This is a genomic window from Pseudomonas sp. DTU12.3 (assembly GCF_004124275.1).
GTDB classification, from domain to species: Bacteria; Pseudomonadota; Gammaproteobacteria; order Pseudomonadales; family Pseudomonadaceae; genus Aquipseudomonas; species Aquipseudomonas helmanticensis.
On record NZ_CP027218.1, the window covers coordinates 1,057,501 to 1,288,186 of the forward strand.

The window sequence follows — 230,686 nt, forward strand, 5'->3', positions numbered from 1 at the left end:
CCTGTACTTCTGGTTATTGCGATGGAGGGACGGAGAAGGCTAGGCCAGCTTGGCGTTGGTTGTCCAAGTTTAAGGTGGTAGGCTGGAATCTTAGGTAAATCCGGGATTCTAAGGCCGAGAGCTGATGACGAGTGTTCTTTTAGAACACGAAGTGGTTGATGCCATGCTTCCAAGAAAAGCTTCTAAGCTTCAGGTAACCAGGAACCGTACCCCAAACCGACACAGGTGGTTGGGTAGAGAATACCAAGGCGCTTGAGAGAACTCGGGTGAAGGAACTAGGCAAAATGGCACCGTAACTTCGGGAGAAGGTGCGCCGGTGAGGGTGAAGGACTTGCTCCGTAAGCTCATGCCGGTCGAAGATACCAGGCCGCTGCGACTGTTTATTAAAAACACAGCACTCTGCAAACACGAAAGTGGACGTATAGGGTGTGACGCCTGCCCGGTGCCGGAAGGTTAATTGATGGGGTTAGCTAACGCGAAGCTCTTGATCGAAGCCCCGGTAAACGGCGGCCGTAACTATAACGGTCCTAAGGTAGCGAAATTCCTTGTCGGGTAAGTTCCGACCTGCACGAATGGCGTAACGATGGCGGCGCTGTCTCCACCCGAGACTCAGTGAAATTGAAATCGCTGTGAAGATGCAGTGTATCCGCGGCTAGACGGAAAGACCCCGTGAACCTTTACTATAGCTTTGCACTGGACTTTGAATTTGCTTGTGTAGGATAGGTGGGAGGCTTTGAAGCGTGGACGCCAGTTCGCGTGGAGCCAACCTTGAAATACCACCCTGGCAACTTTGAGGTTCTAACTCAGGTCCGTTATCCGGATCGAGGACAGTGTATGGTGGGTAGTTTGACTGGGGCGGTCTCCTCCTAAAGAGTAACGGAGGAGTACGAAGGTGCGCTCAGACCGGTCGGAAATCGGTCGTAGAGTATAAAGGCAAAAGCGCGCTTGACTGCGAGACAGACACGTCGAGCAGGTACGAAAGTAGGTCTTAGTGATCCGGTGGTTCTGTATGGAAGGGCCATCGCTCAACGGATAAAAGGTACTCCGGGGATAACAGGCTGATACCGCCCAAGAGTTCATATCGACGGCGGTGTTTGGCACCTCGATGTCGGCTCATCACATCCTGGGGCTGAAGCCGGTCCCAAGGGTATGGCTGTTCGCCATTTAAAGTGGTACGCGAGCTGGGTTTAGAACGTCGTGAGACAGTTCGGTCCCTATCTGCCGTGGACGTTTGAGATTTGAGAGGGGCTGCTCCTAGTACGAGAGGACCGGAGTGGACGAACCTCTGGTGTTCCGGTTGTCACGCCAGTGGCATTGCCGGGTAGCTATGTTCGGGAAAGATAACCGCTGAAAGCATCTAAGCGGGAAACTTGCCTCAAGATGAGATCTCACTGGAACCTTGAGTTCCCTGAAGGGCCGTCGAAGACTACGACGTTGATAGGTTGGGTGTGTAAGCGCTGTGAGGCGTTGAGCTAACCAATACTAATTGCCCGTGAGGCTTGACCATATAACACCCAAGCAATTTGCATGCTCCAAGCTGAAAAGCGAGAGAGACCAGATTGCGGTGTGTGAAGACGAAACGAACCGAAAGTTCGATGTTCACAAACACCGAAAGCTATCACATACCCAATTTGCTGAAGCGAGGCCGTCCGGCCACGACTCAGTACCCGAATTTCTTGACGACCATAGAGCGTTGGAACCACCTGATCCCATCCCGAACTCAGCAGTGAAACGATGCATCGCCGATGGTAGTGTGGGGTTTCCCCATGTGAGAGTAGGTCATCGTCAAGATTAAATTCCGAAACCCCAATTGCGAAAGCAGTTGGGGTTTTGTTTTGCCCGCAGGAAAGTTCTTACAGCATTCACGGACGTCGTCCGGCTGTCACAACCTGCCGACAATGCTAAGGTTCTGCCCTAGCTTTTGTACTTTTCCAAGGAAGCCTTTATGCCGGACGCCCAGTCCCTCAACGCTGCATTCATGGTGGTTCAGAGCAACAGCCTGGACGAACTGCGCAGCCTTGTGATCAGCATCATGCGACGCTATCCACTGGCGCCTTTGGAAAACGAAATTGCCCTGGTGCAAAGCAACGGAATCGCCCAATGGCTTAAATTGGCTTTGGCGGAAGACCCCGAAGAGGACGATCTCGGCGGCTGCGGTATTGCCGCAGCGATTGATGTGCAACTGCCCGGCAGTTTTATGTGGCAGCTCTACCGAATGGTTCTGGGCCGAGAACAAATCCCGGCCAAATCCCTGCTCGATAAAGCTCCACTGACCTGGCGTCTCATGCGCCTGCTGCCACAGGTCATCGACCGCGAGCATTTCGAGCCGCTGCAACGGTTCCTCACCCACGACACCGACTTGCGCAAGCGCTACCAACTCTCCGAGCGCCTGGCGGATCTCTTCGACCAATATCAGGTGTATCGGGCTGACTGGCTTGAGGATTGGGCTGAAGGGCGGCACCAGTTGCGCAATGTCAGGGGGGAAGTAAAACCTCTGTCAGCCACCAGTTGCTGGCAAGCCGAATTGTGGCGTGCATTGTTGGATGACGTGGGTGAACAAGGCATGGCACAGAGTCGCGCCGGTGTTCATCAACGGTTTATCGAGCGCATCAACAATCTCACAGAGGCTCCGACCGGGCTTCCCTCGCGAGTGATCGTTTTCGGGATTTCTTCGTTGCCGGCCCAAGTCCTTGAAGCGCTGGCCGGGCTCGCACGTTTCAGCCAGGTTCTGCTTTGCGTGCACAACCCTTGCCGTCACCACTGGGCCGATATCGTCGCCGACAAGGACTTGCTGCGTCACCAATACAAGCGGCAGTCGCGCAAGAGCGGAATGCCTGTTGTCCTCGACCCTGACACGTTGCACCAACATGCCCACCCGCTATTGGCTGCATGGGGTAAACAAGGTCGCGACTACATCAACCTGCTCGACAGCTACGACGATCCCAACAGCTACCGTGCAGCGTTCCGCGACGGTCGCATCGACCTGTTCAGCGAAACCCGTCCGCACAATTTGCTCAATCAACTACAGGACGACATCCTCGAACTGCGCCCGCTCAACGAAACCCGCGAGCACTGGCCTGCGGTTGATCTGACAAAAGATGATTCGATCCGTTTTCACATTGCCCACAGCGCTCAGCGTGAAGTTGAAATCCTTCACGACCAGCTCTTGGCCCGCTTCAGTGCCAACCCCGATTTGCGTCCTCGCGATGTCATCGTGATGGTGCCGGACATCGACAGCTATGCGCCGCATATCCGCGCAGTATTCGGCCAACTCGACCGGTATGATCCGCGTTTCATTCCCTTCACTTTGGCAGACCAGGGCCAACGTGGCCGCGATCCGCTACTGATCGCGGTCGAGCATTTGCTGAAACTGCCGGACAGCCGTTTTCCGGTCAGTGAGATTCTCGACCTGCTCGATGTTCCTGCTTTGCGTGCGCGCTTCGGCGTCGAAGAGCGCGACTTGCCGACACTGCACCGCTGGATCGAAGGCGCAGGTGTCCGTTGGGGCATGAACGCCGAGCAACGCGCAGGGCTCGGCTTGCCTGATGAGCTGGAGCAGAACAGCTGGCATTTCGGTTTGCGGCGGATGTTGCTCGGTTACGCCGTTGGCAGCGCAAATGCCTGCGCGGGTATCGAACCGTATGATGAAATCGGTGGCCTGGATGCCGCATTGATCGGGCCGCTGGTGGCGTTGCTCGATGCACTGGAACTCGCCCATCAGGAGCTCATGCAATCGGCGCAACCGAAAGAGTGGGGCCGTCGATTGCAAGCGCTCATGCAGCTGTTCTTCAAAGCCAGCAATGAACACGACGATTATTTGCTGACCCAACTTGAAGAGCTTCGCGAAACCTGGTTGGAGACCTGCGATGCAGTGGCTCTGGTGGATGAGCTGCCACTGACTGTGGTGCGTGAAGCCTGGCTCGCGGGCCTCGATCAGGGCCGTTTGTCGCAACGCTTTCTCGCCGGGGCGGTGAACTTCTGCACGTTGATGCCGATGCGCGCCATCCCTTTCAAACTGGTGTGCCTGCTGGGCATGAATGACGGCGACTACCCCCGCGCGCAACCACCGTTGGACTTCGATCTGATGGGCAGCGATTACCGACCGGGCGACCGTTCCCGGCGCGAAGATGACCGCTATCTGCTGCTCGAGGCGCTACTGTCTGCGCGCAATCAGCTCTATATCAGCTGGGTCGGCCGCAGTATTCGTGACAACAGCGAGCGCCCGGCTTCGGTGCTGATCGGCCAGTTGCGCGATCACCTCGCCAGCGGCTGGCGGCTGTTCGATGAAACTCAGGATTTGTTGAGCGCCATGACCGAGGAGCATCCGTTGCAACCGTTCAGCGCGCGCTATTTCCATGAAGGCGATCAACTGTTCAGCTACGCCAGTGAATGGCAGGTGCTGCATCAACAGCCAGCGCCACAAAACAGCGCGGAATTGCTCACGCCTTTCATTCAGGAAGAACCGCTGAGCCTTGCTCTCCTGCAGGACTTTCTGCGTAACCCGGTGCGGCACTTCTTCACGCAGCGACTCAAGGTGTATTTCGAAGCCGCCGAAGCGCCGTTGGCCGATGAAGAGCCTTTCGTGCTCGACGCGTTGCAGCGTTACATGCTCAGCGACAGCCTGCTCGAAGCTGCGCTGAGGCAACCGGACAACATCGACCAAGCCCTCGAGGTTCAAGCCCGCCGCCTGCAAAACAGTGGACTGTTGCCGATGGCTGGCTTCGGCGAATGTTTACAGCGAGAACTGATCGAACCGCTGCCGGACCTGTTGCAGCGTTATCAACAACTACTGACGTTGTGGCCGACACCGCTGACCAGTGCGATCCCGATCAGCCTCGATTTGCAGGGTTTGCGCCTGGAAGGCTGGCTCTCGGGTCTGCATCAGCGCAGCGATGGTGGGGTGTTGTCGGTCACGACCATTCCCAACAGCATCGGCTCGATCAAAAGCCGCAAATGGCATCGACTGAGCAAACCCTGGGTCAATCATCTTGTTGCCTGCGCCAGCGGGTTGTCACTGACCACCGCGTTGGTCGCCAGTGACGACACCTTGCTGCTTGAGCCGATGGAGCAGGACCGAGCGTTGCGTTTCCTTGGCGATCTGCTGCTCGCCTGGCAGGCCGGCATGCGCCAGCCGTTACCGATCGCCGTCAAAACCGCCTTCGCCTGGCTGTCCCAGACCGACCCGCTCAAGGCTGAAGCGGCCGCACGTAAAGCCTATGAAGGTGATGGCCAGACCAGTGAGGGCGAGCGCCGCGAAAGTCCGGCGTTGTCCCGGCAATATGCCGACTTCGATGCATTGCTTGAGGACGAAACATTCTCCGGTTGGTGCGACGCCCTGTACCGTCCATTGCAGGAAGCGCCTTGGCGCTCATTATCCAGTGAAGGGGTGCGCGCATGAGTACGAAGACACCCCTCGCCCTGGCATTCCCGCTACGTGGCAGCCAGTTGATCGAAGCCAGTGCCGGTACCGGCAAGACCTTTACTATTTCTGCACTTTATCTGCGCCTGATTCTTGGGCACGGCGGTGAAGCCAGCAGCTTCGGTCGAGAACTGCTGCCGCCGCAAATTCTCGTGGTGACGTTCACCGACGCTGCGACCAAAGAACTGCGCGAGCGGATCCGCACGCGACTGGCCGAGGCTGCGCGATTCTTTCGTGACGAGATGCCGGCCCCTGACGGGCTGATCGCCGAACTGCGCGATCAATTCGATCCGCAGCAATGGCCCGGTTGCGCCAACCGTCTGGATATCGCCGCGCAATGGATGGACGAAGCGGCCGTTTCGACTATCCACAGTTGGTGTCAGCGCATGCTGCGCGAGCATGCGTTCGACAGCGGCAGCCTGTTCACCCAATCCCTGGAAACCGATCACAGCGATCTGCTTGGCGAAGTGTTACGCGATTACTGGCGGCTGTTCTGCTACCCGATGCAGGGTGATGCGCTCAATTGGGTGCGCAGCAACTGGGGCGGTCCAGCGGCATTGTTGCCGCGTGTCCGCGGCTTGTTCGCGAGTGAGCGCGACAGCGATGAAGGCAAGGCGCCCGCTGAGCTTATCGAAGAGTGCCTGCAAGAGCGCCGCGCGGCATTGATCGAACTGAAAATGCCGTGGCGCCAATGGGCAGACGAGTTGCTCGCCATCTGTCATCAAGGTGTCGCCAGCAAGGCCGTCGATGGTCGCAAGATGCAGGCTCGCTACTTTGAACCGTGGTTCGAGAAGCTCAAGGCCTGGGCCGAAGACGAGGCCATGGAGCAACTGGACATCGGCACCGGCTTCACTCGACTGACTCCCGACGGCATGGCTGAAGCCTGGAAGGGCCAGGCCCCGAGTCATCCCGGGCTGGACGCCATGCCCGGACTGAAATCCAGTCTCGATGCATTGCCGACCCCCGACGCCGCGGTCTTGCAACATGCCGCCAAATGGGTCGGTGCGCGCTTTGAAGAAGAAAAACGCCGGCGCGCCGAAATGGGCTTCGACGACATGCTTTTGCGTCTGGATGCTGCCCTGCAATCGGAGGGGGGCGAGCGTCTTGCGATTCTGATTCGCGAGCAATTCCCGGTCGCGCTGATCGACGAATTCCAGGACACCGATCCGGTGCAGTACCGGATTTTCGAGACGATCTATCGGATCGAAGACAACAATCCAGACACCGGGCTGTTTCTGATCGGCGATCCCAAGCAGGCGATCTATGCCTTTCGCGGTGCGGACATCTACACCTATTTGCGCGCGCGTCAGGCCACCAGCGGCCGCTTGCATACGCTCGGCACCAACTTCCGCTCCAGTCACGGCATGGTCAATGCGGTCAACCATGTATTCGAACGCGCCGAATCCCGCGAGCAGGGACGCGGCGCGTTTTTGTTCCGGGAAAAAAATGGTGATAACCCGGTGCCGTTTCTCCCTGTCGAGTCTCAGGGCCGCAAGGAGAAACTGCAGGTTGCCGGGCAAGACGTCGCAGCACTGAATGTCTGGTTATTGCCCAGTGATCAGCCTTTGTCAGGCGCAGTCTATCGGCAACAATTGGCGGCGGCCTGTGCCAGCGAAATCACTGCGCTGCTCAATGGCGGACAAAGCGCCAGTGCGGGATTCACTCAGGACGGTAAGGACTTCAGAGGCCTGCGCCCCTCGGATATCGCGATCCTCGTGCGCGACGGTAAAGAAGCCCAGGCCGTGCGCGGTGAACTCGCCAGTCGTGGTGTGCGCAGCGTGTATCTGTCGGACAAGGACTCGGTGTTCGCCGCTCAGGAGGCCCACGACCTGTTGGCGTGGCTAAAGGCCTGCGCCGAACCGGATGTCGAACGTTCGCTGAAAGCCGCGCTCGCCTGCATCACCCTGAACCTGCCACTGGTTGAACTGGAGCGGCTGAACCAGGACGAACTGGTCTGGGAAACCCGTGTCATGCAATTTCGCGGCTATCGCGAACTGTGGCGCAAGCAAGGCGTGTTGCCGATGCTCCGACGTCTGTTGCACGACTTCCATTTGCCGCAGACCTTGATGACGCGCAGCGATGGCGAGCGGGTGCTGACCAATCTTTTGCACCTCTCGGAACTGATGCAGCAAGCCGCCGCGGAACTCGATGGCGAACAGGCGCTGATCCGCCACCTGGCCGAGCTTCTGGCATTGTCGGGGCAGGCGGGTGAGGAGCAGATCCTGCGCCTGGAAAGCGACGAGCAACTGGTCAAGGTGGTGACCATCCACAAGTCGAAAGGGCTTGAGTATCCACTGGTGTTCCTGCCATTCATCTGCTCGGCAAAACCGGTCGATGGCAGTCGGTTGCCGCTGCATTACCACGACGCTTCGGGCAAGGCCCAGGTGAGCCTCAAGCCAACCGCCGAATTGATTGCGCAAGCGGATGAAGAGCGCCTCGCCGAGGATCTGCGCTTGCTGTATGTCGCCCTGACCCGCGCGCAACATGCCTGCTGGTTGGGCGTGACGGATCTCAAGCGCGGCAATAATAACAGCTCGGTGCTGCACCTTTCTGCGCTGGGTTATTTGCTCGGCGGTGGTGCGTCTCTGGGCGAATCCAGCGGGCTCGACCGTTGGCTGCGAGACCTGCAGCAGGACTGCCCGGCAATCAGCATCGCAGAAATGCCGCAGCCCACGGCTGAGCAATACCAGCCGCCGCGTAACGAAGCCATCCTCAGCGCCACGCTATTGCCCAAGCGCAAGGCCAGCGAAAACTGGTGGATCGCGTCCTACAGCGCGCTGCGCATCAGCGATGTGTTGAGTGTTGGCAGCGATGAAGCCCCCGACAGTCCGCAAGCGCAAAAGCTGTTCGATGACGAGCGCCTCGACCCGGACGCGCCACGGGAAATCATTGCCGGTGGCGCCGATATCCACCGCTTCCCCCGAGGCCCCAATCCGGGCACGTTTCTCCACGGTTTACTGGAGTGGGCCGGCGACGATGGCTTCGCGGTTTCTCGCGCGGCGCTGGAAGATGCGATTGGTCGCCGCTGCAATTTGCGTGGCTGGGAAGGCTGGATCGTCACCCTCAGTGACTGGCTGCAGCATCTGCTCAAGTCGCCATTGCCGATTGCTGGCGGGCAGCCGCCGGTGATTCTCGAGCAGCTCAAGCAATACCGCGTCGAGATGGAATTCTGGTTCGCCAGCCATAAAGTCGATGTACTCAAGCTCGACGAACTGGTGCGTCAATACACGCACAATGGCGTCGCTCGGGTGGCGGCAGAACCGGTGCAACTCAACGGCATGTTCAAAGGTTTCATCGACCTGACCTTTGAACACAACGGCCGTTATTACGTGGCCGACTATAAATCCAATTGGCTGGGCGTGGATGATCTGGCGTACACCGAGCAAGCCATGGAACAGTCGATCCTCGACAATCGCTATGACCTGCAATATGTGTTGTATCTGTTGGCATTGCATCGCCAGCTCAAGGCACGATTGCCGGATTATGATTACGACCGGCACATCGGTGGCGCGCTATATATGTTCCTGCGTGGCACCCGAGCAGACAGTCACGGCGTGTACTTTGCACGCCCGCCGCGCGAGTTGATCGAACGGCTGGACCGGATGTTCCAGGGCAAACCCGAACCCAAGGCCGAACCCGCATGGGAACAGGGAGTCCTGCTATGAGCCGCACTTTTGCTGATTTGTTGCCGACCCCGTTGGCGGCCGACAGCCTGTCGAGACTTGCACCGCTGACCAGCGCCGACGATTTGCTGCTGTTGCTCACCCGCTGGGTCGAGCGGGGCTGGCTGCGTGCACTGGACAAGGCATTCGTCGCATTTTTGCACGAGCTTGAGCCGGGCACCGATCCGTTGGTGTTGCTCGCCGCCGCACTGACCAGTCACCAACTTGGTCACGGCCACGTGTGCCTGGATCTGTTCGAAACGCTCAAAGCCCCGGATTTTGCCCTGTCGTTGCCGCCCGAAGGCGACGTGCAAGGCGGCGTGTTATTGCTGCCCTCGCAATTGCTTGAGGCGCTCGACGGCGTGCATTGGTGCAAGGCGCTGGCCGCCAGTGGTCTGGTCGCGCTGGCGGCCGATACCCGTGAAGTGGCGCAACAGCGGCCGTTGGTGTTGGCCGGCAAACGTCTGTACCTGCGACGTTACTGGGCTTACGAACGGCGCATCGATGCGGCGTTGCGCCAGCGTCTGGCACAAACCGAGGCAACCCCGGTGGATCTGCCGCAGCGGTTGAACGAATTGTTCGGATCGGCCGGCTCCGGTGAAGTGATCGACTGGCAGAAACTCGCCTGCGCCCTCGCTACCCGCAGCGCTTTCAGCATTGTCACTGGCGGTCCGGGTACCGGCAAAACGACGACGGTGGTACGCCTGCTCGCACTGCTTCAAGCACCGGCGGTGGAGGCTGGTCACCCGCTGCGCATTCGTCTCGCGGCACCGACAGGCAAAGCGGCGGCGCGATTGACCGAGTCCATCAGTCAGCAAGTGCAATCGCTGAAAGTTGCCGAAGAGGTGCGCGCGAAAATCCCTTGCGACGTGACCACCGTGCACCGCTTGCTCGGCAGTCGTCCCGGGACGCGACACTTCCGTCACCACGCCGGCAACCGCTTGCCGCTGGACGTGCTGGTGGTCGATGAAGCTTCGATGATCGACCTGGAAATGATGGCCAACCTGCTCGACGCGTTACCGGCCCATGCGCGACTGGTGCTGCTCGGAGACAAGGATCAACTCGCCTCCGTGGAAGCCGGCGCAGTCCTTGGTGATCTGTGTCGTGACGCCGAACAGGGTTGGTACAACCCGCAAACCCGGCACTGGCTGGAATCTGTCAGCGGTGAATCGTTGCAAGGCAGTGGCCTGCACGAGGATGTCGACGGCGCCCATCCACTGGCGCAACAAGTGGTGATGCTGCGCCACTCCCGACGTTTCGGTGAGGGCAGCGGCATCGGTCAGCTCGCGCGGCGGGTTAATCAGCAGCTACCGCTAGAGGCGCGTCAGTTACTGGACAGCGGACACTATGAAGATGTGTTTTCGTTAAAACTGCCCAAGGCTGAACACGATCCCAAGCTCGAACGACTGGCACTTGACGGCCACGGCGATGGCAACGGACCGCAAGGCTATCGGCACTATCTGAGCGTGCTGCGCAATCAGCGTCCGTCGCCCGACAGACCGCTGGAACATCCAGACTGGACCCACTGGGCGCGTGACGTCTTGCAGGCCTTCGACACCTTCCAGCTGTTGTGTGCCGTGCGCAAAGGGCCGTGGGGTGTTGAAGGCCTGAACCTGCGTATTACCGCCGCGTTGCTCAAGGCACGTCTGATCGACAACGATCAGCAATGGTACGAAGGTCGCCCGGTACTGATGACCCGCAATGACTACAGTCTGGGTCTGATGAACGGCGACATCGGCATCGCCCTCAAGCTGCCCGAGCGTGAAGGGCCGGATGCCGGCAAACCGCTGCTGCGCGTGGCCTTTCCGCGTAACGATGGCCAGGGCGGTGTGCGTTTCGTATTGCCGAGCCGGCTCAACGACGTGGAAACCGTCTACGCGATGACGGTGCACAAGTCGCAGGGATCGGAGTTCGCCCACACCGCGCTGATCCTTCCGGATGCCTTGAACCCGGTGCTGACCAAGGAGCTGATCTACACCGGCATTACCCGCGCCAAACACTGGTTCACCCTGATCGAATCGCGTACCGAGGTGTTTGAAGAAGCCGTACAGCGCAAGGTCAAGCGTCTCAGCGGACTGATGCTGGAACTGGAAGAAGGCAGCGCGCCTCGCGGGTGAAAATCCAGGCGTTGAACGGCGTTTACTGACCAACCGGTCAGAGGGCGCCGCCTCGCTGGTGTTTCACCGCTGTGCTATCGTTGCGGCATCATTTCGCTACGATCCAAGAGAATCCCTGCATGAAGGTGTCTGTCTGGGCGACAGCGCGCGCGGTTGGCGGCAAGCACGCGTTGCTTGTCGGTCTGCTCTGGCTGTTGACGGGCGTGGCCGTCGCGCAAGCGCAACCGCCGACGGGCATGGCTGAGCATCGCGCGCAATCGGTCACCCAAGTGGTTCTCGGCATCCTCAGTTACGCACGCTGGCCGGTAGAACCTACGCAGTTGCGCCTGTGCATCGTCGGCCCCACCGAATACACCGACGATCTGGTCAAAGGCACCACGCAGGCCACCGGCCGGCCGGTCTTGGTGCGGCGCTTGCTGGCCGATAACCCGGCCATCGTCAATGAATGCGATGCGGTCTATATCGGCAAACTGACAGCGGATGAGCGCAGCCGACTTTTCGAATCGTTGATGGGTCATCCGGTACTGAGCATCAGTGAAGGTGGCGATCAGTGCACGGTGGGCAGTCTGTTCTGCCTGCGCGTCGGCGATGAGCAGGTGTCCTTCGAGGTCAACCTCGACTCCGTGGCCCGCAGCGGCGTACGCATTCATCCAAGCGTGCTGCAATTGTCGCGTCGCAAACCGGCGGCACCATGAAACTGTTCAGATCGAATACCCGCCCAACGCTGGGCTCGGTTCTTGGCCGTGGGCATTTGACGGTTGCTCTGGTGGCGGTGTCGATGGCCAGTATCTCGCTGACCTTGCTCGGCGTTCTGGCGCTGCGGGTGTACGCCGATCACAACCTGCACCTGATTGCCCGTTCGATCAGCTACACCGTCGAAGCGGCGGTGGTGTTCAACGACAAGACCGCCGCCACCGAAGCCCTGGCGCTGATCGCCTCCACCGAAGAAGTCGCGGATGCGCAGGTGTTCGATGCCCAAGGTCAGCTGCTCGCACGCTGGCAACGCCCGGAAAATGGCTTGTTTTCCGACCTGGAGATGCAGATCACCCGCGCCGTTCTGGAGAAACCGATCAGCCTGCCGATCGTGCATCAGGATCGTCAGATCGGTCACATCCTGCTCACCGGTCATGGCGGCAGCCTGATGCGGTTTCTGCTCAGCGGTCTGGCCGGGATCATCCTCTGCACGGCGATCAGCGCCTGCGTGGCAATCTACCTGGCGCGCCGGCAATTACGCGAGATCATCGGCCCGCTACGCAGCCTCGCCACGGTGGCTCACGCCGCACGCAGCGAGCGCGCGCTGGATCGCCGGGTGCCGCCGGCGCAGATCGCCGAACTCGACAATCTCGGGAACGACTTCAATGCCTTGCTTGACGAACTGGAGTCGTGGCAAAGCCACCTGCAAAGCGAAAACGAAACCCTCGCGCACCAGGCCAGCCATGACAGCCTCACCGGTTTACCCAATCGGGCCTTTTTCGAGGGCCGCTTGATTCGTGCCTTGCGCAACGGCGGCAAACTCAATGAGCGCGTTGCCGTGCTGTTTCTCGACAGCGATCGTTTCAAGGGGATCAACGACAACTTCGGCCATGCTGCCGGCGACGCGGTGTTGGTGGCCATCGCCAATCGTGTTCGCGCGCAGTTGCGCGAAGAAGATCTGGTGGCACGCCTGGGCGGCGATGAGTTCGCCGTATTGCTTACGCCCCTGCACAAGGTCGAGGACGCCGAGCGCATTGCCGACAAGATCCTCGCCAGCATGGACATGCCCATCGCGCTGCCGGGCGACACCAGTGTCGTGACCTCGCTCAGTATCGGCATCGCGGTTTTTCCCGATCATGGTGCCACCCCCGGTGCGCTGCTCAATGCCGCCGATGCGGCGATGTACCAAGCCAAGCGTTTGTCGCGCGGCGCTCAATTCACGGCTGGGGCGGAGCACCCGGTCGATCCCGTTCAAACCAGGAGCTAATCCCGTGTTCACACTGCCTATCCGACTGTTTTCCGCGCTGCTGTTGATGGCTGCATTGACCCTGACCGGTTGCCAGACTGCGCCGCAAAAAGGCCTGACCCCGGCGCAAGTCGCGGTGCTCAAACAACAAGGTTTCGAACTGACCGACGAGGGCTGGGAATTTGGCCTGTCGGGCAAGGTGCTGTTTGGCAGCGATGTCGAAAGCCTGAACAAGGAAAGTACCGAGATCGTCGAACGTATCGGCAAAGCGTTGCTCGGTGTCGGCATCGAGCGCGTGCGGGTCGATGGCCACACCGACGCCTCGGGCAAGGAAACCTACAACCAGCAACTGTCCCTGCGCCGGGCCAAGAGCGTTGCCAACGTACTCGGCACGGTGGGCATGAAGCAGGAAAACATCCAGTTGCAGGGCCTCGGCAGCAAAGAGCCGGTCGCCTCCAACAGCACGGCAGCAGGCCGCACCGAGAACCGCCGGGTGGCGATCGTGGTCAGCAACGACTAATCGGCAAACTGCATCTCGCCAGTTGTTCCCATCAGCAGCGCCTGATTGCGTTCGGTCACCTCGCGGATGTAATCCCACAACAGGGTAATCCGCTTGAGCTTGCGCAGATCCTCCCGGCAGTACATCCAGAACTGTCGGGTGATGTCGATCTCCTCCGGCAACACTGGCAGCAGGCGCGGATCCTGCGCGGCGAGGAAGCACGGCAGAATCGCCAGCGAGCGCCCTTGCTGCGCCGCGACGAATTGCGCGATCACGCTGGTGCTGCGCAAATTCGCGCTGGCGCCGGGCAGCACGTTGGCCAGATAAAGCAGCTCCGAGCTGAACGCCAGATCATCCACATAACTGATGAATTGATGCTTGCCCAAGTCTGCCGGGCGGCGGATCGGTGGGTGTTTGTCGAGATAGTCCTGGGTCGCGTAGAGCTGCAACCGATAGTCGCAGAGCTTGCAGCAGACGTACGGCCCATGCTCCGGCCGCTCCAGCGCAATGACGATGTCGGCTTCGCGCTTGGACAGGCTGATGAAATGCGGCAGCGGCAGGATGTCCACCGAGATGGCCGGGTAGGCGTCGACGAAATGGCTCAACTGCGGCGTGATGAAAAAACTGCCGAAACCTTCAGTGCAGCCCATGCGCACATGCCCGGACAGCGCCACGCCGGAACCGGAGACCTGCTCGCAGGCTATGTGCAGGGTGCTTTCGATTGACTCGGCGTAACCGAGCAAGCGCTGACCTTCGGTGGTCAGGACAAAGCCGCTGGTGCGCGATTTTTCGAACAGCAAAGTACCGAGCGCCGCTTCCAGCGAACTGATCCGTCGCGACACCGTGGTGTAGTCGACGGCCAGGCGTTTGGCGGCAGTGCTGGCCTTGCGGGTACGGGCGACTTCGAGGAAAAACTTGAGGTCGTCCCAGTTCAGCGAGCCTAAAGAGGTGATGTTTTTTTGCATGATGGACGGGCTTATATGTGCGTTCTTATTAGAAGTTTGCACATCTATACTCCAAAAACAGTCCGACAACCAATTCGTGACACACGCCTCATCTCAAGGCGAACCCTTCGCCTTGGCTCCTACGATAAAAACAAGTTTCGGAGACCAGCATGAACGCATCGCTTACGCCCAACGAAACCACGCTGCAGACGGTCAAGCTGCTGATCGACGGCGAATGGGTCGAATCGCAGACCACCGAATGGCACGACATCGTCAACCCGGCGACTCAGCAAGTGCTGGCGAGAGTACCGTTTGCCACCGCCGCTGAAGTCGATGCCGCCGTCAGCGCCGCCCAGCGTGCGTTCCAGACCTGGAAACTGACCCCGATCGGCGCGCGCATGCGCATCATGCTCAAGCTGCAAGCGCTGATCCGCGAACACTCCAAACGCATCGCCGTCGTCCTGAGCGCCGAGCAGGGCAAAACCATTGCCGACGCCGAGGGCGATATTTTCCGTGGCCTGGAAGTGGTCGAACACGCTTGCTCGATCGGCACTCTGCAAATGGGCGAGTTCGCCGAGAACGTCGCCGGCGGTGTTGATACTTACACGCTGCGCCAGCCAATCGGTGTGTGCGCCGGCATCACCCCGTTCAACTTCCCTGCGATGATTCCGCTGTGGATGTTCCCGATGGCCATCGCTTGCGGCAACACCTTCGTCTTGAAACCTTCGGAACAGGATCCGCTGTCGACCATGTTGCTGGTGGAACTGGCAGTCGAGGCGGGCGTTCCGGCCGGCGTGTTGAACGTGGTTCACGGCGGCAAAGACGTGGTCGATGGCCTGTGCACGCACAAGGACATCAAAGCAGTGTCGTTCGTCGGTTCGACCGCTGTTGGGACTCACGTTTACGATTTGGCCGGCAAGCACGGCAAACGCGTGCAATCGATGATGGGCGCGAAGAACCATGCCGTTGTCTTGGCCGACGCCAATCGTGAGCAAACGCTGAATGCGTTGGTCGGCGCCGGTTTCGGTGCGGCCGGGCAACGTTGCATGGCCACCTCGGTGGTGGTGCTGGTGGGCGCGGCGAAACAATGGTTGCCGGACCTGAAAGCGCTGGCACAGAAACTCACCGTCAATGCCGGCAGCGAGCCGGGCACCGATGTTGGCCCGGTGATTTCGAAGAAAGCCAAGGCGCGAATTCTCGATCTGATCGAAAGCGGCATCAAGGAAGGCGCCAAGCTGGAACTGGATGGCCGCGATATCAAGGTGCCGGGCTACGAGCAAGGCAACTTTGTCGGCCCGACCCTGTTCTCGGGCGTGACCACCGACATGCAGATCTACACCCAGGAAATCTTCGGCCCAGTGCTGGTGGTGCTGGAAGTCGACACCCTTGATCAGGCGATTGCGCTGGTCAACGCCAACCCGTTCGGCAACGGCACCGGCCTGTTCACCCAGAGCGGTGCGGCGGCGCGTAAATTCCAGACTGAGATCGACGTCGGCCAGGTCGGTATCAACATCCCGATTCCAGTGCCGGTGCCGTTCTTCAGCTTCACCGGTTCGCGCGGCTCGAAACTTGGCGACCTCGGCCCGTACGGCAAGCAAGTGGTGCAGTTCTATACGCAGACCAAAACGGTCACGGCGCGCTGGTTCGATGACGACAGCGTCAACGACGGCGTCAACACCACCATCAACCTGCGCTGAGGAACGGCCATGAAAATCGCATTTATCGGGCTGGGCAACATGGGCGCGCCGATGGCGCGCAACCTGATCAAGGCTGGCCATTCGCTGAACCTGGTCGACCTGAACAAAACCGTGCTGGCGGAACTGGAGCAACTCGGTGGCAGCATTCGCGCTTCAGCGCGTGAAGCAGCCGAGGATGCTGAGCTGGTGATCACCATGTTGCCGGCGGCGGTGCATGTGCGCAGTGTCTGGCTCGGTGAGGACGGTGTGCTCGCCGGCATCGGCAAAGGCGTGCCGGCGGTGGATTGCAGCACGATTGATCCGCAGACCGCTCGCGATGTGGCAGCCGCAGCGGCGAAACAAGGCGTGGCCATGGCCGACGCGCCGGTGTCCGGTGGCACCGGTGGTGCGACCGCCGGGACGTTGACCTTCATGGTCGGCGCCACCCCGGAACTGTTCGCCACCCTGCAACCGGTGTTGGCGCAGATGGGCCGCAACATTGTCCATTGCGGTGAAGTCGGCACCGGGCAGATCGCCAAGATCTGCAACAACCTGCTGCTGGCGATCTCGATGGTCGGTGTCAGTGAAGCGATGGCGCTGGGCGATGCGCTGGGCATCGATACGTCGGTTCTGGCCGGCATCATCAACAGCTCGACCGGGCGCTGCTGGAGTTCGGAAATGTACAACCCGTGGCCGGGCATTGTTGAAACGGCGCCGGCATCGCGCGGCTATACCGGTGGTTTCGGTGCCGAGCTGATGCTCAAGGATCTCGGACTGGCGACGGAAGCGGCACGTCAGGCGCACCAACCGGTGTTGCTCGGCGCGGTGGCGCAGCAGTTGTATCAGGCGATGAGCCAGCGCGGTGACGGCGGGAAAGACTTCTCGGCGATCATCAACAGCTACCGCAAACCGCAATAGAGAGACAACGCTGGACAAACTGTGGGAGCTAGCCTGCTAGCGATGGCTGAGTGTCAGGCAACTTATTTTTGTCAGATCCACCGCAATCGCTAGCAGGCTAGCTCCCACAGGGAATTGTGTGAACGTGGGACATTTGCCGGGAAATCATGTCGGGTGATTTCCCGGCTTTTTTGTGCGGCCCGAAAAGATCGCAGCCTGCGGCAGCTCCTACAGGAACACATTCCCGTGTGGGAGCTGCCGCAGGCTGCGATCTTTTGCTTTATCAGGCGAACACGAAATACTTGCGCACGGTCTCGACCACTTCCCACGTGCCTTTCATCCCTGGCTCAATCACAAAGATGTCGCCAGCACGCAAGTGAATCGGCGCCATGCCGTCCGGGGTGATCACGCAGTAGCCTTCCTGGAAATGGCAGTACTCCCACTTCACATATTCGACGCGCCACTTGCCCGGTGTGCAGATCCACGTGCCCATGATCTTGCTGCCGTCTTCGCTGGTATAGGCGTTGAGGTTGACGGTGTGCGGGTCGCCTTCGAGTTTTTCCCACTTACAGGCGTCGAGTACTGGCAGGGGGTGGGTGTCACGCAGAACGGTGATGGGGGCGGACATGAAGGCTCCAGGCAAATGACGGATTGAACCGCCAACTTAGCGTCAGCTGGAGCGGCCCGGATGTCTGAGGTCGACCTCCTGATGCCTATGAGCGCTGAGCAGCAATGCTCGCGTAACAGTCAGTGTTGCACCATTGCCGTGCACATATGACGGAATTAATACTGCCATGCACAATAAAAGTTCAATAAATTTTTAGACTAAAACGAGATAACCATTCGGACACCTATTGCAAAAGAAAATCGTCTGTACTATAACATTCGTACTAAAGGACATTCCCACCCTGATGGAGTTACACCTGAGTCACGGACCGACTTGAATTCGTTTTTTCTCACACAGACAACTGACTTGGCCATTGGCGCAAGCGTGAACTTTCACCCGTCGTTAAGTATTGACGATAACTGAATGGAACAGTCAGTTAATAAGTTGCGCGGACGCAATGTCTTGCGTGCTTTGAGAGAAGTTTTAAATAAATAGTTAATGATTGAGTTCGCATCGATTGACTGCGTGCGCGGGATATCTTTGTGCGTCAAATCACCTGTGCTTGGCATCATGGAATGAGGCTGGATTGTGGACGACGTAAACGTAATTGAAGTTTCGACGACAGTGGACAGTGGCAGCGTACTTGGCCGCCATGTCTGGGTGCGCGCTGGCACCCGTCTGCAAAATGTTCAGATCGGTGATGACTGTTTTATCGGTTTTCGCTGCGACGTGCAGTTTGCCGCAATCGGCACCTCCAGCATGTTGGCCACCGGTGTGCAATGCATGGGCACCGCGCAAGCCCCGATCCGTATTGCCGAGAATGTCTGGCTGGGCGCCAAGGTTGCCGTCAACGCTGGTGTCAGCATTGGCGCTGGCGCAGTGATCGCCGCCGGTGCGCTGGTCACCGCAGACGTGCCGGCGGACGCCATCATGGTGGGGCGCCCGGCGCGCTTCATCGGCTTCCGCTCGGTGGTCGAGGATGGTCGTCCGAGCCCGGAACAAGTGCTGGCAAAAGTCCGTGAAAGAGCCCGCTCGGGCTTGCCATCGATGCTCGATCGCTCAACGCAGTCGGTGGCCAGGCTCAAATCGTTGAACCCGGACGCCGCCACCTGGGACATCAGTGACGAAGCGTTGATCGACGCTGAATTGCGCGGCGGTACATCGGCGGAAATCGCCCGCGACTGCATTCTGATCGGGCGCAGCAGCCGTCAGGGCGGGATGTCGCAGCTCGGCGGCATTGAGCTCGGCACGGGCGTCAGGCTCGGTGAAGGTGTGGTCATCGAAGCCGCCGGCGGCGTGTCGATCGGCGCGTTCAGCGAGGTGGCGGCGGGCGCCACGATTGTTGCTTCAACCCACGATCATTCATTCCGCTCGTTGCCTTGGGAAGAGGCTCCCGTGCGGATAGGCAGTCGTTGCGTCATCGGTGAGGGCGCGCTCTTGGTTGGTCCACTGAGTGTTGGTGATGGTGCGGTTATAAAACCCCACTCAGTGGTTATAAGGGATGTATTGGAAAACACTGTGGTTCATGGCGTTGTTCAACTAATGGAGATTCAAGAATGATTTTATTTGCCCCTAATCCGACAGGTTCCGGTCATAACATGCGTGCGCTTTCCATCGCTCAGGCGATAAAAAAGCAAAGCCCGACTATGCCCCTGACCGTGGCGCTGGCTTCTTTGCAGCCGACATTCACGCCGCTGTTCGAACAGTCCGGCATCGAAGTGGTAGATATTGCCGGCCGTCTGGTGGATTACTCGAAAAAGAGCAACTTGTCGAAGGAACTCGACTGGAATAACTATATTGGCGGTTATATCGCCAATACTTTCCTGTCCGGTGAGCGAATCCTCTCTTATCTGGCGCTGATCGCCGAATACAAACCGAGCGTGCTGGTCTCGGACTACAACATGGCCGCTTGCCTGGCAGCGATTTTCAGCGGCACGCCGCTAGTGTTCGTCACCGAACGCTATGACTTTACCCTTTGCCAGCTGGAAGACCATGACCTGGCCGACGGTGGCTTCGAGGTCAATGCTCTGGAGATGGCGCGTGCGCGTTCCGCACTGCACAGCCAGTTCAGCTGGATGATCAATCAGAGCCAACTGGTGCTGACCGACAAGCCGTATGTGGCAGCTCTCGATCAGGGCACACCGGTCGCCGAAGCGCTGGTCAGCGGCAAGGCGCACTTTGTCGGGCCGATGATTCGCGACATCAATGTGCAGAGCGGCCTGAACGTGCGTGAGCAACTGAACCTTGGCGATGCGCCGTTCATTGTCGCGTCCATCAGTGGCACGACGATGTTTGCGCAGAACAAGGATGCACTGCTCGCCGCTTACCTCGACAGCTTCAGGATCCTGCGTGAACGCAATCCGCAGCTGAAGTTGGTGCTGCTGGGGCGTCAGGATATTCAGGCGCAGGACGGTGTGGTTTGCGTGCCGTATTACCCGGACTGGATGGGCCTGTTGCGCGAAGCCGAACTGCTGATCTCGGCACCGGGCTGGATCACCGTAACGGAAATCGCCGCACTGCAGATTCCGACCCTGTTCGTGCTGCCATCGAAGTCGGAGTACCACGAACTTGAAGCGTTGCGCCGCCTCGAACTGCTCGGTTTCCCGACCCACCTGGGGCACGACCGCGACCGTCTCGTCGAGCTGGTGCAAACCGAACTGGAGAAAGACACCCGCTCGCCGGCGTACTACGCGCCGCATCGACAAGTAGCGGCCCCGGATGGCGAAGGCGCGGCACGCGCAGCGACCCGTATCATCGAATTGTGCAACGGCACGGTTGTGCCGCTGACCGAAAGCAAAGCGGCTTAACCTCAAGGAAGAGGGATTCACCATGGCGCTGCATCCGCAGTTTCAATTTGATCAAGGCCTCAAGGACATCGAATTCGGCGGTTTTTTTGCCGTCACCGATGCCAGTGGGAACGTCGCGATTTCCAGCGACAAGCAGTTGCAGGATCAGATCGACGCAACGCTCTATCAGGCCGAACACGGCGACGCTGCGCAGCTGCGTTTTGCCCATGAAGGGCTGATGCGTTTGCACGACGTCGCGAACGCAGGGTTTCATGAACTTGCCGATCGCTACTGGACGCCGCATGGTTCGGGCCGTTGCAGAACACTGGCGGTGCAGCTGGATGCGCTGGCAGCATTGATTGCCTATCAGCGTCGGGTACCCGAGGACGCCAGCAACCGCGCGGTGATTGCCGCCATGCTGGAGCGGGTCGAAGCGCTCTACGCCAGGTCCACGGTTGCCGGGTTGTACACCAGCGACTGGTCGACGCCGCTGGAACTGGCGACGTCGATCGACCTCGACATCAGCGCCACGGCCCTGCTGGCGCGGATCGGCAACGAGCCTGTGGGCCTCGGTCTGATCGGGCATTTGCAAGTGCACGCAGAGAACCTGATTGCCCGCGTCGCCGGCAGCGATAGCGAGTCCTGTGTCGATGTCGCACTGAGCCGTTGCGCGGTGCGGGCGCAAGTCAGTCTGGTGCTGGCGCGTCTGGCCAGCGTGCGTGACGACAACGCGCTGGCGAATCTGGCGCGCTCGTTTCTGTTGCAGACCCTGGCGCTGTTCCGCGACCCGGCCTACGGCGGCTATTGGGATCGGGTCGGCATCAACGGTAAGGTTCGCTGCGACTGGCACACCTCCTACAAGCATCATGAGTCGCCCTTTCCGATCAAGACGGCGTATGACGTGGCGTTGCTGTTGCAGGTGATCCAGGCCTTGCCGGGCGGCGCGAGCGACAGCGATCGGGCCTCGGTGACAGCCGCATTGCTGGAGTTTCACGACACCTGCAACGGTGGGCTGTTCATGGGTAAAGGCTATTTCTGGTCGACGCCCGATGACCCGACCGTGCCGTTCATTCGCCAGTTCTGGGCGCCGCCGCGTCAGCCGGGGATCTTCAGCATCGGCAACCTGACGTACTTGCCGCTGCACTTGAAGAGCCTGAAAACCCAGCTCGCCGCAGCCCATGCTTTGCAAGCCATTGCGCCGGCCAGCGTTGTGCAAGCGCACGACGATGCCGCGCTGGTAAGCCGCGAGCTGGAGGTGATCGATGGCGGCGGTGATGTGCAGGACATTCATCCGCGTGGCGTACCGTCGATCAATGTCGATCTGCAGCGCTATCTCGCGTGGCTGGCCAAGGCTCGGGCGTCCAACCAGACACCTTACGGGCTGACCGCCGAGACCACGCCGCTGGGCTTTCGCGCCGACAAGACGTGGCAGGTGTTTTCCGGTCTGCATGTGATCTCCGATCTGCATGCGCTGGGTCTGCAAATCGAAAACAAGGCGAGCCTGATCGACTGCATCCAGGCCTCGCAAAATATCGACGGTGGTTTTGCCGAACAGCCCGGGCACCTCAGTGATGTGTTCGCCACGTACTGTGCGGTGTTGTCGCTGCGCGTGCTGGGTGCGTTGCCGGCCGATGCCGAGGCTTGTGTCGGCTATCTGCAAGCGTGCCAGAACGCCGATGGCGGCTTCGGTGACGTGGCGGGTTTCGGTTCCGATATCTGGCACACCAACCTTGCCGTGCTGTCGTTGCACGCGCTCAGCGCCAAGGCGGCGGATGAGCAAGCGGTGCTGGCGTTCGCCTTGCGCTGCCGCTCCGTTGGCGGCGGATTCGGCAACAAGCCGGGTTATCCACCGGACGCGTTTTCGGTGTACCGCGTGGTGTCCACGCTGTTCATTCTCAACCGGCGCATCGTCGACGCGCGGCAGACCGTGGCATGGCTGCAAAGCCTGCAACTGGACAACGGCTCGTTCCACTATCGGCCGGGCAAAGCGGTCAGTCTGGTGGGCACTTACATGGCGATCGCGGCGATGTACCTGCTCGACGCTCAGCCGACCCATTTGCAGGCATCGAAGGACTGGATCGCCTCTCACCAGAAACAGGACGGTGGTTTCGGCCCGCTCAACTCGACCTCGGCCACCACCGACGAAAGCTTCGTCTGCATCCAGACGCTGCTGATTCTTGAGCAAGGCCTGTCGCAATACTGGGTGGCATTGCTGAACTGACCCGCCCCTGAAGGCGGGCAGTATCGAAGGACTGTGAATCATCATTTTGCCAGGGGAGGCGCTGATGAAAATTTTAGTGACAGGGGGCGCGGGCTTTATCGGCTCGGCAGTGGTGCGGTTTCTGCTCAATGAGACCGACTGCGAAGTGATCAATGTCGACAAGTTGACCTACGCCGGCAATCTCGAGTCGTTGGCCGAGGTGGCGGACTCGCCGCGTTATCGTTTCTGCCAGGTGGACATTTGCGACAAGCCGGCGCTGGACGAAATCTTCGCGCGCCTGCAACCGGACGCGGTGATGCATCTGGCGGCCGAGTCGCATGTGGATCGTTCGATCGATGGCCCGCAGGCCTTCATCGAAACCAACATCGTCGGCACTTACACCATGCTCGAAGCCGCACGCGGCTATTGGAACCGTCTGGACGCTGAGCGTCAGCAGGCGTTTCGCTTCCACCATATTTCCACCGACGAGGTTTACGGCGATCTGGAGCCTGAAGATCCGGCGTTTACCGAGACGACCGCCTATGCGCCGAGTTCGCCTTATTCGGCGACCAAGGCCGGTTCGGATCATCTGGTACGCGCTTGGCATCGCACGTTTGGTTTGCCGGTGGTGATGAGCAATTGCTCGAACAATTACGGGCCTTATCACTTTCCGGAAAAACTCATTCCGCACGTGATTCTCAATGCACTGCAAGGCAAGCCGCTGCCGGTGTATGGCGACGGTGCGCAGATCCGCGACTGGCTGTTTGTCGAAGATCACGCCCGGGCACTGTATGCGGTGGTCAGCAACGGTGAAGTGGGGCAGACCTACAACATCGGTGGCCACAACGAAAAAACCAATCTTGAAGTGGTGCACACCTTGTGCGATCTGCTTGAAGCACGTGGTGCGCAGAAGCCGGCCGGCGTCGCGCATTTCCGCGACCTGATCACCTTCGTCAAGGATCGTCCGGGCCACGACAAACGCTATGCCGTCGATGCCGGCAAGATCCACGCGCAGTTGGGCTGGACGCCGCAGGAGACCTTCGAAAGCGGCATGAAAAAAACCGTCGACTGGTACCTCGACAATCGCGCCTGGTGGATTCGTGTGATCTCCGGTGCCTATGCCCTGGAACGCCTCGGCGATCATCTGCAAGAAGCCCGCGTGGCTTGAAATCAACTCCCGTTCAATGACGCCGGCTGGCGTCAGTCATCTATTGCTGAAAAGGAAACAGGCATGGCCAAGTACAAGGGAATTCTGCTGGCGGGCGGCGCTGGCTCGCGGTTGCATCCAATCACTCTGGGCGTCTCCAAACAGTCGCTGCCGGTGTATGACAAACCGATGATCTACTACCCGCTGTCGGTGCTGATGCTGGCGGAAATTCGCGAGATCCTGATCATCTCCACCCCCGAAGATCTGCCGGGTTTCCAGCGCATGCTCGGTGACGGCAGCCAATTGGGCCTGAGCCTGAGTTATGCCGTGCAACCGAGCCCGGACGGCCTGGCCCAGGCGTTCATCATCGGTCGCGAATTCGTCGGCGACGATAACGTCTGCCTGGTGCTCGGCGACAATATTTTCTACGGCGCCGGTTTCGGCGAAACGCTGTTGCAGGCCGCGACCCGCGAAGAGGGCGCGACCGTGTTCGGCTACTACGTGGCGGACCCTGAACGCTTCGGCGTGGTGGAATTCGATGCCAACGGCAAGGCCCTGAGCATTTGCGAAAAACCGAGCGAGCCGAAGTCCAACTTCGCCGTCACCGGCCTGTATTTCTACGACAACGAAGTGCTGCGCATTGCCGCCGAGATCCAGCCGTCGCCACGCGGCGAACTGGAAATTACCGACGTCAACAATGTCTACCTGCAACGTGGCCAATTGAACGTTTCGGTGATGGGCCGTGGCATGGCCTGGCTGGATACCGGGACTCACGACGCGTTGATGGAAGCGGGCAATTTTGTCCAGGCCATCGAGAAACGTCAGGGCCTGAAAATCGCCTGCCTCGAAGAGATTGCCTACAACAAGGGCTGGATCGATGACGCGCAGTTGCTGGTGCTGGCGGGCAGCATGAGCAAGACCGGTTACGGTCAGTATCTGGCGCGGTTGATCAACGATGATGTGCTGACAGTGCTGGATGCCCAGCGCTCGCTGAAGGGCGCGGCCTGATTGTTCAAAGCGTCAGGTGGAGCGAGTTTGCCGGCGAAGCGCTCGGCGGGGTCAACACCCCGCACGAGCGCCTTTGCGAGCACGCTCGCTTTCTGCGGTTTTAGTGGCCGGTGACGCTGTCCGCCTGGGCGGTTTTAGCGTTCGGGCGTTGGTCGGCAGGCGGCATCTGCAGCGATTGCAGGTGTGCCAGGCGATTGGCGTGGGTCGGTGCTTCGGCGGCCAGCGGCGAGCGGCGTTTGCGGGTTTCTTCACGCAGCACCGGCAGCACTTCCTTGCCGAACATGTCGAGTTGTTCCAGCACGGTTTTCAACGGAATGCCGCCATGGTCGAACAGGAAGAGCTGGCGCTGATAGTCGCCGAAGTACTCGCGGAAGGTCAGTGTCTTGTCGATGATTTCCTGCGGACTGCCAACGGCCAGCGGGGTCATCTCCATGAACTCTTCCAGGGATGGACCGTGGCCATACACCGGCGCATTGTCGAAGTACGGACGGAACTCGCGGCGGGCATCCTGAGAATTGCGGCGCATGAAAATGTGCCCGCCGAGACCGACGATGGCTTGCTCTGGCGTGCCATGGCCGTAGTGGGCGAAACGCGCCCGATAGAACTCGACCAGGGCCATGAAATGCTCGCGCGGCCAGAGGATGTGGCTGGCGAAAAAACCGTCACCGTAATACGCCGCTTGTTCGGCGATTTCCGGGGTGCGGATCGAGCCATGCCAGACGAAGGGCGGCAGGTCGTCCAGCGGGCGCGGAATGGAGGTGAAATTGTTCAACGGGGTGCGAAAGCGACCGCTCCAGTTGATGTCTTCTTCGCGCCAGAGCCGATGCAGCAGGCGATAGTTTTCCATCGCCAGCGGCAGGCCGTCGGTGATGCTCTTGCCGAACCATGGATAGACCGGTGCGGTGTTGCCGCGCCCGAGCATCAAGTCCATGCGCCCGCCGCAGAGGTTTTGCAGCAGCGAATATTCTTCGGCCAGGCGCACCGGGTCGTTGGTGCTGATGAGCGTGGTGGACGTCGACAGAATGATGCGCTGGGTTTTTGCTGCGATGTACGCCAGCAGCGTGGTGGGGGAGGAGGTGATGAACGGTGGGTTGTGATGCTCGCCGGTGGCGAAAACATCCAGACCGATGTCTTCGGCTTTCTGCGCAATTTGCAGGGTCGCCTGGATGCGTTCCGATTCGCTGGGGGTACGGGCGTTGGTAGGGTCTTGCGTGACGTCGCCAACGGTGTAGATCCCGAATTGCATAAAGCCTCCTTGCCTTGGGTAAAGGTTCGTTTGAAACCCTGCCGCGAAGGTTAAATCTTCGTGGCACTTGAAATGTACGCCTGTACACGTACAATCGCAATCGTGGATCATCGTTCGAACGGATTTCGAAGACCTCATCTAGACGGGAGCGCGACATGGAACTGGGATTTATCGGGTTGGGCACGATGGGCGCACCGATGGTGCTGAACCTGCTGAAGGCCGGGCATCGAGTGCGTGTGTGGAATCGCTCGGCAGCGCCGCTACAAGCATTGGTCGCTGCTGGCGCTGAAGCCGTCGACAGCCCGGCGCTTGCCGCTCGCGCCGAGGTGCTGATTTCGATGCTCGGCGACGACACCGCGATTCGTGCGGTGTTTCTCGATGCCGCTGCCATCGACGGTCTGGCGCCCGGCAGCATTCACGTCAACATGTCCACGGTGTCTGTCGCCCTGGCCCGGGAAATGGCCGCCCTGCACCAGGCGCGCGGTGTTGGTTATGTCTCGGCGCCGGTGTTGGGCCGGGTGGACGTCGCGGCGGCTGGCAACCTGAACATCCTCGCTTCCGGGGCCGCCGAGGCACTGGCGCGGGTGCAGCCATTGTTCGACGTGCTGGGGCGCAAGACCTGGCCGTTCGGCGCGGACGCTGAAAGCGCTTGCGTTGCCAAACTCTCGGCCAACCTGATGATTGCCGCCGCGATCGAAGCGACCGCCGAGGCCTCGACCCTGGCTACTGGTTACGGCATCAGCCGCGCGGATTTCATCGAGATGATCACCTCGACGCTGTTCGCGGTTCCGGTCTATCAGGGCTACGGCAAACTGATGGTCGACAAACAATTCGAGCCTGCCGGATTCAAACTGTCGCTGGGGCTCAAGGATGTGCGCCTGGCGCTGGAAGCCGGCGAAGCTGCGCAGGTGCCGCTGCCGTTTGCCAGTGTGTTGAAGGACAACCTGCTCGATGGCATGGCCCATGGTCAGGCCGATCAGGACTGGGCATCACTCTCGGAGGTCAGTGACCGACGCGCCGGCTCCCGGTAATAAATTAACTGTACAGACCGTAACTTGCGTGCAAGTTCGGCTGACACTTTACGCCTGGAGTTTTTGTCGGACAGTTATGGGTCTTTTACTGAAATATGCAAGAAGTCTGATAATAACGCTTGTCAATGTACGACTGTAGACGTACATTTTTATCGGGGTTTAACAACAATAAAATTCTGTCTGTTTTTTCATCTGCTGACCCTTAATAAATAATAGCTAGGAGCCGTTATGAAGAATCTAATGCAATGGAACAGCCTTCCCTCCGAATCCAGTGAATGGCTTGAGAAGGTACGTGCACTGAACCCGCTGATCGTTCAGCACCGGGATTACAGCGAGCAGACGAACGCGACGCACAAGGATGTGATGTCTCAATTTTTCAAGGATGGTTTTGGCCGCACTTCGGTGTCCAAAGCGTTCGGCGGATCCCAGGTCGATATCCAGACCACCTCCGCCCTGTTGCTCGAATTTGCCCGTCATGACGCTTCGCTGTCCTGGCAGTTGGCGGTGCAGGTGGCCATGGGCCGACTCTCCGACTACTTGCCGGAAAGTACTTCTGAAGCGATCTACAGCCACTGCGACGGCTTTGTGATCGGCGCCATCCACTCCGGTGGCGAAGCGTTGCCGATGGGTGACGATTATCTGCTCAGCGGCCGTTGGGCATTCGCCAGCGGTTCGGCGCACGCCGACTGGCTGGTCTGCACCGCCACCGTCAAAGGCACCGAAAACAACACTACGCCAGAAGTGCGGATGTTCTTCGTCCCGGCCAGCCAATGCAAAATCCTCCCGACCTGGGACACCCTCGGCATGCGCGGCACCGGCAGCCATCACTTCGAATGCTCGCAGGTGCTGGTCAACAAAGCCTTCTCCCTCGACACCGAAAGCCTCAAGCAATCGCCCGAGGCGCGCAGCTCGCGTGCCTACGCCACCGGTTACTACGAGTTCGGCACACTGGCGGCGATGTCCACCGTACTGGGCGTGGCCCGGGCCGCAGTCGATCACTTTCGCAACGACCGCGCCGTGAATGCCGACCCAGGCCTTGAAGGGGTGATTTTCGAGAAAACCGGTCGCGCGATCTCGTCGGTGCACACCGCCCAGTTGCTGCTCGAAGACGCGATTCACCAAGTGATCAATCGCGGTGAAACCTTCGGTGAACCGGTCAGTGCACGGGTCGGTCTGGCGGCATCGGTACTCACCGAAAACTCGGTGAACGCGGTCAATCAGATCTTTTCGATGGCCGGTTCGAAGGCGGTTTACAAGTCGCATTTCCTCGAGCGTTGCTTCCGAGATATCCATACCGGTTCGAAGCACTTCACCTTGTCGCCTTTGAACTTGCACGGTATCGGTAAATATTATCTGGATAAAACCAATGCGCTGGCAGCGGCTTGACAGATAACTAACAAGACAGGCGCGTTAAACGTGAATTGCCACAGGGATATATAACGCGCCTGTTTTGTGCAACAGCCTTTATTTTCTTAATAACTGAACTTTTGTGCTCGCAATAAAGAGTCAAGGGAGTGCCATATGCTTGCCCGAAATATCATTAAATCGATTGTATTTCTTCTTCTTGTGCTGATCTTTTCCGCTGTGCTTGGCTGGCGCTTCTGGGCGCCACCGCAAGCGGCTGCCGACCAGCGCATCCCGAGTACTCGGGTCGGTCTGGCCGTGGCCACAAAACAACCGTACACCTACTACCTTGAAGCGATCGGCAAACTGGAAGCGCAGCGTCAGGTGCTGGTTTCGGCCGAAGTCAGCGGCAAAGTAGTAGACATCGATTTCGAGTCCGGCGATCAAGTGGCGGCGGGGCAGGTCCTGCTCAAACTCAATGACGCGCCGGAACAGGGCGAACTGGTACGCCTCAAGGGTGAGTTCGAATCGGCCAAGGCGCAATTCAGCCGCGTCCAGGAATTGGCCAAAACGGGTGCAGAAAGCCGTCGTGCCTTCGACAGTGCCCGTGCGCAATACGACGCGGCCAAAGGCGACATGGAACGGATGCAGGCGCAGATTGCCCAGCGTCATATCCGTGCGCCATTTGCCGGCACCCTCGGTATTCGCCAGGCGCACCTCGGCCAATATCTGCAGGCTGGCAGCGCCGTAGCAACCCTGACGGATCCCGGCGTGCTGCGGGTCAACTTCACCCTCGCCGAACGCGATGGCTCGCGAGTGCAACTGGGCCAGACGGTGCAAGCCAAGGTCGATGCCTGGGCGGACCAGACGTTTGCCGGGAAGATCGTCGCGGTCGATCCGCAGATCAACCAGTCCCACACCATCAACGTGCAAGCTGTCATCACCGATACCAAAAAACTCCTGCGTCCAGGCATGTATGCACGGGTCTCGGTGACGTTGCCGCAAACCGCCGAATTGCTCATCCCGGAAACCGCCATCACCTACAACGCCTATGGCGAGAGTGTGTTCTCGGTCTACACCGACGAAGCCGGTGTGCAGAAGGTCAAGCGTGAAAGCATCAAGGTCGGCGAGCGTCGCGATGGCTGGGCCGTAGTCGACAAGGGCTTGAGCGACGGTGCGCAGGTGGTGACATCAGGACAATTGAAACTGCATGACGGCGTCGCCGTGGAAGGTATCCCGGACACGATCGCTCTCAAACTCAGCGGGCTGGAAAAATGAATTTCACCGACCTCTTTCTTCGCCGGCCGGTGCTGGCCGTGGTGGTCAGCACGCTGATCCTGTTGTTCGGCGTCCGTGCGCTGATGAACCTGCCGATCCGCCAGTATCCGATGCTGGAAACGTCGACCATCACGGTCACGACCCAATATCCGGGTGCCTCTTCGGAGCTGATGCAAGGCTTCGTCACGCAGCCGATCAGCCAGGCGGTGGCCTCGGTCGAGGGCATCGATTATCTGTCTTCGGCTTCGACCCAAGGTCGCAGCCAGGTGACGATCCGCATGGCGCTCAACAGTGATTCCATCGCGGCGCTGACCGAGGTCATGGCCAAGGTCAACCAGATCAAATATCGCTTGCCCAAGGATGCCTACGACCCGGTGGTGGAACGCACCTCGGGTGGTTTCACCAGCGTGGCTTACGTGGCGTTTGCCAGTTCCAACCTGACCATTCCGGAAATGTCGGACTACATTTCCCGCGTCGTTGAACCGATGTTCGCCGGCATCGAAGGCGTGGCCAAGATCAACATCATGGGCGAGCAGAAACTCTCCATGCGCCTGTGGCTCGACCCGCAACGCCTGGCCGGCTACGGCATGACCGGACAGGACGTTTCGACCGCCATCGAAGGCAACAACTTCCAGGCCGCACCCGGCCAGGTCAAAGGCTTGTATGTGGTCAGCAACCTGCGGGTCAACACTGACCTGAACAGCGTCGAAGACTTCCGCGACATGGTGCTGCGCAACGATAACGGCAACATCATTCGAGTGCGCGATGTCGGCACGGTCGAGCTGAATGCGGCATCGACCGATACCAGCGGTGCGATGAGCGATGTGCCGGCGCTGTTCCTCGGTCTCGATGCGGCGCCCACCGGCAACCCGCTGGTGATCGTCAAGCGCGTGCGTGAGTTGCTGCCACAGATCCAGGAAACCCTGCCACCGGGCGTGACCGTGCAGATTCCTTTCGAAGTCGCGCACTTCATTCAGTCGTCGATCGATGAGGTGTCTTACACCCTGCTCGAAGCGCTGGTGATCGTGGTGCTGGTGATCTACCTCTGCCTGGGCACGTTCCGCACGGTACTGATTCCGCTGGTGACGATTCCGTTGTCGATGCTCGGCGCGGCGATGCTCATGCAGATGTTCGGCTTCAGTCTCAATTTGCTGACCTTGCTTGCGATGGTTCTGGCCATCGGACTGGTGGTGGACGACGCCATCGTCGTGGTGGAAAACGTCCACCGGCATATCGAGGAGGGCAAGACTCCGTTCGATGCGGCGCTGATCGGCGCGCGGGAAGTGGCCGGACCAGTGGTGGCGATGACCTTCACGCTGGCGGCGGTGTATGCCCCGATCGGCTTGATGGGCGGCCTCACCGGTACACTGTTCAAAGAATTCGCGTTGACCCTGGCCGGCGCCGTGGTGATTTCCGGCATCGTCGCGCTGACCTTGTCGCCGATCATGAGTACGCGTTTGCTGGATGCGAAAACCAGCGAAGGTTTCATGGCGGTCAAGGCTGATCGCTTCTTCCAGAACCTGTCGCGTCGTTACGGCGTGCTGCTCGGCGGTTCGCTGGCGCGGCGCTGGATCAGCCTGACCGTGGCCCTGGTGATCTTCTTCAGCCTGCCGTTTCTCTATCGCTCGGCGCAGACCGAACTGGCGCCGCTGGAAGACCAGAACATTTTGCTGACCGCGATCAAGGCACCGCAGCACGCCAACCTGAATTACCTCGAGGCCTACGCACACAAGCTCTACGAGACCTTCAACGAAATTCCCGAGGGCTACAGCAACTGGGTGGCCAACGGTACTGACGGCCTGTCCAACAGCGTCGGCGGGATCAACCTCGTGGACTGGGAAAAACGCGGCCGCGACGCCAATACCATTCAGCCGGATTTGCAGGCCAAGGTGAACCAGATCGAAGGCACGAGCATTTTCGTGTTCCAGATGCCACCTCTGCCGGGTTCCACCGGTGGCTTGCCGGTGCAGATGGTGATCCGCAGCGATCAGGATTACCTGGCGCTGTTCAACGTGATGGATCAGCTCAAGAAATCGGCGCAGGCCAGCGGTCTGTTCGCGGTGGTCGACAGCGATCTGGACTTCAACAATCCAGTGGTGGAGATTCAGGTCGATCGCGCCAAGGCGAACGCCCTGGGCATTCGCATGCAGGACATCGGCGAGACGCTGAACAGTCTGATCGGTGAGAAGTACGTCAACCGGTTCTCGTTCCACGGTCGCTCGTACGATGTGATTCCACAGTCGATCTCTTCGGACCGCCTGACCCCGGAAACCCTCAAGCTCTACTACGTCAAGGATCAGAAGGGCAATCCGGTGCCGTTGTCGACGCTGGCAACTCTCAGCGTCAAGGTCGAGCCGAATCGCCTGACTCAGTTCAACCAACAGAACTCCGCGACGTTCCAGGCCATTCCGGCACCGGGCGTGACGCTGGGGGCTGCGGTGGAGTTCCTGCAAAAACAATCGGAAAGTTTCCCCGCCGGCTTCAGTTTCGACTGGCAGTCCGACGCGCGCCAATACGTGCAGGAAGGCAACAGCCTGGCGTTCACCTTCGGTCTGGCCCTGGTGATCATCTACCTGGTGCTGAGCGTGCAGTACGAGAGCTTCCGCGATCCGTTCATCATCCTGATCAGCGTGCCGCTGTCGATCTGTGGCGCACTGGTGCCGCTGGCGCTGGGCATGACTTCGATGAACATCTACACGCAGATCGGTTTGATCACCCTGATCGGGTTGATCAGCAAGCACGGGATTCTGATGGTCGCGTTTGCCAACGAACTGCAGCGCAAGCAAGGCATGGATCGTGTGCAAGCCATTCAGCACGCCGCGCAAGTTCGCCTGCGGCCGATCCTGATGACCACTGCGGCGATGGTGGTCGGTCTGGCGCCGTTGCTGTTCGCCAGTGGTGCCGGCGCCAACAGCCGTTTCGGCCTGGGCCTGGTGATTGTGGTGGGGATGCTCATCGGTACGTTGTTCACCCTGTTCATTCTGCCGTCGGTCTACACCCTGCTGAGTTCGATCAAGCAGTCGGCCAGCGTCCCTGAAACCGCTTTGGCCAGTGCGCCGCAAACCACCTTCTGAGGACGTTTTCATGTATCGGATTACACGCTTCATGCTGGCGCCTCTGGCGGTATCGATCCTGTTGTCGGCGGGTTGTGTGAACTACGCCGGGATCAATCACCAAGGCAAATTGTTATCGCTTGGCGAGGCGCCTTCCGACAGCCTCAAAGACAAACTGCCGCCGGCCGCATGGCCGAGCAGCGACTGGTGGACATCGTTGGGTGATCCACGCCTCGGCGCGCTGATCGAGGAGGCTTATGCGAGCAACCCGGATTTGCAGGAAGTCACGGCGCGGGTGGCCAAGGCCAATGCGTTTCTCGACTTGCGCGACGCCGAACGCTATCCGCAAATGGACGCCGAGGCCGGCGTCACTCGCGGTCGACTGTCGAAGTTCGAGGATTACAGCGGCGAGGGTCACAAGTACTTCACCGCGCGCAATCTGGCGGTCAATTTCAATTACACCTTCGACCTCTGGGGCGGCCAGCGTGCCGCCTGGGAGTCGGCGCTGAACAGTGCGATGGCTGCGGAAGTCGATCTGCAATCGTCGCGCCTGATTCTGACCGTCAACGTGGTCAAGGCCTACAACCAGCTGGCCTATGCCTGGCAGGTGTCGGAGCTCAATCGCCGCGATCTGGAGCGTCTGAGCAAACTGGTCGAGCTGACCGATTCACGCTACGGCTCGGGGCTCGATAACCTGTCGCAACTCAAACAGGTGCAGAGCCTCAAGGCGCGTTCGGAATCGACACTGATTGGCGCCAACGAGGACATCGAAATCGCTCGTCTGCAATTGTCGGCGCTGATCGGCAAAGGCGTCGATCGCGCGCAGACCATCGAACGTCCGGCAAGTCTGCAAGCCAGCGTCGTGGCGTTGCCCGCGCAATTGCCGGCGCAACTGCTCGGACGCCGTCCGGACATCGTCGCGGCGCGCTGGCGCGTCGAAGCCGAAAACAAAAACATCGACGCGGTGAAGACCACGTTCTATCCCAACATCAATCTGGTCGCCGCCGCAGGCTCGCACGCGCTGACCGGGGATGCGCTGTTCGCCGGCGTCAGCAAGTTCTGGAACGTTGCGCCAACGGTGACGCTGCCGATCTTCGATGCCGGGCGCCTGCGCTCCGACCTCAAGGCTGGCAATGCGCAGCTGGACGGCTCGATCGCGCAGTACAACCGCGTGCTCAGTTCGGCCCTGCACGAGGTGGCGATTTCGGTGACGCAATTGCGCTCATTCGAACAGCAGATTGTCGTGCAGCGTGATGCCTGCACGATTGCCCAGTCGTCTTACGATCTGTCGCAGTCACGCTACAAGGCCGGGGAGGACACGTTCCTCGATGCGCTAAACATCGAGCAACAATTGATTCAGGACGAAATGCGTTTGGCATTCCTCAACAGCAAGCACATCGACAGCTCGATTTCGTTGATGGCAGCGCTGGGCGGCGGGTTCCAGGAGCAGCCGTTGCAGGGCGAGAAGAGCGCTGGACTGTAGTCTCAGACGTGCCGTAGCCACCGGGACGGCTGTCGCGGGAGAGGGGCTTGTTGTGTATAGTCTTACTGTTCTCGTATAGACGAATTCAAGCAAGTTTTCTCCCGCCTATATCCTCAAGGGTACCTACCTATGAACGTCCCGAATCACCCCAATCAGGACCAGATCCTTCTTGAAAATGTTCTGTCTGCATTGGGCAGCCCGTTGCGTCTGACCGTGTTGAAAGTGTTGGCCGATGGCCAGGAACATCCATGCGGCCGGATTCTTCGGGGCGCATCGAAGTCGACCATGACTCACCACTGGCGAGTCCTGCGGGACAGCGGTCTGATTTGGCAACGGCCTTACGGTCGGGAAAACCTGCTGTCGCTACGTCGCGAAGACATGGACGTGCGTTTTCCCGGCTTGCTCGACTCGCTGCTCACGGCAGTCAAGTTCGATGAACAGACCGTCGATGTGATCAGCAAGCATCAGGTAACCGAAGACAGCACTACCGAGTGACAACGACAACGCGGCGCTGAAGGATTCGTTCTTCAGCGCCAGCAATGGATTGACGATCAACAGGGAGGTTGAGTGCAGTTATGGATACGAGTCATTACTGGTCGTCGCGACCACTGGCGCAATTGACCGGCGCGGAGCAGCACTGGCTGTTTCTGCCTGGCGCACTGACACCGCGCCTGAAGGCCATGGGCGCCTATTCCATCGAAGTCGTCGAGCAGTTCCAGGGCGCGCTCAACCCGGATGAGGCGCACGCATTGGAGGTGCCCGCGCAGAGCACGGGCTGGGTGCGTGAAGTGGTGATGAAGCTGGATGGCGAGGCGTGCGTCACGGCGCGCAGCCTGACCAGCATGCCAGCGCTGAGCAGCGACTGGGCAGAGTTGAATAACTACGGCGGACGCCCACTGGCGGAGATTCTCTACGCTTCGGAGCAGACCCTGCGCGAGCCGTTTCAGTGTGCTTTGTTATCCCCCGGTGCGCCGTTGGCGGCACTGTCCCATCGCTTCGCGCCACAGGCCAAACGCCTGTTGGCGCGGCGTTCGCGTTTCACCCGCAATGGTTCGCCGCTGCTGGTCAGCGAGTGCTTTTTGCCCGCATTCTGGGCCCGCATCGAGTACACCTCGGGTCTGAAATCCGCCTCATGAGTTGAAGCCTTGCGGGAGCACGCTCCCGCAAGATCACAGCCGAATCACCGCTTCAATCTGACTGATCGCCGGGGTCAACGCCTGCGCCAGTTGTTGCGCTTTGAAGGTCGGATGCATGCTGCGCGACGAGCGCAGAAACAACGGATCATCGAAGCGCTTGCGCAGCCGCGCGAGCGATCCACTGATGGCCGGTTGTTTGACGTTCAGGCGCTCGGCAGTGCGGGATACGCTGCGCTCACGAAACAACACCAGAAAGGTGATGATCAGGTTCAGGTCGATATCCGCGAAGTTGTCTTCATTGAATAGCATGGGCACTTCCCTGTTTTGACCGGCGGGCCGACGTGCAGCGCTGCCGCACGTCAACCCGCAGGCACAATCACTGATCCGGGGCCAGGCGCAACTCGTCGTTCAGACGGTAGTAATTGCGATTGAAGTAGACGAGGCCTTCCGTGGCTTCGCTGTGCTGCAGTTCGAGGATTTCACAGTAAAAGATGCTGTGAGTGCCGACCTCGTCGATCTTGGCGACACGGCAATCGAGGCTGACCAACGCCTCGGCAATCACTGGCGAACCGGTCACCAGAGTCTGGCAGTTGACGCTGGAAAAGCGCTCCTGCATGGTCAACTGCCGGTTGGCAAATGCCCCGGAAGTCGATTGATGGCCACCGGTCAGCACGTTCACGCACAGCACGCCGTTGGTTTTGAAATGCTCGTGATTGGACGACGAGCGATTGACACACACCAGCAGCGTTGGCGGCGAATCCGTCACGCTGCACACCGCCGAAGCGGTAAACCCGAAACGCCCGGCGGGGCCATCGGTTGTGACGATGGTGACAGCACTTCCCAGCATCGCCATTGCATTACGAAACTCCGTTGAATCAACCACAGCGTCACCTCATTCCATGTAGGTCATTGGGAGCCGATCCGTTCTTCCTTGTCCGTTGTCGTTGTGCGAAAACGGTATCGGGCAACACGTTCGCTCTGGCGATATAGTACGTATGTATACGTACCTTGCAAGCTATTCCTTGTGCTTATTTTGCAGAAATATTCGCCCGCGTGATCAACCGGCAATGCACACCTTTCAAGCAGCAGACAAGGTCTCCAGCAGGGCTCTGGCGTAACTCGGCAGCGCGCCGAATTCGCGCGCGCACAAGAGCAATTTGCGCCGCGCCCAAGGCTCGTTCAGCGTCAGGCTTTTGCAGGCTGGCGATGGCGCGCGCTCGATGGCCGCCAAGGGCACGATGGCAATGCCCGCGCCCGACGCGACCATGCGCATCACGCCATCGAAACCGTCGGCGCGAATCCGCATCTGCATCCGTGCGCCGGTGTGCAGTGCCTGTTCTTCGAGGTACACCGCCAGTGCGCTGTCAGCGCGTAGTCCGACAAAATCATGCTGCAAGGTGTCGCTGAAACTGACTTCGTTCGAGCCGGCCAAGGGGTGGTCGAGAGGCACGATCAACACCAGTGGATCGTCGCGAAACGCTCGGGTTTGCAGATCGCGGGTGTCGACCGCGTCGGAGACGATGCCGATGTCGGCGGCACCCTGGCGCAACGCATGAGTGATGCGTGCGCTGGGCAATTCCTGCAGATCGATGTCGAGATTGCGATGGCGTTGCAGGAATTCGGCGAGCACTTCCGGCAGGTATTCGGTGATTGCCGTGGTGTTGCACAGCAAACGTACCTGACCTTTGACGCCTTGCGCGTAGTCCGCCAGATCCTGCTGCATGCGCTCGGCCTGTTGCAGAAGCACGCGGGCATGTTGCGCCAGCGCTGTGCCGGCGGGTGTCGGAGTGACACCGCGACGACCGCGCTCGAGAAAGTCGATGCCGATCGAAGCTTCCATGGCACGGATTCTGGCGCTGGCAGCGGCGAGCGATAAATGGGCGCGAGCAGCGCCTGCGGTGATGTTGCCGGTGTCGAGGATGTGCAGGAAGAGGCGCAGGTCGGTGAGGTCGAAGTGCATGGTTAGCCTCTGGTTTTGTGGTGGCCGGGCCGGCCCCTTCGCGAGCAAGCCCGCTCCCACCTTGGACTCATGTATGACACAGATCCAATGTGGGAGCGGGCTTGCTCGCGAAGAGGCCATCAGCCCCAACGAAATCAACAGCCTCTCACAAAAGCAGAGGCACCCTCAGTATATGGCAGATTTTCACCCCACCCCGACTGGCGCACAGTAACGCCATGAACACACTCGCAGATTTCTACCAACACCTCGGCCTGGCCCTGTCCCTGCTGGTCATCATGACCTTCATGCTGGCCGGCCTGATCAAAGGTGTCATCGGCCTGGGCCTGCCCACTGTAGCCATGGGCCTGCTCGGTCTGGCTATGGCTCCGTCGCAGGCAGCCGCGCTGTTGATCATCCCGGCGACGCTGACCAATCTCTGGCAACTGGCATTCGGCGGGCATCTGCAAGGGCTGATCAAACGCCTCTGGCCGATGCTGCTGATGATCTTCCTCGGCACCAGCATCGGCACTATATGGATCGGCATGGCCGGCGGGCATTGGGTGGTGCGCGGACTCGGCGCGGCGCTGTTGCTGTATGCGCTCAGCGGGTTGTGTCTGCCGACACTCAGGGTCAAACCGCGCCATGAAGGCTGGCTCGGCCCGGTCTGCGGTTTGATCACCGGCGTCATCACTTCCGCCACGGGTGTGTTCGTGATTCCTGCCGTGCCTTACATGCAGGCGCTGGGTTTGAGCCGAGATGAACTGGTGCAGGCGCTCGGTCTGTCATTCACCGTCTCGACCCTGGCGTTGGCCGGCGGTCTGCTCTGGCTCGGCGCGTTGGGCGGCGGCGAATTGAGCGCCTCGTTGCTGGCGCTGATTCCGGCGGTGCTGGGCATGTTGCTCGGCCAGTGGCTGCGTCAGCGCATCAGTGCGGCGCTATTCAAGCGGGTCTTTTTTATCGGTCTGGGCGCGCTCGGCGCCCATTTGTTGATCAGCGGATAGCCGATGAATCGCTGAGCATTTCGATCTGGCGGATATCGAAATCCTGTTGCAGATACTCCATGCGCCGGGCAAAAAATTCCTTCATGTGCGGCAAATTCGAATGCACATCCAGGTGCGCCTGGCTCGCCCAGATCTCGTAAAAGATAAACAGCGACGGATCTTCCTTGTCGCGCAACATGTGGTATTCGATGCAGCCGGGCTCGGCGCGGCTCGGTTCAACATAGGCGCGAAACAGCGCCTCAAAGGCCTCGGCTTTCTCCGGGCGGGTCTTGGCGTGCAGGATAAATCCCAAGCGTTCACTCATCAAAACAACTCCTCAAATGCAGATGGCCGCGCATGCTATGGCAATAATCGGCATTAGATTCGTGCTTTTCAGTCAAATGTATTTTGCGCAATCACGGCTTATTCCGCGCGAGGCGGACCGTTAGTCTGCCGCCATTCCAGTTTCCCTTCTCCATCCAGCCCAATGGCTGCGCCGAGGCTTTCTCATGAAAAAAGTGCTGTTGCTCAATGGCGGTAAAAAATTCGCTCACTCCGACGGTCGCTACAACGCCACGCTGCATGAAGCGGCGCTGAGCGTGCTCGATCGGGGCGGGCTCGACGTCAAAACCACCTTCATCGACGAAGGCTACGACGTCGCTGAGGAAGTGGCCAAGTTCCTTTGGGCTGACGTGATCATTTATCAGATGCCGGGCTGGTGGATGGGTGCGCCATGGACGGTGAAAAAGTACCTCGACGAAGTCTTCACCGAAGGCCACGGCAGCCTCTACGCCAGCGATGGCCGCACCCGTTCCGATGCCTCGCAGAAGTACGGCAGCGGCGGTCTGATTCAGGGCAAGCAATACATGCTGTCGCTGACCTGGAACGCACCGCAGCAAGCGTTCGATGACCCGACTGATTTCTTCGAGGCCAAAGGTGTTGATGCGGTGTACTTCCCGTTCCACAAGGCCAACGAATTTCTCGGTATGACCGGTTTGCCGACATTCCTGTGCGTAGACGTAATGAAGCGTCCGAATATCGAGGGTGATGTGGCGCGTTACGAACAGCATCTGACCGAGGTATTTGGCCTTAAGGCTTGAGTGTTTCGAGCTACTATCGGTGGTAACAGCAAAAGATCGCAGCCTGCGGCAGCTCCTACAGAGTTCACATGTAGGAGCTGCCGAAGGCTGCGATCTTGGCGATCTAAAAGAGGATACCCGTGAAAGCCAGATCCGATGAGTTGCAGATTTTCGTCTGCGTGATCGAATGCGGTTCCATCTCCGCCGCCGCCGAGCAAGTCGGCCAGACGCCGTCGGCCGTCAGTCGCACGCTGTCGAAGCTGGAAGCCAAGCTCGACACCACGCTGATCAACCGCACCACGCGGCGCATGGACCTGACCGAGGAGGGCAAGTACTTCTTCGAACACGCCAAGCTGATTCTCGACCAGATGGATCAACTCGAAGAACGCCTGTCCTCGCGCCAGCAAACCCCGTCCGGGCGCCTGCGGATCAACGCCGCCTCACCGTTCATGCTCCACGCCGTGGTCCCGTACATCGACGAGTTTCGTCGTCTCTACCCGGACATCCAGCTCGAACTCAACAGCAACGACCTGATTATTGACCTGCTGGAACAAAGCACCGACATTGCCATTCGCATCGGCACCCTCGCCGATTCGACGCTGCATGCGCGCTCACTCGGTTGCAGCCCGCTGCTGATCGTCGCCAGCCCCGCCTACCTGAAAAAACATAGTGCACCGCAGCAAGTCGCCGATCTGAGCGAACACACCTTGCTCGGCTTCACCCAGAACGAAGGTCTAAACCAGTGGCCGCTGCGCTACGTGCACGGCGACCGCTGGCCGATCACGCCGGCGATCAGCGCCTCCAGTGGCGAGACTGTGCGCCATCTGGCGCTGGAGGGGCAGGGCATCGCCTGCCTGTCGCACTTCATGACCATCGACGACATCCGCGCCGGTCGCCTGAAAGTCCTGCTCGGCGAATTCAACAGCGGTTATCGCCAGCCGATCAACGCGGTGTACTACCGTAACTCGCAACTGGCGCTGCGCATCCAGTGCTTCCTCGATTTCATCCAGAGCAAACTCGCCGCCTACGCCAGCGCCGATTTCAAGGGCTGATTCGTAACCTCTGCGCAAGAGTGAATTGGGCGGGAGCGGGTTTTTCCCTCGGGCTAACGGGCCGATACTCGTCCCATCACTTACTCACGCAGGGAGTTTCTCCATGAACGTATTCATCACCGGCGCTGCCGGTTTTATCGGCGGCTCGATCGCTACCGGTCTGGTTCAGGCCGGGCACACAGTCTCCGGCCTGGTGCGCAGCGCCGAACAGGCTGCCGAGCTGAAAGCGCTGGGCATCACCGCGGTCATCGGCACTCTGGATGACAAAGCACTGCTCGCCGAACAGGCCCGCGCTGCCGACGCCGTTATCAACGCCGCCAGCAGCGACCATCGTGGTGCGGTCGAAGCCTTGCTCGATGCCTTGCGCGGTACCAACAAAGTCTTCCTGCACACCAGCGGTTCGAGCATCGTCGGCGATGCATCCGGCGGCAAGTCCAGCGACGTCATCTACTTTGAGGACAACCTGCCAGAACCGACCGTCGACAAGGCCGCGCGCGTGGCCATCGACAACCTGATCCTCGCCGCGGCGCAGGACGGCGTGAATTCGGCAGTGATCTGCAACACGCTGATCTACGGCCACAGCCTGGGCGTCAATCGCGACAGCGTGCAATTGCCGCGACTGCTCAAGCAGGCACGCAAAAGCGGCGTAGTGCGCCACGTCGGCACCGGCCAGAACATCTGGTCCAACGTACACATCGAAGACGTCGTCGCCTTGTATCTGCTGGCGCTGACCAAAAACGTTCCGGGCACGTTCTACTTCGTCGAAAGCGGCGAAGCGTCGTTCATCGACATGACCACCGCCATGGCCCAAGCGCTGAATCTGGGCCAACCGCAAGATTGGCCATTGAAAGACGCCGAAGCCGAATGGGGCTACGAAATGGCCAACTACGGCCTCGGCTCCAACAGCCGCGTACGCGGCAAACATGCGCGCGAACTGCTGGGCTGGGCGCCGAAACGCACGTCAGTGGTTGAATGGATTCGTAACGAAATGGTGTGATGGGTGTTTGAGCCCCGCCGGGCTTTGCTATCACCCTTCAGAACGGCTGCCATCGGGCAGCCGTTTTCGTTTCAGGCTTTGCGCTTGTATTGCGCCAGACCTAGGGCTGGCGATGTCCGTGCGGTAAATTTGGGCAAGGATGGATTTTTCTTCGCCGCTGCGCCGCAGATCCCTCGGTTGCTCGATGGGTTTGAAAGGGACTGTCTTGCCAAATACACACCGTGCAGGCCCGAACTGGACGAGAACCTGATTCGCGCCATCGCTGTAACGCACGTGGAGTTCATCCTTATTCATCCCTTTCGCGAAGGTAATGGGCGCTTGTCGCGATTATTGGCGGATGTCATGGCCGTGCAGGCGGGCTACGTGCCGCTGGATTACAGCAGTTGGGAGCGAAACAAAGAGGCTTATTTTGCAGCAATCAGTCAGGGGCTGAACTGCAACTACGAACCCATGGAGTATTGGGTTCGGCAGGCATTGTGGACTTGAGGTCGACGCTACTTGGCCAGGGACAAATTTAGAAACTTACTGGATCTGACTTTGAGTTTGCGCTCAATTGTCTCGACACTTTGGCCCGTCTCTATGGCTGTCGAGCTGGCGATTGCGCGGATCAGAGTATCGGCTGTCAGTTTTTTTCTGGTGCGACGCGCGGAGGTCATGGCGGGGACTCTACGGAATGTAAGGCGAGTATAGCGCTTGGCTGGCTTAGAGAAACACAACGTAGGGTTGGACGCGAACCTGCTGGTTTGCCAGCGATAGCGGTCGATCAGTCAGCCTCTAAGTTGAATGTGCAACCGTCATCGCTGGCAAGCCGGCTCCCCACAGGTTATCCGCGTTGTACCTGATGCAACGCAATCAAACTGTGGGAGCGAGCCCGCTCGCGAAAGCGGTGTTTCAGTCGATAGAGATTTTGAATTGAGAACGCCTTCGCGAGCAGGCTCGCTCCCACAGTGGTTTCTCGTTCACCGAAAAGCCATGTAAATCGCGCCCCGCGATTTTCATTAATCACGACAAGACATATCCATTCGCGACACGTCTTACCTCTCCACGAAAATTAATTTCATGCGGTTTGAATTCTCGATCTCGAAATGATTTATGAGTTTCACAACCCATTCGAACGTGACCCTTTCGAGGAGTACCGCATGACGCCTTCCTTCGGCTATTGGCTGCTGGTGTATGCCGCCGTCGCCATCATTGCGCTGATCGTGTTGATCGCCCGATACCGGCTCAATCCGTTCATCGTCATCACCCTGATTTCCATCGGCCTGGCGCTGGTGGCCGGGATGCCGGCTTCCGGAGTGGTGGGGGCGTATGAGGCCGGGGTGGGCAAGACGCTGGGGCATATTGCGCTGGTGGTCGCGTTGGGGACGATGCTTGGCAAGATGATGGCCGAATCCGGCGGCGCCGAGCAGATGGCGCGTACGTTGATCGATAAATTCGGCGAGAAGAACGCGCACTGGGCGATGGTCTGCATCGCCTTTCTGGTCGGGCTGCCGCTGTTCTTCGAAGTCGGTTTTGTCTTGCTGGTGCCGATCGCGTTCACCGTGGCGCGGCGCGTTGGTGTGTCGATTCTGATGGTTGGCTTGCCAATGGTCGCCGGCCTGTCGGTGGTGCACGCACTGGTGCCGCCGCACCCGGCGGCGATGCTCGCGGTGCAGGCCTATCAGGCCTCGGTCGGGCAGACCTTGCTGTATGCGATTGCCATCGGCATTCCGACGGCCATTATCGCCGGTCCCCTGTACGCCAAATTCATCGTGCCGCGCATTCACTTGCCGGCGGATAACCCGCTGGAGAAACAATTCCTCGACCGCGAACCGCGCGACAAACTGCCGGGTTTCGGCATCACCATGGCGACCATTCTGCTACCGGTGGTGTTGATGTTGATCGGCGGTTGGGCCAACCTGATTTCCACGCCGGGTAGCGGTTTCAACCAGTTCCTGTTGTTCATCGGCAACTCGGTGATCGCGCTGTTGCTGGCGACCTTGCTGAGCTTCTGGACGCTGGGCATCGCCCAGGGTTTCAACCGCGAATCGATCCTCAAATTCACCAACGAATGCCTGGCACCGACCGCCAGCATCACTTTGCTGGTCGGCGCCGGAGGCGGCTTGAACCGGATTCTGGTGGATGCCGGCGTGACTGACCAAATCGTCGGCCTCGCTCACGAATTTCATCTGTCGCCGCTGATCATGGGCTGGCTGTTCGCCGCGCTGATGCGCGTCGCCACCGGCTCCGCGACCGTGGCCATGACCACCGCATCCGGCGTGGTCGCACCGGTGGCCATTGGTCTGGGTTATCCACACCCTGAGTTGTTGGTGCTGGCGACCGGCGCCGGCTCGGTTATCTTTTCCCACGTCAACGACGGCGGCTTCTGGTTGATCAAGGAATACTTCAACATGACGGTCGCGCAGACGTTCAAGACCTGGACCGTGCTTGAGACGCTGATCTCGCTGGTCGCCTTCGGTCTGACCCTCGGCCTTTCTTACCTGCTGTAACCGGAGCCCGCCGCCCATGGACATCCTCTACCAGATCCGCGCCCGCCAGGATTCCTTCAGCGCCGGCGAAGGTCGTATCGCCCGGCTGATGCTCGACGACGTTGGTTTTGCCGCGAGCGCCAGCCTCGAAGACCTCGCGCAACGCGCCGAAGTCAGCACCGCCACGCTGTCGCGTTTTGCCCGCACGGTCGGTTGCCGCGACCTGCGTGATCTGCGCCTGCAACTGGCCCAGGCCAGCGGCGTTGGCAGCCGTTTTCTCGACCCAGCGGGCACGCCTGAACAGTCGGCGTTCTACGGGCAGATCGTCGGCGATATCGAAACCACGCTGCGCCAGCATCTGGCCGGGTTCGACGAATCACGCTTCGCTGACGCAGTGAAACTGCTCGGCCAGGCTCGGATGATTCATGCGTTCGGCATGGGCGGTTGCTCGACGCTTTGCAGTGATGAATTGCAAGTCCGCCTGGTACGTCTCGGCTACCCGATTGCGGTGTGTCATGACGCGGTGATGATGCGCGTCACCGCCGCCAGTCTGAACGCCGAGCAAGTGCTCATCGTCTGCTCGCTGACCGGCATCACCCCGGAATTGCTCGAGACTGTCGAATTGGCGCGCAACTACGGCGCACGTATTCTGGCGATCACCCGCGCCGATTCGCCGCTGGCGGAACTGGCCGACATCGTCCTGCCGCTGCAAGGCGCGGAAACCTCGTTCATCTACAAACCGACGGCGGCGCGCTACGGCATGCTGCTCGCCATCGACGTGCTCGCCACCGAGCTGGCCCTGGCCAGTCCTGAAGACAATCAAGAACGTTTGCGGCGGATCAAACTGGCCCTCGACGAATACCGTGGCGGCGACGATCACCTGCCGCTGGGAGACTGACATGCTGTACGACACCCTGATTCGCAATGCCCTGATCATCGATGGCAGCAACACGCCCGGTTACCAGGCCGACGTGGCTATCCGCGATGGCCGTATCGAGCGCATCGGCGACCTGCACGATGCCACGGCGACCGAAGAAATTGACGCCGCCGGCCGCGTGCTGGCGCCGGGTTTTATCGACGTGCACACCCACGACGACACCGTGGTCATTCGTCAGCCAGAGATGCTGCCAAAGCTCAGCCAGGGCGTGACCACAGTGATTGTCGGCAACTGCGGGATCAGCGCTTCGCCGGTGACATTGAAGGGTAATCCGCCGGATCCGATGAACCTGCTCGGTACAGCGGCAGCGTTCGTTTATCCCCGTTTCAGCGATTACCGTGCGGCGGTGGAAGCAGCGAATACCACACTGAACGTTGCCGCGCTGGTCGGCCATACAGCGCTGCGCAGCAATCATCTGGACGATCTGTTCCGCACCGCGACACCGGATGAAATCGCCGCGATGCGCGAGCAATTGCGTGAAAGCCTTGAGAACGGTGCGTTGGGTTTATCCACAGGCCTCGCCTACGCCAGCGCCTACAACGCCTCCACTGACGAAGTGATGCAACTGACCGAAGAACTCACGGCTTTCGGCGCGGTGTACGCCACGCATTTGCGCAGCGAATTCGCCCCGGTTCTGGAGGCTATGGATGAAGCTTTTAAAATCGCTCGACATGCGCAATCGCCGGTGATCATTTCCCACCTCAAATGCGCCGGCGTCGGTAACTGGGGGCGCAGTCCGCAGTTACTCGCATCGCTGGAAGAAGCGGCAAAAACCCACCCGGTCGGCTGCGATTGTTACCCGTATGCAGCAAGTTCTTCGACCCTGGATTTGAAGCAAGTCACCGATGCGCATCGCATCACCATCACCTGGTCGACGCCGCACCCGCAAGTCAGCGGTCGCGACCTGATCGACATCGCCGCCGAATGGAATCTGCCGCTGCTCGACGCCGCGAAACGCCTGCAACCCGCCGGCGCGGTGTACTACGGCATGGACGAGGCCGATGTACGAAGAATCCTCGCCCATCCGTTATCGATGGTCGGTTCTGACGGCCTGCCGGAAGACCCGTTCCCGCATCCACGTCTGTGGGGCGCTTTCCCACGGGTGTTGGGCCATTTCAGTCGCGATGTCGGGCTGTTTCCTCTGCATACCGCCGTGCACAAGATGACTGGGCTGTCGGCGGCGCGATTTGGCTTGAAGGAACGCGGCGAGATTCGTGAAGGTTATTGGGCGGATCTGGTGTTGTTCGACCCGGCGACCGTACGTGATGTGGCGGATTTCAACGACCCGCAACGACCGGCGCAGGGGATTGATGGCGTGTGGATCAATGGCGTGTTGAGTTATCGCGACGGGCAGGCGAACGGGCGCAGGGAAGGGCGTTTTCTGGCACGCGAAGGTGATTTGCGCAAAGGGTTTCATTGATCGCAATGTCCCTGTAGGAGCTGCCGCAGGCTGCGATCTTTTGATCCACGTCTCATAGTGGCACTCTGAGATTAAAGAATGTCGCGACCAAGCCGAATTGCTGACATCCACCCCAGCTACGCTGCGGGGCCAATCAGTCAGGGAGCACCCCATGAGCTTCGGCAAAACCACCCCGATCCTGCGGATCTTCGATGAGGCCAAGGCCGTTGAATTCTACGTCGACTTCCTCGGCTTCAAGATCGACTGGCAGCATCGCTTCGAGGCGAACTTCCCGCTGTATCTGCAAGTGTCGCGTGGCGAGTGTGTGCTGCACCTGTCCGAGCATCACGGCGATGCAAGCCCGGGTTCGGCGCTGCGCATCGAGACCGATGAACTGGAGGTTTTCCAGCAGCAGCTGCTGGCCAAGGACTACAAGTTCTCGCACCCGCAAATTCAGGCCATGCCGTGGGGCAGCCAGGACATGACCATCGCCGATCCGTTCGGTAATCGGTTGGTGTTTACCAACGCGATCAGCCTTTGAGGTGAAGCAGGCTAAAAGCCCCTCACCCTCACCCTAACCCTCCCGAAACGTCGGACCGCCCGGAGGGAGAGGGGACTGACCCGGGGATGCTTGAGAGATACACCGACCTGAACCTGTTCGGTCGAATCCATAATCGACTCGGTCATTCAGATCGATGTATAGCACCAGACACCTCGGTCGGCTCCCTCTCCCTCCGGGCGGTCCGACGTTTCGGGAGAGGGCTGGGGTGAGGGGAAAATGACACACCGCAAAAAGAAGCCAGCCACCCAACCCTTCCAGTTGGGTGGTGGGCTTTTGCGTTACTCGGTCGGCACTAACCTGTCCAACACGCGATTAACCGCCATTTCCGCCACCATCACCACTTGCGCAATACCCTGCAAAGTCTTGCGGTGGGTGCCTGCAAACAGCGCCGCATGGTTGTTGAGCATCACAGTGGCGGAACCAAGGGTTTCGCTGGCGTCGGCCAGCAGGGATTCGGTATCGGCTTCGGGATTGGCCATGTACAGCGTGTTGGGGGAGTAGGGCGCAGCCATGAGGTCGGCATTTGGCGGCCCGAGATAGTGATCGAGTGCGCGCTCGGCGGCTTCGTGGAATTTCTTGGAGTCGGGTGATTCGTAGGGGGATGCCGGGTCGGTGGCCGGCGGGTTTGGCGTAACTTTTAACATGGGAGCGTACCTTTTAAAGCCCCATCCACTTCGCCGCTAAGCAAAAGGGAGGCAGCTGTGCGCAAGTTAGCGGACCGGTCGCATCCCACCCCGGCGCACCCGAAGGTGCCATGCGCACAGCCACCATCAAGCGCAGGCAAATACCTGACTGGATGATACTCGTGCAGCGGGGAGCGAATTTAGCCGAGCCGCTAAGCTCGATCACTGGAAATCAGTGACCGAATCAAGTTACGCAGCATGCTCAGGGCGCACAAGCCGGCGGATTCTGGCTTAGGCGTAGGTTATGGCGCAAGGATTTGTGGGCTGTTTCGCGTAACGCTGAGTGTCCTTAAACATCATCTTTGAAAGTGTTTATTGCGTTGTGGGGAGTGGCCTCATCGCGAGCAGGCTCACTCCTACAGTTGATCTTCAGTGAACGCAGATTCTGTGTCCGATACAGCCCCCTGTAGGAGTGAGCCTGCTCGCGATGAGGCCAGAACATTCACCCGCGATGCATCTGCCGAAACTCCCCCGGCGGCATCCCGCGTCGGCTCTTGAACGTGCGGTGAAACGACCTCGGTTCGGTAAACCCCAGATACTGCGCAATGTCCTGAATCGGCAACGTACTGTTGAGCAAATAATGCTCAGCCAGCTCCTGGCGCAAATCATCGAGAATCTGTTGATACGACGTCCCCGCCTGATGCAACTGCCGCTGCAACGTACGCACTGAAACCGCGAGCTGCTCGGCCACCTGCTCCTTGCGCGGCAAGCCTTCCTTGAGCAACTGCCGCAGAATGTTCTTCACCTGCTGCTCAAGTGACGCATCCGCAAGCGTCGCCATCAATCCCAGCGCATGTTCTTCCAGGGTTCGCAGCAATTGCGCATCCGCTTGCCGCAACGGCAACTGCAAATACGCCAGCGGCACGATCAGCGCCGAATACGGCTGATCGAACAACACCGGGCAATCGAAAAACGCCTCGTACTGCGCCGGCGTCGCCTCGGCCGGGCATGAATGTTCAAGCCAGACAGCGGCCGGCGACATCTGCGTATCGGCGATCCAGCGTGCATATTGCAGCCATGATCCCAGCACGTTCTCCACCAGATGCCGACGAATCCGCGGACGCTGATAACGACAGGTCCAGATCAGATGAACATGGCCATCCTGCACCTCGGCGCGACTGACGCCCATGTCGCCGACCAGTTTCTCGAACGGCATGATCCGGCTCATTGCATCACCGAGGGTCGCGCAGTTCATGGTGATGTAACCGAGCACGCTCCACGAATTGGGCAGGACGAAATTCGCCGCGTTGAGCCCGAACAACGGATCGCCCGAATGTTCGCAGAAATAATCCAGCAAGCGTTCATGCGCCTCGCCCGGCAAGCGCAGGGTGTTGTCGCTCAACTGCTGCGCCTGCAAACCCGCCGCCGCCAACGCAGGCTCGACGGCCATGCCCAGTTGTTCGGCGTGGCGCAGGTATTTGAGCAGCGGCGGAACCGAGGTGAAGCCAAGCGATTGCATGATCCCATTCCTTTGATCAACGGCAGTGGAGGCGGACGAATAGCCTGAAAGGTAATTTGAAACCCCGACTAAAGTAAATGGCTGACGCTTGCGCGACGTTTGACTCAATTGGCTACACGAACTGGCCGGATGCGACCGTGACACTTTGCGGCCGCTGGCTAGTATGGGGGCCTGAAATATCACTGATCTGACGGCAAAAAGGACACACGCATGCGACGCTGGAACGGCTGGGGAGATGCAACCACGGTGGTCGAACTGCCGGCCCAGGGCGCGGAGTTTCTTCATGAACGACTGGGCGAGGGGCGCGCGCTGGCCGATGCCACGCTTGAAGCGGCATTGGCGCGCGTACCGGCCTCGCGGTTGCAGGCGCACACCTTGTACAGCGTCGATGCCCATGACCGTTTGCTGCATGCGCGGGGCCAGAGCCTGCCGGACTGGCTGGCGTTGCGCGAAGGTGCGCTGGGCAATTATCCCGACGCGGTGGCGTTTCCCGAGACCGCTGAGCATATTCGCCAATTGCTGGCGCTCGCCCATGAACAGGATTTGTGCCTGATCCCGTATGGCGGCGGCACGTCGGTGGCCGGGCACATTAATCCGCCGGATTCAGCGCGGCCGGTGGTGACGGTATCGCTGGCGCGGATGAATCGCCTGATCGACCTCGACGAACAAAGCCTGCTGGCAACGTTCGGCCCCGGTGCGAGTGGCCCGCAAGTGGAAAGTCAGTTGCGTGCGCGGGGCTACACGCTGGGGCATTTTCCTCAGTCGTGGGAGCTGTCGACATTGGGCGGTTGGGTCGCCAGCCGTTCCAGCGGTCAGCAGTCGTTGCGCTATGGCCGGATCGAGCAGTTGTTTGCTGGCGGCACTTTGGAAACGTTCGCCGGGCCTTTGGATATTCCAACTTTCCCGGCTTCGGCTGCCGGACCCGATTTGCGCGAAGTGGTGCTCGGTTGCGAGGGCCGTTTCGGGATCATTTCCGAGGTCAAGGTGCGGGTCAGCGCGCTGCCCGCCGATGAGCGTTTCTACGGTGTATTTCTGCCCTCTTGGACCAAGGCACTGCAAGCCATTCGCCAATTGGCCCAGGCGCGCGTACCGCTGTCGATGCTGCGCCTGTCCAATGCGGTGGAAACCGAAACGCAACTGGCGCTGGCCGGTCATCCGCAACAAATCGCCTGGCTGGAAAAGTACCTGAAGCTAAGGGGGGCAGCAGAGGGGAAATGCCTGCTGACCTTCGGCGTCACCGGCAATCGCCGACAAAACGCATTGTCACTAAAACAGGCGCGGCAACATCTGAAAGCCTTCGGCGGTGTGTTCACCGGCACCTTGCTCGGCAAGAAATGGGCGCAGAACCGCTTCCGTTTCCCTTACCTGCGCGAGAACCTGTGGAACGCCGGTTACGTCGTCGACACCCTCGAAACCGCCACCGACTGGAGCAACGTCGACAACCTGCTCAACCTCATCGAAATCAGCCTGCGCGACGCCTTGGCCGCCGAGGGCGAGCGCGTGCATGTGTTCACCCACTTGTCCCACGTCTACGGCGAAGGTTCGAGCATCTACACCACTTACGTGTTTCGCCCGGCGGCGGATTACCCCGCGACGCTGGCGCGCTGGAAAGCGCTCAAACACGCGGCCAGCCAGACCATCGTCGACAACCACGGCACCATCAGTCACCAGCATGGCGTCGGCAAGGATCACGCACCGTACTTGTTGCGCGAGAAGGGCGCACTGGCGATGGATACCTTGCAGGCGCTGAGTAAACACTTCGATCCGGCCGGGCGCCTCAACCCCGGCACGCTGTTGCCGGAGTGACGGCCATGAGTCAGGACTGGAACGCTGAATGGCGCCAGCAGGTTCTGCCAACACTGGCGGATGAAACCTGGGATCTGATCGTCATTGGCGGCGGTATCAGCGGCGCCGGCATTCTGCGTGAAGCGGCGCGCCGTGGTTGGCGTTGTCTGTTGCTGGAACAACGGGATTTTGCCTGGGGTACGTCTAGCCGATCCTCGAAAATGGTACACGGCGGTTTGCGTTACATCGCTAAAGGACAATGGCGCCTGACCCGCGACTCGGTGCGCGAGCGTCAGCGCTTGCTCGACGAAGCGCCGGGGCTGGTCGAGCCGATGAGTTTCATGATGCCGCACTATCGCGGCGGCTTTCCCGGGCCTCGGGTGTTGGGTGGTTTGCTGAGCGTTTACGACGCCTTGGCGGGACGGCGCAGCCATCGTTTTCATGACGCGCAGCAGCTACGTTATCTGGCGCCTGGCGTGAAGGAAAATGACTTGCTCGGCGGCACCCGTTTTGTCGATGCACTGACCGACGATGCGCGGCTGGTGATGCGCGTATTGAGCGAGGCGCGGGCCGATGGCGCTGTCGTGGTCAATGGCGTTCGCGTCGAACATTTGCTGCGAGAAAACGGCCGAGTGTGCGGCGTGCAGATCGAAGATTGCGAAGCCGGCGCGACTCTGCAATTGCGTTGTGGTGTGCTCGCGGTGGCCACTGGCGCGTGGGCTGAGCGCTTGCGCCCGACGGAGGCTCCACGGCAATTACGGCCGTTGCGCGGCAGTCATTTATTGCTGCCGGGCTGGCGTCTGCCGGTGGCGCAGGCGTTCACGTTTCTGCATGAGCGTGATCGGCGACCGGTGTTCGTTTTTCCGTGGGAAGGCGCGACAGTGGTCGGCACCACGGATCTCGATCATCGCGAAGATCTGGATCAGAGCGCGAGCATCATCGCTGAAGAACTCGACTATCTGCTGGCGGCCTGCACGCAGCAATTCCCCGGCGCAGAAGTGACGGCGAATGACGTGTTGTCGACCTGGTCGGGCGTACGTCCGGTAGTCGGCAGTGCAGCGGGCGATCATCAAGACAAACCCTCGAACGAAACCCGTGAACATGTGCTGTGGCAGGAGCCCGGTTGCGTGACCTTGGCCGGCGGCAAACTCACCACGTTCCGCCCGCAAGCCATCGAAGTGCTCAAGGCCTGCGCAGACATGCTTGAGCGTCCCTTCGTCGATGACGCCGCGCCAGTTTTTGCCGCCGTCCCTGCACTGACAATTCCGCAATTGAGCAGCCAGCAGTGGCGACGTCTGGCCGGACGGCATGGCCGCGACCTGCCGAGGCTGGCGCAACTGATCAAAGACATCGGCCACGCAACGGTCGGCGCTACGGACACGTTGTGGGCGGAAATGGCCTTCGCCTGTGAAGCGGAAATGGTTCTGCATCTGGACGATCTGCTCCTGCGCCGCACGCGTCTTGGCCTGTTGCTGCCTCGTGGCGGCGAAGATTATTTCACCGCCATCCGCCAACTCTGCCAGCCACGACTCGGCTGGAGCGACGAACACTGGCAGCAGGAAACACTGCGTTATCAGGCGTTGTGGCAACGCCATCACGGTTTGCCGGATGCCACGCGTTGATGCCCCTTGAAGAGAGCTCCATGGATAACCACCCGAACAAGCGTTACCTGCTGGCGATCGACAACGGCACCCAGAGCGTGCGCGCGCTGCTCTTCGATTTGCAGGGCAATCTGCTCGGCAAAGGCAAGGTTGAATTGCAGGCGTATTACTCGACGCAACCGGGCTGGGCCGAGCAGGATCCGGAGTATTACTGGGCGAAACTCGGTGAGGCTTGTCAGCAGGTCTGGGCGCAGACTGGCATTGATCGTTCGCAGATTGCCGGGGTGTCGCTGACCACTCAGCGCGGTACGGTGATCAACGTTGATGCCGAGGGCAAACCGCTGCGCCCGGCGATTCTGTGGCTCGATCAGCGTCAGAGCGAAGTCGAAGGCGGGATCAAAGGACCGTGGGGCTGGCTGTTCAAACTGGTCGGCGCGCAAGGCACTGTGGATTATTTTCGTGCCCAGGCTGAGGCGAACTGGATCGCTCAGCATCAGCCAGAAGTGTGGGCGACGACGGACAAGTTTTTGCTGCTCTCGGGGTTTCTCACCCATCGTCTTTGCGGACGCTTCGTAGACTCGGTGGGCTGCTGCGTCGGCTATCTGCCTTTCGACTTCAAACGCCTGAAATGGGCTGCGCCGACTGACTGGAAATGGCAGGCGCTGGCGGTGCGGCCCGAGAAATTGCCGACCCTGCACAAACCCGGTGAAACCCTTGGCTACATCACCGCTGAAGCCGCTCGCCATACCGGTATTCCGGAAGGCTTGCCGTTGATTGCGGCGGGTGCCGACAAGGCCTGCGAAGTGGTCGGTGCCGGCGTGGTCGATACGAGCACGGTGTGTTTGTCTTACGGCACCACGGCGACGATCACCAGCACCCGTTCGCGCTATCTGGAAATCGTCCCGTTGATTCCGCCGTACCCCTCGGCGGTGCCGGATCAGTACAACTGCGAGGTGATGATTTATCGCGGTTACTGGATGGTCAGCTGGTTCAAGAACGAGTTCGGTCTGCGCGAGATGCAGCAGGCGCAAGCGCAGGGTATCGAGCCGGAGCAACTGTTCGATGCGCTGGTGGATGCGGTACCGCCAGGTTCGATGGGTTTGATGCTGCAACCGTACTGGTCGCCGGGGATTCGTGAGCCGGGTGTCGAGGCGAAAGGCGCGATGATCGGCTTCGGCGATGTGCATACCCGTGCGCATATTTACCGGGCGATTCTTGAGGGGTTGGCGTATGCGTTGCGTCAGGGCATGGAGAATATCGAGCGGCGTTCAAAGGTGTCGGTCAAGCGTTTGCGCGTGGCGGGTGGCGGTTCGCAGAGCGACGCGGCGATGCAACTCACGGCGAACATTTTCGGCCTGCCGGCGGAGCGTCCGCATGTCTACGAAGCGTCTGGCCTGGGCGCGGCGATTTGTTGTGCGGTGGGGTTGGGATTGCACGCGGATTTCCCCACGGCCATCGCGGCAATGACCCGAGTAGGCGCGGTCTTCCACCCCCAACCCGAGGCGCAGAAAATCTACGAGCAACTGTACAAAGAGGTCTACCTGCGCATGTACCGCCAACTCAAACCGCTGTACCAAAGCATCCTCAAAATCACCGGCTACCCCGCCTGAAAACCCACCATAAATCCCCCTGTAGGAGCTGCCGAAGGCTGCGATCTTTTGATCTTGTTTTTCAAGATCAACGTCAAAAGATCGCAGCCTTCGGCAGCTCCTGCAGGGACCGTATTGAGATTTGGAATGGCGCCATCGGAGAGTTTTTCTGGTGAGATCGGACAGTGTCAGCAGCGAGGCCGGTTGTTAGGCTCATCCCCCACAGCCTCTCCAATAAGAACCACAAGCCATGAAGCTGACCTTCCTCCTGTTGCTGCTTTGTGCAACGGCCCCGAGTGCCTGGGGCTGGTCGAACCATACGGTGGGCAGCTATCTGGCATTGCAGGATCTGCCAGCATTGCGCGACGCGCCACTGGTCGAAGTCGAGCCGCTGGAAACCTTTCTTGCGCAGCAATACGAGGCGGTGAGTGCGCTGCTGGAGGAGCAGGAAACCTTCGCCGGCAAGCACTTCACTCAATACCCGCCACGCCCCGATATCCTGAAATTACCCGCCACGCCGAGTGACAATCTGCGCCACGACTTCCTCACCGCGTTGCGCATCAATCCGCAGATTCATCTGGCGATGGTCATTCAGCCATTGCCGGGCAAAGACCTGCCCGAACGCGTGCATCTGCAAGCCGATCAAGTCATGGTCGAACAGACCCTTTCACCGTGGAATCGCCAGCGCTTTATCGTTGTCGCCGAGCATGAAAAAGTCGCCCCACTGGCGGTGCTGGCCAGCGCCGCCGATGAGCCGGATTACGGTCACGACATCAATCTGTTCAGTGACAACCCCGGTAACGTCGGCGCGCTCTACGGGTTCGGCCCGCAACCGTTCGGCGATGCACGGTTTCAATACAGCTCGCAGGCGCCGTTTCACATGGGTTTCTTCCACGAAAGCGCAGTGGTCTACGCCGCTGCCGGGTTCCTCGAACGCAGTTGGCCGGACTGGCGCGCGTATCAATACATGGGCCTGGCGCGACTGGCGTTTGCCAGCGGTCATCCGTATTGGGGTTATCGCTTTCTTGGCTGGGGCCTGCACCACATTCAGGACCTGACCCAGCCCTATCACGCCAGGCCATTACCCGGCGTCGACCTCGCCAGTCTCCTGCTGCTGGAAGGCAAGGCAATCGCCGGTTTCGCCGAGGACAAACAGGCCTCCATTGAGCGCGTCGCCACGCGGCACATGGAGGTCGAGAAGTACCAGTCCACCTGGCTGCGCCGCTTGCTGCGCGTCGGTCAGCCGCATCCGATGCTCGACGCTTACGTCGATGTCGCCCAAGACAAACGCTATCCGCCGTACTCGGTGGACTACCTGCGCGAAGTGGTCAGCGCCGAGTCGGTCGACGATTCCGCAGCCTTCGACGAGGCCATCGGCCAGTGGCTGGCAACGGCGCCAGCAACCAGTGATTTCAGCGGCGGCAATCAGCTGCAACGGGAAAATTTCGACCATCCGGCGCTCAACCAGCAGCTGTTCAAATTGCTCGGCCATTTCGGCGCGCACAGCCGGATTTACGTCAGCGCGGGATTGGCACCCTAGCCCTCGCGGCAGGACAAAAAAACAATAAAAAAACAGGGAAGGAGGAACACATGATCAACACTCGATTGCGCCTGACGGGCGCCGCGCTGCCCGGTGTCGGCCTCGCCGGCTTGCTGCAACTGTGCGCAGTCGATGGCGCGCACGCGGTGGAATTCAGCGTGCTGGACAAACAGGTCACCGGCTCGTTCGACACGACCTTGTCCTACGGTCGTTTGTGGCGGGTGCAAGGCCGCGACAAAACCAACGATGACGTCAACACCAACGACGGCAATCGCAACTTCGACACCGGGCTGGTTTCCGAGGTGTACAAGATCACCTCCGAGCTTGAAGCCAACTATCAGAACTACGGTTTGTTCATGCGCGGCACCGCGTTTTACGACACGCAGTTGATGGACAAACGCAACAACTACTACGACAACAACAACCCCTCGCAACCGAGCCAGAGCTACCCGCAGGACGACCGTTTCACCAGCCAGACCCGCGACATCGCTGGCAGCCGCATCGAGATGCTCGACGCCTATGTACACGGCAGTTGGGACGTTGCGCAGATGCCGGTGACCGCGCGTGTCGGCCGTCAGGTGTTCAACTGGGGCGAGGGGATTTTCTATCGCGGCGGGATCAACACCACCAACCCGGTGGACGCCGCGAAGTACCGTTTGCCCGGCGCCGAAGTGAAAGAAGTGCTGGTGCCGGTCGAGGCGCTGAGCTTCAACATCGGCCTGACCGATTCGCTGACCATGGAGAGTTTCTACCAGACCAACTGGAAGGAAACCCGCATCGATCCGGTCGGCACTTTTTACTCGCAGACCGATCTGTTCGCTGACGGCGGCAACACCGGTTACAACAATTTCAGCGGCACGGCGCTCGATACGCCGGTGCCGGGATTTGGCAATGTCATCGGCTTGTACAGCGCGTTGGGCAACAACCCGTTGCTGGGGCCGGTGCTGAAAACCACCGGGCTGTACGCCAACGGGGTGACCCCGGCCTACGGCAATACCTTGAAAGTGGCGTCGATCGGCAAAGACTACAACGCGCGCAACGACGGCCAATTTGGCTTTGCGTTTCGCTACATCGCCGAGCAACTCAACAGCACCGAGTTCGGTTTGTACATGGTCAACTACCACGCGAAGGAACCGACCATCGCGGCGGATCTCGGCGGTTACAAGGGCATCGACATGAACGCCCTGACCAACCTGCTGGCGGGCGTCGCGGGCGATCAGGCGGGAGCGCTCGCCAACGGTCTGGCCACCGCTGATGTGATGGGCAATATCCAGGCGCATCGGCGTTACGCCGAAGACATCCGCATGTATGGCTTCAGTTTCAACACGACATTGGGTGAGGCCTCGGTGTTCGGTGAAATCGCTTATCGGCCGAACCTGCCGATCGGCGTTGCGGCGACCAACGATTTGATTGGCGACCTGGCCAACGGTGCTGCGGTGGCGGTGACGGGGCGGTCGATCAATGTCGGTGGGCAGATGGTCAACCTCAACAGCGAGATCAACAACGCCGAACGTGTCGAAGCGTTCAACACCTCGCTGGGAACCATCTACAACTTCGGCCCGACGGCCTCGTTCGACTCGCTGTTCGGCATCTTCGAACTGGCCTCCGAACATCTGCGCGGCAGCAGTCTGCAATACACCGCCTATGACGGCACGAACCGTTATTACGCCGGCACCGGTAACTATTCCTATGTGTCGGGCGGCGATCGCGACGATCAGGTCAACCGTGATTCCTACAGCTACACGGCAATGCTCAACGGCACCTGGAACGACGTGTACGCCGGGGTCAACGTCTCGCCTTACGTCGTTTACAAGGACGACTTCAAGGGCAACAGCTATCAGGCCGGCAACACCATCGAAGGTCGCAAGGCCTACACGCTGGGGATCAAGGCCAACTACCAGAACAAGCTCGAAGCCGAACTGCAGTACACCGAGTTTTACGGCGGCGGACAGAACAACGGCATCCGCGACCGCGACAACGTCGGGTTCAACCTCAAGTATTTCCTTTAAAGACAACACAGATCCCCTGTGGGAGCGGGCTTGCTCGCGAATGCGCTGTGTCATTCAAATTGTAGGTGACTGACACGCCGCTTTCGCGAGCAAGCCCGCTCCCACAGGGGAGACCTCACTCCCATTTCGGAGATTGATCATGTTTCACACTTCACGATTGACCAAGACCACGCTCGCGCTCGTCATGAGTCTGGCTGCCGGCAGCGTCTTCGCCGCCATCACCCCACAACAAGCCGAACAACTGAAAACCACCCTGACCCCCATGGGCGCCGAGCGTGCCGGCAACGCCGCCGGTACGATTCCCGCGTGGACCGGCGGCATCACCCAGGCGCCCGCCGGCTACAAACCCGGCCAGCATCACCCCGATCCGTACGCGGCGGACAAACCGCTGTTCACCATCACCAAAGCCAATCTCGACCAGTACAAAGCGCACCTCAGCCCCGGCCAGATCGCCCTGTTCAACAGCTACCCCGACACCTTCCGGATGCCGATCTACCCGTCCCGCCGCTCCGGTTCGGCGCCGCAATGGCTGTACGACAACACCCTGAAAAACGCCACTTCGGCGAAGTTGCTCGAAGGCGGCAGTGGTTTCTCCGATGCCTACGGCGGCGTACCGTTTCCGGTGCCCAAGGACGGCATCGAAGTGCTGTGGAACCACATCACCCGCTATCGCGGCATCTACGTCGTGCGCCGCGCCTCCGAAGCGCCGGTCCAGCGTAATGGCAGCTTCGCGCTGGTCACTTCGCAGCAGGAAGCGCTGTTTAACTACTACCGTCCGAACGGCCAGTTCGCTGACCTGAAAAACATCCTGTTCTACTACCTCGCCTTCGTGAAAAGCCCGGCGCGACTGGCCGGTGGCGCCGCCCTCGTGCACGAAACCCTCGACCAGCTCAAGGACGCGCGCCAGGCCTGGATCTACGACGCCGGCCAACGCCGCGTGCGCCGTGCGCCGAACCTCGCCTACGACACGCCGATCGCCTCCTCCGATGGCCTGCGCACCGCCGACGACACCGACCTGTTCAACGGCTCGCCGGATCGCTACGAGTGGAAGCTCAAGGGCAAACAGGAAATCTATATCCCCTACAACAACTACAAAGTCGGCAGCCCCGACGTGAAATACGCGCAACTGCTCACCCCCGGCCACCTCAACCCGCAATACACCCGCTATGAGCTGCACCGGGTCTGGGTGGTGGAAGGCAACCTCAAACCAGGTTCGCGACACATCTATTCCAAACGCGTGCTGTTTCTCGATGAAGACAGCTGGGGCGCCGCACTGGTCGATCAATACGATGGGCGAGGGGAGTTGTGGCGCGTGTCGATGGCCTACCTGAAAAACTTCTACGACCTGCCGACCACCTGGAGTGCGCTGGACGTCTTCCATGATCTACAGGCGCGCCGTTACTACGTGCAGAACCTTGATAACGAAGAAGCGGAGACCGTGGATTTTGCGCAACCGGTGCCAGAGGACGCGTACTTCATGCCGTCGGCATTGCGGCAGCGTGGGACGCGGTAATGACTGAAGTCTAAGTCCACCGCTGAAAGAAAAAGCCCGAAGCCACTGATACATTTGGCTTCGGGTTTGTTCTGTTGAGCTAAAAATATCTGCTTTACAGATATCTGTATTTGAGATAATTTTGCCGCATGTAGGGATACCAGAACCGAAAATTCTATGAGAGTGATCACAAAAGCGGCGGTTGCGCGGGCCATTGAGACTCATGGCCAGTGGAGAGTTCCTCTCACCTTGTGGCTAACCATCTTCGACAGAGCATCGCTGCGTTTCGAGTCATTTGAGAAGCTTCGTCAAGACTGGACCAGCGCCTCAGGTTGGAACGTCGATCGTATCCCTCACTCGAAGCTGAGGCTGACGAGCAAGAAAGGCCCGCTTGATATTTACGTTTTTGATATCAAGAAAAACGAGTGCCGTGTCATTACGTGGATCAATACGAAGACTGGCACTATCTATATCAAGGACATTCTTCCCCATGCCGGATATGACAAATGGTGGAAGGGTGATGTCAAGTAGTTGGCCAGAATGAAATACGCTATTTATGTTTAACGAAAATACAGGTGATCTCAATGAAGCGTAATAAAGTCGAAGCGACAGGACTGGATTCCTTCATAGCCGATATTTCACCCATGCTTGAGGGACTGGGCGATCAGCTAGCGACTTTGTCCAAGTTGTTGTCTGCCTGCCATGATCCGATAAAAAATGATGACGATCTGCAAGTGCGAATGGCCCTGATTGATGAGCTTTATTCCCACGCAAACACCGAGGATCATGCTGCTGCACGGTTTGCGGAGTTTGTGGCTGATCGGGTTTATGAGTACGAGAGTGAAACGGTGTTGATTGCTTATTCGTCCCAATCTGAAGCGCTGGCGTTTCTGCTGTCGGAAAGAGGCGTCAAACAGAAGGACTTGTCTGAGATCGCAACTCAGAGTGCTGTTTCAGAGATATTGAATAACAAACGAAAAATGACCGTTGCCCAGATAAAGGGATTCGCCGAGTTCTTTAAAGTGCCGGTCGAGTTTTTTATGCACGGTGTGGTTTGACGTGAAGCGGTGACAGGCCTGACGCAATCGCGGGCAAGCCCGCTCCCACAAGGTTATGAGTCGAACACAACATCTGTGAACGACTGAAAAACCTGTGGGAGCGGGCTTGCCCGCGATTGGTTTTTTGCTTTAGCGCTGTACGAAGATCAAACGCGGAAATGGCTTACCATCTGCTGCAACTGACCACCCAAACGCGCCAGTTCAACACTCGACGCCGCCGTCTCATCACTGGCTGCGGCGGTCTGTTCCGACACATCGCGCACGTTGATGATGCTGCGGCTGATCTCTTCAGCCACGGCGCTCTGTTGTTCAGCCGCCGCAGCAATCTGCTGGTTCATCGACTGAATATTCGACACCGTGCGGGTGATGCTTTCCAGCGACAGGCCAGCTTTGCGCGTCAGCGCCACGCTGCTGTCGGTCAGCGCGCGGCTGTTGCTCATGACCGCCGACACCTGCTGGGTGCCGTTCTGCAGACCGGCGACCAGGCCTTCGATTTCTTCGGTGGACTTCTGCGTACGCTGCGCCAGGCCACGAACCTCGTCGGCGACCACGGCGAAACCACGACCGGCTTCACCGGCGCGCGCTGCTTCGATCGCAGCGTTAAGGGCGAGCAGGTTGGTCTGTTCGGCAACGGCTTTGATCACGTCCATGACGCTGCCGATCTTGTCGCTTTCCTGTTGCAGCACGCTCATGGCTTCGGTCGAACGCACCACTTCGCTGGCCAGACGCTCGATCTGCGCGATGGCTTCGTTCACCACTTTGTCGCCTTCGCGGGCTTCACCGTCAGCGGCGGCAGCGGCTTGCGAGGCTTCTTCGGCGTTGCGCGCTACTTCCTGCACGGTGGCAGTCATCTCGTGCATCGCGGTGGCGACCTGATCGGTTTCGATCTTCTGGCTGTTCACACCGGCGCTGGTCTGTTCGGTGACGGCCGACAGCTCTTCGGCGGCGCTGGCGATCTGGGTGACGCCGTCGCGGATGCCGCTGATCAAATCACGCAAGGTCACGCCCATGCGCGCAATGCCTTGTTGCAGCACGCCGAGTTCGTCGCGGCGGGTGACGGTGACGTTCTGGGTCAGGTCGCCGCTGGCGATGCGCTCGACTACGGCCAGGGTTTCCTGCAGCGGACGGGTGATCTGACGGGTGATGATCACCGCCGCAATCACGCCCACCAGCAGTGCCAGCAGCGTGCTGATCAGCTGGAAAGTGCGCGCCTGAGCGCTTTCTACATCACGGCGGTCAAGCTGAATCTGATACAGCTGCTCGCTGGTGTTGACGATCGCGGTGCCTTGATCGGTCATTTCCTTGCGAGCCTGTACCGCGTCAGTGTTGGCGTTCTTAAACGCCATCAACGCGCTGCGGTAGTTGCCCAGCGCGGTCTCCAGCTGGCGCAGAGCGTCTTGCTGAGTGTCAGCGAAATGCACGTTCAATTGCTTGAGGGTGGAGATGGCCACATCGAGTTGAGCGACGGCCTTCTGTTCGGTCTCGGCGTTGGTGGTGGCGGTGTAGCCGCGCACTTCGTAGCGGGCGAGGATGAACGCTTCCTTGGCCGTGGTGATTGCCTGGAACTGTGCGAAACGCTGCTCGCTCATGTCCATCTGCTGCACGCGTTTGCTGATCGATTCGATCTGGTTGTACGCGGTTTCGGCACTGGCACTCATGGTGTCGCGCGCGCTGTTGCCGGAGCGGTAGGCGTTGCGCATTTTATTCAGCGACGTCTGGTATTCAGCGATGGTCGCTGCCTGCTCCTTGAGCAGTTTGACGTTTTCCGGGCTCTTGAAGCTGTTGATCAGCTTCTGTTGTTGCGCGGCAAAACTTTCAAGGGTGGTCTGCACGTTCTGCGCGGCGGTTTCATCGCCGTTGGTCAGCATGTATTGCAGGCGCACCACGCGCAGTTTGGTCAGGCCAGCGTTGAGCTGGGTGATGTCGCTCATCCAGTTGCTGCGGTCGATCAGGCCACCTAGGCTGGTCCAGCCCGTCAGGGCCAGCACGCAGGTCAGGGCCAGTACCAGGCCGAAGCCCAGGCCCAGTTTCATGTTCACGCTGATGTTGCCGAACCAGCTATTCATCACAAATCCTCCAGAAACGTAGGGTTTCTTGTCGTCAGTTAGGCTGGAAGATTGTTGTTTTTTTGAGCCAGCAAGGGTGTTAGCAGGTCTGTATCGGCCGCAAAACCGAGAGCTGAAAGGATTTTGTCGGACAGAATTTGTAACAATGGATCCCAAGACTTTTTTCACATGGGTTTCACTGGCTGCCGACGCCCGCCTCTGTACCTTCGCCGCATCGAATGACAAGTGATGCAGGCTGGCGAGGCGGCTTTTTGTGGAATTGAGACTGAGTCTGTTCGGCGTCAAACGCTCGATCGATCTGAGCGGTCTGGCGCGTTTTCGCAACACCTGGGTGGTGTTGGCGGCATCGGCATTGGTGATACCGCTGACGTTGTGGCTGCTCGCCCCGGCGGCGGTCCCCGACCTGGCCCATGGCAATGTGGCTGGCGCGCAGGCGTTGGCAACGGGCTGGGGAAAAGGCGAGATGATCGTGCTGGTGCGCCATGTCGAGCGTTGCGATCACTCCAAAGCCGCGTGCCTGAGTGGCAATGACGGCATCACCGACCGCTCGCGCAGTGTGGCGGTCGCGGTCGGCGCGCAATTCGAGCAACTGGGGCTGAACAATGCCGACATCTATAACAGCCCGATGGTGCGCACCGTGCAGACCGCCGGGTATATGTTCAACCGTGCGGCGACCGGCGAAGACTGGTTGATCAGTTGCAAGGGGCGCATGTTGCAGGAGGCGCTTGCGCACAAGATCCCGGGTCGCAACCTGATTCTGGTGACCCACAGCGAATGCATGGCGCAAATCGAGAAAGACCTGAAGGTGCCCGCTTCCGATCCCGGCTACGGCTCTTCGCTGTTTGTTTCCGCTGCCAGTCCGGCGGCGCCGAAAATGCTCGGCTTCATTGAAGCCTCCGACTGGCACACGGTGACCACCGAATGAACACTCGTTTTTACGCTTACAACTTCGGCATCCCGCTGGCCTGCGCGGCGTTGGTCTTCCTGATGTTCGACATGACCAAAATCGACATCGCCTTCAGCAATCTGTTGTTCGATCCGCTGACCCAGACGTTCCCGCTCGACAAAATCCACTTCTTCGAAAAGCTCACGCACAAATGGGCGCGGATCATTCCGAACTGGACGGCGGAAATCGCCCTGATCGGCGCGATGCTTTCGGTGGTCTGGCCGTTGGTCAATCCGCAGAAGCGCCCACGACTCGGGGCTTTTCTCGAGCGAAGCAAAGTTGCTCCGCTGCTGCGATTTGCCGCCGATCACCGTAGGGATTTTTTCTTCGTCGTCGTGGCGTTTGCCGTTTGCACCGGCGTGATCCATTTCCTCAAGGCGCACACCAGCGTTTACTGCCCGATCGAGACCACACTTTACGGCGGGAAAATGGCTCACGTGGAGTGGTACAACAATTTCCAGCTGTTCCATGAAGCAGGAGAGGGGCGCTGCTGGCCGGGCGGGCATGCGTCGGGCGGCTTTACCATGCTGGCGTTGTACTTCGTTGCGCGCCGTTACCAGTGGCGCTTTTCCAATGCGATTCTGTGGGGCTCGCTGCTGCTCGGCTTTGTCTATGGCACGACGCGGGTCCTGCAAGGTTGGCACTACATGTCCCACACGTTCTGGGCCGGAATCTTCGTCTGGCTGGCCTGTTTGCTGACGGCACTGGCGTTTTATGGACGGGCGCGGCTGGAGCTGCCGGTGTTGCAGAAGCATCAACGGCCAGAGCCCGCCCGCACCTTGGCAACTCCCTTGAGCAACGAATAACCCTGTGGCGAGGGGGATATGTGGCGAGGGGATTTATCCCCGTTGGACTGCGCAGCAGTCCCCTTCTTTCTTGAATCAAAAGAGGGGGCGCTGCGCACCCCAACGGGGATAAATCCCCTCGCCACAAAGGTTGTATTCAGTCTGCTTCAGTTGCTGACAAAGTAGTACGCCTGGCGCCCGACCATCATGGTCTTCAACACTTTCAGCGGTGCCGCCGGCTCGGTGTCCGCCGAGATCACCGCCACATTGGTGGCTGCCGCAGCGAGAAACTCGCGCAATTGCGCCTCGGTATCCAATCCCTTCAACACACTCTGCGTATAGAACACACTCGCACCGCCCACCCGTTCATTGGCTTGAAACAACGCAACCTGATGACCGTCCGCTTGCAACGCTTGAATGTGTTGGGTCAGCGGCAGGAACGACAGGTGTTTATCAGCGTTCGGCAACGTCCACTGTGCGGCAACGAGGTAGCTGCCGATCACTACGGTAAGCACAGCAGCGGCCAATGCCTGACGATGCCTCGCGATTCGGCTGACAAAACCATGGGCGGATTCGTACGCTTTCAGCTTGTCGAACAACACCCCCGCAAACTCGGCCGCAATCACCGCTGCCGCCGGGGTCATCGACATCAGGTACACCGTGCGTTTACTCGACGCCAACGTCAGCATCACGAATTGCGCAACGATCCACAGGCTGAAAAACAGCAGGTATCGGTTGGCCTTCAGTTGTTTGCGAAAATGCCACAGCCCCAGATAAACCAGAATGTTCCACGGCAGAAAGGCTTCCGGCAGCTTGGCCAGGTAGTAGTAGAACGGCTCATAGTGACCGGCCTCGACGAACGATCCGCTGAAGCGGCCGACGCTGTTGGTCAGCAGCACTTCCTTCACCGCTTGCGCGCCGCCATGTTGATAGAGCACTGCGAGCCAGATCATCAGCGGAATCAGCCCGACCAGAGTCAGTAATCCTGGCCACAGCCAGTCAGCGACTTTCAGGCGCTTGTCGAGCAGATTGTCGGCCAGCAAGTAAGCAAAAATCACCACCCCCGGCATCGCCAGCCCCAGCACACCCTTACTCAACGTGGCGATGGCAATCCCGCCGACAAACAGCAAGGAGTTACCCACGCTCGATGCGCGTTGCGCCTGAAAAAATGCCAGCAACGCCGCTGTTACGCCGAGCGCCAGCAGCGCATCCTCGCCGACCCCGCGCACGTTGCTCCAATAACTGGCCATGGTCGCCAGCAAAATCCCGGCCGTCCAGGCGATCATTTTTGGCCGTTCGAAACGGCGCAACATGCCGTAGAGCAACATCACGCTGAGTAAGCCGGCCACCGCCGACGCCAACCGCACCGCCCACGGCGACACACCGAAAAGCCGCATGGCGCCGGCATCGAGCCACAAACTCAGCGGTGGTTTTTCCAGAAACGGTTCGCCGAACAACCGAGGTGTCACCCAGTCGTTGTCGAGGTGCATCTCCATGGCGATGCCGGCGACGCGAGCCTCGGTGGAGCCTTGCAATTGATGGTTGCCGAGGGCGAAGAAAAACAGCAAAGCGGCAAGCAGAAACAATGAAGTGGCGGCACGCGACATGGCATTCAGGCAACCGGAAGGGGCGGGAGGCCTGAGCATACTTCGCCAATGCTTAACAAATTGTGAAACTCACGCCAGTCGTCGTGACCAACGCTGGTCCGGCGCCTCGAATGCCGGGTTGATCAACGCGGTCAGCACGTGATCCTGCCAGCGCCCGGCAATGTTCAGATACGCCTTGGCGTAACCCTCACGCTCGAAGCCGAGCTTTTCCAAGAGCCGTGCGCTGCGTTCATTGCCGGGAATGTAGTTGGCCATGATCCGGTGCAGGTTCTGCGTGTCGAACATGTAGGCGATACCGGCCTCCAGCGCTTCACGCATCAGGCCCTGACCTTGATGTGCCTCATTGATGTGATAACCCAGATAACACGCCTGAAACGCCCCGCGAATGACTCCGCTGAAATTGCACGCGCCGATCATCTGCTGACCGTCCTGTGTCAACAACGCGAAATGCATCGCCAGCCCGGCTTCAAAGGCGCTGGCCTGAATTTCGAGTCGTCGGCGAATCTGCTCGGTGGAAAAGTACTCGGTGGTGCGAATCGGTGACCAGGGCGCGAGGTGGCGCAGGTTACGTTGGTAGAACTCACTTTCGAGGCCGGCCTGATCCGGCGCGAGTATCGCCAGCGTCAGGCGTTGGCAGGGCAGGGACAGCAGCGGCATCGGGCGCTCCGGTGAGTGGTATCAGGGGACAGGAAAACACAAATGCCCTATAAATTCTGCCTGCTTGTTGCACATACCCCTGTAGGAGCTGCCGAAGGCTGCGATCCTTTGAGCCTGTTTTTTAACATCAAAAGATCGCAGCCTGCGGCAGCTCCTGCATTGGCCGTTTTGAGGAGGAGCAAATGGAATTTGCGTTTACGGCCGGCGCCGAATCGCTGACGTTGAGGCGTGCGGATCCGGTGTTTTGCTGAATCGGCCGGGTTCAGGTTGATCCGAATTCATCCACAGGCCCGCCATTCACTACGCCACGGTGTGCAAGACACTTGGGTTTATCGCTTCGACGGCAAATGCCAGGCAAAAAAAAGCCCGCGGGAGAGCCGCGGGCGAACCGTAGTTTCTTGAATGAGCGAGCGGACTTTACAGGTTTGATTGTGAAGGGGCAGTGAAGAAAAATTCATTTCTCCGGCAACCTGTCTAGCCCGGTTCAGGGCAGATGATCGGCGGCGAAATCGGCTTCCGACCGAGCGCGTAAACGGCCCTTGCGACAGGCATCCTGGAAACGTTCGAAATCACGTTCGTTCTGCGCGGTGTACTGTTGCGCGTACTTCAATAACGCATCGGCCAATGCATCGCCCTTGCCGATGTAACCGCTGATCTGCGCCGCTAACCCGGACGCCTTGGCATGCGCGCGAGCCAGCGCGCGGCCGCAGACCCGACCGTAAGCGGCGAAGGTTTCGGCGTCGAAGGTTTCCAGTTCGGCGGAGATTTTCATGTCGCGCAACTGCCGCACATAGAAATGCCGACCGCTGGGGCCAGTGGTCCAGCCGAGAAACAGGTCGCTGGCGGCTTGCATCAAGCGCTGCCCCTCGACCACTCGCTGACCTTCATGGCGTACCCGCGATTTGGCTTTGACGTAATCGGCGAGCACCGAGCGCCGCGCCTCCTTGAATTGCAGGAACAGCGGAAACTCCTGATCGTCGGTCAGCAACGCCACCAGACAGCGGGTACCGACGCTGCCGACACCGACCACTTTGAAAGCCATGTCCTGCACGTGAAACCGTGACAGCAGCTCGCGCCGGTCGGGCTGCAGCGTGCCGCGATAATCACGCATGAAAGTGTCGTACAGCGGACGCCAGTCTGACAGCCGCAGCCAGTCATCCTCGGCATCGAGCAGCGTGGTGTTTTTATGCAGATGGAAAATTTCCGGCAGGTCATCACGAATAATCAGACGCCCATGCTTGTCGCGCTCGCTGATCTTCGGCAGCAATTCAGCGTGAGTACGCCGCTCGGCTTTCTCGATGGCGCGCTCGACATGCTCAAGGGTACTTTTGCGTGCCTGGGCAAGCAGATCGTTATAGCTGATCGACTCGTACCAGTTCTCCAGCGAACTTTGCTCGGCACACTCCAGCAAGGTCGCCTGATAAGCGCCGACCATGTCGCGACAGACCTCCTCCTCGACTGACTCGCCATGACGCAGATCACGCGCGGCCACCACAAAACTTGCGGCCAGGCGTTTCAAATCCCACTCCCAGGGCCCGGGATGTGCCTCGTCGAAATCATTGACGCTGAACAACAGATTGCGCTCCGGCGTGGCGAAACCACCGAAATTCATCAGGTGACAATCGCCACAGATCGGCAGATTCAGGCCCATGGTCGCCGTGCCCGCCAAGTCATGTGCCTGCAACAACGCGTTGCCACGAAAGAACGTGAAGGGCGACACCAGCATGCGCCCATAACGCAACTCGACCAGCGACTCGACGCGGCCCTGACTCGACGCTTTGATCAACGGAATCGGATCGCGATTCATCTTGCCGGTGACAGCCTGATCACTGCGCGAACACTTCTTGCGCGCGTCCTTGCCTTGTTGCATGCGGTCTTTAAGGGCAGTCATGGTGGCTCGATGTACGGAATGGGCGCTGTGAGTGTAGAAGCGCTTTTGCGGTTTATCCGCCAGTGCCCGCATCACCCTTGGCGAGCTTTATCGACAGCGTGTAATCCGCCACCGCGTTACGTCGCGCGGCGTTGCGCATGAGGTAGACCTGAACCGTGTACTCACCGTCGGCAGGCAGCGCCCCCGTAAAGTGATTGCCCATCATCGAACCGTTGAACAGCGCGCTGTCCGCATCTTTGGCGCTGATGTTGAAATACGCCGATGTGCTGGATGGCTTGAAATCGACGGTCAACATCTGCCCAGCCTTGGCGTTGAGCGTGTACTGCGCCGTTTGATCGCCCTTGATCGATTGCTTGATCTGGGTATGGTCGGTGCCCGCCTTGAACACGACTTGCTCGACTCGCGGCGCAGGCGCCTCGGCTGCGTGGACGGACAGGGAGAGCAGGGCAGCCATGACGGCGGCGATCCAGGTATTCATGTTCAACCTCGTTGCGCTTTGGAGTTTGCAGCATAGAGGTCATCGAGAGCTCTCGCTTAAACGTGGTGCGGATTATGTTGCGGGATTTGAGTGTGGGGGTGAGGGGAGAGCGTTGTGGCGGGGAGGGGCAGCACGGCGAGGGTCAGTTCGGCTTGGTGAACGGGATCCAGAAACGACAAAGCCCGCACTTGGCGGGCTTTGTCGTTGAGAGTTGGTGGGCAGGGTAATTTGAACTGGCCAGTATGGGTGCCGTATTCAATGGCTCGAGCCCGAGATTGTTTTTCTTGGGATACATAGGGATACACGGCGCCATTGGTTGCCTCAGTAAATGTCAAAAGGAACGGCTAAATTGACGCTCAGAATGTCAACGATGAGCGGAGCTGGGGAATTGATATATGGCTGATCCGGTGAGTACAAGTCCGCCCGAGTCGTGGCCCAACAACAAATTAATGCTGGAAGCAGTCTACGGGTGGATCGATAGGCTCGACAGCTACCCGGGCTGGAAGAGTGGAATCGTAAAAATTTGATAGGACGCTGTTTGATGATGAATGGCTGTCAGACGAAGAACGCGAAACCCTCGAAGACTTCAGTTTCTCTGCTGAAGTAGATGAGCAATACGACGTCGTCTATCAATACCTGGGTCTTCACCAGACCATCCATGCACTGCGTGACTGTGAGTATTACTTTCGCCGGTATCCTTTTCGCGGATTGCCTGTAAGCCATTCAGACCACATTACGAACGTATGCGAGATGTACTTCGGTCGATTCTATGAGTTCAGGAGCGGCTCAAGAACTACCTCAAGGCTCTAGACGCTTCGCTTCCAAGCCATCAGCTGGAGGTAGGCAAGTACATAAAACTATTCGACAAGGAGTTCGATCAGGAAATACGAGCTAGACATTCTGTGCATCACCACCAGCGCTTCTCGGACCACACAATTGACCGCATTTTCTTAACTCATACCCTGTCCAAAGTCCCGACAGGTCTTGGTTGGAAGGCAGAGAGAGAAAGAGCCTACCGAAAGGTTACGAGCGAATGGGTGGCACGTGTACGTAGGCGTGCGGCAAAGATCGAAGAATTTCTCGAGGCAACCTCGGCGTTTGCGATTGCACACTGCACTTTCTTTCTCTTCACAGTGATGGGGCACCCACTCTTGGGTTGGGAATCAGCCAGGGGCCTCCTGGAGAAAGGGCTTTGATACAGGGGTCGGAAACCCGCAGGACTGCGTTAGTGGAAGGTTTTCAAAGTTACTGAAATTTCAGCCATTGAAATCGAAAGAATTTTGCTGAAAATACGCCATCGTTACCGCATCGGTAACGATGGCCTTTTTGTTGATGATTATGGACACCTTGGGTCGTCAACCGAGTCAACCTGTCAACCAATGTGAAAAAATCAGCCACTACCAAGATCGCGCGGGTTTTGTGCCCCGTGTCTTTCAGATTTGCTCAGGGGCCCGGCGACTTTCCGAGACACTGTGCATTTGCACCGGTGAACGGTGAGTTAACCCGGTTCACCTGTTCACTAAGCTGGGCACCTGTCCGCTAACAAAGTCCGGCGGGTTTCCGGCCCCGTGTATGTCCCTTCTTCTCGGGGGCCGGAGCCCGACGGAGTCTCCGCTGGAGGGTGTCATTGCTGATGGGGGTGGGGCAAACATATATAGGAAAACCGCGTGTAACTGGTGTTACAGGTGTAACGTAGCAGCTCAAGTTATTGATTCTATTGGGTAAACTACGCGTTACACTGATTGATTTCTCCTACGGTATGAGGTGTAGCATTAGCGAGCGGTGTAACGTTTTCATACCCTCTACGGGACAAGGCAGGAGCGCTGCTTGAAGCACAGTACGGCGCACTAGGACTGTAAATACTACTAGCAGCCATCCACGAGCGACTTTTGCGACCACACCTATTTAGGCAATGTGATGACGTGAGCCAGAAGAGGTTTTGTCAAGGCGCTAAAGATGTCTTGGATATGTGTGTAGTGGTCTAATGAAACCGGACACCCATTTAGGCGAGAATGCTCGCCAGATTGAGGTGTCAGATGACCAAACAACGTCGTGTTTTTCCGCTGAATTCAAACGCGAGGCTGCCGACCTCGTGCTCAAAGCAAAACTACAGCTACATCGAAGCCAGCCGTTCACTCGGCGTCGGCGAGTCGGCCCTGCGCCGCTGGGTTGATCAGGTTCAGCAGGAGCGCCAAGGCGTCACTCCACAGAGCAAAGCGCTGACCCCGGAACAGCAGAAAATCCAGGAGCTGGAAGCCCGGATCGCCCGCCTTGAACGGGAAAAATCGATATTAAAAGGCTACCGCGCTCTTGATGTCGGAAGATCACGAGCGTACGCGCTGATCAATCAGCTGAGCGTCCATGAGCCGACTGATTGGCTGTGCAAGGTGTTTGATGTCACTCGCTCGTGTTACTACGCCCAGCGCCTTAGGCGCCGAACACCTGATGTCGAACGGCTTCGATTGCGCAGCCGGGTGAGCGAGCTGTTCTCGCAAAGTCGCAGTGCTTCGGGCAGCCGCAGCATCCTGTCGCTGATGCGTGACGACGGTGAGCAGCTCGGTCGATTCAAAGTGCGCAGCCTGATGCGCGAGCTTGATTTAGTAAGCAAACAGCCCGGATCACATGCCTATAAACGAGCGACAGTTGAACGGTTGGATATCCCGAACATCTTGAATCGGGAGTTCGATGTTCCGGCACCCAACCAAGTGTGGTGCGGCGACATCACCTACATTTGGGCGCAAGGAAAGTGGCATTACCTGGCTGTCGTGCTGGATCTTTGCACACGCCGGATCGTGGGCTGGGCGTTGTCGGAAAAGCCGGACGCTGAGCTGGTGATCAAGGCGCTGGATATGGCTTATGAGCAGCGTGGCAGGCCTTCGGATCTGCTATTCCACTCGGACCAGGGATCGCAATATGCAAGCCGACTCTTTCGCCAGCGGCTGTGGCGTTATCGCATGCGCCAGAGCATGAGCCGGTGGGGAAATTGCTGGGACAACGCGCCGATGGAGCGCGTGTTCCGCAGCTTGAAAACAGAATGGATACCGACCACGGGCTACAGAACGGCTCAAGAAGCCCAGCGTGATATCAGCCAATTCTTGATGCATCGCTACAACTGGATTCGACCCCATCAATTCAACGGTGGGTTGGCGCCAGCGCGGGCAGAAGAAAACTTAACGTCGTGTCCGGGATTAGTTGACCACTACAGTGTGCTTTAGAGCTAGGAACGGACAGTAGAGTGTGCAGCCCGTTGAGAATGAGCTCACCACATCTTCAAGGCGGATTGAACAGTCCTTCGGATCCCCCGAAAAGTAGGCTTGACAAAACCTTGTGCCCTAATAAGATGGCGTCCTCTTTACGCGTTTTAGGAGCTTTCGAGCTCTAGTCCGGTGTATAGCCAGACTCTAATTTATTGAGCGGTATTAGTTGCGACGAAGGCTCGCGTGGGCTTCACTCGTCGCACTCGTACCTCGCACTCCTCGCAAAGCCCACGCGAGCCTTCGCCGCTATATCTTTGGTAAAGAGACCTCCTGGAGACGCAAACAAGTGCCATGGACTAGGGTTGATTAAAGTGACTTTGAAGTTCGATGATAAAAGACTCGAGTCGCTAGCATTTATTTCTCTCGAAAACTCCCGTGTAATCCTGACTCACCCAATCCTTTTTCTCTGCGGCGGCCAGATCGACGTTAAATCGGCTGTGCCGATTTCTGTTAGAGGGGCGCTGGTTGAATATCTGCATAAAGCCCGATGTCATCTCGCGGACAGTATTACTCTTGCTGAAGACTTTAAAGATTGGATTCATGATGCTGTTTATAAGGATCTCTTGGCTTTCGAGAGTGATATTGCACACATATCGTCCCTGATAGTTATTATTCTAGAAAGTCCAGGTGCGCTGGCGGAGCTTGGGCTATTCGTAAAAAACAAATCGCTGAAAAATAAAATATTGGTTTTTGTAAGGCAAGATCATTATGAGGAAAATTCTTTCATAAGGCTCGGGCCTTTAAGATATTTACAAGGCGTAAAGGAAAGTAGCGTCTGCTCATACCCGTGGGATGATGATGATCTTTCAGGAAGCCTCTCTACTTCATTGAAAGAAATGAGAGAGGATATTTTAGGTGCAATATCAACCAGGGATGGTTCAGAAGCATTCAATAAAGATAATGAGGGGCATATCGCCTTTTTAATCTATGAGGTTGTAAAGGTTTTCAGGGCTTTAAAGTTTATGGAAATTGAAGCTTATCTTCAGGCTATTGGTATTACTGTTTCAAGGGATAAGCTCAAAAGACTTCTTTTTCTTCTTGGTAAGTTTAATTTAATTGACAGCTCAAAGCGAGGGCATGTCGGGTATTATTATGTGACTCTCGATGTGGTAATGGTGGAATTTGCGGGTAAATTCGAACCGACTAAGGTAAAGCTTTCAGCTCAGCAGTATTATGCAACCAATGATGGCGAGGCAAAAAGAATGCATGTTATTCAGTCAGCCTACGCTAAGGCTGTGCCTGAGCCAGTGATTCTACCGGTGGGGGCGGACTGATGCTGATATTAGAACAACTGGCAAGTAAGCTGTTGATTAGCACAGCAGAACTTGTAACCTTTGTGAATACGGCGCCTTATCGGTATAAGGTGTATACAATTCCTAAAAGGGGTGGTCGAGGGGTAAGGGTTATTGCGCAGCCTACAGAAGTGCTTAAAGTTATTCAGCGTATGGTTCTGGATAGCTTTTTGAAAGACCTTCCTGTACATGATTGCGCCACAGCATATCGAGACGGAGTCAGCATCAAGGAAAACGCTGTCGCGCACCTAGATAGCAAATATCTTTTAAAGATGGATTTTTCAGAATTTTTTCCTTCTATAAACCCGAGTGATCTTATTCTGCACATAAAGAAACACAAAGGAAGTGTTTCTCGAGAGGATGCATATGCAGTAAAAAAAATCTTTTTCTGGGCTAGAAAAAAAGATCCTTTGCACAGGCTTAGTATCGGTGCACCATCATCACCTTTTATATCAAACACATTAATGTATGAGTTTGACTGCAAGGTGTTCGATGAATGTGCTCGCGTCGGGGTTAACTATACTCGTTATGCGGATGATCTTACATTTACTACCAATGTTAGGGGGGTGTTGTTTGGACTTCTCGATGTGGTTAATAAGATCTGCGCGGAGCTAACTTACCCAAAATTAAGAATTAATTCAGATAAGACTGTTTTTTCATCAAAAGGTAACAATCGTCATATCACAGGGCTTGTGCTGACAAATGACGACAAAGTATCTCTAGGTCGGGAAAGAAAGAGGTACTTTAGGTCACTGATTCACAAGTATTCGCTTGGCGAATTATCTGGTGAAGATATCTATGCGCTCAAAGGGCGGCTTGCATTCGCTAGGCATGTGGAACCAGAATTTTATAGTGCCGTAGTTAGAAAGTATGGTGCCGACCTCATCGCCTCAATTATGGTATTTCAAATATTAAAGTAATATGTTCTTTAGTGTTTTGACTTGTCAATGAGCAGTATTCATTTGGCGCCCACTCTCAAAGGCTTAAAAAATAGGCCGCAACAGACGTGCCTTAGAAACCAGGATCCTTGCCCACGGCTCGATCACGACCTGATGCGGCCATTGAATCCATAATCCATAGACTGGGTGGCTATCGTGGTAAGTTGGCCTATGGTTTTTTAGACTGAAACCAAGCAGTTACATAGTTTGCACCGATTGCTCCAACTATAGCTGGGAACATTATTGTCCATAGCGAATTGTTACGTTGGGCATGCTCAATCATTTCTTCGGTCATTGTGCCTCTGTCTTTAAGAAAGCTAAATATTGAAGAAAATTCCGACATCATGCCTAAAACTAATGTGGCCTCCATAATCAATATGACGCCTGCTAAAAGCGAAGTGAGTCTCCAAGGCTCATGGCCTTTAACCAGGGTAAGTATAAGGAAAGCTGGAGCGACACCCATTACTACGCCAAATATTAGTGGAAAATCTTCCATCTAAAACCTCAACTAAAATTAAATATTCGTAATTTTTACCGAGGATGAATATGAGAAGTGTTCACTGTCTCATTTCTTCGGCATGTAGACAGTGTTCAGTGAGAATAAGCTTCTGGCCGGTAACAGCTCTTCATAACAGGCTGCTATCGACCAGAAATTAGACACGCGGTATCTGTGGCTTGCGCATGAATTCTCACTTTTTAATCCAGCTATTTCGCTAAAGTAATTTCTGAGCGGAAATGTAATGATTTTCACAGGTTGACTGTAAAGTACACAAGTGTTCACCATGTCAGAAAGAAATAGCAAAAAACACGGCTGCTGTAAAAGATTCTAGTTGAAAATCTTTTTCCAAATTTGCTCGAGTCGCGTGCCTTCAACACTTTTACCAATATTGTCTAACCCTCTTACCATAACGTAAAGCCCTGCGAGGATTTGGATGGCTTTAATTACACTGAAACTTGAATAATCAAAATCAGGAATAACAACATTGTAAGCCATGACCAGACCGGCTCCAAATTCAAAAAAGCCATAGGATAGGCGATAATGTTCTCTGTACCAATACAGGCCGATGCCGAGCATCGGAAGTACGAATAGTGTACCCCAAACTGAAATGGATGAAATCAATAACTGAAGGTTGATGAATGTCAAAATGCCGAGGATGGTTACAACGATGCCGAGTAAGAAGCTTGTGATTAAGTAACGCTGTTGTTTTGAAATAATATTTCTTGCAGTGGCTTCAATGCTTTTATCTATCGCCACATCCCGTAATTCTCCTAGTAGCTCAGCTCCGCTAATGCATCTAAGTCCATAATATTTTATAAATTTAGTAAGAAAGTTGTCTGCTGTAACAAGGCAGACTGAGGCTTTGCCGTCGAGTTCAGCATAATATTGAACGATTCGTGCTATTTCCAGATCCGTGTGATCGAGCCGGTGCGCATCTTTAGGGGATACTACCGGCTCAGTCACCAATTGGAATGGTGCTTGAGCGATGCGAACACCTTTCTTTATCGCTTCGTCGATTACTTCTTGAACGCCACCGTTAACTCCGCGTGAGCGCCTTTGCTTGAACTGATCGAGAACTACCTGAGGAATGACTAAGTTATTTCCCGCAGCCATGGCTAGAATATCAGGATGCTGAACCAAAACGTTTGTGTCTAATATGAAATGTTTTATCACTATTAATATCCTGAGCTAAAAAATGTAACTGAAATCTTTGTCTAAACGAGGGAGATAGCATATGCGCAGCTAAAATGTGGCTGGGTTTGCGGGGGCGTGATGAAATGATAACGATTGGCCATTATTTAGTCCATCGCCACTTTTCCCGATCCCCGCCTGTCATGTCCAGCTGCGGGCAACCAAAAGAGTACATCTCCACTGTTTTTTTGCCGAAAGCGATCACTCTTTAGCCGCAGCAATTGATTCGTAGTTGCGGCTCAAAGATTTTGTGGGTATGTACAAACCGTGGCGGATAACTTGTGCATTGCGGTCAGATAAGGAGCCTGACGTTAGATGGGGAGGCAACCCCGCCAGCGCTTTCGGGGTTTTCCGCGTTTTGAGCCTGGCTAGCTGAATGTTTCCGCGCTTTCGCTGGTAGGATGGCCTCACACATCTTCAGCAGGTAAGCACATGTTCGATCTACTCAAACTGCTCACCGACAACAGCCCATCGCTCACTAACGACATGCAGGTCTGGTTTGAAAAGTATCGGGCGGACGCCGCGTGGAATGTCTATTCAGATTACTGCGTGGGCAATACGGATAAGGCTAACGATAGCTTCTCGTTTGTCATCACGCTTAGGCACGATACTGATCAGAATTTCTCAGAATACATTGCGAATGTAGCGCCAAAGGATCTGAAGAAAACCCGTCAGGCTTCCGAGGGACTGATCTCCTACCTCAACTTTCCAGTCACGTTCAGCGTCTCTTTCATTGTTGAGAGGGAATCGAAGCTGCTAAGAGATTTCATCACTAACGAAAATATCCATGATTTTTGCTTAGGGCTGCGTGAGCTCATTGCGTTATGGTCCGCTGAGCCTGAAGCAGATAGAGAATACTGGAAGCGAATCGACAAAGCTCTTGGGGAGTTTGCATTTGATGTTAAACGAAAAAAATTCAATGCCAAACTTGCTAGGCAAGTACTTCTGACATCTACATTTGCCGCATTCCTTTTTTTGACTTTGAATCAGCTCAAGGAACCGTCTCACCTCCGCTGGGTTACTGATCGCGATGCGACTTTCGAAAAGTATAACGAGGTCGCTTTTGACATCGCTTACATCTTGTTTCTCCTCTTTCGACTCCAGTCAGGGGCTGTCAAATACCCTAACAAGCCGCAGTTTTTGTTCGCCTACCCGTATATGGACGGAAAAACAGATTATGCGGCGCACGTTAGGCTCCCAGACTACTTAGCTGGTCTCTGTGCCGATATAAAGCTACCAAGCATGGAGTTCAGTCATACGAAGTTTGAGCGGATTTTCGGTGACGCGATCATAAATTCGACAAATAATGTCGTTCTCCAGATATTGGGTAACTCAGAAAAAATCACAGCAAGACGCCTTACCTTTAAGGCGTGATCAATGAGCGCTTGTTTTAGTGAGGTGCTACTTGCCAACTAATACCATTCACGGTGAAGGGACAAAATAGATTTTTATTTGATTGCTACGTCTCCTTTACAATCATCTCAGCTACGTGAGATTTACCGGTTACTGATCTGGCTCTGTAAAAGTGAATGATTGAACTGATGCGGGACACGCCGCTCTGAATATCCCAGGAGCTCCAAGAGATGGCGGCCCTAGCGCTGCTTCTCTTCTGACGAGAATCAGCGGCAGTTTGTTGGCAGTGGCAGTGGCAGTGGCAGTGGCGACACCTGAGTCAGTGAAAGGCATGAGTTTATAACTCAATAAGAGTATGCCCGCGATGGTGTGCTATTAGCCGGAAGCCGCCATCAATCCGGGTATTGAAGCGCCCGACTGCGCACGTCTGTCGTGGTTTCGGCTGGGAGTTGTATATTAATTTAGGGGGTTAAAGGCATACAACAAAAAAGGGCCCTTGATGAGCCCTTATTCAGGTGAAGCTGTTTTTAGTTCTTCAGCCATCCTTCGACGACGTCGGCTCCAAATTCAGCTTTCCACTGTTTCAAGGCTCTATGATTCCCGCCTTTAGTTTCGATTACTTCACCGGTGGTCGGGTTTTTATACACCTTGGTTTCGCGCTGCTTGCGAGTTTTTTTAGGTGAAGCTACAGCTTGACGATTAGCGGTGTGGTGCGGTTCCAGCAGATTGATGATGTGCTTCAGACTGAAACCATACTGATCGAGCAGTTTGCGCAGCTTTGTTTCGAACTCAATTTCTTTCTTCAGGCCGTCATTACCTTTCAGTGCTTCCAGTGCCTGGAGCTGCTCAGCTAGGTGTTTTTCCAGCTGACGGTATTCCGCGAGTTTGGACATTTGAATTTCCTTGTTCTGACTGGCTGTACGTGGTTATTTGGATAGTAGCGGTGGATGCAAGTTCATCACTATTTCCGGCGATTCAGTTGGCTTTCAATATGCGCCATTTCCGATTTAATCGCGTTGATGGTTAACGTCTGTATTGGATCGGTTTTGCCCGGCCCCGCGTTGATGGTCTTCAGCAGTGCACTGAGATGGGCCTTCCGATTTTTAAGCGTGTTAGACCAGCTCGCGCTGTTCTGTATCGGCTTGTTCATTAAGTCCATCCTTGCGTTGATCCAGATTGCTCATATCTTCGGGCTGCTGCACTGGCGGGCTGTCGAGCTGGATTAAGTCCCGCGCGCTGTATTGGTAAGAGCGGTTTATGAGCTCGTGCCATGTCCATCGCCCATGATTTTCACCTTGTTCGGGGACGGCCAGATTCATCATCCCTACCTGATCAAGATCCAGCAGTTTGTAATTAGCCCATAGCTTTCCACCCACCTCGAACAACGCTTTCGCGGCCTCGTTCCATCGCTCCTCCAGCACAGTCTGCGAGAGCCAAAGCGCGGTGCGTTCTATCGCCCTATGTTTTTCCTGCGCTTCAGCGATGTATTTATCTACGGTGAGCATCTCTTGATCCAAAGCGGCGATGATCAGGTGTTGCCGCCGGTCATGTTCGGCGGCGGCTGTCAGGTTCTTCGCCGCCTTTTGTGCGTCGGTGTTGGCGGTCTTCTCGCCTTCGGTATCGCCCCAACGGCCTGTGCGTATGCAGTGGCAGCGTCCGTTTCCGCCTGGCGCGCTTTGGTCATGTCCTCCGCTGCCTGATTGCGGATCTGTTCTAGGCGAGTGCTGAGGCTTTGGCGCTTTTCGTTTAGCTCCTGCTCATCAGCCTTCCAGTTATCCATCGCCTCGATGTAACCCGCCATCAGGGAATCGCAGTTGAGAAGATTCTCATGGCGACTGATCTTCCGATCCAAAAGGTCGGCATTGTTGTTGCTCGAGTCGAAATGCCGTTTCAGCTCGTTGTACTTGTCCCGCAGTTCGCGTTTCCGATCTGGTTCTAACGGGGCGTCACCTTCCAGCACGGTCTCAAGTGGCAGCATTTCGGCGTGCAACCGTTCTGCCTCGCTGCGCAGTTGGTCGCGACGGTCTTTCAGGTCTTGAATATCGTTCATGTGCTCAGTCTCTGTTCAATTTGATTGTGGGTTGTTTGGCTGGCTGGCGAGGCCGGAAATAAGCCGGCGCTACCTCGATCAGCAGAGATGCCCTCAGGCAGCCCGAGCCTCGCTCTCATCCATTCCTGGAATCGTCTTCACGATGTAGCAGCGTTGCGTGCCGAGACCGGGTAGCCGGATCAGGCTCGACGCCTTACCGTCTTTGCCGGGCTCCAGAACACCGCGCTGTAGCAGTTCCTTGTTCACCGCGTTTATGTTCATGCCTCGGAAGATTTCCGAGCGCCATAACTCGGGGAGCACGTAGTAGGTATTGGTGGTGTGAAGAGCGTCGCCCAAACCGTGCTCCAGCGTTTTACGAAAGCCGAGTCGGTCGATAGTGCGCGGCCCGTGCTCATCGATTTTTGCCGCCGCTGATTCCCATCGCGTGAAGCGGCTTTCACCGAAGCGCTCGATGACCTGGCGCAGCCGCGCCAAGATCGCATCGCCCTCGAAGTTGCCTGCGCGGCCGCGCTCGTTCATCCATGCATTGAGACACACTCGAGCAGCGGTGGTGGCAGTGCCGTCGGGCCAGCCTGTGATGCCCATCGCCGTGGCCAGCTCGCCCGCTGCTGCGGCGAGACCGAAGCGAGCGGCTGCACGGTGCGCTTGTCCACTGGCCGATGCTGGTAACGACTAGGCAATAAAGCCTTCCAGCGTGCGGCGCAGGATGGCGGACCATCCGTGACGCTTACCGGGTTCACACAGCGCCGTCAGAAAGGCCGTGAGCGGCGTGCCGTAGTACTTCGCTACGCGTGCCTTGAGCGCGTCGGACAGTGCCGCCGCATCCTCAAAACCGTTAAGCACATCGAACATGCCAAGGCCTTTGCTGGCATCGGCCGGGACAGCGAGCATGCGCACTTCCATACCCGCTTTCAGTTCCTTGTTCGCTTCTGCCATGTGCTGGGCCAAGGTCTTCTCGCCGGTGGAGAGAAATAGCAAGCGCCACTCCTGTACCTGTCGGCCAGCTTGGCCTCGATCGTTGGCGCGTGCCTTGCCGGTGCCATTGCCGAGCATGTACACCGTCTCGCCGATAATGCGCGGGTCGCACATGCCGATTTCATCCAAGACCAGAAGGCCGTCGGAATGCGCGGCGGCAATGGATTCGAGCGCGTTGTCGGTGGACCGCCACGAACGCACCAGCCGCGGCGCGCCGTAGATCGAGGGCCACTTGCAGATGCTTTGTCTTGCCGCCGGAAGTCTCGCCATAAAGGTGAAAGCCGCCCTACTCATGGCCGAGCATGTGCAGTAGCGGACCCGCAAAGGCCACGCCTACGACCGACGCCAAACGGTGAAGACCGATACACAGCGCGCCGATCTGCTCCTGACATTGCTCAAGCGCACCGGCTGCTCTGACCGGAAAAGCTGCGCACCGGCTTCGTAGGAATGCCCGTACCGGCATGGTGCTTGTCGACCTGTTCAAGCGCGCTGATGAAAGAGTGGGCTAGCTGGCAGGATATGTTCAGGACCACCATGCCCGAGGAATGACCTGCGAGCAGGCATATGACGGACCTTCAGTTGGGAATGGTCAGTAGGCAGAACGCCCGAGATGGATGTTGCTGAAAAGTCGCTGAGCGGTGTGCGATTCAGCATCAACCCTGAGCAGCATTGCATCACCCAGATGCGACAAAGCCCGCACTTGGCGGGCTTTGTCGTTGAGAGTTGGTGGGCCGGGGTAATCTGAACTGGGTTATTAAGTTGTTGATTTTAATAGATAATTATCGGTTAAGTATTCTCTTGGAATACCTTCTGGAATACCCATCGATGAATTTGAATTTGGGACGCTTTGGGTTGAGAGAACTTATCGTGTCACGAGGTAAAGCCTGTGCGCTGTCTCACTCAGTATGAGCTCCTCAAGAATTTTCGTCCTGGACAACTGATGCTCTTCGGCAAGCTTATCGAGCGCGGCGTTGATGTTGTTGTTAAGCACAAAGTTGTACTGCTTCTTGTGGGTAGCGTTCACTCGCGTCTTTTGCGTGCTCCAGCGTCTCTTGATCTTCTCCACGTAGAGCTCTTTTTCGCCGGATGAGGCACCACTGTGGTCGAAAAACTCCAGTAGCTCGCCGTGTCGGGTGAAAGGCTTCTCTCGTCGGATGAGCGTCGGCTGGTTCTGCTCAAGCCAGCTCCACGCCAGTGAGCATTTTTCTCGCTCATCTTGGTCTTTGAACCACTTGAAGATTTTGTCGGTTCGCAGGTGCTCATTCCAGTCTTCCGCAAGGTAGCGTAACGCCCTCTCTTTCCTACCGAAATCCGTATTCCAAAGATCGAAAAGTACTATCACCTGATCCTTGTTGGGCAGTGTTCGGAAAATGCTGTTGCGAAGCCTTAGGTTGGTCTTCCTCATGGCTTCTACTGCCAACCATTTTGGCTGCCGCCCGTTCCTTTCTATCCAGCCAAAAGCCTCCAGCGGAAGGAGTTGCGTTTCTCGAGCGTGTTCAAGATCGCGCTTTAGACTTCGCTTGTACTTGAGTGTCCGCGCGATTTTGTCACGCATCGTAGGGCTATTGAATTGGCAGTCATCGAGGCGCTCTCCTTCCCGTCCGACTAGAGATAGCCACAGCCAGGCCACCTCTCGGTTATTTAGTGACCATCCAGTCAGCAAGGCAGAAAGATTGTCATCGTCATCTTTTTGAGCGTCTTCGCTCAGAATAAAGGTCATGGATAGATCGCTTATAGATGTTTTGTAGAGCATGTTAAGACGATTTTTAGACGTAAGATAGGGTTGTAATAGATGAGATTAAATTCTGTTGGGGGCCGGTTTGTATGACCCTTATAGCTTTTATGGTTGCTGCAAACTGGATTTTGGTAAGTCGTTAAACCTGAATGCTTCCATGCCAGTCGGGTTACTTAAGCAGTTTGTTGAGGCCACGATTGACTAGGGATGGTCACGCTCCTTTGAAATTATGCCCGTGGCGGGTCTGCGTACTACTGAATGAGTGCTCGCACCGACGCTGATGCGGAAGTCCTGGCACTGACAAGGTGATTGCCGTGATTACGATTTTGGATTGTTCCTGAACAGTATTTTTTTACTGCCACTGCAGATCCTCTGAGCTAACAGAGGAGCCCGCTCATGAGGATCATTCGCCTGAAAGAAGTAATCGATTCGACCGGCTTGGCACGGTCGACCATCTACAAGTACATCGGGGAGGGCACCTTCCCGAAGCCGGTTTCGTTGGGGGATCGCTGCGTCGGCTGGGTAGACAGCGAGGTACACGACTGGATCCTGGCAAGGATTGAGGAGCGCGATTCGGCTGAAGACTCTCCAGTCCGACTTGGCCGCCTGGGCGTGGTCAGCTAGTAGCTAACTTTTAGGCCATGACCGGGCGAAAGCCCGTCATGGCCTTTATGCCGGTTGAGCCTTGCCGACCACTTGGCACTCCCTCCAGTAAGTCCGGGTGATGTTGCTCCCCATCGCTCGGGTTGCTGGAGGTCAGAGGGCCAGTGCCGGAGCTGTTGGAGCTGCCGGACGATGATTTATTTCCGGAGTGAGGCATAGGGTGAAAATGACGGTGTGGCTGGTTAGTCGGGGTCATTTTCCCAGGCACATCGAGGAAGGTGTTTTCGGTATGGGTAATATGCTTTTACTACTACTTACCACCTGTAAGGTTAGTAGGCTGGATACATCATCACCTGATGGGCTATTACCCCTTTGGCTCGCATACCGGTGGTATCACAACTATCTACTCGGTAGAGGTCTATCGGCCCGGAAAAGGTAGCGGTTAAAAATTACACAGTAGGCACTGGTTATGTAACTCACTAACTGAGAGTCATAACCATGCTTCGACATCCCGATAACACCAATCTCCATCTGCACCGCGAAGACACCTTCGAAGGCTTGCCAGTCATGGTCGAGAAAGGCCCCTTCGTTCGGCAATACCTATCCCGCTTGAAGCGCACCATAGATTTGGCTCTTAGCCAATACTCCAGAGTACTGGCCTTTAGAGTGGATCTCCGTCTGCCGCTCGGAGTCGATCTACCTGAATATGCGTACACGAATGAGGTCATAAGTAGGTTCGTAGCTTCCTTCAGCGCGAAGATCGAGCATAACCGTGACAAGGCTCGTGAGCGGAGCCTGTACGCTCATGACTGCAAGGTCCGCTACGTCTGGGCCAGAGAAGTGGGGAATGGCAACAGGCCTCATTACCACCTGGTGATATTGCTCAATCGAGATGCGTACCGGGCAGTAGGTCGGCTTGTATCCAGACGACCAAGGATCTTTAGTCGCATGGAGGAGGCATGGGCCAGTGCTTTGGGCCTGCCTGACGATCAAGTTGACGGGCTGGTCGAGATCCCTCGCAACGCAGAGTACCGATTAAACCGGTATCTGCGTGCCGGCGATGAGGACGTGCTGCCGGGTCTGTTCTACCGCGCCAGCTACCTGTGCAAGTCAGCTACGAAGTTGTATGGGGACAACCACCATTGCTTTGGATGCAGCAGGAGCTAAGTCACGACTCTGGTCTTGCCTCGAGTAGAGGCGCCAACACTATAGAAATCCCTGGTTCGTCGCTAAGATGCCCTGTTATCATCATTTTTAGCATGACTAATGATGGCAGTGTGGACAAGGATCAATTTAAATGCCGAATCTGGCACCGGGTGGAGCCTCACCTAATCAACGCGAACGCCTTTGGCAGATCGATTTCCTCGCGCGTTTTCGTGGTCAGGTGTCCCGGCAGGATCTGGTGCGTCGCTTTGGCATTGCACTGTCAAACGCCACTCGGGACTTCACTCTCTACCGTCAGTTGGCACCTGATAACCTGGATTATGACCACCGCGACAAGGTGTATCGCAGGGCTAAAGGCTTCCAACCTCTGTTCATCTATGATTGTGAACATACCCTGCAAACCCTGACCTGGGGCCAAGGGGTGGGATTGGAAGCCTGTGACCAGCCGATTCTTGTTGACTCTGCGCCGACACTGAATCAGCCCGATCTAGATATTCTGGCAGCGGTATCCCGTGCCATGTATGCAGCCAAGGCGCTGACCATCCGTTATGTGTCTGTTAGTAGCGGTGAATCTACACGTGAAATTGTGCCGCACAGCTTGGTCAATACTGGCCAGCGCTGGCATACGCGCGCCTATTGTAGATCGCATTCCGAGTTCAGGGATTTTGTGCTGACCCGCATCACCGTCGCAGACGAAGTGGACGGTTTGATCGATGCAACGGTTGAGTCTTTGGCTCAGGATCAGGAGTGGAATCGTGAAGTGGAGCTGGAGCTGATTCCGCACCCCCGCGCAACCTATTCCCGTGCCATCGAGTTGGATTACGGTCTCGACTCCGGGCAATCCATCAAACTGTCAGTCCGGGCAGTAATGGCCGGCTATCTGCTGCGGCGTTGGGGTGTCGACTGCAGTCCCAAGGCATCATTGCACCCTGATGAGTATCAACTGGCGTTGCGTGACCCCGAGTGGGTCGCAAACCAGGTCAACCTGTCCATTGCCCCTGGCTTTAATGATGAGAACGGCCGCTGATGAGCACGACCGAATCCCAACAAAAATTTGGCTTCAAGTTCGGCCGCAACGGTGCCCACTCCGCCCGCACCATGATGCTGGCAGAGATTACCGAGCTGTTTCATGGTCGTGGAATTGAGGCGAGCCTCGCCCAATACCAGGAAGACATAGAACTATTCAACGTGCTGCATAAGCCAACTGAGAAGGCAAGAAAGCTGACTTGGCGTCACCTGATCGACCTTTATGGCATGGATATCACTCTCCCGCTGTTCCGGACCTTTCGCCGTTTATGGGAGAGCGACGAATCCGCAAGACCCATGCTTGCTTGCCAAATGGCGCTGGCTCGGGACCCGCTGCTGCAACTGTCCCAAGACAAGATCCTTTCGCTGGCGTCAGGTCAATGGCTGCCCCGTGAGGAAATGGAGCAGGCGCTGGACGAGCAATGCCCTGATCGCTACAGCAAAGCGATGCTTAAATCTCTGGCGCAGAACGTCAACGGCACCTGGACGCATGCAGGCTTTCTGAAAGGGCGAACTAAAAAGCACCGTGCTGAGCCAGTGGTGCGCCCGGTCAACGTGGTGTTTGCCTTGTTTCTCGCTTATTTGCAAGGCGCCACCGGCAACCGGCTGTTTACCAGTAAATGGACCCTCCTGCTTAGCAGCCGCCAGGAGCGATTGCTGGAGTTGGCCCGTCAGGCCAGCTACAGCGGGATGATTAATTTCAAACACTCCAGTGAGGTGGTGGAAGTAACCTTCCCCGACTACCTGAGCAAGGAAGAGGAGTCCTGGTTGCATGAGTAACCGACTGAACCGCCTTATCAAGAGCTACGCCAACCATATCAGCCTGCCTTGGATGAAGGGCTTGGCCAATGAACAGCGGGTGTTGTTTGCCGTTTACCATAAAGAGGACGAGCTCAAACTGCGTGCCAGGGTTGAAGAGTTTCGACTGGCTACCGAAAGCGCCGGTCACCCGTGGCTTGAGCTGGATGTTACCCGCCTGTTCTCTGGCTGGATGGCCAAGCAGAAGTACCGCGAAGACTACTTTGAAGACCCGGATACCCTAGCTCCCAAGTATAAGACCTTTGTCCGTCAGTCGGTCGAAGAGCTAGCTGAACGAATCAACAACCAAGCCGATGATAAGACCGTTGTCGCCCTCATAGGCTGCGGCACCCTGTTTGGTTTTGCCTCGGTCTCTGACTTTGTTAAACAGCTGGCCGAGCATGTTCCGGGACGCCTATTGGTGCTCTTTCCAGGTGAGTACATTAATAACAGCTACCGCCTGCTCGATGCCCGCGATGGCTGGGGTTACCAGGCTACTGCGATCACCGCAGATAACTGATTCAGTCATATAAAGACACTAACGCACAGATTGGCGCAGTAGGCGCAAAGGGAGCATGCCCAGGATGTTGAACCGCGAGATTTACCAGCTCGACCCCCAGCAGAATCGCCTGGAAAACAATGGTGTAGCTGAAGTTAAGGACGACCAGTCAGCCCAGGCACTCAAGACCCTGCGCTACGAGTTGCAAACCTTTGTCTGCGATGGTGAGTACCAAGCCGGGCTCGACAAAATACTGTCTGCCTACCTGCGCAATTTGGGCGGCCAGCACGAACAGCCCGGTGTGTGGATCTCTGGCTTCTTCGGTTCCGGTAAATCGCACCTGGCCAAAATGCTCCGCGCGCTGTGGACTAACCAGCCGTTCAGCGATGGCGTCTCTGCTCGCGATATTGCCGATTTGCCGCAGGAGGTCATAGACCACTTTAAGGAGCTGAGCAACGCCGCAAAACGCCACGGCGGTCTGCATGCCGCCTCTGGTACTTTGGGCTCCGGTGCTAACAACAACGTGCGTCTGGCGCTGCTCAACATTGTGTTCAAGTCCGCCGGTCTTCCCGAGCAGTACCATCAGGCCCGCTTTGTGCTGTGGCTGAAAAAGCAGGGTATTTTTGATCGGATCAAAGACAAGGTCGAAACTGCGGGCGACAGCTGGGACGACGAGCTAGAAGACCTCTACGTTTCCCGAAGCATTGCCGGGGCACTGCTTGAGGTAGACAGCACCCTGGGCGATGACATCAAAGGTGTGCGCCAGCTACTGCGTGAGCAGTACCCAAACGTTCAGGATGTCACCAACCAGCAGATGGTCGATGCTATTTACGACGCCCTATCCAAAGAAGGTCAGTTCCCGCTAACCTTGGTGGTGCTCGATGAGGTGCAACAGTACGTCGGCTCCGATACCGACAAAGCGCACCAAGTCCAAGAAGTAGTAGAAACCTGCTGCAAGCATTCTATCTTCCAGAACAAGCTGCTGTTTGTTGCCACCGGCCAGAGCGCCCTGTCGGGCATGCCTAATTTGCAGCGTCTGCTCGGTCGCTTCCAGATTCCAATTCAGTTGTCCGATACCGATGTCGAGTCGGTGATCCGCAAGGTCATCCTTCAGAAAAAAGCATCGGCCAAACCGCAGTTGGAACAGGTGCTGAAGTCCCATCTGGGCGAGATCTCGCGCCAGCTGCGTGGTACCAAAATCGAGCATCATCAAGATGACGAAAAAGTCATGTTGGCCGATTACCCGCTGCTTCCTGTGCGCCGCCGCTTCTGGGAGCGGGTGCTGCGTATTGTCGACACCACCGGCACTGTTTCGCAATTGCGTAACCAGCTCAAGGTCATCCACGAAGCCGCTCAGGCCACCGCCGATTTGCCGCTTGGCCATGTGGTGCCGGCGGACTTCATTTACAACCAAATCGCAGTCAACCTGCTGCAAACGGGCGTAATCTCCAAAGAAATTGCCGAAACCATTGCTCGCCTGTCCGCCGGCGATGCTGACGATAAGCTCAAGTCGCGCATTCTAGGGTTGGTGCTGCTGATCGGTAAACTGCCTTCAGATCCCACCGCCGACTGCGGAGTGCGGGCCACCGCCGACATGCTGGCTGACCTGCTGATTGATGACCTCAATAGTGGCAAAGATTCTATTCGTACCAGCGTGCCTAAACTGCTGCAGGCATTGGCCGACGAAGGTCTGGTTATGCCTATGCAAACCAGCACCGGCACCGAGTTCCGTTTGCAAACTCAGGAGAGTGCGCAGTGGTACGACACACTTCGCCAGGAAGAAGCCGACCTGCGCGGCAATATGCAGCGTATCGAAAATATCCGCGTAGACCTGTTGCACAAAGAACTGCGCCGCCAATTAGCCCAGGTGCGTCTCACCCAGGGCAAGTGCAACGAGCCGCGCCAAGTTATCCCTTGCTTTGACGCCGAGTTGCCCAAAGACGCCAAAGAAAAAGTCTACGTCTGGGTGCAGGACGAGATCGGATTAGGCATAACGGAAAAAAGCTTTCTTGCAGATGCTCGCAGTTGTCACCCCGGAGATCCTACTATTTTCGTATTTGTGCCGGGACGTAATCGCTCCGAGTTAACAAACGCCATCCTTGCCGAACACGCAGCTCACGCCACCTTGGAAAATCGCGGCATCCCCAATACCGATGCCGGCAAAGACGCCCGCAGCGCGATGGAAACCCGCTACCGCGATGCGCAAAAGCAGGTGCAAGCATTTCTGCGCGAAATCTTCGAAGGTGTGCAAGTGCTTCAGGCCGGAGGCAACGAAGTAGACGGCAACACGATTGCTGAACGAGTAGAAACCGCTGCCAAAGCCTCGTTGATTCGCCTCTATCGCGACTTCGATGCCGCCGACCACCCCGGCTGGGGCAAGGTATACGACCGCGCCAGTAAAGAGGGTGGGCAAAACGCCCTGGAAGCACTGGGCTACAGCGGTGATGTCGAACAGCACCCGGTGTGTGCGGCCATCAAGCGCTATATCGGGGTATCGAAAAAAGGCAGCGAGATCCGTGAGCACTTTCTGGGCGGCTCCTACGGCTGGCCGCAGGACGCCATCGACGGCGGTCTGGCCGTCCTCATGGCCACTGGCATTCTCATCGCCTACGACAACCGCAATAACCCGGTTACCGCCACAACGCTGGATCGCAAGCAGATCACTCAAACCAGCTATAAGCCGGAAAGCATCACCATCCGCCCGGTAGACCTGATCAAGATACGTGGTGTACTCAGCAGCAGCGGCATCGATTGTCAGCCCGGTGAAGAAGCTAGCAAGCTGCCACTTCTGGCTGAAAAAGGTCGTGAACTAGCCAAGCGCGCCGGGGGGGAAGCCCCTCTGCCGAAAACCCCCGACAGCCGTATTTTCGACGAGCTGGCGCGTCACTCTGGTAATGCACAACTCAAGCATGTGCTCGATGAGCAAGACGCCATAAAACAGGCGGTCAAAGCTTGGGCCGATATTGCCCAACGTATCGAAGCGCGGCGCAGTGATTGGGCGCGGCTCAAAAACCTGCTCGATCTTAGTCGTGGTCTGTCTTTCCATGCTGCTATCCAGACCGAGGTGGATGCCATAGTCAGCCATCGATCCCTGCTGGATGACCCCAATCCGGTATCCGGCCTGGTTCAGCAGCTGGTTAATAAGCTGCGCGATGCCATCCAGTTTCATGTGCAGGCCTATCAGGACCGGTATGCCGAATGCCTAATCCAACTGCAGGCCGACAGCCACTGGCAGCAACTCAGTGAGCAGCAAAAAAGCGACATCCTCGGCAAACGTAAACTGCTTTCCTTGGCGCAACCGGCGCTGAACGACGCCGAGGCCATTATTGACAGCCTCAATGAAGTCAGCCTGGAGCAGTGGACAGATCGCACTGAGTCGCTGTCCAGTAAATTTGATAACGCACGCATGGAAGCCGTTCAACTGCTGCAACCCAAACTGCAGCGCATCAGCCTGCCGCGCAAAACCTTCGAGACCGAAGCCGACGTCGACACCTGGCTGGCAGAAGTGAAGCAACAGGTTCTCGACAAACTCAACGACGGACCGGTGACCTTCTGATGACTCGACAGCCCCTCGATAAAGCCCTTCGCCGTACGTTGGAAGCCACTGTCGTCAAAGCCCGCGACATCGCCGAGCAAGCGGCTACCCAGGCCGTCAAACGACTCGGCGTGGGCGATGCTAAGCCGGCCGACTATCTGAGTGATGAGCAGCGCAAGCTGCGCACCCGTCTGCGCGCCCATGGCCGTCAGCTAGGTGATAACAAAGATGCCAACGGCCAACAATCCATCCACAAGCTTGTCACAGAAGTCGCCTACGAACACTGGCACCGCATGTTGTTTGCGCGCTTTCTGGAGCAGAACAACTTGCTTATGTATGACGAGCACACGCAGTTGACCCTGGCCGAATGTAATGAGCTGGTGCAAGACCCGGATGTGGCTCGCGACGAACTAGAACGCCACTGCCAAAGTGGCTGGGAGCTGGCTGGGGTGCTGGCCTCCAAGATGCTGCCGCAAATTTTCCGTATCGACTCGCCGGTATTCGAGTTGGAGCTTGCCCCAGAACATCAGCGCAGCCTTGAGCAGCTGGTGACCGGCCTGGCTATAGAAACCTTCCAGGCCCAGGATAGCCTGGGTTGGGTCTATCAGTTCTGGCAGAGCAAGCGAAAAAAAGAAGTTAATGATTCCGAGGTTAAGATTGGCGCCGACGAACTCTCGCCGGTCACGCAGCTGTTTACCGAACCCTATATGGTCAGCTTTCTGCTGGATAACAGCCTGGGCAGCTGGTGGGCCGGTCAACGTCTGACCGATAGCGACTGGCAGCAGGCCAATAGCGAGCAGGAGCTGCGCGACAAAGCCGCCATCCCCGGCGTGCCACTTAAGTTTTTGCGGTTTGTAAAAGATGAAACTACCCAGCAATGGCAGCCAGCTTCCGGCACCTTCGATGCCTGGCCCAAACAGCTGAGTGAAATCAAAGCGCTCGACCCCTGCTGCGGCTCCGGCCATTTTCTAGTCGCCGCCTTTTTGATGCTGGTGCCCATGCGCATGCAGGCCGAGAATTTCACGGCCCAGCAGGCCATCGATCGTGTGCTCACAGATAACCTGCACGGCCTAGAGCTGGATCAGCGCTGCGTGGAGCTGGCAGCCTTTACTGTAGCGCTGGAAGCCTGGCGCTATCCGGACGCTGATGGCTATCGCAGCCTGCCGGAAATGCACCTGGCCTGTAGTGGTCTGTCTATCGCCGCCGCCCGCGATGAATGGAAAGAACTCAGCCGTAAGGCCGGCAAGCAGAACCTGACCATCGCCCTGGACTGGATGTACCAGACCTTCCAGGATGCGCCGGTACTCGGCAGTCTGATCAACCCACGCCACAGCAAGGCCGCACAAATCGCCCAGTGGAGCCAATTGCAGCAACTGCTAGGCGAGGCGCTGTCGCAGGAGCAAATCAACCAGCAGAGTGAAGCCGAAGCAGAGGTATCTGTCCGCACTAACCGCTTGGAAGCGGGCATTGTTGCTCAAGGCCTGGCAAAGGCCGCCGAGCTACTGGCCGGGCAGTACACCTGGGTCATCACCAACGTGCCTTACCTGGCGCGTGGTAAGCAGAACGATACCCTCAAAGAGTATTGCGAAGCCTATTACCCCGCAGGCAAAAACGATCTGGCTACGGTTTTCCTCGACCGCTGTTTGGAGTTTTGTACCCAAGGTGGCACGGCAAGTATTGTTTTGCCGCAGAACTGGCTGTTTCAAACAACCTATAGAAAGTTCCGAGAAAAGCTGCTGCAGAACGACAGCTGGCATTTGATTGCTCGCTTGGGGCCGGGTGCATTCGAGACCATCAGTGGTGAGGTGGTCAAAGCGATTCTGATTAGCCTGAGCCGAGGCAATGCGGCTGGCCAGTCGGCGGATCTGCTGCAAAGTGGCGAGCAGGACAACTGGATTCGTGGAGTGGATGTGTCCGAGGCACGAACCGCGGCAGAGAAGGCGGCGGGGCTGCTGGCGGATGAAGTGAAGAGTATGGAGCAGGGTAAGCAATTGGAGAATCCGGATGCTCGCGTTGCTTTAGATGTACTCGGAGTAGATACATTGTTAGCTGAGAGTGCAGATAGCTTTCTTGGTTTAGGGACAGGTGGGTTTGAACAGTTTGGGCGCTGCTACTGGGAATTTTATGAAAAGCCGAGTTGCTGGGATTGGCTGCAATCATCGGCACAGAATAGCGATGCAATGTTCGATGGATTGTCTCTGTTAGTCGCTTGGGATCATACAACGAACAGAGTTAGAGGGATGGATAAGCTATACCGTGAGAGAATTCATAATCAAGACCAGAGCGGGCAACAAGCATGGCACAAGAAAGGTATTTCTATTGCGCTGATGAAGGGGCTGCGTAGCTCTCTTTACCTTGGTAACCGCTATGATAAGTCTATGGCTGCGATTATTCCTCGTGATATGAAGAGCCTTAAAGCGATGTATGTATATTGCACCTCGCCGGATTTTCATGATCGAGTAAGGGAAATTGACCAAAACATTATAGTGGCCAATGGAACGTTGGTTAAGGTTCCTTTCGACTTCGGCTATTGGACTAGTGTCGCCGAAGAAAAATACCCTAACGGCCTACCCCAGCCTTTCACGAACAACCCTACCCAATGGATCTTCCACGGTCATCCCTGTGGCGCGGTGATCTGGGACGAACAGGCCAAGTGGACCGCCCATGGCGAACTGCGTGTCGATGACAGCGTGCTGCAAGTGGCTGTCGCCCGCCTGCTCGGCTACCGCTGGCCGGCGGAGCTGGATGCAAACATGGAGCTGGCCTCAGAACAGCGTGAATGGGTGCAGCGATGCCAAGCACTGGATGCCTATGTGGATGACGACGGCATTGTTTGCCTACCCGCCGTGCGCGGTGAAAAAGCTGCCGACCAACGCCTGGAAGCTCTGCTGCAAGCCGCCTACGGCGATGCCTGGACCACACCACTGAAAAACCGCTTGCTGGAAACCGTCGGCAGCAAATCCCTCAACCTCTGGCTGCGCGATAAGTTCTTCGAGCAGCACTGTAAATTATTCCAGCACCGGCCGTTTATTTGGCACATTTGGGACGGACTCAACGACGGCTTTAGCGCCCTGGTCAACTACCACAAACTCGACAAGTCCGGCCTCGAACGGCTGATCTACACCTATCTAGGTGACTGGATCCGCACCCAACAAGCCGGCATGGCCAACGGTGAAGACGGGGCTCAGGAACGGCTGCTTGCTGCCGAAGCGCTCAAGCACGAGCTGGAAGCTATCCTCGAAGGCGAAGCCCCCTACGATATTTTCGTGCGCTGGAAGCCCCAGGCCGAACAACCCATCGGCTGGACCCCTGATCTAAACGACGGTGTGCGCCTCAACATCCGCCCATTCCTGAACGCTCGCAGTGTCGGCAAAAAAGGTGCGGGCATTCTGCGCTGGATGCCCAACATCAAATGGGCCAAAGACCGCGGCAAAGACGTCGAATCCGCCCCCTGGTACACCCTCGGCCTGCAATACGACGAAGGCGAAGGCGCACGGATTAACGATCACCATCTGACGTTGGCTGAGAAACAGGCGGCAAGGAGCTAGTCCATGATCAAGTCCGTTTACAACTACCCGGTTTCTACCCTGCTCGATATCGAGAGTGGGGTGGTTTATGCCATCCCGCGGTACCAGCGTGAATACACCTGGAGCCGTGCGCAGTGGGATGCGCTGTTTGAGGATCTGTTGGACAACGAGCTGCATTATTTCCTCGGCTCGATCATCTGCATTAACCAGTCGCAAGATGCCCTGACTGTACAAAGCCTGGAGCTGGTGGACGGGCAGCAACGCATGACCACACTGTCTTTGCTGCTGGCGGCGGTCTATCAGAGCTACCGCACCCTGCCGAATCTGGGCATGGAGCAACAGATTGAGCTGTACAACCTCAAGCACAAACTGGTGCTGAAGAAAAAGTCGGATCAGCCACGCCTGATCCCCCAGGTGCAGAACAACAACCAACAGGACTACTTCGCGGTGCTCGGCCAGACCGGCATTTTGGACGATGTGGAGATTGTGCCGAATGCCGGCAATCGGCGGGTTATGAAAGCCTTTCGGCATTTTATCAGCCGAATTGAACTGTACCTGGAGCACAGTGCTGACCCCATTGTGAGCTTGCAGGCTCTGCTGGAGAAAGTGAACACCGCCACCCTGGTCAAAATTGAGGTCGCCGGGCATTCCGATGCCTACACCTTGTTCGAGTCGCTGAACAATCGCGGTGTACCGTTGACGGCCATTGACCTCATCAAGAACAAATTGCTCGCAGTACTGGAGTCCAAAGACCCTGGCAGCATCGACAAGCAGTACAACCGCTGGAAAAAGGTGATTGACGCCCTTGGTGATGACTACGCCGTGCAGGAGCGTTTCTTTCGCCAGTATTACAACGCGTTCAAACCCGATCTGAAGGATGTCGTTTCAGTACCGGTGGCCACCAAATCAAACCTGATGCAGGTGTATGAAAAGCTGATCGCCCATGATGCCGAGGGCTTTTTGCACGCCATGATTCGTCTGTCCAGTCGCTACGCTCAAATTGTCGGCTACCGTGCTGTGCCTGAGCAGCCCAAACTCTCCAGCTTGCTGCTCTCGCTGGACCGCATCCAGGGGGCTGCCGCTTATTTGCTTCTCATGGTGCTGATGGAGCGCCAAACCGAGCTGGAACTGAATCATGAGCACCTTGAACAGGCAGTGATCTTTCTGATTGCCTTCTTTGTTCGGCGCAACACGACCGACCTACCGCCTACCCGTGATTTGACCCGTATCTTCATGGATGTGGCCGAGACCATCCGTGGGCTACGTGCTGGTGATGTGGTCAATCATATTCAGCGCACGCTTCAAGCCGAAAGCGCTAGTGATGAGCAGTTCGAGAAAAGCCTCAGAGGTCCGATCTACGAAGACAATAAAGCGGTTTGCCGCTTTGTCCTTTGCGCCCTTGAGGAAGGCCGCATGACTCGCGAAACCAAGGTCGATCTGTGGGCGCTGAAAGGCAAGCAGTATGTATGGACTATCGAGCATATCTTCCCCCAGGGTGAAAACATCCCTGACAGTTGGGTGCAAATGATTGCCGATGGAGATGCGAGTCTGGCCGAGCAACACCGTCAGACCTACGCCCACTGCCTGGGTAACCTAACCATATCTGGCTACAACAGCGCACTGGGCAATAAGAGCTTTGCTGAGAAGCAAAGCCGCACCGACAGCCAGGGTCGGGAGGTCGGGTACAACAACGGTCTCTATCTGAACCATGCACTGGCCGCGGAGGACTGCTGGACCGTGGAAAAGCTGGAGGCGAGAACGATGCAATTGGTGCAAGAGGTACAGGCGAAGTATCCATTGGTTATTACGGTCACATGATCAAGCCTGCTCAATGAATCCAAGGATTGATATGAAACTGATTGATTTGCTGGCCAACGAAATCCGGAACAGCGCTGCCTACAACTCCAATGTGCAAGTCGCTCCCAGCGTAATTCTGTGGACGGACACCCTGCGCCAGTGGGAGCCAGCATTGCCATTGTTACGAGCTGCAATGCCTGAGCTGATCGTGTTGGGTGACTACGCCCCCGAAAAGAAAGTAGGTCCAGCCATCTGGATCAAATGTGTTGTGGAGAATGCGCTGCCCAGCATCGAGCTCCCAGCCGATCGAACGCCGATCCTGTATTTACCGGGCGTGGAACGCCGCGACTTGCGTGCAATCGGTGCTTGCCCGGACGACCTCAAACCGCTGGCTGAGCTGCAGTACCGAGGTTGTTGGTGGATCTACAACAACTCTGGCCGTGATTGGACGGTGAACGCCTTTCTGATCTCCAGTAACGGCGGAGCAGGGCTGGATGTCGCCAAGGATGAGAAATCCCAACAAGCCATGCTGCGTGTTTTACCTGAGATTCTGGAAAGCGAGCGTGATGAGCTGTGCAACCGCCGGCTCGAGGCTGCAGATTTCAATAAGCTAGTTAGCAGCGACCCGGTGCGTGATTTACTCAGTTGGATGAATGACAGCAAAAGCTGCCGTGAGCGCTGGGACGGGTCACGCTGGCAAGCACTGGTCGGCATCTGCGAAACCGAATACCACTTCAATCCTGAACAGGATGGAGAGTTGACGGCCGCCGAATTGCTGTGCCAACGCCAGGGTATCTGGGACGGTGTTTGGCAACGCTATGCTGAGTCTTGCCGCCACTACCCGTTCTTGCCGCAGTTAATGCTCAAGGTCCAGCCTGATTTGGCTTCCAGCGGTGAAAGCTATCCGGCTATCAATTTGAGTGAAGAGGGATACCTGGAGCAGACGCTACAGCAGTTGCTTGAGCAAGATGCTACTCAGGTTCGCCAAAGCCTGCAGACCCTTGAGCAACGGCATGCTCAACGGCGTACTTGGATTTGGTTTGAGCTTGATCTGGCTCCGTTGGCAGGCGTGCTTGGTCACCTGAGCCAAGTGGCTCAGAAGACCACAAAGGTCTTCTCCGGCGTTGATGCAGAGGAAATGGCGGCGCAGTATCGGGAGCACTATTGGCAGGCTGATGATCAGATGCTCAAAGCCTTGGCTTCCCCCTTGTCCGCAAGTCAGCAAGTTCTTGTGCAGCAGATCCTCGCGCTGATCTACACCCCATGGTTGGATGAGGTGACGCGCAATTTCCAAGGTGTGATCAAATCTAGGGGCTATCCGGGTAGCAACCAGGTGAATGAAGCCACGGCTGAGTATGCCGCGGGTGGTGAAGTGGTATTTTTCGTAGACGGCCTACGCTACGACATTGCCCAGCGTCTGAATCAGGCTCTGCAAGGATTGGGAGCAGTAACGCTTTCTACAAACTGGGCAGCTTTGCCTTCAGTGACGTCGACCGCGAAAGCAGCCGTAACGCCGGTGCATAACCGATTGACTGGCAGAACCACCGATCGGGATTTTGAGCCCAGCTTGCTAGACGAAGACAAGGACTTCTCAGCTTATTACCTGAAGAAGTTTCTGCAGGAAAAAGGCTGGCAATATTTGGATGAGGGCGATTCAGGCGATCCTGTGTCCAATGCTTGGGTTCAAAGCGGCGATATTGACAAAGAAGGCCACGTGAAGGGGCTCAAGCTGGCGGCGCGAATTGATACCTTACTGGCTGAAGTCGTGGAGCGGGTTGAAGAGCTCCTGGCTGCAGGCTGGCGCAAAATTCGCATCGTCACCGACCATGGCTGGATGCTGACGCCCGCACCGATGGTGAAGGTCGAATTGCCCAAACACTTGACCGAAACGCGCTGGGGCCGCTGCGCGGTCATCAAGGATTCTGTGGACAGCGGTTATCAACAGGTAGGTTGGTACTGGAACGGTGCCGTCAGTATTGCCATGGCTCCAGGTGCCTGTAGTTTCAAGGCAGGACAGCACTATGATCACGGTGGCCTAAGCCTGCAGGAGTGTTTGACGCCGGTGCTAGAGGTACGCAGCACACAAGTCCCAGTCACTACCTCAGCGATCTCTGCAACACTCTCGGATCTGCGCTGGGTGGGATTGACCTGTAAAGTCCAGGCGCAAACCAGTGCTGAAGGGGTACTGGCGGTACTCAGAACGCACCCGGCTGACCCGGATTCAGAGATCACCAAGCGCAAGCCGCTAAAAGAAGGCAAGTGCACTCTATTGGTAGATGACCAGTATGAGGGCACTACTGCTGTATTAGTGCTGCTGGATGACCAGGGCAACGTGCTCGCGAAAAAACCAACTTTGGTAGGAGACGAGTAAGTGGAAATGGATACGCTGGACCGTAAGTCCGCGGAGGTCTTTGAGGGGTACTTGGTTCGCAAAGACCTGGTGCGCACTTTTGCGCGTCAATTTCCGGTTCCGACCTATGTCGTCGAGTTCATGCTGGGTAGATATTGCGCTTCAACCGATCCCATTGAAATCGAAGAGGGTTTGGAAATCGTTCAGCGACAGCTGTCCGATCGTACCGTGCGTGCCGGCGAAGAAGAGCTGTTCAAGGCACGCGCCTATAAAACCGGCTCTGCCAAACTGATCGATATTGTCAGCGTGCGGTTTGTAGAAAAGGAAGGTGGCTACCTGGCGTCGTTGCCCAGCTTGAATCTCAATCGTGTGCGCATCCCAGACAAAATTGTTGATGACAACGAGCGTCTGCTGACCGGTGGCTTTTATGCTGAGGTGACGCTGGAGTACGACAGCATCATTGCTGAGGAAAAGGGGCACGCCTTTGGCATTGCAGAGTTGCGCCCCATCCAAATGTCCAAGCGCAATGTGTTGGATATCATGGCAGAGGCGCGCACCCGATTCGGCAGCGAAGAGTGGCGGGATTTCCTCACACGCTCCATCGGCCTGGAGCCAAGCGCGCTGTCACCGCGAGCTATAGACGCCATCATGCTTCGCATGGTGCCGTTCGTTGAGCGCAACTACAACATGGTCGAGCTGGGGCCGCGGGGCACGGGCAAGAGTCACCTATTTCAGCAAATATCGCCCTACGCGCATTTGATCTCAGGCGGCAAGGCGACCATCGCCAAGATGTTCGTCAACAACGCCAGCGGGCAGCGCGGCTTGGTGTGCCAGTACGATGTGGTTTGCTTTGATGAGGTCAGTGGGATCTCCTTCGATACCAAGGAAGGGATCAACATCATGAAGGGCTACATGGAGTCCGGCGAGTTCAGTCGTGGGAAGGAAAGCATTCGAGCCGATGGCTCCATGGTGTTTGTCGGTAACTTCGATGTCGATGTCGAACACCAGCAGCGAGTAGGCCATCTGTTTGGCCCACTCCCAGCAGAGATGCGTGATGACACTGCCTGGATGGACCGTATCCATTGCTATCTACCTGGCTGGGATGTACCTAAAATGAACAAGACTCTGACCACCGACCACTTTGGCCTGGTCAGTGATTTCTTCTCCGAATGTATGAGTCGCCTGCGTTTCCAGAGCCGCGTATCTGCCATGCAGAATCGCGTTCACCTGGGCGGAGCACTCAGTGGTCGCGATACCAATGCGGTCAACAAAACCGTCTCCGGCTTGCTCAAGCTGATGTATCCAGGTCAGGACATGGTTGTGTCCGACGAAGATTTGGAATGGGCTACTCGTTTAGGGCTTGAGGTACGGCGTCGGGTCAAGGAACAGCAAAAGCGAGTCGGAGCCGCCGAGTTTCGTAACACCCACTTCAGTTACTTCATCGGTGATGACGGGATCGAGAAGTTCGTGGCTACGCCGGAGCTGCGCGCCGACAACGAAATCGGTGATGACCCACTGGAACCGGGCCAGATCTGGACCATCAGCGAAGGTGGGGCGGACATCGACGACAACGCTGGCCTGTATCGCATCGAGGTGAATGAAGGCCCTGGATCTGGAGTACGCATACTCAATAATCCGGCACCCGCAGCCTTCAAGGAGTCGCTGCGCTATGCCGAGCAGAACTTGTATTCCAGAGCAACTCAGCTCATCGGAGACCGCGACCCACGCGCCCATGAGTTCTCCGTTCAGCTCAGAGCCTACGACGCCGCCAAACGCGGTTCCAAACTGGGCATGGCGGCGCTGATTGCGATGTGTAGCAGCTTGCTGAAAAAGTCGGTGAAGGGCGGAGTGATCGTCGTCGGCGAGATAAACCTGGGCGGCTCGATCGAGCCGATTAGCAGCGCAGTGAACATTGCCGAGCTGGCGGTAGAGAAGGGCGCAAGCGTGCTGCTCATGCCTGTCACAGCAAGGCGCCAGCTGTATGACCTATCTGATGACATGGCAACAAAGATCGACATCCAGTTCTACCAGGATGCACGGGATGCGTTGTTGAAAGCGATTGTGGAGTAGGGGGATGGAAGCCAACTGCGTACCGTTTAGCAATCATTGACGACTGCCTCAGAGCCGCCCTTGTCCACAGGGCAAGTCTGCGGTCTGAAGCTGCAGCAGATTGGGTGAAAAAAAAACCATACATCAACCGACGTCCATCGCCTGCTAGCGATGGGCGTCGGTTGATGCTTACGTTTATCCAGATGTGTTATTTGCAGTGCTCCGTAGCCGACTGAAAATCAGGCAAGTCAGTACAGCTGCAATCAGCAGTGGCGGAAACCGCACCATGAGAACCAAAAAAAGTAGCGCGGTCATGCACCCGGCAAGAATGCCGACGAACATGAACATGGTTGCGAAAATCAGTACCAGTCGCTTCATGCTTCTTCCCTCACAGGTAGCCCTGTTCCGCCAGCGATGTACAGCCGTCACTGCCAACGATGATGTGGTCCAGCGTTCTTACCCCAATCAGATTCAGCGCCTCTCTGAGCGTGTTCGTCAGCGAGCGGTCAGCCTGACTGGGCTCGGGATCGCCGGATGGGTGGTTGTGCACCAAAATCACGGCTGCGGCGTTTTGCTCTAGGGCGATCTTGACCACCTCCCGCGGGTACACGCTTGCACCGTCAAGGGTGCCTCTGAATAGCTCCCGAAAGCTGATTACCCGATGTTTAGTATCGAGCAGTAACAAGGCAAAAACTTCGTGCTCGTGATACTGCAGCAGTGTCTGCAAGTGGCTGAATACCTGCTTCGGATCAGTCAGTGCCCTGCCTTTAGACAGGCGACTCATCGCTAGTTGTTGAGCCATCTGCAGGATGTCGGCCTCTGTGACAGGGGATTCCATGACATAGGTTCCGGTCGTTTCACCGGCTTTGAGCTTGTGATATTTCATGCGAAAAATCCTTTTGAACACAGTGCGGCATAAGCGCTGCGTAACGCGCAGCACTGTCCGGGAAAAGGTGGGTTGTGGATCAGGCGGGCAAGTTGAAGCGATGACCACAGAGGAGGCAGAGATTGTTCGCCAGGACGTGACGATCCAGTTTTTCGCCAAGCTGAGCACCAAGCGCGCACCCTCCAACACCACCAGCGAGGCCGCCGAGGACTGCTCCGGAGATTGCGCCCAGGGTGAGACCTAGCGGTCCGGCAATAGCACCGACAGCAGCGCCGAACCGGCCGCCTGCTAGTGCAGAGCTTGCGCCCTGCGCCGCGCCGCCAACGGTGCCAATGGCTGCGCCAATTTTCATAGCGTTTCTGAGTGAGGAAATTTTGGAGGAGTTACAGAGGGGGCACTGCGATGACATGGGATGTCTCCATAGAGGGATTGTCATGGCAGTAATGTAGGGCTGTGATTTTTTTGAATCGTAGAAACTCTTTTAATAAGCGATCTGATTGCTAGGGCGGGAACGACTCAGCACGGCCTTGGCGAGCTGCCGAAGTCGGCCAACAGAAGTCAGCAGGCGAGGGAATGGCAAAGCGGCGTGCGACTTTAAGCGACCAAAGGTGAATGACGTGAAAGAAATGTACAGGTGTATTAGCCAACCGCTTACCGTTCTGCGTCCAGTTCCACAGTTACTCCTTTCGTTTTCGGCAGTTCTGATATGTCGGCTATTAGCGACAGAAAACATTCCTGAGACTGAGGCGGCGTTGATCAATGACTCAGGGTTCCAGTGAGCCTGGGCTCAATGGACACAGCATGCCTCCCGATGGTCGTAGCGGGTGAGTTGTTCGCGGTCATAAGCATCCTGCAACTAAGTCATGTATCCCGGAACGACTCCCCCGATCGGGTCTTCGGTTGGGCTTCGGCGCGACATCGCTACATATCAGGGCAGCATCTCGAGGCTGGCAATCAATCAAGGAGCAATTGGTACTGCCGATATAGAGCTATTAAGACGTCGGCGAAGGTGATCGATGTCCGCTAGCGGGAAACGTTTGAGTGAGAAAGCTACCAAGAAATTACGCGGTTCTTCTGTTTTGTCTGGTGCTATCAGGTTGCTCCAGTTTATTTTCCGGCAGTCGTGAAGTGCCGATTTCCGAAGAGCAGAAAACCAGGCTTCATGACTTGGGGGGAATGTCCTCTTTCATATTGCCGAGGGTCAACAATGGCGAGTCGGGTGTATATACCCTGGTCGTGGCGTTTGATGGCACCAACAACGACCTCTTCAATACTCCTGACTCGGAAAACGCCACGGTGGTTGGCAGGCTTTATCAGGATGTTGTCGATGAAATTCGCAAGGGGAGTGAAAAGGCGTCTATCCCTGTGGATGCTTTGTCGGCGATTTACTATCGGGGTCCGGGTTGTCCTTCCTGGGTGGCATGCCCCTTTGATTCGGCGATTGGCTGGAGTACCTGGCTATCGGCCCGTCGGGCCGTAGCAGACGTAGAGTCCAAAATTACGAATCTGGATTCCGGGGTCAGGGAGATTCGTGTCGTTGTCATCGGCTTCAGTCGGGGGGCGGCAACGTCTCGATATTTCCTTAATCTGTTGGCCAGTAAGCCGTTGGTGAACGTTTGGGGTGAAGCGCTCACAGTGCGGTCCTACGCGTTGTTGTTCGATACGGTAGCAACCGGGATGGCGAACTATCTGGATCTGGCGTTACCAGCGAATCTGGAGTTCGCATACCACTTTGTGGCCCAGAACGAAACTCGCAAGTTTTTCGGGCTGGTGGTCGATGCCGATGATGGGTACGAAAATAATCCTCTGGCGAAACTGTTTTACTTTCCTCAGCGGATTGTGACGATTGAAGTACCGGGAGCGCACTCGGACTTGGGTGACTCCTACAAAAAAGGTGCCGGCATGGCGGTCACGCAGTATGCCCGAATGGCGATGGCAAGGATGGGACTGAGGCCAAACTTGAAAAACTACAATTGCGCCTTGCCTGAAAACAGTGAGCAGCCAGGCTGTCGCGTGCTGGATGAAGGGCTCCATGACTCACGGGGTACGATTGATCTCTTGCTGAAAGTGCCATCGCCTTATGGTTGTTTCAATTACCGTGAGAAAACCGTGAGGCCTAGTCAGATGAGTCTCGACGATGCGATGAGTCTGACGTTGCGGCGCTATGACGGCATTGGGAATTTTCCGTTGGATAATGGAAATCTCTTACGTTTTCAATGGCTGGAAAATTATCGCTTCATTAGTCTGGGTGGCCCTCATCCAGTTCTATATCCTCGAATCAGTGACATCGGCTTTAATGCTGTAGTCGTGCCGGTGGGTGAGCGATTGAAAGTGGTGCTGAGAGGCGTGAATAACGATCAGGTGTACACCGTGCCCGAGCGAGTTTTGCAGCGGGTGCGTGAAACATCTGGGCGGTCCGAGCTTGAACTGAATCTGATCAAGGGGGAGCCGCGCTGGATCGTCAATGGCTGTATGCCGGACGAGGACTGAGCGGCTGGCCGACATCATGCGTCGCTGCATGGGCAGGGTGATGGTCATCACTAATGATCACCAGAAGGTCTTTGGTCGTGGTGATTGTACCAATGCGGTCACTGTGAAGCCTGGTTTTACACAGCGTCTTCGAGGCAGCTACTCAATAGCTGTATGCGCCCTGTCCAATATGCGATGCGCACCTGATCAAAGATGATCAGCATGCGGATTATGAGTTGGGATGATGAGCCAAGTGCAAACTGCGTAAACACGCATGGCGTGTTTACTGGTCCCTTACTGTCTAGCCGATTACTGACCGATTCAACAACGTCCTGCTGCCTTGAGTTTTATGAGCCGCCTCAGGCTTGGGCAGAACCTTACATTCTCACAACCGATCACCTCTTGAATCCAGTCGAATTGGGCTTCTCGAACTTGCATTCTGGCGTTTTTCAACGCCTGAAGCGTTGCCATAGCTAGCACTTCATCTCCGAGTGAAATCCGCACAGGTTCATAGGCGAGAATATCCACCGTCGTAATCAGGCGTAGATTTTCAAAGCGTTCAGAGGAGATCTTGGTTGCTTTTTTTTCATCAATGACAGCGGTGAAACTGTTGCAATGTGCAAGCGCGAGTGTCGCGGCTTCTCCATCTCCGAGCGAGGCCGCCGTGGATCCGGATACCAAGTCGAAGAAGTGCTCTAATGCAATGCCAGAGAGCTCTTCTCTCTTTAAAATTTGATTATGGATTAGCTCCAAAAGCTGTTTCGGTTCAGGCCGGCCGTTTGCTGCCCCTAGCTCAATCTCTCGTATTACATTGTCGGTGACGACTATAGGAGTCGGAACTGCTTGCAGGATTGCGCTTGCATGATCGGTCGCCAGCAAGTTGATGATGACACCGGCGTCAAGAACGAGAATGCTATCTTGATCAGTGAGGCAGCTTGAAAAGGTCATCAACTTCATCCTCTTCTGCCTCATCAAGCAATTCGCGTACTTTCGACCGATCGAGCTTAAGCAAATCAGACATTTGCCCTTCGCTGATTAGATCCTTTTTCCAGGCATCGATAGCTAACAAAAAAAGCCTGGTTGATTGCGCGCCTTCCATAGGCGTGGAATCGTGAGATATCGTGCCTAGTACCTGCTGGGCTTGGTCGTCGGTTATACCGCCATTATCCATAAACCAATCCCACGTTCCCTTTTTCGTCAGGTCCAATTCTTCAAGCCTCATCACCATCGCTTGGCGTGAAATGCCAAAGAAACTAGCGAGCAGGATGATGTGCCGACGAGTGAGGTGGGTTGATCCAATGGTCACTTCCTTGAACTTTTCCATGACAGTGCGGGCAGGCGTCAGAAAAGCACTACCGAAAGCATTCGCGTAACGCTCTTCACGCGAGTTCTCATACTTTTCGGCTTGATAGATTTCGGGCTGACGCCGCGTCGCTATAAAGTGCCCTAGCTCGTGGGCGCCAGTCTGGGTTTGACGATCCTTCCGATGTACTGCATTTATTAGCATACAGGCGCCGACGGCGTCGTCATAGGCAAATAGCCCAGACACTTTCGATTCAAGTCTCCGGCTATAAACACGAATTCCGAGTTGCATCTCTATGAGTGAAAACAGATTTTGGATGGGGCTCTCACCGAGCCCTAGCCAGCTTCGGAGGCTATGTGCATCGTGCTCTGCTTGTTTACGTACATCGCCAGGTAAGATGCTTTTTTCGGTCGGATAATTCGAGGTTTTCCGAACGCCCAAAATGTTCTCAAGTTCTACTTCAGCTCTGACGAGATCATTCAGCATCCGAGCAGCTTGATCGATACCTGCGTCACCAGTGTCTGGGAGTGAGCGGAAACGAGGAACAAGGTCCACATGGACCGCTTCTCGACGTAGCAACGAGTTGGCAGATAATCCATAACAGCGACTAAGCATCTGGATCTCGTCGAGCCTTGCAGAGCGCTGCCCTTTTTCAATGGCCACGAGAGTGGTTCGAGCAAAGCCAACTGCTTTGGCAGCTGCGTCTTGAGTCATGGCCGCGGTTTCGCGCGCGACCTTCAGTCGCTCGCCCAGTTCAGCTGGGTTTAGTTCAAAGTCTGGTTTGGTCATGATGCGCCATCTATCCACTTCCTCACGAACGACTCTGATCTCATATCGCCCGTGAACGCTGACCATTCCTTGGCATGTTGCTGCAAGAGCCTGTCAAGGTTCTGCGCCACGGTATGTGGCGACTCGGCCAGAGCTCGAGCCAGTTCGCTCGTTCTGCGGCGTTTGATCAGTTCGTACTGCGAAGATTCCCGAATCGAAGAAAGGTGTTCGAAATGAAGCACCCCTGCGATAGCGTATTGTCGCAAGGCTTTAGTAAAACTGGTGAATTCTTTTGCTGCGCCTGTTTCCCAGGTCGGGCTGTCTAGGGATTCCCATACATAGTTCGTTGGTGGCTCCTCCAATCCTGCAGCGTGAACGCTAAGGCGGCGAAGCATACACGCGGCGCATATGCCGCACTGTCTTCTTGCGCCTGAAACGGCTACCTGTCGGGATTGCTGCCAGCACGACCTGGTCGTTATCCAATTCACGTTAGGGCCACAGGTTTCCACAAACTCGCGCAGGGTCTCGCCTTTCGTCATCCAAAGCCTGGGAAAGGTGTACTGGAATCGGTAACCAAGAAGTGCTTCGATAAAGCGCTCCATCAGCTTGGTGAAGACGGGGTGATTTCGATAGTCCTCATACCCATGTGCAACAGGAAGGAGCACAGGTGCAAGTGCACCTTGTCCGCTTTCGGGGATGATGGCCATTGGAGCATCAATTAGATACGCCGCAACTGCCGATATGATGCTGAATTTGAATCCGCGGCTGCGTGCACTTCTCTCAGCGCTTCTTGCATCATCAAGCTTGACTGAATATGGGATGGCCGTGAATGGAATCCTTTGGCGTTCCTTTTTTGAAATGTCGTGTTGTTTGCTCCCTATTCGAAGACGAATCAGGCGTTTACCTAGGCGCTTGCTCTCAAGCTCAGAGACCGCACGTGAGTCCATTCCATCACTGAAGGCAATGACAGCCTCTGCATCGGAAGGAAAAGCTATTTGGCCTTGCGGCGGTCTCTGTGCAGCTTGTTTTCGAGGTCCAAAATTGAAATGCCAGTCGTCTCCGGTCAAAAGGTTCAGTGCGTTGACGAGCGCTCGGTTTACCTTGTTACTCGACCACCGCTCAACGTCGTGTACTGGAGCGTGAACGATGAATCGACGGCCCCAATTCATGGAACTGCGGACAAGGTAGCGATCACAGAACTCAACTGCAGCGGCTATGAGTAGTGCGTCATACGTTACGGGCTCCCATTTGTCATGGGATGAGAAGGATGCGAGAGCCTCGAGGTCGAACTCGATGTTCTTCTCGATGTAACACGGGATTACGCCGTTTCTTTTGCGGGCGCTAGGTTCAAGTATATCTACAGCTATTTCCTTAGGCGGGAAGGTGTTCATCACAACGATACCCCGTCATCAAGACCTTCCATCTTCCTCGGTGGAGCGATTCGTACGGGCTCTGGGCCCACAAGATCCAGACCGAGCTGGGTGCTCGATAGAGTAGAAATGGCATTCTGTAGTCTCTTACTCACGTGCTCTGCTCTTTGCTCGTTTGAGTCGCGAAGGTAGTGTTCTTCGATCGACCGTATGTTCGCGTGGCAGCGGTCTTTGGCGGCGAGGCCTACTGCCTCATGGAATGCTTCAATTCCAAATTTCCCTTCATGGATAAGGGCGATGCTCCATTCCACAAGATTCGTTCCAAAAACGGAGGCTGCTGCAAATGCTTTCGCATCTTCAAGTTGCGTAAGCGCGATTTCTCGAATTTCCAGAGAGTTATCACAGCCGGTAAACACTGCTTTCAGGGCTTCCATCAGGAGCCACGAGACCTCCATTTTGAAGTCACTGGCAACTGCATGCTTCGTAGCATCAGCTATCTGGGAGGCATCGTAGGTGTCTTTGTCCGCACGCTTTGCCAGTTCTTTCCATGGCTTTCGCAGCTTCAAGCTTCTATGTGGCCCATCGCTCATTTCGTCCAGCCCCCAGTGAATACCGGTTTTGACATTGTCAGATATTAGTACTAAAAATCTGACAATGTCAAAGGCGCAATTGGAAACAAGGATGTGCCCGATGATTTCGGTTTCTCAATAGAGTAGAAGCTGATTTTCGTCAGCGCATAGGACATGCCATTTATGCGCGGGGGGTACGGATGAGTCGGTAGCCTTCAATGCAAAACCAATCTGAGTCTCTGAGCCCTTCGTACAGGGCAGTTTTCCAAGAGTTGGTGTCACGGGCGTATCTCGAACGAAATTGACCATCAAGATGCTGGCGAACCCCATCGGGGCCTGAGCTAGCCCCGACCTCCTCAAGCGAATAAGAGATATCTGCCATTTCACTGGCAGCTTGTGCAGCGTAGAGCTCACCGAGGCCCATAACTCGAAAATGATGATGCACGCGTTTTGTGAGCACTTCACTCCATGTCCCCGCAGGACGTACGGCAAAGGATATCGTTGGTGGCGAAGATGCCCGAACTTCAACAACGAGCCAGCGCTCATTGCCCAGGTTGTCATAGTAAGGATGTAGGGTTTGATCCTCGGCTCTCGTGGCAACCCCCGCAAGCTTGCGTTTGTTGCAGTCTGAGCAAGCAGGGACAAGGTTGGCCGGTGTCAAATTGAGCTTGGGGTGGCGAGTTTGAGGCAAGTAATGGTCAACCGTGGCGACGGTCCTCTGAGCACACAATGGACAAATGCCGAACTCAGGAGCCATTCTGATCTGCTCATAAAGTGATCTTGACGGTGACCCCTTCCGGGCAAAGTGCGACTTGTAGATTATTCCCATCAAGTCTGCATTGAGCTGTGGGGTCACTGTGAATCGCCCCTGGTTTCGTAGACACCTCTTTGCCTTAAACTGAGGCCAATTAGGAGGTGTCATGAGCAACCCGCGTTACCCCGAAGAATTCAAAACCCAAGCGGTCAATCAAGTGACTGAAAAGAAGCTGCCTGTCGCTGATGTAGCGGCACGTCTTGGCGTGTCGACGCATAGCCTCTATGCCTGGATAAAGCGCTACAGCAAACCTCAAGAGGAGCGGCAGCAGGACGATGATCAGCACGCCGAACTGCGTCGTCTGCGAGCGGAACTCAAGCGGGTCACTGAAGAGCGAGACATCTTAAAAAAGGCCGCCGCGTACTTTGCCAAGGAGTGCGGCTGAAGTACGCCTTTATCAAGCAGCGAGCAGGCGACTATTCCATACGACGGCTTTGCCTGACGCTGAAAGTCCACCCCAGTGGTTATTACGCTTGGTTGTCTGAGCCGCAATCTGCACGCGCTAAAGACGACCAGCGATTGCTGGGTTTGATCAAGCATTCATGGCTGGAGAGCGGCGGAGTTTATGGCTATCGCAAAATCCATGACGATCTGCGCGAGGTCGGTGAAGATTGTGGTCGGCATCGTGTGGCGAGGCTGATGCGTCTTGAGGGTCTGCGCTCTCAGACAGGGTATCGACGACGCCCTGGAAAGTACGGCGGTAAGCCAGCGGTTGCCTCACCCAATTTGCTGAAGCGCCAGTTCGATGTCGTAGAACCCAACAAGGTTTGGGTCACCGACATCACCTACATTCGTACTTATGAGGGCTGGCTGTATTTGGCTGTGGTCCTGGATCTGTTTTCTCGTCAGGTCGTTGGCTGGTCAATGAAGTCGCAAATGACCAGTGATTTGGCCATTGATGCGTTATTGATGGCGGTTTGGAGGCGTAAACCGAAACAGGAGGTGATGGTTCACTCCGACCAAGGCAGCCAGTACAGCAGCACCGATTGGCGCAGCTTTTTGAAGGCGAACAATTTAGTTGCCAGCATGAGTCGCCGAGGCAACTGTCATGACAACGCCGTGGCCGAGAGCTTTTTCCAGCTTCTAAAGCGGGAACGAATCAAGCGGAAAATCTACACCACGCGGGAAGATGCTCGTAGTGATGTGTTCGATTACATCGAGATGTTCTACAACGCAAAACGCCGGCATGGTTTCAACAATCAGCTGTCACCGATAGAGTTTGAAAAGCGTTACGCAATGAGCTTGAAAGGTGTCTAGAAAATCCGGGGCGATTCACTTCGAATTGCTGTGATTAGTTGGGACTCATGCGAGTCAAACATCAGGTGAGCCTGTGCTTTTGCACGTGTCACGCCAACGTAGATCAAACTTGCGGCTTCCGCCAGTTGCTTACCGGTCCTATTTCAGGAGCTTGGAAATACGCCGTTCTCCACGCCCATCATGATAGCAGCCCGAAACCCTACCCCCTTCGAGCTGTGGAGCATCATTAGGTTGATCTGGTCGGGATTTTTAGCCTGATTGCCGAAGATATCTGCCTTGAAATCTTGCAGCGTATTCCCTTGGGTTACTGCGTCGAAGATTCGCGAGAGTATCGATCTCGTCGGCCAGGCCCAGCTCGCTGGTGGTGAGATCCTGCGCCAGCTATCGTACTGATACCGCTTTTAACCTCGTAGCTGCCTGGGTGGCCGACATAGACAAACTACCCATACCTGCTCGGTGAATATGCTCACTCCACCATTTCATCATTGGTCTTCTGCGTTCAATGTAATCCGCACGATTGTAGGCGCTACGCACCTCATCTTTGTCCACGTGCGCAAGTGCGACCTCGATCAACTCGGGGTCCCATCCCTGTTCGTTGAGGATGGTACTGGCCATGGAGCGCATGCCATGGCTCACCAAGCGCCCTTCAAAGCCCATCCGTTTCAGGGCCATGTTTGCCGTCTGGCTATTGCAGTGAGTTCGTGGGTCTCTGTCGGCTGGGAACACGTACTCTCTGTGTCCGCTGTAGGGCTTGATCGTCTCTATCAGAGCAAGTGCGTGTTCGGTCAGCGGTATGACGTGAGCGCGTCGCTTCTTCATACGTTCCGCCGGGATCGTCCAGATTTTCTTGTCGAGGTCGATGTCAGCCCAGGACGTCGTGGCGGCTTCCGCAGGGCGGGTCATGGTGTGGAGTTGCCATTCGATCAGGCAGCGGGTTGTTCTCTTTATGCTCGCATTGGCGATGGCGACCATTAACTCTGGCAGCTCTTCCGGGCGGAGGGCTGCCATGTTCTGCTTTTTCGGCTTCTTGAAAACGGCCCGAATGCCGCTGAGCGGATTGGCAAAGATCATTCCCGAGTTCACACCGTAGGTCATGATCTCGTTGAGTCGTTGGGTCAGTCGCTTCACTGTCTCCAGGCTGCCTTTGGTTTCCAAAGGGCGCAGCAGCTCGATGACCCTCGGGGCATTGATCTGCGAGATAGGTGTTGTTCCCAGCGATGGAAAGACATGCAGCGTAAGCGAGCGCCAGATGTCCTCGGCATACGCCTGAGTGACCGAATCTTTTTTCAGTTCAAACCAGGCAGATGCCACGTTCTCGAACGTGTGCTCGGTTGCCTGCCTTTTTGTCTGCTCCAACTCGCTACGTTGTTCTTTCGGATCGATGCCCTGGGCGAGAAGCTCTCTGGCTTCGACCGTCTTCTTCCTGGCTTGCGCGAGTGAGAGCTCTGGATAGGTGCCGAGGCCCATATTGATGCGGTTCTTGGTGATCGGCTGCCGATAGTTGAAATTCCAGAGCGTCGAACCATTGACCCTCACGCGCAGCTGTAAACCGTCTCCATCGCTGAGGACGTAGTCCTTGTCTTTCGGCTTTACCGCTTTGAGCTGGCGGTCAGAGAGGCGGGTGGCTTGGGCGCACATGAGGTGTTCCATGACATCAATTGGTATTCCAAAAATTACCACTGAAGGGCTTGGAATACCATCTGGAATACCCGATGTCGTGGATTGTGCCGGACGTCCATGGACGCTAATAGACCCTAAAGCCTTGATTTTGCTGGATTTCAGGCACAAAAAAAGACGTCCGTGGACGTCTTTAGATGATGAAGTGGTGGAGCCGGGGGGATTTGAACCCCCGTCCGCCAGTACTCCGCTGTCGGTACTACATGCGTAGCCGTTTCTATTAAGTTAACCCTCAGCGACCCGAAGGGCAGGGTGCTTTGGGCGAGTTGTGTAAGTTTTAGCCGCTTCGTCCACAACGTACTGCACGGCGATTCTGTTCTATATGACAATCATTTTGGGTTTACAGACATCCCCTGATGATTGCTGGACCCGAAGGTACCAGGAGCATTGTCAGCTGCAATTAAGCAGCGAGAGCAACACCGTATTGGTCGTCATTGGCAACTATAAGTAGTTGCAACAGTGGATTTACGACTTCTGTTACCAAGTCGGCATGCACCTAAAGTTTCGCAACCGGCGTCGAATCCTAAACGGCCCCGAACTCATTGCTCAGTACAGCTGTTTGAGCAACAAGCCTGCGCAGTGTACGCCAATCAGCCCACAAGGCCAACCCGAAGGTTGGCCGCGACGCTGATCAGTTGTTGGTACCGGTGGACTTGCGCAGTTCGACGATGGTTTGCGAGGTTTCTGCAATGCAGTCGTCGATTTTGCCTTGAGCCTTCAGCGCCTTGGCCTTGGCCACACTGGTTTCAGCGCGCTGGGTCAGTTCCGGGTTCGCTGACAGCTGCCCCTTGGCATTGTCGATGGTCTGAATATTGGCATCGCAGAGGTCGGCAGGCTTGCCGTCAGCGAAGGAAGTGGAAGCCAGCATCGAGGCAGTAACGAACAGACCTAACAGTACAGAACGTTTCATGTGTATCTCCTTGAACTGAGGGATCCAGACTTCGCTGGCCGTCAGGACGGGCAACCGTATGGAAGGAAAACCCCGATGCGTCGGGGTTAATCTGTGGACTACAGTCGCGCGCAAGGGTTCTATTTTTCTTCAGCGGGCCTTCGCTTGGGTCACCCGATCCACCAGATAGACCAGACCGTGGTAGTCAATTTCGCCATGTTGCGTCAGACCGATCTCACAGGTGCGGCTGGTGGAAATCCCTTCGCTGCAATGCTGCACCGCATCCTTGAGCGAGCGCAGCGAATGGCTGTTCAGCTCTGGTGTGGTGAAGCCCTTGTCGCCGGCAAACCCGCAGCAATGTATGCCTTCGGGAATGACCACGGTGTTGCTGCACTTGCGCGCCAGATCGATCAACGCCTGGCTTTCGCCCAGGTGTTGCGTGCTGCAGGTCACGTGCACGGCAATCGGTGCGTCTTGCGCAGTGAAGTCCAGTCGGTCGAGAAGATGCGTACGGATGAAGCGCACCGGGTCGTACAGATCCAGACGAGTTTCTCCTACGTCCTGCACCAGCCGCAGCGTGCACGGGCTGGTGTCGCAGTAGATCGGATCGAGCCCGCCGCGACTGGCATGCAGCAGTGCGCTGATCAACTCCTGGCGTTTGTGTTCGGCCTGCTCGGCGTAGCCTTTGGAGGCGAAGGGCTGACCGCAGCAGAGGTTGTCCTGGTTGTCCGGGAAGACCACTTGGTAACCGGCTTTTTCCAGCAGTCCACGGGTTTTGTCATAGAGCGACATCTGCTCTTTGTCACCGGCTGCCGGGCCCATGACCCGCGACACGCACGCGGCCAGGTACACCACGCGCGGACGTTCATCCGAGACGCTCGGGCTGAAGCGAATGGCTTTTTCCGGTTGCGGCATCGCGTTGGTCCATAGCGGCACCTGGCCTTTGGACAGTCGCGTCAGCGTTGCCGAAAGCTTCGCCAGGCGCGGCGCACCGAGCAGCATCCGCGCACCGTTGGCTACATGCAGGGTGAATCGTGCGCCTTGCAGGGTCTTGGCGAAATTTCCTTCAATCCAGTCAGCAGTTTTCTGATGTGTCGCCTGTCGGCCACGGAGTTTTTTCACCAGCTCGCCGGTATTGATACCTACAGGGCAACGTTGCGCACACAGGCCGGTCGCCGCGCACGTTTCGATGCCTTGGTACTCGTAGGCTTCTTCCAGTTCACGGGTATCGATGCCGGCACGTTTCTTCGCCTGAATATCGCGCCAGATCACGATGCGCTGGCGCGGGCTCAGGGTCAGGCCTTTCGACGGGCAGACCGGTTCGCAGAAACCGCACTCGATGCATTTATCGACAATCTCGTCAGCGGCAGGCAGCGGCTTCAAATGCTTGAGGTGGATCTGTGGATCCTCGCTGAGCACCACGTCCGGATTGAGAATGCCGTTCGGGTCGAGCAGACGTTTGAGCTGCCACATCAATTGATAGGCGTCGCTGCCCCATTCCAGTTCGACGAAGGGCGCCATGTTGCGGCCGGTGCCGTGTTCAGCCTTCAACGAACCGCCGAATTCCACCGCCACCAATTGCGCGACGTCATCCATGAACGCCTGATAGCGTGCGACTTCCTCCGGGTTGTTGAAGCCTTGAGTGAAGACGAAGTGCAGATTGCCTTCCAGCGCGTGTCCGAAAAGGATCGCTTCGTCGTAGGCATGTTTATCGAACAGGGCAATCAGGCGGTTCACGCCGATGGCCAGTTGTTCGACTGGGAAAGTCACGTCTTCGATGATCACCGTGGTGCCGGTTTTGCGCACGGCGCCGACGGCGGGGAAGGTGTCCTTGCGGATCGCCCAGAGCTTGGCGTTTTCCACAGGGTCTTCGCTGAAATCGACTTGCTTCTCTACCGGGAAACCACTGAGCGACGTCATGATCTGCGCCAGTTGTTCCTGCAGCAAAGTGGAAGATGCAGCGCGGGATTCGATCAGCAGCGCGCAGGCATTGTTCGACAGCTGTTGTACGAAAGCGGGCATGCCCGGTTTGTCTTGCACCGAGCGCAGGCTGCGTCGATCGAGCAATTCGACCGCAGACACTGGTTGGCTTTTCAGCACGGTGACCGCGTTGCAGCAGGTCTCCACATCCGCGAAGACGATCAGCGCCGAGGCCTTGTTCGGGTGATCGATCACGGTGTCGTAAGTCACTGCGCTGATGAAGCCGAGCGTACCTTCGGAGCCGACCAGCAAGTGGCTCAAGATATCCACAGGCTCATCGAAATCCACCAAGGCGTTGAGCGACAGGCCGGTGGTATTTTTCAGACGATATTTGTGGCGAATTCGTGCAGCCAGTTCGGCGTTGGCGCGGGTCTCGCGGCCCAGGGTCGCCAAGCGTTCAAGCAGATCGCCGTGACTGCTGCGAAACGCTGCGACACTGGCAGCGTCTTCGGTATCCAGTCGCGTGCCATCGGCCAGCACCAGACGAATCCCGGCCAGTGTGTGATAGGTGTTCTGCGCGGTACCGCAGCACATGCCGCTGGCGTTGTTGGCGACGATGCCACCGATCTTGCAGGCGTTGATCGATGCCGGGTCCGGGCCGATCTTGCGTCCGAACGGGGCCAGCCACGCGTTGGCTTGCGCGCCAATCACACCAGGTTGCAGGCGAATTTGCATACCTTGGCCACGAATCTCGCGCGCGTTCCAGTTATCCCCAAGCACAATCAAAACCGAATCGCTGATCGCTTGACCCGACAGGCTGGTGCCCGCCGCGCGGAACGTCACCGGAACACGGTCGCGCTGGGCCAGTTTCAGCAGGGCGACGACTTCGTCTTCCGATTCGACGCGAATCACCAGTTGCGGAATCAGCCGATAAAAACTGGCGTCGGTGCCGAAGGCCAGGGTCGATAAAGGGTCATCAAAACGGCGCTCGGCCGGAATCAATTGCTGCGCATCACGCAGGAAGTTTGCTGGAAGCGTCATTGGTCCTCCAGGATCAACACCACCAGGTCTTTCGGGCCGTGCGCGCCGTACGCCAGCACTTGCTCGATGTCGGCGGTTTTCGACGGACCGGAGACCAGCAGTGCATTGGTCGGCATACCTTGCGCCCAATTGAATTCATGTTGCACCTGAAAGAAGTTGTCGCGGATTTCGCTGGCCTTGAGCAGGGCGAAATGCACCGGCGGTACCAGGCTCATCAAGCGCGGTTCTTCGCGGGTTGGCCAGATGATCAGGCTGCCGGTGGCGGCAATCGCGCCGAGGGTGCCGGTGAGGCTGGCCGGGGTGTCGTCGAACAGCTCGGCTTTCCACTCTTCCATCGGCCGGTCGTAGGATTTCAGTGCAGGCAGATCAGGATTGTTCGCCCAATGCTGTGTGATGCGTTGCCCATGCGCTGTAGTCGGCGCGATCAGCAGGCTCGGCAATTGACGGTCGTGCAGCAGTTGCTCGAGCAGCGCCGGCCATTCTGCGTCTGAGGTCATGTGGATTTCGGTGTGTACCGCTTCCATCAGTTTGCGCAGTTGCGGAATGCGCTGTTCGGCAGTGTAGGTGTAAGGCTGCGTCAGCAGATCGACATCGAAGTCGTCGGCAATTGGCGTGGTGCCAGTCAGACTTTTCCGCAGTTTGCCGAGGATATTGTGCTTGGCGCTCATCAGCGGTCTCCCTGTTTGGCCAGATGCTCGCGGGCCATGTCATGCAGTGAGCGAGCGGCGGGTTTTGGCGCGCTGTGGTTTTGTGTCCAAGGGCCGACGTTGCTCGGGGTCAGGGCACGCAGGCGCGTGGCGAAGAAACCGAACAATCGATACAAGGTTGGAGAGCTATTGAGTTTCGCCCAGGCGTTCCAGATAAAACGTTCCTTGCGCGAATATTTGCTGCCCTGACCGCGCATCACTTGGTGCGGGCTGTCCGGGGCTTTGACGTTTTCTTCGCGCAGGCGTCGCAGGATCGCCGGGATAGGAATTTTTACCGGACACACTTCTCCGCAGGCGCCGCACAGCGAAGATGCACTCGGGTGATCCGGGACTTTCGCCAGACCGACCATGTGCGGGGTGATGATTTTGCCGATCGGCCCGGGATACACCTCGCCATACGTGTGACCGCCGACGCGGGTGTAGACCGGGCAATGATTCATGCAGGCGCCGCAGCGGATGCAGTTCAAGGTCTGGCGCAATTCACTGTCGGCGAAAGCCTGGCTGCGACCGTTGTCGAGCAGCACCAGATGCACTTCCTGCGGGCCGTCGAGTTCGTGTTCCTTGCGCGGACCGGAGATCATGTTGACGTAAGTGGTGATCGGAATACCCAGCGCCGAGCGGGTCAACAGTGACAGCAGCGGCACTACATCGCGGAGATTTTCGACAACCTTTTCGATGCCGGTGACGGCGATGTGCACCGGCGGCACGGTGGTGGTCATGCGGCCGTTGCCTTCGTTTTCCACCAGCAGCAGGGTGCCGGTTTCGGCCACGGCGAAGTTGACACCGGAGACGCCGATGTCCGCTTCGAAGAATTTCTGCCGCAAGACTTTGCGACCGATTTGAATGAGTTGGTCAACGTCCTTGGTGTATTCCACGCCAAGTTTGTCGTGGAACAAGGACGCGACCTGACCGGCATTCTTGTGGATCGCCGGCATAATGATGTGTGAAGGCTTCTCGTGGTCGAGCTGGACGATGTATTCCCCCATGTCGGACTCCAGGCATTCAATGCCTTGAGCCTCGAGGAAATGGTTCATCTCCATCTCTTCGCTGACCATCGATTTGCCCTTGATCACTTGCCGCGCCTCGTGAGCACGGATGATCGATAAGACGATGCCATTGGCCTCGTCCACCGTTTCCGCCCAGTGCACTGTCACACCGTTGCGGGTCAGGTTCTGTTCCAGTTGCTCGAGCAGGTCGGGCAACTTGGAGAGCGCGCGGGCTTTGATCGAATTGCCCAGTGCGCGCAAATGTTCTCTTTCGTGGGCATCGCTGAAAGCCGCTGCCCGCTTGACCATCAATGAATCCATCGCAGTGCGGAAGTTGTTCCGCAGTTGCTGATCACCGAGGGCGTTGTGCGCCCGGGTGCGGAAATCTTCTTCTACGGCGACCGTAGGAATAATCGCGGAAGTGCTCATTGCGCACCCCCGGTTCGTTGCCACAGAAAGCTGGCGAGATGTTGCCCGCGTAGCGTTTCTTTTTGTTTCTCCAATGCGCCGTTGATGTTCATCAAACAGCCACAATCGGCGCTCAATACCTTATGCGCGCCGGAATCCTTTAACGATTTGGTCTTGTCAGCCACCATCGCGCCGGAAATGTCTGGCATACGGACGCTGAATGTTCCGCCGAAGCCACAGCATTCGCTTTCGTGGTCATGGTTGACCCTTTCCACGTTGCTCAACTGCGCCAACAACTCGCGGCCGTGCAGGTGGGTGTTCATTTCGCGGCGCGCCGAACACGAAGTGTGCAGGGCGACTTTGACCGGTTCGCCGCTGTCCTTGAGCTGCACCTTGCAGACAAACAACAGGAACTCGGCCAGTTCATAGGTGCGGGCCGCGAGGGCCTGAACCTGTTTCAACGTGTCCGGCTCGTCCTTGAACAAGTCGGCGTAATGTTCGCGCAGCATGCCGGCGCAGGAACCTGACGGCACCACCACCGGATAATCGCCGGCAAACAGCGCCAGTTGCGAGCGCGCCACCGTCCGCGCCTGCTCGGTGTAACCCGAGGTGTAGGCGGGTTGGCCGCAGCAGCTTTGCCCTTGCGGGTACTCGACCCGAATCCCTTCGCGCTCCAGCAAGTGGATCGCGTCCATCCCGGCTTCGGGGTAGAACAGGTCAACCACGCACGTCCCGAACAAATAGACCCTCGACGGTTTCTCGCTGGGGTATTGCCGAGGTTCGGGCAGTGGCGGTGCCACGCGGGTCGCGTTCGGCACAGCGTTGTAAAAAAGCTCGCTCATCAGGCGTGTCTCCGGGTGGTCCCGGTTATCCGTCTGTTGCGGCTGCTGAATATAGAGAACCTTGCTTTCAGCAGCCTTACAGACCGGGTGGTGAATTGCTGACGCCGGCATCACGAACCGGCGTCGGTTTTTTCCATGCTTCTTGTAGGTTTAGTGCACCAGCATGCCGGTGAACCAGTAGGCCTGAGCCAGGGTGATCAGGCCGACAATCGTTGCAAAGAATAGGCTGTGCTTGAGGGTGAAGCGGAACAGATCCGATTCCTTGCCCACCAGCCCGGTCGCGGCGCAGGCCACGGCGATCGATTGTGGCGAGATCATTTTGCCGGTCACGCCGCCGCTGGTGTTCGCCGCCACCAGCAGGACGTCGTTGACGCCGATCTGGTGTGCAGTGGTTGCTTGCAGCGAACTGAACAGCGCGTTGGACGATGTATCGGAACCGGTGAGGAACACGCCCAGCCACCCCAGGAACGGCGAGAAAAACGGGAAGGCAGAGCCCGTCGCCGCCAATACCAGCGCCATGGTCGAAGACATGCCGGAATAGTTGGTGACGAAGGCGAACGCCAGCACCATGCCGATCGACAGAATTGGCCAGCGCAGTTCGTAGAAGGTCTCTTTCAAAGTGGTAAGACCAGTTTTGAAATTGATCTTCAGCACTAGCATCGAGATCAGCGCGGAGAAGAAAATCGCCGTGCCGGTCGCGGAAATCGGATCGAGTTTGAACACTGCCGGAATGGCCGTCGGGGTGGCCACGATCGGTGCGGTTTTGATCACCAACTGATCAAGGTGCGGAATCGCGAAGTTGAACACCCAGCTGTACATCGAACCGCCGGCGGCGAACATCGCCTTGAAAGGCTTCAGCGTCCAGATGGTCACCAGCACGGTGAGGATCAGGAACGGCGACCAAGCTTTGAAAATTTCCCCAAGGCTGTAAGGCGAAGCTACGGTTGTGCGTTTCTGACCGAAACCACCGGCGCTGGCGGTGATCGCGGCGCTGGATGTGGCGCCAGCGATCTGCGCGCCTGCGGTGCGTTTCGGCTGCCAGACCTTGAGGAACAGGGTCAGGGAAATCAGGCTGGCCAGGGCCGAGGTGATGTCCGGCAGCTCTGGGCCAATGAAGTTCGAAGTGAAATATTGGGTGACGGCGAAGCTCAGGCCAGCCACCAGTGCAGCGGGCCAGGTTTCACGCACGCCGCGCAGGCCATCCATCATGAACACCAGCCAGAACGGCACGAACAGCGAGAGCAGCGGCAGTTGCCGACCGGTCATGGCGCCGATTTTGAACGCATCGATGCCGGTCACTTGGCCGGCAACGATGATCGGAATCCCCAGTGCGCCGAACGCCACCGGTGCGGTGTTGGCGATCAGGCACAGGCCGGCGGCGTACAGCGGGTTGAAGCCCAGCCCGACAAGAAGTGCGGCAGTAATCGCCACGGGCGCGCCAAAACCGGCAGCACCTTCGAGGAACGCGCCGAAGCAGAAACCGATCAGCAGCACTTGCAGGCGCTGATCGTCAGTAATCGATAACACCGAACTGCGAATGATCTCGAACTGACCACTTTTGACGGTCAGTTTGTAGAGGAATACCGCCGCGACAATGATCCAGGCAATCGGCCACAGACCGTAGGCGAAACCATAACCGGCGGCGGCGAAGGCCATATCCACTGGCATCTGGAACGCGAAGATCGCCACGGCAATTGATAGCGCGAGAGTGATGCTGCCGGCCACATGGCCTTTGAGGCGGAACACCGCCAGCGCGAGAAAGAAGAACACGATGGGAATGACGGCCGCGAGTGCGGACACGCCGAGACTGCCGAGCGGGCTGTAGAGCTGTTGCCAGGTTTGCATATGGGGTGGCCCCTAATTGTTGTTGGTCAGGCACTGTCAGCGTTTTTGGTTAATTGGTAAGACCATTTTACAAGCGCTGTTGGCTAGGGTAAAAGCCTTGATGTCGGTGTGTCAATTTGTCGCCCTGAAACTTTTGTCGAATCAGCGGTGCAGATCGCATCTGATCCGGTTTCGGCAAGTGGCGTCTGGTAGGTGTCGGCAAGGCGCCGATAGGCCAGAATAGAGAGCCCGGCGAGCGGTCGGGATCGTGGAGAAATGAGTTATGGGGTTTGATCAGATACGTCAGCGCCGTTTGTCTGACGATATTGTCGAGCGACTCGAGGGGATGATCCTCGAGGGCACGCTGAAGTCCGGCGAACGGCTTCCGGCGGAGCGCGCGCTGGCCGAGCAATTTGGCGTATCACGTCCGTCGCTGCGCGAAGCGATCCAGAAACTGGCAGCCAAGGGCTTGCTGGTCAGCCGTCAGGGCGGCGGCAACTATGTCGTGGAAAGCCTCGGTTCGACGTTCAGCGATCCGCTGCTGCAGTTGCTCGAAAGCAATCCTGAAGCACAGCGCGACTTGCTCGAGTTTCGGCACACTCTGGAGGCATCGTGTGCCTATTACGCGGCATTACGCGCAACCGATGTTGATCGTGAAAGGCTGTCCGCTGCGTTCGCAGAGTTGCAGGACTGCTATTCGCGCCACGACGAAGTCAGTCGGGCGGAGGAGGGCGCGGCGGATGCGAAATTCCATCTGGCGATTGCTGAGGCCAGTCATAACGCGGTGTTGCTGCACACCATTCGTGGCTTGTTCGATTTGCTCAAGCGTAACGTTGTGACCAACATTGGCGGCATGTACAAGCAGCGCACGGAAACCCGCGACATGCTGATCACTCAGCATCGGGAATTGTATCTGGCGATTATCGAAGGTCGTGCGGAGCAGGCTCGGGAGGTTTCCAGCCGACATATCCTGTATGTGCAGGAAGTGCTGGAAGAGGTGCGGCAGGAAGTTCAGCGCGTGGCTCGGGCGGAGCGGCGCAAGGGGATGTGATCAGTTATTTCTGTGTTGATGCTGCAATAGCTTTCGCGAGCAAGCCCGCTCCCACATTTGAAATGCATTCCAAATGTGGGCGCGGGCTTGCTCGCGAATACGCTTTAAAGGCAGAAGAAATTAGTCTTCCTTGCCCTTGTTGCGTACTGCGCGTTGCAACTCACGGCCGGCATCGCGCTCGCGCTCGGTATCACGCTTGTCGTATTCCTTCTTGCCCTTGCCCAGAGCGATCTCGCACTTGACCATGTGCTTGCTCCAGTACCAGGACAGGCAGACGCAGGCGTAACCCTTTTGCTGCACCATCGCTGCAAGCTTTTCCAGCTCGCGGCGGTTGAGCAGCAGTTTGCGTGTGCGCACCGGGTCAGCGATGACGTGGGTGCTTGCGGTCATCAGAGGCGTGATGTGGCTACCGAGCAGCCACGCTTCGCCATCCTTGAGCAGGACATAGCTGTCGACCAGCTGTAGCTTGCTTGCCCGCAGACTTTTTACTTCCCAGCCGGCCAGGACCAGACCAGCCTCGAACTTGTGCTCGATGAAGTAATCGTGTCGCGCCTTTTTGTTCTGCGCGATGGTCCCTGTTGGGTGTTTCTTCTGTTTAGCCATAGGGGCGGCATTATATGGAGATAAACGGCTGTCGGCTACGGTGATGCTGCGTGCTTGAGCAGGTTGAGTGAATCCCGGACAATGCGGCCTCTTTTTCTAACGCTTGGGCGTGATAAACGATGTCGACAGACAAGGTTTCTGTCCACGGCAGTTGGGCTAGCCGCTGGGTTTTCATATTCGCCGCGACCGGTTCGGCCGTGGGGTTGGGCAGCATCTGGAAGTTCCCGTACATGGTCGGGGTCTACGGCGGCGGCGCCTTTGTGCTGATGTTTCTGGCATGCATTGCCTTGATCGGTATCCCGGTAATGCTGGCCGAAACCCTGATTGGTCGGCGTGCGCGGCAGAGTCCGGCCAACGCCTTGAAGGTACTGGCAATCGAGGCAGGGCATTCGCCCAAGTGGTCGTGGGGGGCGTTTGCCGGGATGATCACGGCGCTGCTGATCCTGTCTTTCTATAGCGTGGTCGGCGGCTGGTCGCTGGATTACATCATCGACATGGGGCGTGGGGATTTCCAGGGCGTAACGGCTGATCAGGTCGGGGCGTACTTCGGGAATGTCATCTCCAATCCTTGGCGCCTGACACTTTGGCACACGATTTTTATGCTGTTATCGGCTTTCGTGATCGCCAAAGGCGTAGTTGCCGGGCTTGAGCGCAGCTTGCGAATCATGATGCCGCTGCTGTTCGTGATGATTCTGGTGTTGCTCGGTTACAGCATGACCACCGGACATTTCATGGAGGGCGTGCACTTCATGTTCGACTTCCACCCGGAAAAGGTTCTCGACGGCTTGCTGCCGGCAATGGGACACGCATTCTTTTCTCTGAGTGTGGGCGTCGGTTCAATCATGATCTACGGCGCCTACATGCCGAAAAACGCGTCGCTGTCCGGCACCGTTGTCGGTGTGGCGCTGCTGGATACCTTCGTTTCGCTGGTCGCCGGCCTGGCCTTGTTCCCGATCGTATTCGCAGCGGGCCTCAACCCGAGCGAAGGCCCGGGCCTGATGTTCGTCAGCCTGCCATTTGCCTTTGGTAACGTCGCGTTCGGTCAGTTGATGGGCGTGGTGTTCTTCGTTCTGGTGGCCGTTGCAGCATGGAGTTCGGCAATTTCCCTGCTCGAACCGATGGTGGCGTATCTGGTTGAACGCACCAAAGTCAGCCGCGCCTGGGTGACTTTCTGGCTGGCTTTCACTTGCTGGTTCGTCGGTTTGGGCACGGTGTTCTCCTTCAATATCTGGAAGGAAGCCAAATTTTTCGTGAACGAAGACGAGATGTTTCACCTCTACCAATGGGGAGCGAAGAGCGGTCTGGACTTCTTTGGCGTGATCGATTTCTTCACCTCGCGGATCATGTTGCCGCTCGGTGGCCTGTGTTTCGTGCTGTTTGCCGGATGGGTGATGGGGCGTGAAGCGGTGCGTGACGAGTTGTCGATCCGTAATCCGGCACTGTTTGCCCTGTCTTTGTTCTTGATGCGCTACGTGGCGCCTATCGGCATTCTTGTAGTGTTTGCCGCTCAGCTCTGGAAGTAACGCTTACATGACGACACATATTCAACGATCAGCGCTGCTGCCGTACCCGGCGCAATTTCTCTATGACCTCGTCAACGATGTGGCGCGTTATCCGGAGTTTCTGCCGTGGTGCTCGGCGGCCGAGGTGCTGGAAAGCTCACCGGAGCATATGCGCGCCAGCGTCGGGGTGGCGAAGGGCGGCCTCAGCCAGCACTTCGTCACACGCAATACGCTGGTGCCGGGGCAGTCGATCGAGATGAACCTTGAAGAAGGTCCGTTCAATCAATTGCACGGCGTCTGGGTGTTCAAGGTGTTGAATGAGAAGGCCTGCAAAATCAGTCTCGATCTGTCCTTCGATTATGCCGGGCCTCTGGTTCGGGCCACGTTGGGACCGCTGTTCAATCAGGCGGCGAATACGCTGGTGGATGCGTTCTGTCAGCGCGCCAAGCAGATGCATGGTTGAGACGATGATCGAAATCGAGGTGGTGTATGCCGCCGTTGATCGTCAGGTTTTGCGCGTGGTCAGTGTTCCGCAAGGCACGACCGTGCGCGAAGCCGTGCTCAAGTCCGGCATTGGCGATGAGTTTGCGCAGCTGAATCTGGCTGACTGCCCGCTGGGAGTTTTCGGCAAGGTGGTTGCCGATCCGCAGAGTCGACCGGTTCAGGCGGGCGATCGCATCGAAATCTACCGGCCATTGCTGGCTGATCCGAAAGAGGTTCGACGCTTGCGGGCAGCAAAGGCTGTCGAGGCGAAAGCGCGACATCAGTGAGCAGGCCAAACGGCAGGCAATAAAAAACCCGGAATTTCCGGGTTTTTTATTGCCTCGCAAATTACTGCGGCGAGGTGTCCAGCGGCTCTGGTGTCGGAACCGGAACGGTTTCTACGCCATCGACGTCCTTCTGGATCTGATCCAGCAAGGAGCCTGGCTTGGCCGGTTTTTCCGGTTTCGGCTTCTCGGCGTTTTCAGCAGGGGCGGTCACGTTGGTCGTGCCGCTGTCCTTGCCGAGAATGGCTTCGTCACGGCTCACGCCGGGCATGAAGTCACCCGACAGGCTGACAAGCTGGTCGTTTGAGTTGAAAATAACGCTGACGCGTTCCTGTTGGCGTTCACCGCCACCCGGTTGCAGGCTGTACAGATAATCCCAGCGATCGGCATGGAACGTGTCGGTCAGCAGGGGGTTACCCATGATAAACCGTACTTGCGGCCGGGTCATTCCCGGGCGTAACTGGTCTATCATATCCTGCGTGACGACATTGCCCTGCTGGATGTCGATTTTGTAAACCCCGGGGAATGAACAACCGGCGAGTGCGAGCAGTCCCACAAAGGTGAAACTGGTTAGCAAGAGCTTGGTGTTTTGCATCGGTGGGCGACTTCCACTATCTTGGCTGGGACAACGTAAACGCCGATCATACCCGCATTAAGAGAAGCTGCGAAGCAGCATCGCGAGAAAGCTGACCATGGTTGAAAATAGCGAACTACGCAAAGCCGGCCTTAAAGTGACCCTGCCACGGGTCAAGATCTTGCAAATGCTCGACTCCACCGAGCAGCGTCACATGAGTGCCGAGGACGTCTACAAGGCGTTGATGGAAGCTGGCGAGGACGTCGGTCTGGCCACGGTTTACCGTGTTCTGACCCAGTTCGAAGCGGCTGGCCTCGTTGTCCGTCACAATTTCGACGGCGGCCACGCGGTCTTCGAATTGGCCGACGGCGGTCACCACGACCATATGGTCGATGTGGAGACCGGTGAGGTTGTCGAATTCGTCAGCCCGGAAATCGAAAAACTCCAGAAGGCAATTGCCGACGAGCACGGTGTCGAGTTGGTGGATCACAACCTGGTGCTGTACATCCGCAAGAAAAAGTAAGCATGTCGCGCGAATTCAGGTTCGCGAAACGAACGAAGGCGACCCCAGGGTCGCCTTCGTGCTTTCTGCCGTTCTCAAACTTTCGCGGTGACGACCATTTTCTTCGCGTGGGCCAGTGATTCCTTGGTCAGATCGATACCGCCAAGCATCCGCGCGACTTCTTCTATACGGTCGTTCTTGCTCAGTTTGGAAACGGCGGTGTGCGTCGCCTCTTCACCACGGACCTTGTGCACGAACAGATGTTGATGGCCCTGCGCTGCCACTTGCGGCAAGTGCGTGACGGTCAGTACTTGGCCGCGATCGCCGAGGCGACGCAGCAATTGGCCGACAATTTCAGCCGTCGGGCCGCCAATGCCGACGTCGACTTCGTCGAACACCAGTGTTGGCACCCGCGAGGTCTGAGCGGTGATCACCTGAATCGCCAGGCTGATCCGCGACAGTTCACCGCCGGAAGCCACTTTGGCCAGGGCTTTCAAGGGTTGGCCAGGGTTGGCACTGACCAGCAGTTCAACCTGTTCCAGTCCATTGGGCAGCAGTTCGTCGCTGCTGTTGGCGCGTAGTTCGATGGTGAAGCGACCACCAGGCATGCCCAGACGCTGAATTTCCTGCTCCACCGCGCTGGCCAGACTGCCAGCCGCCTGATGGCGCAAGTCGCTCAGCTCTCGGGCCTTCTCTTGATAATGACGGGCATAGGATGCGAGTTCCTCACCCAGGCGCTCGATGGATTCGTCGTTGGCGTTGAGTGTTTCGATTTCATCCAGCAGTTTTTGCTGCATTTCCGCGACCTCGGTCGGCTGGATCCGGTGTTTGCGCGCCAGGGTATAGATCGCATCGAGGCGTTCTTCCAGATACTGCAGGCGGGCCGGATCGGCATCGAAGTTGTCGAGGAAACGGTTGAGTTCGCCGACGGCTTCTTCGACCTGGATCTGCGCGCTGGTCAGCAGACTGCTGGCTTCGCCGAGGGCGCCGACCGAGTTGTTGACGCTCGACAGGCGATTGAGGCTGGCGGTCAGCGCATTCAGGACATTGCCGGAATCACTTTCGCTGCACTGCTCGACCACTTGCCGGCAGATGCCCAGCAGGGTTTCGGCGTTGGTCAGGTTTTTGTGTTCCTGCTCCAGTTGTTCGAGTTCATTATCGCCGAGACCGAGGTTTTCCAGCTCTTCAAGCTGATAGCTGAGCAATTGATGGCGTGCGCGCTGTTCATCACCGGAGTTGGAGAGGCGCTCCAGCTCCTGGCGAGTCTGTCGCCAGCGCTGGGCGGCAAGCTGAACCTGGCGGGCCAGATCGGTAGCGCCCGCGTACTCGTCCAGCAAACGGCGATGGGTATCGGTTTTCAGCAGGGACTGATGTTCGTGCTGGCTATGAATGTCGATCAGCAATTCGCCGAGAGACTTGAGATCACCCAGCGGGCAGGGTGTGCCGTTGATATAGCCGCGCGAACGGCCTTCGCTGGTGATCACCCGACGGAGGATGCACGGACCGTCGATGTCCAGATCGCGCTCGGCGAGCCACGCGCTGGCTTCGGGAATGTCGACGAGGTCAAAAGTCGCGAGGATGTCGGCCTTGTCGGCGCCGGGGCGAACCACGCCGCTGTCGGCACGATCGCCCAGCGTCAGACCCAGCGCGTCGAGCATGATCGACTTGCCAGCGCCGGTTTCCCCTGTGATCACGCTCATCCCGCGATCAAGTTCGAGATCGAGATGTTCAACGATGGCGTAGTTGTGTACGGACAGGTGCACCAGCATAACGGCCGCTCCCAGGCTTTAGGTCTGGTTATTTATACAGTGTTTTGTTTCTGGCTGACAATGCCTGTCCTTAGCTCGATTTGCTTGAACTGAAAATGTTCTTAGCGCATCGGGGAATGAGAATGTGGCACTTTTTTGTAGGGTTAATGCTTGAAGACCCTTGAAGCCTGATTTTGCGGCCCCATATATCGGGGCAGAAGCGCGAGTCAGGCTCGCGGACGAAATTGAAAGGAGAATTCTATGGCTGACGAACAGACAGTAGATACGCAAAACCCAGAAGCCAATCAGGCACCCGCAGGTTCGGGTGATGACCTGGCGACCCGTGTACAAGTGCTCGAAGAGCAATTGGCCGCCGCGCAGGATCAGTCTCTGCGTGTAGCTGCCGATCTGCAGAACGTTCGTCGTCGTGCCGAGCAGGACGTCGAAAAGGCGCACAAGTTTGCCCTGGAGAAATTCGCCAGCGACTTGCTGCCGATCGTCGATAGCCTGGAGCGCGGCCTCGAGCTGTCGAACCCGGACGACGAAAGCATCCGTCCGATGCGTGAAGGCATCGAGCTGACGCTGAAAATGTTCCACGACACCCTCAAGCGTTATCAGCTTGAAGCGATCGATCCGCATGGCGAACCGTTCAATGCTGTTCAGCATCAGGCAATGGCCATGCAGGAAAGCGCCGACGTAGAACCGAACAGTGTTCTGAAGGTGTTCCAGAAGGGCTACCAGCTCAACGGTCGCCTGTTGCGCCCGGCCATGGTTGTGGTCAGCAAGGCGCCTGCGCCAATTTCGCCTTCGATTGACGAGAAGGCTTGAAATTAGCCGCAAGGCCCCCATTTAGAAGTCAAGCGTTTAAGTGCTACCGCAGTCAGCCACCACTGCTGCGGCATCCAAATCCAAAGTTTCGGGAGAGTTAACATGGGCAAAATTATCGGTATCGACCTGGGGACTACCAACTCCTGCGTCTCCGTGCTGGAAAACGGCAAGGCAAAAGTTATTGAAAACGCTGAAGGCGCGCGTACCACGCCGTCGATCATCGCTTACGCCAACGATGGCGAAATTCTGGTAGGTCAGTCGGCCAAGCGTCAGGCTGTGACCAACCCGCACAACACTCTGTACGCAGTAAAGCGTCTGATCGGTCGTCGTTTCGACGAAGAAGTTGTGCAGAAAGACATCCAGATGGTGCCTTACAAAATCGCCAAGGCTGACAATGGCGACGCTTGGGTTGAAGTGAACGGCCAGAAAATGGCACCGCCACAAATCTCGGCTGAAATTCTGAAGAAGATGAAGAAGACTGCCGAAGACTACCTCGGCGAGCCAGTGACTGAAGCGGTGATCACCGTTCCGGCCTACTTCAACGATAGTCAGCGTCAGGCGACCAAAGACGCCGGCCGCATCGCCGGTCTGGACGTGAAACGTATCATCAACGAACCAACCGCAGCCGCTCTGGCTTACGGTATGGACAAGGCCAAGGGCGATCACACCGTGATCGTTTATGACCTGGGTGGCGGTACTTTCGACGTTTCCGTGATCGAAATCGCTGAAGTTGATGGCGAGCACCAGTTCGAAGTACTGGCTACCAACGGCGACACCTTCCTTGGCGGTGAAGACTTTGACATTCGTCTGATCGACTACCTCGTTGACGAATTCAAGAAAGAAAGCGGCATGAACCTCAAAGGTGACCCGCTGGCGATGCAGCGCCTGAAAGAAGCCGCTGAGAAAGCCAAGATCGAACTGTCCTCGAGCCAGTCGACCGACGTCAACCTGCCGTACATTACTGCAGACGCGACCGGTCCTAAGCACCTGAACGTGAAGATTTCGCGTGCCAAGCTCGAAGCACTGGTTGAAGACCTGGTTCAACGCACCATCGAACCTTGCCGCATCGCCATGAAAGACGCTGGTCTGGATGTTGGCGCGATCAACGACGTGATTCTGGTCGGTGGTCAGACCCGTATGCCGCTGGTACAAAAGCTGGTTACCGATTTCTTCGGTAAAGAAGCGCGTAAAGACGTTAACCCGGACGAAGCTGTTGCCATGGGTGCCGCGATCCAGGGCGCTGTTCTGGCTGGTGACGTGAAAGACGTTCTGCTGCTCGACGTCAGCCCGCTGACCCTGGGTATCGAAACCATGGGTGGCGTGATGACTGCGCTGATCGAGAAAAACACCACGATTCCTACCAAGAAATCGCAAGTGTTCTCGACTGCCGACGACAATCAAGGCGCTGTGACCATTCACGTTCTGCAAGGCGAGCGCAAACAAGCCACTCAGAACAAATCCCTGGGCAAGTTCGACCTGGCCGACATTCCACCTGCTCCACGTGGCGTGCCGCAGATCGAAGTGACCTTCGACATCGACGCTAACGGCATCCTGCACGTTGGTGCGAAAGACAAGGCTACCGGCAAGACTCAGTCGATCGTGATCAAGGCCAACTCCGGTCTGTCCGATGACGAAATTCAGCAAATGATTCGTGATGCTGAAGTGAACGCTGAAGAAGACCGCAAGTTCGAAGAGCTGGCCGCTGCCCGTAACCAGGGTGATGCACTGGTTCACTCGACGCGCAAAATGGTTGCTGATGCGGGCGACAAGGTCACTGCCGAAGAGAAGACTGCGATCGAGAGCGCTGTGGTTGCTCTGGAAGCCGCTGTCAAAGGCGACGACAAGGCTGCCATCGATACGAAGGTTGAAGAACTGTCAAAAGTCTCCGCTCCGGTTGCACAGAAGATGTACGCCGAACAGCAGCCTGGTGAAGGCGCTGCACAACACGAAGAGAAAGCCGAGAAGGCTGACGACGTGATTGATGCAGAGTTCGACGAAGTAACAGACGACCACAAGAAGTAAGTTGTTGGTCGGCCGGTTGACTGCCTTTAGGCAGTGACTGGTAGGATGTCGCCGCGCGGGAGCTAGCTCCCGCGTTGGCGTATCTGGAATACGCGAATTTTTACAGCATGCGACAACGTTCGGATGCTGGCGGTATGGCTGAAGATGCTCCTGCTTTTCACGCCACAAGTACCGCAGAATCAAAGACCAGGATCGTTGAATTGACGTGAGTTGGGTCCGGGCCTGTATTGGGGCTCAACGAGTTTGGCGATCCTCAGGAGGGGTTTGCCGAACGTCCTCAAGAGTGCAGAAGACTTATGGCAAAGCGTGACTATTACGAAGTGTTGGGTGTTGAGCGTGGCTCAAGCGATGCAGATCTGAAGAAGGCTTATCGCCGTCTGGCAATGAAGCATCACCCGGACCGTAATCCCGATGACAAAGCGTCGGAAGAGATGTTCAAAGAGGCCAACGAGGCCTACGAAGTGCTGTCCGATTCGAGCAAGCGCGCGGCATACGACCAGTACGGTCATGCCGGTGTCGACCCGAGCATGGGTGGCGGCGGTGCCGGTTTCGGCGGGCAGAATTTCTCTGACATCTTTGGTGATGTCTTCAGTGATTTCTTCGGTGGCGGTCGCGGCGGTTCCCGTGGCGGCGCGCAGCGTGGCAGCGATTTGCGCTACACCCTGGAGCTGAATCTGGAAGAGGCGGTGCGCGGTACCACCGTGAATATCCGCGTTCCGACACTGGTCAACTGCAAGCCGTGCGATGGCTCGGGCGCCAAGAAAGGCTCGTCGCCATCGACGTGCCCGACTTGCGGCGGCATCGGTCAGGTGCGCATGCAGCAGGGCTTCTTCTCGGTGCAGCAGACCTGCCCGCGTTGCCATGGCCAAGGCAAGATCATTTCCGATCCGTGCGACTCCTGCCACGGCGACGGCCGCGTCGAAGAGTACAAGACGCTGTCGGTCAAAGTGCCGGCCGGCGTCGATACCGGCGACCGCATTCGTCTCTCCGGTGAAGGCGAAGCGGGTACCCAGGGCGGTCCGACTGGCGACCTGTATGTGGTCATCAATGTGCGCGAGCACGACATCTTTCAGCGTGACGGCAAGCATCTGTTCTGCGAAGTGCCGATCAGCTTCGTTGATGCAGCCTTGGGCGGCGAGCTGGAAATTCCGACCCTCGACGGTCGCGTCAAACTGAAAATCCCTGAAGGCACCCAGACCGGCAAGCAATTCCGTGTCCGTGGCAAAGGCGTGGCACCAGTGCGTGGCGGTGGTGCGGGCGATTTGATGTGCCGTGTGGCGGTCGAGACGCCGGTCAACCTGAACCGTCGTCAGCGCGAATTGCTGGAAGAATTCCGCAGCTCGCTGGCGGACGACAACAGCCATTCGCCGAAAACCACCGGTTGGTTCGACGGTGTGAAGCGCTTCTTCGGCGATCTGTAAGGAGTCGGCATGCGACGTATAGCTGTGATGGGCGCTGCTGGGCGCATGGGCAAGATTCTGGTCGAGGCCGTGCAGCAGCGCGCGCCATTGACCGGGTTGACCGCTGCGGTGGTTCGTCCTGGCAGCACGCTGATCGGCGTGGATGCCGGTGAGCTGGCATCGTTGGGTCGTATCGGCGTGCCGCTGTCCGGTCATATCGAGGCTGTGGCGGAAGAGTTTGACGTATTGATCGACTTCACGCTGCCGGAAGTGATGCTGAAAAACCTCGCCTTCTGCCGCAAGGCAGGCAAGGCCATGGTTATCGGCACCACCGGGCTGGACGCGGCGCAGAAGCAGTTGCTGGTCGAGGCGGGCAAGGACATTCCGATCGTATTCGCGGCCAATTTCAGTGTCGGCGTCAATCTGTCGCTGAAGCTGCTGGACATGGCGGCGCGCGTACTGGGTGATGAAGCGGATATCGAAATCATCGAAGCCCATCACCGTCACAAGATCGATGCGCCGTCGGGTACGGCGTTGCGCATGGGTGAAGTGATTGCCAGTGCGCTGGATCGTGATTTGCAGAAAGTCGCGGTCTACGGTCGTGAAGGTCACACCGGTGCCCGTGAGCGCGAAACCATCGGCTTCGCCACCGTACGCGGCGGTGATGTGGTGGGTGATCACACCGTGTTGTTTGCTTGCGAAGGTGAGCGTCTGGAAATCACGCACAAGGCTTCGAGCCGCATGACTTTCGCCAAGGGTGCGGTGCGTGCCGCGCTGTGGCTGGATGCTCGCGAGCCAGGTCTGTACGACATGCAGGACGTGCTCGACCTGCGCTGATTCATTGCTGAACCCGGCGCAAACGCCCTGTTTGCGCTGGTTTTTCTCCGCTAGCCGACGTCCTGTCGCATTCTCCGGCCTTTTAGGCTCTTTAGCGGTGGACCAAAAAAGCCTTTTTCTGTAAGCTACAGCTTTAGTGTGTCCACTAAAAGCGCGCAGAATAATTCAGTGAAGAAGCGGGGTGACGTGTCCATACGTCACTCCGCTTTTTTACAACCTGCGATCGCCCTTTCATGCGTTATTTACGGGAGGTCTTCTTGACTAAGCCAGCCATACTTGCCCTTGCTGATGGCAGCATTTTTCGCGGCGAAGCCATTGGAGCCGACGGTCAAACCGTTGGTGAGGTGGTGTTCAACACCGCAATGACCGGCTATCAGGAAATCCTTACCGATCCTTCCTACGCCCAACAGATCGTTACCCTGACTTACCCGCACATCGGCAACACCGGCACCACGCCGGAAGACGCCGAGTCCGACCGCGTGTGGTCCGCTGGCCTGGTCATCCGTGACCTGCCGCTGGTAGCGAGTAACTGGCGTAACAAGATGTCCCTGTCCGACTACCTGAAAGCCAACAACGTTGTGGCAATCGCCGGTATCGACACCCGCCGCCTGACCCGCATCCTGCGTGAGAAAGGCGCACAGAACGGCTGCATCATGGCCGGCGACAACATCTCCGAAGAAGCTGCAATTGCTGCCGCGCAAGGCTTCCCGGGCCTGAAGGGCATGGATCTGGCGAAAGTCGTCAGCACCAAGACTCAGTACGAATGGCGCTCGACTGTCTGGGATCTGAAGACCGACAGCCACGCGACCATCGACGCTTCCGAGCTGCCTTATCATGTGGTTGCCTACGACTACGGCGTCAAGGTCAACATCCTGCGCATGCTGGTCGAGCGCGGCTGCCGCGTTACCGTGGTACCTGCGCAGACGCCTGCCGCTGATGTCCTGGCACTGAAGCCGGACGGCGTGTTCCTGTCCAACGGCCCTGGTGATCCGGAGCCATGCGACTACGCGATCAAGGCGATCAAGGAAGTCCTGGAAACCGAAATTCCGGTCTTCGGTATTTGCCTGGGTCACCAACTGCTCGCTCTGGCTTCCGGCGCCAAGACCCTGAAAATGGGCCATGGCCACCACGGTGCCAACCACCCGGTGCAGGATCTGGACACTGGTGTCGTGATGATCACCAGCCAGAACCACGGTTTCGCGGTAGACGAAGAGACCCTGCCAGCCAACGTGCGAGCGATTCACAAATCGCTGTTCGACGGCACCCTGCAAGGCATCGAGCGCACCGACAAGAGCGCGTTCAGCTTCCAGGGTCACCCTGAAGCGAGCCCGGGCCCGAACGACGTCGCGCCACTGTTCGACCGCTTCATCAACGAGATGGCCAAGCGACGCTAAGCGTTCGCCTTGAGACTGTAGAGAGAAGCCCCTCGAGGGTGGCCCCGGCACCGGCGGCCCCTTCGGGACTTCAGAAATCGATCAAGACGGCTTGCCGACTGACCTGCGGATTTGAGTGACAAACCCATGCCAAAACGTACAGACATTAAAAGCATCCTGATTCTCGGCGCTGGCCCGATCGTTATCGGCCAGGCCTGCGAATTCGACTACTCCGGCGCCCAGGCCTGTAAAGCCCTGCGCGAAGAGGGTTACCGCGTCATCCTGGTGAACTCCAACCCGGCCACCATCATGACCGACCCGGACATGGCCGACGCGACCTACATCGAGCCGATCAAGTGGCAGACCGTTGCCAAGATCATCGAGAAAGAGCGTCCGGACGCCGTGCTGCCAACCATGGGTGGCCAGACCGCTCTGAACTGCGCCCTGGATCTGGAGCGCGAAGGCATTCTGGAGAAGTTCGGCGTGGAAATGATCGGCGCCAACGCCGACACCATCGACAAGGCTGAAGACCGTTCGCGTTTCGACAAGGCGATGAAATCCATCGGCCTGGCGTGCCCGCGTTCCGGTATCGCGCACAGCATGGAAGAGGCCAACGCGGTTCTTGAAACCCTCGGCTTCCCGTGCATCATCCGTCCGTCCTTCACCATGGGCGGCACCGGCGGCGGTATCGCTTACAACCGTGAAGAGTTCGAAGAAATCTGCGCCCGTGGTCTGGACCTGTCGCCGACCAAAGAGCTGCTGATCGACGAATCGCTGATCGGCTGGAAAGAATATGAGATGGAAGTTGTCCGCGACAAAAAGGACAACTGCATCATCGTCTGCTCGATCGAAAACTTCGACCCGATGGGCGTGCACACCGGTGACTCGATCACCGTCGCGCCAGCACAGACCCTGACCGACAAGGAATACCAGATCCTGCGTAACGCCTCCCTGGCGGTACTGCGCGAGATCGGCGTCGAGACTGGCGGCTCCAACGTGCAGTTCGGTATCTGCCCGGACACTGGCCGTATGGTCGTGATCGAAATGAACCCGCGTGTATCGCGTTCCTCGGCCCTGGCTTCGAAAGCCACCGGTTTCCCGATCGCCAAAGTCGCGGCCAAACTGGCTGTGGGCTACACCCTCGACGAACTGTCGAACGACATCACTGGCGGCAAGACCCCGGCGTCCTTCGAGCCGTCGATCGACTACGTCGTGACCAAGCTGCCACGCTTCGCCTTCGAGAAATTCGCCAAGGCTGACGCGCGTCTGACCACTCAAATGAAGTCGGTCGGTGAAGTCATGGCCATCGGCCGGACTTTCCAGGAATCCCTGCAGAAAGCCCTGCGCGGTCTGGAAGTCGGTGTTTGCGGTCTGGACGAGAAGCTCGACCTGAGCAACCCGGAAAGCATGAGCGTACTCAAGCGTGAACTGACCGTGCCGGGCGCCGAGCGCATCTGGTACGTGGCAGACGCTTTCCGCGCCGGCATGACTGTCGAAGAAATCTTCGCCATGAACATGATCGACCCGTGGTTCCTGGTGCAGATCGAAGATCTGATCAAGGACGAAGAGAAGGTCAAGACCCTCGGTCTGTCCGCTATCGACCGCGACCTGATGTACAAGCTCAAGCGCAAAGGCTTCTCCGATCAGCGTCTGGCCAAGCTGCTGGGTGTGACCGAGAAGAACCTGCGGACTCACCGTCACAAGCTGGAAGTGTTCCCGGTCTACAAGCGCGTTGACACCTGCGCCGCCGAGTTCGCCACCGACACCGCTTACCTCTATTCGACTTACGAAGAAGAGTGCGAAGCCGCGCCGTCGGGCCGCGACAAGATCATGATCCTGGGTGGTGGCCCGAACCGTATCGGCCAAGGTATCGAGTTCGACTACTGCTGCGTTCACGCTGCCCTCGCACTGCGCGAAGACGGCTACGAAACCATCATGGTCAACTGCAACCCGGAAACCGTTTCCACGGATTACGACACGTCCGACCGTCTGTACTTCGAATCGGTGACGCTGGAAGACGTGCTGGAAATCTGCCGCGTCGAGAAGCCGAAAGGCGTGATCGTCCAGTACGGCGGCCAGACTCCGCTGAAACTGGCGCGTGCCCTGGAAGCGGCTGGCGTGCCAATCATCGGCACCAGCCCTGATGCGATCGACCGTGCTGAAGACCGCGAGCGCTTCCAGCAAATGGTTGAGCGTCTGAACCTGCGTCAGCCACCAAACGCCACCGTGCGCAGCGAAGACGAAGCGATTCGTGCCGCCAGCAAGATCGGTTATCCGCTGGTGGTGCGCCCATCCTATGTACTGGGTGGCCGCGCGATGGAAATCGTCTACGAAGAAGAAGAGCTCAAGCGCTATCTGCGTGACGCGGTGAAAGTGTCCAACGACAGCCCGGTGCTGCTTGACCACTTCCTCAACTGCGCCATCGAAATGGACGTGGATGCGGTCTGCGACGGCAAAGACGTCGTCATCGGCGCAATCATGCAGCACATCGAGCAGGCTGGCGTTCACTCCGGTGACTCCGCGTGCTCGCTGCCGCCGTACTCGCTGCCTGTGCATATCCAGGACGAGATGCGCGAACAGGTCAAGAAAATGGCCCTGGAACTGGGCGTTGTCGGTCTGATGAACGTGCAGCTGGCTTTGCAGGGCGAAGACATCTACGTCATCGAAGTCAACCCGCGCGCTTCGCGTACCGTGCCGTTCGTATCGAAGTGCATCGGTGTGTCCCTGGCAATGATCGCTGCGCGCGTGATGGCCGGTAAGACTCTGAAAGAAATCGGCTTCACCAAGGAAATCATTCCCAACTTCTACAGCGTCAAAGAGGCGGTGTTCCCATTCGCCAAATTCCCTGGTGTTGACCCGATTCTCGGCCCAGAGATGAAGTCGACCGGTGAAGTGATGGGCGTCGGCGACACCTTCGGTGAAGCATTCGCCAAAGCCCAGATGGGCGCTAGCGAAGTGCTGCCGACCGGCGGTACCGCATTCATCAGCGTGCGCGATGACGACAAGCCACTGGTTGCAGGCGTGGCCCGCGATCTGATCAACTTGGGCTTCGAAGTGGTTGCCACCGCCGGTACTGCCAAGCTGATCGAAGCGGCAGGCCTGAAAGTGCGCCGTGTGAACAAGGTGACCGAGGGTCGTCCGCATGTGGTCGACATGATCAAGAATGACGAAGTCACCCTGATCATCAACACTACCGAAGGTCGTCAGTCGATCGCTGATTCGTACTCCATTCGTCGTAATGCCTTGCAGCACAAGATCTACTGCACCACTACCATTGCTGCTGGCGAAGCTATCTGTGAAGCGCTGAAGTTCGGTCCTGAAAAAACCGTGCGCCGCTTGCAGGATCTACACGCAGGATTGAAGGCATGATCAAATACCCAATGACCGTCCAGGGCGCTAAAGCCCTGGAAGAAGAACACGCTCACCTGACCAAGGTCGTACGTCCGAAGCTCAGCCAGGACATCGGTACGGCCCGCGAGCTGGGTGACTTGAAAGAAAACGCGGAATACCATGCCGCGCGCGAACAGCAAGGCATGGTTGAAGCGCGGATTCGTGATATCGAAGGCCGGATTCAGAATCAGGTCATCATTGATGTCACGTCCATCCCGCATACCGGCAAAGTGATCTTCGGCACTACCGTCGAAATCGCCAACGTCGAGACCGATGAAAGCGTCACTTACCACATCGTGGGTGAGGATGAGGCAGACTTCAAACTCGCCAAGATTTCGGTCGGTTCGCCTCTGGCCCGCGCCTTGATCGGCAAGGAAGAGGGCGATGTGGTCGCTGTGAAAACGCCGAGTGGCGTTATCGAGTACGAGATTGTCGAAGTCCGTCACATCTGAAGGTCGGCGCCCGCTGCATGCGGGCGCCATGCTTTGGCAGCTGGCCCAGATGCTCTGGGTTGGCGGCCTATGGCTGATTCATCTTGGTCTGCAGCCGGTGTTGGGCAAAATTGGCCTGGCACCGCTGTTGATCGATGAAGTCGCAAGTTCATTTGAAGTGCTGGTGGTGGGGTTTGCCGCCGCATGCGTGATTTTTCAGGCTTTGGTGCTGGTACAGGCCGAGGGCCTTGCCAGTCTATGGCGGGATTTGCGCGGGCAGGTGTTGTTACTGGCGCTGTATGCGTGTGCGATGTATGTCGCAGTGCGTATTGGCTGGCCGGATGCGCAGCACTGGCTGGTGTTCAGTTTTCTGATTCTGGGCTTTTGCGGTGTGGTGCTGGTATTACAGCCAGTTCCTGGATGGAGTGGCAGGGTGCGCGAAGCACACCCTTGACCCTTGTCATCACTTGAAGCGATGAACGTTCGACAGCTGCTTGTTGGCGCTGAAGTTCTTGCGGTAAACCAGTGCCATCTTGCCGATGACCTGTACCAGATCTGCTTTGCCGACCTTGCACAGTTCTGCAATGTGCGCCAGGCGCGACTCGCGATCGAGGATGTTGAGCTTGATTTTAATCAGCTCGTGATCCGCTAGAGCGCGTTCAAGCTCGGCTAGCACACCTTCAGTCAAACCGTTGTCTGCCACCGTCAAAACTGGTTTCAGATGGTGGCCAATGGATTTGTACTGTTTCTTCTGCTCTTGAGTGAGCGGCATAATCTGACCCTTTCGTCTGGATTCTGTAAAATGGCGGCCATTTTACCCGAGGGTTCGTGGATCCGCCCAATTAATCACGACCCTTATTATCGAGGTGCCCAATGGCGCGTTCCAAGACAAGCCTTGGTTGGCTGAAAAGACATGTCAACGATCCCTATGTGAAGCAGGCGCAGAAGGATGGCTACCGCTCGCGTGCGAGTTACAAGCTTCTGGAAGTCCAGGAGAAATACAAGCTGATCCGCCCTGGCATGAGCGTCGTCGACCTGGGCGCAGCGCCCGGCGGCTGGTCGCAGGTCACCAGCCGGCTGATCGGTGGTCAGGGGCGTCTGATCGCTTCGGACATCCTGGAAATGGACAGCATCCCCGACGTTACCTTCATCCAGGGCGACTTCACCGAGGACGCCGTGCTCGCGCAGATCCTTGAGGCCGTGGGTAATTCGCAGGTGGACCTTGTGATTTCCGATATGGCCCCCAATATGAGTGGTACGCCCGAAGTGGACATGCCCAAAGCCATGTTTCTTTGCGAGCTGGCGCTTGATCTGGCCGAGCGGATTCTCAAGCCGGGTGGTAATTTCGTGATCAAGATCTTCCAGGGCGAAGGGTTTGACGTGTACCTGAAGGATGCCCGGAAGAAATTCGACAAGATCCAGATGATCAAGCCGGATTCGTCCCGTGGCAGTTCCCGCGAGCAGTACATGCTGGCTTGGGGTTATCGCGGACGCAGTGAGTAAAACGAGGTTTTTTGTCGGGGTGATAGGTTTTTCGTATTTTGCCCCGAGCGCTTTAGCGAATATTGTGTAGAAAGTGTTTCACAAAGGGTTACAGACGGCGCCTGCCAGAGCTGTAGGTAATGTAGTAAGTTAGGCCGGTGAATATCATGCGAAGCGCGCGCCAGTAGCGGAGCTTGCTTCAGAGGGTAGTTAATTGAACGATATGGCAAAGAATCTGATCCTGTGGTTGATCATCGCGGCTGTCCTGGTGACGGTGATGAACAACTTCTCCAGCCCTAACGAGCCGCAGACCCTCAACTATTCCGACTTCATCCAGCAGGTCAAGGATGGCAAGGTCGAGCGCGTAGCGGTTGATGGCTATGTGATCACCGGCAAACGCAACGATGGCGACAGCTTCAAGACCATTCGTCCGGCAATTCAGGACAATGGCCTGATCGGCGACCTGGTCGACAACCACGTTGTGGTTGAAGGCAAGCAGCCTGAGCAGCAGAGCATCTGGACCCAGCTTCTGGTGGCCAGCTTCCCGATCCTGGTGATCATCGCGGTGTTCATGTTCTTCATGCGCCAGATGCAGGGCGGTGCCGGTGGCAAGGGTGGACCGATGAGCTTTGGCAAGAGCAAGGCACGCCTGCTCTCCGAAGATCAGGTGAAAACCACCTTGGCTGACGTTGCCGGTTGCGACGAAGCCAAGGAAGAAGTGGGCGAGCTGGTCGAGTTCCTGCGCGATCCGGGCAAGTTCCAGCGCCTTGGCGGTCGCATTCCACGCGGCGTGCTGATGGTCGGTCCTCCGGGTACCGGTAAAACCTTGCTGGCCAAGGCGATTGCCGGCGAAGCCAAAGTGCCTTTCTTCACCATTTCCGGCTCCGACTTCGTCGAAATGTTCGTCGGCGTGGGTGCCAGCCGTGTTCGTGACATGTTCGAGCAGGCCAAGAAGCACGCACCGTGCATCATCTTCATCGACGAAATCGACGCCGTCGGTCGCCACCGTGGCGCCGGGATGGGTGGCGGTCACGACGAGCGTGAGCAGACTCTCAACCAGTTGCTGGTCGAGATGGATGGCTTCGAGATGAATGACGGCATCATTGTTATCGCTGCAACCAACCGTCCTGACGTACTCGACCCTGCGCTGCTGCGTCCGGGCCGTTTCGACCGTCAGGTAGTGGTCGGTCTGCCGGATATCCGTGGTCGCGAGCAGATTCTCAAGGTTCACATGCGTAAAGTGCCAATGGGTGACGACGTCGCTCCGGCGGTAATCGCTCGCGGTACTCCGGGCTTCTCCGGTGCCGACCTGGCCAACCTGGTCAACGAAGCGTCGTTGTTCGCTGCACGCAGCGGCAAACGCATCGTCGAGATGAAAGAATTCGAACTGGCAAAAGACAAGATCATGATGGGCGCCGAGCGCAAATCCATGGTCATGTCCGAGAAAGAAAAGCAGAACACCGCTTATCACGAAGCAGGCCATGCCATCGTTGGTCGTGTCGTGCCCGAGCATGATCCGGTCTATAAAGTGTCGATCATCCCGCGCGGTCGTGCGCTGGGTGTGACCATGTTCCTGCCGGAAGAAGATCGCTACAGCCTGTCCAAGCGCGCACTGATCAGTCAGATCTGCTCGCTGTACGGCGGCCGTATCGCTGAAGAGATGACCTTGGGCTTCGATGGTGTGACCACCGGTGCTTCCAACGACATCATGCGTGCCAGTCAGATTGCACGGAACATGGTGACCAAGTGGGGTCTGTCGGAAAAACTCGGTCCGTTGATGTACGCCGAAGAAGAGGGTGAAGTATTCCTCGGTCGCGGCGGTGGCGGTCAGGCTGCCAGCTTCTCTGGTGAGACGGCCAAGTTGATCGACTCGGAAGTGCGCAGCATCATCGATCAGTGCTACGGCACCGCCAAACAGATCCTCACGGATAACCGTGACAAGCTCGACGCGATGGCTGATGCGCTGATGAAGTACGAAACAATCGACGCTGAACAGATCGACGACATCATGGCGGGTCGCACGCCTCGCGAGCCTCGTGACTGGTCGGGTGGCACCGGTACACCGCCACCTCCTGTCGTTCGGGATGAGCGTCCGGAAACACCGATTGGCGGTCCGGCTGCTGACGTTTAAGGTTTGAAATGACTTCTGTACAGTCCCTGACCCGGTTGCCTTGCGGCAACCGGGTTCTTGATTTGGCCCAGACGCATGTCATGGGTATTCTCAATGTCACTCCCGATTCTTTCTCTGATGGCGGCCAATACAGCCAGCTCGACGCAGCCCTGCGCCATGCTGAAGCTATGGTCGCGGCTGGTGCGACGCTGATTGATGTCGGTGGCGAGTCGACTCGACCTGGTGCGCGCGCAGTATCGCCATTGGAAGAGCTTGAGCGTGTGGCGCCGATCGTCGAACTGATCAATCGCGAACTGGATGTGATCATCTCGGTCGATACCTCGACGCCTGCGGTCATGCGCGAAACCGCACGACTGGGCGCGGGTTTGATCAACGATGTGCGCTCGCTTCAGCGCGATGGTGCGCTGGATGCAGCCGCAGCAACCGGCTTGCCGGTGTGCCTTATGCATATGCTGGGCGAGCCTGGCCACATGCAGGACAATCCGCATTACCAGGATGTCACCCGCGAAGTGAGTGAGTTCCTCGCCGAGCGCATGGCTCAGTGTGCGTTGGCGGGTATTCCTGCCGAGCGCATCATTCTTGATCCCGGCTTTGGTTTCGCCAAAACCCTGCAGCACAATCTAAGCTTGTTCAAGCATATGGAGGCCTTGCACGCGTTGGGCCGGCCTCTGTTGGTAGGCGTATCACGAAAGAGCATGATCGGCCATGCCTTGAATCGCCCGGTGGGTGAGCGTTTGCATGGTGGTCTTGCATTGGCGGCACTGGCATCCGTCAAGGGTGCGCGTATATTGCGCGTCCATGATGTGGCGGAAACGGTAGACGTGGTGCGGATGATCGCGGCCGTGGAATCAGCCGAATAAGAATGATGGAGCAGTTATGAGCAAGAAATACTTTGGTACTGACGGCATTCGTGGTCGAGTCGGTGTGTATCCGATCACTCCTGACTTCATGCTCAAGCTCGGTTGGGCTGCCGGCATGGCGTTCCGCAAAATGGGTGCTTGCAAGGTACTCGTTGGCAAGGACACACGAATTTCTGGTTATATGTTTGAATCGGCGCTTGAGGCCGGCCTGACGTCGGCAGGTGCCGATGTGATGCTGCTCGGCCCGATGCCGACACCGGCTATTGCCTATCTGTCGCGTACGTTCCAGGCTGAGGCCGGTATCGTGATCAGCGCATCGCACAATCCGCATGACGACAACGGCATCAAGTTCTTTTCCGGCAAAGGCACCAAACTGCCTGATGAGCTGGAATTGATGATCGAAGAATTGCTTGATGCGCCGATGACGGTGGTCGAGTCGAGCAAGATCGGCAAGGTGTCGCGAATCAACGATGCGTCTGGCCGCTACATCGAGTTCTGCAAGAGCAGTGTGCCCACCAGCACCAGTTTTGCCGGCCTCAAGATCGTTATCGATTGTGCACATGGTGCGACCTACAAGGTAGCGCCTAGCGTTTTCCGTGAGCTGGGTGCGGAAGTCGTGGTGCTGTCGGCGCAGCCAAATGGCTTGAACATCAACGACAACTGCGGCTCGACTCATATGGAGCCACTGCAGGCTGCCGTGCTGGCGGAGCATGCGGATCTGGGTATCGCCTTTGATGGTGATGGCGATCGGGTGTTGATGGTCGATCACACGGGTGCCATCGTCGATGGTGACGAGTTGCTGTTCATCATCGCTCGTGACCTGCATGAGCGTGGCAAGCTTCAGGGCGGCGTCGTAGGTACGCTCATGAGTAACCTGGGCCTTGAGCTGGCACTTGCGGATCTTTCGATTCCGTTTATCCGTGCCAATGTAGGCGACCGTTATGTAATCGCCGAGCTGCTCGAGCGCAATTGGCTGGTGGGTGGTGAGAATTCGGGGCACATCGTCTGCTTCAATCACACGACTACCGGAGATGCCATTATCGCGGCGTTGCAGGTGCTGATGGCGTTGAAAGCCCGTGATGAAGGTCTGGCGCAGGCGCGTCAGGCGTTGCGCAAGTGTCCTCAGGTGCTGATCAATGTGCGTTTCGGTGGCGGCGAAAGCCCGCTGGAGCACCCGGCTGTCAAGGAGGCCAGTGCGCGAGTAACCCAAGCTATGGCGGGTCGCGGTCGGGTACTTTTGCGCAAGTCCGGGACAGAGCCTCTGGTGCGCGTAATGGTCGAAGGCGAAGACGAAACCCAGGTTCGCAGCTATGCCGAAGAACTGGCAAAACTGGTAACTGAAGTTTCTGCCTGATTCGGCTTGCAAGGCATGATTGTGTTGGGTAACATCTGCGCCCACTTTGACCGACGAGGTACAGCATGCGTCGCCCTATGGTAGCTGGTAACTGGAAGATGCACGGTACCCGCGCCAGCGTCGCTGAGCTGATCAACGGCCTTCGTCATCTGGCCTTGCCAAGCGGTGTTGATGTCGCGGTATTCCCGCCTTGCTTGCATATCAATCAAGTGATTGATGGTTTGAAAGGCAAGTCGATTTCGGTCGGTGCGCAGAACTCTGCGGTGGAATCCATGCAAGGTGCATTGACCGGTGAGATTGCACCGAGTCAGTTGGTGGATGCAGGTTGTTCCCTTGTGCTTGTCGGGCACTCCGAACGCCGCCAGATTATGGGTGAGCGAGACGGAATGCTGAATCGCAAGTTTGCAGCTGCACAGGCATGTGGCTTGATTCCGGTGTTGTGTGTAGGGGAAACCCTAGAGCAGCGCGAAGCCGGAAAAACTCTTGAGGTTGTCGGGCGTCAGTTGGGCAGCATCATCGAGGAGCTGGGTGTAGGTGCTTTTGCCAAGGCAGTCATCGCTTACGAGCCGGTCTGGGCTATTGGTACCGGACTGACTGCAACGCCGCAGCAAGCGCAGGATGTGCATAAAGCCATTCGCGAGCAGCTGGCGGCAGAGAATTCTGAAGTCGCACGAGGTGTGCGGCTTCTATACGGCGGCAGCGTGAAGGCGGCCAATGCGGTCGAACTGTTCGGCATGCCGGATATCGATGGGGGGCTCATTGGTGGAGCTTCCCTGAATGCAGATGAGTTCGGTGCGATTTGTCGCGCCGCGGGAAACTGAAAAAATGCTGGAAACAGTCGTAGTCGTTTTTCATCTGCTGGGTGCATTGGGCGTAGTAGCTCTGGTTTTGCTGCAGCAGGGTAAAGGTGCGGATGCTGGCGCGTCTTTCGGAGCAGGTGCTTCAAATACTGTGTTCGGAAGCCAAGGTTCCTCTACCTTTCTTAGTAAGTTTACTGCTATACTTGCCGCCGGTTTCTTCATAACCAGCTTGGGGTTAGGTTACTTTGCTAAAGAGAAGGCTCACCAGCTGACTCAGGCAGGTCTCCCAAATCCAGCAGTGTTGGAAGTGCCTAAGCAACAACAACCGGCTTCTGATGATGTCCCGGTGCTTCAAGAGCAAAAGTCGGCTACTCCAGCGACTGACGTGCCTCCAGCTCAAGAGCAGAAGTAAGAAGGGTTTCAAACGTAGTTTTGCCGAGGTGGTGGAATTGGTAGACACGCAACCTTGAGGTGGTTGTGCCCATAGGGTGTAGGGGTTCGAGTCCCCTTCTCGGTACCAATTAGTCAGGAGAGCCCGCTGTTGCGGGCTTTCTTGCAGGTGGAAGGTTACATTGACCCTATAAGGGATCGGTCGTATACTTCCGCCCCAGCTTTGTCGCGGGGTGGAGCAGTCTGGTAGCTCGTCGGGCTCATAACCCGAAGGTCGTCGGTTCAAATCCGGCCCCCGCAACCAGTTTAAGGAGCCCCTTTTAAGGGGCTTTTTGTTAGCTGGACACTTTCAACGCCGCTGTTCGACGGCGTTTCAAGGATGGGCGTTTCGCCCATTTTTTTATTTTGCAAAGCATGCACATATCATGCACTAGGGGGTTCAGGTGTCGAGCAAGCTAGAAGAGTTGCAGGCCTTGCTGGCCCCGGTGGTCGTGGCCCTGGGCTATGAATGCTGGGGTATCGAATTTTCGGCTCAGGGTCGTCATTCGATGTTGCGCGTTTATATCGATAAAGAGGGCGGTGTGCTGGTGGACGATTGCGCCATTGTCAGCCGTCAGATCAGTGGTGTGCTGGATGTTGAAGATCCAATCACCGTTGAATACACCCTCGAAGTTTCCTCGCCTGGCATGGAGCGCCCACTGTTCACTCTTGAGCAGTTTGCAAAATTTGCCGGTGAACAAGTGAAGATCAAGCTGCGCTCGCCTTTTGAAGGTCGGCGCAACTTTCAGGGCCTTCTGCGCGGTGTAGAAGAACAGGATGTCGTGGTGCATGTAGAAGACCATGAGTTCCTGTTGCCGATCGATATGATCGACAAGGCCAACATTATTCCCAGTTTTGACTGAGACGCGGATCCCGCGGATCCAATGGCTTGCGAAAGGCGAGGCGTACGATGAGCAAAGAAGTACTGCTGGTTGTTGAGTCGGTATCCAATGAAAAGGGCGTACCGGCAAGCGTAATTTTTGAAGCGCTGGAGCTGGCTTTGGCCACTGCTACCAAAAAGCGTTTTGAAGACGAAGTTGACCTGCGTGTGGAAATTAACCGCCACACCGGGGCATACGAAACTTTCCGTCGCTGGACGGTCGTCGAAGAGAATGATCTCGACGATCCGGCCATCGAAACCTGGCCGAGCAAGGTTGCCGAAACGCATCCTGGTGCCAACGTTGGCGACGTCGTCGAAGAAAAGATCGAATCCATCGAGTTCGGCCGTATTGCTGCACAGACTGCCAAGCAAGTCATCGTGCAAAAAGTACGTGAAGCCGAGCGCGCTCAAGTGGTCGACGCCTATCGCGAGCGCCTGGGAGAAATCATCTCCGGCACCGTGAAAAAAGTCACCCGCGACAACGTGATCGTCGATCTGGGCAACAACGCCGAAGCGTTGCTGGCCCGTGAAGACATCATTTCTCGCGAAACTTTCCGTGTTGGCGTGCGTCTGCGTGCGCTGCTCAAGGAAATCCGCACCGAGAACCGCGGCCCGCAGTTGATCCTGTCGCGTACCGCGCCGGAAATGCTGATCGAGCTGTTCCGTATTGAAGTGCCGGAAATCGCTGAAGGCCTGATCGAAGTAATGGCTGCGTCCCGCGATCCGGGTTCGCGTGCCAAGATCGCCGTCCGCTCGAAGGACAAACGCATCGACCCGCAAGGCGCTTGCATTGGTATGCGCGGTTCGCGCGTCCAGGCAGTGTCGGGTGAGTTGGGCGGTGAGCGTGTTGATATCGTCCTGTGGGACGACAACCCGGCTCAGTTCGTGATCAACGCCATGTCCCCGGCCGAGGTTGCGGCAATTATCGTTGACGAAGATGCCCACGCAATGGACATCGCCGTTGGCGCAGACAATCTTGCTCAGGCCATCGGTCGCGGTGGTCAGAACGTGCGTCTGGCTAGCCAGTTGACTGGCTGGACCCTGAACGTGATGACCGAATCGGACATCCAGGCTAAGCAGCAAGCAGAAACCGGCGACATCCTGCGCAACTTCATCGACGAGCTGGAAGTCGACGAAGACCTGGCACAGGTGCTGGTAGATGAAGGCTTCACCAGCCTGGAAGAGATTGCCTACGTACCGTTGGAAGAAATGCTCAACATCGACGGCTTTGACGAAGATACCGTCAACGAGCTTCGCGCTCGTGCCAAGGATCGTTTGTTGACCAAAGCCATCGCTACTGAGGAAAAGCTGGCAGACGCCCATCCGGCCGAAGACCTGCTCTCGCTTGAGGGTATGGACAAGGATTTGGCGATGGAACTGGCGGTGCGCGGCGTAATTACCCGCGAAGACCTGGCCGAGCAGTCTATTGACGACCTGCTCGACATCGACGGCATTGACGATGATCGTGCCGGCAAGTTGATCATGGCCGCCCGAGCCCACTGGTTCGAGTAATTAGGCGCGGCCTGAGGAGAGAAGTGCATGACGCAAGTCACGGTGAAACAACTGGCCGATGAGGTCAAAACACCGGTAGAGCGCCTGTTGCAGCAGATGCGTGAGGCAGGTCTGCCGCACACCGCCGCCGAAGAAAATGTGACTGACAGTGAGAAGCAGTCCCTGCTGACTCACTTGAAAAGCAGCCACAAGGCGAAAGTGGAAGAACCACGCAAGATCACGCTGCAGCGTAAAACCACCAGCACCCTGCGTGTGGCTGGTAGCAAAAGCATCAGCGTAGAAGTCCGCAAAAAGAAAGTTTTCGTACAGCGTAGCCCGGAAGAAATCGAAGCCGAACGCAAGCGTGAACTGGATGAGCGTCGCGCAGTAGAAAATGCTGCCCGTCAGAAGGCTGAAGAAGAAGCCAAGCAACGCGTCGAAGTAGAAGCGCGTAATCAGCCTGCTGCTGCGCAGAACGCTAACAGCGCCGCCGTTGCGGCGCCGGTTGCCGCTGCAGAACCTGTACGCGAAAGCGCACCGGTCGCTGCCGCTGCTCCAGCTCCGTCTGCTGACGTTCGCAACAAGCAGAACGAACAGCGCCGTCCGGACAAGCCACGTGCCGACGACAACAATCGTCGCAGCGGTGGTGGTGATGGCGAGCGCAAAAACGCTCCGCATCGCGCCTCGGTCAAAGAAAAAGCGCCGGCTCCACGCGTGGCGCCACGCACTACTGACGAAGAAAGCGATGGCTTCCGTCGCGGTGGTCGCGGCAAGGCCAAGCTGAAGAAGCGCAACGCCCACGGTTTCCAGAGCCCAACCGGCCCTGTCGTGCGTGATGTGCAGATCGGCGAGACCATCACTGTTGGCGATCTCGCCAATCAGATGTCGGTCAAGGCTGCTGAAATCATCAAGTTCATGTTCAAACTGGGTACTCCAGCGACCATCAACCAGGTGCTTGATCAGGAAACTGCTCAACTGGTAGCCGAAGAGCTGGGCCACAAAGTGACCCTGGTCAGCGACACCGCTCTGGAAGATTCCCTGGCCGAGTCCCTGAAGTTTGAAGGTGAGTCGTTCTCCCGTGCGCCAGTCGTGACCGTAATGGGCCACGTTGACCACGGTAAGACTTCCCTGCTCGACTACATCCGTCGTGCCAAGGTAGCTGCTGGCGAAGCCGGTGGTATCACCCAGCACATCGGTGCATACCACGTTGAAACCGAACGCGGCATGGTCACCTTCCTCGACACCCCGGGTCACGCCGCGTTTACCGCAATGCGTGCTCGTGGTGCCAAGGCGACCGACATCGTGATCCTGGTAGTTGCAGCGGACGACGGCGTGATGCCGCAGACCATTGAAGCTGTTCAGCACGCTGTAGCGGCTGGCGTTCCACTGGTTGTTGCAGTGAACAAGATCGACAAGCCGGGCGCTGATCTCGATCGCATCCGTAGCGAACTGTCGGTTCACGGCGTGACTTCCGAAGAGTGGGGCGGTGATACGCCGTTCGTACCGGTTTCGGCGAAGGTCGGTACTGGCGTCGACGAGCTGCTCGAAGCTGTTCTGCTGCAAGCTGAAGTTCTCGAACTGAAAGCAACTCCGTCGGCTCCTGGCCGTGGCGTTGTGGTTGAATCGCGTCTCGACAAAGGTCGTGGCCCGGTTGCAACCGTTCTGGTTCAAGACGGTACCCTGCGCCAAGGCGACATGGTCCTGGTCGGTTCGAACTATGGCCGCGTGCGTGCCATGCTCGACGAGAACGGCAAGCCAATCAAGGAAGCCGGTCCATCCATCCCTGTCGAGATCCTCGGCCTGGACGGTACTCCGGACGCTGGCGACGAGATGAGCGTGGTTGCTGACGAGAAGAAAGCCCGTGAAGTGGCTCTGTTCCGTCAAGGCAAGTTCCGCGAAGTCAAACTGGCTCGCGCTCACGCCGGCAAGCTGGAAAACATCTTCGAAAACATGGGTCAGGCCGAGAAGAAGACGCTCAACATCGTCCTCAAATCCGACGTCCGTGGTTCGCTGGAAGCGTTGAACGGTGCCTTGAATGGCCTGGGCAACGACGAAGTTCAAGTGCGTGTAGTAGGCGGCGGCGTTGGTGGTATCACCGAGTCCGACGCTAACCTGGCACTGGCTTCCAACGCTGTACTGTTCGGCTTCAACGTGCGTGCCGATGCTGGCGCACGGAAGATCGTCGAGCAGGAAGGTCTGGACATGCGTTACTACAACGTGATCTACGACATCATCGAAGACGTCAAGAAAGCCCTGACCGGTATGCTCGGCAGCGATGTTCGCGAGAACATCCTGGGTATCGCCGAAGTGCGTGACGTGTTCCGTTCGCCGAAGTTTGGCGCGATCGCAGGCTGCATGGTGATCGAAGGTGTTGTGCACCGTAACCGTCCAATCCGCGTACTGCGTGAAGACATCGTTATCTTCGAAGGCGAGCTGGAATCCCTGCGCCGCTTCAAGGATGACGCTTCCGAAGTACGTGCCGGCATGGAATGCGGTATCGGCGTGAAGAGCTACAACGACGTCAAAGTCGGCGACAAGATCGAAGTCTTCGAGAAGGTTCAGGTTGCTCGCAGCCTCTAACTCGCGCACTTCAGGAGCCGTGATGGTCGGCCGCACCCAAGGGGGTGGCGCATCACAAGGACTCTAAACGCAACGCCCGGTCTGGCATTTGTCAGGCCGGGCGTTTGCCGCTTTCAGACCTTGCGGGTTTCGCCGCGGGGCAGTAACAGGTAACAAAATCATGGCAAAAGAATACAGCCGTACCCAACGTATCGGCGATCAGATGCAGCGCGAGCTGGCTCAACTGATCCGTCGCGAAGTCAAAGACCCGCGCGTCGGCCTGGTCACCATTACCGCAGTGGAAGTCAGCCGTGACGTCGGTCACGCGAAGATTTTCATCACCGTGATGGGCCAGGACAACGCTGAAGACATCGCGCAAAGCATCAAGGTGCTGAATGCCGCCGCAGGTTTCCTGCGTATGCAACTGGCCCGTGAAATGAAACTGCGCAGCGTGCCGCAACTGCACTTCCACTACGACGAATCCGTCGTCCGTGGCGCGCATTTGTCGGCGCTGATCGAGCGTGCCGTGGCTGAAGACAATCAGCACCCGGTCGCTGCTGAACCTGAAGACACCAAGGAGTAATTCGGTGGCTCAGGTCAAACGTATCCGTCGTAACGTCAGCGGTATCATCCTGCTCGACAAACCGTTGGGGTTCACCTCCAACGCCGCGTTGCAGAAGGTTCGCTGGCTGCTCAATGCCGAGAAGGCCGGGCACACCGGCAGCCTCGATCCATTGGCCACCGGTGTCTTGCCTTTGTGCTTTGGTGAGGCAACCAAGTTTTCGCAATACCTGCTCGATTCCGACAAGGGTTACGAAACCCTGGCGCAACTGGGCAAGACCACCACCACGGCAGACGCTGAAGGTGAAGTTTTGCAGGAGCGCCCGGTGACCGTTGGTCGCACCGATGTCGAAGCGGCATTGCCGAAATTTCGCGGGCAAATCAGTCAGATACCGCCGATGTACTCGGCACTCAAGCGTGATGGCCAGCCGTTGTACAAGTTGGCCCGTGCAGGCGAAGTAGTGGAGCGCGAACCGCGTTCTGTTACTATTGCGCGCTTGGAATTACTGGCCTTCGAAGGCGATACTGCGCGTCTTGCGGTGGATTGCAGCAAGGGCACCTATATTCGCACCCTGGTGGAGGATATCGGTGAGCAACTCGGTTGTGGTGCGTACGTCGCAGAATTGCGTCGTACCCAGGCCGGGCCTTTCACCCTGGCACAGACCGTCACCCTCGAAGAGCTGGAAGCGGTACATGCCGAAGGCGGCAATGAAGCGGTTGATCGCTTCCTGATGCCATCGGACAGCGGCCTGCTGGATTGGCCGTTGCTGCACTTCTCGGAAGCGAGCGCGTTCTACTGGCTTAATGGCCAGCCGGTACGTGCCCCGGATGCGCCGAAGTTCGGCATGGTACGGGTACAGGATCAAAATGGTCGCTTCATCGGTATCGGTGAAGTGAGCGAAGACGGGCGCATCGCGCCACGTCGACTGATTCGGTCAGAATGACCGGAACCGGCCTGTGTAACAGCAGGTCGGCGAGTGTGGCTGTTAACAGGCACGGTCACGACTCATTTATAGATACAGGGATTTGTCCCTGGCCTGTTGAAGCTGTTTCCCTGAAACAGTTTCCTGATAAAAGGATTGCCTCATGGCTCTCGACGTTCAAGAAAAAGCTCAAATCGTTGCTGACTACCAGCAAGCTGTTGGTGACACTGGTTCGCCAGAAGTGCAAGTTGCACTGCTGACCCACAACATCAACAAACTGCAAGGTCACTTCAAGGCCAACGGTAAAGATCACCACTCCCGTCGTGGTCTGATCCGCATGGTAAACCAGCGTCGCAAGCTGCTGGACTACCTGAAAGGCAAGGACGTGAGCCGTTACAGCGCTCTGATCGCTCGCCTGGGTCTGCGTCGCTAATCAGCGATTGCGCTATGAGGTTGGTGGTCTGTCGGACGTCAGCGGTTTACCGCCGGCGTCTTGCAGGCTCCCAGCCTCAAGTTTTATCTGGATACACGTTTTACCCTGGACAGGCGTTGGGCCGATTCCCGACATTGCCCAAGAATTCGCAAGAAACCAGTTCCCCCAAGAGCCACAAAGAAGGTAGGACACCGTGAACCCGGTAATCAAAAAATTCCAGTTCGGTCAATCGACCGTTACCCTCGAGACTGGCCGTATCGCCCGTCAGGCCTCCGGCGCAGTATTGGTCACCGTTGACGACGACGTCAGCGTATTGGTGACTGTAGTCGGTGCAAAACAAGCCGATCCAGGCAAGGGCTTCTTCCCTCTGTCGGTTCACTACCAGGAAAAGACTTACGCTGCCGGTAAGATCCCTGGCGGTTTCTTCAAGCGTGAAGGCCGTCCTTCCGAGAAAGAAACCCTGACTTCCCGACTGATCGACCGTCCGATCCGTCCGCTGTTCCCAGAAGGCTTCATGAACGAAGTGCAGGTTGTCTGCACCGTCGTTTCCACCAGCAAGAAGACCGATCCGGACATCGCTGCGATGATCGGTACCTCGGCTGCCCTGGCTATCTCGGGCATCCCGTTCGACGGCCCGATCGGCGCCGCTCGCGTTGCCTTCCACGAAAGCACTGGCTACCTGCTGAACCCGACTTACGAGCAGCAAGCTGCTTCGAGCCTGGACATGGTCGTTGCCGGTACTTCCGACGCCGTCCTGATGGTTGAATCGGAAGCCAAAGAGCTGACCGAAGACCAGATGCTGGGTGCGGTACTGTTTGCTCACGACGAATTCCAGGTTGTCATCAACGCTGTGAAAGAACTGGCCGCTGAAGCTGCCAAGCCAACCTGGAACTGGGCTCCGGCTCCAGAAGCCACCGAACTGCTGGGCGCTATCCGTGCCGAGTTCGGCGAGGCGATCTCCCAGGCTTACACCATCACCATCAAGGCTGACCGTTACGCTCGCCTGGGTGAGTTGAAGGATCAGGTTGTTGCCAAGCTGTCCGGTGAAGAAGGCCAGCCTTCGTCCAGCGAAGTCAAAGCCGCTTTCGGCGAAATCGAATACCGCACCGTTCGCGAAAACATCGTAAACGGCAAGCCACGTATCGACGGCCGCGACACCAAGACCGTACGTCCGCTGAACATCGAAGTCGGTGTTCTGCCGAAGACTCACGGTTCGGCGCTGTTCACCCGTGGTGAAACCCAGGCTCTGGTAGTCGCGACTCTGGGTACTGCCCGTGACGCACAGCTACTGGACACCCTGGAAGGCGAGAAAAAAGACCCGTTCATGCTGCACTACAACTTCCCTCCGTTCTCGGTAGGCGAGTGTGGTCGCATGGGTGGTGCTGGTCGTCGTGAAATCGGTCACGGCCGTCTGGCCCGTCGTTCGGTTTCGGCCATGCTGCCAGCCGCTGACGTGTTCCCGTACACCATCCGTGTGGTTTCGGAAATCACCGAATCCAACGGTTCGAGCTCGATGGCTTCCGTTTGCGGTGCTTCCCTGGCCCTGATGGACGCTGGTGTGCCGATGAAGGCGCCGGTTGCCGGTATCGCCATGGGTCTGGTTAAGGAAGGCGAGAAATTCGCCGTCCTGACCGACATCCTCGGTGACGAAGACCACCTGGGCGACATGGACTTCAAAGTAGCCGGTACCGCCAAAGGCGTTACTGCGCTGCAGATGGACATCAAGATCAAGGGCATCACCGAAGAGATCATGGAAATCGCTCTGGGCCAAGCCCTGGAAGCGCGCCTGAACATCCTCGGGCAGATGAACCAGATCATTGGCCAGTCGCGTACCGAACTGTCGGCCAACGCTCCGACCATGATCGCGATGAAAATCGACACCGACAAAATCCGTGACGTTATCGGTAAAGGTGGCGCGACCATCCGTGCGATCTGCGAAGAAACCAAGGCTTCGATCGACATCGAAGACGACGGTTCGATCAAGATCTTCGGCGAAACCAAGGAAGCCGCTGAAGCTGCACGTCAGCGCGTTCTGGGCATCACCGCTGAAGCCGAGATCGGCAAGATCTACGTCGGCAAGGTTGAGCGCATCGTCGACTTCGGCGCATTCGTCAACATCCTGCCGGGCAAGGACGGTCTGGTACACATCTCGATGCTGAGCGACGCTCGCGTAGAGAAAGTGACCGACATCCTGAAAGAAGGCCAGGAAGTGGAAGTGCTGGTGCTGGACGTGGACAACCGCGGCCGTATCAAGCTGTCCATCAAAGACGTGGCAGCGGCCAAGGCTTCGGGCGTTTAATCACCCCAAAGCGTTAGCGCAATAAAAATGCCCCGCCGTGAAAACGGTGGGGCATTTTTTTGTCTGCCATAAAAGCATTTGTGGCGAGGGAGCTTGCTCCCGCTCGGCTGCGCAGCAGTCGTAAAAAACATCCGCTTCAGAAAAGCTTGGGGTCGCTCCGCAACCCAGCGGGAGCAAGCTCCCTCGCCACAAGTAATGCTCAGCAGAGACAACGTTCAAATTTGCCGCGGCCCGAGACCGGTGCTAGGTTTAGCCCACCGCCCGTGTAGCTCAGCCGGTAGAGCAGCGCACTCGTAACGCGAAGGTCGCAGGTTCGATTCCTGTCTCGGGCACCAAATTCACTTGCAGACTGATCCCCCTCGACAATCATGCCCCGTGTAGCGTATTTCAAGGGGGTGTATTCACGTTATGGTTGTTAATCAATTGCCTTGTGGCTTTCAAAAATAATGCTGGTTCTGTTCAACATAGATGCGTTTGTTGTCACTATCGAGTATGAAACCAGGATCACGTAAACCAGAATCAGCAAGAGCGCCTTTGTTGTCAATAGACTTTTGCTTGTGGGAATCGAAGTTTTAAAAGCGATGGCGCTGTAGCAAATAACCTGTAGCGGAAAGAAAAAGCGTGTTTCGATCGCGCCAGGAATAATGGCAACAACGGGAATGATTAGTACGATCAACCAAAAGAGCCTGCTCAACGTTTGTTTTTTGGTATCGGACGCTGGCGATGATGGCTCTGGAATAGACCGTGCAAGAAGGAAAAACCCGAAAAAGAACAATGCAATGCTTATTGCAGATCTAATGCTTTTTTGCACGGAAGGGGACGTTGTATATACTTCCTGGTCGCGTACATCAATACCGTTGATAAAATGCCTAAGATAAATTCTAGAGAATACAACGGGCTCTGAAAGTACCATTCCGAGGTACCAGGGCACTGTTGCTGTGACCTCGTTCAATCCGCGGCTTTTAAAGAACTCTTCCCCGGCTGGATAAAAGTAATAAATGCCGGATACTTTCTCGTTGCTTTTGTCGAGCAGTGTTTCATAGCGCTGTATCGTAATGCCCCACTTCAACTGAGTCGCAAACAGCGAAGTTTCACCGATGTTTGAGATAACCAGCGGAGAAGAGCTATTGAAGTGCTTGATATTGATCATTGCTTGAGGAATGGAACAGGTTGCAGCGCCCAATGCGAAAATAAGTGTGGCGAGGATCTTGGTAGAGAGTGCGCGCGAGCCGAATATCAGTAAAGGTATGGATATGGCCAAGGCCACGAGGGTAAATATATAAATTGGTCTGGTGTTGCACGCGCCATAGGCCAAAAGCCCGGCAGCGAAAAGCATTGCGTACATTCCGCTATGCGATGTTTTCTTCTCTGCGGATATTAGAAGATATATGCTCGATAAGATTAGCGAAAATGCCGGCAAATCGCTTAGCGGGTAGGATATAAGTCCAGGAAAAAAGATGGCAACGAGGCAGGGGACGATCAATCGCCTAAGCAGGGTGACGTGACCACCAAATATTCTCGAGAACAGATCCGGGAGCAGAATACACAGACTGTAGCTGTATGCAAAAGCCTGAAGAAGCCTTAAAGGAAAGTAACCAAGTTGTGGGAAGGTTTCTGACAGGTATTTTGCCGGAGAAAGCAGTAGCGGGAAGAAGTACCCCCTTAAGTTTTCCGGGAACGAAAAATTCCATATGTAAGAGCTGAGATACCAGTAGTCTTTGGCATCACCTAAAAAGAATCTCGCATCAATATGTTTTTGAATCAGATAAAAAAGCAGAGCCGCTATGAAAAAAGCGATAATTTTCTGTTTGTCTTGAATGACTTTCGCTGTCCGATCCAGTCGTGATTTGTGTTTTGACGCTGAAGCTACCGTTAGCATGCTTGGATAATTGCCCCGTTAAGGTAAGATTTTATTTTTTTGTTTTCCTGGAATTACGAAATTCTACAACATTCTTAAGGACTGGTTTGGTGTTCAAAAACAGGAAAACCCGCCGTAGCGGGTTTTTTGTTGCTGCAAAAAGGAAGGTGGTTAGCGATGCAGCCATCGACTCGCCCGAGAACAACCGAAAGAGTCGGCGTTTTCCAGGCGCGCTCTACCTTATTTCACCTTGCGGCTCAGATCCTCGACAGTACGTTTGAGCTGGTCCATCGCCCGATCCTGGTCATTGACCTTCTGCTTCAGGTTCGAAATCTCGCTGCTGTTCGAGTTGGAGCTGGAGCCACTGTTGCGCTTGAGCTCTTCAACTTGACGACCGAGGGTATCCAGTTCGCGGTCCTGTTCCTTGACCTTGTTCTTCAGCTCATCGATTTCCTTGCCGCTGGAGCTTGAACTCGAACCGCTGCTGCGTTTGAGCTCCTCGATCTGACGCGATTGCTCACTGATGGTGTCGCGCATTTTCTTCAACTCATCAATGCTGATATCGCCTCTGACGACCACTTCTTTGCCGAAGTCGTTATGAACCAACGCAACTTTGTCGCCGTAGGACGGGCTGCTGGTGCTCAATTCGACGGCCATTGCGCTGGCCGGCAGTGCCAGGGTGGCGATCAGAGTGGTGGTGGAAACAAAAGCGGAAATCTTCGAAAAGCTGCGCATCACTGGTTTTCCTTGTGAACAGCATGAGTGCCGAACTGGCACATCGCTATGACTCGAAAAGCGCATTTATGTTCCGCAGGTCAACTTTTTGTGCGAGAGATGTAAAGAGCCGTGTAATTCGTCATGCAAACGTCCTATATTCGGTGCCTGCATGAGCATCGCTTAGCAGTTTTCAGATGATCCCGAATGGTTCCGAAGGCCGGACAAATCCGCGTCAGAGAGATCCTTGATGATCCAGATCCATCCTCCATTCTTACGATCAACGAGAACGCCATGACCGAATTAACTCAAGAGCAACGTCACGAACAAGCGCTGGAAAAGTACAAACTCGACGCGCCGCAGCTGTTGGAAGAGATCAAGGATCTCGGCCCCGATGATCAGAAAGATCAGATTCAGTGGGCGTTCGAAGACGAAGCCGAGGCTCAGGGCTTGCAGCCGTGGGAGCTGACGCTCAAGTACACGAGCACGCCGGAGGAGTTCGAGGCGCAGCGCCTTGTGCTGCACAAGGAAGCGGCCGAAGTATTGGGTGTCGAGTGGGACGATTACTGCGAGATGAATAATCTGGTGGTCTGAAACAAAAACGCCAGCCTCAACCGGGCTGGCGTTTTTTATTGCGCGAAGGGCTTATAGGCTCAAACGCATCGACAGATCCACCGCTTTGACATCCTTGGTCATCGCGCCGATCGAGATGTAGTCCACCCCGGTTTCGGCGATCGGCAGCAGTGTGCTTTCGTTGATGCCGCCGCTCGCTTCCAGTTTCGCCTTGCCGCCGTTCAGGCGCACGGCTTCGCGCATGTCGTCCAGACTCAATTCGTCGAGCATGATGATATCGGCGCCGGCCGCCAGCGCTTCCTTCAGTTCTTCCAGGCTTTCCACTTCGATTTCCACCGGTTTGCCCGGGGCAATCTTGTGCGCGGCGGCAATGGCCTGCGGGATGCCACCGCTGGCCGCGATGTGGTTTTCCTTGATCAGGAATGCGTCGTACAGACCGATGCGATGGTTGTGGCAGCCACCGCAGGTCACTGCGTACTTCTGCGCCAGACGCAGGCCTGGCAGGGTCTTGCGGGTGTCCAGCAACTTGACGTCAGTGGCGCCGACAAAGTCAGCCAGGTACTGCGCGCGCGTGGCCACACCGGACAACAACTGCAGGAAGTTCAGCGCACTGCGTTCGCCGGTCAGCAGTGAACGGGCCGGGCCTTCCAGATGAAACAGCGGCTGATTGGGTTTCACCCGTTCGCCATCTATCACTTGCCAGTGCACCGCCACACGCGGGTCGAGCTGACGGAACACCGCATCGACCCACGCGGTGCCGCAAACGACGGCCTCGTCGCGAGTAATGATGGTGGCTTTGGCCAAACGTTCGGCCGGGATCAGTTGCGCGGTGATGTCGCCGCTGCCGATGTCTTCGAGCAACGCACGGCGCACGTTGGCTTCGATTTCGGCGGTCAAATCGGCGAGACGTAGATTCGGCATAACGGGCTCCACAAACAAAGTGGTTCGATTATAGGGGCATGGCACAAGCCAACCCAAGGCGAGAACGCGCGCGCTTGCCTGCATCCGGTCGAATTTCTTTGAGTAAACAGCGTTGTACCGTGGTCATTGGGAGGGCGGCGGCATAGGGGAAACCCTGACGGCTATAGCGCTGGCGACAAGTTTTGCAAGATAATCCGCCTTGCATTTGACGTCATAGCTTTGACGTGGGTCTGTGCCTGCTGAATTACCCTGTAGGAGCGAGCCTGCTCGCGAAAGCATTCACTCAATCGCCACTGCGCTGACTGACAGGACGCCATCGCGAGCAGGCTCACTTCTACAGGGATTCGTGTGATGGCCTGCATTGCCGCCAGCACACTCGATGTTTCTGCCAAGAACAATCACCGTTCCAGGAGGCTTGGATGCACAACGACGGGAAAGTAGTGCCTTTGCACAAGGCCGCTACCGATCAGGCGAATCATTCGCCGCTCGCCCGCCTGCCTGTGATTCTCCTTCAGGTTCGCGACAAGGCTGCGCAACAGCTGCGCCATGGTTTGCAGGAGCTGTTCGATAACGCCGATGACACGTTGTTTGAAATGGCCGATCGGGCGCGCAACGACGTCGAACAGAACATCTTTTTCGAAGCCATGCGCGACCTGCGCCTCAAGCGCAAAAACATCGAGCGCGGCTTTCTCGAACAATTCTTCGAAGCCTTCGTCGGCCTCACCCAATACGATCCCACGCACAACACGCTGCCACGCACACTGATGTTCGAAGAGTCGGCCCCGCGCACCGATGACATGGAGCGCAGCGTCGCCATCGAAACCATGGTCGGGCGCGTCCTCAAGCGTGATGGCTTCGCGCTGGATCAATTGACCGCGCGGCTCAATGCCTTGCTCGGCAATCCCCTCGACGAGCAGCACAACCCGCTCGGCCCGGCGATGCTCTGTGAGTACTTCCTGCAGGCCGGTCGCAATCTGGGGGTGGAGATCAAGGTCAAGCTGATCCTGCTCAAACTGTTCGAACGCTATGTGCTTGCTGATACCGAACAACTCTATGCCGAAGCCAATCAACTGCTGCTTGCCACGGGTGTGCTGCCCGACTTGAAGCCGGCGCCGGCGCGACGTGCGCTGGATCGTGCGGTGGCCAGCGTCTACAGCGAAGAAAGCGAGGAACCGTCACCCGCAGACGAAGGCGTGCAGGAAGTCTTCGTCGCGTTGCAGGAACTGCTGCTGCACGTGCGCGGCAGCGTTGCCCCGACGCTGGAACCGAGTGCCACGGCCCAGCCGATCACCACCCGCGACCTGCTGCGCTTGCTCTCGCATTTGCAGCAATATGTGCCGGCGCTGGCGGCGCAGGATGACTTCGATCTGCGCAATCAACTCGAACAATTGCTGACGCGGGTCAGCGTCAAAAGTGGCAAGTCGCGGATCGTCGGTGGCGCCGACGAGGACGTGATCAATCTGATCGCCATGGTCTTTGACTGCATTCTCGAAGACCGCAACGTGCCAGACTCGCTCAAGGCCCTGATCGCCCGCTTGCAGATCCCCATGCTCAAGGTCGCGGTGCTCGACAAGAGCTTCTTCAGCCGCAGCAGCCATCCGGCGCGGCGCTTGCTCAACGAAATCGCGGATGCCGCCATGGGCTGGGGCGATTGCGATGGCGAGGCGCGTGACAGTCTGTACCTGCGCATCGAACAGGTGGTGCAGCGCTTGCTCAGCGATTTCGTCGACGATCCGGCAATTTTCTCCGAACTGTTGGCTGACTTTCTTGCCTTTACCAGCGATGAACGTCGGCGCAGCGAATTGCTTGAGCAGCGTTTGCGTGATGCCGAAGAGGGCCGGGCGAAAACCGAACTGGCCCGGCGTCGGGTCGAGCAAGCGTTGAATCAGGCGCTGCTGGGCAAAGTCCTGCCGCCCTCGGTGGTGACTTTCGTGCAGGATGCCTGGAGCAAAGTGCTGTTGCTGACCCGCCTCAAGCACGGCGACCAATCCGCCGAATGGCAAGCCGACGTGCAGACCATGGAGCAATTGATCTGGAGCGTGCAGCGCCATGACGACGGCGAATCCAGTCTGCGCTTGCTGGCGCTGGTGCCGGGATTGCTCAAGTCGCTGCGTGACGGCTTGAGCAGTTCGGCGTTCGATCCGTTTGCCACCAGTGAATTCTTCAGTGAACTGGAAGCGCTGCACGTGCGTGTGCTGGAGCGCTCGGGTGAAACGGATCAGGCGCTCAGTCCGGCCATGATCGAGGTTTCGCAGCAGATCGTGTTGCCGGCGGGCGATAACCCGCTGGCGCCGGCTGCGGTGAATCTGCCCGACGACGATGCCGGCCTGCGTCAGGTTGAGCAACTGCGCCTGGGCAGTTGGGTGACGTTTCAGGAAGACGACGACCACACGCTGCGCTGCAAGCTCGCGGCCATCATCGAAGTCACGGGCAAGTACGTGTTTGTCGACCGCACCGGGATGAAAGTGCTGGAGCGCAGCCGCGTCAGTCTGGCCCATGAATTTCAGCGCGGGGTCGTACGCAGGCTGGACGACACCTTGCTGTTTGATCGGGCGCTGGAGTCGGTGCTGGGCAATCTGCGGCGACTCAATCGCGGCAAGTGATCGCGCGCCGGGGGCCGATCACGGCATACTGGGCGCCAACACAGTCGGCGTTGAAGGAATCGTTATGCAGTTGGATCCCGCTAGCGGGTGGTGTCACGGGGTGCAGGTCTGCCCATCGCCCAACTTCAATGAACGCCCTGCGGGCGAAATTTCCCTGTTGGTTATCCACAACATCAGCCTGCCGCCGGCGCAGTTCGCCACCGGCAAGGTGCAGGAATTTTTCCAGAATCGTCTGGATGTCACCGAACATCCCTACTTTGCAGGGATTGCCGACCTGCGCGTCTCGGCGCACTTTCTGATTGAACGTGACGGCAAGGTCACCCAGTTTGTCTCCTGTCTCGAGCGGGCGTGGCATGCTGGCGTGTCGCTGTTCGAAGGGCGCGAAACCTGTAACGATTTTTCCGTGGGCATTGAGCTCGAAGGCACCGATGATCTGCCATTTACCGATGCGCAGTATCAGGCCTTGACGGTGTTGACCCGTCAGTTGCAAAGAGCATTTCCGGCCATCACCGGCGCCCGCATTTGCGGGCACAGCGACATAGCACCCGGGCGTAAGACCGATCCTGGCCCGGCATTCGACTGGGCGCGTTACCGCGCAGCCCTGGCACAAGAGGAAGGACAATGAGTTTTCTGGTGTTACTGCTGGCGGTCTGGATCGAGAAGTTCTCGGCCTTGCGCCATCGGGTTCAACGCGATGGCGGATGGATCCGCGAACTGCACAAACTCGAAAGCAGCCAGCGATTGGCCGATCAGCCATGGTTGGTGCTGACGATCATGGTGTTGCTGCCGGTGGCGCTGCTCGGCCTGTTGCTGCTGGTGCTGCAGCCAGTGGCTTACGGCTTGTTGGCCTTGCCGGTGCATTTGCTGGTGGTGATTTACAGTCTGGGGCGCGGCGATTTGCTCGGCGGTCTCGGGCCGTTCCGCGATGCCTGGCGCCGTGAAGATCTGCAGGCGGCGGCACATGTCGCCAAGCGTGATCTGGATATTTGCGCCGACAGTGGCGAGCAACTGCTTGACCGCGTGCAGGGGCACCTGTTGTGGGAGGCTTATCAAAGCTTCTTCGCGGTGATTTTCTGGTATTTCCTGCTCGGCCCGGTGGCGGCACTGGCCTATCGCTTGCTGGCGCTGGCCGAGGAACACGGCAAGAATCCGGCATTGGTCGAACGTGCTGCGCAAATGCGCCATGCCTTTGACTGGGTGCCGGTGCGATTGCTGGCGGCGAGCCTGGCGCTGGTCGGCAACTTTGTCGCGGTCAGCCGGGTGATGCTGCATGAGCTGCTGAACTGGAACATCAGCGCTGCGCAACTGATCAACAAGGTTGGCCTGGCGGCGGGGGAGATCCCGCCTCCTGCGGTCGGTCCTGAGGGCATCACTACGCTTGATTGCCTGTGGGAACTGCTGCTGCGCGCGGCGGTGCTGTGGTATGCCGGGTTTGCCTTGTGGACGGTTCTGGTTCACTGATTTCAAACAAAGATCAAAAGATCGCAGCCTGCGGCGGCTCCTACAGGGATTGGTTTTTCTGTAGGAGCTGCCGCAGGCTGCGATCTTTTTTTCGTTAACCTTAAGTTACAAAACCTCCCGTCGATTTGAGCTATACAGTGATGGCGCTCGATAGTGGCTATCTGCTGTCGCCTCGCGCCTGCCAATAAAAACAAGAAAAACCAAGGGAGACTTCCAGTGAAGAGCTTGCTCTATCCCGCTGTCTCGCTGATGAACCGTCTGAGCTTCGGCATGAAGTTCAGCCTGATCAGCGTGCTGTTCCTGGTACCGATGCTGGTGACCAATTTTTATCTGGTGCGCGATTCCTATCGTGAATTCCAGGGCACCCGGGTCGAGCTGCAAAGCCTTGATCTGCTGGGGAGCAGCCTGACCCTGCGCCGGGATCTGGAAACCCTGAACAATCTGGTACAGATCAACGTCATCCTCGGCCAGTCCGGCAAGGCCGGCAATGTCGAAGCGAACATCACCAGCCTCGAACAAGCCGTGCTGACGCGTCTGCAAGGGCTGAAGGCGATGACCGACGACCCCGAACAGATCAAGGTTTTCGACGGCAAGCGTGATGAAATGATTGCCGCGTTCAAGGCCCAGCAGACGGAAAACTCGCTGCAAAGCAAAAGCGCGCTGATCGGTAAGTTGCTCACCAGCGCGCAGATTTTCAGCCAGATCATCACCAGCCAGGCTGGCCTCAGTCGTGATAACCAGAGCGATATTCGCCAGCTCAGCGAACTGGTGACGCTGATCACCCCGACGGTGACGCAAACCCTCGGCGAAGGCCGGGCCATGGGCTCGTATTCGTTGGGGCAGGGCTTTCTCAACAGTGCGTCGAGCACGCGTTTCGATGAACTGTTGGTGCAGATCGAAAAACTCCAGGCGGAATACGCCTTGAAGTTGCAGGACGCCCTCGGCTCCAGCAAGGCTGCGCGTGAAACCCTCAGCGTTCAGGCCGACAGCAGCAAGGCGTCGCTGAAGCAGGCGACAGAGCTGTTCGAAGAACACGTGGTGATGGCCGATACCCTCGATGCACCGTGGCAGGCGTTCTACGATCAGGTCACCGGGTTGCTCGACAAGACCTACCAGCTCAACGAAGCCAGCCTGAAATTCCTCGACACGCAACTGCAACAGCGTCTGACGCAAAACCGCACGCACATGACCTTGCAGGCGGTGGCGCTGTCGGTGGTGTTCGTGCTGATTTTCTATCTCTATGGCGGTTTCTACGCCTCGACCCGCACCACCCTCAAACGCCTGGGCGCGATGATGGATAAGGTCGCGGCGGGTGACATGACCGTCAATTTCGTCGCCCACAGCCGCGACGAACTCGGTGAGTTGGGCGAAGTGTTCAACGGCACCGTGAAGAAAATCCACGACCTGATCGAGCGCGTCGGCCAGACCGTTGGCGAAGTCGAGCGTCAGGCCGGACAAGTTGAAAACGTCTCGGCGCAAAGCAATCAGGCCGTCGCCGGGCAGCGCACGCAGATCGAACAAGTGGCCACGGCGATGAACCAGATGTCGGCGACCTCACAGGAAGTCGCGCGCAGTGCCGCCGCCGCCGTGAGCAGCGCCCACAGCGTCAATGATGAAACCGTCAGCGGTCGCGGCCTGGTCGAGTCGCAGCAGGGCAGCATTGCCGCGCTGGCCAGCGAGATCGATCAGTCGGTGCTGGTGATCAATCAGTTGGCGAGTGACAGCCAGTCGATCAGCCGCGTACTGGAAGTGATCAAGAGCATCGCCGAACAGACCAACCTGCTAGCGCTCAACGCCGCGATCGAAGCGGCCCGCGCCGGCGAGCAGGGCCGTGGTTTTGCCGTGGTCGCGGACGAGGTGCGTACGCTGGCCAAGCGCACCCAGCAATCCACCGAAGAAATCGAGCAGATGATCGCCAAGCTGCACGGCGGCGTCGGCGCTGCGGTGAAAGCCATGGGCGTCAGCCATCAGATGGCCAATGGCACGGTCGGGCAGTCGGAGAAGGTCCAGCAGGCATTGGAAAACATCCTCGGCGCGGTCGGCATGATCGTCGATCAGAACCAGCAGATTGCCGCTGCGGTGGAACAGCAAACGGCCGTCGCCCACGACATCGACCAGAACATCGTCGAGATCAACCGCGCCGGCGAGCGCACGGCCCACGGCGCGCACCAGACCGAAGACGCCAGCCGTGCGCTGTCCGCCCAGGTCGTCGAACTCAAACAATTGATCAGCGCCTTCCGCGTCTAACCCCCCCTTGTAGGAGCTGCGGCACGCTGCGATCTTTTGATCTTGTTTTTAAAGATCAAAAGATCGCAGCGTGCCGCAGCTCCTACAGTTACCGGTTACCGGTTACCGGTTACCAATTGCCAGTTTGCTGGGGCACGGTTCCGGTTTTGACTGAATAGTTTGTAGTCTTTTTAGGCTGGCCTCTGTAGGCGAATTCCTGTTTTCCTCCACCCGCTGGATTTTCGCCTTCAATCAACCAGAATCCCTGTCAGACCGTTTTGGAGGAGACTGCTCATGTCCGTCGCAACCCTGGGAGTCCAGGGCCGTTGTGCTCATTGTCAGACCACCCTGCTGCTGAAACCCTGGCAACTGAATGCCATCTCGATCAATGAACCGTTCACCTGCGAGCATTGCCAGAAAACCCTTGAGCTGCGCTGCCCGAAACAGATCAAGCGCTTCAAGTCGCTCGATTCGCTGGCGCTCCTGCGCTTCAGCGCTTCGGTGACGGTGTGTACCGCGCTGCTGGTGGCTTTGGTGATGGAATGGGTCGGATTGCTCAGCGTCACGGAACAACTGAACGCGTCACTGATTACGATCTTTGTGTACTTTCTGGTCGTTCGCTACGCGCGCCATCGTCAGCATCTGACGCTGGTCCTCGAAGCCGCCAAGGCCCACGCCGACTGATTGCTGACCACTGCTCACTGACGACTGTCTGTAGGTGCTGCGGCACGCTGCGATCTTTTGATGTTGCTTGTAAAAACAGATCAAAAGATCGCCGCGTGCCGCAGCTCCTACAGGAGGATGCATCGGGTTACCAGCCGAAGACTTCGCAGCTGTTGGCGGTGCTGGTGTCGGCGAGTTGTTCAGCGGGGATACTCATCAGCTCGGCCAAGGCTGCGCAAATCGCCGGCAAGTGCGCCGGGCTGTTGCGCTGACCGGGGAACATCGCCGGCGCCATGTCCGGTGAATCGGTTTCCAGCACGATCGATTCCAGCGGCAACTCCGCGAGCACCCGATGCATGCGCAACGCCTGCGGCCAGGTCGGGGCGCCGCCCAGGCCCAGTTTGAACCCCAGTTTGATGTATTCGCGCGCTTCTTCACGGCTGCCGGCAAAGGCGTGGATGATCCCGGCGCGCTTGAGCTTGAAGCGCTTGAGGGTGGCAATCACTGCGGCGTGGCTGCGGCGCACATGAATCAGCGCCGGCAATGCAAAGTCCGCCGCCAATTGCAGTTGCGCCTCGAACAATGTCTGTTGCTGCTCGCGATCCAGCGTTTCGACGAAGTAATCCAGACCGATCTCGCCCACCGCACACAGCTGCCGATTCCCGCGCAGCCGGGTCAGCCAATCACCGAGTGCCGTCAAATCTTCCGGACGATGCTGATCGAGATACACCGGATGCAAGCCAAACGCCGCGTACAAATCGGCATCGCTCTGCACCAGATCCCATACCCGTTGCCAGTTGCCCTCATACACCCCCAACACCACCATCCGCCGCACCCCGAGGGCACGGCTTTCGGCGAGCAACGCCGAGCGATCGACGTCAAAGTCGGGGAAGTCGAGGTGGGTGTGGCTGTCGATCAGCTCCACGGCTCAGTCCCGGTGAATACGCTGCTTGAAGGTCCGCGCAATGGCTTGCACGCCAGGCTTGTACTCTGACTGCTCGACCGCCGCCAGCGCCAGTTCCAGCGCCTTGTCGGCGATCAACTGGTGCTGCTGGGCCATGGCGTTGACCGGCAGCGGCAGGAAATCCAGCAACTGCGTATCGCCGAAGGTGCCGAGGCGCAGCGGCCGTGATTTCAGCGGGAAGTCATGCAGCGCATCGAACACGCCCTGCAACAGCACGTAGGAAGTCGTCACCAGCGCGTCGGGCAAATGCCCCAGGCGTTGCAGGAGTTCTTCCATCAATTGTTTGCCGCATTCACGGCTGAAGGCTTCAGCGTGCTCGATCAGCACTTCACCTTTGAAGTCGACCAGCGCCTGTTTGAAACCGGCAGCACGTTCCTGGCTGATGCTCAGTTCAGGTCGGGCGCCGAGCAACACAATCTGCTTGAGTTGTGGCTCGAGCAGGCTTTGCGTCAGGTGCTGACTGGCCTCACGGTCGTCGCTGATCACCGAGCAGAAATACTCCGGCTCCATGACCCGGTCGATGGCAATGATCGGCATCCCCTTGGCCTGCAACTGCCGATAACTGTCATCACCGGCAGGCAGGCAACTGGCAACGATCAGCGCATCGCAACGGCGCGCGCGGAACAGTTGCAGCAGTTGCCGCTCGCTGTCCGGCGCATCGTCGGAACTGGCGATCAACAACTGATAGCCGCGTGCCCGCGCGCCTTGCTCCAGCAGTTTGGCGATCCGCGCGTAACTGGGGTTTTCCAGATCCGGCAGAATAAAGCCCAACGTACGCGTGTGCCGGCTGCGCAGCCCGGCGGCTTGCGGATTGGGCGTGAAGCCGTGCAGATCGACCACGGCGCGCACGCGTTCGACGGTCGCGGTGCTGATGCGTTGCTGTTCGGCCTTGCCGTTGATGACGTAGCTGGCGGTGGTCACGGACACGCCGGCCAACCGCGCGATATCACTGAGTTTCAACCCGGGATTTCCTTGTTTTTGCGAGCTTGCCGCAACATTTTCGCCAATCCTACCCGATTAGGGCAGGCGACTATTGTCGCAACGCATCCGACAAGTTGGACTTCAAGGATGGGACATTATCGAGTAACGTGCCGATCAATCTAGATTAAACGTTTCAGCAAGCGTATTTTCTACGTTTTAGGCGCCTTTGGCCGGTTCTGCCGTGAAACCGCCAAAATTGCTGCTGAAAAGCAAAGCTGACAAGCGCCTAAGCTGCAACCATTCAAAACAATACCTGGCGTCATCCGATGCCAAAAAGGAGATTGCATGCTCGAGCTCACTATAGAGCAGATATCCATGGGCCAATCGGCCGTGGATAAACCCGCCGCCCTGCAATTGCTAGCCAGTCACCTGGTGGCCGATGGTCTGGTTGCCGACGGTTACCTCGCCGGCTTGCAGGCCCGGGAAGCCCAGGGTTCGACCTTTCTCGGTCAAGGTATTGCCATTCCCCACGGAACCCCGGAAACCCGCGATCAGGTGTTCGCCACCGGCGTGCGCCTGATGCAGTTCCCCGAGGGCGTGGATTGGGGCGATGGCCAGATCGTTTATCTGGCGATTGGCATCGCCGCCAAATCCGACGAACATTTGCGCCTGCTGCAACTGCTGACCCGCGCCCTCGGCGAGACCGATCTGGGCCAGGCCCTGCGTCGCGCCAGTTCCCCCGAAGCGCTGTTGAAACTGCTGCAAGGCGCGCCACAGGAATTGGCGCTGGATGCACAGATGATCGGCCTCGGCGTCTCGGCCGACGACTTCGAAGAACTGGTCTGGCGTGGCGCGCGTCTGCTGCGCCAGGCCGATTGTGTGAGCAACGGTTTCTCTGCGGTGCTGCAACAGGTCGAAGCGCTGCCGCTGGGCGATGGTTTGTGGTGGTTGCACAGCGAGCAAACCGTGAAGCGCCCGGGCTTGGCATTCGTCACGCCAGACAAACCGATGCGTTACCTCGGTCAGCCGCTCAGCGGACTGTTCTGTCTGGCCAGCCTTGGCGAAGCGCATCAGGCGCTGCTCGAACGTCTGTGTGCGTTGCTCATCGAAGGTCGCGGTCATGAACTGGGCCGCGCTACCAGCAGCCGCAAAGTCCTCGAAGTGCTCGGTGGTGAATTGCCCGCCGACTGGCCGAGCGCGCGCATTGCGCTGGCCAACGCCCACGGCTTGCACGCGCGTCCGGCGAAGATCCTCGCGCAACTGGCGAAGAGTTTTGACGGCGAGATTCGCGTGCGCATCGTCGACGGTCAGGACAGCGCCGTGTCGGTGAAGAGTTTGAGTAAATTGCTCAGCCTTGGCGCCCGTCGCGGTCAGGTGCTTGAGCTGATCGCCGAACCAAGTATCGCCGCCGATGCCTTGCCGGCCTTGCTCGCCGCCATCGAAGAAGGCCTCGGTGAAGAAGTCGAGCCGCTGCCAGCGGTAAGTCATCAGCGCGAAGTCATCGCCGACATCGCCGAAGTTCTGATCGCTCCGACGTCCGGCGCTCAGTTGCAGGCGATCCCGGCAGCGCCCGGAATCGCCATCGGTCCGGCGCATATTCAAGTGCAGCAAAGCATCGATTACCCGTTGCGTGGCGAGTCCGCCGCCGTCGAGCGCGAACGTCTCAAGCAAGCGCTCAGCGATGTGCGCAGTGACATTCAGGGCTTGATCGAACGCAGCAAAGCCAAAGCCATCCGCGAGATTTTCATCACCCACCAGGAAATGCTCGACGACCCGGAACTCACCGACGAAGTCGACACCCGTCTCAAGCAAGGCGAAAGCGCGGAAGCAGCGTGGATGGCGGTGATCGAAGCAGCGGCGAAACAACAGGAAGCGCTGCAGGATGCCTTGCTCGCCGAGCGTGCGGCGGACCTGCGTGACGTCGGCCGCCGTGTGCTCGCGCAACTGTGTGGCGTGCAGACGCCGAGCGAACCTGAGCAACCGTACATTCTGGTGATGGACGAGGTCGGCCCGTCCGACGTCGCGCGGCTGGACCCGGCGCGCGTCGCGGGGATTCTCACCGCACGTGGCGGCGCCACCGCGCACAGCGCTATCGTTGCGCGTGCCCTCGGGATTCCGGCGCTGGTCGGCGCTGGCGCAGCGGTGTTGTTGCTGGCGCCGGGTACTCCGTTGCTGCTTGACGGTCAACGCGGTCGCCTGCATGTCGACGCTGATGCCGCGACTCTGCAACGCGCCACCGAAGAACGCGACACTCGCGAACAACGCTTGAAGTTTGCCGCCGAACAGCGCCACCAACCGGCACACACCACCGACGGTCACGCGGTCGAAGTGTTCGCCAATATCGGCGAAAGCGCCGGGGTGATCAGCGCGGTGGAGCAGGGCGCCGAAGGCATCGGTCTGCTGCGTACCGAACTGATTTTCATGGCCCATCCGCAAGCGCCGGACGAGGCTACGCAAGAAGCAGAATACCGTCGCGTGCTCGATGGCCTCGGCGGTCGTCCGCTGGTGGTGCGCACGCTGGATGTCGGCGGCGACAAACCGCTGCCGTATTGGCCGATCGCCAAGGAAGAAAACCCGTTCCTCGGCGTGCGCGGCATTCGCCTGACCTTGCAGCGTCCGCAGATCATGGAAGCGCAACTGCGCGCGTTGCTGCGTTCGGCGGACAACCGTCCGCTGCGGATCATGTTCCCGATGGTTGGCAGCGTCGAAGAATGGCGCCAGGCTCGCGACATGACCGAGCGTTTGCGTCTGGAAATTCCGGTCGCCGATCTGCAACTGGGGATCATGATCGAAGTGCCGTCCGCCGCGTTGCTCGCGCCGGTATTGGCCAAGGAGGTCGACTTCTTCAGCGTCGGCACCAACGACCTCACGCAATACACCCTGGCCATCGACCGTGGTCACCCGACCTTGTCGGCGCAGGCCGACGGCTTGCACCCGGCGGTGCTGCAACTGATCGACATCACCGTGCGCGCGGCCCATGCCCATGGCAAATGGGTCGGCGTCTGCGGCGAGCTGGCGGCGGATCCGCTGGCGGTGCCGGTGTTGGTCGGCCTCGGTGTCGATGAACTCAGCGTGTCCGGGCGCAGCATTGCCGAAGTCAAGGCACGCATCCGCGAACTCAGCCTGACTCAGGCGCAAACCCTTGCTCAACACGCCCTGGCCGTGGGCAGCGCCAACGAAGTGCGCGCATTAGTGGAGGCCCTGTAATGGCCAAGATTCTCACCCTGACCCTCAACCCGGCGCTCGACCTCACCGTCGAGCTGGCACGGCTGGACGCCGGTCAGGTCAATCGCAGTGACGAGATGCACACCCACGCCGCCGGCAAAGGCGTGAACGTCGCGCAGGTACTTGCCGACCTCGGCCATCAGGTGACGGTCAGCGGCTTTCTCGGCGAAGACAACCTGCAAGCGTTCGAAACCCTGTTCGCCAAGCGCGGTTTTGTCGACGCGTTCGTCCGCGTGCCGGGCGAGACGCGCAGCAACATTAAAGTGGCCGAGCAGAGTGGGCGCATCACCGACATCAACGGCCCGGGGCCGGTGGTCGATGCCGGCGCGCAGCAGGCGTTGCTCGATCGACTGGTGCAGATCGCACCGGGGCACGATGCGGTTGTAGTCGCCGGCAGTTTGCCGCGCGGGGTCACGGCGCAGTGGTTGCGTGAACTGATCGAACGGCTCAATCAGCTCGGCTTGAAAGTCGCCCTCGACTCCAGCGGCGAAGCGTTGCGCGAAGCGTTGAAAGCCAGTCCATGGCTGATCAAACCGAACACTGAAGAACTCGCTGACGCGCTCGGTTGCGAGGTGGTTTCTCACGCCGCCGAAGCGCAGGCAGCGGCGCGATTGCACGCGCAAGGCATCGAGCACGTGGTGATCTCCCACGGTGCTGACGGTGTGAATTGGTTCAGCGTCGGTTCGGCGCTGCACGCCACGCCGCCGAAGGTCAGCGTCGCCAGCACGGTCGGTGCCGGCGATTCGTTGCTGGCCGGCATGCTCCACGGTTTGCTCAGCGCCGACACGCCTGAACAAACCCTGCGCACCGCCACTGCTATTGCCGCGATGGCGGTGACCCAGATCGGTTTCGGCATCAACGACCGCGCGCAACTGGCGCAGCTCGAACAGGGCGTGCGCGTGCGCCCCCTGACAGAACAATAAGAGGGTTTGTCATGAAGTTAGCCATTGTTACGGCTTGCCCGAACGGCATGGTCACCAGTGTGCTGTGCGCGCGTTTGCTCGATGCGGCGGCGCAGCGTCAGGGCTGGAGCACCAGCGTTGAAGTGGTCGATGCGGCGCACCCGGAACGTGAGTTGTCGGCGGCGACGATTGCGGCGGCGGAGTGGGTTTTGTTGGTCGCCACGGGTGCGGTCGACATGACGCGCTTTGTCGGCAAACGGGTTTTCCAGATTGCCCCGGCGCAGGCGTTGCAGGATGTTGAAGCAGTGCTGCGTCGTGGTGCTGAAGAGGCTGAAGTTTACGTTGCCAGCGCGGCTGAACCGGTTGCCGATGCAGCGCGTGCGCCACGCATCGTCGCCATCACCGCGTGCCCGACCGGTGTCGCCCACACCTTCATGGCCGCCGAAGCCTTGCAGCAAACCGCCAAGCGTCTGGGCTATGAACTGCAGGTCGAAACCCAAGGCTCGGTGGGCGCGAAAACCCCGTTGAGTGCAGCGGCGATTGCTGAGGCAGACGTGGTGTTGCTGGCGGCGGACATTGAAGTCGCCACCGAGCGTTTCGCCGGCAAAAAAATCTATCGTTGTGGCACCGGCATCGCCTTGAAGCAGTCCGAAGCGACGCTGAAAAAAGCCTTGGCTGAAGCTGTTGTGGAAAGCGCGGCGGGCGACGGCAAAGCACCGGCCAGGCAAGAGAAGACCGGCGTCTACAAACACCTGCTGACCGGCGTGTCGTTCATGCTGCCGATGGTCGTGGCGGGCGGCTTGATGATCGCGTTGTCATTCGTGTTCGGCATCACCGCGTTCAAGGAGGAAGGCACGCTGGCCGCTGCGCTGATGCAGATCGGTGGCGAGACCGCGTTCAAACTGATGGTGCCGTTGCTGGCGGGTTACATCGCCTATTCGATTGCTGACCGTCCGGGCCTGGCGCCGGGGATGATCGGTGGCTTGCTGGCGAGCACCTTGGGCGCCGGGTTTATCGGTGGCATCGTCGCCGGTTTTATCGCCGGTTATGCGGCGAAGGCGATCAGTCGATATGTCGCGTTGCCGCAAAGTCTTGAGGCGCTGAAACCGATTCTGATCATCCCGTTGTTCGCCAGCCTGTTCACGGGGCTGGTGATGATTTATGTGGTCGGTAAACCGGTTGCGGGCATGCTCGCGGCGCTCACGCATTTCCTCGACAGCATGGGCACCACCAACGCGATTCTGCTCGGTGTGTTGCTCGGCGGCATGATGTGTGTCGACCTCGGCGGGCCGATCAACAAAGCCGCCTATGCGTTCTCGGTGGGGTTATTGGCCTCGCAGAGTTATGCGCCGATGGCGGCGACCATGGCGGCCGGCATGGTGCCGCCAATCGGGCTTGGCATCGCCACGTTCATTGCCCGACGCAAGTTTGCCCAGACCGAGCGCGAGGCCGGTAAAGCGGCGCTGGTGCTGGGGTTGTGCTTTATCTCCGAAGGGGCGATTCCGTTCGCCGCGAAAGACCCGTTGCGGGTGATCCCGGCAAGCATCGCCGGCGGGGCGTTGACCGGTGCATTGTCGATGTATTTCGGCTGCAAGCTGATGGCGCCGCACGGTGGCTTGTTTGTGCTGGCGATTCCGAATGCGATCAACCACGCGTTGCTGTATCTGCTGGCGATTGTCGCGGGGAGTCTGTTGACCGCCGTGGTCTATGCGACGGTCAAACGCCCGGAAGCCGTCGAGTTGGCCCTGGAACCCACCAAGGCCTGACCGCCCCCACAAACCCCCTGTGGGAGCGAGCCTGCTCGCGAATGCAATCTGCCAGGGACATGTATGTTGACGGGCATACTGCTTTCGCGAGCAGGCTCGCTCCCACATTGGTTGTGTGGTGTGTGGTGTGTGGTGTGTCGGGTGTCATTGCGGGGTCATACAGGCGTGCTTAAGTTTTCCTTTTTTCAGGGAGAACAGCATGAGCGATTTCAACCCCGGTCGTCGGCGTGTCATGCAGGTTGTCGGCGCCGGATTGCTGATGCCTGGCCTGGCGCCAGCGGTGATTGCTTCGGTCAAGGATCGGCCGCAACTGACCGATGGCGTGCAGTCCGGCGACCTGCAAGGGGATCGCGCGATGATCTGGAGTCGCAGCGATCGCCCGGCGCATATGGTGGTCGAGTGGGACACCCGCAGCCAGTTCCGCAATCCACGCCGGCAGGTCTCGGCGCTCGCCGATGCCCGCAGCGATTTCACCGCCCGTGTTGAACTCAGCGGACTGCCCGCCGATCAGGCGATTTTCTATCGCGTGTATTTCAAGGACGCCCGTACCGGTGTCGCCAGTGAACCGTGGCTGGGCCACCTGCGCAGCGCACCGACGGCGCAACGCAATCTGCGTTTCGTCTGGAGCGGCGACACCGTCGGTCAGGGCTTCGGCATCAACCCGGACATCGGCGGCATGCGCATCTACGAAGCCATGCGCCTGCGCCTGCCTGACTTTTTTATCCACAGCGGCGACACCATCTATGCGGACGGCCCGGTGCCTGCTCAGCTCACCACCGAAGGCGGGCGCATCTGGCGCAACCTCACCACCGAAGCCAAGAGCAAAGTCGCGCAGACCCTCGACGACTATCGCGGCAACTACCGCTACAACCTGATGGATGAAAACATCCGCCGCTTCAACGCCGAAGTGCCGCAGATCTGGCAGTGGGACGACCATGAGGTGGTCAACAACTGGTCGCCGGGCAAGCAGCTCGACGAGCGTTATCAGGAAAAAGATATCCACACCCTGGTCGGACGTGCGCGAAAAGCCTGGCTGGAGTATTCACCGATGCGCCTGCAAGCCGCCGACGGTGGCGGACGGATTTATCGCAAGCTGAGTTACGGGCCGATGCTCGATGTCTTCGTGCTCGACATGCGCAGTTATCGCGGCGCCAATGACGACAACCTCGGCGCGGCGAAACCGTTCCTGGGGCGTGAACAACTGGACTGGCTCAAGCGTGGCTTGAAGCATTCCAAAGCCCAGTGGAAGGTCATCGCCGCCGACATGCCGATTGGCCTTGGCGTTCCGGATGGCGAGGTCAGCCCGGGTGTCGCGCGCTGGGAAGCGGTGGCCAACGGGGACCCCGGACCTGCGCAGGGGCGCGAACTGGAAATCGCTGAGTTGCTCGGATTCCTGCGCGCGCAGCAGGTGCGCAATTTCGTCTTCCTTACGGCCGATGTGCATTACTGCGCAGCGCATCACTATCACCCGGACCGTGCGGCGTTTCAGGATTTCGAACCGTTCTGGGAGTTTGTCGCGGGGCCGTTGAACGCTGGCAGTTTCGGGCCGAATCCACTGGATAAAACCTTTGGCCCGGAGGTGGTTTTCGAGAAGGCGCCGCCGACGCAGAACGCGTCACCGTTTGCCGGTTTCCAGTTTTTTGGCGAGGTGAATATCGAAGGGCAGAGCGGGGAGATGAGTGTGGTGTTGCGCGATTTGAATGGGGTGGCGGTTTTTGAGAAAAAATTGCAGCCGGTTTGAAGATCAGGAGCGACCCTCACCCCAGCCCTCTCCCCGAGCGAGAGGGGGCCGACCGAGGTGTCTGAAGAGGTACGTCGACCTGAAAGACCGTGTCGATTATGAGATTGGATACAAAGCCTTTCTCGATTATGGATTCGGTGAAGCACGTTCAGGTCGGCGTATTGCGTGAATCTCCCCCAATCAGTCCCCTCTCCCTACGGGAGAGGGTTAGGGTGAGGGGCTCTTAATAGACATCACGCCGATATCGACCCTGCTCGATCAACCGCTCCACTTCGGCTAGCCCGAGAATGTCGTTAAGCACCTGATCAACCCCCGAGGCCATCCCCTGTAGGCTGCCGCAGATGTAGATCACCGCACCGTCCGCCAGCCATTTCTTCAATTCAGCCGCCGACTCACGCAGGCGATCCTGCACGTAAATCTTCTCGGCCTGATCCCGCGAAAACGCCAGATCGAGTCGCGCCAGATCACCATTGACCAACCACTCTTCCAGCTCCGCACGGCAAAGGAAATCGTGCTCACGATTACGCTCACCAAACAGCAACCACTGACGCTGCTGACCATCGGCAATCCGCGCCTTGAGCAGGCTGCGCAGCCCGGCCAGACCGGTGCCGTTGCCCAACAGAATCATCGGCACCGGCGTGTTTGGCAGGTGGAATCCACTGTTGCGGCGCACGCGCAGGCTGATACTGCCGCCCACTGGCGCGTGTTCGGTCAACCAGCCAGAACCGATGCCAAGCGTGCCATCGGCGTGTTGTTCCTGACGCACGATCAACTCCAGCACACCGTCGGCGGCAATCGAGGCGATCGAGTATTCGCGCATCGCCAGTGGCACCATCGCATCGACCAGCGCCTGCGCGTGCAGACCGACCAGATGTGCGCGGTGTTCCGGTAACTGACGCGAAGCCAGTGCGACTTCCAGCGGCTCGTCGAGGCCATTGATTTTCACCGAGGTTTCGCCACGAATGCCGAGGCCGTCGAGGAAATGTTCGATGGCCCACGGGCAGTTGCGCGGCAGCACTTCGACCAGATCACCGGCCAGCCAGCTGCTGGTGTTCGGTGCGCTCAGGCCCAACAGGTAAACCGGCGAACCGCTGCTGTCCGGGTTCATCAGTTCGCGGCGGGTCAGCGTCCAGTTGTCGTAGCTCGGCGCTTGCCAGGTATCGACTGGCGCTTGTCCGGTGAGCAGGCCCAGTTGCGTTTGCCAGTGGCGCAATGCGTATGGATCGCCGCTGTCGACTTCTACGGGGGCAAACAAGGTCTTGCCGCCGTGTTCGCTCAACCATTGATGCAGGCGTTTGGCGAAGCCGCAGAAGTACTGATATTGACGATCGCCGAGACCGAGCACCGCGTAGTTCAGGCTTTCCAGTGTCGAGGCTTTGCCCAGCACTTTGCGCTCGAAACCACGGGCGCTGTCCGGTGCTTCGCCGTCGCCAAAGGTGCTGACCACAAACAGCGCGTTGTTCGATTCACGCAGATCCTGCTCGCTGACATTCGCCAGCGGCTGCACTTTCACCGGCAATCCGGCGGCCTGCAATTGCCCGGCAGTCTGCCACGCCAATTGTTCGGCAAAACCGCTCTGGCTGGCGAAACCGATCAGCCACGCTGAAGCATCACCGGCCGGTTGTTCGAGACCTTTGCGCGCGTCCTTGATGTGCTTTTTCTTGCGTCGGCGATCGAGGTATAGCAGCCATCCGGTGATGAAAAACAGCGGCATGCACACCGCAGCGATCGTGATGATGATCCGTCCGACGAGGCCGAAATAGCTGCCGACGTGCAGCGCATAAATACTGGTCAGCAGTTGCGCCTTGACGCTCTTGTCGGCGTAGCGGTCGACGCGTTTGACGATGCCGGTGGCCGGGTCGAGGGTGATCTGGTTCAACGCGCGATCATGCGGCGAGCTGTCGAGCAGGTAGAACACCGTCGCCGGTTGGCCGGCGACTGGCGGCATGCGGATGTTGTAGGCAGACAGGCCCGGGCCGGCGGCGCTGTAGATGCTGCTCCACATCGCCGCGTAATCGGCAGTTGGCGCCGGGCCTTCCGGCGCTGGTCCGCGACCGCCGCGTACACGTTCGTTTTGCGGTGCGTCGGAAAGCAGTTTGGTCAGGCCCTTGTTGTACCACTCGTACGACCACGACAACCCGGTCAACGCCAGCAGCAGATAGACCAGCAGGCACCAGGTGCCAGCCACCGAGTGCAGATCCCAATTGAACGCACGACCGTTTTTCTTCCAGTCCAGCGTCAGCCACGCGCGCCAGCTGTTCCACTGACGCGGCCAGCGCAGGTACAGGCCGGAGAGGCAGAAGAACAGCAGAATCAGGGTGCAGGCGCCGGTGATGTTGCGGCCGGTATCGCCCATCGCGAGGAAGCGGTGCAGTTGCAGCATCAGGCCGAAGAAATCCTGGCCGACGGCATCGCCCATGAACTCGCCGGTGTACGGATCGAAGTAGCGCATCTCGCCGCGACGTTCGCCCTTGGGCGGCGTGAAGTAGACGCGCGCGGCGTTGCCGCTGTCGGTCTCGACCCAGAGCATCGACACGGTCTTGCCCGAGGTGGCTTCGATGCGCTCCACCAGCTCCACCGGAGGCAGTACCCCGGCAACCTGTTTCTCCACTTGCAACACGGACGGGTTCAGCGCCCGCAGGATTTCGTCCTGAAACGAATAGGTCGCGCCGGTGATGCCCATCAGGGCCAGCACCAGCCCTGCGGTGATGCCAAAAAACCAGTGCAACTGGAACAGGGTTTTCTTCAACACGTCACTCGCCGTCCGTTCGAAAATAGTCTTCACGGCGCGCATTATGCCGTGGGTTATCGAGAAGCGTTCTTTATTACGCAGAAAAGCCCCGCCAACTGAATGAACGGGGCCCACTGTTTTTGTAGGAGCTGCCGAAGGCTGCGATCTTTTGATTTTGCTTTTAAAGATCAAGATCAACAGATCGCAGCGTGCCGCAGCTCCTACAGGATCAGAAGTGGAAATTGGTGCTCAACAGCGCCGTACGGCCCGCCGCCTGGTTGGCGAAGTGGGTCGAGAAGGCTTTGTCGTAGTAGGTTTCGTTGGTCAGGTTCTGCACGTTGAGTTGCAGGTCGACGTTCTTGCTCAGCTTGTAGGCCGCCATCGCGTCGTAACGAACATACGAATCGACCATGGTGGTGTTGGCCACGCTGCCGAATACGTCGTCAACGTAGAACGCACCGCCGCCGATGGTCAGCTTCGGCGTGACCTGGTAAGTGGTCCACAGGCTGGCGCTGTTTTTCGGCGTGTTAGGCAGTTCATTGCCATCGTTGGCCCGGCCCAGTGGACCGCCGTCGACTTGTTCGCTGTCCATGTAGGCGTAACCGGCGAACACTTGCCACTTGTCGGTGATCTTGCCGCTGGCCGACAGTTCGACACCTTGCACGCGGGTTTTGCCGGCGTTTTCGTAGGAAGTCGTATCGACTTGCACACGAGCGTTTTCTTTCTCGGTGCGGAAGATGTCAGCGGTCAGCGACAGGCGATCGTTGAGCAGATCCCACTTGGTACCGATCTCGTAGTTCTTGGTGGTTTCCGGCTCCATGTCGCTGCTCAGCAGGTTGCCGTTGCGATCCGGAGTGCCGCCCAACGGGTTGCCGTCCATGCCTTCGCCCAAGGTGCTGCCCGGCGGGGTGGCCGAGGTGGCGTAGGAAGCGTAGATGCTGCCGTTTTCCGCAGGCTTGTAGACGACGCCGAACTGACCGGTGACGAACTCGCTGGTGTCAGCCCCTTTGGAGGTGGTGTTGCCAGCGTTGTTGTAGCTCTTGTAGTCGGTGTCGAAGTGGTCGTAACGCAGACCCATGTTCAGCAGCCATTGCTGGTTCAACTCCAGGGTGTCGAACACGTACAGTGCGTAAGTGTCGGCCTGAGTGTCGGTGCCGGCGTAGTTGCGCGAGATCGCCCCGTTCCACGGATCGTTCGGGTTCGGGTTCGACAGCGAGGTGCAGTTGTAGCCACTGGCTGCGCCGATCAGGCCCGGGTTGCAGTTGGTGGTCACGGCGCTGGTGCGCGGCGTGGTGTCGGTGTTGACGTTGTACGAGGACTTCTGGCTTTCCTCACGGGTGTACTCGACGCCCGTGGAGAAGCTGTTCTTGAAGCCAGCCACGTAGAAATTGCCGAACAGATCGGTCTGGTTGGTGGTGGTCTCGGTGTTGCTCACCCGAGTGTTGGCACGACGCCAGACGCTGCCGTTGTTGACGTTGCCCTTGCTGTCGTCCGGTTGAGTCAGGATGTAATCCTGCATGCTGGTGCCGTGACGCAGGGTGTTCTTGATCGTCAGCGAGTCGCTCAGGTCATGCTCGATGGCGAAGGTCGCGGTGTCGGTACGACCCTTGCGGAAATCGCGATCCAGACCGTAGAAATTGCTGTGGTCGCCACCGGCGTAAGGCTTGTCCGGATTGGACTTGGTACGTGCCGCCGAGCCGCCGGTCGGGATGGTGTAAGGGATGCCCGAATCCGGGGTGTCGTTGCTTTCGAGATGGTAGTAGTCGAGGTTGACGCGGGTGTCGGTACCCAGGCCAAACGCGAGGGACGGGGCGATACCCCAGCGGTCGTAATCGACCTTGTCGCGACCGGCGACGTTGCTCTCGTGGCTCATCAGGTTCAGACGGCCAGCAGCGGTGTCGCTGAACTGGTAGTTGCCGTCGAGGGTGTAGCGCTGGGTTTGGTCGGAACCCCAGGTGAAGCCACCGTCGAACGAGTTGCCCAGGTGCGCTTTCTTGCTCACCAGGTTGATGCTGCCGCCTGCCGCGCCACGACCGCCGATGGCGGAGTTCGGGCCCTTGCTGACTTCAATGTTTTCTACGGCGAAGATCTCGCGGCTCTGCGAACCGGTGTCGCGCACGCCGTCGAGGTAGGTGTCGCCCTGCGCGTCGAAACCGCGAATGAACGGACGGTCGCCCTGCGGGTTGCCGCCTTCACCGGCGCCGAACGTGATGCCCGGTACGGTACGCAGCGCGTCCTGCATGTTCAGGGCGCCAGTGTCTTTCAAGACTTGTTGCGGAATAACCGTCACCGAACGCGGTGTGTCGACCAGCGGTGCGGTGTACTTGGGCGAGGAGGCTTTCTCGACCTGGTAGGACGTTGGGTCCTGCGCTTCGCCGTTGATGGCGGTGGCGTCCAGGGCGATGGCATTGCCGGAGGCTTTGCTGTCGGTTTTTTCGGCAGCGAAGACCATGTGCCCGGCGGAGCCGGCGGTTATCGCTACGCCAATAGCCGAGGCGAGCAAACGTGGTGAACTGACCGGTAATTGTGCTTGTTGACGTGCCATTGTAATTCCCCTCCCCAAGGATTTGAGGCGGCGGAATATAGGGTAAACAGGTATTCGTATCAATTGCGAAACATTGCTAACTGCACTGAATTTACATTCTTTACAATTTAACCTTACGGTTTTTGCCAGTTCATTCGTCTCTCGGGTTTTACACGGCCAATAAGAATCAATACCATTGCCGCCTCTTTGCCATCAGGTGACATCGCCATGCTGCTGCACATCCCCGCACTGTTCGCGAAAGACGAGGTGCAGCGCATTCGCCAGGCACTGGAGCAGGCAGATTGGGCCGATGGCAAGATCACCGCTGGCTTTCAGTCGGCCAAGGCCAAGCACAATTTGCAATTGCCTGAAGGCCATCCGCTGGCCAAGGAAATCGGTGCGGCGATGCTTGAGCGGCTATGGAAAAATCCGTTGTTCATGTCCGCCGCGTTGCCGCATAAAGTCTTCCCGCCGTTAGTGAACTGTTACACGGCAGGCGGCAGCTTCGACTTCCATATCGACAACGCCGTGCGCCAGCCCAAGGGCAGCATCGAGCGCGTGCGCACCGATCTGTCGGCCACCCTGTTCTTCAGCGAACCTGAGGATTACGACGGCGGCGAACTGGAAATCCAGGACACTTACGGCACCCAACAAGTGAAATTGCCCGCCGGCGACATGGTCTTGTACCCCGGCACCAGCCTGCACAAGGTCAACGCGGTTACTCGCGGCGCGCGCTATGCGTCGTTCTTCTGGACACAAAGTCTGGTGCGCGAAGACAGTCAGCGCGCGCTGCTGTTCGAGATGGACGGCGCGATCCAGCAACTCACGCACGACCTGCCCGATCATCCGTCGCTGATTCGCCTCACCGGCACCTATCACAACCTGTTGCGTCGCTGGGTCGAGGTATGAGTTTTCAGATTCGTCGTGAGGAAGTCCTCGACGGCGCGCAACTCAGCGCGATGCTCGAAGAAAGCCCGGCTCGCGCGGCACAGGCGATTCTGCTCGCAGCGGGTGAAGGCGTTGTCGAAGCGCAAGCGTTACTCGGACAGATTCTGCTGGATGGCCAAGGCATCGCGCAGGATCAGGCGCTGGCGCTGCGCTGGTTTGGCATCGCGGCCGGGCGCGGCCATCTGATGGCGCGCAACATGCTGGGTCGTTGTCATGAACATGGTTGGGGTTGCGCGGCGGATGCTGTGGTTGCGGCAGCGCATTATCGAATAGCTGCCGAGGCCGGGCTGGATTGGGCGATGTACAACCTGGCGAATCTGTTGGCCACCGGTCGCGGTGTGTCTGAGGACCAACCTCAGGCCCTCGCCCTGTATCGACGCGCCGCTGAAGTCGGGCACGCCAAATCGATGAATCTGCTCGGACGTTATCTGGAGGAGGGGCGGGCGTGCCCGATGGATCGGACAGCGGCACACGATTGGTATCGACGTTCGGCTGAGGGCGGGGATTTTCGCGGACAGTTCAGTCATGCAGCAATCCTGGCCGAAACGGGGCGAATCGAAGAAGCACTGCAATGGCTCGCCAAGGCGCTGGTGATCGGTAATGCGAAGTTCCTGCAGGTCAGCAGCGAGTCGCTGCTTGCATCTGCGCATCGACAGATACGCACCATGGGCGCTGAGTACCGTCAGCGACTATCAGCCCTCGGCGGCGAATAGAGCTTGCGTGTATTTTCAGCCTGAGCGTTCGACTCATCGACCTTCAGATTGGCCAAGGCTTGCAGACTTTCACTCAGTTCGTCGGTATCCAGGGCGGTAATCGCCGAATTTATGCTGTTGGCCGCCGTTAGATCGAGGTCGTTGACGGCAGCATTCAGACCGATCAATTCCGGTTGCACGTTAAATTCTTTGAACTTGTGTTTGAGTCCTTGGGTTAAAGCTGTTTGTGCTGTAGGTGTATGAATTGAGTGTGACTTGTTGTTTGTTGTTTGTTGTTTGTTATTCTTTTTTGGGTTTTTTTTGAATTAAGTGTTTGTGAGAGTATTTTCTTTTAATATTTTATGGGTTGTGTGGTGTTGTTGTTCGTAATAAGTTGGTTGTGGCGTTGATTGATTCGCATATGGAATGATCAGGTCAATGTCGTGAATAAATAATCAATATTGGAACTCGAAGAAGACAAGGAGTCTCTTGATGGTACAAGTGTTAAATAGCAAGGTGGTCGAAGCCGCCACCAAAGCCCCAATGATTTTTGTGAGTGCCTCTTTGGGTGAGGGTGAGGAGTACAACCGGGAAACCGGCATACAGCTGACGAAAGAACAAATCATCAGCCTCAGGAAATATGAAACTCTGGGCTTGTCCCTGCCGATTCAACTGAACGATGTCACTGCCTATTTGAACTATGGTGCCGGTGATGACGGCGGCACAGGGCGTACTGCCCGCGATTTTCTGCGCACCTTCAGCATGACTTATCAGCATGCGCGCCGCTGGTCGCCCTTGCGCGAGAAAATCATGCTGACGGGAACCGATCTGAAGATATTTGCCGGCAGTATTATTCGCACCGGTACTGCCATTGTCGAAGTCTATGAAGAGTTGAAAGTTTCGAAGTATCTTGATGAACATGATATTTCCTCCGTTGAAGAATATCTGAAACTTCAACGGCAGATTCCGGGACTTCCTGATCTTGAACTGGCACCGGGTGATGTCACGGACATCCGCAGCTATTTGAATGATCTTTTGAGCAAGATCCGGGTTTGTCACCAGAAAGCTCAACAAGTCCGTGGGGAACTGGACAGCTTCGGCATCGATATGCGTGAAACCGTCCTGCCGGAAATCAAGCTGCGCCTGGAGTTCGTTTCGAGGAATACCTACGCGGCCGATATCAAAGCGCTGCAGGGGCAAATGGATCAGCGTTCTGCTGGAATCGATGAGTTGAACAAGCAGTACGAAAAGCTTGTTCAGGAAGCAATCAAGGCTGCGGCAACCTTGAATATCGGCGGCTTGGTGATGGGCATCTATCAAGGCGTCAAGGCAGAACAGATACGCCGTGAACGCAATGCATTGAAGCTGCTGCAGCAAGCAGATAACCAGAAGATGGCCAGCAGGAATCAAACGCTGAGCTCTTTAAACAAGGTCCGCGACGATCTTCAAAACCTGAGTTATGTCGCGATCGAAGCCGAAGTGGCCACCCAGAATCTCATGCTGGTCTGGAACGCACTCAGTGATTATGTAAGCGGCTCTATTGCTGAGGTCGCAAAAATCGACGAGGCCGCGTCGTTGCGACGGTTCAAGAATCAGATCATCGATATCGTCGCACCTTGGGAGCAGATCAAATCCAGTGCCGATCAGTTGCTTGCGGTGTTTGCAGAGGCCGATAAGGAGTACGAAAAAAATAATCTTGGAATTCGGAGTCGAACAGCAATGTATGGTTTATCAATCAGCGCCGCTCAGCCAGTGTTCAATATGGGCAAGCTGCGCGGGCACAATGCTTCGGTGCAGCAACTGAACACTTCTGTGCAGATGCTTCACGAGCAATTCGATTACATGCCGGGCATTGTTGGCTCCATGAATGGTGTGGCGCTGGCAGTGGGCAAGACTACTTTCGAGTTGCGTGACAAAGCTCAGAAAATCAGTATCAACATGGTCAACGCCGAAAGAAAACTGAAATCCTATCAGGCGGAACTTGGCTCCCCCGAAGATGCGGAGGAGGTGCGTGAAGATATGGAGGCGGAACTCAAAGACCTCTCCGCTAAAGTCAAATCGCAAACTCAGGATTTCCAAAGTATCCACAAGAGTTTTGGCGCACCCTATGATCGTAACGCCACGGCGGGACATCTGATTACCCTGGCCAGTGAACTAGCGGACACTGAGGAACTCAAGAGCGTCTCCGAGGATAAACTGGCAAAACTCGTTACCGAAATGAAGTCTGTCTCGGAAGCGATCGATCTGATCACCAAAGCCGGCATCGAAAAAATCGGTGCGGAAGCCCGATTGTCGCTCGATAGTCTCAAGGCGCTCGGTCTGGCTCCGCCGCAGGTCCAAATCGCCCTGTTGGCTATCGATACCTTGAAGAAGTTGATTGCCGGTATTGGGGAGACCATCTCCTTTCTGAACATGCTGGCCGCCCATCGCAGGCTCAACGAAAGAGCGCTTGAACTGCGCGCGCAATTGCAAAAACACGACAGCGATATGGCCCGCATTGCCGGGCGCATTGAGCTGGTCAATACACTGGACGAACTCGACGATGAGCGATCGAAGTACGCCTCTGAATTCGCCAATCTGGTTGATGACTTCGAACTGCTCTCGCTCGATTTCAGTCAGGACACTGCATTGCCGGTGGAAGATCGTGCGGACAAGGCCATTGCAAAAATCGCCGAGGCCGTTGCCTTTCTGAAGACCATTTCTCAATAACCAGGAGATGAGGAGGTGGGCGTTCAGACTTCCACCTCCTGCATAGGGAATAGGTTCAATGAACTATGAGTTTTCTACGCAGCAACGACGCGTGTTCGACCGCTATAGCCGCTGGCTCGGCATGTTGGTAGCGACGTTTGACAAGTCCCCACAGGTATTTGAAGCACGCAGGCAAAGCGGCCACCAACGAGCTGCCTTGTCTTGGGATACGCGCCTGAACCGCGTGCCCTTTTATGAGGAAACCCTGCAAGGGCACTGGAAGCGTGTTGGAAATATAAGAACTCTGGTCAGTCGTTACGTCGATGATCTGACGACATTTCGACGCGAATCTTTGGAAATAACGCAGAGGAGCTCCAGAAGCGAGCCTCTCGCTCAAGTCGACTGCAGAATTTACAGCCTCTATCGCTCGACGAACTGGGGTGGAAATCCGCCCAACAGCGTGAGATCTCTGGTCCAAGAGTTGGGGCGCCGCTTCTGGAGTCTGAGCGGAGAGACAACGCCGACGCATGGCATGATCGACACGATGGGTGAGGCCATATTCGGATTGAATGCGGCATTTTTACGAATCATGGATTCGCCGTCGTGTGCGTGTCATTCGCAACCGACTGTCGCGCAAGAGCTATTCAAGAATGCTGTCACGATGCCTGCCTGGGACATTGCTTACTCTTCTGCAGAGCCTTCAATCAGGGCGAGGGAGTATCAAGCCGATGTGGCGCGGCTGTTCAACGATTTTGTACTGTTGAATACTCAAATGGGCGTGTTCGTCAAGGAGATCACCCTGCGCGCGACAGGCTTGGGCAATGAACTCTCGCAAACTGAAAACATGACCACCATGGGCATGCTGAACTTCAAGAACGAATCAGCTCTGGCAGGGGCGCAAGAGCTTTTGCAGATGTTGAATCACTTCGAAAACTGGCTCAAAAAATAAAAAAGGCCCAATCATGGGCCTTTTTTTTCAAGCGATACCGATCACACGTAATACGACTTCAGCGGCGGGAAGCCATTGAATTCGACCGCGCTGTAACTGGTGGTGTAGGCCCCGGTCGACAACCAGTACAACCGATCACCGATCGCCAGGTTCAGCGGCAAACCGTACTTGTAGTTTTCGTACATGATGTCGGCGCTGTCGCATGTAGGGCCGGCGATCACCACTTCTTCCATCTCGCCTTTCTTTTCGGTCCAGATCGGGAACTTGATGGCTTCGTCCATGGTTTCGATCAGGCCGGAGAACTTGCCCACATCGGTGTACACCCAACGCTCGACGGCGGTGCGCGACTTGCGTGCGACCAATACCACTTCGCTGACCAGAATACCGGCGTTGGCGATCAGCGAGCGGCCCGGTTCCAGAATGATTTCCGGCAGGTCATCACCGAAGTCTTCTTTGAGGAAACGGATGATTTCTTCGGCGTAGGTTTCCAGGCTGTTGGTGCGGGTGATGTAGTTGGCCGGGAAGCCACCGCCCATGTTGATCAGCTTCAGATGAATGCCGTCTTCTTCTTTCAGTCGTTCGAAGATCACTTTGACCTTGGCGATCGCCGCGTCCCAGACGCTGATGTCACGCTGTTGCGAGCCAACGTGGAAGGAGATGCCGTAAGGCACCAGACCCAGATCGCGAGCGAGAATCAGCAGGTCCATGGCCATGTCGGTCTGGCAGCCGAATTTGCGCGACAGTGGCCAGTCAGCCGTGGTCGAGCCTTCGGTGAGGATGCGCACATAAACTTTCGAACCCGGTGCAGCCTTGGCGATGTTGCGCAGGTCGGCTTCGGAGTCGGTGGAGAACAGACGCACGCCCTTCTCATAGAAGTAGCGGATGTCCTTGGATTTCTTGATGGTGTTGCCGTAGCTGATACGGTCGGCGCTAACGCCGCGATCCATCACCTTGTCCAGCTCGTAGATCGACGCGATGTCGAAGCTCGAGCCTTTGTCTTTGAGCAGGTCGATGATCTCGACGGCCGGGTTGGCCTTGACCGCGTAGTAGACCTTGGCGAATTCGAAACCGGCGCGCAGGTCATCGTAAGCCTGGCTGATCATCGCGGTGTCGATCACCACGAACGGGGTTTCCTGTTTGTCGGCGAACGCCTTCATTTTGTCAAAAGTGGCGCGCGCGAAATAGTCTTCGACATTGATCGACATGCTGGGAACTCCTACTGGCAAACTAAGTTAATCAATGGGTGCAAATGAACGCCCTCCGTATCCCCACTTTGGTTCGCCTACTTCCCAAGGCATGTCGCCGAAAGCAAAAAGGCCATGGGGCGTAGCCCTTGGCCTTGCTGTCTCGTCGTCAGTACTTGAGCCGGATGGATCGTTTCCAGCATGGACGTTCGGCGCGAACTTTAGGGCGTGAGGGGCCTGAGATCAACTAAAAATGTCGCGTTTTTGCACGCTTCTGACGTGCGTCGCGTTCAGCACTCTTTGTAGCCGACCGAGATGACGGGCAGATGTTCCCCGAGAATTTTCCAGTGTTAAAAATACCTGCACGTTCGCGGATTATGTCGGCTAAGTCGTGGGTAAGTGTGATGGCGGCAACATCGGCGACGTTGGCGGCGAGGGGAGGGTGTGAGGGGGGTTTTGGCTGTTTCGCAGGTCGTTTTAGACAGGCTGTGCGGTTATGCGGTGTTGAGATTAATTTCCGCCTGATGAGTGAATAAAAAATCACCCGGATCCTGTGGGAGCGAGCTTGCTCGCGAAGACTTTTTCACAGTCGACATCAACATCGACTGATATTCCGCTTTCGCGAGCAGGCTCGCTCCCACAGGTTTGGAGTTTTTAGGCGACCACGGCTTCAGCCGGAGAAACGATACTGGTCTTCATCCCACGCGAACGACCCGAGCTCAGATAAGCCGCAATCGACTCCTGCGTGACCTCACCGAGGAACACCCGTTCGGCATCCATCACCGGCAACCACGACCGATTGAACTCGTACATCCGCGACAGCAGGATGCGCAAATGCTCGTCGTATGCCGCCGTGGCGTTGAACTCACGCAGGAATTGCGCGCAAGTGCCGGTCTGACGGTGCAGATCACGGCGACGCACATACCCCAGCGCCTTGTTATCGGCACAGGTGACGACGACATAACGACGGTCATGCTCGTCCATCAATTCCAGCGCATCGGCCACTGGGGTTTCCGGGCTGACTGACGGCGCGTTGTCCGCCGCATCTTCTGCCTTCACCAACAGCAGCCGCTTGAGCGTGCTGTCCTGACCGACGAAGTTGCTGACAAAGTCGTCCGCCGGGTGCGCCAGCAGCGTGTCCGGATGATCGATCTGCAACAGTTTGCCGGCGCGGAAGATCGCGATCTTGTCGCCGAGTTTGATCGCTTCGTCGATGTCGTGGCTGACCATGATCACGGTCTTGTTCAGCGCGCGTTGCATCTCGAAGAATTCGTTCTGGATCATCTCGCGGTTGATCGGGTCGACCGCACCGAACGGTTCGTCCATCAACAGCAGCGGAGCGTCCGCCGCCAGTGCACGGATCACGCCGATGCGCTGTTGCTGGCCACCGGACAGTTCGCGGGGATAACGATGCAGATACTGCTTGGGCTCAAGCTTGATCATGCTCATCAACTCGCGGGCGCGGTCGTGGCATTTCTGTTTGTCCCAGCCGAGCAGTTTCGGCACGACAACGATGTTTTCTTCGATGGTCATGTTCGGGAACAGACCGATCTGCTGGATCACGTAACCGATGTTGCGACGCAGGGTCACTTCGTCGAGATCGGTGGTGTCTTCGCCGTTGATGAGGATCTTGCCCGAGGTCGGTTTGATCAGGCGGTTGATCATCTTCAGCGTGGTGCTTTTGCCGCAGCCTGATGGCCCGAGGAACACACAGATTTCGCCTTCATTGACGGTCAGGCTTACCGAGTCCACGGCTTTGACGTCTTTGCCGTTGCTTTGGAAAGTTTTGCTGAGGTTTTGAAGTTCGATCATTTGAGCAGTCCTTTTGGAGTCAACGAGCGTTGCAGCCATTGGAGAAACAGGTCAGCGAAAATGGCCAGAAGACTGACCAGCAGCGCGCCGACGATGAGCATCGACATGTCACTGCGGCTGATGGAAGCGAGGATCAACACACCGAGGCCACCGGCGCCGATGGTCGCGGCGATGGTCATCACGCCGATGTTCATCACCACGGCGGTGCGCACGCCGGCGAGGATCACTGGCACCGCAATCGGCAATTCGACCATGCGCAGGCGTTGGCCGAAGGTCATGCCGATGCCGCGTGCGGCTTCACGGATGCCCGGTTCAACGCTGGTGAGGGCGAGGTAGGTGTTGCGCATGATCGGCAGCAGCGAATAGAGGAACACAGCGGTGATCGCCGGCATCGGGCCGAGGCCCTGGCCGAACTTGGAATAGAACGGCAGCAGCAGGCCGAACAGGGCAATCGACGGCACGGTCAGCAGCACCGTGGCGCTGGCTTGCAAGGGACCGGCGAGGGTCGGAAACCGCGTCATCAAAATGCCCAACGGCACGCCAACGACAATTGCCAGGGTCACGGCGATGCCGACGAGGGTGATGTGCTGCCAGGTCAGGTGCATCACCTGCTGCCAGTCGAGATGGGAAAAGGCGTTCAGGAATTCCATGACTTCTCCTCTCTTAATTCAACGGATGTTGGCGCAGGAAATCGGCGGCAACTTTCGATGGGCTTTCGTGATCGACATCGACCCGCGCGTTGAGCTGGCGCATGGTTTCGTCGTCGAACAGTTCGGCCAGCGGTTTGAGTTGTTCGGCCAGTCGCGGGTGCGCGTCGAGATAGGCCTGACGTACCACGGGTGCGGCGGTGTAGTCGGGGAAGTAATGCTTGTCGTCTTCCAGCAACTTCAGGCCGAAGGCGTTGAGGCGACCGTCCGTGGTGTAGACCAGACCGGCGAACACCTGGCCGTTGCGCAGCGCGGTGTAGACCAGCCCCGCGTCCATCTGGCGGATGTTGTTGCGGGTCAGGTTCATGCCGTAGAGATCGACCATGCCGATCAGGCCGTCGGAGCGGTTGGCGAACTCGGTGTCCAGCGCCACCAGATGATTGGTCTTGGCCTCGGCGCGCAGCACTTCGTTCAACTGGCTGATGTTGTTGATCTGCGGATATTGCTCAGCGACCTTTTTAGGGAGGGCGAGGGCGTAGGTGTTGCTGAATTTCGACGGTGTCAGCCAGATCAGGCCTTTCTTCGCGTCGAGTTCTTTCACTCGGGCGTAGGACTGGGCGCTGTCGAGTTTCTCGGTGACATGGTTGTAAGCCACCAGCGACACGCCGGTGTATTCCCAAAGCATGTCCAGTTGTCCGCTTTCATGGGCGCTGCGGGCGAGGTTGCTGCCCAGACCACCGGTGATCTGCGCGTCGTAACCTTTGCTGCGCAGGTACTGCGCGGTGATTTCGGCGAGCAGGGTCTGCTCGGTAAACACCCGGGCGCCGAGGCGGATAACCGGTTTTTCAGCGGCTTGGGCGACGCCTGCGAACAGCAGGATGCAGCCCGCTATCAATCCCAGAGTCGAACTAAATCGTTTCATAAATACTCCTTCGCAAAAGCCTTAAGACGTGCGCAAACCGCGTTCCAGCCAGAGTCGGCTGGCGAGGGTGACGACGCCATCGAGCAGCAAGGCCAGCAGCGCGGTGCACGCGGCGCCGAGCAGCAGTTGCGGCTGATTGTTCAGGGCGATGCCAGGGAAGATCAGGCTGCCGAGGCTGTTGGCACCGATCAGGAAGGCCAGCGGCGCGGTGCCGACGTTGATCGCCAAGGCCACGCGCACACCACCGACAATGATCGGCACGGCGTTGGGCAATTCGACTTTCCACAGCACTTGGCGCGGCGTCATGCCGATGCCGACGGCCGCTTCTTTCAGCGAGCCTTGGACATTTTTCAGGCCTTCGTAGGTGTTGCGTACGATCGGCAACAGGGAAGCGAGGAACAAAGCGAAGATCGCCGGGCCACTGCCGATGCCGAGGATGCCCAGGGCAATCGCGAGCACGGCCAACGGAGGCACGGTGTTACCGATATTGAAGATCTGCATGAAGCGTTCAGCGCGGCCGACCATGGTCGGGCGACTGAGGAAGATGCCGGCGGGGATGCCCACGACAAGGGCAGCCAGCATTGAAGCGAGGACGAGAATCAGGTGAGCTTGCAGGTAAAACAACAAATCGTCGCGGTAGTGTTCGATCGTGTTGATGCCGATCCAGTGGACCAGCAGGGCCAGGAGCGCGATCACCACCGCACCTCCCATCAGCCCTTTGCCATAGCGGATAGCCACAGGCGGACTCCTTTTTTTGTAGTCGGCGAACGCTCTCCCGTGTGGCATGCCATACATGGCTGCCGGGAATAAACGTTCGCGAGAAGCAGCTCCCTCAGCACCGGCAAAAAGCGGTCTGAAAGCGAGCCATGAGCGCAGCCTCGTCAGGCTAACTTGCTGATTTTTCAGCCCCTGACGAAAATTCGTAACAGGGGATGGACGTCTCCGTGCTTTAAAAGGTTCCCACATCAGATGCCATCTGGCCACCCGTAGGAGCTGCCGAAGGCTGCGATCTTTTGACTTTGCTCTGAATCAACAGATCAAAAGATCGCAGCCTGCGGCAGCTCCTGCGGGGTTTTGCGGGTCCGAGGGACGGTGGTTTGGCGGTTACTTTTTAAGCTATACTCGCCGCCCTTTTTTGAATCACCGCCAGGCGATTTCCCATGACCAACCAGGCCGCCGAAGTCGCGAAACGCCGCACTTTCGCCATTATTTCCCACCCCGATGCCGGTAAAACCACGATCACCGAAAAGCTCCTGTTGATGGGCAAGGCGATTGCAGTGGCCGGTACGGTGAAATCCCGTAAATCCGATCGCCATGCGACATCCGACTGGATGGAGATGGAGAAGCAGCGGGGTATTTCCATTACCACGTCGGTCATGCAGTTCCCGTATCGCGAACACATGATCAACCTGCTCGACACCCCGGGCCACGAAGACTTCTCCGAAGATACCTACCGCACCCTGACGGCGGTCGACTCGGCATTGATGGTTCTCGACGGCGGTAAAGGTGTCGAGCCACGGACCATTGCGCTGATGGACGTCTGCCGTCTGCGTGACACGCCGATCGTCAGCTTCATCAACAAACTCGACCGTGACATCCGCGACCCGATCGAACTGCTCGACGAAATCGAAGCCGTTCTGAAGATCAAAGCCGCGCCGATCACCTGGCCGATCGGTTGCTACCGCGACTTCAAAGGCGTGTACCACCTGGCCGACGACTACATCATTGTCTACACCGCCGGTCATGGTCACGAACGCACCGAAACCAAGATCATCGAGAAACTCGACTCCGACGAAGCCCGCGCGCACCTGGGCGACGAGTACGAGCGTTTCATCGAGCAGCTTGAGCTGGTTCAGGGCGCCTGCCACGAATTCAACCAGCAGGAATTCCTCGACGGTCAGCTGACCCCGGTGTTCTTCGGTACCGCACTGGGCAACTTCGGTGTTGACCACGTACTCGACGCCGTCGTTGATTGGGCGCCGCGTCCGCTGGCCCGTGTGGCCAACGAACGTACCGTTGAGCCGATCGAAGAGAAGTTCTCCGGCTTCATCTTCAAGATCCAGGCGAACATGGACCCGAAGCACCGCGACCGTATCGCCTTCATGCGCATTTGCTCCGGCAAGTACGAAAAAGGCATGAAGATGCGCCACGTGCGCACCGGCAAGGACGTGCGCATCGGCGACGCCCTGACGTTCTTCTCCTCCGAGCGTGAGCAACTGGAAGAAGCCTTCGCCGGCGACATCATCGGTCTGCACAATCACGGCACCATCCAGATCGGCGACACCTTCAGCGAAGGCGAAACCCTCGGTTTCACCGGCATCCCGCACTTCGCCCCGGAACTGTTCCGTCGCGTTCGTCTGCGCGATCCGCTGAAATCCAAGCAACTGCGTCAGGGCCTGCAACAGCTGGCCGAAGAAGGCGCAACGCAGGTGTTCTTCCCGGAGCGCAGCAACGACATCATCCTCGGCGCCGTCGGTGTGCTGCAGTTCGACGTGGTCGCCAGCCGTTTGAAAGAGGAATACAAGGTCGAGTGCTCCTACGAGCCAATCACCGTGTACTCCGCGCGCTGGATCGAATGCGGCGACAAGAAGAAGCTCGAAGAATTCTCCAACAAGGCAGTGGAAAACCTTGCGGTCGACGGCGGCGGTCACCTGACCTACCTCGCCCCGACGCGGGTTAACCTGGCGTTGATGGAAGAGCGCTGGCCGGACGTGAAATTCCGTGCGACGCGTGAGCATCACTAAGCGCTGAACCGCTGTACCCAAAGCCCTCGAAGCGAAAGCCTCGAGGGTTTTTTATTGCCTGCCAATAACCCGCAGCAAAAATACTTCCTGTAGGAGCTGCCGAAGGCTGCGATCTTTTGATCTTGTCTTTAAAAAAACCAACGTCAACAGATCGCAGCCTTCGGCAGCTCCTACACGGGGGGGTAGGGCGGCTCTGTTTTTCTGGTGTCAGGCATTTTGATGCGCGACAACGGCAGTGTTGACCGTTAGTGTTCCGGTTCCACGCCAGCCGCTTTCAGAGGTCAACGGAATGACGGGTCGATTGATTCACCTGCTACGTCTCGACGGCTATTTCAGCCTGATGGCCTGGGTACTCGCCGCGTTGCTGTTCATCAATCGCCTGAGCAGCATGGTCAAGCTGTTCATGGCGTTGTATCTGCGTCAGGAACTGGGGCTGGCGATCGAGACGGTTGGCTGGTTGCTGGCGACGTATGGCGGCGGTTTGCTGATCGGCTCGATGCTCGGTGGCTGGCTCAGTGATCATGTGCGCACCGCGCGGCTGACGGCGGCATTGTTCTTCGTTTCGATGTGGGTGCTGATCCTCCTCGGGCTGGTGACGCAGGTGCCGCTCTTGGCCGGGTTGCTGTTGCTTAGCGGCACCGTCGATGGCGCGATTCGTACGTTGCACCAGCGCTTGATCATGGAGTATTGCGAGCCTGCGCAGCGCCCCCGCGCCCAGGCTCTGAGCCGGGTGGCGCGCAACCTCGGCATGGCTGCCGCCGGTATTGCCGGCGGGGTGTTGGCGCAGACGGATTTTCGCTGGGTGTTTTTTGCCAGTGCGGCGATGACGCTGCTGGCGTTGCTCTGGTTTGTGCGCACCACCTGGCGCCGGCCGGTGCTGAAATCTGACGAGGTAGCCGAGGCGGGCACAGGCACTGGAGCGCCGTTACGCGACACCGCGTTTCTCTGGCTACTGGCGGCGGCGGTGTTGCTCGGGATGGCTTTCGACACGGTCTACAGCACGCTGGGCAACTACCTGCGCGACTACTATCACCTGAGCACCGAAGCAATCGGTTGGCAGTTCGGGCTCAATGCGATGCTGGTGGTGGCGCTGCAAATTCCATTGACGCACTGGGGCGAGCGCTGGGGCGCACGGCGGCAACTGCTGGCCGGTTGTGTGCTGCTGGCGATCGGCTTGGCAATGCTGCCGTTTGGCTCCGGTTTGCTTTACGTCTGTCTGTCGACGGTGATCTGGACACTGGGTGAAGCTTTTTTCATGCCGCCGATGAATGTGCTGGTCATGCAGCATGCGCAGGGCGGTAAAAGCGGCCAATATTTTGGCCTGTTCTTCATGAGCTGGAGCGCGAGCGCACTCTTGTCGCCGGTGCTGAGTGGTCAGCTGTATGGGCGCTTCGGCGGGCACAGCGTGTGGTTTGCCAGTGCGACGCTGGCGCTGATGACGTTGCCGCTGATCTACTTGGCGACCCGCTCATCTATCGACGCGAAGGCGCTCGATACCAGCAAAGGCAGCCCTTCACTTAGCTGATTCGGTTATAGCGGTTATTCACAAGTGATCTGCCAAACCGGGGCATTTACCCGGGTTCATTAGCGTCCTATCTGGTGAACCCGGCTGATCGGAACTAGATTTCATTCAGCGCCGGATCGGCACTCCAGGCTTCAATCACGAAAGGATGGAAATGGCTATGAGCATTTTTCAACGCATTGTGCTGTTGCTGAAGGTTTTGGTGATGCTGTCACTCGGTACGTCTGCAGCCTGGGCGAGTACTGCCGGTCCAGCGCAGGGTTTTAATGCGCCACATGGTCACGGCGGTGTGATCGTGCTGGCCAAGTCCGAGTCCGAACCGGGCGATCAGGATCAGGGCGGCAGCAAGGACGATGATGACTCGACCACGGACGAGCCGGATACTGACGATGACGACGGCGATAGCCAGACGTAGATCGCAGGCAAAAGAAAACCCCTTCTGCCTCGACTGATGCGCAATCGAAGTGGAAGGGGTTGGGTTAACACATCATTTGCGGATAAACACGATCCCTGTAGGAGCTGCGGCACGCTGCGATCTTTTGCTCTTGATTCTGAAAATCAAAAGATCGCAGCCTCGTTGCACTCGACAGCTCCTACAGGTTTTGTAGCTTACGCGGCGCCGTCGAGGAACTGCTCGGCGTAGTGGCAAGCCACCTGGCGACGGTCAAGCAGGCGCAAGGCCGGCTCTTCCGTGCTGCAACGCTCGGTCGCATACGGGCAGCGCTTGTGGAAAGCACAGCCCGATGGCGGGTTCAGCGGGTTAGGCAGTTCGCCGACAATCTTGATTTTCGGCTTGTTCGGGTCCGGGTGAATGGTCGGGGTCGCCGACAACAGCGCCTGGGTGTATGGGTGCAGCGGACGCTCGTAGATATCGTTCTTCGGCCCCATTTCCACCGGGCGACCGAGGTACATCACCATCACGTCATCGGCCACGTGTTGCACCACCGCAAGGTTGTGCGAAATGAACACGTAAGCGGTGTTGAACTCCTGCTGCAGATCCATGAACAGGTTCAACACCTGCGCCTGAATCGACACGTCGAGCGCCGAGGTCGGTTCGTCCGCCACCAGCACCTTCGGTTGCAACATCATCGCCCGGGCCAGGGCGATACGCTGGCGCTGACCGCCGGAGAACATGTGCGGATAACGCTGGTAGTGCTCAGGGCGCAAGCCGACCTGCTTCATCATCGCCTGGACTTTCTCGCGACGTTCGGCAGCGGACAGGTTGGTGTTGATCAGCAAAGGTTCGCCGAGCTGGTCACCGACTTTCTGCCGTGGGTTCAACGAGGCGTACGGGCTTTGAAAAACCATCTGCACGTCTTTGCGCAATTGCTTGCGCTGGGACTTGTCAGCGCCAGTCACTTCCTGGCCAGCGATTTTCAGCGAACCTGAAGAAGGCTCTTCAATCAGCGTCAACGCACGGGCCAGAGTGGATTTGCCGCAACCCGATTCGCCAACAACCGCGAGGGTCTTGCCGGCTTCCAGTTCGAACGACACACCGTTGAGGGCGCGCACGGTCGCATGGCCCTTGAACAGGCCACGGGAGACTTCGTAGTGGCGGGTGAGGTCGCGGGCGGTAAGTACGACGGCCATTACGCCACCTCCTGGTTCAGCGGGTAGAAGCAGCGGGCGAGGCTGTGGGCTTTCGGATCAAGGCCTGGACGCTGCGCGCGGCAGCTGTCCTGCACGTACGGGCAGCGCGGCGACAGCAGGCAACCCTGCGGACGGTCGTAACGGCCCGGGACGATGCCCGGCAACGTCGACAGGCGTGAGGCGCCGAGGCTGTGCTCGGGAATCGCCTTGAGCAGCGCTTCGCTGTACGGATGCGCCGGGATGTCGAACAGTTGCGGCACCTGACCGACTTCAACGGCTTGGCCTGCGTACATCACGCAGACGCGCTGGGCGGTTTCCGCCACGACCGCGAGGTCGTGAGTGATCAGCACCAGGCCCATGTTCTGTTCTTTCTGCAACGCCAGCAGCAGATCCATGATCTGCGCCTGAATCGTCACGTCGAGCGCCGTGGTCGGTTCGTCGGCGATCAGCAGTTTCGGCTCGCCGGCAATCGCCATGGCGATCGCAACGCGCTGGCTCATGCCGCCGGAGAGTTGATGCGGGTAGGCGTCCATACGGCTGGCGGCGCCGGGGATTTCAACTTTTTCCAGCAGCTCGATCGCACGTTTGCGCGCTTGCTTGCCGGACATTTTCAGGTGCAGGCGCAGCACTTCTTCGATCTGGAAACCGACGGTGTAGCTCGGGTTCAGCGCGGTCATCGGATCCTGGAAGACCATCGACAGGTCTTTGCCGACGATTTGCCGACGCTGACGGTTGCTCAGCTTGAGCATGTCTTTGCCGTCAAAGTTGAGTGAGTCGGCGGTGACGATGCCCGGATGCTCGATCAGGCCCATCAGGGCCATCATGGTCACGGATTTGCCCGAGCCCGATTCGCCGACGATGGCCAGTACTTCGCCTTTGTCGACTTTCAGATCGAGGCCGTCGACCACCGGGGTCGCGGTCTTGTCGCCGAAGCGAACGTTGAGATTCTTGATTTCTAGCAGTGACATGGGAATCTCCTCAGGCGGCGTTCTTGAGTTTCGGGTCCAGCGCATCGCGCAGACCGTCGCCCATCAAGTTGATTGCCAGCACGCTGAGCAAAATGGTCAAACCAGGCAGACTGACTACCCACCAGGCGCGTTCGATGTAGTCGCGGGCCGAGGCCAGCATGGTGCCCCACTCAGGGGTTGGCGGTTGTACGCCAAGGCCGAGGAAGCCCAATGCGGCAGCATCGAGAATCGCCGAGGAGAAGCTCAAGGTTGCCTGCACGATCAGCGGCGCCATGCAGTTGGGCAGCACGGTGATGAACATCAGGCGTGGCAGACCGGCACCGGCCAGACGCGCGGCGGTCACGTAGTCGCGGTTCAGTTCGCCCATCACGGCGGCACGGGTCAGACGCACGTAGGACGGCAAGGACACCACAGCAATGGCGATCACGGTGTTGATCAGGCCAGGGCCGAGGATGGCGACAATCGCCACCGCCAGCAGCAGCGACGGCAGGGCCAGCATGATGTCCATCAGACGCATGATGGTCGGGCCGATCATCTTCGGGAAGAAGCCGGCGAACAGACCCAGGAGGATCCCCGGAATCAGCGACATGACCACCGACGACAAGCCGATCAGCAGCGACAGGCGCGAACCCTGGATCAGGCGCGACAGCAGGTCACGACCTAATTCATCGGTACCGAGCAGGAATTGCATCTGCCCGCCTTCGAGCCAGGCCGGTGGCGTCAGCAGGAAGTCGCGGTATTGCTCGCTCGGGTTGTGCGGTGCCACCCAAGGGGCGAACAGTGCGCAGAAGATCACCAGCAACATGAACAGCAGGCCGGCAACCGCGCCTTTGTTCTTCGAGAAGGCTTGCCAGAATTCTTTGTACGGCGACGGGTACAGCAGGCTTTGATCCGCGGTGGAAGCGGCGGTGGCTACTGAGGAAGTTGGAGTGCTCATTGAATTGGACCTCAGCGCTGATGACGGATGCGTGGGTTGGCAAAGCCGTAGAGGATGTCCACTACGAAGTTGACCAGAATCACCAGGCAGGCGATTAACAGGATGCCGTTTTGCACAACCGGATAGTCCCGGGCGCCGATGGCTTCGATCAGCCATTTACCGATGCCGGGCCAGGAGAAAATGGTTTCGGTCAGAACCGCACCGGCCAGCAAAGTGCCGACTTGCAGACCGACCACGGTGAGCACCGGAATCAGTGCGTTACGCAGACCGTGAACGAACACCACGCGCGACGGCGACAGGCCTTTGGCCCTGGCGGTACGGATGTAGTCTTCGCGCAATACTTCGAGCATCGACGAACGGGTCATCCGCGCGATTACCGCCAGCGGGATGGTGCCGAGCACGATGGCCGGCAGGATCAGGTGATGCAGGGCGTCGAAGAACGCACCGACGTCATCGGCCAGCAACGTATCGATCAACATGAATCCGGTGCGCGGCTCGATGTCGTAGAGCAGGTCGATCCGTCCGGAAACCGGGGTCCAGCCGAGGCTCACCGAGAAGAACATGATCAGGATCAGGCCCCACCAGAAGATCGGCATCGAATACCCCGCGAGGGAGATGCCCATCACCCCGTGGTCGAACAGGGATCCTCGCTTGAGTGCCGCAATCACCCCGGCCAGAAGCCCGAGAATGCCGGCGAACAGCAGGGCGGCCATGGACAGTTCCAGGGTCGCCGGGAATAGGGAGGTGAACTCGGTCCATACGCTCTCACGCGTACGCAGGGATTCGCCGAGATCGCCGTGGGCCAGTTTGCCGATGTAGTCCAGATATTGGGCATACAGCGGCTTGTTCAGACCTAGGCGTTCCATTGCCTGAGCGTGCATTTCGGGGTCGACCCGACGTTCGCCCATCATCACTTCCACGGGGTCGCCAGGGATCATGCGAATCAACGCGAAGGTCAGCAAGGTGATGCCGAAAAACGTGGGGATCAACAACCCCAGTCGGCGGGCAATAAAACTAAACATCTTGTGTGGTACCTCATCAGCCGGTTAGGCGTGCCCGGCGTCTCTGGAGTCAGGGACGCCGGGAGTTTCTTATCTACTTCACCTGGGTGGTGGCGAAGTTATTAGTGGTGAGAGGGCTGATGTGATAGCCCTCTACGTTGTTGCGCATTGCGGTAAACATTCTGGTGTGAGCCATGCTGATCCATGGCTGATCCTGATTAAACAGTACCTGAGCCTGTTCGTAGAGCGCGGCGCGTTCGGCCGGATCTACTTTAGCCCGTGCTTCATCGAGCAGCGTCTGGAATTTCTCGTTGCACCAGCGCGCGTAGTTTTCGCCGTTCTTGGCCGCTTCACAACTGAGCATAGGCGTCAGGAAGTTATCCGGGTCGCCGTTGTCGCCCGCCCATCCGGCAGAAACCATGTCGTGCTCGCCGTTCTTGGCGCGTTTGAGCATCTCGCCCCATTCCATCACGCGGATGTCGATCTTGATCCCGACTTTCGCCAGGTCAGCCTGCATCATTTGCGCACCGAGCATCGGGTTCGGATTGGTCGGGCCGCCGCCGTTACGGGTGAACAGGGTAAACACGGTGCCGTCCGGAACCCCGGCTTCCTTGAGCAGGGCGCGGGCCTTGTCGAGGTCACGTGGCGGGTTCTTCAGGTCGTGGTTGTAGCCCAGCAGCGTCGGCGGGTACGGGTTGACCGCGACCGAAGCGTTGCCTTTGCCGAACAGGGCGTTGACGTAGGCTTCCTTGTCGAAGGCGATATCGATCGCCTTACGTACGCGCACGTCACTCATGTATTTGTGCTGGGTGTTCATGGCGATGTAGGACACGGTCATCGCGTCCAGTTCGTCGACTTTCAGGTTGCTGTCTTTCTTGATGCTCGGGATGTCATCCGGTTTCGGATACAGCGCGACCTGGCACTCGTTGGCCTTGAGCTTTTGCAGGCGCACGTTGTTGTCGGTGGCGATGGCCAGGATCAACGCGTCAGCCGGCGGCTTGCCACGGAAATAGTCCGGGTTGGCCTTGAAGCGTACCTGGGCGTCTTTGGCGTAACGCTGGAAGATGAACGGGCCGGTGCCGACAGGCTTGTTGTTGAGGTCGCCGGTCTTGTTGGCCTTGAGCAACTGGTCGGCGTATTCGGCCGGGTAGATCGAGGAGAACGCCATCGCGATGTCGGCCAGGAACGGCGCTTCGCGGCGGGTCAGGGTGAACTTGACCGTGTTGTCGTCGACTTTTTCTACGCTTTTGAGCAGTTCCTTGAAACCCATGCTTTCAAAGTACGGGAAGCCCACGCTCGACAGTTTGTGCCACGGGTGGTTCGGGTCCAGCTGACGCTGGAAGCTCCAGACCACGTCGTCGGCGTTCATGTCGCGGGTCGGCTTGAAATATTCGGTGGTGTGAAACTTGACGCCTTTGCGCAGGTGGAACGTGTAGTTCAGGCCGTCTTCACTGATGTCCCACGACTCGGCGAGTGCCGGGATCACTTCAGTAGTACCGGGCTTGAAGTCCGCCAGACGATTGAAGATGGTTTCGGCCACCGCATCGGCAGTGACTGCAGTCGTGTACTGGACCATATCGAAGCCTTCCGGACTGGCTTCGGTGCAGACCACCAAGGGTTTGGCCGAGACGCCAACAGCGACACTCAGCAACGCAGCCGCGATGGCCGCACGTAGGGGAAGCATTTTCATCGATAACCCTCTGCAATCGGTTGAAGACAAAAAACCGTACGGCCGACTCCTCATGAGTCAGCCGACGGTTGGCGTTTTTACAGAATGTTGAATGGAATCGTGGTCACGAGACGGAACTCGTTGATGCTGCCGTCAGCCTGGTTTTCGCTGGCGCGGTGAGTGGTGTAGGTCGCGCGAACGGTGGTGGCCTTGAGTGGACCGCTCTGTACGGCGTACGAAGTACCGATGCCGTATTCGTAGTGATGTTCGCCGTCCATGTTGCGTACATCGTATGCGGTGCCAACGTAGTGAGTACCGTCGATGCCCCAGCCGCGAGCGGTGTAGGCGTTGAACTTCAGGCCCGGGATACCGTATTCGGCCATGTTGATGCCGTAGGCGATCTGGAAGGATTTCTCGTTCGGTCCGTTGAAGTCGGACAGCAGGGAGTTGGCCAGGTAGATGCCGTTGGTTTCGTGCAGGTAGTCGAAGTACTCGTTACCGTTCACTTCCTGATACGAGAAGGTCAGGGTGTGTGCCTGGTGAGTCAGACCGAACGACAGCGAGTAGGTGTCGTTGTCGATGTTACCCATCAACTTTTTGCCTTCGTCGACAGTCTTGTAGTAGTTCAGACCGGTGGTCAGGCTCAGCACCGAGCTGTCGCCCAGTTCGTGAGTCGCGCCGAAGTAGTACTGGTTCCAGAAGTCTTCAGCCTGGGTCGCGTAGAGGCTGGTTTTCAGGCTCTTGAGCGGCTGATAGTTCACGCCGGCAGTGTTGACGTGATCGGTTTCGACACCGGTGTTGCTGTATTCGGTGCGGAATTTCGACAGGCTCTGTTCGGTACGTGGCGACACGCGGTCGAAGGTGGCGAGGTCGAACGACAGGTTGTCGAATTCTTCACTGTGGATCGCCACACCTTCAAAGCTCGAAGGCAGCGGACGGTTGCCGATGACGTCGACGATCGGGCTGCTGAAGTTCATGCGGCCGGCGGTCAGGGTGGTGTTGGAGATACGTGCCTTGACGTTGGCCAGGCCGAGTTTGCTCCACTGGTCGACGGCGTCACCGTTGGAGTGGGCGAGGGTACGGTTGGAACCGCCCTTGATGTCTTCGCGGCTGCGATCCAGTGCGATGGCGTTGTAAGCCGCAACTTCGGTGCTGATCCCCACGGTGCCCTCGGTGAAGCCCGAGGTGTAGTTGAGGATGGTGCCCTGAACCCAGTTGATCCGGCGCGAACCGGTCAGGGTTTCGCCATGGCGCTCGTACTTGAAGGTACCGCCGCGCTGTTTGTCTTCGTTGGCGTACCAGTTACGGGTCGAACCGGACAGGCTTTGACCGTCGATGAAGCCTTTGGCTTCGGACTGGGCGCTGGTGCTGGCCAGTTGAGTCGGGACGAATTCCTGGCTGACGCTTTCAGCGTGGGCTGCGGCGGTGATGCTGCTGATGGCCAGGGCCAGTATCGCGGTGCTGCTCAGTTTCATGGGTGAAGCTCCTTTACTTTCTTTTTATGCCGGCTTTTTTTGGTATGCCGGTTATTGGTTTAGAACTCATTCACACATCGCAAACGTTTGCCAAAGGCCGGACCGGCGAATTTCGGCAAAGCGCTTGCGTGAGGGGCTAGACAGCGCCCCTCAGCGTTGCGGCTAATCGGTTGGGTTAATCGATACTGACACCCGAGAACACGTTGCGACCGAACGGGCTGACCTTGAACCCTTCGATCCTGGTGCTCAGTGGCTGGTTGACGGTCGAGTGGGCGACAGGCGTGATCGGCACTTGCTGTTTAAGCAATTGCTGGGCCTGTTTATAGAGCACGGTGCGCTGGTCGCGGTCAGTGACGACCTTGGCCTCTTTGATCAGCTTGTCGTAAGCCGGATCGCACCACATGGAGTAGTTGTTGCCGCCGATGGCGTCGCAGCTGTACAGCGTGCCGAGCCAGTTGTCCGGGTCACCGTTGTCACCGGTCCAGCCGATCAGGCTGATGTCGTGCTCGCCATTCTTGGTGCGCTTGATGTACTCGCCCCATTCATAGCTGACGATTTTCACCTTCAGGCCGATCTTGGCCCAGTCTGCCTGGAGCATTTCGGCCATCAGCTTGGCGTTCGGGTTGTACGGACGCTGCACCGGCATCGCCCACAGAGTGATTTCGGTGCCTTCCTTGACGCCCGCAGCCTTGAGCAGCTCTTTGGCTTTTTCCGGGTTGTAGGCAGCATCTTTGATGCTGTCGTCATAGGACCACTGGGTCGGCGGCATGGCGTTGACGGCCAATTGCCCGGCGCCTTGGTAAACGGCGTTGAGAATCCCTTGTTTATTCACCGCCATGTCCAGCGCCTGACGCACTTCGAGCTGGTCGAAAGGTTTGTGGCGCACGTTGTAGGCGATGTAACCGAGGTTGAATCCCGGCTTGGAGATCAGTTGCAGCTTCGGATCGCTTTTCAGCGCTTCAACGTCGGCCGGACGCGGGTGCAGCGTGATCTGGCACTCATTGGCCTTGAGTTTCTGCACGCGGACCGAGGCATCAGTGTTGATCGCGAAGATCAGGTTGTCGAGTTTGACCCGGCTCGGATCCCAGTAATGCTTGTTACCGGTGAAGCGGATGTTCGAGTCTTTCTGATAGCTCTTGAACACGAACGGCCCGGTGCCGATCGGCTTCTGATTGATATCGCTCGGCTTGCCATCGGCCAGCAATTTGTCGGCGTATTCGGCGGACAGGATGGCGGCGAAGCTCATGGCGAGGTTCTGGATGAACGCGGCGTCGACGCTGTTGAGCGTGAACTCCACGGTCAGCGGCCCGGTCTTTTCGACCTTGGCGATGTTCTTGTTCAGGCTCATCCCGTTGAAATACGGGAACTCGGTGGGATAAGCCTTACGGAATGGCTGCTGTGCATCAAGCATGCGGTTAAACGTGAACAACACGTCGTCGGCGTTGAAATCGCGACTCGGCTTGAAGTACGGCGTTGTATGAAATTTCACACCTTCACGCAGGTGAAAGGTGTACTTGAGACCATCCTCGGAAATGTCCCACTTGGTGGCCAGACCCGGTACTACATTGGTGTCGCCTTTTTCGAACTCGACCAGACGGTTATAGATCGGTTCGGCGGCGTCGTTATCGGTCGCTGTCGTGTACTGCGCGGTATCAAAACCCGCCGGGCTGCCTTCGGAGCAGAACACCAGGCTTTTACTGGCGGCGAAACTGGCGGACGAAGCCAACAGGCCGGCGCCCAGCAGTGCGGAAAAAACCAAGGTATGGCGCATGACGCTCCCTCTTATTTTTTAGTGTTGTGCAATGCGCCGCGTCTCATCCCTGGACGTTGTGGTCGCATTGAGCTCAATCCAATACGTACGGCAAACCGGTGGCCCACGCAGAAACTGGTCAGAACCCGACGGTAAGTTCCGCGGGACCGGCAGTAAATGCGTAATTGCCTGAAACTGCGTAGGAAAAGTCGACACGCCTATACCGCTGCAGTTATCTGCATTGGCATTGGCTGAAGGAAATTTCCTGACTTCCCGGCAGGTAAAGCAACGGCGACGTCAAAAACGTCGCCGTTGCCGTGCCTTATTTGCTGACGCTGACGCCGTAGAAGGAGTTCAAGCCGAATGGGCTGATCTTGAAATCCTGCACGTTGGCGCGCATGGGTTGATACACCGTCGAGTGAGCGATAGGTGTCATCGGGACTGCATCTTTGAGGACGTGTTGTGCCTCTTTGTACAGTTCGGTGCGCTTACCTTGGTCGGTTGTGCGCTTGGCTTCCTTGACGAGGCCGTCGAACTTCTTGTCGCACCACTTGGAGAAGTTGTTGCCGCTGAGCGAGTCGCAGCCGAACAGCACGTTCAGCCAGTTGTCCGGATCACCATTGTCACCGCTCCAGCCAATGATCATGGCCTGGTTCTCGCCACCTTTGGAGCGTTTGATGTACTCGCCCCACTCGTAGCTGGTGATCTTCACTTTCAAGCCGATCTTGGCCCAGTCGGACTGCAGCATTTCGGCCATCAGTTTGGCGTTCGGGTTGTATGGACGCTGAACCGGCATCGCCCACAGCACGATCTCGGTACCTTCCTTGACGCCGGCTTCCTTGAGCAGCTGTTTGGCTTTCTCAGGATCGTACTTGGCGTCTTTGATGGTGGTGTCGTAAGACCACTGGGTCGGCGGCATGGCGTTGACGGCCAACTGGCCTGCGCCCTGATAAACCGAGTCGATGATTTGTGGCTTGTTCACCGCCATGTCCAGCGCCTGGCGGACGCGCAGGTCAGCCAGCGGGTTGGCCTCGTTGCTGCCCTTGACCTTGTCCATCACGTTGTAGGCGATGTAACCCAGGTTGAAACCAGCCTGGTCAGGCATCTTCAGGGTCTTGTCTTCTTTCAGCGCCTTCAGGTCGGCCGGACGCGGGAAGAGGGTGACCTGGCACTCGTTCTTTTTCAGCTTCTGAATACGTACCGACGGGTCGGTGGTGATGGCGAAGATCAGGTTGTCGATCTTGACGTCTTCAGGCTTCCAGTAGTCCTTGTTGCCGGTGTAACGGATGTTCGAGTCTTTCTGGTAGCTCTTGAACACGAAAGGACCAGTGCCGATCGGCTTCTGGTTAATGTCGGCAGCCTTGCCTTCCTTGAGCAGCTGGGCCGCGTACTCGGCGGACTGCACCGAGGCGAAGCTCATGGCCATGTTCTGGATGAACGCGGCGTCGACTTCTTTCAGGGTGAACTTGACGGTGTGGTCGTCGACTTTATCGATCTTGGTGATGTTGGTGTCCATCCCCATGTCGGTGAAGTACGGGAATTCGGTCGGGTACGCCTTACGGAACGGGTCATCCTTGTTAATCATGCGATTGAAGGTGAACAGTACGTCGTCGGCGTTGAACTCACGAGTCGGCTTGAAATACGGGGTCGTGTGGAACTTGACGCCTTCACGCAGATGGAAGGTGTACGTCAGGCCACCGTCGGAAATGTCCCACTTGGTCGCCAGACCAGGAATCACGGCGGTGCCGCCGCGCTCGAACTGGGTCAGACGGTTGAACATGGTTTCAGCTGAGGCGTCGAAGTCGGTTCCGGTGGTGTACTGGCCCGGGTCGAAACCGGCCGGGCTGCCTTCGGAGCAGAACACCAGGTTAGTCGCAGCGGATGCGAAAGGTGCGGAGGCTAACAAGCCTGCGCCGACTAGAAACGGAATGACCGCGTGTTTAAGCATGTTGGCCTCATGATTTGTTGTCATTTTTTAGTTGTGAGGTACGACCTCGTGAGTCGTGCCTGCGGATACTTATGCAGGGGCCATACCCATTGCAAGATCCAGAGTGTGAGCGAGCGTTAAACGGTGGCACGTACGTACCTTAATGTCGCATCTGTATAACTTTTGACGCATTTGACCGTTTGCGGGTGATTTTTACGGTGCAAACGAAGCCCCAAAACGGTGCGCCGGTCACGTTGTGCGCGCTGCCTTGGGGCTCGGTGTTACTTATTTATACCGACGCCGTAGAAGGGCGTCAGACCAAACGGGCTGATCCGGAAGTCAGTGACTTCCTTGCGCAGCGGCTGGAACACCGTGGAGTTGGCGATCGGGGTGATCGGCACTTGCTGTTTAAGAATCAGCTGGGCCTGTTGATAGAGTTTCACCCGCTGCGTCTTGTCGGTGGAGACTTTGGCCTGTTGCACCAGCTTGTCGTAGGCCGGGTCGCACCATTTGGCGTAGTTGCTGCCTTTGACCGCCGCGCAGCTGTAGAGCACGCCAAGCCAGTTGTCCGGGTCGCCGTTGTCGCCTGTCCAGCCATAGATCATGGCGTCGTGTTCGCCATTTTTGGCGCGCTTGATGTACTCGCCCCATTCATAGCTGACGATGTTGGCCTTGATGCCGATTTTCTCCCAATCCTGCTGGATCATCTGCGCCGACATCCGCGCATTCGGGTTCGAAGCGCGCTGCACTGTCATCGCCCAGAGGTTGATGGTTGTACCCGGTGCAACCCCTGCTTCTTTAAGTAGCACCCGCGCTTTGACCGGATCGTAAGGCGCATCCTTGATATTCGGGTCATACGACCATTGCGCCGGCGGCAGGGCGTTCTGCGCCAGTTGGCCGGCACTTTGGTAGACGGCTTTGATGATTGCCGGTTTGTCGATGGCCATGTCCAGCGCCTGGCGTACCTTGAGCTGGTCGAGTGGCGCGTGGGTGGTGTTGTAGGCGAGGAAGCCAAGGTTGAAACCGGCTTGCTTGAGCACGCGCAGATTCGGGTCTTTTTCCATTACTTCGATGTCGGCGGGGCGCGGGTAGCCGCTGACCTGGCATTCGCCGGCCTTGAGTTTTTGCAGGCGTACGGCGGCGTCCGGGGTGATCGAGAAAATCAGGTTATCGATTTTGACGTCGTCGGGTTTCCAGTAGGCCTTGTTGGCGGCGTAGCGGATCTGCGAGTCCTTTTGGTAGCGCTTGAACACGAACGGGCCGGTGCCGACAGGTTTCTGGTTGAGGTCGGCGGCTTTGCCTTCCTTCAACAGTTGCGCTGCGTATTCGGCCGATTGCACCGAGGCGAAGCTCATGGCGAGGTTTTGCACGAACGCGGCGTCGACGTTATTGAGGTTGAAGCGCACGGTTTGCTCGTCGAGTTTTTCTACCGATTTGATCGTGGTGTTCAGGCCCATGTCGGTGAAATACGGGGATTCGGCGGGGTAGGCCTTGCGAAAAGCGTTGTCCGGGTCGAGCAGGCGCTGGAAGGTGAAGAGGACGTCGTCGGCGTTGAAGTCGCGGCTCGGGGTGAAGTATTCGGTGGTGTGGAATTTCACGTTTTGGCGCAGGTGGAAGGTGTATTGCAGGCCATCCGGGGAGATGTCCCATTTTGTTGCCAGGCCGGGTTCGATGTCGGTGCCGCCGCGCTGGAATTGGGTGAGGCGGTTGAAGACGGTTTCGGCAGAGGCGTCGAAGTCGGTGCCGCTGGTGTATTGGCTGGGGTCGAAGCCGGCGGGGCTGGCTTCGGAGCAGTAGACCAGGGTTGTGGCGGCGTTGGCCAGCGGGGCTATGGCTGTTAGGGCGAGGGAGATCAAGAGCGGTTTTAGGGTGGATCTTGGCATGGAGTCCCCGGAGGATTTGGAGGTGGTTGTTGGTTGAGGGTAGCGGGGATTTGGGGGTGTTCGGAAATATCGTTTTTCCTGTTGGAGTGTCTATCTCGGTATATGTGGCTGGTTTTGTTGGGGTATATCCGTTGCTGCGGTAACGGCCGCTTAGGGTTCCGCCCTTACGGCGGGTCACTTTTTCCAGACGCCGAAAAAGTAACCAAAAAGGCTTGCTCCTGCGTGCGGCCCGCTCGCTAAAGCTCGGGGTTCCTTCGCTCCGGGATCGATCCGGGGGGCAGCGCCTACGGTTTGCTTCGCTGCACCTCCTCTCGCTGTGTTTGGCTTCGCCAAACGGTCGCTGCGCTCCCACCCCCGGATCAATCCCTCCACTCAGCCTTCCGACGTCGCCCGTGGATCAAGATCAAGAGCAGGCGAGCTGACACTCGGCTTAGTGAGTGGTGAAGAGCGCGGGGGTGTTCGGCTTTTGATTTGCGTTGTTGCTGCCCCTCATCGGAACGCCGCCCGCCCAGCCCTCTCCCGAGGGAGAGGGGGCCAATTTGTGGGCTTTTCAAAGCCTGAGTTCGACTCGGTATCGCACGTCGGCGTATCTCTCCCAAACACCTCGGTCAGTTCCCTCTCCCTCCGGGAGAGGGCTAGGGTGAGGGTTGGCTTTTTGGTTGTTTAAATCTGTGTCAGATAACCAGAACCTTCCCACAAGGTTTTCAGGTTGTCCGTCGGACGTGCGCTCTCTAGGCTCTAGTTGTCGCTGAATGTTCAGTGATCGGGTGTGAGAACCCGCCGAGCTTGAAACTAGCACCAGTAAGACCATAATTGCGGCCGGCTTATTAGCTGTCGCAATGCCTTATGGCGGCTGTGTGCGGGCAGACTTCGGTCTGGCCGGTTTTCTGCTCACCGGTTTCTCACTCCGCACATAGCTGCCACCCTTTGCCACGTGAGAAATGGCTGAGGGCGGCTCGAATGACGAGCAGATTTTTATGAAAGATAAAATTGTCCCCGATCCACCCCTCGAATCCACAACCCCGCTCGAAGACGCCCTCCGCGCCGACGATCAATTCAAAAACCGCGAAGCGATAAAACGCGCCCTCGACTTCTACCTCAGCCCCGAACCCAGTAAACCGCGTCTGCCCAGCACGATGTTCCTTGTTCATCCGAACATCGACACGGAAAGTCTGCTCGCGCATGCCTGTGAATCACTCGCCTCGGCCAATGTCATGGCGGGCGATTTCGCTGATCAGCTCAGTCGCCCGCAACGCAGTACGGCGTTGGCGATTCAGCAGATTGTGATGCTGGCGGAGCTGGCGGTGAATCGGGCGCTGGATCGGGTTGATCCGCGTACCTGATTCGTCGGGATACCGCGTCATCGTTCATCGCGGGCAAGCCCGCTCCCACAGGGTTACAGGCAGTTTTCAGAACCACTGCAGAACCTGTGGGAGCTGGCTTGCCAGCGATGGCGGCAGATCATTCACCACAAAAATCAGGCACAAAAAAACCGGCGATCATTCACTGATCGCCGGTTTTTCATTCAGCCAAAATTCAAATCACTGCATCAACACTTCAATCGAGCCATCAGCCGTCATGCTCACCTGGCTGGTGCCCGCTTCAACGTCCGGCGTCACTGGTGCCGAATCCATCGCAGCCGCTTTCATCATCATCGGTGCGCGCAGGTACGGTTGTGGGTAACCGTTGCTGTTGAGGTTCAGGTTGACGATTTTGTAGCCCTTGCCGCCCAGTGCATCGGTGGCCAGTTGCGCGCGGGCCTTGAAGGCGCTGACGGCTTCTTTGAGCAGGGCGTCTTCGCTGGTTTTGCGGGTCGGGTCGGCGATGGCGAAGTCCATGCCGCCCATTTTCAGGTCACCCAACAGTTCGCCGGTGAGTTTGGACAGGGCGGCGAAGTCGGAGCTTTCCAGGCGCAGTTCGGCGCGTTCACGCCAGCCGGTGATCTTCTGGCCTTTGGTGTCGTAGATCGGGTAGCTGTTGCGGCTGCCCTGGCGCAGGGTGATGTCTTTGACTTGCTTGGCCTGGGCCAGGGCCTTGTTCATGGTGGTGCTGACGTCGGCGGCGAGTTTGGCCGGGTCGGTGTTTTGTTCTTCGGTGTAGAGGGTGACGATCATCAGGTCGCGGGCGACTTCCGTGCTGACTTCGGCGCGCAGGGAAATCTGGTTGTAGTGCAGCTCATCGGCGGCCAGGGCCGGAAGGCTGGCGACGCTGCCCACTGTCAGGGCGAGAAGGGCGGCGCTGCGGCGGAATGTGTGCATGAAAGCTCCTTGATGAGGGCGCAGGTGATGGTTCGGGGGCCTGCGTGAAACCATCAGACTCTAGCTTTAATGATCCGGTTCGCCCAGTTACAACTTCTATACAGATACCCCGGCCCACAGAACCTGAGTCGAATGAGCTTTTGTGGCGAGGGGATTTATCCCCGTTCGGCTGCGCAGCAGTCGCAAGTCCGGCTGATGCGGTATGTCTGGTTAAATGAGGTCGCATGATTTGGGGCGGCTACGCCACCCAGCGGGGATAAATCCCCTCGCCACAATTGATCTCGGACAGCTTGCGAGGTAGGCAAGTTTGAGAGCCGTGCCATGTGGTCGTTTGCCGCACTTTCGCCTCTCAAGGGCGCGGCTTGGTTATACTCCGTGCGATCCGCCTGGAGCGCTCATCAGGAGAGCTCATGCTCGCCCCCGTACAACTGACTTCCGCCACTCGCCAGAACCTCTGGCGGCTGACTTTCATCCGCACGCTGGTGCTCGCCGCGCAGGCAGGTTCCGTGGGCCTGGCCTACTGGCTGCAATTGTTGCCGTTGCCGTGGGTGCAACTGGCGATGACCCTCGGCTGTTCGATTCTGCTCTGCGTGTTCACCGCCGTGCGCCTGCGCACTTCGTGGCCAGTGACCGAGCTTGAATATGCGCTGCAACTGGCCTGCGACCTGGTGATCCACAGTGCGCTGCTGTATTTCTCTGGCGGTTCGACCAATCCGTTCGTTTCCTATTATCTGGTGCCGCTGACCATCGCCGCCGTGACGCTGCCGTGGCGCTATTCGGTGATCCTGTCGGGCATCGCGCTGGCGCTGTACACGGTGATGCTGACGCGTTTCTATCCGCTGGAAACCTTGCCAGTCGCCCGCGAGAATCTGCAGATCTACGGCATGTGGCTGAGCTTTGCGCTCGCCGCTGCGGTGATCACGTTCTTCGCCGCGCGCATGGCTGAAGAGCTGCGCCGTCAGGAAGAGCTGCGCGCGATCCGCCGCGAAGAAGGTCTGCGCGATCAGCAGTTGCTCGCCGTCGCCACCCAGGCCGCTGGCGCTGCGCATGAGTTGGGCACGCCGCTGGCGACCATGAGCGTGCTGCTCAAAGAGATGCAGCAGGATCATCCCGATCCGCTGCTGCAGGACGATCTGAAAGTGCTGCAGGATCAGGTCAAGCTGTGCAAGCAAACCTTGCAGCAACTGGTACGCGCCGCCGAAGCCAATCGACGTCTGGCGGTCGAGATGCAGGACGTCACCGACTGGCTCGATGAAGCACTCAACCGTTGGCACCTGATGCGCCCCGAGGCCAGTTATCGCTTCCATCGACTTGGCCAGGGCACGGTGCCGCGCATGGCGCCGCCGCCGGACCTGACCCAGGCGCTGCTGAATCTGCTGAACAACGCCGCCGATGCCTGCCCGGAAAATCTTCAGGTCACGCTCGACTGGGACGTGGAAAACCTGACCATCAGTATTCGTGACCACGGCGCCGGTGTGCCGCTGGCCATCGCCGAGCAGATCGGCAAACCATTTTTTACCACCAAGGGCAAAGGTTTCGGCCTGGGCCTGTTTTTGAGCAAGGCCAGCGTGACACGCGCCGGCGGCTCAGTGAAACTCTATAGTCATGAGGAAGGCGGCACGCTCACCGAGCTGCGTCTGCCCCACGGCGCCCGAGGAGACCAACATGAGTGAAGAAATCCAAGTCGAAGGCGAAGAACTGCCGCATTTGCTGCTGGTCGACGATGACGCAACATTCACCCGCGTCATGGCCCGCGCCATGGCCCGTCGTGGCTTTCGCGTCAGCACCGCAGGCTCCGCCGAGGAAGGTCTGACCATCGCCCAGGCCGATTTGCCTGATTACGCCGCGCTCGACCTGAAAATGGACGGCGATTCCGGCCTTGTGCTGCTACCCAAACTGCTGGAGCTGGACCCGGAAATGCGCGTGGTGATCCTCACCGGTTACTCGAGCATTGCCACCGCCGTCGAAGCGATCAAGCGCGGCGCCTGCAACTACCTGTGCAAACCGGCCGACGCCGACGACGTGCTGGCCGCGCTGCTGTCCGAGCACGCCGACCTCGACAGTCTGGTGCCGGAAAACCCGATGTCGGTCGATCGCCTGCAGTGGGAACACATCCAGCGCGTGCTCACCGAACACGAAGGCAACATCTCCGCCACTGCCCGCGCCCTGGGCATGCACCGCCGCACCCTGCAGCGCAAACTGCAGAAGCGCCCGGTTCGTCGCTGAAGATTGATGGCTCGGGTCAATCACATGAGTGCCATGAGACTTTGAATCAAAAGCCGCTACCCGGCTCTAAAGGGCAGCGGCTTGGGTTCAAGCTACAACGGTGAAGAGAGTTTTTGGCGAAGTGATAACGTCGCCATTTTGAATCGCGTTGCATTGTGCGAAGAGTTTCAGCCCTAACCAGGTCTCGATAACGGCTTTTGAAATCGTAAAATAGACTTCACTCTTTTTAGTCGATTGCTCTTCGATTTTTTGTTCGTTGGCTTGTTTGATCCAGAAGCTTCCGATATGGACTTTCGGATCATTGGATGAAAGCCTGAAGGTCGCACCCGCTGCATCCAGCTTGCTGATGGACAGTTTCCCGTTTTCGATGGATTCGCTGGCTGGCGCGTTGAGTGGATTTTTTGCTGCAGTCATGATCAATTCCTTTCGATGCCAGGGTTGGGTAGGGTTCTCCTGACGCTCACGGAAGTTGAGTGCAGGAGGCCACGGCAGTTGATCATCGAGAGCAGCAGGTCTCTACTGTCAACTCTGACAGTCACGACGAACGGTGTTACCCATATGCCTGATAGGTTTCTGAAGCTGAACATTTCCTGAATGGGCCGGACTAGCCCTCGCGATAAAACGCACCGATCAACTATGATCGGTGCGTGTCTGTTCTTTTCTATATCGAGCCTTATCCATGAATCAGAACGCTGAATACTCCGCGGTCAACGATGCTGTGCGCGGGCAGTTTTTTCGCAAGGTGTGGGCGATCATCACGCCTTACTGGCGCAGTGAAGAGAAGGGCAAGGCCTGGACGCTGCTGATTGCGGTGATCGCACTCTCGCTGCTCAGCGTGGGCATCTCGGTGTGGTTCAACACCTGGTACAAGGACTTCTACAACGCCCTGCAAAAGAAGGATGAAGCGGCGTTCTGGCAGTTGATCCTGTATTTCTGTGCGATTGCCGCCGTGGCGATTATCGGTGCCGTGTACAGGCTGTATCTGACCCAGATGTTGACGATTCGCTGGCGTGCCTGGCTCACTGAAAAGCATTTCTCGCGTTGGCTAGCCGACAAGAATTACTACCAGCTGGAGCAGGGCGGTTACACCGATAACCCGGACCAGCGGATTTCCGAAGACCTCAATAACTTCACCTCCAACACCCTTGAGCTGGGGATCGGGCTGCTGCGCAATATCGTCAGTCTGGTGTCGTTCTCGATCATTCTGTGGGGCGTGTCGGGCAGCATCGAAGTCTATGGCATCACCATTCCCGGCTACATGTTCTGGTGCGTGCTGCTTTATGCGGTGGTGGGCAGTTGGCTGACGCATTTGATCGGTCGTCGTTTGATCGGTCTGAACAACCAACAACAACGCTTCGAAGCCGACCTGCGTTTCTCCATGGTGCGGATTCGCGAGAATGCCGAAAGCATCGCCTTGTACAACGGCGAGCCGAATGAAAATCGTCGCTTGAGCGGCCGCTTCGGCAACGTCTGGCACAATTTCTGGGACATCATGAAAGTGTCCAAGCGTCTGACATTTTTCACCGCCGGTTACAGCCAGGCAGCGATTATTTTCCCTTTCATTGTTGCGTCGCCACGTTACCTCGCCGGCAAGATCGAGCTGGGTGAGCTGATGCAGATCAGCTCGGCATTCGGCAACGTCCAGGAAAGCTTCAGCTGGTTCATCAGCGCCTACCAGAGCCTCGCTTCGTGGCGCGCCACCTGTGATCGTCTGCTGAGTTTCCGTCAGGCGATGACCGATAACGAGCAGCGCGTGCCAGCGATTGATGTGCAGAATCAGGGCAGTGAATTGCAGGTGCATAACCTCGGCCTGGACCTGGCCGACGGTCGTCATCTGTTGACCAGCGCCGACATGACCGTCGAACCAGGTGATCGCGTGATGCTCAGTGGTCGGTCGGGCAGTGGCAAGTCGACGTTGCTGCGAGCGATGGGGCATCTGTGGCCGGCGGGCCACGGCAACATCCGCTTGCCGGCGGCGCGTTACCTGTTCCTGCCGCAGAAACCGTATCTGCCGATCGGCACCCTGCGCGAGGCATTGAGTTATCCGCAACCGGGCGACACCTACGGGCCGGAGCGCTACGAACAGGTGCTGGAAACCTGCCGTCTGCCGCATCTGGTCAAGCGCCTGGACGAGGCCAATCACTGGCAACGCATGCTCTCGCCGGGTGAGCAGCAACGCTTGGCTTTCGCCCGCGCGCTACTGTATGCACCGCAGTGGCTGTACATGGACGAAGCGACTTCGGCGATGGATGAAGAGGACGAGGCGACGTTGTATCAAGCGCTGATCGATCAGTTGCCGGGGCTGAGTATCGTCAGCGTCGGCCATCGCAGCAGCCTCAAACGTTTCCACCCACGGCATGTGCGAATCGACAGCGGTCACCTCGTCGAACAACCCGTCACCGCCTGACCACTTCCCCTGTAGGAGCTGCCGCAGGCAGCGATCTTTTGATCCTTCTTTTGATTTAAAAGACAAAGTCAAAAGATCGCAGCCTGCGGCAGCTCCTACAGGGGGATGTGTGATCGTACAACCTGCTTGCGCTATGATGCCCCCACGCCGAATTTTCGAGACAAGACGCACACCATGGAAAACCTGATCGACACCCCGCGCCTTCCGCGCAAGCGCCGCAGCCTCGCTCAGGAGCTGGTGACGGTGCTCAGCGAGCAGATCCGCGATGGCCTGCTCAAGCGTGGCGACAAGTTGCCCACCGAGTCGGCGATCATGGAAGCCCATGGCGTCAGCCGCACCGTGGTGCGTGAGGCGATTTCCCGTTTGCAGGCCGCAGGCCAAGTGGAAACCCGTCATGGCATCGGCACCTTTGTGCTCGATACGCCGAGCCCGAGCGGTTTCCGTATCGATCCGGCGACCGTCGTGACGCTGCGTGACGTCTTGGCGATTCTCGAATTGCGCATAAGCCTCGAAGTGGAGTCTGCCGGCCTGGCCGCGCAACGCCGTAGCGCCGAGCAACTGGCAACCATGCGTGCCGCCCTCGATGCGTTGAAGGAAAGCGCCGCGCACGCCAGTGATGCCGTCGCGTCGGACTTTGCCTTCCACCTGGAAATCGCGCTGTCCACCGGCAACCGCTACTTCACCGACATCATGACCCACCTGGGCACCAGCATCATTCCGCGCACCCGGCTGAATTCAGCGCGACTGGCGCATGACGACCAGCAGCACTACATGAATCGTCTGAGCCGTGAGCACGAAGAAATCTACGAAGCGATCGCCCGTCAGGATTCCGATGCGGCGCGTGCGGCCATGCGCTTGCACCTGACCAACAGCCGCGAACGATTGCGCCAGGCGCATGAAGAGGCTCAGGCGCAGCGGGGCTGAGTAATGTATTGACTGACACATCGCTATCGCGAGCAGGCTCACTCCTACAGTAATTGATGTCGTGCACAAGATCTGTGCTCAACAAATAACCATGTAGGAGTGAGCCTGCTCGCGATGGGGCCTTTAAATTCAACTCTGCAATATCGAGCGATCAACCCGCACCGCCAACGCCACTTTCCCCGGCTGCACTGCAAACACAACATCCCCGCGCTTATCCACAACCCCGCGCGCAATCGGCTTGCCATCCGCCAGTAACTCCAGCGGCGCACCCTCAAGGGACTGTCCCGAAGCCAGTTGCACTTTCAATCTGATCGTCATCTCTGCGTTCCTCAATTCGTATTGCCGGAGGGTTGGTAGTCCTTGAGCAGCAGGTACGTGCTCCAGCCCCACCAATCGTCGATGGTGGCGGTGTCGTTGAGGTTGTTGACGTCCTTGCGCCGCAGCACCTTGCTGCCCTCGACCCGAAACAGCGGCGAGAAGTTGTTGGAAAGATTCAGCACGGCGCTGAGATCCGGCAGTCGTTGCAACGCGGCGAAGCTCGACGGTGCGGGCACAGTGCCGCTCAAGTAAGCGGCAAACACCTCATCCGCCGATGCTTGCACGGCTTGACTGACCTGACTCCGGTTGTCGGCATCGCTGGCCTCGAAGTAGCGTTTGTCGCCAAACGCGCGCCACTGAGCACCTTGGCTGTTGCGTACCTTGAGGCCGAATTTGCTGTCCTCGTCGTGCATGAAGCGGGTCACCAGCGAACCGAGATCACTCGGCGTCACCACCGCGGCCATTTCCTTGCGAGGGACGCGCAAGTGCCCGGAGGAAAACAGGTCGGTGAGAAAGTGGTCGGCAAACGCGTTCATCGCATAGGCGCGTTCCAGCAGTTGTAGATCCTGACGGGGACGTGCGGCGACAGCGGTTTGCAGGGCAGCGGTGTGGCCGGCGATGTAGGCGAGTTTCGCCCATTCGCCGAAGTGGTCGGCGTTGTTCGCTGCCAGTTTCAGATAGCGACCGAGGGGAAACAGCGCGGAGACGAAACTGCCGCCGCCAGTGATTTTGTTCCACTCTTCGGACAACGTATCTCCCAATGCATCGTAGGCTTCATGCGCGGGCTTACCGTCTTTGATGGCCTTTTTCACGGCATCGATTTCTTTCTGCATGATCGCAAGAATCTGCGTCGCTTCAGCACGTGAGGCCGGGGTTACCGCGAGCGAATCGAATGCGGCATTGAAGCGTTGCAGGCGATCGACCGGGGTCGCGCCTTCATTGATTGGTCGGTCGACGATGCCATAGAAGTCGCCGCCCAATGAGAGGACCTGGCCGTAGGTAAGGGCTAGCCCGTTCGACAGGTGCAAGGGCACGTTTTGCGCCAGCAGCGGTTCGGCGTCTGCAACGAAGCGCAGCAGGGTGTTATCGCCGATCGCCGTGTGTTCAGCGCCTTCGAAGCGCAGCGACGGCTTGCCTTTGCGGGCTGCAATGGCCGGCGCGGAGGCCGGTTCGACATCGCTGTGGGAGTCGGCGATGTGCAACAGCAGATGAGCATTGTCGGCGCTGAAGGTGATGCCGCTTTCGCTGAAAAGATCATCGAAACGCGCGATGACCGGTTGGGGTTGTTCCTGAGGTTGTGCCTGTAGACCGGACATTTCTGGCTCCTTGATATGTCGTCGGTGGGTTTTATTTAGCTGTATGTATATACAGCTAAATAGACCTTAGCCGAGAAACTTCCTACGTCAAGAAACGATCTTGTCCGACAAAAAAGCCGGGTCGGCGATGAAATGCAGTTGACGGTTATCTTTTAAGTTGTACGATGACCTACAACTTCAGCGAAGGCTGAACGGTCCAATCACAAAAAACGTTGCTACCAGGGTGTTCGAATAATGAATCCACAAGAACTGAAGTCCATCCTCTCTGCCGGCCTGCTGTCTTTCCCGGTGACCGATTTCAACGCGCAGGGTGATTTCAACCGCGCGGGCTACATCAAGCGTCTGGAATGGCTGGCCCCATATGGCGCTTCAGCTCTGTTCGCCGCTGGCGGTACTGGTGAGTTCTTCTCCCTGGCGGCTAGCGAATATTCGGAAATCATCAAGACTGCCGTCGACACCTGCGCCACCAGCGTGCCGATTCTCGCCGGTGTCGGCGGTTCGACCCGCCAGGCCATCGAGTACGCTCAAGAAGCCGAGCGCCTGGGCGCAAAGGGACTGTTGTTGTTGCCGCACTACCTGACCGAAGCGAGCCAGGACGGCGTTGCCGACCACGTTGAAGCAGTGTGCAAATCGGTCAACATCGGCGTGGTCGTCTACAACCGCAACGTTTGCCGCCTCAACGCGACGCTGCTGGAACGTCTGGCCGAGCGCTGCCCGAACCTGATCGGCTACAAGGACGGTCTGGGCGATATCGAATTGATGGTGTCGATCCGTCGCCGCCTCGGTGATCGCTTCAGCTATCTGGGCGGTCTGCCGACCGCCGAAGTCTACGCCGCGGCCTACAAGGCGCTGGGCGTACCGGTGTACTCCTCGGCGGTGTTCAACTTCATCCCGAAAACCGCGATGGATTTCTACCACGCGATCGCTCGTGAAGATCACGCCACCGTCGGCAAGATCATCGATGACTTCTTCCTGCCATACCTCGACATCCGCAACCGCAAGGCCGGTTACGCCGTGAGCATCGTCAAGGCAGGCGCAAAAATCGCCGGCTATGACGCCGGCCCGGTGCGGGCGCCGCTGACTGATCTGACGCGTGAAGAGTACGAAATGCTCGCCGCGCTGATCGACAAGCAAGGTGCGCAGTAACACCCGATTAAAGCGAGGCCGCTGAGCAATCAGCGGCTTTTTGCGTGAAGGCTTTGAGATCTGAGGGCTGCCCCTGTGACAACTGCAAAACGCTACGACAACTACATCAACGGCGAATGGCTTGCCGGTGCCGACTACTCGGCCAACATCAACCCGTCCGAGCTGAGCGACACCATCGGCGACTACGCCAAGGCTGATCTGGGCCAGGTTCACGCCGCCATCGACGCCGCCCGCGCAGCCTTCCCGGCGTATTCGACGTCGGGCATCCAGGCTCGTCATGATTCGCTGGACAAAGTCGGCACGGAAATCCTCGCCCGTCGCGAAGAGCTTGGCACCTTGCTGGCACGGGAGGAGGGCAAGACCCTGCCCGAAGCCATCGGCGAAGTGACCCGCGCCGGCAATATCTTCAAGTTCTTCGCCGGTGAATGCCTGCGTCTGTCCGGCGACTATGTGCCGTCGGTGCGTCCGGGCGTCAACGTCGAAGTCACCCGTGAAGCGCTCGGCGTGGTCGGTCTGATCACCCCGTGGAACTTCCCGATCGCCATTCCAGCGTGGAAGATTGCTCCGGCGCTGGCCTACGGTAACTGCGTAGTCTTGAAACCGGCCGATCTGGTGCCGGGCTGCGCTTGGGCTCTGGCGGAAATCATCTCCCGCGCAGGCTTCCCGGCCGGCGTGTTCAACCTGGTGATGGGCAGCGGTCGTGTGGTTGGCGATGCCTTGGTGCAGAGCCCGAAAGTCGACGGCATCAGCTTCACCGGTTCGGTCGGCGTTGGCCGGCAGATCGCGGTCAGTTGCGTCTCGCGCCAAGCCAAAGTGCAACTGGAAATGGGCGGCAAAAACCCGCAGATCATTCTCGACGACGCCGACCTCAAGCAAGCGGTCGAGCTGTCGGTGCAGAGTGCGTTCTACTCCACCGGCCAGCGTTGCACAGCGTCGAGCCGTTTGATTGTTACTGCCGGGATTCACGACCAGTTTGTCGAAGCCATGGCCGAGCGCATGAAGTCGATCAAGGTCGGCCACGCGCTGAAATCCGGCACCGACATTGGTCCGGTGGTTTCCCAGGCGCAGCTTGAACAGGACATGAAGTACATCGACATCGGCCAGTCCGAAGGTGCGCGTCTGGTCAGTGGCGGTGGTCTGGTGACCTGTGACACCGAAGGTTACTTCCTCGCGCCAACGCTGTTTGCCGACAGTGAAGCGTCGATGCGCATCAGCCGCGAAGAGATCTTCGGCCCGGTGGCCAACATCGTTCGCGTGGCCGATTACGACGCGGCGCTGGCGATGGCCAACGACACCGAGTTCGGTCTGTCGGCGGGTATCGCTACGACTTCACTGAAGTACGCCAACCACTTCAAACGTCACTCGCAAGCCGGGATGGTCATGGTCAACTTGCCGACCGCTGGCGTCGATTACCACGTTCCGTTCGGTGGCCGTAAGGGTTCATCCTATGGCTCACGTGAGCAAGGCCGCTATGCGCAAGAGTTCTACACCGTGGTGAAGACCGCCTACATCGGCTCCTGAATGCAGCACGCGGTGTCGACCCTGACACCGCAATCCCTGTAGGAGCCGCCGCAGGCTGCGATCTTTTGATCCTGTTTTTAAGGTCAAGATCAAAAGATCGCAGCCTTCGGCAGCTCCTACAGGGAAGCCGAAATACGGATACCCAGGGACACCCGGAAAGCCGGGGACCAAAGAAGATTCACCCGCGCATAAAAATAATCAGTGGGAGTACATCTACATGCAATCGTCCAAGCCGACTCACGTCCGCTATTTGATCCTGCTCATGCTGTTTCTGGTGACCACGATCAACTACGCCGACCGCGCCACGATCGCCATTGCCGGCTCCAGCCTGCAAAAAGATCTGGGCATCGACGCAGTCACCCTCGGCTACATCTTCTCCGCGTTCGGTTGGGCCTACGTCGCCGGGCAAATTCCTGGTGGCTGGTTGCTCGATCGCTTCGGCTCGAAAAAAGTCTATGCCCTGAGCATTTTCACCTGGTCGCTGTTCACCGTGCTGCAAGGCTTTGTCGGTGAGTTCGGCATGTCCACAGCGATTGTTGCGCTGTTCATGCTGCGCTTTCTGGTCGGTCTGGCTGAAGCGCCTTCGTTCCCCGGCAATGCGCGCATCGTTGCCGCATGGTTCCCGACCGCTGAACGCGGTACCGCCTCGGCGATCTTCAACTCGGCGCAATATTTTGCCACCGTGTTGTTCGCGCCGCTGATGGGCTGGATCGTTTACTCCTTCGGCTGGGAACATGTGTTCATTGTCATGGGCGTGTTCGGCATCGTCTTCTCGGGCATCTGGCTGAAGGTTATCCACAGCCCGCGCCAACACCCGATGGCCAACGAAGCGGAAGTGCAGTTCATCGCCGACAACGGCGGCATGGTCGACATGGACGTCAAGCAAGGTAAAAAAACCGACGGCCCGAAATGGGATTACATCCGTCAGTTACTGACCAACCGCATGATGCTCGGTGTTTATCTGGGTCAATACTGCATCAACGGCATCACCTATTTCTTCCTGACCTGGTTCCCGGTGTATCTGGTGCAAGAGCGTGGCATGACCATTCTCAAGGCCGGTTTCATTGCCTCGTTGCCGGCGATCTGCGGTTTCATTGGCGGCGTGCTCGGCGGGGTGATTTCCGATTACCTGTTGCGCAAAGGCCACTCGCTGACCTTCGCCCGCAAAGCACCGATCATCGCTGGTCTGCTGGTGTCGAGCAGCATCGTTGCCTGCAACTATGTCGATGTGGAATGGATGGTGGTCGGCTTCATGGCGTTGGCGTTCTTCGGCAAAGGCGTTGGCGCACTGGGTTGGGCGGTGGTTTCCGACACCTCGCCAAAACAGATCGCCGGTCTGAGCGGTGGCCTGTTCAACACCTTCGGCAACATCGCTTCGATCACCACTCCGATCGTGATTGGCTACATCATCAGCTCCACCGGTTCGTTCAAATGGGCACTGGTGTTCGTTGGTGCCAACGCACTGGTCGCGGTGTTCAGCTATCTGGTCATCGTCGGCCCGATCAAACGTGTGGTACTCAAAGAGCCGCCAACCAACGGCGGTACTGAAGCCACCGGTAAATTGTCTCAAGCGCATTCCTGAGGAGCGGCGTCATGCAGTTGATTGAACATTCCGACTCGCCGCGCTACATCCGCCTGCACGAGCGGGACAACGTAGTGGTAGTGGTCAACGATCAGGGCGTGCCGGCCGGCACTGAATTCGCCGATGGCCTGGTGACGATGGATTTCGTCCCGCAGAGCCACAAGGTCACCCTCGAAGACATTCCCGAGGGCGGCGAGGTGATTCGTTACGGTCAAGTGATTGGCTACGCGTTGCAGCCGATTCGCCGTGGCAGTTGGGTCAAGGAAGATCAACTGCGCATGCCGACCGCGCCGCCGCTGGACAGCCTGCCGCTGTCGACCGACGTGCCGGCCGCGCAGGCACCGCTGGAAGGTTTCACCTTCGAGGGGTATCGCAATGCTGACGGCACTGTCGGCACGCGCAATATTCTCGGCATCACCACCACCGTGCAGTGCGTCACCGGCGTGCTCGATCATGCGGTGAAACGCATCAAGGACGAGCTGCTGCCGAAATACCCGCACGTCGATGACGTGGTGGCGCTGACCCACAGTTACGGCTGCGGCGTGGCGATTACTGCGACCGACGCTTACATTCCGATCCGCACCGTGCGCAATCTGGCGCGCAACCCGAATCTGGGTGGCGAGGCGTTGGTGATCAGCCTTGGCTGCGAGAAATTGCAGGCCGGGCAGGTGATGCACGAGGACGATGCTTCGGTGGATCTCAGCGATCCATGGCTGTATCGCTTGCAGGATTCCAGTCACGGTTTCACCGAGATGATCGAACAGATCATGCAACTGGCTGAAGTGCGCCTGAAGAAACTCGACCAGCGCCGCCGCGAAACCGTGCCGGCGTCCGAGTTGATTCTTGGCATGCAATGCGGCGGTAGCGATGCGTTTTCCGGGATCACCGCCAACCCGGCGCTGGGCTATGCCTCGGACTTGTTGTTGCGCGCGGGGGCCACGGTGATGTTTTCCGAAGTCACCGAAGTGCGCGATGCGATTTACCTGCTGACTTCGCGTGCCGAGACCAAGACCGTCGCCGAGGAACTGGTACGCGAGATGGACTGGTACGACCGTTACCTGGCCAAGGGTGAGGCGGATCGCAGTGCGAATACCACGCCGGGGAACAAGAAGGGCGGGCTGTCGAACATCGTTGAGAAGTCGCTGGGCTCGATCGTCAAATCCGGCAGCAGCGCGATCAATGGCGTACTTGGCCCAGGCGAGAGGTTCAAGCAGAAGGGTTTGATTTTCTGTGCGACGCCAGCGAGTGATTTTGTTTGCGGCACGTTGCAGTTGGCGGCCGGTATGAACCTGCATGTGTTCACCACCGGGCGTGGCACGCCGTATGGGTTGGCGATGGCGCCAGTGGTGAAAGTCTCGACGCGTACGGAATTGGCGCAGCGCTGGCCGGATCTGATCGACATCGACGCCGGGCGGATTGCCACCGGGCGCGCGACCATCGAGGAATTGGGCTGGGAGTTGTTTCACTACTATCTGGATGTGGCGAGCGGCAAACAGCAGACGTGGGCGGAGAAGCACAAGCTGCATAACGACATTACGCTGTTCAACCCGGCGCCGATTACTTGAAGGTTTTGGGGGTAGGTCAAAAGCTACCCTCATCGGAACGCCGCCCGCCCAGCCCTCTCCCTCGGGGAGAGGGTTGGGGGCCTACCGAGTTGTCTTGCGCAATACATCGACCTGAAATACCGAGTTGATTATGGATTCAACGAAGTCATTTCAGGTCGGCGGATTTTTTGAATATTCTCCGATCGGTCCCCTCTCCCTCCGGGAGAGGGCTAGGGTGAGGGGCTTTTGCTTTATCATTGGCATCCAACGACGCTCATCCAAGGCTCCCCGGCATGCTGGCAATCTTCCTCGAAACCCTGAACATCACCGCGCCGGTATTTGCCATGTTGTTTCTCGGTGTGCTGCTCAAGCGCATCGACTGGATCAACGACAACTTCATTCACACCGCCTCCTCGCTGGTGTTCAACGTGACCATGCCGGCGCTGCTGTTCCTCGGCATTCTGCATGCCGATCTGCACGCCGCGTTGCAACCGTCCCTGCTGATCTACTTTTCCCTCGCCACGCTGGTGAGCTTTGCCCTGGCCTGGGGCTGGGCGATTTTCAAATGCCCGCGCGAAGATCGCGGTATCTACACCCAAGGCGCATTTCGCGGTAACAACGGCGTGATCGGTCTGGCGCTGGCGGCGAGCATGTACGGCGATTACGGGATTTCCCTCGGGGCGATTCTCGCGGCGCTGGTGATCCTGTTCTACAACACGCTGTCGACCATTGTGCTGGCGGTGTACAGCCCGGTGATCAAGTCCGATCCGTGGAGCATCTGCAAAAGCGTGTTCAGCAATCCGCTGATCATCAGCGTGATCGCGGCGGCGCCGTTTGCTTATTTCAAGATCGGTTTGCCGGGGTGGCTGGAGACCTCAGGGCAGTATCTGGCGCAAACCACCTTGCCGCTGGCGCTGATTTGCATCGGCGGCACGCTATCGCTGGCAGCGTTGCGCAAGAGCGGCAACATGGCGCTGAGTTCGAGCCTGGTGAAGATGGTTGGTTTGCCAGTGCTGGCGACGCTGGGGGCGTGGTTGTGGGGTTTTCGTGGGGCGGAGTTGGGGATTCTGTTTCTGTATTTCGGCAGCCCGACGGCGGCGGCAAGTTTCGTCATGGCCCGCGCGGCGCAGGGTAATCATGAGCTGGCGGCGGCGATTATCGTGATGACTACGTTGATGGCGGCGATTACCACCAATGTCGGGATCTTCGTTTTGCAGTGGGGTGGGTGGATCTAAAGGGCAGGGTCAAAAGATCGCAGCCTGCGGCAGCTCCTACATGGGAATGTGTACTCCTGTAGGAGCTGCCGAAGGCTGCGATCTTTCAGCTCTTCTCGTAGGTATCGATCACTTCCTGCGCCGCGCGGAATGCATCAATCGCCGCGGGCACGCCGGCATACACCGCGCAATGCAGCAGCGCCTCGCGAATCTCTTCCACCGTGCAGCCATTGTTCAGCGCACCACGCACATGGCCTTTCAGCTCTTGCGGGCACTTCAACGCCGTCAGCGCGGCGAGGGTAATCAAGCTGCGCGTCTTCAGCGGCAAACCTTCACGATTCCACACGCCGCCCCACGCGTGTTCATTGACGAAATCCTGCAGCGGCTGGGTGAACTCGGTGGCGTTATCCAACGCCCGATCAACAAACGCATCGCCCATTACCTGGCGGCGGACATCTACCCCGGACTTCTTCGATTCGGTCATGGCGTATCACTCTTGTGGTGTTGGCGGCGCCAGGCGCGGATCGATGTGAACAGCAGAAACATCAACAGCGCCGGCAGAACATAAAACAGCATCAAACGCTCAAGTTTGCCGGCCAGTGGCATGCCGGTGGTGAACGACACCACGTGCAACCCGTAAGCCAGATACAAACCCAGCAGCAACAAACCTTCGGCGCGGGTCACGCGGTAGCCGGAATAGAACACCGGCAGGCACAACGCGGCGACGCCGAGCATCACCGGCAGGTCGAAATCCAGTGCGTTCGGCGATACCGACAGTGGCGTCGGCGCGATCAACGCGGTCAGGCCGAGTACGCCGAGCAGATTGAACAGATTGGCGCCAATGACGTTGCCCACGGCGATGTCGCGCTGCCCGCGCAATGCCGCGATCAGCGAGGTTGCCAGTTCCGGCAGCGAGGTGCCAACGGCGACCACGGTCAGGCCGATCACCCGCTCCGAGAAGCCGAGGTCCGTCGCCACCACCACGGCGGCGCCCAGCAGCAGGTGCCCGGCGAACACCAGCATGGCAAGGCCGGTAATGATCATCAACGAACTACCGATCCAGGAGGCTTGCGCGGTGTCTGTCTGTTCAGAATGTGGTCGCGTCGAGTGGCGTGACTGGCGCAACAGCAAGCCCAGGTATAGCGCTAGGGCGGCCAGCAGCAGAATGCCGTCGAAGCGGCCGATCTCTTCATTCCAGGCGAGCACGAACACCAGCAGGCTGGCGCCGATCATCAGCGGAATATCGAGGCGCACCAGTTGCCGGGAGACGCGCAGCGGAATGATCAGCGCTGACAGGCCGAGGGTGACGAGAATGTTGAAGATGCTGCTGCCGACCACACTGCTGACCGCAATGTCGGGGTTGTGCGACAGTGCCGCCTGCACACTGACCGCCATCTGCGGTGCGCTGCTGCCGAGGGCGACGATGGTCAGGCCGATGATCAACGGGCGCACGTGCAGGCGCTCGGCCAGACGCACCGCCGCGCGCACCATCAGCTCGGCGCCGAAGATCAGCAGGCACAGGCCGGCAAGCAGTTCGATCACGCTGATCAGCGGCAAATCGGTCAGTCCGAAAATAGTCAGCGCTCCATCAGTCGTCGAGGGCCTGTACGCGAACCCGCGCGGTGCCGCTGCGCAGCATGCCGAGCTGTTCGGCGGCCGCGCGTGACACATCGATCAGACGGCCACGGGTGTGCGGGCCGCGGTCGTTGATGCGAACCACGACGGATTCATCGTTTTTCAGGTTGGTGATCTTCACCCGCGTGCCAAAGGGTAGCTGGCGGTGGGCGGCGGTCAGGGAATTCTGGTTGAACGCTTCGCCACTGGCGGTGCGTTTACCGTGATGCTTGGCACCGTAATAGGAGGCGACGCCGGTCTGGTCGTAACCGTGCGGGTCGATGATGTCGGTGCTGGCGCAACCGGCCAGCAAGGAGAGCAGGGCGCAGCTGATGAACAAACGCTTCATTCAAAGGTTTCCCGAAACTAGTGCAGGGTGAGCTTTTGTGGCGAGGGGATTTATCCCCGTTGGACTGCGCAGCAGTCCCAAAATCTGAGAGCTCGGTTTATCTGGTGTAAATCAAGCTCGGCATTTGGGGCCGCTTCGCAGCCCAACGGGGATAAATCCCCTCGCCACAGATCACTCCCACAGGAGATGGAGCCAGGCTTTGAGTCTGGCTCCATTTGCATCAGCCTTCGAGCTTGCTTTTCAGCAGTTCGTTCACTTGCTGCGGGTTGGCCTTGCCTTTCGACGCTTTCATCGCCTGGCCAACAAAGAAGCCGAACATCTTGCCGCGTTTGGCTTCATCAGCCGCACGGTACTGTTCAACCTGCTCGGCGTTGGCCGCGAGCATTTCGTCGAGCACGGCCGAGATCGCGCCGCTGTCGGTCACCTGCTTCAAGCCTCGCTTTTCGATGATCTCGTCTGCGCTGCCTTCACCGTTGGCCATCGCTTCGAACACCACCTTGGCGATCTTGCCGGAGATGGTGTTGTCCTTGATGCGTTGCAGCATGCCGCCCAACAGTTCCGCCGAAACCGGCGACTCGTCGATGTCCAGGCCTTGTTTGTTGAGCAGGCTGCCCAACTCGACCATCACCCAGTTCGCCGCCAGTTTGGCGTCGCCGCCGATGGCCGCGACTTTCTCGAAGTAATCGGCTTGTTCGCGGCTGGTGGCCAGGACGCTGGCGTCATAGACCGACAGACCGAATTGCTCCTGGAAACGCTCGCGTTTTTGCGGAGGCAGTTCCGGCAGGGTGGCGCGGACCTCACCGAGGAACGACTCTTCGATGATCACCGGCAGCAAGTCCGGATCGGGGAAGTAACGGTAGTCGTTGGCTTCCTCTTTCGAACGCATCGGACGGGTCTCGTCCTTGTTCGGATCGTACAGACGGGTCTGCTGGATCACTTTGCCGCCGTCTTCGATCAGCTCGATCTGACGCTGGATCTCGGAGTTGATCGCCTTCTCGATGAAACGGAACGAGTTGACGTTCTTGATCTCGCAGCGCGTGCCGAACTCGACCTGGCCTTTCGGACGGATCGACACGTTGCAGTCGCAACGCAGCGAGCCTTCGGCCATGTTGCCGTCGCAGATGCCCAGGTAACGCACCAGCGCGTGGACTGCCTTGACGTAAGCCACGGCTTCCTTGGCACTGCGCATGTCCGGCTCGGAAACGATTTCCAGCAGCGGCGTGCCGGCACGGTTCAGGTCGATGCCGGTGGCACCGTTGAATTCTTCGTGCAGGCTCTTGCCGGCATCTTCTTCCAGGTGCGCGCGGGTGATGCCGACGCGTTTGACCGTGCCGTCTTCGAGGGCGATGTCAAGGTGGCCTTTACCGACAATCGGCAATTCCATCTGGCTGATCTGATAGCCCTTCGGCAAGTCCGGATAGAAGTAGTTTTTACGGGCGAACACGTTGTGCTGACCGATCTCGGCGTCAATCGCCAGACCGAACATCACCGCCATACGCACGGCTTCCTGGTTCAGCACCGGCAATACACCGGGCATGCCCAGGTCGATCAGGCTGGCCTGGGTGTTCGGCTCGGAGCCGAACGTGGTGGAACTACCGGAAAAGATTTTCGACCGGGTAGTGAGCTGAGTATGAATCTCCAGCCCGATCACGACTTCCCATTGCATGTGTGTCTCCTAGCCTTTTGCTGGGGATTTTGAAACGTCGCGAGCGAAGGTAAGGCAAGGCGAAAACTGGCGAGTAAGCGGAGTTGACTTTAGTCAATGAGCATTACGAGCCAGTTTTCAACGCAGCATTACCTAGCGCAGCAGTTTCAAAACCCCTGCGGGGTGCGGGTGTGCCAGTCAGTGTGTAACTGATACTGGTGGGCAACGTTCAACAGGCGACCTTCCTGGAAATACGGCGCGAGCAACTGCACGCCCACCGGCAGACCGTCGACAAAACCGGCCGGCATCGACAGGCCCGGCAGGCCCGCGAGGTTGGCGGTGATGGTGTAGACGTCTTCCAGATAGGCAGCGACCGGGTCGCTGTTCTTGGCGCCAAGCTTCCAGGCCGGGTTCGGCGTGGTTGGGCCGAGGATGATGTCGACTTCATTAAAGGCAGCCATGAAGTCGTTCTTCACCAGACGACGGATCTTCTGCGCTTTCAGGTAGTAGGCGTCGTAGTAACCGGCGGACAGCGCGTAGGCACCGACCATGATCCGGCGCTGCACTTCCGGGCCGAAGCCTTCGCCACGCGAGCGCTTGTACAGGTCGATCAGGTCTTTCGGTTGCTCGCAACGGTGGCCGAAACGCACGCCGTCGAAACGCGACAGGTTGGAAGAGGCTTCTGCTGGCGCGATCACGTAGTACGCAGGGATCGCGTGCTGCATGTTCGGCAGGCTGATTTCCTTGATCACGGCACCGAGCTTTTGCAGCTCTTTAATGCTGTTCTGGATCAGCTCGGCAATACGCGGGTCGAGACCGGCGCTGAAGTATTCCTTCGGCACGCCAATACGCAGGCCTTGCAGCGAATCGCCGAGGCTGGCGGAGTAATCCGGAACCGGCTCATCGATGCTGGTCGAGTCGTTCTGATCGAAGCCGGCCATACCTTGCAACAAAATCGCGCAGTCTTCGGCAGTGCGCGCCAACGGGCCGCCCTGATCGAGACTGGAGGCGTAAGCGATCATGCCCCAGCGCGAAACACGACCGTACGTCGGTTTCAGGCCAGTGAGGTTGGTGAATGCTGCTGGCTGACGGATCGAACCGCCGGTGTCGGTAGCAGTGGCTGCTGGCAACAGACGCGCGGCAACCGCCGCCGCCGAACCGCCGGACGAACCGCCCGGTACGTGTTCCAGGTTCCACGGGTTTTTCACCGCGCCGTACCAGCTCGACTCGTTGGCCGAACCCATGGCGAATTCGTCCATGTTGGTCTTGCCCAGGGTCACAGCGCCGGCAGCGGCCAGTTTCGCGACCACAGTGGCGTCGTACGGCGCCTTGAAGTTGTCGAGCATCTTCGAGCCGCAGCTGGTGCGAATGCCCTGGGTGCAGAACAGGTCTTTGTGAGCGATCGGCGCGCCGAGCAGGGCGCCGCTCTCACCGTTGGCGCGGCGTGCATCGGCGGCTTTCGCCTGCTCGATGGCCAGCTCTTCGGTGAGGCTGATGAAACTGTTGAGCTGCGGATCGAGCTGGGTAACGCGCGCCAGCAGGACTTTGGTCAGCTCTTCGGAGGAAAACTTTTTATCGGCGAGACCGCGGGCGATCTCGGCCAGAGTCATTTGATGCATTGCAGGCTCTTTCCCTTTAGTCGATGACTTTCGGAACCAGATACAGGCCGTTTTCGACCGCTGGTGCGATGGACTGGTAGGCCTCGCGGTGATTGCTCTCGGTCACGACGTCGGCGCGCAGGCGCTGACTGGCTTCCAGCGGGTGGGCCAGAGGCTCGATTCCGTCGGTATTAACAGCCTGCATTTCGTCGACCAGACCGAGAATGCTGTTGAGAGCGGAAGTAATGTGTGGAAGATCGGCATCATTAAGGCCAAGGCAGGCCAGATGAGCGATTTTTTCCACGTCGGAGCGTTCTAGCGCCATCGGGATTCTCCTGTGGAAAACAGAACGGACGGCGTCCGTGTGTTAGATTGTCGGAACACTACCGCACTTCTACGGTCATAAGGCCGCGATTGTGGGGCTTGGTGCACAGAAAAGCGGCCAATTTAACATATTGGCGCCTTGCCCAAAATCCCTGTCGTTGTTAGAGTTTGCCGCACTTTTTTACCCACGCGTTGCCTAGGGTCCCTTTCCCATGTTCAAGAAACTGCGTGGCATGTTTTCCAGCGATCTTTCCATTGACCTGGGCACTGCCAACACCCTTATTTACGTGCGCGAGCGCGGTATCGTCCTGAATGAGCCATCGGTTGTGGCCATTCGGACACACGGTAATCAGAAAAGTGTCGTTGCTGTCGGCACCGAGGCCAAGCGCATGCTCGGCCGTACGCCGGGCAACATTGCTGCCATTCGTCCGATGAAGGACGGCGTGATCGCCGACTTCAGCGTCTGCGAAAAGATGCTGCAATACTTTATTAACAAGGTTCACGAAAACAGCTTTCTGCAGCCTAGCCCTCGTGTGCTGATCTGCGTTCCATGCAAATCCACTCAGGTTGAGCGTCGTGCCATCCGTGAATCGGCCCTCGGTGCCGGTGCGCGTGAAGTGTTCCTGATCGAAGAGCCAATGGCTGCTGCGATCGGTGCCGGCCTGCCGGTTGAAGAAGCACGCGGCTCGATGGTCGTGGATATCGGTGGTGGTACCACTGAAATCGCGCTGATCTCGCTGAACGGTGTGGTTTACGCCGAATCCGTGCGTGTTGGCGGCGACCGCTTCGACGAAGCGATCATCACCTACGTGCGTCGTAACTACGGCAGCCTGATCGGTGAATCCACCGCTGAGCGCATCAAGCAGGAAATCGGCACGGCCTACCCGGGCGGCGAAGTTCGCGAAGTCGACGTTCGCGGTCGCAACCTGGCCGAAGGCGTTCCACGCGCATTCACCCTGAACTCCAATGAAGTGCTGGAAGCTCTGCAAGAGTCCCTGGCAACCATCGTTCAGGCCGTGAAAAGCGCGCTGGAGCAATCGCCGCCGGAACTGGCTTCCGACATCGCCGAGCGTGGCCTGGTGCTGACCGGTGGTGGCGCGCTGCTGCGTGACCTCGACAAGCTGCTGGCCCAGGAAACCGGTCTGCCGGTGATCGTTGCCGAAGATCCGCTGACCTGTGTTGCTCGCGGCGGTGGCCGTGCATTGGAAATGATGGATAAGCACACCATGGACCTGCTCTCGAGCGAATAAGTCGCCGGGTGCAATACGTGGGTGAGCGCGCAGGCAGCACTTTGCAGTGCTGCCTGTTGGCGTTTATCTTCTGTCAGTCTTCATCCAGGCCGGTTTGATGCCGTATGAATAAACAGAACATTTGCCTGGGAGGAGCGGCTTATTAAACCGCTTTTCGCCAAAGGCCCTTCGTTGGGTGTGCGCCTGTTGGTGCTGGCCGTGCTGTCGGTCGCGCTGATGGTGGTCGATGCCCGCTTTGATCTGCTCAAACCTGCGCGCAAACAAGCGTCGCTGGTGTTGATGGATGCCTACTGGATCACCGACCTGCCCGGACGGCTCTGGGAAGGGATCGCCAGTCAGTTCGGCAGCCGCACCGAGCTTGTCGCCGAAAACGAAAAACTCAAGACCGAAAACCTGCTGTTGCAGGGACGCATGCAAAAGCTTGCTGCCCTCACTGAGCAGAACGTTCGGCTGCGCGAGTTGCTCAATTCTTCCGCGCTGGTCAACGAGAAGGTCGAAGTGGCCGAGTTGATCGGCATGGACCCCAATCCCTTCACTCATCGCATCATCATCAATAAAGGTGAGCGTGACGGCGTGGTGCTCGGTCAACCGGTGCTCGATGCACGCGGCTTGATGGGCCAGGTGGTCGAGTTGATGCCATACACCTCGCGTGTTTTGCTGCTGACCGACACCACTCACAGCATCCCCGTGCAGGTGAACCGTAACGGTCTGCGCGCGATTGCCAGCGGTACCGGCAACCCGGAGCGTCTGGAATTGCGTCACGTTGCCGACACCGCCGACATCAAGGAAGGCGACTTGCTGGTCAGCTCTGGTCTCGGCCAGCGCTTTCCGGCCGGTTATCCGGTCGCGACCGTGAAGGAAGTGATCCACGATTCCGGTCAGCCTTTCGCCATCGTCCGCGCCGTACCGACGGCCGCACTCAACCGCAGCCGCTACCTGCTGCTGGTGTTCAGCGACACCCGCACCGCCGAAGAGCGCGCCAACGATGCCGCACAGGCGCAGGAAAACCTCGATGCCTTTGGCGGCGGCCCGATCATTCCGGCCACTGTGCCGAAAACCGTGACCCCGCCTGCTGCCGCAGCGAGCGCGACGCCGGCAACACCTGCCGCGCCAGCCGCTGCTGCCAGCGCGACACCGGCGAAACCCGTTGCAGGCAAACCGCCCGCAGCGGCAAAACCACCTGCAGCCACCCCGGCGGCGGCCAAACCTCCAGCTGCCCAGCCTGCTGCACGTCCGGCGGCAAAACCGCCTGTCACAGCACCGGCGACAACCGGGAGACAAGAATAATGGTCGGCGCTACCGCCTCGCGTAACGGCTGGATTGTCTGGCTGACCTTCCTCATCGGCATGTTGCTCAGTGTCTCGCCGTTGCCGCAATTCATGGAAATCCTCCGTCCGCTGTGGCTGGCGCTGCTCCTGACGTTCTGGGCGCTGTACATGCCGCACACCGTTGGCATGGTCACGGCGTTTTGCCTCGGGCTGGCCGAAGACGTGCTGTACGGCACGCTGCTTGGGCAGAACGCGTTGATCCTGACGCTGATCACTTTCCTCGTACTGTCATTGCAACAGCGCCTGCGGATGTTTCCGATGTGGCAGCAATGCCTGGTGATCCTGGTGATCTTCGGCCTCGCGCAACTGGTGCAGTTGTGGCTGAGCGCCCTGACCGGTAACCGTCAACCAACCCTGGCGCTGGTCCTTCCGGCGCTGGTCAGTGCCTTGCTCTGGCCGTGGGTCAGCTTCGCTCTGCGTGGATTGCGCCGCCGCTACAAAATCAATTGAGCCGGTGAAGCTGGTCACTGAACAGGGAGATGTTTTGATGAAGCCGCTTTACCTTGCCTCCGGATCGCCGCGTCGACGTGAATTGCTCACGCAGATCGGCGTGGCGTTCTCCGCCATCAGTGCGGACATCGACGAAACCCCATTCCTCGAAGAATCGCCATCGGCCTACGTCGAGCGCCTCGCGCGCGGCAAGGCCGAGGCCGGCCGACGCACGGTCAATGGCGCGCAGCCTTTCTGCGTGCTGGGCGCCGACACCGCTGTGGTGCTTGACGGCAAAATTCTTGGCAAACCGGTGGACGAAGCCGACGCATGCGCCATGCTGATGATGTTGTCCGGCAAGGAGCATGAAGTGCTGACCGCCATTGCCCTGCTCGAAGGCGAACGTTGCGAATCGCGGGTGGTGCGCAGTCTGGTGCGGTTCCGCCCGATCAGTCGTGAGGAA

General features: G+C 57.9%; 180 protein-coding genes, 3 tRNA genes, 2 rRNA genes, 1 other RNA gene and 4 pseudogenes (2 of these 190 running past the window's edge). 117 read left to right on the plus strand and 73 right to left on the minus strand.

The window, feature by feature from the left end; all coding sequences use genetic code 11:
- The 8 genes from C2E19_RS04705 to C2E19_RS04740 form a co-directional block, all read left to right on the plus strand.
- Positions 1 to 1,507, plus strand: a 23S ribosomal RNA gene (locus C2E19_RS04705); it begins 1,387 nt to the left of the window's first position.
- 168 nt (positions 1,508 to 1,675) lie between these two features.
- A 5S ribosomal RNA gene (rrf, locus tag C2E19_RS04710) occupies positions 1,676 to 1,791 on the plus strand.
- A gap of 154 nt (positions 1,792 to 1,945) precedes the next feature.
- The gene (gene recC, locus C2E19_RS04715) at positions 1,946 to 5,398 is read left to right on the plus strand and encodes an exodeoxyribonuclease V subunit gamma (protein ID WP_129388712.1); all 3,453 of its coding nucleotides are present in this window, start codon (positions 1,946 to 1,948) and stop codon (positions 5,396 to 5,398) included.
- Positions 5,395 to 9,084, plus strand: coding sequence for an exodeoxyribonuclease V subunit beta (recB, locus tag C2E19_RS04720; RefSeq protein ID WP_129388715.1), 3,690 nt, complete (start codon positions 5,395 to 5,397; stop codon positions 9,082 to 9,084). The genes recC and recB overlap by 4 nt, the downstream gene beginning before the upstream one ends.
- Complete coding sequence (gene recD, locus C2E19_RS04725; protein WP_129388718.1) at positions 9,081 to 11,198, plus strand: exodeoxyribonuclease V subunit alpha; 2,118 nt, start codon at positions 9,081 to 9,083, stop codon at positions 11,196 to 11,198. Before recB ends, recD begins: the two co-directional genes overlap by 4 nt.
- 119 nt (positions 11,199 to 11,317) lie before the next feature.
- Positions 11,318 to 11,893, plus strand: a complete 576-nt coding sequence (locus C2E19_RS04730; RefSeq protein ID WP_129388721.1) for a YfiR family protein — start codon at positions 11,318 to 11,320, stop codon at positions 11,891 to 11,893.
- Positions 11,890 to 13,158 (plus strand): diguanylate cyclase domain-containing protein, encoded by a 1,269-nt coding sequence (locus C2E19_RS04735; protein WP_129388724.1) that lies wholly within the window; start codon positions 11,890 to 11,892, stop codon positions 13,156 to 13,158. Before C2E19_RS04730 ends, C2E19_RS04735 begins: the two co-directional genes overlap by 4 nt.
- Before the next feature lie 46 nt (positions 13,159 to 13,204).
- Complete coding sequence (locus C2E19_RS04740; protein ID WP_174823960.1) at positions 13,205 to 13,657, plus strand: OmpA family protein; 453 nt, start codon at positions 13,205 to 13,207, stop codon at positions 13,655 to 13,657.
- Here the strand turns inward: C2E19_RS04740 and C2E19_RS04745 are convergent.
- Positions 13,654 to 14,601 carry a LysR family transcriptional regulator gene (locus tag C2E19_RS04745; RefSeq protein ID WP_129388730.1) on the minus strand — a complete coding sequence of 316 codons (948 nt, stop codon included), beginning with the start codon at positions 14,599 to 14,601 and terminating at the stop codon, positions 13,654 to 13,656. The genes C2E19_RS04740 and C2E19_RS04745 overlap by 4 nt on opposite strands.
- 149 nt (positions 14,602 to 14,750) lie before the next feature.
- Between C2E19_RS04745 and C2E19_RS04750 the strand changes: the two genes are divergently transcribed.
- Complete coding sequence (locus C2E19_RS04750) at positions 14,751 to 16,277, plus strand: CoA-acylating methylmalonate-semialdehyde dehydrogenase (RefSeq protein WP_129388733.1); 1,527 nt, start codon at positions 14,751 to 14,753, stop codon at positions 16,275 to 16,277.
- Between the two features lie 9 nt (positions 16,278 to 16,286).
- Positions 16,287 to 17,174: a 3-hydroxyisobutyrate dehydrogenase gene (mmsB, locus tag C2E19_RS04755; RefSeq protein ID WP_129388736.1), complete on the plus strand. Its 888-nt coding sequence runs from the start codon at positions 16,287 to 16,289 to the stop codon at positions 17,172 to 17,174.
- A gap of 262 nt (positions 17,175 to 17,436) precedes the next feature.
- Here mmsB and C2E19_RS04760 read toward each other — a convergent pair whose 3' ends face one another.
- Complete coding sequence (locus C2E19_RS04760; protein WP_008083343.1) at positions 17,437 to 17,781, minus strand: cupin domain-containing protein; 345 nt, start codon at positions 17,779 to 17,781, stop codon at positions 17,437 to 17,439.
- A 567-nt stretch (positions 17,782 to 18,348) separates the two neighbouring features.
- Between C2E19_RS04760 and C2E19_RS04765 the strand changes: the two genes are divergently transcribed.
- The 5 genes from C2E19_RS04765 (at position 18,349) to rfbA (ending at position 24,901) form a co-directional block, all read left to right on the plus strand.
- Complete coding sequence (locus tag C2E19_RS04765) at positions 18,349 to 19,320, plus strand: DapH/DapD/GlmU-related protein (RefSeq protein WP_129388739.1); 972 nt, start codon at positions 18,349 to 18,351, stop codon at positions 19,318 to 19,320.
- A gap of 38 nt (positions 19,321 to 19,358) precedes the next feature.
- Entirely contained in the window at positions 19,359 to 20,567 is a 1,209-nt protein-coding gene (locus C2E19_RS04770) for a hypothetical protein (protein ID WP_256661281.1), read from the plus strand.
- A gap of 22 nt (positions 20,568 to 20,589) precedes the next feature.
- A complete protein-coding gene (locus tag C2E19_RS04775) occupies positions 20,590 to 22,767 on the plus strand; it encodes a prenyltransferase/squalene oxidase repeat-containing protein (protein WP_129388745.1) in 2,178 nt (725 codons plus the stop codon).
- Between the two features lie 64 nt (positions 22,768 to 22,831).
- Positions 22,832 to 23,914, plus strand: coding sequence for a dTDP-glucose 4,6-dehydratase (gene rfbB, locus C2E19_RS04780; protein WP_129388747.1), 1,083 nt, complete (start codon positions 22,832 to 22,834; stop codon positions 23,912 to 23,914).
- Between the two features lie 63 nt (positions 23,915 to 23,977).
- A complete protein-coding gene (gene rfbA / locus C2E19_RS04785) occupies positions 23,978 to 24,901 on the plus strand; it encodes a glucose-1-phosphate thymidylyltransferase RfbA (RefSeq protein ID WP_129388750.1) in 924 nt (307 codons plus the stop codon).
- 100 nt (positions 24,902 to 25,001) lie between these two features.
- Here rfbA and C2E19_RS04790 read toward each other — a convergent pair whose 3' ends face one another.
- Positions 25,002 to 26,147: an LLM class flavin-dependent oxidoreductase gene (locus C2E19_RS04790; protein ID WP_129388753.1), complete on the minus strand. Its 1,146-nt coding sequence runs from the start codon at positions 26,145 to 26,147 to the stop codon at positions 25,002 to 25,004.
- Positions 26,148 to 26,269: 122 nt separating this feature from the next.
- On the opposite strand from C2E19_RS04790, the gene C2E19_RS04795 reads away from it, so the two are divergent.
- The 7 genes from C2E19_RS04795 to C2E19_RS04825 all read left to right on the plus strand — a co-directional run bounded on the left by C2E19_RS04795 (position 26,270) and on the right by C2E19_RS04825 (position 35,472).
- Complete coding sequence (locus C2E19_RS04795) at positions 26,270 to 27,178, plus strand: NAD(P)-dependent oxidoreductase (RefSeq protein ID WP_346772244.1); 909 nt, start codon at positions 26,270 to 26,272, stop codon at positions 27,176 to 27,178.
- A gap of 228 nt (positions 27,179 to 27,406) precedes the next feature.
- The gene (locus C2E19_RS04800) at positions 27,407 to 28,564 is read left to right on the plus strand and encodes an oxidoreductase (RefSeq protein ID WP_129388759.1); all 1,158 of its coding nucleotides are present in this window, start codon (positions 27,407 to 27,409) and stop codon (positions 28,562 to 28,564) included.
- A 135-nt stretch (positions 28,565 to 28,699) separates the two neighbouring features.
- Positions 28,700 to 29,800 carry an efflux RND transporter periplasmic adaptor subunit gene (locus C2E19_RS04805; protein ID WP_129388762.1) on the plus strand — a complete coding sequence of 367 codons (1,101 nt, stop codon included), beginning with the start codon at positions 28,700 to 28,702 and terminating at the stop codon, positions 29,798 to 29,800.
- Positions 29,797 to 32,874 (plus strand): MexW/MexI family multidrug efflux RND transporter permease subunit, encoded by a 3,078-nt coding sequence (locus C2E19_RS04810; RefSeq protein WP_129388765.1) that lies wholly within the window; start codon positions 29,797 to 29,799, stop codon positions 32,872 to 32,874. Before C2E19_RS04805 ends, C2E19_RS04810 begins: the two co-directional genes overlap by 4 nt.
- Before the next feature lie 10 nt (positions 32,875 to 32,884).
- The gene (locus C2E19_RS04815; protein WP_129388768.1) at positions 32,885 to 34,336 is read left to right on the plus strand and encodes an efflux transporter outer membrane subunit; all 1,452 of its coding nucleotides are present in this window, start codon (positions 32,885 to 32,887) and stop codon (positions 34,334 to 34,336) included.
- A gap of 129 nt (positions 34,337 to 34,465) precedes the next feature.
- Positions 34,466 to 34,831, plus strand: a complete 366-nt coding sequence (locus tag C2E19_RS04820) for a helix-turn-helix transcriptional regulator (protein WP_129388771.1) — start codon at positions 34,466 to 34,468, stop codon at positions 34,829 to 34,831.
- A gap of 80 nt (positions 34,832 to 34,911) precedes the next feature.
- On the plus strand, positions 34,912 to 35,472 hold the full coding sequence (locus tag C2E19_RS04825; protein ID WP_129388774.1) for a chorismate lyase: 561 nt from the start codon (positions 34,912 to 34,914) through the stop codon (positions 35,470 to 35,472).
- A 33-nt stretch (positions 35,473 to 35,505) separates the two neighbouring features.
- On the opposite strand, the gene C2E19_RS04830 is transcribed toward C2E19_RS04825, so the two are convergent.
- The 3 genes from C2E19_RS04830 to C2E19_RS04840 form a co-directional block, all read right to left on the minus strand.
- A complete protein-coding gene (locus C2E19_RS04830; protein WP_129388777.1) occupies positions 35,506 to 35,781 on the minus strand; it encodes a LysR family transcriptional regulator in 276 nt (91 codons plus the stop codon).
- 67 nt (positions 35,782 to 35,848) lie between these two features.
- Positions 35,849 to 36,355, minus strand: coding sequence for a flavin reductase (locus C2E19_RS04835; RefSeq protein ID WP_045123182.1), 507 nt, complete (start codon positions 36,353 to 36,355; stop codon positions 35,849 to 35,851).
- A 195-nt stretch (positions 36,356 to 36,550) separates the two neighbouring features.
- Positions 36,551 to 37,432, minus strand: coding sequence for a LysR substrate-binding domain-containing protein (locus C2E19_RS04840; protein WP_129388780.1), 882 nt, complete (start codon positions 37,430 to 37,432; stop codon positions 36,551 to 36,553).
- Positions 37,433 to 37,647: 215 nt separating this feature from the next.
- On the opposite strand from C2E19_RS04840, the gene C2E19_RS04845 reads away from it, so the two are divergent.
- Positions 37,648 to 38,412 (plus strand): sulfite exporter TauE/SafE family protein, encoded by a 765-nt coding sequence (locus C2E19_RS04845; protein ID WP_129388783.1) that lies wholly within the window; start codon positions 37,648 to 37,650, stop codon positions 38,410 to 38,412.
- On the opposite strand, the gene C2E19_RS04850 is transcribed toward C2E19_RS04845, so the two are convergent.
- Entirely contained in the window at positions 38,402 to 38,716 is a 315-nt protein-coding gene (locus tag C2E19_RS04850) for a putative quinol monooxygenase (RefSeq protein WP_129388786.1), read from the minus strand. The genes C2E19_RS04845 and C2E19_RS04850 overlap by 11 nt on opposite strands.
- Positions 38,717 to 38,900: 184 nt before the next feature.
- Between C2E19_RS04850 and C2E19_RS04855 the strand changes: the two genes are divergently transcribed.
- The 8 genes from C2E19_RS04855 (at position 38,901) to C2E19_RS04890 (ending at position 46,864) form a co-directional block, all read left to right on the plus strand.
- Positions 38,901 to 39,491 carry an NAD(P)H-dependent oxidoreductase gene (locus tag C2E19_RS04855; RefSeq protein WP_105709250.1) on the plus strand — a complete coding sequence of 197 codons (591 nt, stop codon included), beginning with the start codon at positions 38,901 to 38,903 and terminating at the stop codon, positions 39,489 to 39,491.
- Between the two features lie 119 nt (positions 39,492 to 39,610).
- Complete coding sequence (locus tag C2E19_RS04860) at positions 39,611 to 40,522, plus strand: LysR family transcriptional regulator (RefSeq protein ID WP_129388789.1); 912 nt, start codon at positions 39,611 to 39,613, stop codon at positions 40,520 to 40,522.
- Positions 40,523 to 40,625: 103 nt separating this feature from the next.
- Positions 40,626 to 41,519: an NAD-dependent epimerase/dehydratase family protein gene (locus C2E19_RS04865; protein ID WP_129388792.1), complete on the plus strand. Its 894-nt coding sequence runs from the start codon at positions 40,626 to 40,628 to the stop codon at positions 41,517 to 41,519.
- A gap of 3 nt (positions 41,520 to 41,522) precedes the next feature.
- Positions 41,523 to 42,005, plus strand: coding sequence for a Fic family protein (locus C2E19_RS04870; RefSeq protein WP_256661282.1), 483 nt, complete (start codon positions 41,523 to 41,525; stop codon positions 42,003 to 42,005).
- Positions 42,006 to 42,658: 653 nt separating this feature from the next.
- Complete coding sequence (locus C2E19_RS04875) at positions 42,659 to 44,008, plus strand: GntP family permease (protein WP_129388795.1); 1,350 nt, start codon at positions 42,659 to 42,661, stop codon at positions 44,006 to 44,008.
- Between the two features lie 16 nt (positions 44,009 to 44,024).
- A complete protein-coding gene (locus C2E19_RS04880; protein ID WP_129388798.1) occupies positions 44,025 to 44,885 on the plus strand; it encodes a MurR/RpiR family transcriptional regulator in 861 nt (286 codons plus the stop codon).
- A 1-nt stretch (position 44,886) separates the two neighbouring features.
- Entirely contained in the window at positions 44,887 to 46,344 is a 1,458-nt protein-coding gene (locus C2E19_RS04885; protein WP_129388801.1) for an amidohydrolase family protein, read from the plus strand.
- A 151-nt stretch (positions 46,345 to 46,495) separates the two neighbouring features.
- Positions 46,496 to 46,864, plus strand: a complete 369-nt coding sequence (locus tag C2E19_RS04890) for a glyoxalase superfamily protein (RefSeq protein ID WP_129388804.1) — start codon at positions 46,496 to 46,498, stop codon at positions 46,862 to 46,864.
- Positions 46,865 to 47,163: 299 nt separating this feature from the next.
- Here C2E19_RS04890 and C2E19_RS04895 read toward each other — a convergent pair whose 3' ends face one another.
- The gene (locus tag C2E19_RS04895; protein WP_129388807.1) at positions 47,164 to 47,529 is read right to left on the minus strand and encodes a DUF6124 family protein; all 366 of its coding nucleotides are present in this window, start codon (positions 47,527 to 47,529) and stop codon (positions 47,164 to 47,166) included.
- Between the two features lie 481 nt (positions 47,530 to 48,010).
- Positions 48,011 to 49,027 (minus strand): AraC family transcriptional regulator, encoded by a 1,017-nt coding sequence (locus C2E19_RS04900; RefSeq protein WP_129388809.1) that lies wholly within the window; start codon positions 49,025 to 49,027, stop codon positions 48,011 to 48,013.
- A 210-nt stretch (positions 49,028 to 49,237) separates the two neighbouring features.
- On the opposite strand from C2E19_RS04900, the gene C2E19_RS04905 reads away from it, so the two are divergent.
- From C2E19_RS04905 to C2E19_RS04945, 8 genes are all read left to right on the plus strand, one after another.
- Positions 49,238 to 50,833 carry an FAD-binding oxidoreductase gene (locus tag C2E19_RS04905; protein ID WP_129388813.1) on the plus strand — a complete coding sequence of 532 codons (1,596 nt, stop codon included), beginning with the start codon at positions 49,238 to 49,240 and terminating at the stop codon, positions 50,831 to 50,833.
- Between the two features lie 5 nt (positions 50,834 to 50,838).
- On the plus strand, positions 50,839 to 52,434 hold the full coding sequence (locus C2E19_RS04910) for a glycerol-3-phosphate dehydrogenase/oxidase (RefSeq protein WP_129388815.1): 1,596 nt from the start codon (positions 50,839 to 50,841) through the stop codon (positions 52,432 to 52,434).
- A gap of 20 nt (positions 52,435 to 52,454) precedes the next feature.
- Positions 52,455 to 54,023: an FGGY-family carbohydrate kinase gene (locus C2E19_RS04915; RefSeq protein WP_129388818.1), complete on the plus strand. Its 1,569-nt coding sequence runs from the start codon at positions 52,455 to 52,457 to the stop codon at positions 54,021 to 54,023.
- A 229-nt stretch (positions 54,024 to 54,252) separates the two neighbouring features.
- On the plus strand, positions 54,253 to 55,542 hold the full coding sequence (locus C2E19_RS04925; RefSeq protein ID WP_129388821.1) for a phospholipase: 1,290 nt from the start codon (positions 54,253 to 54,255) through the stop codon (positions 55,540 to 55,542).
- 50 nt (positions 55,543 to 55,592) lie between these two features.
- Positions 55,593 to 57,551, plus strand: coding sequence for a DUF1302 domain-containing protein (locus C2E19_RS04930; protein ID WP_129388824.1), 1,959 nt, complete (start codon positions 55,593 to 55,595; stop codon positions 57,549 to 57,551).
- 184 nt (positions 57,552 to 57,735) lie between these two features.
- Positions 57,736 to 59,064, plus strand: coding sequence for a DUF1329 domain-containing protein (locus C2E19_RS04935; RefSeq protein WP_372238472.1), 1,329 nt, complete (start codon positions 57,736 to 57,738; stop codon positions 59,062 to 59,064).
- Positions 59,065 to 59,220: 156 nt separating this feature from the next.
- Positions 59,221 to 59,574: a type II toxin-antitoxin system HigB family toxin gene (locus C2E19_RS04940; protein ID WP_256661283.1), complete on the plus strand. Its 354-nt coding sequence runs from the start codon at positions 59,221 to 59,223 to the stop codon at positions 59,572 to 59,574.
- Between the two features lie 53 nt (positions 59,575 to 59,627).
- Complete coding sequence (locus C2E19_RS04945; RefSeq protein WP_008086988.1) at positions 59,628 to 60,101, plus strand: type II toxin-antitoxin system HigA family antitoxin; 474 nt, start codon at positions 59,628 to 59,630, stop codon at positions 60,099 to 60,101.
- Positions 60,102 to 60,247: 146 nt separating this feature from the next.
- Here the strand turns inward: C2E19_RS04945 and C2E19_RS29360 are convergent, their stop codons facing one another.
- Positions 60,248 to 61,111: a methyl-accepting chemotaxis protein gene (locus C2E19_RS29360; RefSeq protein ID WP_372238473.1), complete on the minus strand. Its 864-nt coding sequence runs from the start codon at positions 61,109 to 61,111 to the stop codon at positions 60,248 to 60,250.
- A pseudogene (locus tag C2E19_RS29365) lies at positions 61,106 to 62,167 on the minus strand (methyl-accepting chemotaxis protein); the annotation flags it as partial. The pseudogene C2E19_RS29365 and the gene C2E19_RS29360, both read right to left, overlap by 6 nt.
- A gap of 253 nt (positions 62,168 to 62,420) precedes the next feature.
- Between C2E19_RS29365 and C2E19_RS04955 the strand changes: the two are divergent.
- Both C2E19_RS04955 and C2E19_RS04960 read left to right on the plus strand, forming a co-directional pair.
- Positions 62,421 to 63,092, plus strand: a complete 672-nt coding sequence (locus C2E19_RS04955; RefSeq protein WP_129388833.1) for a histidine phosphatase family protein — start codon at positions 62,421 to 62,423, stop codon at positions 63,090 to 63,092.
- Complete coding sequence (locus C2E19_RS04960) at positions 63,089 to 63,919, plus strand: phosphatase PAP2 family protein (protein WP_129388836.1); 831 nt, start codon at positions 63,089 to 63,091, stop codon at positions 63,917 to 63,919. Before C2E19_RS04955 ends, C2E19_RS04960 begins: the two co-directional genes overlap by 4 nt.
- 146 nt (positions 63,920 to 64,065) lie before the next feature.
- Here the strand turns inward: C2E19_RS04960 and C2E19_RS04965 are convergent, their stop codons facing one another.
- From C2E19_RS04965 to C2E19_RS04985, 4 genes are all read right to left on the minus strand, one after another.
- Positions 64,066 to 65,505 (minus strand): glycosyltransferase family 39 protein, encoded by a 1,440-nt coding sequence (locus C2E19_RS04965; protein WP_174823925.1) that lies wholly within the window; start codon positions 65,503 to 65,505, stop codon positions 64,066 to 64,068.
- A 69-nt stretch (positions 65,506 to 65,574) separates the two neighbouring features.
- Positions 65,575 to 66,162, minus strand: a complete 588-nt coding sequence (gene rimJ, locus C2E19_RS04970; RefSeq protein ID WP_129388843.1) for a ribosomal protein S5-alanine N-acetyltransferase — start codon at positions 66,160 to 66,162, stop codon at positions 65,575 to 65,577.
- A gap of 484 nt (positions 66,163 to 66,646) precedes the next feature.
- Positions 66,647 to 68,053 carry a DUF2252 domain-containing protein gene (locus C2E19_RS04980; protein WP_129388846.1) on the minus strand — a complete coding sequence of 469 codons (1,407 nt, stop codon included), beginning with the start codon at positions 68,051 to 68,053 and terminating at the stop codon, positions 66,647 to 66,649.
- 52 nt (positions 68,054 to 68,105) lie between these two features.
- A complete protein-coding gene (locus C2E19_RS04985; protein ID WP_129388849.1) occupies positions 68,106 to 68,531 on the minus strand; it encodes a hypothetical protein in 426 nt (141 codons plus the stop codon).
- Between the two features lie 2,036 nt (positions 68,532 to 70,567).
- Here C2E19_RS04985 and C2E19_RS04990 point away from each other — a divergent pair.
- From C2E19_RS04990 to C2E19_RS05000, 3 genes and pseudogenes are all read left to right on the plus strand, one after another.
- Positions 70,568 to 71,727: pseudogene (locus C2E19_RS04990) on the plus strand (IS3 family transposase).
- A gap of 372 nt (positions 71,728 to 72,099) precedes the next feature.
- Entirely contained in the window at positions 72,100 to 73,062 is a 963-nt protein-coding gene (locus C2E19_RS04995; protein ID WP_129388852.1) for a retron St85 family effector protein, read from the plus strand.
- Complete coding sequence (locus C2E19_RS05000; protein WP_129388855.1) at positions 73,062 to 74,000, plus strand: retron St85 family RNA-directed DNA polymerase; 939 nt, start codon at positions 73,062 to 73,064, stop codon at positions 73,998 to 74,000. The genes C2E19_RS04995 and C2E19_RS05000 overlap by 1 nt, the downstream gene beginning before the upstream one ends.
- A gap of 187 nt (positions 74,001 to 74,187) precedes the next feature.
- Here C2E19_RS05000 and C2E19_RS05005 read toward each other — a convergent pair whose 3' ends face one another.
- Together C2E19_RS05005 and C2E19_RS05010 are read right to left on the minus strand one after the other, a co-directional pair.
- A complete protein-coding gene (locus C2E19_RS05005; RefSeq protein ID WP_129388858.1) occupies positions 74,188 to 74,514 on the minus strand; it encodes a hypothetical protein in 327 nt (108 codons plus the stop codon).
- 330 nt (positions 74,515 to 74,844) lie between these two features.
- On the minus strand, positions 74,845 to 75,690 hold the full coding sequence (locus tag C2E19_RS05010) for a PIN domain-containing protein (protein ID WP_164979403.1): 846 nt from the start codon (positions 75,688 to 75,690) through the stop codon (positions 74,845 to 74,847).
- 450 nt (positions 75,691 to 76,140) lie between these two features.
- On the opposite strand from C2E19_RS05010, the gene C2E19_RS05015 reads away from it, so the two are divergent.
- On the plus strand, positions 76,141 to 77,082 hold the full coding sequence (locus tag C2E19_RS05015) for a GCN5 family acetyltransferase (protein ID WP_129388864.1): 942 nt from the start codon (positions 76,141 to 76,143) through the stop codon (positions 77,080 to 77,082).
- A 506-nt stretch (positions 77,083 to 77,588) separates the two neighbouring features.
- On the opposite strand, the gene C2E19_RS05020 is transcribed toward C2E19_RS05015, so the two are convergent.
- From C2E19_RS05020 to C2E19_RS05040, 5 genes and pseudogenes are all read right to left on the minus strand, one after another.
- The gene (locus C2E19_RS05020; protein WP_129388866.1) at positions 77,589 to 77,954 is read right to left on the minus strand and encodes a histone-like nucleoid-structuring protein, MvaT/MvaU family; all 366 of its coding nucleotides are present in this window, start codon (positions 77,952 to 77,954) and stop codon (positions 77,589 to 77,591) included.
- Between the two features lie 68 nt (positions 77,955 to 78,022).
- Positions 78,023 to 78,211, minus strand: a complete 189-nt coding sequence (locus tag C2E19_RS05025; protein ID WP_129388869.1) for a hypothetical protein — start codon at positions 78,209 to 78,211, stop codon at positions 78,023 to 78,025.
- Positions 78,174 to 79,111 (minus strand): annotated as a pseudogene (locus tag C2E19_RS05030) (chromosome segregation protein SMC). Before C2E19_RS05030 ends, C2E19_RS05025 begins: the two are co-directional and overlap by 38 nt.
- Before the next feature lie 93 nt (positions 79,112 to 79,204).
- Positions 79,205 to 80,536 (minus strand): annotated as a pseudogene (locus tag C2E19_RS05035) (DUF927 domain-containing protein); the annotation flags it as partial.
- 412 nt (positions 80,537 to 80,948) lie between these two features.
- Positions 80,949 to 81,806 carry a hypothetical protein gene (locus C2E19_RS05040; protein ID WP_129388871.1) on the minus strand — a complete coding sequence of 286 codons (858 nt, stop codon included), beginning with the start codon at positions 81,804 to 81,806 and terminating at the stop codon, positions 80,949 to 80,951.
- 411 nt (positions 81,807 to 82,217) lie between these two features.
- Between C2E19_RS05040 and C2E19_RS05045 the strand changes: the two genes are divergently transcribed.
- The 10 genes from C2E19_RS05045 (at position 82,218) to brxL (ending at position 99,190) form a co-directional block, all read left to right on the plus strand.
- Positions 82,218 to 82,445 (plus strand): AlpA family transcriptional regulator, encoded by a 228-nt coding sequence (locus C2E19_RS05045; protein ID WP_057024534.1) that lies wholly within the window; start codon positions 82,218 to 82,220, stop codon positions 82,443 to 82,445.
- Between the two features lie 477 nt (positions 82,446 to 82,922).
- Positions 82,923 to 83,591 (plus strand): inovirus Gp2 family protein, encoded by a 669-nt coding sequence (locus tag C2E19_RS05050; protein WP_057429189.1) that lies wholly within the window; start codon positions 82,923 to 82,925, stop codon positions 83,589 to 83,591.
- A gap of 130 nt (positions 83,592 to 83,721) precedes the next feature.
- Entirely contained in the window at positions 83,722 to 84,615 is an 894-nt protein-coding gene (locus C2E19_RS05055) for a WYL domain-containing protein (RefSeq protein ID WP_057429190.1), read from the plus strand.
- On the plus strand, positions 84,615 to 85,394 hold the full coding sequence (locus C2E19_RS05060) for a hypothetical protein (protein ID WP_057429191.1): 780 nt from the start codon (positions 84,615 to 84,617) through the stop codon (positions 85,392 to 85,394). Before C2E19_RS05055 ends, C2E19_RS05060 begins: the two co-directional genes overlap by 1 nt.
- A complete protein-coding gene (locus C2E19_RS05065; RefSeq protein ID WP_057429192.1) occupies positions 85,387 to 85,932 on the plus strand; it encodes a BREX protein BrxB domain-containing protein in 546 nt (181 codons plus the stop codon). The genes C2E19_RS05060 and C2E19_RS05065 overlap by 8 nt, the downstream gene beginning before the upstream one ends.
- A gap of 64 nt (positions 85,933 to 85,996) precedes the next feature.
- A complete protein-coding gene (gene brxC / locus C2E19_RS05070; protein ID WP_129388875.1) occupies positions 85,997 to 89,467 on the plus strand; it encodes a BREX system P-loop protein BrxC in 3,471 nt (1,156 codons plus the stop codon).
- Positions 89,467 to 92,994 carry an Eco57I restriction-modification methylase domain-containing protein gene (locus C2E19_RS05075; RefSeq protein WP_129388878.1) on the plus strand — a complete coding sequence of 1,176 codons (3,528 nt, stop codon included), beginning with the start codon at positions 89,467 to 89,469 and terminating at the stop codon, positions 92,992 to 92,994. Before brxC ends, C2E19_RS05075 begins: the two co-directional genes overlap by 1 nt.
- Positions 92,995 to 92,997: 3 nt before the next feature.
- Complete coding sequence (locus C2E19_RS05080; RefSeq protein ID WP_129388881.1) at positions 92,998 to 94,791, plus strand: DUF262 domain-containing protein; 1,794 nt, start codon at positions 92,998 to 93,000, stop codon at positions 94,789 to 94,791.
- Positions 94,792 to 94,822: 31 nt separating this feature from the next.
- Positions 94,823 to 97,141 (plus strand): BREX-1 system phosphatase PglZ type B, encoded by a 2,319-nt coding sequence (gene pglZ / locus C2E19_RS05085; protein WP_164979404.1) that lies wholly within the window; start codon positions 94,823 to 94,825, stop codon positions 97,139 to 97,141.
- Positions 97,142 to 97,147: 6 nt separating this feature from the next.
- The gene (gene brxL / locus C2E19_RS05090; RefSeq protein ID WP_217997746.1) at positions 97,148 to 99,190 is read left to right on the plus strand and encodes a BREX system Lon protease-like protein BrxL; all 2,043 of its coding nucleotides are present in this window, start codon (positions 97,148 to 97,150) and stop codon (positions 99,188 to 99,190) included.
- A 367-nt stretch (positions 99,191 to 99,557) separates the two neighbouring features.
- Here brxL and radC read toward each other — a convergent pair whose 3' ends face one another.
- Positions 99,558 to 100,055, minus strand: coding sequence for a DNA repair protein RadC (gene radC / locus C2E19_RS05100; RefSeq protein WP_057429199.1), 498 nt, complete (start codon positions 100,053 to 100,055; stop codon positions 99,558 to 99,560).
- 79 nt (positions 100,056 to 100,134) lie between these two features.
- Positions 100,135 to 100,407: a hypothetical protein gene (locus C2E19_RS29125; protein WP_235814816.1), complete on the minus strand. Its 273-nt coding sequence runs from the start codon at positions 100,405 to 100,407 to the stop codon at positions 100,135 to 100,137.
- A gap of 689 nt (positions 100,408 to 101,096) precedes the next feature.
- Here C2E19_RS29125 and C2E19_RS05110 point away from each other — a divergent pair.
- Positions 101,097 to 102,545: a DUF2235 domain-containing protein gene (locus C2E19_RS05110; RefSeq protein WP_129388888.1), complete on the plus strand. Its 1,449-nt coding sequence runs from the start codon at positions 101,097 to 101,099 to the stop codon at positions 102,543 to 102,545.
- Positions 102,546 to 102,845: 300 nt separating this feature from the next.
- On the opposite strand, the gene C2E19_RS05115 is transcribed toward C2E19_RS05110, so the two are convergent.
- The 5 genes from C2E19_RS05115 to C2E19_RS29370 all read right to left on the minus strand — a co-directional run bounded on the left by C2E19_RS05115 (position 102,846) and on the right by C2E19_RS29370 (position 107,456).
- Entirely contained in the window at positions 102,846 to 103,472 is a 627-nt protein-coding gene (locus C2E19_RS05115; protein ID WP_057429201.1) for a hypothetical protein, read from the minus strand.
- The gene (locus C2E19_RS05120; RefSeq protein ID WP_129388891.1) at positions 103,447 to 104,616 is read right to left on the minus strand and encodes an XRE family transcriptional regulator; all 1,170 of its coding nucleotides are present in this window, start codon (positions 104,614 to 104,616) and stop codon (positions 103,447 to 103,449) included. Before C2E19_RS05120 ends, C2E19_RS05115 begins: the two co-directional genes overlap by 26 nt.
- On the minus strand, positions 104,613 to 105,986 hold the full coding sequence (locus C2E19_RS05125) for a 7-cyano-7-deazaguanine synthase (protein WP_057429203.1): 1,374 nt from the start codon (positions 105,984 to 105,986) through the stop codon (positions 104,613 to 104,615). The genes C2E19_RS05120 and C2E19_RS05125 overlap by 4 nt, the downstream gene beginning before the upstream one ends.
- The gene (locus C2E19_RS05130) at positions 105,986 to 106,555 is read right to left on the minus strand and encodes a hypothetical protein (RefSeq protein WP_057429204.1); all 570 of its coding nucleotides are present in this window, start codon (positions 106,553 to 106,555) and stop codon (positions 105,986 to 105,988) included. The genes C2E19_RS05125 and C2E19_RS05130 overlap by 1 nt, the downstream gene beginning before the upstream one ends.
- 160 nt (positions 106,556 to 106,715) lie before the next feature.
- The gene (locus tag C2E19_RS29370; RefSeq protein WP_129388897.1) at positions 106,716 to 107,456 is read right to left on the minus strand and encodes an HNH endonuclease; all 741 of its coding nucleotides are present in this window, start codon (positions 107,454 to 107,456) and stop codon (positions 106,716 to 106,718) included.
- On the opposite strand from C2E19_RS29370, the gene C2E19_RS05140 reads away from it, so the two are divergent.
- A protein-coding gene (locus tag C2E19_RS05140) for an IS3 family transposase (RefSeq protein WP_129388900.1) occupies positions 107,455 to 108,605 on the plus strand; the annotation gives its coding sequence in 2 pieces (ribosomal slippage) (positions 107,455 to 107,689 and positions 107,689 to 108,605; 1,152 coding nt in all). The genes C2E19_RS29370 and C2E19_RS05140 overlap by 2 nt on opposite strands.
- Positions 108,606 to 108,986: 381 nt before the next feature.
- On the opposite strand, the gene C2E19_RS05150 is transcribed toward C2E19_RS05140, so the two are convergent.
- The 8 genes from C2E19_RS05150 to C2E19_RS05185 form a co-directional block, all read right to left on the minus strand.
- Entirely contained in the window at positions 108,987 to 110,243 is a 1,257-nt protein-coding gene (locus tag C2E19_RS05150; RefSeq protein WP_057429207.1) for an integrase domain-containing protein, read from the minus strand.
- Positions 110,244 to 110,428: 185 nt separating this feature from the next.
- Positions 110,429 to 110,817, minus strand: a transfer-messenger RNA (tmRNA) gene (gene ssrA / locus C2E19_RS05155).
- Between the two features lie 96 nt (positions 110,818 to 110,913).
- The gene (locus C2E19_RS05160) at positions 110,914 to 111,192 is read right to left on the minus strand and encodes a hypothetical protein (protein ID WP_129388903.1); all 279 of its coding nucleotides are present in this window, start codon (positions 111,190 to 111,192) and stop codon (positions 110,914 to 110,916) included.
- A gap of 129 nt (positions 111,193 to 111,321) precedes the next feature.
- On the minus strand, positions 111,322 to 114,132 hold the full coding sequence (locus tag C2E19_RS05165; protein ID WP_129388906.1) for an FAD-binding and (Fe-S)-binding domain-containing protein: 2,811 nt from the start codon (positions 114,130 to 114,132) through the stop codon (positions 111,322 to 111,324).
- Complete coding sequence (locus tag C2E19_RS05170; RefSeq protein ID WP_129388909.1) at positions 114,129 to 114,800, minus strand: lactate utilization protein; 672 nt, start codon at positions 114,798 to 114,800, stop codon at positions 114,129 to 114,131. Before C2E19_RS05170 ends, C2E19_RS05165 begins: the two co-directional genes overlap by 4 nt.
- Entirely contained in the window at positions 114,800 to 116,254 is a 1,455-nt protein-coding gene (locus C2E19_RS05175; RefSeq protein ID WP_129388912.1) for a LutB/LldF family L-lactate oxidation iron-sulfur protein, read from the minus strand. The genes C2E19_RS05170 and C2E19_RS05175 overlap by 1 nt, the downstream gene beginning before the upstream one ends.
- A complete protein-coding gene (locus tag C2E19_RS05180; RefSeq protein ID WP_129388915.1) occupies positions 116,251 to 117,075 on the minus strand; it encodes a (Fe-S)-binding protein in 825 nt (274 codons plus the stop codon). Before C2E19_RS05180 ends, C2E19_RS05175 begins: the two co-directional genes overlap by 4 nt.
- 150 nt (positions 117,076 to 117,225) lie before the next feature.
- Positions 117,226 to 118,920 carry a lactate permease LctP family transporter gene (locus tag C2E19_RS05185; protein ID WP_129388918.1) on the minus strand — a complete coding sequence of 565 codons (1,695 nt, stop codon included), beginning with the start codon at positions 118,918 to 118,920 and terminating at the stop codon, positions 117,226 to 117,228.
- A 262-nt stretch (positions 118,921 to 119,182) separates the two neighbouring features.
- On the opposite strand from C2E19_RS05185, the gene C2E19_RS05190 reads away from it, so the two are divergent.
- Entirely contained in the window at positions 119,183 to 119,950 is a 768-nt protein-coding gene (locus C2E19_RS05190) for a GntR family transcriptional regulator (protein ID WP_129388921.1), read from the plus strand.
- A 120-nt stretch (positions 119,951 to 120,070) separates the two neighbouring features.
- On the opposite strand, the gene smpB is transcribed toward C2E19_RS05190, so the two are convergent.
- Complete coding sequence (gene smpB / locus C2E19_RS05195; RefSeq protein ID WP_008088297.1) at positions 120,071 to 120,553, minus strand: SsrA-binding protein SmpB; 483 nt, start codon at positions 120,551 to 120,553, stop codon at positions 120,071 to 120,073.
- Between the two features lie 119 nt (positions 120,554 to 120,672).
- Between smpB and C2E19_RS05200 the strand changes: the two genes are divergently transcribed.
- From C2E19_RS05200 to C2E19_RS05210, 3 genes are read left to right on the plus strand one after another with little or no spacing between them, the layout of a single operon-like run.
- Positions 120,673 to 122,076 carry a sodium-dependent transporter gene (locus C2E19_RS05200; protein ID WP_129388924.1) on the plus strand — a complete coding sequence of 468 codons (1,404 nt, stop codon included), beginning with the start codon at positions 120,673 to 120,675 and terminating at the stop codon, positions 122,074 to 122,076.
- Positions 122,077 to 122,083: 7 nt separating this feature from the next.
- Positions 122,084 to 122,518: a type II toxin-antitoxin system RatA family toxin gene (locus C2E19_RS05205; RefSeq protein WP_008088301.1), complete on the plus strand. Its 435-nt coding sequence runs from the start codon at positions 122,084 to 122,086 to the stop codon at positions 122,516 to 122,518.
- Positions 122,511 to 122,825, plus strand: coding sequence for an RnfH family protein (locus C2E19_RS05210; protein ID WP_129388927.1), 315 nt, complete (start codon positions 122,511 to 122,513; stop codon positions 122,823 to 122,825). Before C2E19_RS05205 ends, C2E19_RS05210 begins: the two co-directional genes overlap by 8 nt.
- Before the next feature lie 61 nt (positions 122,826 to 122,886).
- On the opposite strand, the gene C2E19_RS05215 is transcribed toward C2E19_RS05210, so the two are convergent.
- A complete protein-coding gene (locus C2E19_RS05215) occupies positions 122,887 to 123,417 on the minus strand; it encodes an outer membrane protein assembly factor BamE (protein WP_129388930.1) in 531 nt (176 codons plus the stop codon).
- Between the two features lie 97 nt (positions 123,418 to 123,514).
- Here C2E19_RS05215 and fur point away from each other — a divergent pair, with 97 nt between their 5' ends.
- Complete coding sequence (gene fur / locus C2E19_RS05220) at positions 123,515 to 123,919, plus strand: ferric iron uptake transcriptional regulator (protein ID WP_129388933.1); 405 nt, start codon at positions 123,515 to 123,517, stop codon at positions 123,917 to 123,919.
- A 74-nt stretch (positions 123,920 to 123,993) separates the two neighbouring features.
- Here the strand turns inward: fur and recN are convergent, their stop codons facing one another.
- On the minus strand, positions 123,994 to 125,667 hold the full coding sequence (gene recN, locus C2E19_RS05225) for a DNA repair protein RecN (protein WP_129388936.1): 1,674 nt from the start codon (positions 125,665 to 125,667) through the stop codon (positions 123,994 to 123,996).
- 240 nt (positions 125,668 to 125,907) lie between these two features.
- On the opposite strand from recN, the gene grpE reads away from it, so the two are divergent.
- The 8 genes from grpE (at position 125,908) to C2E19_RS05265 (ending at position 136,381) form a co-directional block, all read left to right on the plus strand.
- Positions 125,908 to 126,474, plus strand: a complete 567-nt coding sequence (gene grpE, locus C2E19_RS05230; RefSeq protein ID WP_129388939.1) for a nucleotide exchange factor GrpE — start codon at positions 125,908 to 125,910, stop codon at positions 126,472 to 126,474.
- Between the two features lie 102 nt (positions 126,475 to 126,576).
- Positions 126,577 to 128,496: a molecular chaperone DnaK gene (gene dnaK / locus C2E19_RS05235; protein ID WP_129388942.1), complete on the plus strand. Its 1,920-nt coding sequence runs from the start codon at positions 126,577 to 126,579 to the stop codon at positions 128,494 to 128,496.
- A 296-nt stretch (positions 128,497 to 128,792) separates the two neighbouring features.
- Complete coding sequence (dnaJ, locus tag C2E19_RS05240) at positions 128,793 to 129,917, plus strand: molecular chaperone DnaJ (protein WP_007915222.1); 1,125 nt, start codon at positions 128,793 to 128,795, stop codon at positions 129,915 to 129,917.
- Between the two features lie 9 nt (positions 129,918 to 129,926).
- Positions 129,927 to 130,733: a 4-hydroxy-tetrahydrodipicolinate reductase gene (gene dapB, locus C2E19_RS05245; RefSeq protein ID WP_129388945.1), complete on the plus strand. Its 807-nt coding sequence runs from the start codon at positions 129,927 to 129,929 to the stop codon at positions 130,731 to 130,733.
- A gap of 257 nt (positions 130,734 to 130,990) precedes the next feature.
- A complete protein-coding gene (gene carA / locus C2E19_RS05250) occupies positions 130,991 to 132,127 on the plus strand; it encodes a glutamine-hydrolyzing carbamoyl-phosphate synthase small subunit (protein ID WP_129388948.1) in 1,137 nt (378 codons plus the stop codon).
- 126 nt (positions 132,128 to 132,253) lie between these two features.
- The gene (gene carB / locus C2E19_RS05255; RefSeq protein ID WP_129388951.1) at positions 132,254 to 135,475 is read left to right on the plus strand and encodes a carbamoyl-phosphate synthase large subunit; all 3,222 of its coding nucleotides are present in this window, start codon (positions 132,254 to 132,256) and stop codon (positions 135,473 to 135,475) included.
- Entirely contained in the window at positions 135,472 to 135,948 is a 477-nt protein-coding gene (gene greA / locus C2E19_RS05260) for a transcription elongation factor GreA (protein ID WP_129388954.1), read from the plus strand. The genes carB and greA overlap by 4 nt, the downstream gene beginning before the upstream one ends.
- 28 nt (positions 135,949 to 135,976) lie before the next feature.
- Complete coding sequence (locus C2E19_RS05265; protein ID WP_129388957.1) at positions 135,977 to 136,381, plus strand: MFS transporter; 405 nt, start codon at positions 135,977 to 135,979, stop codon at positions 136,379 to 136,381.
- A 9-nt stretch (positions 136,382 to 136,390) separates the two neighbouring features.
- Here the strand turns inward: C2E19_RS05265 and C2E19_RS05270 are convergent, their stop codons facing one another.
- Entirely contained in the window at positions 136,391 to 136,699 is a 309-nt protein-coding gene (locus C2E19_RS05270; protein WP_129388960.1) for a YhbY family RNA-binding protein, read from the minus strand.
- A 101-nt stretch (positions 136,700 to 136,800) separates the two neighbouring features.
- Here C2E19_RS05270 and rlmE point away from each other — a divergent pair, with 101 nt between their 5' ends.
- The 16 genes from rlmE to C2E19_RS05350 all read left to right on the plus strand — a co-directional run bounded on the left by rlmE (position 136,801) and on the right by C2E19_RS05350 (position 152,464).
- Positions 136,801 to 137,430: a 23S rRNA (uridine(2552)-2'-O)-methyltransferase RlmE gene (gene rlmE, locus C2E19_RS05275; RefSeq protein ID WP_008088328.1), complete on the plus strand. Its 630-nt coding sequence runs from the start codon at positions 136,801 to 136,803 to the stop codon at positions 137,428 to 137,430.
- Between the two features lie 202 nt (positions 137,431 to 137,632).
- Positions 137,633 to 139,540: an ATP-dependent zinc metalloprotease FtsH gene (gene ftsH, locus C2E19_RS05280; protein ID WP_016986501.1), complete on the plus strand. Its 1,908-nt coding sequence runs from the start codon at positions 137,633 to 137,635 to the stop codon at positions 139,538 to 139,540.
- A gap of 8 nt (positions 139,541 to 139,548) precedes the next feature.
- Positions 139,549 to 140,400 (plus strand): dihydropteroate synthase, encoded by an 852-nt coding sequence (folP, locus tag C2E19_RS05285; protein WP_129388963.1) that lies wholly within the window; start codon positions 139,549 to 139,551, stop codon positions 140,398 to 140,400.
- Between the two features lie 16 nt (positions 140,401 to 140,416).
- Complete coding sequence (glmM, locus tag C2E19_RS05290) at positions 140,417 to 141,754, plus strand: phosphoglucosamine mutase (protein WP_129388966.1); 1,338 nt, start codon at positions 140,417 to 140,419, stop codon at positions 141,752 to 141,754.
- A gap of 65 nt (positions 141,755 to 141,819) precedes the next feature.
- Positions 141,820 to 142,575, plus strand: a complete 756-nt coding sequence (tpiA, locus tag C2E19_RS05295; RefSeq protein WP_008088336.1) for a triose-phosphate isomerase — start codon at positions 141,820 to 141,822, stop codon at positions 142,573 to 142,575.
- Between the two features lie 4 nt (positions 142,576 to 142,579).
- Entirely contained in the window at positions 142,580 to 142,966 is a 387-nt protein-coding gene (gene secG, locus C2E19_RS05300; RefSeq protein WP_016986497.1) for a preprotein translocase subunit SecG, read from the plus strand.
- 22 nt (positions 142,967 to 142,988) lie between these two features.
- Positions 142,989 to 143,074 (plus strand) — tRNA-Leu (locus C2E19_RS05305).
- 97 nt (positions 143,075 to 143,171) lie between these two features.
- Positions 143,172 to 143,248: transfer RNA gene (locus C2E19_RS05310), tRNA-Met, on the plus strand.
- Positions 143,249 to 143,387: 139 nt separating this feature from the next.
- Positions 143,388 to 143,846: a ribosome maturation factor RimP gene (gene rimP, locus C2E19_RS05315; RefSeq protein ID WP_129388969.1), complete on the plus strand. Its 459-nt coding sequence runs from the start codon at positions 143,388 to 143,390 to the stop codon at positions 143,844 to 143,846.
- 47 nt (positions 143,847 to 143,893) lie between these two features.
- Positions 143,894 to 145,375, plus strand: a complete 1,482-nt coding sequence (nusA, locus tag C2E19_RS05320; protein ID WP_008088341.1) for a transcription termination factor NusA — start codon at positions 143,894 to 143,896, stop codon at positions 145,373 to 145,375.
- A gap of 27 nt (positions 145,376 to 145,402) precedes the next feature.
- Positions 145,403 to 147,934, plus strand: a complete 2,532-nt coding sequence (gene infB, locus C2E19_RS05325; protein WP_129388972.1) for a translation initiation factor IF-2 — start codon at positions 145,403 to 145,405, stop codon at positions 147,932 to 147,934.
- 160 nt (positions 147,935 to 148,094) lie between these two features.
- The gene (gene rbfA, locus C2E19_RS05330) at positions 148,095 to 148,496 is read left to right on the plus strand and encodes a 30S ribosome-binding factor RbfA (RefSeq protein ID WP_007915259.1); all 402 of its coding nucleotides are present in this window, start codon (positions 148,095 to 148,097) and stop codon (positions 148,494 to 148,496) included.
- 4 nt (positions 148,497 to 148,500) lie between these two features.
- Entirely contained in the window at positions 148,501 to 149,418 is a 918-nt protein-coding gene (gene truB / locus C2E19_RS05335) for a tRNA pseudouridine(55) synthase TruB (RefSeq protein ID WP_129388975.1), read from the plus strand.
- Between the two features lie 142 nt (positions 149,419 to 149,560).
- On the plus strand, positions 149,561 to 149,830 hold the full coding sequence (gene rpsO, locus C2E19_RS05340; protein ID WP_003197723.1) for a 30S ribosomal protein S15: 270 nt from the start codon (positions 149,561 to 149,563) through the stop codon (positions 149,828 to 149,830).
- Between the two features lie 193 nt (positions 149,831 to 150,023).
- Entirely contained in the window at positions 150,024 to 152,129 is a 2,106-nt protein-coding gene (gene pnp / locus C2E19_RS05345; protein WP_053117036.1) for a polyribonucleotide nucleotidyltransferase, read from the plus strand.
- A gap of 259 nt (positions 152,130 to 152,388) precedes the next feature.
- Positions 152,389 to 152,464: transfer RNA gene (locus tag C2E19_RS05350), tRNA-Thr, on the plus strand.
- A gap of 80 nt (positions 152,465 to 152,544) precedes the next feature.
- Here the strand turns inward: C2E19_RS05350 and C2E19_RS05355 are convergent.
- Both C2E19_RS05355 and C2E19_RS05360 read right to left on the minus strand, forming a co-directional pair.
- A complete protein-coding gene (locus tag C2E19_RS05355) occupies positions 152,545 to 154,008 on the minus strand; it encodes a hypothetical protein (RefSeq protein ID WP_129388978.1) in 1,464 nt (487 codons plus the stop codon).
- 219 nt (positions 154,009 to 154,227) lie between these two features.
- Positions 154,228 to 154,722 carry a hypothetical protein gene (locus C2E19_RS05360; RefSeq protein WP_129388981.1) on the minus strand — a complete coding sequence of 165 codons (495 nt, stop codon included), beginning with the start codon at positions 154,720 to 154,722 and terminating at the stop codon, positions 154,228 to 154,230.
- Between the two features lie 273 nt (positions 154,723 to 154,995).
- Here C2E19_RS05360 and C2E19_RS05365 point away from each other — a divergent pair, with 273 nt between their 5' ends.
- On the plus strand, positions 154,996 to 155,295 hold the full coding sequence (locus C2E19_RS05365; RefSeq protein WP_129388984.1) for a DUF6388 family protein: 300 nt from the start codon (positions 154,996 to 154,998) through the stop codon (positions 155,293 to 155,295).
- A gap of 51 nt (positions 155,296 to 155,346) precedes the next feature.
- Here C2E19_RS05365 and nadC read toward each other — a convergent pair whose 3' ends face one another.
- Entirely contained in the window at positions 155,347 to 156,195 is an 849-nt protein-coding gene (gene nadC, locus C2E19_RS05370; protein ID WP_129388987.1) for a carboxylating nicotinate-nucleotide diphosphorylase, read from the minus strand.
- Between the two features lie 419 nt (positions 156,196 to 156,614).
- Here nadC and C2E19_RS05375 point away from each other — a divergent pair, with 419 nt between their 5' ends.
- The 5 genes from C2E19_RS05375 (at position 156,615) to C2E19_RS05395 (ending at position 163,169) form a co-directional block, all read left to right on the plus strand.
- Positions 156,615 to 158,798 carry a DUF1631 domain-containing protein gene (locus C2E19_RS05375; RefSeq protein ID WP_129388990.1) on the plus strand — a complete coding sequence of 728 codons (2,184 nt, stop codon included), beginning with the start codon at positions 156,615 to 156,617 and terminating at the stop codon, positions 158,796 to 158,798.
- 64 nt (positions 158,799 to 158,862) lie between these two features.
- Positions 158,863 to 159,423 carry a 1,6-anhydro-N-acetylmuramyl-L-alanine amidase AmpD gene (ampD, locus tag C2E19_RS05380; protein WP_129388992.1) on the plus strand — a complete coding sequence of 187 codons (561 nt, stop codon included), beginning with the start codon at positions 158,863 to 158,865 and terminating at the stop codon, positions 159,421 to 159,423.
- The gene (ampE, locus tag C2E19_RS05385) at positions 159,420 to 160,259 is read left to right on the plus strand and encodes a regulatory signaling modulator protein AmpE (protein WP_129388995.1); all 840 of its coding nucleotides are present in this window, start codon (positions 159,420 to 159,422) and stop codon (positions 160,257 to 160,259) included. Before ampD ends, ampE begins: the two co-directional genes overlap by 4 nt.
- A gap of 1,542 nt (positions 160,260 to 161,801) precedes the next feature.
- Positions 161,802 to 162,506 (plus strand): methyl-accepting chemotaxis protein, encoded by a 705-nt coding sequence (locus C2E19_RS29375; protein WP_372238474.1) that lies wholly within the window; start codon positions 161,802 to 161,804, stop codon positions 162,504 to 162,506.
- A 273-nt stretch (positions 162,507 to 162,779) separates the two neighbouring features.
- Positions 162,780 to 163,169, plus strand: coding sequence for a hypothetical protein (locus C2E19_RS05395; RefSeq protein ID WP_129389001.1), 390 nt, complete (start codon positions 162,780 to 162,782; stop codon positions 163,167 to 163,169).
- A gap of 127 nt (positions 163,170 to 163,296) precedes the next feature.
- Here C2E19_RS05395 and C2E19_RS05400 read toward each other — a convergent pair whose 3' ends face one another.
- On the minus strand, positions 163,297 to 164,073 hold the full coding sequence (locus C2E19_RS05400) for a TatD family hydrolase (RefSeq protein ID WP_129389004.1): 777 nt from the start codon (positions 164,071 to 164,073) through the stop codon (positions 163,297 to 163,299).
- Positions 164,074 to 164,076: 3 nt separating this feature from the next.
- A complete protein-coding gene (gene cra / locus C2E19_RS05405; RefSeq protein WP_129389007.1) occupies positions 164,077 to 165,072 on the minus strand; it encodes a catabolite repressor/activator in 996 nt (331 codons plus the stop codon).
- A gap of 306 nt (positions 165,073 to 165,378) precedes the next feature.
- On the opposite strand from cra, the gene ptsP reads away from it, so the two are divergent.
- From ptsP to C2E19_RS05425, 4 genes are all read left to right on the plus strand, one after another.
- A complete protein-coding gene (gene ptsP / locus C2E19_RS05410; RefSeq protein ID WP_129389010.1) occupies positions 165,379 to 168,240 on the plus strand; it encodes a phosphoenolpyruvate--protein phosphotransferase in 2,862 nt (953 codons plus the stop codon).
- Positions 168,240 to 169,181, plus strand: coding sequence for a 1-phosphofructokinase (pfkB, locus tag C2E19_RS05415; protein WP_129389013.1), 942 nt, complete (start codon positions 168,240 to 168,242; stop codon positions 169,179 to 169,181). The genes ptsP and pfkB overlap by 1 nt, the downstream gene beginning before the upstream one ends.
- Positions 169,182 to 169,192: 11 nt before the next feature.
- Positions 169,193 to 170,926 (plus strand): PTS fructose-like transporter subunit IIB, encoded by a 1,734-nt coding sequence (locus tag C2E19_RS05420; RefSeq protein ID WP_129389016.1) that lies wholly within the window; start codon positions 169,193 to 169,195, stop codon positions 170,924 to 170,926.
- 199 nt (positions 170,927 to 171,125) lie between these two features.
- Positions 171,126 to 172,667, plus strand: a complete 1,542-nt coding sequence (locus C2E19_RS05425) for an alkaline phosphatase (protein WP_129389018.1) — start codon at positions 171,126 to 171,128, stop codon at positions 172,665 to 172,667.
- A gap of 223 nt (positions 172,668 to 172,890) precedes the next feature.
- On the opposite strand, the gene C2E19_RS05430 is transcribed toward C2E19_RS05425, so the two are convergent.
- The gene (locus tag C2E19_RS05430; RefSeq protein ID WP_129396090.1) at positions 172,891 to 175,419 is read right to left on the minus strand and encodes a sulfite reductase flavoprotein subunit alpha; all 2,529 of its coding nucleotides are present in this window, start codon (positions 175,417 to 175,419) and stop codon (positions 172,891 to 172,893) included.
- Positions 175,420 to 175,627: 208 nt separating this feature from the next.
- Complete coding sequence (locus C2E19_RS05440; protein WP_129389021.1) at positions 175,628 to 177,943, minus strand: TonB-dependent siderophore receptor; 2,316 nt, start codon at positions 177,941 to 177,943, stop codon at positions 175,628 to 175,630.
- 207 nt (positions 177,944 to 178,150) lie between these two features.
- On the opposite strand from C2E19_RS05440, the gene C2E19_RS05445 reads away from it, so the two are divergent.
- The gene (locus C2E19_RS05445; protein ID WP_129389024.1) at positions 178,151 to 178,831 is read left to right on the plus strand and encodes a Fe2+-dependent dioxygenase; all 681 of its coding nucleotides are present in this window, start codon (positions 178,151 to 178,153) and stop codon (positions 178,829 to 178,831) included.
- Positions 178,828 to 179,583, plus strand: a complete 756-nt coding sequence (locus C2E19_RS05450) for a tetratricopeptide repeat protein (protein WP_129389026.1) — start codon at positions 178,828 to 178,830, stop codon at positions 179,581 to 179,583. Before C2E19_RS05445 ends, C2E19_RS05450 begins: the two co-directional genes overlap by 4 nt.
- On the opposite strand, the gene C2E19_RS05455 is transcribed toward C2E19_RS05450, so the two are convergent.
- On the minus strand, positions 179,553 to 179,762 hold the full coding sequence (locus C2E19_RS05455; protein WP_129389029.1) for a hypothetical protein: 210 nt from the start codon (positions 179,760 to 179,762) through the stop codon (positions 179,553 to 179,555). The two genes, C2E19_RS05450 and C2E19_RS05455, sit on opposite strands and share 31 nt — an antisense overlap.
- A 292-nt stretch (positions 179,763 to 180,054) precedes the next feature.
- Between C2E19_RS05455 and C2E19_RS05460 the strand changes: the two genes are divergently transcribed.
- Together C2E19_RS05460 and C2E19_RS05465 are read left to right on the plus strand one after the other, a co-directional pair.
- Positions 180,055 to 182,271 (plus strand): alpha-xenorhabdolysin family binary toxin subunit A, encoded by a 2,217-nt coding sequence (locus tag C2E19_RS05460; RefSeq protein ID WP_129389032.1) that lies wholly within the window; start codon positions 180,055 to 180,057, stop codon positions 182,269 to 182,271.
- Between the two features lie 58 nt (positions 182,272 to 182,329).
- Complete coding sequence (locus tag C2E19_RS05465) at positions 182,330 to 183,199, plus strand: hypothetical protein (RefSeq protein ID WP_129389037.1); 870 nt, start codon at positions 182,330 to 182,332, stop codon at positions 183,197 to 183,199.
- 41 nt (positions 183,200 to 183,240) lie between these two features.
- Here the strand turns inward: C2E19_RS05465 and C2E19_RS05470 are convergent, their stop codons facing one another.
- The 5 genes from C2E19_RS05470 to C2E19_RS05495 form a co-directional block, all read right to left on the minus strand.
- On the minus strand, positions 183,241 to 184,404 hold the full coding sequence (locus C2E19_RS05470; protein ID WP_071485924.1) for a type III PLP-dependent enzyme: 1,164 nt from the start codon (positions 184,402 to 184,404) through the stop codon (positions 183,241 to 183,243).
- A 633-nt stretch (positions 184,405 to 185,037) separates the two neighbouring features.
- A complete protein-coding gene (locus tag C2E19_RS05480; RefSeq protein WP_129389040.1) occupies positions 185,038 to 186,195 on the minus strand; it encodes a betaine/proline/choline family ABC transporter ATP-binding protein in 1,158 nt (385 codons plus the stop codon).
- Complete coding sequence (locus C2E19_RS05485) at positions 186,192 to 186,845, minus strand: ABC transporter permease (protein ID WP_129389043.1); 654 nt, start codon at positions 186,843 to 186,845, stop codon at positions 186,192 to 186,194. The genes C2E19_RS05480 and C2E19_RS05485 overlap by 4 nt, the downstream gene beginning before the upstream one ends.
- Before the next feature lie 13 nt (positions 186,846 to 186,858).
- Positions 186,859 to 187,764, minus strand: coding sequence for a glycine betaine ABC transporter substrate-binding protein (locus C2E19_RS05490; protein WP_129389046.1), 906 nt, complete (start codon positions 187,762 to 187,764; stop codon positions 186,859 to 186,861).
- Positions 187,765 to 187,785: 21 nt separating this feature from the next.
- Positions 187,786 to 188,475 carry an ABC transporter permease gene (locus C2E19_RS05495; RefSeq protein WP_174823961.1) on the minus strand — a complete coding sequence of 230 codons (690 nt, stop codon included), beginning with the start codon at positions 188,473 to 188,475 and terminating at the stop codon, positions 187,786 to 187,788.
- Positions 188,476 to 188,924: 449 nt separating this feature from the next.
- Between C2E19_RS05495 and C2E19_RS05500 the strand changes: the two genes are divergently transcribed.
- From C2E19_RS05500 to C2E19_RS05510, 3 genes are all read left to right on the plus strand, one after another.
- Positions 188,925 to 190,508, plus strand: a complete 1,584-nt coding sequence (locus tag C2E19_RS05500) for a peptide chain release factor 3 (RefSeq protein ID WP_129389052.1) — start codon at positions 188,925 to 188,927, stop codon at positions 190,506 to 190,508.
- Between the two features lie 289 nt (positions 190,509 to 190,797).
- A complete protein-coding gene (locus tag C2E19_RS05505) occupies positions 190,798 to 192,033 on the plus strand; it encodes an MFS transporter (RefSeq protein WP_129389056.1) in 1,236 nt (411 codons plus the stop codon).
- Positions 192,034 to 192,190: 157 nt separating this feature from the next.
- Positions 192,191 to 192,445 carry a hypothetical protein gene (locus tag C2E19_RS05510; RefSeq protein WP_164979406.1) on the plus strand — a complete coding sequence of 85 codons (255 nt, stop codon included), beginning with the start codon at positions 192,191 to 192,193 and terminating at the stop codon, positions 192,443 to 192,445.
- Positions 192,446 to 192,639: 194 nt separating this feature from the next.
- Here C2E19_RS05510 and C2E19_RS05515 read toward each other — a convergent pair whose 3' ends face one another.
- The 9 genes from C2E19_RS05515 to C2E19_RS05555 all read right to left on the minus strand — a co-directional run bounded on the left by C2E19_RS05515 (position 192,640) and on the right by C2E19_RS05555 (position 205,230).
- On the minus strand, positions 192,640 to 193,620 hold the full coding sequence (locus tag C2E19_RS05515) for a peptide ABC transporter ATP-binding protein (RefSeq protein ID WP_129389062.1): 981 nt from the start codon (positions 193,618 to 193,620) through the stop codon (positions 192,640 to 192,642).
- On the minus strand, positions 193,620 to 194,588 hold the full coding sequence (locus tag C2E19_RS05520) for an ABC transporter ATP-binding protein (protein ID WP_129389065.1): 969 nt from the start codon (positions 194,586 to 194,588) through the stop codon (positions 193,620 to 193,622). The genes C2E19_RS05515 and C2E19_RS05520 overlap by 1 nt, the downstream gene beginning before the upstream one ends.
- Positions 194,589 to 194,598: 10 nt before the next feature.
- Entirely contained in the window at positions 194,599 to 195,525 is a 927-nt protein-coding gene (locus tag C2E19_RS05525) for an ABC transporter permease subunit (RefSeq protein WP_129389068.1), read from the minus strand.
- Positions 195,526 to 195,536: 11 nt separating this feature from the next.
- Positions 195,537 to 196,547: an ABC transporter permease subunit gene (locus tag C2E19_RS05530; protein ID WP_075947650.1), complete on the minus strand. Its 1,011-nt coding sequence runs from the start codon at positions 196,545 to 196,547 to the stop codon at positions 195,537 to 195,539.
- 73 nt (positions 196,548 to 196,620) lie between these two features.
- Entirely contained in the window at positions 196,621 to 198,216 is a 1,596-nt protein-coding gene (locus C2E19_RS05535; RefSeq protein WP_129389071.1) for an ABC transporter substrate-binding protein, read from the minus strand.
- Between the two features lie 77 nt (positions 198,217 to 198,293).
- A complete protein-coding gene (locus C2E19_RS05540; protein WP_129389074.1) occupies positions 198,294 to 199,670 on the minus strand; it encodes an OprD family porin in 1,377 nt (458 codons plus the stop codon).
- 175 nt (positions 199,671 to 199,845) lie between these two features.
- Positions 199,846 to 201,441, minus strand: coding sequence for an ABC transporter substrate-binding protein (locus tag C2E19_RS05545; protein WP_129389077.1), 1,596 nt, complete (start codon positions 201,439 to 201,441; stop codon positions 199,846 to 199,848).
- A 301-nt stretch (positions 201,442 to 201,742) separates the two neighbouring features.
- Entirely contained in the window at positions 201,743 to 203,368 is a 1,626-nt protein-coding gene (locus C2E19_RS05550) for an ABC transporter substrate-binding protein (RefSeq protein ID WP_129389081.1), read from the minus strand.
- Between the two features lie 260 nt (positions 203,369 to 203,628).
- Positions 203,629 to 205,230, minus strand: a complete 1,602-nt coding sequence (locus tag C2E19_RS05555) for an ABC transporter substrate-binding protein (protein WP_129389084.1) — start codon at positions 205,228 to 205,230, stop codon at positions 203,629 to 203,631.
- Between the two features lie 941 nt (positions 205,231 to 206,171).
- On the opposite strand from C2E19_RS05555, the gene C2E19_RS05560 reads away from it, so the two are divergent.
- On the plus strand, positions 206,172 to 206,573 hold the full coding sequence (locus C2E19_RS05560; protein ID WP_174823926.1) for a DUF6124 family protein: 402 nt from the start codon (positions 206,172 to 206,174) through the stop codon (positions 206,571 to 206,573).
- A 198-nt stretch (positions 206,574 to 206,771) separates the two neighbouring features.
- On the opposite strand, the gene C2E19_RS05565 is transcribed toward C2E19_RS05560, so the two are convergent.
- Positions 206,772 to 207,488 carry an SIMPL domain-containing protein gene (locus C2E19_RS05565; RefSeq protein WP_129389087.1) on the minus strand — a complete coding sequence of 239 codons (717 nt, stop codon included), beginning with the start codon at positions 207,486 to 207,488 and terminating at the stop codon, positions 206,772 to 206,774.
- Positions 207,489 to 207,898: 410 nt separating this feature from the next.
- Here C2E19_RS05565 and C2E19_RS05570 point away from each other — a divergent pair, with 410 nt between their 5' ends.
- Both C2E19_RS05570 and C2E19_RS05575 read left to right on the plus strand, forming a co-directional pair.
- The gene (locus C2E19_RS05570; RefSeq protein ID WP_129389090.1) at positions 207,899 to 209,161 is read left to right on the plus strand and encodes an ATP-binding protein; all 1,263 of its coding nucleotides are present in this window, start codon (positions 207,899 to 207,901) and stop codon (positions 209,159 to 209,161) included.
- Positions 209,154 to 209,714 carry a response regulator transcription factor gene (locus tag C2E19_RS05575; RefSeq protein WP_085611319.1) on the plus strand — a complete coding sequence of 187 codons (561 nt, stop codon included), beginning with the start codon at positions 209,154 to 209,156 and terminating at the stop codon, positions 209,712 to 209,714. The genes C2E19_RS05570 and C2E19_RS05575 overlap by 8 nt, the downstream gene beginning before the upstream one ends.
- Positions 209,715 to 209,801: 87 nt before the next feature.
- Here C2E19_RS05575 and C2E19_RS05580 read toward each other — a convergent pair whose 3' ends face one another.
- A complete protein-coding gene (locus C2E19_RS05580; RefSeq protein WP_129389093.1) occupies positions 209,802 to 210,128 on the minus strand; it encodes a hypothetical protein in 327 nt (108 codons plus the stop codon).
- A 265-nt stretch (positions 210,129 to 210,393) separates the two neighbouring features.
- Between C2E19_RS05580 and C2E19_RS05585 the strand changes: the two genes are divergently transcribed.
- The gene (locus C2E19_RS05585) at positions 210,394 to 212,121 is read left to right on the plus strand and encodes an ABC transporter ATP-binding protein/permease (protein WP_129389096.1); all 1,728 of its coding nucleotides are present in this window, start codon (positions 210,394 to 210,396) and stop codon (positions 212,119 to 212,121) included.
- Between the two features lie 174 nt (positions 212,122 to 212,295).
- Positions 212,296 to 213,045 (plus strand): FadR/GntR family transcriptional regulator, encoded by a 750-nt coding sequence (locus C2E19_RS05590; RefSeq protein WP_129389099.1) that lies wholly within the window; start codon positions 212,296 to 212,298, stop codon positions 213,043 to 213,045.
- A 129-nt stretch (positions 213,046 to 213,174) separates the two neighbouring features.
- Here the strand turns inward: C2E19_RS05590 and C2E19_RS05595 are convergent, their stop codons facing one another.
- Positions 213,175 to 213,363 (minus strand): hypothetical protein, encoded by a 189-nt coding sequence (locus tag C2E19_RS05595; protein ID WP_129389102.1) that lies wholly within the window; start codon positions 213,361 to 213,363, stop codon positions 213,175 to 213,177.
- Positions 213,364 to 213,374: 11 nt separating this feature from the next.
- Positions 213,375 to 214,679, minus strand: a complete 1,305-nt coding sequence (locus C2E19_RS05600) for a phospholipase (protein ID WP_129389105.1) — start codon at positions 214,677 to 214,679, stop codon at positions 213,375 to 213,377.
- Positions 214,680 to 214,913: 234 nt separating this feature from the next.
- On the opposite strand from C2E19_RS05600, the gene kdgD reads away from it, so the two are divergent.
- The 5 genes from kdgD to C2E19_RS05625 all read left to right on the plus strand — a co-directional run bounded on the left by kdgD (position 214,914) and on the right by C2E19_RS05625 (position 221,707).
- A complete protein-coding gene (gene kdgD / locus C2E19_RS05605; protein ID WP_129389108.1) occupies positions 214,914 to 215,825 on the plus strand; it encodes a 5-dehydro-4-deoxyglucarate dehydratase in 912 nt (303 codons plus the stop codon).
- Between the two features lie 75 nt (positions 215,826 to 215,900).
- Positions 215,901 to 217,346 carry an aldehyde dehydrogenase family protein gene (locus C2E19_RS05610; RefSeq protein WP_129389111.1) on the plus strand — a complete coding sequence of 482 codons (1,446 nt, stop codon included), beginning with the start codon at positions 215,901 to 215,903 and terminating at the stop codon, positions 217,344 to 217,346.
- Between the two features lie 217 nt (positions 217,347 to 217,563).
- Positions 217,564 to 218,928, plus strand: a complete 1,365-nt coding sequence (locus C2E19_RS05615) for an MFS transporter (RefSeq protein ID WP_129389114.1) — start codon at positions 217,564 to 217,566, stop codon at positions 218,926 to 218,928.
- A gap of 11 nt (positions 218,929 to 218,939) precedes the next feature.
- On the plus strand, positions 218,940 to 220,493 hold the full coding sequence (gene garD, locus C2E19_RS05620) for a galactarate dehydratase (RefSeq protein ID WP_129389117.1): 1,554 nt from the start codon (positions 218,940 to 218,942) through the stop codon (positions 220,491 to 220,493).
- 272 nt (positions 220,494 to 220,765) lie between these two features.
- The gene (locus C2E19_RS05625) at positions 220,766 to 221,707 is read left to right on the plus strand and encodes an AEC family transporter (protein WP_016984178.1); all 942 of its coding nucleotides are present in this window, start codon (positions 220,766 to 220,768) and stop codon (positions 221,705 to 221,707) included.
- Positions 221,708 to 221,792: 85 nt separating this feature from the next.
- On the opposite strand, the gene C2E19_RS05630 is transcribed toward C2E19_RS05625, so the two are convergent.
- The 6 genes from C2E19_RS05630 to gatC form a co-directional block, all read right to left on the minus strand.
- Positions 221,793 to 222,170: a carboxymuconolactone decarboxylase family protein gene (locus C2E19_RS05630; protein ID WP_129389120.1), complete on the minus strand. Its 378-nt coding sequence runs from the start codon at positions 222,168 to 222,170 to the stop codon at positions 221,793 to 221,795.
- A complete protein-coding gene (locus C2E19_RS05635; protein WP_129396092.1) occupies positions 222,167 to 223,228 on the minus strand; it encodes a calcium/sodium antiporter in 1,062 nt (353 codons plus the stop codon). The genes C2E19_RS05630 and C2E19_RS05635 overlap by 4 nt, the downstream gene beginning before the upstream one ends.
- A gap of 46 nt (positions 223,229 to 223,274) precedes the next feature.
- Positions 223,275 to 223,649, minus strand: a complete 375-nt coding sequence (locus C2E19_RS05640; RefSeq protein WP_129389124.1) for a septal ring lytic transglycosylase RlpA family protein — start codon at positions 223,647 to 223,649, stop codon at positions 223,275 to 223,277.
- A 220-nt stretch (positions 223,650 to 223,869) separates the two neighbouring features.
- Complete coding sequence (gene gatB, locus C2E19_RS05645) at positions 223,870 to 225,315, minus strand: Asp-tRNA(Asn)/Glu-tRNA(Gln) amidotransferase subunit GatB (RefSeq protein WP_129389127.1); 1,446 nt, start codon at positions 225,313 to 225,315, stop codon at positions 223,870 to 223,872.
- 146 nt (positions 225,316 to 225,461) lie between these two features.
- On the minus strand, positions 225,462 to 226,913 hold the full coding sequence (gatA, locus tag C2E19_RS05650; RefSeq protein ID WP_129389130.1) for an Asp-tRNA(Asn)/Glu-tRNA(Gln) amidotransferase subunit GatA: 1,452 nt from the start codon (positions 226,911 to 226,913) through the stop codon (positions 225,462 to 225,464).
- A gap of 16 nt (positions 226,914 to 226,929) precedes the next feature.
- Positions 226,930 to 227,217, minus strand: coding sequence for an Asp-tRNA(Asn)/Glu-tRNA(Gln) amidotransferase subunit GatC (gene gatC / locus C2E19_RS05655; RefSeq protein ID WP_007915356.1), 288 nt, complete (start codon positions 227,215 to 227,217; stop codon positions 226,930 to 226,932).
- Between the two features lie 211 nt (positions 227,218 to 227,428).
- On the opposite strand from gatC, the gene mreB reads away from it, so the two are divergent.
- From mreB to C2E19_RS05675, 4 genes are all read left to right on the plus strand, one after another.
- A complete protein-coding gene (mreB, locus tag C2E19_RS05660) occupies positions 227,429 to 228,466 on the plus strand; it encodes a rod shape-determining protein MreB (RefSeq protein WP_002555108.1) in 1,038 nt (345 codons plus the stop codon).
- A 141-nt stretch (positions 228,467 to 228,607) separates the two neighbouring features.
- Positions 228,608 to 229,753 (plus strand): rod shape-determining protein MreC, encoded by a 1,146-nt coding sequence (gene mreC, locus C2E19_RS05665; RefSeq protein ID WP_129389133.1) that lies wholly within the window; start codon positions 228,608 to 228,610, stop codon positions 229,751 to 229,753.
- On the plus strand, positions 229,753 to 230,244 hold the full coding sequence (gene mreD / locus C2E19_RS05670; protein ID WP_129389136.1) for a rod shape-determining protein MreD: 492 nt from the start codon (positions 229,753 to 229,755) through the stop codon (positions 230,242 to 230,244). Before mreC ends, mreD begins: the two co-directional genes overlap by 1 nt.
- A gap of 37 nt (positions 230,245 to 230,281) precedes the next feature.
- Positions 230,282 to 230,686, plus strand: the 5' portion of a protein-coding gene (locus tag C2E19_RS05675; RefSeq protein WP_129389139.1) for a nucleoside triphosphate pyrophosphatase. It continues 192 nt past the right edge of the window; only the first 405 of its 597 coding nucleotides appear in the window; the start codon lies at positions 230,282 to 230,284; the stop codon falls past the right edge of the window.

Coding starts and splice junctions, on each gene's coding strand:
- smpB (WP_008088297.1), bottom strand. CDS start 120,553: ATGGCTAAACAGAAGAAACACCCAACAGGGACCATCGCGCAGAACAAA.
- C2E19_RS05020 (WP_129388866.1), bottom strand. CDS start 77,954: ATGTCCAAACTCGCGGAATACCGTCAGCTGGAAAAACACCTAGCTGAG.
- C2E19_RS05615 (WP_129389114.1), top strand. CDS start 217,564: ATGCAATCGTCCAAGCCGACTCACGTCCGCTATTTGATCCTGCTCATG.
- C2E19_RS05505 (WP_129389056.1), top strand. CDS start 190,798: ATGACGGGTCGATTGATTCACCTGCTACGTCTCGACGGCTATTTCAGC.
- C2E19_RS05490 (WP_129389046.1), bottom strand. CDS start 187,764: ATGAAACGATTTAGTTCGACTCTGGGATTGATAGCGGGCTGCATCCTG.
- C2E19_RS04770 (WP_256661281.1), top strand. CDS start 19,359: ATGCGTGCGCTTTCCATCGCTCAGGCGATAAAAAAGCAAAGCCCGACT.
- C2E19_RS05595 (WP_129389102.1), bottom strand. CDS start 213,363: ATGACGATCAGATTGAAAGTGCAACTGGCTTCGGGACAGTCCCTTGAG.
- C2E19_RS05600 (WP_129389105.1), bottom strand. CDS start 214,679: ATGTCCGGTCTACAGGCACAACCTCAGGAACAACCCCAACCGGTCATC.
- C2E19_RS04800 (WP_129388759.1), top strand. CDS start 27,407: ATGAAGAATCTAATGCAATGGAACAGCCTTCCCTCCGAATCCAGTGAA.
- C2E19_RS04905 (WP_129388813.1), top strand. CDS start 49,238: ATGCGACGCTGGAACGGCTGGGGAGATGCAACCACGGTGGTCGAACTG.
- C2E19_RS05530 (WP_075947650.1), bottom strand. CDS start 196,547: ATGTTTAGTTTTATTGCCCGCCGACTGGGGTTGTTGATCCCCACGTTT.
- C2E19_RS04825 (WP_129388774.1), top strand. CDS start 34,912: ATGGATACGAGTCATTACTGGTCGTCGCGACCACTGGCGCAATTGACC.
- recB (WP_129388715.1), top strand. CDS start 5,395: ATGAGTACGAAGACACCCCTCGCCCTGGCATTCCCGCTACGTGGCAGC.
- C2E19_RS04880 (WP_129388798.1), top strand. CDS start 44,025: ATGGACATCCTCTACCAGATCCGCGCCCGCCAGGATTCCTTCAGCGCC.
- rpsO (WP_003197723.1), top strand. CDS start 149,561: ATGGCTCTCGACGTTCAAGAAAAAGCTCAAATCGTTGCTGACTACCAG.
- C2E19_RS05000 (WP_129388855.1), top strand. CDS start 73,062: ATGCTGATATTAGAACAACTGGCAAGTAAGCTGTTGATTAGCACAGCA.
- C2E19_RS04915 (WP_129388818.1), top strand. CDS start 52,455: ATGGATAACCACCCGAACAAGCGTTACCTGCTGGCGATCGACAACGGC.
- rimJ (WP_129388843.1), bottom strand. CDS start 66,162: ATGCCGCTGCTGTCCCTGCCCTGCCAACGCCTGACGCTGGCGATACTC.
- C2E19_RS05015 (WP_129388864.1), top strand. CDS start 76,141: ATGTTCGATCTACTCAAACTGCTCACCGACAACAGCCCATCGCTCACT.
- C2E19_RS05050 (WP_057429189.1), top strand. CDS start 82,923: ATGCTTCGACATCCCGATAACACCAATCTCCATCTGCACCGCGAAGAC.
- carB (WP_129388951.1), top strand. CDS start 132,254: ATGCCAAAACGTACAGACATTAAAAGCATCCTGATTCTCGGCGCTGGC.
- brxL (WP_217997746.1), top strand. CDS start 97,148: ATGGATACGCTGGACCGTAAGTCCGCGGAGGTCTTTGAGGGGTACTTG.
- garD (WP_129389117.1), top strand. CDS start 218,940: ATGCAGTTGATTGAACATTCCGACTCGCCGCGCTACATCCGCCTGCAC.
- C2E19_RS04910 (WP_129388815.1), top strand. CDS start 50,839: ATGAGTCAGGACTGGAACGCTGAATGGCGCCAGCAGGTTCTGCCAACA.
- dnaJ (WP_007915222.1), top strand. CDS start 128,793: ATGGCAAAGCGTGACTATTACGAAGTGTTGGGTGTTGAGCGTGGCTCA.
- C2E19_RS04820 (WP_129388771.1), top strand. CDS start 34,466: ATGAACGTCCCGAATCACCCCAATCAGGACCAGATCCTTCTTGAAAAT.
- C2E19_RS05545 (WP_129389077.1), bottom strand. CDS start 201,441: ATGCGCCATACCTTGGTTTTTTCCGCACTGCTGGGCGCCGGCCTGTTG.
- dapB (WP_129388945.1), top strand. CDS start 129,927: ATGCGACGTATAGCTGTGATGGGCGCTGCTGGGCGCATGGGCAAGATT.
- C2E19_RS04775 (WP_129388745.1), top strand. CDS start 20,590: ATGGCGCTGCATCCGCAGTTTCAATTTGATCAAGGCCTCAAGGACATC.
- C2E19_RS05630 (WP_129389120.1), bottom strand. CDS start 222,170: ATGACCGAATCGAAGAAGTCCGGGGTAGATGTCCGCCGCCAGGTAATG.
- ptsP (WP_129389010.1), top strand. CDS start 165,379: ATGCTCGAGCTCACTATAGAGCAGATATCCATGGGCCAATCGGCCGTG.
- C2E19_RS04895 (WP_129388807.1), bottom strand. CDS start 47,529: ATGTTAAAAGTTACGCCAAACCCGCCGGCCACCGACCCGGCATCCCCC.
- C2E19_RS04805 (WP_129388762.1), top strand. CDS start 28,700: ATGCTTGCCCGAAATATCATTAAATCGATTGTATTTCTTCTTCTTGTG.
- C2E19_RS05160 (WP_129388903.1), bottom strand. CDS start 111,192: ATGAAACGTTCTGTACTGTTAGGTCTGTTCGTTACTGCCTCGATGCTG.
- C2E19_RS05060 (WP_057429191.1), top strand. CDS start 84,615: ATGAGCACGACCGAATCCCAACAAAAATTTGGCTTCAAGTTCGGCCGC.
- mreB (WP_002555108.1), top strand. CDS start 227,429: ATGTTCAAGAAACTGCGTGGCATGTTTTCCAGCGATCTTTCCATTGAC.
- glmM (WP_129388966.1), top strand. CDS start 140,417: ATGAGCAAGAAATACTTTGGTACTGACGGCATTCGTGGTCGAGTCGGT.
- infB (WP_129388972.1), top strand. CDS start 145,403: ATGACGCAAGTCACGGTGAAACAACTGGCCGATGAGGTCAAAACACCG.
- C2E19_RS05495 (WP_174823961.1), bottom strand. CDS start 188,475: ATGGGAGGTGCGGTGGTGATCGCGCTCCTGGCCCTGCTGGTCCACTGG.
- C2E19_RS05510 (WP_164979406.1), top strand. CDS start 192,191: ATGAGCATTTTTCAACGCATTGTGCTGTTGCTGAAGGTTTTGGTGATG.
- C2E19_RS04735 (WP_129388724.1), top strand. CDS start 11,890: ATGAAACTGTTCAGATCGAATACCCGCCCAACGCTGGGCTCGGTTCTT.
- C2E19_RS05055 (WP_057429190.1), top strand. CDS start 83,722: ATGCCGAATCTGGCACCGGGTGGAGCCTCACCTAATCAACGCGAACGC.
- ampD (WP_129388992.1), top strand. CDS start 158,863: ATGCAGTTGGATCCCGCTAGCGGGTGGTGTCACGGGGTGCAGGTCTGC.
- recD (WP_129388718.1), top strand. CDS start 9,081: ATGAGCCGCACTTTTGCTGATTTGTTGCCGACCCCGTTGGCGGCCGAC.
- C2E19_RS05170 (WP_129388909.1), bottom strand. CDS start 114,800: ATGAGCGCCAAGCACAATATCCTCGGCAAACTGCGGAAAAGTCTGACT.
- C2E19_RS04815 (WP_129388768.1), top strand. CDS start 32,885: ATGTATCGGATTACACGCTTCATGCTGGCGCCTCTGGCGGTATCGATC.
- grpE (WP_129388939.1), top strand. CDS start 125,908: ATGGCTGACGAACAGACAGTAGATACGCAAAACCCAGAAGCCAATCAG.
- C2E19_RS05480 (WP_129389040.1), bottom strand. CDS start 186,195: ATGATCGAACTTCAAAACCTCAGCAAAACTTTCCAAAGCAACGGCAAA.
- kdgD (WP_129389108.1), top strand. CDS start 214,914: ATGAATCCACAAGAACTGAAGTCCATCCTCTCTGCCGGCCTGCTGTCT.
- C2E19_RS04960 (WP_129388836.1), top strand. CDS start 63,089: ATGAACACTCGTTTTTACGCTTACAACTTCGGCATCCCGCTGGCCTGC.
- C2E19_RS05215 (WP_129388930.1), bottom strand. CDS start 123,417: ATGCAAAACACCAAGCTCTTGCTAACCAGTTTCACCTTTGTGGGACTG.
- C2E19_RS05005 (WP_129388858.1), bottom strand. CDS start 74,514: ATGGAAGATTTTCCACTAATATTTGGCGTAGTAATGGGTGTCGCTCCA.
- gatA (WP_129389130.1), bottom strand. CDS start 226,913: ATGCATCAAATGACTCTGGCCGAGATCGCCCGCGGTCTCGCCGATAAA.
- greA (WP_129388954.1), top strand. CDS start 135,472: ATGATCAAATACCCAATGACCGTCCAGGGCGCTAAAGCCCTGGAAGAA.
- C2E19_RS04985 (WP_129388849.1), bottom strand. CDS start 68,531: ATGAATACCTGGATCGCCGCCGTCATGGCTGCCCTGCTCTCCCTGTCC.
- C2E19_RS05465 (WP_129389037.1), top strand. CDS start 182,330: ATGAACTATGAGTTTTCTACGCAGCAACGACGCGTGTTCGACCGCTAT.
- C2E19_RS04885 (WP_129388801.1), top strand. CDS start 44,887: ATGCTGTACGACACCCTGATTCGCAATGCCCTGATCATCGATGGCAGC.
- ampE (WP_129388995.1), top strand. CDS start 159,420: ATGAGTTTTCTGGTGTTACTGCTGGCGGTCTGGATCGAGAAGTTCTCG.
- C2E19_RS05590 (WP_129389099.1), top strand. CDS start 212,296: ATGGAAAACCTGATCGACACCCCGCGCCTTCCGCGCAAGCGCCGCAGC.
- recN (WP_129388936.1), bottom strand. CDS start 125,667: ATGCTGGTGCACCTGTCCGTACACAACTACGCCATCGTTGAACATCTC.
- C2E19_RS05525 (WP_129389068.1), bottom strand. CDS start 195,525: ATGAGCACTCCAACTTCCTCAGTAGCCACCGCCGCTTCCACCGCGGAT.
- C2E19_RS05580 (WP_129389093.1), bottom strand. CDS start 210,128: ATGACTGCAGCAAAAAATCCACTCAACGCGCCAGCCAGCGAATCCATC.
- folP (WP_129388963.1), top strand. CDS start 139,549: ATGACTTCTGTACAGTCCCTGACCCGGTTGCCTTGCGGCAACCGGGTT.
- C2E19_RS05440 (WP_129389021.1), bottom strand. CDS start 177,943: ATGGCACGTCAACAAGCACAATTACCGGTCAGTTCACCACGTTTGCTC.
- C2E19_RS05450 (WP_129389026.1), top strand. CDS start 178,828: ATGAGTTTTCAGATTCGTCGTGAGGAAGTCCTCGACGGCGCGCAACTC.
- mmsB (WP_129388736.1), top strand. CDS start 16,287: ATGAAAATCGCATTTATCGGGCTGGGCAACATGGGCGCGCCGATGGCG.
- C2E19_RS05165 (WP_129388906.1), bottom strand. CDS start 114,132: ATGACGCTTCCAGCAAACTTCCTGCGTGATGCGCAGCAATTGATTCCG.
- C2E19_RS05550 (WP_129389081.1), bottom strand. CDS start 203,368: ATGCTTAAACACGCGGTCATTCCGTTTCTAGTCGGCGCAGGCTTGTTA.
- C2E19_RS05555 (WP_129389084.1), bottom strand. CDS start 205,230: ATGCCAAGATCCACCCTAAAACCGCTCTTGATCTCCCTCGCCCTAACA.
- C2E19_RS05205 (WP_008088301.1), top strand. CDS start 122,084: ATGACGACACATATTCAACGATCAGCGCTGCTGCCGTACCCGGCGCAA.
- C2E19_RS04855 (WP_105709250.1), top strand. CDS start 38,901: ATGAAAAAAGTGCTGTTGCTCAATGGCGGTAAAAAATTCGCTCACTCC.
- C2E19_RS05565 (WP_129389087.1), bottom strand. CDS start 207,488: ATGCACACATTCCGCCGCAGCGCCGCCCTTCTCGCCCTGACAGTGGGC.
- fur (WP_129388933.1), top strand. CDS start 123,515: ATGGTTGAAAATAGCGAACTACGCAAAGCCGGCCTTAAAGTGACCCTG.
- C2E19_RS05520 (WP_129389065.1), bottom strand. CDS start 194,588: ATGTCACTGCTAGAAATCAAGAATCTCAACGTTCGCTTCGGCGACAAG.
- C2E19_RS04900 (WP_129388809.1), bottom strand. CDS start 49,027: ATGCAATCGCTTGGCTTCACCTCGGTTCCGCCGCTGCTCAAATACCTG.
- C2E19_RS29370 (WP_129388897.1), bottom strand. CDS start 107,456: ATGACACCTCCTAATTGGCCTCAGTTTAAGGCAAAGAGGTGTCTACGA.
- C2E19_RS04845 (WP_129388783.1), top strand. CDS start 37,648: ATGAACACACTCGCAGATTTCTACCAACACCTCGGCCTGGCCCTGTCC.
- C2E19_RS05125 (WP_057429203.1), bottom strand. CDS start 105,986: ATGAACACCTTCCCGCCTAAGGAAATAGCTGTAGATATACTTGAACCT.
- C2E19_RS04830 (WP_129388777.1), bottom strand. CDS start 35,781: ATGCTATTCAATGAAGACAACTTCGCGGATATCGACCTGAACCTGATC.
- ftsH (WP_016986501.1), top strand. CDS start 137,633: ATGGCAAAGAATCTGATCCTGTGGTTGATCATCGCGGCTGTCCTGGTG.
- C2E19_RS04965 (WP_174823925.1), bottom strand. CDS start 65,505: ATGTCGCGTGCCGCCACTTCATTGTTTCTGCTTGCCGCTTTGCTGTTT.
- gatB (WP_129389127.1), bottom strand. CDS start 225,315: ATGCAATGGGAAGTCGTGATCGGGCTGGAGATTCATACTCAGCTCACT.
- brxC (WP_129388875.1), top strand. CDS start 85,997: ATGTTGAACCGCGAGATTTACCAGCTCGACCCCCAGCAGAATCGCCTG.
- tpiA (WP_008088336.1), top strand. CDS start 141,820: ATGCGTCGCCCTATGGTAGCTGGTAACTGGAAGATGCACGGTACCCGC.
- C2E19_RS04865 (WP_129388792.1), top strand. CDS start 40,626: ATGAACGTATTCATCACCGGCGCTGCCGGTTTTATCGGCGGCTCGATC.
- C2E19_RS05365 (WP_129388984.1), top strand. CDS start 154,996: ATGACCGAATTAACTCAAGAGCAACGTCACGAACAAGCGCTGGAAAAG.
- C2E19_RS04945 (WP_008086988.1), top strand. CDS start 59,628: ATGAAGCGTAATAAAGTCGAAGCGACAGGACTGGATTCCTTCATAGCC.
- C2E19_RS04930 (WP_129388824.1), top strand. CDS start 55,593: ATGATCAACACTCGATTGCGCCTGACGGGCGCCGCGCTGCCCGGTGTC.
- C2E19_RS05640 (WP_129389124.1), bottom strand. CDS start 223,649: ATGAAGCGTTTGTTCATCAGCTGCGCCCTGCTCTCCTTGCTGGCCGGT.
- C2E19_RS05575 (WP_085611319.1), top strand. CDS start 209,154: ATGAGTGAAGAAATCCAAGTCGAAGGCGAAGAACTGCCGCATTTGCTG.
- C2E19_RS04745 (WP_129388730.1), bottom strand. CDS start 14,601: ATGCAAAAAAACATCACCTCTTTAGGCTCGCTGAACTGGGACGACCTC.
- C2E19_RS04750 (WP_129388733.1), top strand. CDS start 14,751: ATGAACGCATCGCTTACGCCCAACGAAACCACGCTGCAGACGGTCAAG.
- C2E19_RS04840 (WP_129388780.1), bottom strand. CDS start 37,432: ATGCACTTCGACCTCACCGACCTGCGCCTCTTCCTGCACATCCTCGAC.
- rlmE (WP_008088328.1), top strand. CDS start 136,801: ATGGCGCGTTCCAAGACAAGCCTTGGTTGGCTGAAAAGACATGTCAAC.
- C2E19_RS04935 (WP_372238472.1), top strand. CDS start 57,736: ATGAGTCTGGCTGCCGGCAGCGTCTTCGCCGCCATCACCCCACAACAA.
- C2E19_RS05420 (WP_129389016.1), top strand. CDS start 169,193: ATGAAGTTAGCCATTGTTACGGCTTGCCCGAACGGCATGGTCACCAGT.
- pfkB (WP_129389013.1), top strand. CDS start 168,240: ATGGCCAAGATTCTCACCCTGACCCTCAACCCGGCGCTCGACCTCACC.
- C2E19_RS05025 (WP_129388869.1), bottom strand. CDS start 78,211: ATGAACAAGCCGATACAGAACAGCGCGAGCTGGTCTAACACGCTTAAA.
- C2E19_RS05460 (WP_129389032.1), top strand. CDS start 180,055: ATGGTACAAGTGTTAAATAGCAAGGTGGTCGAAGCCGCCACCAAAGCC.
- C2E19_RS05270 (WP_129388960.1), bottom strand. CDS start 136,699: ATGCCGCTCACTCAAGAGCAGAAGAAACAGTACAAATCCATTGGCCAC.
- C2E19_RS05115 (WP_057429201.1), bottom strand. CDS start 103,472: ATGACCTTTTCAAGCTGCCTCACTGATCAAGATAGCATTCTCGTTCTT.
- C2E19_RS05445 (WP_129389024.1), top strand. CDS start 178,151: ATGCTGCTGCACATCCCCGCACTGTTCGCGAAAGACGAGGTGCAGCGC.
- C2E19_RS05180 (WP_129388915.1), bottom strand. CDS start 117,075: ATGAGCGAGCTTTTTTACAACGCTGTGCCGAACGCGACCCGCGTGGCA.
- C2E19_RS05190 (WP_129388921.1), top strand. CDS start 119,183: ATGGGGTTTGATCAGATACGTCAGCGCCGTTTGTCTGACGATATTGTC.
- C2E19_RS05175 (WP_129388912.1), bottom strand. CDS start 116,254: ATGAGCACTTCCGCGATTATTCCTACGGTCGCCGTAGAAGAAGATTTC.
- secG (WP_016986497.1), top strand. CDS start 142,580: ATGCTGGAAACAGTCGTAGTCGTTTTTCATCTGCTGGGTGCATTGGGC.
- C2E19_RS05500 (WP_129389052.1), top strand. CDS start 188,925: ATGACCAACCAGGCCGCCGAAGTCGCGAAACGCCGCACTTTCGCCATT.
- C2E19_RS04810 (WP_129388765.1), top strand. CDS start 29,797: ATGAATTTCACCGACCTCTTTCTTCGCCGGCCGGTGCTGGCCGTGGTG.
- C2E19_RS04925 (WP_129388821.1), top strand. CDS start 54,253: ATGAAGCTGACCTTCCTCCTGTTGCTGCTTTGTGCAACGGCCCCGAGT.
- pglZ (WP_164979404.1), top strand. CDS start 94,823: ATGAAACTGATTGATTTGCTGGCCAACGAAATCCGGAACAGCGCTGCC.
- C2E19_RS04850 (WP_129388786.1), bottom strand. CDS start 38,716: ATGAGTGAACGCTTGGGATTTATCCTGCACGCCAAGACCCGCCCGGAG.
- recC (WP_129388712.1), top strand. CDS start 1,946: ATGCCGGACGCCCAGTCCCTCAACGCTGCATTCATGGTGGTTCAGAGC.
- C2E19_RS05570 (WP_129389090.1), top strand. CDS start 207,899: ATGCTCGCCCCCGTACAACTGACTTCCGCCACTCGCCAGAACCTCTGG.
- C2E19_RS04875 (WP_129388795.1), top strand. CDS start 42,659: ATGACGCCTTCCTTCGGCTATTGGCTGCTGGTGTATGCCGCCGTCGCC.
- C2E19_RS05120 (WP_129388891.1), bottom strand. CDS start 104,616: ATGACCAAACCAGACTTTGAACTAAACCCAGCTGAACTGGGCGAGCGA.
- C2E19_RS04980 (WP_129388846.1), bottom strand. CDS start 68,053: ATGACTGCCCTTAAAGACCGCATGCAACAAGGCAAGGACGCGCGCAAG.
- C2E19_RS04730 (WP_129388721.1), top strand. CDS start 11,318: ATGAAGGTGTCTGTCTGGGCGACAGCGCGCGCGGTTGGCGGCAAGCAC.
- C2E19_RS05625 (WP_016984178.1), top strand. CDS start 220,766: ATGCTGGCAATCTTCCTCGAAACCCTGAACATCACCGCGCCGGTATTT.
- C2E19_RS29360 (WP_372238473.1), bottom strand. CDS start 61,111: ATGGGCGTGACCTTGCGTGATTTGATCAGCGGCATCCGCGACGGCGTC.
- rfbB (WP_129388747.1), top strand. CDS start 22,832: ATGAAAATTTTAGTGACAGGGGGCGCGGGCTTTATCGGCTCGGCAGTG.
- C2E19_RS29125 (WP_235814816.1), bottom strand. CDS start 100,407: ATGAAAATTGGCGCAGCCATTGGCACCGTTGGCGGCGCGGCGCAGGGC.
- C2E19_RS04740 (WP_174823960.1), top strand. CDS start 13,205: ATGGCTGCATTGACCCTGACCGGTTGCCAGACTGCGCCGCAAAAAGGC.
- C2E19_RS05065 (WP_057429192.1), top strand. CDS start 85,387: ATGAGTAACCGACTGAACCGCCTTATCAAGAGCTACGCCAACCATATC.
- C2E19_RS05040 (WP_129388871.1), bottom strand. CDS start 81,806: ATGACCTTTATTCTGAGCGAAGACGCTCAAAAAGATGACGATGACAAT.
- C2E19_RS05045 (WP_057024534.1), top strand. CDS start 82,218: ATGAGGATCATTCGCCTGAAAGAAGTAATCGATTCGACCGGCTTGGCA.
- C2E19_RS05075 (WP_129388878.1), top strand. CDS start 89,467: ATGACTCGACAGCCCCTCGATAAAGCCCTTCGCCGTACGTTGGAAGCC.
- rbfA (WP_007915259.1), top strand. CDS start 148,095: ATGGCAAAAGAATACAGCCGTACCCAACGTATCGGCGATCAGATGCAG.
- C2E19_RS05185 (WP_129388918.1), bottom strand. CDS start 118,920: ATGCAAACCTGGCAACAGCTCTACAGCCCGCTCGGCAGTCTCGGCGTG.
- radC (WP_057429199.1), bottom strand. CDS start 100,055: ATGAAATATCACAAGCTCAAAGCCGGTGAAACGACCGGAACCTATGTC.
- dnaK (WP_129388942.1), top strand. CDS start 126,577: ATGGGCAAAATTATCGGTATCGACCTGGGGACTACCAACTCCTGCGTC.
- C2E19_RS05515 (WP_129389062.1), bottom strand. CDS start 193,620: ATGGCCGTCGTACTTACCGCCCGCGACCTCACCCGCCACTACGAAGTC.
- C2E19_RS05355 (WP_129388978.1), bottom strand. CDS start 154,008: ATGCTAACGGTAGCTTCAGCGTCAAAACACAAATCACGACTGGATCGG.
- C2E19_RS29375 (WP_372238474.1), top strand. CDS start 161,802: ATGTCGGCGACCTCACAGGAAGTCGCGCGCAGTGCCGCCGCCGCCGTG.
- C2E19_RS05560 (WP_174823926.1), top strand. CDS start 206,172: ATGGCTGAGGGCGGCTCGAATGACGAGCAGATTTTTATGAAAGATAAA.
- C2E19_RS05150 (WP_057429207.1), bottom strand. CDS start 110,243: ATGTGCGCCCAAGCCACCCGCCTCTCTGACCGCCAGCTCAAAGCGGTA.
- C2E19_RS05360 (WP_129388981.1), bottom strand. CDS start 154,722: ATGCGCAGCTTTTCGAAGATTTCCGCTTTTGTTTCCACCACCACTCTG.
- C2E19_RS05375 (WP_129388990.1), top strand. CDS start 156,615: ATGCACAACGACGGGAAAGTAGTGCCTTTGCACAAGGCCGCTACCGAT.
- C2E19_RS05265 (WP_129388957.1), top strand. CDS start 135,977: ATGCTTTGGCAGCTGGCCCAGATGCTCTGGGTTGGCGGCCTATGGCTG.
- C2E19_RS05585 (WP_129389096.1), top strand. CDS start 210,394: ATGAATCAGAACGCTGAATACTCCGCGGTCAACGATGCTGTGCGCGGG.
- C2E19_RS05540 (WP_129389074.1), bottom strand. CDS start 199,670: ATGAAACTGAGCAGCACCGCGATACTGGCCCTGGCCATCAGCAGCATC.
- C2E19_RS05395 (WP_129389001.1), top strand. CDS start 162,780: ATGTCCGTCGCAACCCTGGGAGTCCAGGGCCGTTGTGCTCATTGTCAG.
- C2E19_RS04790 (WP_129388753.1), bottom strand. CDS start 26,147: ATGCAATTCGGGATCTACACCGTTGGCGACGTCACGCAAGACCCTACC.
- C2E19_RS04940 (WP_256661283.1), top strand. CDS start 59,221: ATGAGAGTGATCACAAAAGCGGCGGTTGCGCGGGCCATTGAGACTCAT.
- C2E19_RS05470 (WP_071485924.1), bottom strand. CDS start 184,404: ATGTCGATCAATGTCGAAGACTATTTCGCGCGCGCCACTTTTGACAAA.
- C2E19_RS05080 (WP_129388881.1), top strand. CDS start 92,998: ATGATCAAGTCCGTTTACAACTACCCGGTTTCTACCCTGCTCGATATC.
- nadC (WP_129388987.1), bottom strand. CDS start 156,195: ATGCCGAATCTACGTCTCGCCGATTTGACCGCCGAAATCGAAGCCAAC.
- C2E19_RS05485 (WP_129389043.1), bottom strand. CDS start 186,845: ATGGAATTCCTGAACGCCTTTTCCCATCTCGACTGGCAGCAGGTGATG.
- mreD (WP_129389136.1), top strand. CDS start 229,753: ATGGTCGGCGCTACCGCCTCGCGTAACGGCTGGATTGTCTGGCTGACC.
- C2E19_RS04760 (WP_008083343.1), bottom strand. CDS start 17,781: ATGTCCGCCCCCATCACCGTTCTGCGTGACACCCACCCCCTGCCAGTA.
- rfbA (WP_129388750.1), top strand. CDS start 23,978: ATGGCCAAGTACAAGGGAATTCTGCTGGCGGGCGGCGCTGGCTCGCGG.
- C2E19_RS05425 (WP_129389018.1), top strand. CDS start 171,126: ATGAGCGATTTCAACCCCGGTCGTCGGCGTGTCATGCAGGTTGTCGGC.
- C2E19_RS05535 (WP_129389071.1), bottom strand. CDS start 198,216: ATGAAAATGCTTCCCCTACGTGCGGCCATCGCGGCTGCGTTGCTGAGT.
- gatC (WP_007915356.1), bottom strand. CDS start 227,217: ATGGCGCTAGAACGCTCCGACGTGGAAAAAATCGCTCATCTGGCCTGC.
- C2E19_RS05210 (WP_129388927.1), top strand. CDS start 122,511: ATGGTTGAGACGATGATCGAAATCGAGGTGGTGTATGCCGCCGTTGAT.
- C2E19_RS05200 (WP_129388924.1), top strand. CDS start 120,673: ATGTCGACAGACAAGGTTTCTGTCCACGGCAGTTGGGCTAGCCGCTGG.
- C2E19_RS04890 (WP_129388804.1), top strand. CDS start 46,496: ATGAGCTTCGGCAAAACCACCCCGATCCTGCGGATCTTCGATGAGGCC.
- nusA (WP_008088341.1), top strand. CDS start 143,894: ATGAGCAAAGAAGTACTGCTGGTTGTTGAGTCGGTATCCAATGAAAAG.
- C2E19_RS05130 (WP_057429204.1), bottom strand. CDS start 106,555: ATGAGCGATGGGCCACATAGAAGCTTGAAGCTGCGAAAGCCATGGAAA.